General features: G+C 63.7%; 178 protein-coding genes, 2 tRNA genes, 2 rRNA genes and 1 riboswitch (1 of these 183 only partly in view). Of the genes, 75 read left to right on the top strand and 107 right to left on the bottom strand.

Annotated features, from left to right (window positions below; all coding sequences use genetic code 11):
- The first annotated feature begins 108 nt into the window (after positions 1 to 108).
- From hfaA to AB8717_RS14115, 5 genes are all read left to right on the top strand, one after another.
- Positions 109 to 576, top strand: coding sequence for a holdfast anchoring protein HfaA (gene hfaA / locus AB8717_RS14095; RefSeq protein WP_443747958.1), 468 nt, complete (start codon positions 109 to 111; stop codon positions 574 to 576).
- The gene (gene hfaB / locus AB8717_RS14100) at positions 573 to 1,685 is read left to right on the top strand and encodes a holdfast anchoring protein HfaB (RefSeq protein WP_443747959.1); all 1,113 of its coding nucleotides are present in this window, start codon (positions 573 to 575) and stop codon (positions 1,683 to 1,685) included. The genes hfaA and hfaB overlap by 4 nt, the downstream gene beginning before the upstream one ends.
- Positions 1,594 to 2,856 (top strand): holdfast anchor protein HfaD, encoded by a 1,263-nt coding sequence (hfaD, locus tag AB8717_RS14105; protein WP_443747960.1) that lies wholly within the window; start codon positions 1,594 to 1,596, stop codon positions 2,854 to 2,856. Before hfaB ends, hfaD begins: the two co-directional genes overlap by 92 nt.
- 119 nt (positions 2,857 to 2,975) lie before the next feature.
- The gene (locus AB8717_RS14110; protein WP_443747961.1) at positions 2,976 to 4,364 is read left to right on the top strand and encodes an alpha/beta hydrolase family protein; all 1,389 of its coding nucleotides are present in this window, start codon (positions 2,976 to 2,978) and stop codon (positions 4,362 to 4,364) included.
- A gap of 117 nt (positions 4,365 to 4,481) precedes the next feature.
- Entirely contained in the window at positions 4,482 to 7,421 is a 2,940-nt protein-coding gene (locus AB8717_RS14115) for a M16 family metallopeptidase (RefSeq protein ID WP_443747962.1), read from the top strand.
- An 82-nt stretch (positions 7,422 to 7,503) separates the two neighbouring features.
- Here the strand turns inward: AB8717_RS14115 and AB8717_RS14120 are convergent, their stop codons facing one another.
- Positions 7,504 to 7,983, bottom strand: a complete 480-nt coding sequence (locus AB8717_RS14120) for a hypothetical protein (protein WP_443747963.1) — start codon at positions 7,981 to 7,983, stop codon at positions 7,504 to 7,506.
- A 252-nt stretch (positions 7,984 to 8,235) separates the two neighbouring features.
- Positions 8,236 to 9,234, bottom strand: coding sequence for a hypothetical protein (locus tag AB8717_RS14125; protein ID WP_443747964.1), 999 nt, complete (start codon positions 9,232 to 9,234; stop codon positions 8,236 to 8,238).
- A gap of 158 nt (positions 9,235 to 9,392) precedes the next feature.
- Here AB8717_RS14125 and AB8717_RS14130 point away from each other — a divergent pair, with 158 nt between their 5' ends.
- From AB8717_RS14130 to AB8717_RS14140, 3 genes are all read left to right on the top strand, one after another.
- A complete protein-coding gene (locus tag AB8717_RS14130; RefSeq protein ID WP_443747965.1) occupies positions 9,393 to 9,977 on the top strand; it encodes a PAS domain-containing protein in 585 nt (194 codons plus the stop codon).
- Between the two features lie 179 nt (positions 9,978 to 10,156).
- Entirely contained in the window at positions 10,157 to 10,933 is a 777-nt protein-coding gene (ppk2, locus tag AB8717_RS14135) for a polyphosphate kinase 2 (RefSeq protein WP_443747966.1), read from the top strand.
- Between the two features lie 110 nt (positions 10,934 to 11,043).
- Entirely contained in the window at positions 11,044 to 11,667 is a 624-nt protein-coding gene (locus AB8717_RS14140; RefSeq protein WP_443747967.1) for a hypothetical protein, read from the top strand.
- Between the two features lie 2 nt (positions 11,668 to 11,669).
- Here the strand turns inward: AB8717_RS14140 and AB8717_RS14145 are convergent, their stop codons facing one another.
- Genes AB8717_RS14145 through AB8717_RS14170 form a run of 6 tightly spaced genes read right to left on the bottom strand, consistent with a single transcriptional unit; the run spans position 11,670 to position 19,596 of the window.
- Positions 11,670 to 12,698 (bottom strand): cupin-like domain-containing protein, encoded by a 1,029-nt coding sequence (locus AB8717_RS14145; protein WP_443747968.1) that lies wholly within the window; start codon positions 12,696 to 12,698, stop codon positions 11,670 to 11,672.
- Entirely contained in the window at positions 12,695 to 13,708 is a 1,014-nt protein-coding gene (locus AB8717_RS14150) for a cupin-like domain-containing protein (RefSeq protein ID WP_443747969.1), read from the bottom strand. The genes AB8717_RS14145 and AB8717_RS14150 overlap by 4 nt, the downstream gene beginning before the upstream one ends.
- Positions 13,705 to 15,234, bottom strand: a complete 1,530-nt coding sequence (locus AB8717_RS14155; protein WP_443747970.1) for a tryptophan halogenase family protein — start codon at positions 15,232 to 15,234, stop codon at positions 13,705 to 13,707. The genes AB8717_RS14150 and AB8717_RS14155 overlap by 4 nt, the downstream gene beginning before the upstream one ends.
- Positions 15,231 to 16,763, bottom strand: a complete 1,533-nt coding sequence (locus AB8717_RS14160) for a tryptophan halogenase family protein (protein WP_443747971.1) — start codon at positions 16,761 to 16,763, stop codon at positions 15,231 to 15,233. The genes AB8717_RS14155 and AB8717_RS14160 overlap by 4 nt, the downstream gene beginning before the upstream one ends.
- Positions 16,760 to 18,076 (bottom strand): tryptophan 7-halogenase, encoded by a 1,317-nt coding sequence (locus AB8717_RS14165; RefSeq protein ID WP_443747972.1) that lies wholly within the window; start codon positions 18,074 to 18,076, stop codon positions 16,760 to 16,762. The genes AB8717_RS14160 and AB8717_RS14165 overlap by 4 nt, the downstream gene beginning before the upstream one ends.
- Entirely contained in the window at positions 18,073 to 19,596 is a 1,524-nt protein-coding gene (locus AB8717_RS14170; RefSeq protein WP_443747973.1) for a tryptophan halogenase family protein, read from the bottom strand. Before AB8717_RS14170 ends, AB8717_RS14165 begins: the two co-directional genes overlap by 4 nt.
- A 275-nt stretch (positions 19,597 to 19,871) precedes the next feature.
- Here AB8717_RS14170 and AB8717_RS14175 point away from each other — a divergent pair, with 275 nt between their 5' ends.
- From AB8717_RS14175 to AB8717_RS14205, 7 genes are all read left to right on the top strand, one after another.
- The gene (locus tag AB8717_RS14175; protein WP_443747974.1) at positions 19,872 to 23,108 is read left to right on the top strand and encodes a TonB-dependent receptor; all 3,237 of its coding nucleotides are present in this window, start codon (positions 19,872 to 19,874) and stop codon (positions 23,106 to 23,108) included.
- An 86-nt stretch (positions 23,109 to 23,194) separates the two neighbouring features.
- On the top strand, positions 23,195 to 24,439 hold the full coding sequence (locus AB8717_RS14180; RefSeq protein WP_443747975.1) for an ROK family protein: 1,245 nt from the start codon (positions 23,195 to 23,197) through the stop codon (positions 24,437 to 24,439).
- Positions 24,440 to 24,530: 91 nt separating this feature from the next.
- Positions 24,531 to 25,520, top strand: a complete 990-nt coding sequence (gene ubiA / locus AB8717_RS14185) for a 4-hydroxybenzoate octaprenyltransferase (protein WP_443747976.1) — start codon at positions 24,531 to 24,533, stop codon at positions 25,518 to 25,520.
- 14 nt (positions 25,521 to 25,534) lie between these two features.
- Entirely contained in the window at positions 25,535 to 26,353 is an 819-nt protein-coding gene (locus tag AB8717_RS14190; protein ID WP_443747977.1) for a PdaC/SigV domain-containing protein, read from the top strand.
- A 3-nt stretch (positions 26,354 to 26,356) separates the two neighbouring features.
- The gene (locus AB8717_RS14195) at positions 26,357 to 27,007 is read left to right on the top strand and encodes a class I SAM-dependent methyltransferase (RefSeq protein WP_443747978.1); all 651 of its coding nucleotides are present in this window, start codon (positions 26,357 to 26,359) and stop codon (positions 27,005 to 27,007) included.
- The gene (locus tag AB8717_RS14200) at positions 27,004 to 27,351 is read left to right on the top strand and encodes a VOC family protein (protein ID WP_443747979.1); all 348 of its coding nucleotides are present in this window, start codon (positions 27,004 to 27,006) and stop codon (positions 27,349 to 27,351) included. Before AB8717_RS14195 ends, AB8717_RS14200 begins: the two co-directional genes overlap by 4 nt.
- A complete protein-coding gene (locus AB8717_RS14205) occupies positions 27,336 to 28,637 on the top strand; it encodes a tetratricopeptide repeat protein (RefSeq protein WP_443747980.1) in 1,302 nt (433 codons plus the stop codon). Before AB8717_RS14200 ends, AB8717_RS14205 begins: the two co-directional genes overlap by 16 nt.
- A gap of 3 nt (positions 28,638 to 28,640) precedes the next feature.
- On the opposite strand, the gene AB8717_RS14210 is transcribed toward AB8717_RS14205, so the two are convergent.
- On the bottom strand, positions 28,641 to 29,513 hold the full coding sequence (locus tag AB8717_RS14210; RefSeq protein WP_443747981.1) for an NAD-dependent epimerase/dehydratase family protein: 873 nt from the start codon (positions 29,511 to 29,513) through the stop codon (positions 28,641 to 28,643).
- A 71-nt stretch (positions 29,514 to 29,584) separates the two neighbouring features.
- Here AB8717_RS14210 and AB8717_RS14215 point away from each other — a divergent pair, with 71 nt between their 5' ends.
- Positions 29,585 to 31,114, top strand: a complete 1,530-nt coding sequence (locus tag AB8717_RS14215; protein ID WP_443747982.1) for a UbiD family decarboxylase — start codon at positions 29,585 to 29,587, stop codon at positions 31,112 to 31,114.
- On the opposite strand, the gene AB8717_RS14220 is transcribed toward AB8717_RS14215, so the two are convergent.
- Positions 31,115 to 33,073 carry a putative bifunctional diguanylate cyclase/phosphodiesterase gene (locus tag AB8717_RS14220; protein WP_443747983.1) on the bottom strand — a complete coding sequence of 653 codons (1,959 nt, stop codon included), beginning with the start codon at positions 33,071 to 33,073 and terminating at the stop codon, positions 31,115 to 31,117. It lies immediately after the preceding gene.
- Between the two features lie 121 nt (positions 33,074 to 33,194).
- Complete coding sequence (locus AB8717_RS14225) at positions 33,195 to 35,135, bottom strand: putative bifunctional diguanylate cyclase/phosphodiesterase (RefSeq protein WP_443747984.1); 1,941 nt, start codon at positions 35,133 to 35,135, stop codon at positions 33,195 to 33,197.
- A gap of 202 nt (positions 35,136 to 35,337) precedes the next feature.
- On the opposite strand from AB8717_RS14225, the gene AB8717_RS14230 reads away from it, so the two are divergent.
- From AB8717_RS14230 to AB8717_RS14240, 3 genes are all read left to right on the top strand, one after another.
- Positions 35,338 to 36,708 (top strand): TldD/PmbA family protein, encoded by a 1,371-nt coding sequence (locus tag AB8717_RS14230; protein WP_443747985.1) that lies wholly within the window; start codon positions 35,338 to 35,340, stop codon positions 36,706 to 36,708.
- Positions 36,708 to 37,514 (top strand): inositol monophosphatase family protein, encoded by an 807-nt coding sequence (locus tag AB8717_RS14235; RefSeq protein WP_443747986.1) that lies wholly within the window; start codon positions 36,708 to 36,710, stop codon positions 37,512 to 37,514. The genes AB8717_RS14230 and AB8717_RS14235 overlap by 1 nt, the downstream gene beginning before the upstream one ends.
- Before the next feature lie 73 nt (positions 37,515 to 37,587).
- Entirely contained in the window at positions 37,588 to 37,827 is a 240-nt protein-coding gene (locus AB8717_RS14240) for a DUF4170 domain-containing protein (protein ID WP_443747987.1), read from the top strand.
- Between the two features lie 233 nt (positions 37,828 to 38,060).
- Here AB8717_RS14240 and AB8717_RS14245 read toward each other — a convergent pair whose 3' ends face one another.
- Positions 38,061 to 38,750 (bottom strand): protein tyrosine phosphatase, encoded by a 690-nt coding sequence (locus tag AB8717_RS14245; protein WP_443747988.1) that lies wholly within the window; start codon positions 38,748 to 38,750, stop codon positions 38,061 to 38,063.
- 215 nt (positions 38,751 to 38,965) lie between these two features.
- On the opposite strand from AB8717_RS14245, the gene AB8717_RS14250 reads away from it, so the two are divergent.
- Genes AB8717_RS14250 through AB8717_RS14275 form a run of 6 tightly spaced genes read left to right on the top strand, consistent with a single transcriptional unit; the run spans position 38,966 to position 45,871 of the window.
- Positions 38,966 to 40,738, top strand: a complete 1,773-nt coding sequence (locus AB8717_RS14250) for an ABC transporter ATP-binding protein (protein ID WP_443747989.1) — start codon at positions 38,966 to 38,968, stop codon at positions 40,736 to 40,738.
- The gene (locus AB8717_RS14255; protein WP_443747990.1) at positions 40,735 to 41,508 is read left to right on the top strand and encodes a lysophospholipid acyltransferase family protein; all 774 of its coding nucleotides are present in this window, start codon (positions 40,735 to 40,737) and stop codon (positions 41,506 to 41,508) included. Before AB8717_RS14250 ends, AB8717_RS14255 begins: the two co-directional genes overlap by 4 nt.
- Positions 41,505 to 42,764, top strand: coding sequence for a 3-deoxy-D-manno-octulosonic acid transferase (locus tag AB8717_RS14260; RefSeq protein WP_443747991.1), 1,260 nt, complete (start codon positions 41,505 to 41,507; stop codon positions 42,762 to 42,764). Before AB8717_RS14255 ends, AB8717_RS14260 begins: the two co-directional genes overlap by 4 nt.
- Positions 42,755 to 43,765, top strand: a complete 1,011-nt coding sequence (gene lpxK / locus AB8717_RS14265) for a tetraacyldisaccharide 4'-kinase (protein ID WP_443747992.1) — start codon at positions 42,755 to 42,757, stop codon at positions 43,763 to 43,765. Before AB8717_RS14260 ends, lpxK begins: the two co-directional genes overlap by 10 nt.
- Before the next feature lie 55 nt (positions 43,766 to 43,820).
- Positions 43,821 to 44,843, top strand: a complete 1,023-nt coding sequence (locus AB8717_RS14270) for a glycoside hydrolase family 5 protein (protein ID WP_443747993.1) — start codon at positions 43,821 to 43,823, stop codon at positions 44,841 to 44,843.
- A 2-nt stretch (positions 44,844 to 44,845) separates the two neighbouring features.
- Complete coding sequence (locus AB8717_RS14275) at positions 44,846 to 45,871, top strand: glycoside hydrolase family 5 protein (protein ID WP_443747994.1); 1,026 nt, start codon at positions 44,846 to 44,848, stop codon at positions 45,869 to 45,871.
- A 175-nt stretch (positions 45,872 to 46,046) separates the two neighbouring features.
- Here the strand turns inward: AB8717_RS14275 and purD are convergent, their stop codons facing one another.
- A complete protein-coding gene (purD, locus tag AB8717_RS14280; protein WP_443747995.1) occupies positions 46,047 to 47,312 on the bottom strand; it encodes a phosphoribosylamine--glycine ligase in 1,266 nt (421 codons plus the stop codon).
- A 56-nt stretch (positions 47,313 to 47,368) separates the two neighbouring features.
- A complete protein-coding gene (locus AB8717_RS14285; RefSeq protein WP_443747996.1) occupies positions 47,369 to 48,937 on the bottom strand; it encodes a response regulator in 1,569 nt (522 codons plus the stop codon).
- A 169-nt stretch (positions 48,938 to 49,106) separates the two neighbouring features.
- On the opposite strand from AB8717_RS14285, the gene xseA reads away from it, so the two are divergent.
- The 7 genes from xseA to AB8717_RS14320 all read left to right on the top strand — a co-directional run bounded on the left by xseA (position 49,107) and on the right by AB8717_RS14320 (position 55,892).
- Entirely contained in the window at positions 49,107 to 50,726 is a 1,620-nt protein-coding gene (xseA, locus tag AB8717_RS14290; protein ID WP_443747997.1) for an exodeoxyribonuclease VII large subunit, read from the top strand.
- Positions 50,727 to 50,783: 57 nt separating this feature from the next.
- A complete protein-coding gene (locus AB8717_RS14295; RefSeq protein WP_443747998.1) occupies positions 50,784 to 51,002 on the top strand; it encodes a DUF2093 domain-containing protein in 219 nt (72 codons plus the stop codon).
- On the top strand, positions 50,981 to 51,850 hold the full coding sequence (locus tag AB8717_RS14300; protein ID WP_443747999.1) for a M23 family metallopeptidase: 870 nt from the start codon (positions 50,981 to 50,983) through the stop codon (positions 51,848 to 51,850). Before AB8717_RS14295 ends, AB8717_RS14300 begins: the two co-directional genes overlap by 22 nt.
- Positions 51,851 to 51,981: 131 nt before the next feature.
- Positions 51,982 to 52,476, top strand: a complete 495-nt coding sequence (locus tag AB8717_RS14305; protein ID WP_443748000.1) for a response regulator — start codon at positions 51,982 to 51,984, stop codon at positions 52,474 to 52,476.
- Between the two features lie 143 nt (positions 52,477 to 52,619).
- Positions 52,620 to 53,897, top strand: coding sequence for a flagella assembly cyclic-di-GMP phosphodiesterase TipF (tipF, locus tag AB8717_RS14310; protein WP_443748001.1), 1,278 nt, complete (start codon positions 52,620 to 52,622; stop codon positions 53,895 to 53,897).
- A gap of 255 nt (positions 53,898 to 54,152) precedes the next feature.
- The gene (locus tag AB8717_RS14315; protein WP_443748002.1) at positions 54,153 to 55,115 is read left to right on the top strand and encodes an acetyl-CoA carboxylase carboxyltransferase subunit alpha; all 963 of its coding nucleotides are present in this window, start codon (positions 54,153 to 54,155) and stop codon (positions 55,113 to 55,115) included.
- 123 nt (positions 55,116 to 55,238) lie between these two features.
- Positions 55,239 to 55,892 (top strand): hypothetical protein, encoded by a 654-nt coding sequence (locus AB8717_RS14320; RefSeq protein WP_443748003.1) that lies wholly within the window; start codon positions 55,239 to 55,241, stop codon positions 55,890 to 55,892.
- A gap of 38 nt (positions 55,893 to 55,930) precedes the next feature.
- Here AB8717_RS14320 and AB8717_RS14325 read toward each other — a convergent pair whose 3' ends face one another.
- The 3 genes from AB8717_RS14325 to tadA are packed head-to-tail and all read right to left on the bottom strand — an operon-like array spanning position 55,931 to position 58,563.
- Complete coding sequence (locus AB8717_RS14325; protein ID WP_443748004.1) at positions 55,931 to 56,785, bottom strand: mechanosensitive ion channel family protein; 855 nt, start codon at positions 56,783 to 56,785, stop codon at positions 55,931 to 55,933.
- A gap of 27 nt (positions 56,786 to 56,812) precedes the next feature.
- Positions 56,813 to 58,057 (bottom strand): hypothetical protein, encoded by a 1,245-nt coding sequence (locus tag AB8717_RS14330; protein ID WP_443748005.1) that lies wholly within the window; start codon positions 58,055 to 58,057, stop codon positions 56,813 to 56,815.
- 41 nt (positions 58,058 to 58,098) lie between these two features.
- Positions 58,099 to 58,563 carry a tRNA adenosine(34) deaminase TadA gene (tadA, locus tag AB8717_RS14335; protein ID WP_443748006.1) on the bottom strand — a complete coding sequence of 155 codons (465 nt, stop codon included), beginning with the start codon at positions 58,561 to 58,563 and terminating at the stop codon, positions 58,099 to 58,101.
- 75 nt (positions 58,564 to 58,638) lie between these two features.
- On the opposite strand from tadA, the gene AB8717_RS14340 reads away from it, so the two are divergent.
- The 3 genes from AB8717_RS14340 (at position 58,639) to AB8717_RS14350 (ending at position 61,631) form a co-directional block, all read left to right on the top strand.
- Positions 58,639 to 60,711 carry a pseudouridine synthase gene (locus tag AB8717_RS14340; RefSeq protein ID WP_443748007.1) on the top strand — a complete coding sequence of 691 codons (2,073 nt, stop codon included), beginning with the start codon at positions 58,639 to 58,641 and terminating at the stop codon, positions 60,709 to 60,711.
- Positions 60,711 to 61,286, top strand: a complete 576-nt coding sequence (gene rsmD / locus AB8717_RS14345) for a 16S rRNA (guanine(966)-N(2))-methyltransferase RsmD (RefSeq protein WP_443748008.1) — start codon at positions 60,711 to 60,713, stop codon at positions 61,284 to 61,286. The genes AB8717_RS14340 and rsmD overlap by 1 nt, the downstream gene beginning before the upstream one ends.
- Before the next feature lie 195 nt (positions 61,287 to 61,481).
- Positions 61,482 to 61,631: a hypothetical protein gene (locus AB8717_RS14350; RefSeq protein ID WP_443748009.1), complete on the top strand. Its 150-nt coding sequence runs from the start codon at positions 61,482 to 61,484 to the stop codon at positions 61,629 to 61,631.
- Positions 61,632 to 62,136: 505 nt separating this feature from the next.
- Here AB8717_RS14350 and mutL read toward each other — a convergent pair.
- Together mutL and AB8717_RS14360 are read right to left on the bottom strand one after the other, a co-directional pair.
- On the bottom strand, positions 62,137 to 64,053 hold the full coding sequence (gene mutL / locus AB8717_RS14355) for a DNA mismatch repair endonuclease MutL (protein ID WP_443748010.1): 1,917 nt from the start codon (positions 64,051 to 64,053) through the stop codon (positions 62,137 to 62,139).
- 37 nt (positions 64,054 to 64,090) lie between these two features.
- Entirely contained in the window at positions 64,091 to 65,005 is a 915-nt protein-coding gene (locus AB8717_RS14360) for a tyrosine recombinase (protein WP_443748011.1), read from the bottom strand.
- Positions 65,006 to 65,125: 120 nt separating this feature from the next.
- On the opposite strand from AB8717_RS14360, the gene AB8717_RS14365 reads away from it, so the two are divergent.
- From AB8717_RS14365 to AB8717_RS14375, 3 genes are all read left to right on the top strand, one after another.
- Positions 65,126 to 65,710 carry a shikimate kinase gene (locus tag AB8717_RS14365; protein ID WP_443748012.1) on the top strand — a complete coding sequence of 195 codons (585 nt, stop codon included), beginning with the start codon at positions 65,126 to 65,128 and terminating at the stop codon, positions 65,708 to 65,710.
- Positions 65,707 to 66,840, top strand: a complete 1,134-nt coding sequence (gene aroB / locus AB8717_RS14370; protein WP_443748013.1) for a 3-dehydroquinate synthase — start codon at positions 65,707 to 65,709, stop codon at positions 66,838 to 66,840. The genes AB8717_RS14365 and aroB overlap by 4 nt, the downstream gene beginning before the upstream one ends.
- 118 nt (positions 66,841 to 66,958) lie before the next feature.
- Positions 66,959 to 68,254 (top strand): HlyC/CorC family transporter, encoded by a 1,296-nt coding sequence (locus AB8717_RS14375; protein WP_443748014.1) that lies wholly within the window; start codon positions 66,959 to 66,961, stop codon positions 68,252 to 68,254.
- Positions 68,255 to 68,397: 143 nt separating this feature from the next.
- Here the strand turns inward: AB8717_RS14375 and AB8717_RS14380 are convergent, their stop codons facing one another.
- The 3 genes from AB8717_RS14380 to AB8717_RS14390 all read right to left on the bottom strand — a co-directional run bounded on the left by AB8717_RS14380 (position 68,398) and on the right by AB8717_RS14390 (position 75,572).
- The gene (locus tag AB8717_RS14380; protein ID WP_443748015.1) at positions 68,398 to 71,574 is read right to left on the bottom strand and encodes an efflux RND transporter permease subunit; all 3,177 of its coding nucleotides are present in this window, start codon (positions 71,572 to 71,574) and stop codon (positions 68,398 to 68,400) included.
- Positions 71,574 to 72,635, bottom strand: coding sequence for an efflux RND transporter periplasmic adaptor subunit (locus AB8717_RS14385; RefSeq protein WP_443748016.1), 1,062 nt, complete (start codon positions 72,633 to 72,635; stop codon positions 71,574 to 71,576). The genes AB8717_RS14380 and AB8717_RS14385 overlap by 1 nt, the downstream gene beginning before the upstream one ends.
- 297 nt (positions 72,636 to 72,932) lie before the next feature.
- A complete protein-coding gene (locus AB8717_RS14390; protein WP_443748017.1) occupies positions 72,933 to 75,572 on the bottom strand; it encodes a M1 family metallopeptidase in 2,640 nt (879 codons plus the stop codon).
- Positions 75,573 to 75,779: 207 nt separating this feature from the next.
- On the opposite strand from AB8717_RS14390, the gene ypfJ reads away from it, so the two are divergent.
- Positions 75,780 to 76,637: a KPN_02809 family neutral zinc metallopeptidase gene (ypfJ, locus tag AB8717_RS14395; RefSeq protein ID WP_443748018.1), complete on the top strand. Its 858-nt coding sequence runs from the start codon at positions 75,780 to 75,782 to the stop codon at positions 76,635 to 76,637.
- Here ypfJ and AB8717_RS14400 read toward each other — a convergent pair.
- Positions 76,634 to 77,974: a hypothetical protein gene (locus AB8717_RS14400; protein WP_443748019.1), complete on the bottom strand. Its 1,341-nt coding sequence runs from the start codon at positions 77,972 to 77,974 to the stop codon at positions 76,634 to 76,636. The two genes, ypfJ and AB8717_RS14400, sit on opposite strands and share 4 nt — an antisense overlap.
- Positions 77,975 to 78,321: 347 nt before the next feature.
- Between AB8717_RS14400 and AB8717_RS14405 the strand changes: the two genes are divergently transcribed.
- The 3 genes from AB8717_RS14405 to AB8717_RS14415 all read left to right on the top strand — a co-directional run bounded on the left by AB8717_RS14405 (position 78,322) and on the right by AB8717_RS14415 (position 80,781).
- On the top strand, positions 78,322 to 79,143 hold the full coding sequence (locus tag AB8717_RS14405) for a DUF2336 domain-containing protein (RefSeq protein ID WP_443748020.1): 822 nt from the start codon (positions 78,322 to 78,324) through the stop codon (positions 79,141 to 79,143).
- Positions 79,144 to 79,212: 69 nt separating this feature from the next.
- On the top strand, positions 79,213 to 79,971 hold the full coding sequence (locus AB8717_RS14410; protein ID WP_443748021.1) for an NAD kinase: 759 nt from the start codon (positions 79,213 to 79,215) through the stop codon (positions 79,969 to 79,971).
- Positions 79,972 to 80,280: 309 nt separating this feature from the next.
- Positions 80,281 to 80,781, top strand: a complete 501-nt coding sequence (locus tag AB8717_RS14415; RefSeq protein ID WP_443748022.1) for an Hpt domain-containing protein — start codon at positions 80,281 to 80,283, stop codon at positions 80,779 to 80,781.
- A gap of 49 nt (positions 80,782 to 80,830) precedes the next feature.
- Here AB8717_RS14415 and AB8717_RS14420 read toward each other — a convergent pair whose 3' ends face one another.
- Positions 80,831 to 82,015, bottom strand: a complete 1,185-nt coding sequence (locus AB8717_RS14420) for a DUF2336 domain-containing protein (protein ID WP_443748023.1) — start codon at positions 82,013 to 82,015, stop codon at positions 80,831 to 80,833.
- Positions 82,016 to 82,134: 119 nt separating this feature from the next.
- Here AB8717_RS14420 and AB8717_RS14425 point away from each other — a divergent pair, with 119 nt between their 5' ends.
- Complete coding sequence (locus AB8717_RS14425; RefSeq protein WP_443748024.1) at positions 82,135 to 83,886, top strand: sensor histidine kinase; 1,752 nt, start codon at positions 82,135 to 82,137, stop codon at positions 83,884 to 83,886.
- On the opposite strand, the gene AB8717_RS14430 is transcribed toward AB8717_RS14425, so the two are convergent.
- Positions 83,883 to 85,535: a phosphatidylglycerol lysyltransferase domain-containing protein gene (locus AB8717_RS14430; RefSeq protein WP_443748025.1), complete on the bottom strand. Its 1,653-nt coding sequence runs from the start codon at positions 85,533 to 85,535 to the stop codon at positions 83,883 to 83,885. The genes AB8717_RS14425 and AB8717_RS14430 overlap by 4 nt on opposite strands.
- Before the next feature lie 83 nt (positions 85,536 to 85,618).
- Positions 85,619 to 86,374, bottom strand: a complete 756-nt coding sequence (locus AB8717_RS14435; protein ID WP_443748026.1) for an SPOR domain-containing protein — start codon at positions 86,372 to 86,374, stop codon at positions 85,619 to 85,621.
- A gap of 278 nt (positions 86,375 to 86,652) precedes the next feature.
- Here AB8717_RS14435 and panC point away from each other — a divergent pair, with 278 nt between their 5' ends.
- A complete protein-coding gene (gene panC / locus AB8717_RS14440) occupies positions 86,653 to 87,450 on the top strand; it encodes a pantoate--beta-alanine ligase (RefSeq protein ID WP_443750896.1) in 798 nt (265 codons plus the stop codon).
- On the opposite strand, the gene AB8717_RS14445 is transcribed toward panC, so the two are convergent.
- On the bottom strand, positions 87,451 to 87,852 hold the full coding sequence (locus AB8717_RS14445; protein ID WP_443748027.1) for a DUF1489 family protein: 402 nt from the start codon (positions 87,850 to 87,852) through the stop codon (positions 87,451 to 87,453).
- Positions 87,853 to 88,003: 151 nt separating this feature from the next.
- Between AB8717_RS14445 and AB8717_RS14450 the strand changes: the two genes are divergently transcribed.
- Positions 88,004 to 89,854 (top strand): patatin-like phospholipase family protein, encoded by a 1,851-nt coding sequence (locus tag AB8717_RS14450; protein WP_443748028.1) that lies wholly within the window; start codon positions 88,004 to 88,006, stop codon positions 89,852 to 89,854.
- 56 nt (positions 89,855 to 89,910) lie between these two features.
- Here the strand turns inward: AB8717_RS14450 and AB8717_RS14455 are convergent, their stop codons facing one another.
- From AB8717_RS14455 to AB8717_RS14470, 4 genes are all read right to left on the bottom strand, one after another.
- Positions 89,911 to 92,433, bottom strand: coding sequence for a glycoside hydrolase family protein (locus tag AB8717_RS14455; protein ID WP_443748029.1), 2,523 nt, complete (start codon positions 92,431 to 92,433; stop codon positions 89,911 to 89,913).
- A gap of 193 nt (positions 92,434 to 92,626) precedes the next feature.
- Positions 92,627 to 94,144 carry a magnesium transporter gene (gene mgtE, locus AB8717_RS14460; protein ID WP_443748030.1) on the bottom strand — a complete coding sequence of 506 codons (1,518 nt, stop codon included), beginning with the start codon at positions 94,142 to 94,144 and terminating at the stop codon, positions 92,627 to 92,629.
- 109 nt (positions 94,145 to 94,253) lie between these two features.
- Positions 94,254 to 94,338 (bottom strand) — tRNA-Leu (locus AB8717_RS14465).
- Between the two features lie 112 nt (positions 94,339 to 94,450).
- On the bottom strand, positions 94,451 to 94,702 hold the full coding sequence (locus AB8717_RS14470) for a FliM/FliN family flagellar motor switch protein (protein ID WP_443750897.1): 252 nt from the start codon (positions 94,700 to 94,702) through the stop codon (positions 94,451 to 94,453).
- Positions 94,703 to 94,807: 105 nt separating this feature from the next.
- Between AB8717_RS14470 and lipB the strand changes: the two genes are divergently transcribed.
- Entirely contained in the window at positions 94,808 to 95,533 is a 726-nt protein-coding gene (lipB, locus tag AB8717_RS14475; RefSeq protein WP_443748031.1) for a lipoyl(octanoyl) transferase LipB, read from the top strand.
- 65 nt (positions 95,534 to 95,598) lie between these two features.
- On the opposite strand, the gene AB8717_RS14480 is transcribed toward lipB, so the two are convergent.
- From AB8717_RS14480 to AB8717_RS14705, 46 genes are all read right to left on the bottom strand, one after another.
- Positions 95,599 to 96,012: a DUF805 domain-containing protein gene (locus AB8717_RS14480; protein ID WP_443748032.1), complete on the bottom strand. Its 414-nt coding sequence runs from the start codon at positions 96,010 to 96,012 to the stop codon at positions 95,599 to 95,601.
- A gap of 58 nt (positions 96,013 to 96,070) precedes the next feature.
- The gene (locus AB8717_RS14485) at positions 96,071 to 97,792 is read right to left on the bottom strand and encodes a pilus assembly protein TadG-related protein (RefSeq protein WP_443748033.1); all 1,722 of its coding nucleotides are present in this window, start codon (positions 97,790 to 97,792) and stop codon (positions 96,071 to 96,073) included.
- Between the two features lie 177 nt (positions 97,793 to 97,969).
- Complete coding sequence (locus AB8717_RS14490; RefSeq protein WP_443748034.1) at positions 97,970 to 98,782, bottom strand: RluA family pseudouridine synthase; 813 nt, start codon at positions 98,780 to 98,782, stop codon at positions 97,970 to 97,972.
- Between the two features lie 46 nt (positions 98,783 to 98,828).
- Positions 98,829 to 99,353, bottom strand: coding sequence for a DUF805 domain-containing protein (locus AB8717_RS14495; RefSeq protein WP_443748035.1), 525 nt, complete (start codon positions 99,351 to 99,353; stop codon positions 98,829 to 98,831).
- A gap of 21 nt (positions 99,354 to 99,374) precedes the next feature.
- A complete protein-coding gene (locus AB8717_RS14500; RefSeq protein ID WP_443748036.1) occupies positions 99,375 to 100,703 on the bottom strand; it encodes a replication-associated recombination protein A in 1,329 nt (442 codons plus the stop codon).
- A 110-nt stretch (positions 100,704 to 100,813) separates the two neighbouring features.
- Positions 100,814 to 101,020, bottom strand: a complete 207-nt coding sequence (locus AB8717_RS14505) for a hypothetical protein (RefSeq protein WP_443748037.1) — start codon at positions 101,018 to 101,020, stop codon at positions 100,814 to 100,816.
- Positions 101,021 to 101,110: 90 nt separating this feature from the next.
- The gene (locus AB8717_RS14510) at positions 101,111 to 102,559 is read right to left on the bottom strand and encodes a Do family serine endopeptidase (RefSeq protein WP_443748038.1); all 1,449 of its coding nucleotides are present in this window, start codon (positions 102,557 to 102,559) and stop codon (positions 101,111 to 101,113) included.
- 93 nt (positions 102,560 to 102,652) lie between these two features.
- Positions 102,653 to 103,903 (bottom strand): TCR/Tet family MFS transporter, encoded by a 1,251-nt coding sequence (locus tag AB8717_RS14515; RefSeq protein ID WP_443748039.1) that lies wholly within the window; start codon positions 103,901 to 103,903, stop codon positions 102,653 to 102,655.
- 65 nt (positions 103,904 to 103,968) lie between these two features.
- Positions 103,969 to 105,168: an alkaline phosphatase family protein gene (locus tag AB8717_RS14520; RefSeq protein ID WP_443750898.1), complete on the bottom strand. Its 1,200-nt coding sequence runs from the start codon at positions 105,166 to 105,168 to the stop codon at positions 103,969 to 103,971.
- Positions 105,169 to 105,369: 201 nt separating this feature from the next.
- The gene (locus tag AB8717_RS14525) at positions 105,370 to 105,531 is read right to left on the bottom strand and encodes a hypothetical protein (protein ID WP_443748040.1); all 162 of its coding nucleotides are present in this window, start codon (positions 105,529 to 105,531) and stop codon (positions 105,370 to 105,372) included.
- 232 nt (positions 105,532 to 105,763) lie between these two features.
- A complete protein-coding gene (rplQ, locus tag AB8717_RS14530; RefSeq protein WP_443748041.1) occupies positions 105,764 to 106,180 on the bottom strand; it encodes a 50S ribosomal protein L17 in 417 nt (138 codons plus the stop codon).
- Positions 106,181 to 106,429: 249 nt separating this feature from the next.
- Entirely contained in the window at positions 106,430 to 107,446 is a 1,017-nt protein-coding gene (locus tag AB8717_RS14535; protein ID WP_443748042.1) for a DNA-directed RNA polymerase subunit alpha, read from the bottom strand.
- Between the two features lie 69 nt (positions 107,447 to 107,515).
- The gene (gene rpsK / locus AB8717_RS14540; RefSeq protein ID WP_192619740.1) at positions 107,516 to 107,905 is read right to left on the bottom strand and encodes a 30S ribosomal protein S11; all 390 of its coding nucleotides are present in this window, start codon (positions 107,903 to 107,905) and stop codon (positions 107,516 to 107,518) included.
- A 9-nt stretch (positions 107,906 to 107,914) separates the two neighbouring features.
- Positions 107,915 to 108,283, bottom strand: coding sequence for a 30S ribosomal protein S13 (gene rpsM, locus AB8717_RS14545; RefSeq protein ID WP_443748043.1), 369 nt, complete (start codon positions 108,281 to 108,283; stop codon positions 107,915 to 107,917).
- Between the two features lie 300 nt (positions 108,284 to 108,583).
- Positions 108,584 to 109,144, bottom strand: a complete 561-nt coding sequence (locus tag AB8717_RS14550; RefSeq protein ID WP_443748044.1) for an adenylate kinase — start codon at positions 109,142 to 109,144, stop codon at positions 108,584 to 108,586.
- An 11-nt stretch (positions 109,145 to 109,155) separates the two neighbouring features.
- Entirely contained in the window at positions 109,156 to 110,538 is a 1,383-nt protein-coding gene (gene secY, locus AB8717_RS14555; protein ID WP_443748045.1) for a preprotein translocase subunit SecY, read from the bottom strand.
- Positions 110,539 to 110,687: 149 nt separating this feature from the next.
- Positions 110,688 to 111,173 (bottom strand): 50S ribosomal protein L15, encoded by a 486-nt coding sequence (gene rplO, locus AB8717_RS14560; RefSeq protein WP_443748046.1) that lies wholly within the window; start codon positions 111,171 to 111,173, stop codon positions 110,688 to 110,690.
- Positions 111,174 to 111,471: 298 nt separating this feature from the next.
- A complete protein-coding gene (gene rpmD, locus AB8717_RS14565) occupies positions 111,472 to 111,648 on the bottom strand; it encodes a 50S ribosomal protein L30 (protein WP_443748047.1) in 177 nt (58 codons plus the stop codon).
- Between the two features lie 3 nt (positions 111,649 to 111,651).
- Positions 111,652 to 112,227, bottom strand: a complete 576-nt coding sequence (rpsE, locus tag AB8717_RS14570; protein ID WP_443748048.1) for a 30S ribosomal protein S5 — start codon at positions 112,225 to 112,227, stop codon at positions 111,652 to 111,654.
- A gap of 9 nt (positions 112,228 to 112,236) precedes the next feature.
- Positions 112,237 to 112,590, bottom strand: coding sequence for a 50S ribosomal protein L18 (gene rplR / locus AB8717_RS14575; protein ID WP_443748049.1), 354 nt, complete (start codon positions 112,588 to 112,590; stop codon positions 112,237 to 112,239).
- 3 nt (positions 112,591 to 112,593) lie between these two features.
- A complete protein-coding gene (rplF, locus tag AB8717_RS14580) occupies positions 112,594 to 113,127 on the bottom strand; it encodes a 50S ribosomal protein L6 (RefSeq protein ID WP_443748050.1) in 534 nt (177 codons plus the stop codon).
- A 34-nt stretch (positions 113,128 to 113,161) separates the two neighbouring features.
- Positions 113,162 to 113,560 carry a 30S ribosomal protein S8 gene (gene rpsH, locus AB8717_RS14585; protein ID WP_443748051.1) on the bottom strand — a complete coding sequence of 133 codons (399 nt, stop codon included), beginning with the start codon at positions 113,558 to 113,560 and terminating at the stop codon, positions 113,162 to 113,164.
- Positions 113,561 to 113,575: 15 nt separating this feature from the next.
- Positions 113,576 to 113,881, bottom strand: coding sequence for a 30S ribosomal protein S14 (gene rpsN, locus AB8717_RS14590; RefSeq protein WP_443748052.1), 306 nt, complete (start codon positions 113,879 to 113,881; stop codon positions 113,576 to 113,578).
- A 19-nt stretch (positions 113,882 to 113,900) separates the two neighbouring features.
- A complete protein-coding gene (rplE, locus tag AB8717_RS14595) occupies positions 113,901 to 114,461 on the bottom strand; it encodes a 50S ribosomal protein L5 (RefSeq protein ID WP_443748053.1) in 561 nt (186 codons plus the stop codon).
- Entirely contained in the window at positions 114,454 to 114,768 is a 315-nt protein-coding gene (gene rplX, locus AB8717_RS14600) for a 50S ribosomal protein L24 (RefSeq protein ID WP_443748054.1), read from the bottom strand. Before rplX ends, rplE begins: the two co-directional genes overlap by 8 nt.
- Entirely contained in the window at positions 114,768 to 115,136 is a 369-nt protein-coding gene (gene rplN / locus AB8717_RS14605; protein ID WP_192619727.1) for a 50S ribosomal protein L14, read from the bottom strand. Before rplN ends, rplX begins: the two co-directional genes overlap by 1 nt.
- Positions 115,137 to 115,158: 22 nt before the next feature.
- Positions 115,159 to 115,395, bottom strand: coding sequence for a 30S ribosomal protein S17 (rpsQ, locus tag AB8717_RS14610; RefSeq protein ID WP_443748055.1), 237 nt, complete (start codon positions 115,393 to 115,395; stop codon positions 115,159 to 115,161).
- A 12-nt stretch (positions 115,396 to 115,407) separates the two neighbouring features.
- Positions 115,408 to 115,614, bottom strand: coding sequence for a 50S ribosomal protein L29 (gene rpmC, locus AB8717_RS14615; RefSeq protein WP_443748056.1), 207 nt, complete (start codon positions 115,612 to 115,614; stop codon positions 115,408 to 115,410).
- A gap of 5 nt (positions 115,615 to 115,619) precedes the next feature.
- Positions 115,620 to 116,054, bottom strand: coding sequence for a 50S ribosomal protein L16 (gene rplP / locus AB8717_RS14620; RefSeq protein ID WP_443748057.1), 435 nt, complete (start codon positions 116,052 to 116,054; stop codon positions 115,620 to 115,622).
- Between the two features lie 3 nt (positions 116,055 to 116,057).
- A complete protein-coding gene (gene rpsC / locus AB8717_RS14625; RefSeq protein WP_443748058.1) occupies positions 116,058 to 116,819 on the bottom strand; it encodes a 30S ribosomal protein S3 in 762 nt (253 codons plus the stop codon).
- A complete protein-coding gene (gene rplV, locus AB8717_RS14630) occupies positions 116,819 to 117,202 on the bottom strand; it encodes a 50S ribosomal protein L22 (RefSeq protein WP_443748059.1) in 384 nt (127 codons plus the stop codon). Before rplV ends, rpsC begins: the two co-directional genes overlap by 1 nt.
- Positions 117,203 to 117,204: 2 nt before the next feature.
- Positions 117,205 to 117,483: a 30S ribosomal protein S19 gene (gene rpsS, locus AB8717_RS14635; RefSeq protein WP_443748060.1), complete on the bottom strand. Its 279-nt coding sequence runs from the start codon at positions 117,481 to 117,483 to the stop codon at positions 117,205 to 117,207.
- Between the two features lie 3 nt (positions 117,484 to 117,486).
- Complete coding sequence (gene rplB, locus AB8717_RS14640; RefSeq protein WP_443748061.1) at positions 117,487 to 118,323, bottom strand: 50S ribosomal protein L2; 837 nt, start codon at positions 118,321 to 118,323, stop codon at positions 117,487 to 117,489.
- Between the two features lie 15 nt (positions 118,324 to 118,338).
- Positions 118,339 to 118,635, bottom strand: a complete 297-nt coding sequence (locus tag AB8717_RS14645; RefSeq protein WP_443748062.1) for a 50S ribosomal protein L23 — start codon at positions 118,633 to 118,635, stop codon at positions 118,339 to 118,341.
- Between the two features lie 5 nt (positions 118,636 to 118,640).
- Positions 118,641 to 119,273, bottom strand: a complete 633-nt coding sequence (rplD, locus tag AB8717_RS14650; protein ID WP_443748063.1) for a 50S ribosomal protein L4 — start codon at positions 119,271 to 119,273, stop codon at positions 118,641 to 118,643.
- Between the two features lie 2 nt (positions 119,274 to 119,275).
- Entirely contained in the window at positions 119,276 to 120,022 is a 747-nt protein-coding gene (gene rplC, locus AB8717_RS14655) for a 50S ribosomal protein L3 (RefSeq protein ID WP_443748064.1), read from the bottom strand.
- A gap of 10 nt (positions 120,023 to 120,032) precedes the next feature.
- On the bottom strand, positions 120,033 to 120,341 hold the full coding sequence (rpsJ, locus tag AB8717_RS14660) for a 30S ribosomal protein S10 (protein WP_006273890.1): 309 nt from the start codon (positions 120,339 to 120,341) through the stop codon (positions 120,033 to 120,035).
- Between the two features lie 399 nt (positions 120,342 to 120,740).
- Positions 120,741 to 121,883, bottom strand: coding sequence for a GNAT family N-acetyltransferase (locus AB8717_RS14665; protein WP_443748065.1), 1,143 nt, complete (start codon positions 121,881 to 121,883; stop codon positions 120,741 to 120,743).
- Between the two features lie 66 nt (positions 121,884 to 121,949).
- Positions 121,950 to 122,576: a glutathione S-transferase family protein gene (locus AB8717_RS14670; RefSeq protein WP_443748066.1), complete on the bottom strand. Its 627-nt coding sequence runs from the start codon at positions 122,574 to 122,576 to the stop codon at positions 121,950 to 121,952.
- Between the two features lie 477 nt (positions 122,577 to 123,053).
- Entirely contained in the window at positions 123,054 to 124,244 is a 1,191-nt protein-coding gene (gene tuf / locus AB8717_RS14675; RefSeq protein ID WP_443747361.1) for an elongation factor Tu, read from the bottom strand.
- A gap of 98 nt (positions 124,245 to 124,342) precedes the next feature.
- A complete protein-coding gene (gene fusA, locus AB8717_RS14680; RefSeq protein ID WP_443748067.1) occupies positions 124,343 to 126,421 on the bottom strand; it encodes an elongation factor G in 2,079 nt (692 codons plus the stop codon).
- 165 nt (positions 126,422 to 126,586) lie between these two features.
- Positions 126,587 to 127,060: a 30S ribosomal protein S7 gene (gene rpsG / locus AB8717_RS14685; protein WP_443748068.1), complete on the bottom strand. Its 474-nt coding sequence runs from the start codon at positions 127,058 to 127,060 to the stop codon at positions 126,587 to 126,589.
- 51 nt (positions 127,061 to 127,111) lie between these two features.
- Positions 127,112 to 127,483 (bottom strand): 30S ribosomal protein S12, encoded by a 372-nt coding sequence (gene rpsL, locus AB8717_RS14690; RefSeq protein WP_443748069.1) that lies wholly within the window; start codon positions 127,481 to 127,483, stop codon positions 127,112 to 127,114.
- A gap of 248 nt (positions 127,484 to 127,731) precedes the next feature.
- Entirely contained in the window at positions 127,732 to 129,240 is a 1,509-nt protein-coding gene (locus tag AB8717_RS14695; RefSeq protein WP_443748070.1) for an alpha-amylase family glycosyl hydrolase, read from the bottom strand.
- Positions 129,241 to 129,389: 149 nt separating this feature from the next.
- Positions 129,390 to 129,854 (bottom strand): hypothetical protein, encoded by a 465-nt coding sequence (locus tag AB8717_RS14700; protein WP_443748071.1) that lies wholly within the window; start codon positions 129,852 to 129,854, stop codon positions 129,390 to 129,392.
- Positions 129,855 to 129,911: 57 nt separating this feature from the next.
- The gene (locus tag AB8717_RS14705) at positions 129,912 to 130,397 is read right to left on the bottom strand and encodes a low affinity iron permease family protein (protein ID WP_443748072.1); all 486 of its coding nucleotides are present in this window, start codon (positions 130,395 to 130,397) and stop codon (positions 129,912 to 129,914) included.
- Positions 130,398 to 130,588: 191 nt separating this feature from the next.
- Between AB8717_RS14705 and AB8717_RS14710 the strand changes: the two genes are divergently transcribed.
- Positions 130,589 to 131,065, top strand: a complete 477-nt coding sequence (locus tag AB8717_RS14710; RefSeq protein ID WP_443748073.1) for a hemerythrin domain-containing protein — start codon at positions 130,589 to 130,591, stop codon at positions 131,063 to 131,065.
- A gap of 40 nt (positions 131,066 to 131,105) precedes the next feature.
- On the opposite strand, the gene AB8717_RS14715 is transcribed toward AB8717_RS14710, so the two are convergent.
- From AB8717_RS14715 to AB8717_RS14725, 3 genes are all read right to left on the bottom strand, one after another.
- Positions 131,106 to 132,545 (bottom strand): glycoside hydrolase family 28 protein, encoded by a 1,440-nt coding sequence (locus tag AB8717_RS14715; RefSeq protein WP_443748074.1) that lies wholly within the window; start codon positions 132,543 to 132,545, stop codon positions 131,106 to 131,108.
- 69 nt (positions 132,546 to 132,614) lie between these two features.
- Positions 132,615 to 133,865, bottom strand: coding sequence for a putative hydroxymethylpyrimidine transporter CytX (gene cytX, locus AB8717_RS14720; protein WP_443748075.1), 1,251 nt, complete (start codon positions 133,863 to 133,865; stop codon positions 132,615 to 132,617).
- Positions 133,866 to 134,975 carry an S-(hydroxymethyl)glutathione dehydrogenase/class III alcohol dehydrogenase gene (locus AB8717_RS14725; RefSeq protein ID WP_443748076.1) on the bottom strand — a complete coding sequence of 370 codons (1,110 nt, stop codon included), beginning with the start codon at positions 134,973 to 134,975 and terminating at the stop codon, positions 133,866 to 133,868.
- A 177-nt stretch (positions 134,976 to 135,152) separates the two neighbouring features.
- On the opposite strand from AB8717_RS14725, the gene AB8717_RS14730 reads away from it, so the two are divergent.
- Positions 135,153 to 135,587, top strand: coding sequence for a YciI family protein (locus AB8717_RS14730; protein ID WP_443748077.1), 435 nt, complete (start codon positions 135,153 to 135,155; stop codon positions 135,585 to 135,587).
- A gap of 31 nt (positions 135,588 to 135,618) precedes the next feature.
- Here AB8717_RS14730 and AB8717_RS14735 read toward each other — a convergent pair whose 3' ends face one another.
- A complete protein-coding gene (locus AB8717_RS14735) occupies positions 135,619 to 135,774 on the bottom strand; it encodes a hypothetical protein (RefSeq protein WP_443748078.1) in 156 nt (51 codons plus the stop codon).
- Complete coding sequence (locus tag AB8717_RS14740) at positions 135,775 to 135,999, bottom strand: hypothetical protein (RefSeq protein ID WP_443748079.1); 225 nt, start codon at positions 135,997 to 135,999, stop codon at positions 135,775 to 135,777. It abuts the gene before it with no gap.
- 100 nt (positions 136,000 to 136,099) lie between these two features.
- Between AB8717_RS14740 and AB8717_RS14745 the strand changes: the two genes are divergently transcribed.
- The 6 genes from AB8717_RS14745 (at position 136,100) to AB8717_RS14770 (ending at position 144,956) form a co-directional block, all read left to right on the top strand.
- Positions 136,100 to 137,365 (top strand): RNA polymerase sigma factor, encoded by a 1,266-nt coding sequence (locus tag AB8717_RS14745; protein WP_443748080.1) that lies wholly within the window; start codon positions 136,100 to 136,102, stop codon positions 137,363 to 137,365.
- A 135-nt stretch (positions 137,366 to 137,500) separates the two neighbouring features.
- Positions 137,501 to 138,502 (top strand): ribonuclease T2 family protein, encoded by a 1,002-nt coding sequence (locus AB8717_RS14750; RefSeq protein ID WP_443748081.1) that lies wholly within the window; start codon positions 137,501 to 137,503, stop codon positions 138,500 to 138,502.
- Between the two features lie 65 nt (positions 138,503 to 138,567).
- Positions 138,568 to 138,942, top strand: coding sequence for a VOC family protein (locus tag AB8717_RS14755; protein ID WP_443748082.1), 375 nt, complete (start codon positions 138,568 to 138,570; stop codon positions 138,940 to 138,942).
- A 103-nt stretch (positions 138,943 to 139,045) separates the two neighbouring features.
- Positions 139,046 to 141,403 (top strand): glycoside hydrolase family 31 protein, encoded by a 2,358-nt coding sequence (locus tag AB8717_RS14760; protein WP_443748083.1) that lies wholly within the window; start codon positions 139,046 to 139,048, stop codon positions 141,401 to 141,403.
- Entirely contained in the window at positions 141,404 to 142,942 is a 1,539-nt protein-coding gene (locus AB8717_RS14765; RefSeq protein ID WP_443748084.1) for a carboxylesterase/lipase family protein, read from the top strand.
- Between the two features lie 43 nt (positions 142,943 to 142,985).
- Positions 142,986 to 144,956, top strand: a complete 1,971-nt coding sequence (locus tag AB8717_RS14770) for a phosphocholine-specific phospholipase C (protein ID WP_443748085.1) — start codon at positions 142,986 to 142,988, stop codon at positions 144,954 to 144,956.
- A 208-nt stretch (positions 144,957 to 145,164) separates the two neighbouring features.
- Here AB8717_RS14770 and AB8717_RS14775 read toward each other — a convergent pair whose 3' ends face one another.
- Positions 145,165 to 146,292, bottom strand: coding sequence for an NADH:flavin oxidoreductase/NADH oxidase (locus AB8717_RS14775; RefSeq protein ID WP_443748086.1), 1,128 nt, complete (start codon positions 146,290 to 146,292; stop codon positions 145,165 to 145,167).
- Between the two features lie 113 nt (positions 146,293 to 146,405).
- Positions 146,406 to 146,510: riboswitch (SAM riboswitch) on the top strand.
- 77 nt (positions 146,511 to 146,587) lie between these two features.
- Here AB8717_RS14775 and metX point away from each other — a divergent pair.
- The 4 genes from metX to AB8717_RS14795 all read left to right on the top strand — a co-directional run bounded on the left by metX (position 146,588) and on the right by AB8717_RS14795 (position 150,811).
- Positions 146,588 to 147,583: a homoserine O-succinyltransferase MetX gene (gene metX, locus AB8717_RS14780; protein ID WP_443748087.1), complete on the top strand. Its 996-nt coding sequence runs from the start codon at positions 146,588 to 146,590 to the stop codon at positions 147,581 to 147,583.
- Positions 147,584 to 147,589: 6 nt separating this feature from the next.
- The gene (gene metB / locus AB8717_RS14785) at positions 147,590 to 148,768 is read left to right on the top strand and encodes a cystathionine gamma-synthase (RefSeq protein ID WP_443748088.1); all 1,179 of its coding nucleotides are present in this window, start codon (positions 147,590 to 147,592) and stop codon (positions 148,766 to 148,768) included.
- A gap of 49 nt (positions 148,769 to 148,817) precedes the next feature.
- Positions 148,818 to 149,642, top strand: a complete 825-nt coding sequence (locus AB8717_RS14790; protein ID WP_443748089.1) for a hypothetical protein — start codon at positions 148,818 to 148,820, stop codon at positions 149,640 to 149,642.
- A gap of 98 nt (positions 149,643 to 149,740) precedes the next feature.
- Positions 149,741 to 150,811 (top strand): aldo/keto reductase, encoded by a 1,071-nt coding sequence (locus AB8717_RS14795; protein ID WP_443748090.1) that lies wholly within the window; start codon positions 149,741 to 149,743, stop codon positions 150,809 to 150,811.
- A gap of 73 nt (positions 150,812 to 150,884) precedes the next feature.
- Here the strand turns inward: AB8717_RS14795 and AB8717_RS14800 are convergent, their stop codons facing one another.
- A complete protein-coding gene (locus tag AB8717_RS14800) occupies positions 150,885 to 151,325 on the bottom strand; it encodes an organic hydroperoxide resistance protein (RefSeq protein ID WP_443748091.1) in 441 nt (146 codons plus the stop codon).
- Between the two features lie 92 nt (positions 151,326 to 151,417).
- Between AB8717_RS14800 and AB8717_RS14805 the strand changes: the two genes are divergently transcribed.
- Both AB8717_RS14805 and AB8717_RS14810 read left to right on the top strand, forming a co-directional pair.
- Positions 151,418 to 151,864: a MarR family winged helix-turn-helix transcriptional regulator gene (locus AB8717_RS14805; RefSeq protein ID WP_443748092.1), complete on the top strand. Its 447-nt coding sequence runs from the start codon at positions 151,418 to 151,420 to the stop codon at positions 151,862 to 151,864.
- Positions 151,865 to 151,923: 59 nt separating this feature from the next.
- Positions 151,924 to 152,811: a DUF4349 domain-containing protein gene (locus AB8717_RS14810; protein ID WP_443748093.1), complete on the top strand. Its 888-nt coding sequence runs from the start codon at positions 151,924 to 151,926 to the stop codon at positions 152,809 to 152,811.
- On the opposite strand, the gene AB8717_RS14815 is transcribed toward AB8717_RS14810, so the two are convergent.
- From AB8717_RS14815 to ung, 4 genes are all read right to left on the bottom strand, one after another.
- A complete protein-coding gene (locus AB8717_RS14815) occupies positions 152,801 to 153,610 on the bottom strand; it encodes a PhzF family phenazine biosynthesis protein (protein WP_443748094.1) in 810 nt (269 codons plus the stop codon). The two genes, AB8717_RS14810 and AB8717_RS14815, sit on opposite strands and share 11 nt — an antisense overlap.
- Positions 153,611 to 153,668: 58 nt before the next feature.
- Positions 153,669 to 154,205 carry a DUF3617 domain-containing protein gene (locus tag AB8717_RS14820; RefSeq protein WP_443748095.1) on the bottom strand — a complete coding sequence of 179 codons (537 nt, stop codon included), beginning with the start codon at positions 154,203 to 154,205 and terminating at the stop codon, positions 153,669 to 153,671.
- A gap of 104 nt (positions 154,206 to 154,309) precedes the next feature.
- Positions 154,310 to 154,891 carry a DUF3617 family protein gene (locus tag AB8717_RS14825; protein ID WP_443748096.1) on the bottom strand — a complete coding sequence of 194 codons (582 nt, stop codon included), beginning with the start codon at positions 154,889 to 154,891 and terminating at the stop codon, positions 154,310 to 154,312.
- Positions 154,892 to 155,007: 116 nt separating this feature from the next.
- A complete protein-coding gene (ung, locus tag AB8717_RS14830; protein WP_443748097.1) occupies positions 155,008 to 155,733 on the bottom strand; it encodes a uracil-DNA glycosylase in 726 nt (241 codons plus the stop codon).
- Between the two features lie 149 nt (positions 155,734 to 155,882).
- On the opposite strand from ung, the gene AB8717_RS14835 reads away from it, so the two are divergent.
- Positions 155,883 to 157,796, top strand: a complete 1,914-nt coding sequence (locus tag AB8717_RS14835; protein WP_443748098.1) for a CocE/NonD family hydrolase — start codon at positions 155,883 to 155,885, stop codon at positions 157,794 to 157,796.
- A 105-nt stretch (positions 157,797 to 157,901) separates the two neighbouring features.
- Here the strand turns inward: AB8717_RS14835 and AB8717_RS14840 are convergent, their stop codons facing one another.
- Positions 157,902 to 158,606: a helix-turn-helix transcriptional regulator gene (locus AB8717_RS14840; RefSeq protein ID WP_443748099.1), complete on the bottom strand. Its 705-nt coding sequence runs from the start codon at positions 158,604 to 158,606 to the stop codon at positions 157,902 to 157,904.
- Between the two features lie 139 nt (positions 158,607 to 158,745).
- Here AB8717_RS14840 and AB8717_RS14845 point away from each other — a divergent pair, with 139 nt between their 5' ends.
- The 5 genes from AB8717_RS14845 (at position 158,746) to AB8717_RS14865 (ending at position 164,038) form a co-directional block, all read left to right on the top strand.
- Positions 158,746 to 159,351 carry a TetR family transcriptional regulator C-terminal domain-containing protein gene (locus AB8717_RS14845; RefSeq protein WP_443748100.1) on the top strand — a complete coding sequence of 202 codons (606 nt, stop codon included), beginning with the start codon at positions 158,746 to 158,748 and terminating at the stop codon, positions 159,349 to 159,351.
- Between the two features lie 11 nt (positions 159,352 to 159,362).
- A complete protein-coding gene (locus AB8717_RS14850; RefSeq protein ID WP_443748101.1) occupies positions 159,363 to 160,106 on the top strand; it encodes a DUF899 domain-containing protein in 744 nt (247 codons plus the stop codon).
- A gap of 155 nt (positions 160,107 to 160,261) precedes the next feature.
- Positions 160,262 to 161,146 (top strand): methylisocitrate lyase, encoded by an 885-nt coding sequence (gene prpB / locus AB8717_RS14855; RefSeq protein WP_443748102.1) that lies wholly within the window; start codon positions 160,262 to 160,264, stop codon positions 161,144 to 161,146.
- A gap of 15 nt (positions 161,147 to 161,161) precedes the next feature.
- Complete coding sequence (gene prpC, locus AB8717_RS14860) at positions 161,162 to 162,319, top strand: bifunctional 2-methylcitrate synthase/citrate synthase (RefSeq protein WP_443748103.1); 1,158 nt, start codon at positions 161,162 to 161,164, stop codon at positions 162,317 to 162,319.
- A 267-nt stretch (positions 162,320 to 162,586) separates the two neighbouring features.
- Complete coding sequence (locus tag AB8717_RS14865) at positions 162,587 to 164,038, top strand: bifunctional 2-methylcitrate dehydratase/aconitate hydratase (RefSeq protein WP_443748104.1); 1,452 nt, start codon at positions 162,587 to 162,589, stop codon at positions 164,036 to 164,038.
- On the opposite strand, the gene AB8717_RS14870 is transcribed toward AB8717_RS14865, so the two are convergent.
- The 8 genes from AB8717_RS14870 to AB8717_RS14905 form a co-directional block, all read right to left on the bottom strand.
- On the bottom strand, positions 164,035 to 164,520 hold the full coding sequence (locus tag AB8717_RS14870; RefSeq protein ID WP_443748105.1) for a CAP domain-containing protein: 486 nt from the start codon (positions 164,518 to 164,520) through the stop codon (positions 164,035 to 164,037). The two genes, AB8717_RS14865 and AB8717_RS14870, sit on opposite strands and share 4 nt — an antisense overlap.
- Positions 164,521 to 164,610: 90 nt before the next feature.
- Positions 164,611 to 165,072 carry a hypothetical protein gene (locus AB8717_RS14875; protein ID WP_443748106.1) on the bottom strand — a complete coding sequence of 154 codons (462 nt, stop codon included), beginning with the start codon at positions 165,070 to 165,072 and terminating at the stop codon, positions 164,611 to 164,613.
- Positions 165,073 to 165,120: 48 nt separating this feature from the next.
- The gene (gene mmsB / locus AB8717_RS14880; RefSeq protein WP_443748107.1) at positions 165,121 to 165,999 is read right to left on the bottom strand and encodes a 3-hydroxyisobutyrate dehydrogenase; all 879 of its coding nucleotides are present in this window, start codon (positions 165,997 to 165,999) and stop codon (positions 165,121 to 165,123) included.
- Positions 166,000 to 166,011: 12 nt separating this feature from the next.
- Entirely contained in the window at positions 166,012 to 167,055 is a 1,044-nt protein-coding gene (locus AB8717_RS14885; protein ID WP_443748108.1) for an enoyl-CoA hydratase/isomerase family protein, read from the bottom strand.
- A complete protein-coding gene (locus AB8717_RS14890) occupies positions 167,052 to 168,185 on the bottom strand; it encodes an isobutyryl-CoA dehydrogenase (protein WP_443748109.1) in 1,134 nt (377 codons plus the stop codon). Before AB8717_RS14890 ends, AB8717_RS14885 begins: the two co-directional genes overlap by 4 nt.
- Before the next feature lies 1 nt (position 168,186).
- Positions 168,187 to 169,683 carry a CoA-acylating methylmalonate-semialdehyde dehydrogenase gene (locus tag AB8717_RS14895; protein WP_443748110.1) on the bottom strand — a complete coding sequence of 499 codons (1,497 nt, stop codon included), beginning with the start codon at positions 169,681 to 169,683 and terminating at the stop codon, positions 168,187 to 168,189.
- 12 nt (positions 169,684 to 169,695) lie between these two features.
- The gene (locus AB8717_RS14900) at positions 169,696 to 170,784 is read right to left on the bottom strand and encodes a Glu/Leu/Phe/Val family dehydrogenase (RefSeq protein ID WP_443748111.1); all 1,089 of its coding nucleotides are present in this window, start codon (positions 170,782 to 170,784) and stop codon (positions 169,696 to 169,698) included.
- Positions 170,777 to 174,238, bottom strand: coding sequence for an indolepyruvate ferredoxin oxidoreductase family protein (locus AB8717_RS14905; RefSeq protein WP_443748112.1), 3,462 nt, complete (start codon positions 174,236 to 174,238; stop codon positions 170,777 to 170,779). The genes AB8717_RS14900 and AB8717_RS14905 overlap by 8 nt, the downstream gene beginning before the upstream one ends.
- A 160-nt stretch (positions 174,239 to 174,398) precedes the next feature.
- Between AB8717_RS14905 and AB8717_RS14910 the strand changes: the two genes are divergently transcribed.
- Positions 174,399 to 174,878: an Lrp/AsnC family transcriptional regulator gene (locus tag AB8717_RS14910; protein WP_443748113.1), complete on the top strand. Its 480-nt coding sequence runs from the start codon at positions 174,399 to 174,401 to the stop codon at positions 174,876 to 174,878.
- 224 nt (positions 174,879 to 175,102) lie between these two features.
- Here AB8717_RS14910 and AB8717_RS14915 read toward each other — a convergent pair whose 3' ends face one another.
- The gene (locus AB8717_RS14915; protein WP_443748114.1) at positions 175,103 to 175,864 is read right to left on the bottom strand and encodes a pseudouridine synthase; all 762 of its coding nucleotides are present in this window, start codon (positions 175,862 to 175,864) and stop codon (positions 175,103 to 175,105) included.
- Positions 175,865 to 175,930: 66 nt separating this feature from the next.
- Here AB8717_RS14915 and AB8717_RS14920 point away from each other — a divergent pair, with 66 nt between their 5' ends.
- Positions 175,931 to 176,563 carry a peptidoglycan DD-metalloendopeptidase family protein gene (locus AB8717_RS14920; protein ID WP_443748115.1) on the top strand — a complete coding sequence of 211 codons (633 nt, stop codon included), beginning with the start codon at positions 175,931 to 175,933 and terminating at the stop codon, positions 176,561 to 176,563.
- A 58-nt stretch (positions 176,564 to 176,621) separates the two neighbouring features.
- Positions 176,622 to 178,265, top strand: a complete 1,644-nt coding sequence (locus AB8717_RS14925; protein ID WP_443748116.1) for a PQQ-dependent sugar dehydrogenase — start codon at positions 176,622 to 176,624, stop codon at positions 178,263 to 178,265.
- Here the strand turns inward: AB8717_RS14925 and AB8717_RS14930 are convergent, their stop codons facing one another.
- Genes AB8717_RS14930 through modA form a run of 3 tightly spaced genes read right to left on the bottom strand, consistent with a single transcriptional unit; the run spans position 178,266 to position 180,406 of the window.
- Positions 178,266 to 178,958 carry an ATP-binding cassette domain-containing protein gene (locus AB8717_RS14930; RefSeq protein WP_443748117.1) on the bottom strand — a complete coding sequence of 231 codons (693 nt, stop codon included), beginning with the start codon at positions 178,956 to 178,958 and terminating at the stop codon, positions 178,266 to 178,268.
- Positions 178,955 to 179,647: a molybdate ABC transporter permease subunit gene (gene modB, locus AB8717_RS14935; RefSeq protein WP_443748118.1), complete on the bottom strand. Its 693-nt coding sequence runs from the start codon at positions 179,645 to 179,647 to the stop codon at positions 178,955 to 178,957. The genes AB8717_RS14930 and modB overlap by 4 nt, the downstream gene beginning before the upstream one ends.
- The gene (gene modA, locus AB8717_RS14940; protein ID WP_443748119.1) at positions 179,648 to 180,406 is read right to left on the bottom strand and encodes a molybdate ABC transporter substrate-binding protein; all 759 of its coding nucleotides are present in this window, start codon (positions 180,404 to 180,406) and stop codon (positions 179,648 to 179,650) included. It lies immediately after the preceding gene.
- A gap of 96 nt (positions 180,407 to 180,502) precedes the next feature.
- Between modA and AB8717_RS14945 the strand changes: the two genes are divergently transcribed.
- Positions 180,503 to 180,736, top strand: a complete 234-nt coding sequence (locus AB8717_RS14945) for a BolA/IbaG family iron-sulfur metabolism protein (protein ID WP_443748120.1) — start codon at positions 180,503 to 180,505, stop codon at positions 180,734 to 180,736.
- Here AB8717_RS14945 and AB8717_RS14950 read toward each other — a convergent pair.
- Positions 180,663 to 181,331 (bottom strand): alpha-ketoglutarate-dependent dioxygenase AlkB, encoded by a 669-nt coding sequence (locus AB8717_RS14950; protein ID WP_443748121.1) that lies wholly within the window; start codon positions 181,329 to 181,331, stop codon positions 180,663 to 180,665. The genes AB8717_RS14945 and AB8717_RS14950 overlap by 74 nt on opposite strands.
- A gap of 105 nt (positions 181,332 to 181,436) precedes the next feature.
- On the opposite strand from AB8717_RS14950, the gene AB8717_RS14955 reads away from it, so the two are divergent.
- Genes AB8717_RS14955 through AB8717_RS14965 form a run of 3 tightly spaced genes read left to right on the top strand, consistent with a single transcriptional unit; the run spans position 181,437 to position 183,908 of the window.
- Positions 181,437 to 182,798 (top strand): anti-phage deoxyguanosine triphosphatase, encoded by a 1,362-nt coding sequence (locus AB8717_RS14955; protein ID WP_443748122.1) that lies wholly within the window; start codon positions 181,437 to 181,439, stop codon positions 182,796 to 182,798.
- 11 nt (positions 182,799 to 182,809) lie between these two features.
- Positions 182,810 to 183,355 carry a glutathione peroxidase gene (locus AB8717_RS14960; RefSeq protein WP_443748123.1) on the top strand — a complete coding sequence of 182 codons (546 nt, stop codon included), beginning with the start codon at positions 182,810 to 182,812 and terminating at the stop codon, positions 183,353 to 183,355.
- A 10-nt stretch (positions 183,356 to 183,365) separates the two neighbouring features.
- Complete coding sequence (locus AB8717_RS14965; protein WP_443748124.1) at positions 183,366 to 183,908, top strand: NADPH-dependent FMN reductase; 543 nt, start codon at positions 183,366 to 183,368, stop codon at positions 183,906 to 183,908.
- Here AB8717_RS14965 and AB8717_RS14970 read toward each other — a convergent pair whose 3' ends face one another.
- Together AB8717_RS14970 and AB8717_RS14975 are read right to left on the bottom strand one after the other, a co-directional pair.
- Entirely contained in the window at positions 183,909 to 185,060 is a 1,152-nt protein-coding gene (locus AB8717_RS14970) for a D-Ala-D-Ala carboxypeptidase family metallohydrolase (protein ID WP_443748125.1), read from the bottom strand. It abuts the gene before it with no gap.
- Positions 185,061 to 185,069: 9 nt separating this feature from the next.
- Positions 185,070 to 186,623 carry a hypothetical protein gene (locus AB8717_RS14975; RefSeq protein WP_443748126.1) on the bottom strand — a complete coding sequence of 518 codons (1,554 nt, stop codon included), beginning with the start codon at positions 186,621 to 186,623 and terminating at the stop codon, positions 185,070 to 185,072.
- A 334-nt stretch (positions 186,624 to 186,957) separates the two neighbouring features.
- Between AB8717_RS14975 and AB8717_RS14980 the strand changes: the two genes are divergently transcribed.
- On the top strand, positions 186,958 to 187,884 hold the full coding sequence (locus AB8717_RS14980) for an RNA polymerase sigma factor (RefSeq protein WP_443748127.1): 927 nt from the start codon (positions 186,958 to 186,960) through the stop codon (positions 187,882 to 187,884).
- Positions 187,885 to 187,964: 80 nt separating this feature from the next.
- A complete protein-coding gene (locus AB8717_RS14985) occupies positions 187,965 to 188,387 on the top strand; it encodes a GFA family protein (RefSeq protein ID WP_443748128.1) in 423 nt (140 codons plus the stop codon).
- A gap of 153 nt (positions 188,388 to 188,540) precedes the next feature.
- On the opposite strand, the gene AB8717_RS14990 is transcribed toward AB8717_RS14985, so the two are convergent.
- The 3 genes from AB8717_RS14990 to AB8717_RS15000 all read right to left on the bottom strand — a co-directional run.
- Positions 188,541 to 188,617, bottom strand: a tRNA-Met gene (locus AB8717_RS14990).
- A 148-nt stretch (positions 188,618 to 188,765) separates the two neighbouring features.
- Positions 188,766 to 188,880: ribosomal RNA gene (gene rrf, locus AB8717_RS14995) — 5S ribosomal RNA — on the bottom strand.
- Between the two features lie 58 nt (positions 188,881 to 188,938).
- Positions 188,939 to 190,000: ribosomal RNA gene (locus AB8717_RS15000) — 23S ribosomal RNA — on the bottom strand (it continues 1,810 nt past the right edge of the window).

Consider the following 190,000-nt stretch of genomic DNA (forward strand, 5'->3'; position numbering starts at 1 on the left):
TTTTTAACGGAAATATACGTTATTTTTAAAGTTTGAAGCGACAGTGGCACCTGAATTGCTGGGGAACCGTTCGCCTGAGGCGTGAATGTCCCAGGTCAGGAGCAGGACATGTCGTTTACCAAAACCCTGGTGCCCTTTGCGTTTCTCGGCCTGGCCGCCGCCACTTCGGCGTCGGCCCAGACGATGACGACCAGCGCCAGCGCCTACGAAACCGGTTACGGCCTGACGCGTAACCAGCTGCAAAATCCGATCGATCCGTCGACACGCGATGCCAACGGCAACCGCGTCCTGGTCGACGGCATGATGGTCACGGGCTCCGACAACAGCGTCTACGCCGCGTCGAAAACATACGGCGCCGGCGATGTCTACTCAGGCGCGGGCGCCATCGGCGGCGCCACCGCCATCGGCAACAATCTTCAGGTCACGGTCAACGGGTCGTACAACACCGTTATCGTCCATTCGACCCAGACCAATAACGGCAATGTCACGGCGACCGCCAACGGCGTCACCGCCACGGGTGCCCAGGGCACCTCTTCCACAGATTCCTCTTTGAACGGACAGGTCAACCTCCAATGACGGCTTCGAACAGCAAACCGCAAACCGCCGGCAAGCGCCTGAAAAAGGCCGCCCTCCTGCTGGCCGGCACCGCCATGATCGCCGTGTCGCTGTCGGGCTGCATGACCACGCCCGGCGTCAATGCCGATGGTCTCTACAAGGACCCGATCGGCACCGCGCCTGTCACCGCCAATGCCACGGCCTATTCCGACGCCCTGGTCTGCCTCGGCGAATATGCCCGCTCGCGCCGCCTGGCCTCGCCGCGCCTCGCCGTCGGCCGGATTTCGGACTATACCGGCAAGGTCTCGCTGGAAGGCGGCCGTGAAATCACCCAGGGCGCTTCGCTCATGGCGATGACCGCCCTGGCCAAGGCCGGCGCCCGCCAGGTCGAGCGCTTCGACACGTCGGTCGGCGAACTGGAACTGAAGTACGCCAACAACAAGCTGATCACCGACGACCAGGTCGCCAATCCGAACCGTCCGGCCGATTACCGCAAGATCATGGCCGGCCAGGTCGCCGGTTCCGACTTCTTCATCGTCGGCGGCATCACCGAACTGAACTACAATATCCGTTCGTCGGGCGTCGACGCCTATGCCGGCGGCACAGCCGACACCAGCCTCAAGGGCATGGCCTACGGCCGCACCTACGTCATGAACGTCGCCCTTGACCTGCGCCTGGTCGATACCCGCACGCTGGAAGTGGTCGACGTGATCTCGTACCAGAAGCAGATCGTCGGCAAGGAAGTGAAGGCCGGCGTCTTCGACATCCTGAACGGCAACATCTTCGATATTTCCGGTGGCCAGGGCGCGCTCGAGCCCATGCAGCTGGCCGTGCGCTCGATGATCGAACGCGCCACGCTGGAATTCATGGCCAACCTGTACGGCGCGACCGGCCCCGAGGTCTGCCTCGACCCGCGCAACGACTTCCTCAACAATCCGAGCACGCTGGGCGTGACCGGGGGCCTGACCCCCGCCTATGACAACCTGGAGAGCAACAATGCTGCAACGCGCGCCGATCCGTCCCGCTGGCAGGCCGTCGATGACGACCGCCGCCGCGGCGCCCGCTCCGACAAGGGCAGCAGCCATACTGACAGCAGCCATACTGACAGCAGCAGCGCTTCCCGCTACTAGCTTCGCGCAGGAAGTCATCACCAGCACGCAGACGCAGACTGGTGATGTCCTGTCGGACCAGGCGCTGAACGTCGTCGAGAACTACGGCCTGACCCAGGTCGAATCGCAATCGACGGGCAACAGCCTGCAAGGCGGCAACCAATCCGTCGGTGCGACCGTCACCGCGACCCAGACCGTGTCGGGCAATGTTACCGCGCGCGCGGCGGTCAACGGCACCAATACCGGCGCCGAAGACCTGTCGCTTGGCACGCCGATGTATGTGACCACGCAGGCCGTCGGCAACTACATGACTCACGTCGCCCAGGACGGCGATGCCGCCGTGACGACGCACCAGACCTCGACCGGCACGGCCGTCTCGGCCTGGACGGACGTCCAGTCGCCCAACAACGCCATCTACCAGAGCGGCGAAGGCGATGCGATCAGCGAAGTCAACCATCAGGCCTACCAGGTGACGAACGGGCGCCTCGATGCGCAGTCGTGGCAGGCGTCAAGCTCGGACTCGCGCGCCGACGTGTCGGCGACGGTGCACTATTCGCCGTCGGACAATCTCTATAGCGCTTCAGCCACCAACAACTACTATGGCGCCTATTCGGACCAGCAGGGCTCGCAGGCTCACGAAGTCCACCAGGACCAGTCGGCCATGACGCATGCCCGCGCCGAAGTCTATGGCGGCAATATGTGGAATGTCGCCGCGCAAGGCACGGCGGTGGCCAACAATACCGAACTGCAGAACGCCGGCGGCTCGATGGACGTGATCAACGACCAGCACCAGGGCGGCAACGTCCAGTCGCAGGCCTATATCTCGGCTTATGAGTACGGCACGGCCGACGTGTCGGCTTCGGGTATCGGCAACCGGCTGGCCGCCGGCAATAACGACGTGACGCTCCACCTCGACAACACCCAGATCTCGGACGGCGGTGTCGATGTGAACGCCACCTTCGAAGGCAATACCGGCTACGATTCGTACATCTCGGCCGAAGCCTACGGCAACCAGGCCCTGGCCTATGCCTGTGCCGAGTGCAAGGCGGACGTGAACGTCAATTCGACCCAGGTCAACAATGGCGACGTCAATGCCACCAGCACGGCGAACGTCACCCAAGGCCGCTCAATCGTGTCGTCCGCCAAGGCGGTCGGCAACAGCGCCACCTATTACGTCTCCGGCGGAAAATAGATTTCGCTACATCTGACAGGAAAAGGGCGTCCTTCACGGGGACGCCCTTTTTACGTCTCATGGTTGACGCTTTGCTGTTATTTTGGTAAACGCCGAAATATGTCATCGAGGGGACTATCATGAAAAAGCTTCTGACCGCGGCCGCCGCCATCCTGGCGCTGAGCCCCGCCCTATCCGCCCATGCCGAGGACGCCGCCGGCGACTGGGCGGGCGTCCTGATGGGGCAACTGCACCTGATCGTCCACATCACCAAGGCGGCGGACGGCAAGCTGTCGGGCATCATGGAAAGCGTCGACCAGGGCGACGTCAAGATCCCGCTCGACACGATAGACGCCATGCCGGACCACCTGAAATTCGGCATTACCGCAATAGGCGGCGGTTATGACGGCAAGTGGGACGAGGCCGGCAAGCAGTGGGCCGGGACCTGGACGCAGAACGGCGGTTCCGCGCCGTTGAACCTGAGCCGCGCAACGGCCGCCGACGCCCCCAAGGCGCCGAAGCGTCCCCAGGAAGAGGCCATTGCCGCCAGTCCCCTGCCCTATCACGACGAAGCCGTGATCATTGCCGGCGGTCCGCAGGTTAGCCTGGCCGGGACGCTCAGCCGCCCGGAAGGCAAGGGACCGTTCCCAGCCGTCGTGCTGATCTCGGGCTCCGGGCCGAACACGCGCGACGAAGCGGTCTTCAATCACAAGGTCTTCCTGGTCCTGGCCGATTACCTGGCGCGCCAGGGCATCGCAGTCCTGCGCTACGACAAGCGCGGCGTCGGCCAGTCGACCGGCGATTACGCCCAGGCGACCACCGCCGAGTTCACGACGGACGCAATTGCCGCAGCGGCCTGGCTGCGCAGCCAACCCGGCATCGACGCCCGCCATGTCGGCCTGCTCGGCCATTCCGAAGGCGGCCTGATCGCGCCGGCGGTGGCGGTCGTAGACCCCAGGACCAGCTTCATCGTCCTGATGGCGGGACCGGGCCTGCCCGGCGACCAGTTGCTGCTAAAGCAACAGGGCCTGATCGCCAGGGCATCCGGCGTACCCGACGCCACGATCGCCCAGAATCTGGCCGTCACGGAACGCGTCTATGCCGCGGTCAAGGGCACGAAAACCGAGGCCGACGCGATCGCCGCCGTCAAGGCCGTGCTCGATCCCGAAGTGGCGAAGGGCACGCTGAGCCGCGAACGCGCCGACGCCAGCATCAAGCAGGTAACGTCGCCCTGGATGCGCGCCTTCCTGGCCAGCGATCCCATACCGGTGCTGCAAAAGGTGCGCGTGCCGGTCCTGGCCATCGGCGGTTCGCTGGACCTGCAGGTGCCGCCGGCCGAAGACCTGGCCGCCATCAAGACGGCGTTGAAAGCCGACAAGGATGTGACGGTGACCGAGCTTCCAGGCCTCAACCACCTGTTCCAGGAAGCGAAGACCGGCTCCCCCGCGGAATACGCCGCAATCGAGCAAACCCTGTCGCCGCTGGCGCTCAAGACCGTGGGCGACTGGATCAAGACGCATGTGAAATAAGCCGGTTGCCACATTACGCCTTCGTAATGTGGCAATTTACGCTTTATTCGGCCGCAAATCTCTGCAACCGTCGCGCCGCAAAATACACGAGCGCCAAACGCTCACGGAGGCCGATCCATGTCGTCGAAAAAATCCTTGCTGCCCGCCCTCGCCGTCCTGGCGCTTGCCTCCACCGCCCTGACGCCGCTCGACGGCCTGGCCAAGGCGGCGGCGCCGAAGGCTCCGGCCCATGCACCGGCCCATGCACCAGCCAAGGCGGCGTTCAAGCCGGTCCTGCCTGATCCGAAGCAACCCGTGCACTTCGCGCAGGACTATTCCGACATCAAGGCCGATCCGAACGTGCGCTTCGGCCGCCTGGCCAACGGCATGACCTACGCCATCCTGAAGAACGCCACGCCTCCGGGCACGGCTTCGTTCCGCCTGCGCATCGGCGGCGGCTCGATGATGGAGACGGAGCAGCAGCGCGGCCTGGCCCACTTCCTCGAGCACATGGCCTTCAACGGCTCGAAGAACGTGCCGGAAGGCGACATGGTCAAGATCCTCGAACGCCACGGCCTGAAGTTCGGTCCTGACACCAACGCCTTCACCAGCTTCGACCAGACGGTCTATGAGCTCGACCTGCCGAAGGTGGCCGATGACGATCTCGACACCGCCCTGTTCCTGCTGCGCGAAACCGCCGGTAACCTGACCCTGGCGCCCGACGCCATCGACCGCGAACGCGGCGTGATCCTGGGTGAAGAGCGCCTGCGCGATTCGCCCGACACGCACCAGTTCAAGAAATGGGCAGCCGCGGCCTTCACCGGCCAGAAATACGCCGAACGCCTGCCGATCGGCCTGATCGATGTCATCAAGAACGCCAAGCAGGACCAGTTCCAGGACTTCTACAACGCCTATTACCGCCCCGAACGCGGCACGGTCATCGCTGTCGGCGACTTCGACGTCGACAAGATGGAAGCGAAGATCAAGGCCAAGTTCGGCGACTGGGCGCCGGCGGGCGCCAAGGACCTTCGCCTCACGGACTTCGGCGCCTACACGAAAAAGCCGGTCCGGAGCGAGGTCTATACCGAAAACGGCCTGCCCGACGGCATTAACCTGACCTGGGCTAAGGCCAAGGACGAGCATTACCAGACAGAGGCCAAGACCGAGACGGACTTCCTCGACCAGATCCGTACGGCCATCCTCAACGACCGCCTGGAGCGCCAGGCCAAAAAACCTGACACGGCATTCTCCGCGGCCTCGCTCTCCCAGTTCGGCACGGAACATACGGCGGACGGGCTGCAACTGTCGATCGAGCCCAAGCCCGGCCAGGACAAGGCCGCCTTCGAACAGGCCTATGCCACGCTGCGTCAGTTCCGGATGTACGGCGCCGACCAGACCGAGCTCGACCGGGTGGTCAAGGATCTCGACGCTACCTACAAGGCCGAGGTCGAAGGCGAAAAGACGCGCAACAACCGCGCCCTGGCGGAATCGCTGGTCGACACGGTCAACAGCGCCGATGTCTTCACCTCACCGACCCAGGACTACGCCTTCTTCAAGGCCATGCATCCGAAGATCACCCTGGCCTCGGTCAACGGCGGCATCAACGCGCTGTTCGACGGCGACGGCCCGCTGATCTGGCACAGCGCCCAGACCGCGGGCGATCTCGACAAGGCGGCCCTCAGCGCGACCTTCGACGCGGTCAACGGCGCCAAGCTGGCAAAGTACGCAAGCCAGGGCAGCAAGGTCTGGCCGTACACGGCCTTCGGAACGCCGTCGGCCGTCGTCAAACGCGACGAACTCAAGGATCTCGGCGTTACCGAACTGACCTATGCCAACGGCGTCAAGGCGATCATCAAGCCGACCAAGTTCAAGGAAAACGAGATCGGCATCATCGTCCAGTTCGCCGGCGGCCAGGCGTCGCTGTCACCCGGCGCCAACCCGCCGGTCTTCGAAGCCCAGGTCGCCGACCTGAGCGAAGGCGGTCTCGGCAAGCTCGACGCCAACGAGCTCAAGGACAGCCTGACCGGCAAGATCGTCCGCATGGACTTCAGCATCAGCGAAGACGCCTCGCAGCTTTCGGGCGCCACGACGCCGACCGACTTCGAGACCCAGATGCAACTGCTCATGGCCTTCACCACCGACGCGGCTTACCGGGCCGACGCGTGGGAACGCCTGAAGTCGTTCGTGCCGAACTACTATACCCAGCTCGGCACCTCGACCAGCGGCGTCTTCCAGTTGCACGGCACGGCGGCCCTGCACAGCGGCGATCCGCGCTTCGGCATCCCGGCCCAGGACGATTTCCTCAAGGTGTCGAACGACCAGGTCAAGGCGCTGATCGAACGCCAGTTGAAGAGCCAGCCGATCGAAATCACCATCGTGGGCGACATCAGCGAGGACAAGGCCGAGGCGGTGATCGCCAAAACCTTCGCGACCCTGGCGCCACGCACGCAGACGGCCGCACCGGCCGACGCCGCCGTGGTCAGGTTCCCGACGGCCAATCTCAGCCAGAGCTTCGAGCACCATGGCCGCGCCGACCAGGACCTGAGCTATGTCGCCTGGCCGACCAACGACTTCTTCGCCGACACGAAGACGGCGCGCGGCCTGGAAATGCTGGCCAATGTCATGCAGTTGCGGCTGATCGACGTGGTGCGCGAAAACAAGGCCCTGAGCTATAGCCCCAATGCCGGCTCCTATGCGTCGGACACCTTTGCCGGCTACGGCTACCTGTCGGCCTCGGCCGAGGTGAAGCCCGACCAGGACCAGACCTTCTATGATGCGCTTTCCGGCATCGTCGCCGACCTCAAGGCCAAGCCGATCAGCGACGACGAACTGCTGCGCGCGCGCAAGCCGGTGCTGGACAAGCTCGACAACGACTGGAAGACCAATGCCTACTGGCTGCGTGTCCTGCCAGGCTCGGCGCGCGATCCGCGCACGGTCGACGCCATCCGCTCGCGCCGCGAGCAGATCAACAGCGTGACCGCAGCCGACATCCAGACCCTGGCGAACACCTATCTCGATATGGCCAAGGCCATGCGCATCCAGATCAAGCCGGCCAAGGACGCCTCGGCGGCGCAATAAGGACCGCCACATCCCGAAACGGAAAGAGCCGGATCATCGATCCGGCTCTTTCCACATGGCCTGTCCGAAAATCCGCTTTCGCTCAGTTGCCCGTCGTCTGGCAGGGATGCGACGCGGACGTGTCATCGCAGAGCATTTCGGAATCGAGATAGTCGCGGATCGCCTTCACCGCCGCGTCGTCGGGCCCGGAATGCATTTCATATTCATAGACATACACCAAAGACTGCCCGACAACAGTCTTCATCACCGAAAACCTGGGGCCGCGGGCCTCCTTGTCCGCATCGCAGCTTAGAAGCCACTCGCTGTAAGGGTAGTTGTTCTGCGTCCCGCTGGACAGCACACGCGCCTCGGACTTGCCGACGCACCCCGTCCTGTAATTGTCCCAAACCCGGTTGTACTGGCTGTCGATCAAGGTCGCCGGCCCGGCCCTGTCGATAAGGACGGATATCTGCGCGTCATACGGAAACTGGCTGTCCGGAGTCCGGGTGAAAAAGGCCACGGCCACGTGCTGCCCGGGTGGAAGCGGAAGGTACTTGAAGCCCTTCGGAATCGCTCCGTGCATTTCATGTTCGCCCTTGTGCGGGGTCTGCGCCCCGGCCGCGAACGCACATGCCAGGAAAGCCACTCCGGCCACTGCAAGTCTGGAACCCCTCATCCGATAACCCCCATTTCATCGTCCTATCGGTTCCTCTGTAGTATGAGCCTCACAGATCGAGAAAGCGAAAATACCGCTTCACCTCATCGCGAATCAAAAACCCCGCCTCGGAGACCGTGGCGGGGTTCAGGTTGTACGCGTACTTTATAGCTTTAAGACTTACTGGACGAACCCGCCGACGCCGCCGTCGAACACCATCACGCTGGACGACTTCGAGGAGGTCGCGACTTCGCGCTTCCTGGCAAAGCTTTCGGTGCGGGTAACGGTCAGCATCTTCGTGCCGACGCCGAAGCGGCGCAGCAGCGAGCGTTCGTTGCACTGGCGGGCGGGGATCTGCGCGCGGCAGGTCATGTTGCCGTGGTCGAACCACAGGGCGTCACCCTTCTGGCAGGTCATGGTCTTGCCGCCGTCGAAATTGACGTGCGACAGGCAGGCCATGTCGACATGACGGCCGCCGGCAGCCGACGAACCATGCTCTTCATGGCTTTCCGAGCTGCTGGACGCATAGCCGTGTGAACCGTTGCGGCCATAGGACGAATGCTCTTCGCGTTCTTCCGACCGGCTGTAGCTGGCACTTTCGCTGACGGCGTGGTCGGAGGCCAAGCCGCCGGCGCCGTCGAGGCAGTCGGCCATGACGACCTGCATGTGCGTGCCGGCGATGCAGCGATAGACCTCGCCGGTATAGGCATTCGCGACGTCGCGATCCGGGAAGACCTGCGAAGCCGGGTGCGGCACGCCGGTGTCGTCGATGCAGCTGGCCTGGATGATCAGGGTGCGGGTGACCGAACGGCTTTCCGAGACGGCTTCATAGCCCTCGTCGCCCGTCACGACCGCCAGGCCGCCGGCCTGCTGGACATACCCCGGGGTCTGCGACCAGTTGCCGTAGCCGCCGCCATAGACGGCCGCGCCGCTCGATGCGCCGGCAAACACGTTGGCGCTGCCCGAGGCGCTGGCCTTCACGTTGACATTGACGTTGACATTGGTGTTGCCGCCACCGCCGCACGAATGGCACGGCATGTTGGGCGGGTTGGGATTGGACGGAGGGGTCGGCGGCGCCGGGGGCGGACAGCCAGTGTTGCAGGCCGCAGCCTCGCCGGCGAAGGCCAGCAGGCCGACGCCCAGGACCAAACCGGCCAGTTTCGATACAAATCCGCGCATTTAACGCTCCTCGATGGCTTTTCGCGCCACTCCAAGCAAGAACCGTACCGCAGCCAAATTGCCTTTTCCTTAAGCGGGTGCACAAAAACGTGACATTCCGCCCTTTGACCAGGCTTTCGGCAGGATTCTTGCGCACTACGCGCCAGAAGGAGACCGAAGTGCCCCATTCCAGCACAGTTTCATTCCTGAGCTATTGGCGCGGGCTGCAATCCAGCCCGGACAAGGCGCCGCCGCGCGCCGCCTTCGACCCTGCCCATCTCAAAGGTCTGATCCCGCAGATGATCATGATCTCGGACGCCGACGCGCACCACCGCTTTCGCCTGTCCGGCGGATTTGTCGTGGCGTTTCACGGCCATGAGCTGAAAGACACCGCCTTTCTGGATCAGTTCCGACAGCCGTTCGTCGATGCGGTATCAACGGCGCTAGTCCTGGCGCGCCGCCGCGAACAGCCGCTGATCCTCAGCCTGTCGGCGCCCTGGCAGGGCCTCGACCTGTCCGGAGACGGCGACACGTCCCATAATGATACGATCCTGTTCGAGATCTGCCTGTGTCCGATGACGAACCGCGACGGCAGCGTCGACCGCTTCGTGGGCATCTACCAGACCCTGTCGGCGGCGCCGCGCAATCCGTACGGCAAGATCGGCAAGTACACCCTGGTGTCGTCGCGCCTTTATGAGCCGCGCCAATCCGCCAAGGCCGGGCACCTGCAACTGGTGGCCGCCGAAGGCAAGAGGATAGCTTGATTTTTTAGCGGTTTGTGCCGCAGTTAGGGTCTCTATTCCAATCGAGCTCGCTCGATTGGCAAAGGCGCCACATTTGCGGTCTTTGGCCGCCGCGCATTTGCTCTCAAGCAGCGAAGCGATAGAGCTTCGCAAGGTGCGCGAGCCATGCGGCGCTTCAGCTACAAAGGCGGAGCTCAAAAATGTCCGATTCCGACAAGGCAAAGAAGAAGGCCGAGGCCGAAGCGCGGCTGGCGGAGCTCCAGATCGCTCTGGTCGACGCGCAGCTGTCGACCCTGAAGACCGGCCGCAAGATCTGCATCGTCTTCGAGGGCCGCGACGCCGCCGGCAAGGACGGAGCGATCCGGCGCCTGACGGAATCGCTGTCCATTCGCTTTACGCGCGTCGTCGCCCTGCCCAAGCCGAACGACCGCGAACACGGCCAGTGGTGGTTTCAGCGCTACGCCGAGCACCTGCCGACCAGCGGCGAATGGGCGATCTTCAACCGCTCCTGGTACAATCGCGCCGGCGTCGAGAAGGTCATGGGCTTTTCGTCACCGGAGGAACAGGAAATCTTCATCCGCGACGTGCCCGATTTCGAGGCCATGCTGGAACGCGGCGGCATCACCCTGATCAAGCTGTGGCTCGACATCTCGCGCGATGAACAAAAGAAACGTCTGGACGAGCGCCGCTCCGATCCGCGCAAGCGCCTGAAGGTCAGCGACCTCGACAAGGTCGCGCAGGATCGCTGGGATGATTATTCGGCGGCGCGCGACGAAATGCTGAAGCGCTCGCACACGGATGCGGCGCCCTGGTTTTGTGTCGCGACCGATTCCAAGACGAAGGCGCGCGAAAATATCATCCGCCACGTCCTGACGATCATCGGCGCGGATTACAGCGTCGAGGTCAAGCCGCCCGAGAAGGACGTCATCTTCTCTTACGACGCGGTGATCAAGGGCAAGAAAACGCTCGAGCCCTGAATGCGGAATTCTTACCCGTCAGTAACGAATTATTGACTCCGTTTTGTCACGATTCGAACCTCTGAGCCGCGCGGACCAAAAGGATCGCGTACCGAACAGAAGGTTCCAGTATGACGTCTCCCGCGCCGGGCAGTGCTGCACGCGCTGCCGCTTCCGCGCCCAAGCGCCCCCCTTCGAAGGCGAATCTCAAGGTCTGCGGCGAATGTACGCTGTGCTGCAAGGTCTATGAGATCGAGGATTTCGAGAAGAAGCCGGGAACGGTCTGCCATCACGTGCGCCCCGAAGGCGGCTGCGGCGTATGGGGGCTGCACCCGAAAATCTGCCAGGAATTCAAGTGCCTGTGGCTGAAGCACGACGACATGAACGGCCTGTGGCGGCCCGATCATGCCGGCTTCGTGCTGCGCCTGGAACCCAACGGCACCACCCTGGCCATCGATGTCGACCATGACCGCCCCGACGCGTGGCGGCGCGAGCCTTACTACAGCCAGATCAAGCTGTGGTCCGAGGTCATGCCGAAGAACGAGGGTCTGGTCCTGGTCTATGCGCCCGAAGGCCTCTATGTCGTCACGCCGATGGAGGACCTGTTCCTCAAGGCGCCCAAGCGCGGCGACATCCTGGAGACCGGCATGGAAGAAACCCTGTTCGGCGTCCGTCCCTTCGCGCGCGTCATCCCCGCGCGCGAAGCCAAGCGCAACCAGGACACCACCTTCCACTTCCACAAGCGCACGGGCTGATTTCAGCCCGGCTTCGGCTTTTCCGTCCGGGCCAGCATGATCTGACCCAGTTCGCGCATCAACGTCGCGCGGCGTTCCGGCGTAAGCCGCCCCGCCACGCCCTTGTCGTCGTCCTGCAGGTGCGCCACGGGATCGCCGTTGCGCCCGAAGACATAGTGATCGAACATCAGCCGCCACACCTCGCGCTGCGAACGCGGCAGGTCGCGCACCGCCATCATGGCGTGAAGCAGCGCGTCATAGGGTGCGGCAATGCCGCTGTCGGTATCGTTCCACCAGTAATTCACCAGGATGTTGAACGGCTCGAGCGAGCGCACATGGTGCCACCAGGCATAGGGAATATAGATGGCGTCGCCGGGTTCGAGATCGGCAAAGCGCGCCGAGGCCAGCGCCTCGCGAAAGCGCGGATGGCGCTCGAAATCCGGGTTTTCCAATGAGGCCAGACTGACCGGAGGGCCGGCCAGGGTCACCTCGAACGGACCGACATAGAGATTTGGCAACTGGTCGGGGGCAAAGGTCGTAAACCGCCGCTTGCCCGCCACCACGACGGCGATGTTGTTCGACAGGTCGTAATGCGTCTGCACGCGCACCGCATTGCCGATCCAGATACGTGGCTCGATATAGTCCGGCATGAAGCCTATGCGGTTTTCGCGCTCGAAGCGCGGCAGGTGTTCGCGCACCGGCGTCGACTGGACATAGATCGACGAGGGCTCGGCGTTGCCGCGCTCGGCCAGGATTCGCCCGACCGTCGGCGACAGCCCGGCCCGGGACCTGGTAAAGTTGAGCGCCTTCAGCGTATCGCCGTAGAAGAACTCGCCACGGATATCGGGCGCGCCTTCCAGCACGTCGACGCCACGGCCGAGATCGTGGCCGCGCAGATACGCCGCGACGGCCTCATCCGACGCCCTGGCGCGCTGAACGGCCGGCCAGCCGGCGCATAGTCCCTTCATCACCGCCGGCTCGTTGCGCGGCACGATGGTCTTGATGAAGGTTTCCAGGCCGACATTCTCGTAGACGGGCGACGGCTGCATCATGCCATTCCTTTTACGGTCGTCTTGAACTGCTGCTTGAACCGCGAAAGGCCTTCCGGCGTCAACCGGGCCAGCGAGCCCTGCGCCGTTTCCGGCAGGTGCGCTACGGGATCGCCATGCGCCTCGAAAACATATGTGTCGAAGATCGTTTTCCACGCCGCGCGCTGGTCTGCGGGCAGCATCCGAATGCTCATAAGCGCCGCCGACAGCCCGACATAGGGCGACGGTACGGCATCCGGCACCCCCGTCCACCAGTAGTTCACCAGCATGTTGAAGTCGCGGTCGGACGAGACGTGGTGCCACCACATGTAGGGGATGAACAGCGCGTCTCCAGGCTCAAGCTCGGCCACCACAGCCGTCTTCAGCGCTTCGGCAAAACGCGGATGGCGCTCCAGATCGGGCTCGTCCAGATCCGCCATCGACACCGGCACGCCCCCCGGCGTCAGGTCGAACGGCCCGGGATAGAGGTTCGGCGTCTGGTCGGGCGGAAACAGCGTAAAGCGCCGGCGCCCGGCCACCAGGCAGGCCAGATTGTAGGACGGATCGAAATGCGTCTGGACACGGACTGAATTGCTCAGCCACACGCGCGGCTCCGCCAGATGGTCGACAAGGCCCAGCGGATTGTCGGCACGGAACCCCGGCAGCGCCCGTTCGGCCGGCAGGGCCTGGAGGTAGACGCTCGGCTGGCCGGGCTGTTCCTGGTGCGCCACCAGCCAGTCGAGCGCCCTGGGCAGGTATTCCGGCAGGGTGCGGAAATTCAATCCCTTGAGGTCGGCCGTATAGAAGAAGCGCCCGTGGTTTTCCGGACTGCCCAGCCCCATGGGCACCTGAACGCCGGCGTCGAAACGCTTGAGGTAACCGGCCAGGCGCGCCGGCGATTCCGCGGCTGCCCGCACGGCCGGCCAGCCGGCGACCTGTCCCTTCAACAGCACGGGACGGCCCCCGCTCGCGATCTCGCGCGCGAAGGTTTCGGCATCGACGGCATCCCGTAACTCCACGGCGGGAAAGGTCATCCGGCCACGGCCTCTGCGTCCATGGCGCAGTTTTCGGCGATGAAACGGCTGTGCAGCGGCATGCGGTCCGCGGTCGCGCGAATGGTGTCGCGAATATCGCCGAGGCGCGTCCGCAATTCCTCATCGCTCAGCACGTGCGCCACGGGATCGTAGCCGCGCGACTTGAGCCCCTGCCCCACCATGACGGCGAACCAGCTGGTGTCGTTGAACAGCTCCTCGTTCTCGCGGAAGATGCGGCCCCGGCTTTCGAACATGGCGATTTTTTCGGCCAGGCGGTCGGGGATGTCCATGGTCCGCACATAATTCCAGAACGGCGTGTCGTCGCGTTCGGTGACCTTGTAGTGCAGGATCAGGAAGTCGCGGATATATTCGTATTCCTGCACCGTCATGGCATTGAAACGCGCGATGTCAGCGGGTTCGAAGCCCTTGTCAGGGAACAGCATCAACAGCTTGGCGAGGCCCGACTGAATCAGGTGGATCGAGGTCGATTCGAGCGGCTCCAGGAAGCCGGAGGCCAGGCCGATCGCCACGACATTCTTCACCCAGAACGACTTGCGGTGCCCGGCCAGGAACCTGACCTGACGCGGCTCGGCCAGAACCCTGCCGTCGAGATTGCCGAGCAGGGTGGCGCGCGCCGTATCGTCGTCGCAGAAGCGCGACGAATAGACATAGCCGTTGCCGATGCGGTGCTGCAGCGGGATGCGCCACTGCCAGCCGGCGTCGCGCGCCGTCGAGCGCGTATAGGGTGTCAGCGTTTCCGCCGATTCGCACGGCGCGGCGAAAGCGCGGTCGCACGGCAGCCAGTGCGACCAGTCGGTGAAACCGGTCTTCAGCGTCTGCTCGATCAACAGGCCGCGCAGGCCCGAGCAGTCGATGAACAGCTCGGCCTCGACGGTGCGGCCATCGGCCAGCACGACGCTTTCGACAAAGCCGTCGGCCGGACGCTGCCTGACCTCGACGATCTTGCCTTCGATGCGCTTGACGCCGTGATCCTCGGCAAAGCCGCGCAGATAGCGGGCATAGAGGCTGGCGTCGAAATGGTAGGCATAGGCGATCCTGGCGGCCGGCGATCCCGGCGGTGCGCCGGCCGGCGGCCGCATGAATTTGTTTTCATAGGCCGCCACCGCCTGGAGATTATAGTCCGAGATGGACGACGAACCGCCCAGGGCCTGGAGGCGCAGCCAGAAGGCGTGAAAGGACACGCCCTGCATGTCGACACCATAAGGGCCGAAGGGATGGAAATAGCTTTCGCCCTTCGCCTTCCAGTCGACGAACTCGATACCCAGCTTGTAGGTGCCGCGCGTATTGCGCACGAAGCTGGTCTCGTCGATGCCGAGCAGGCGGTTGAAGACATTGATCTGGGGGATGGTCGCCTCGCCGACGCCGATGATGCCGATCTCGTCGGACTCGACCAGGACGATCTCGGGCGCATAGTCGGGGCCGAGGATCTTCGACAGGGCGGCGGCGCTCATCCAGCCGGCGGTGCCGCCGCCGATGATGGCGATCTTTTTGATGCGCTGGCTCATTTATTCACACTTTCAGGAATCGTGACCGGGACAGCCCGGCCGTAACGGTCGATAAAGGCGTCGTGAGACGGCATGGCGCCGGCCGCCTGGGCGATGGCTGCGCGGATGCGGCCGAGATTGGCGAGCACGTCGTCGGCCGGAAGCGCGTCGATCAGCGGATCGTGGCCGCGCGGCACCACGCCCTGCCCGTTCAGCACGGCCAGCCAGTTGTCCTCGGCGAACAGGTCCTCGTCGTGCCGGATCAGGCGGCCCTTAGCGGCGAACAGGGCGATCTTGTGCGCCAGCGAATCGGGCACCGCCATGTCGCGGCAATGGCGCCAGAAGTCCGTGTCGTCGCGCTCCGTCAGCTTGTAGTGGGCGATGATGAAGTCGCGGACCTGTTCATACTGTTTGGTCAGGAGCGCGTTGTATTCGTCGCGCTCCGCCGCCTCCCAGCCGGTATCCGGAAACAGCGCGATCAGCTTCGACACCGCGCTCTGGATCAAATGGATCGAGGTCGACTCCAAAGGTTCCAGAAAACCGGAACTCAAGCCCATGGCGATGCAGTTCTTTTCCCAGAAGCGTTCGCGCCGCCCCGTGGTGAAGCGCAAGGGCCGCGGATCGGCCAGGGGCTCGCCGTCAAGTCCGGCCACCAGATGGGACCGCGCCGTATCGTCGTCCATGAAGGCCGAACAATAGACATGGCCGTTGCCGACGCGATGCTGCAACGGAATGCGCCAGCGCCAGCCGGCCAGGTCCGCCGTCGCGCGCGTATAGGGCGTCAGCGGCCCGTTCGGCACCGAGGGCACGGCCAGCGCCCGGTCGCACGGCAGGTATCGGCTCCAGTCCCGGTAGGGCACGCCCAGGGCCTCGCCGATCAGCAGGCCGCGAAAGCCGGTGCAGTCGATGAAAAGCTGGCCGTCGACCGTGCGCTCGCCGTCGAGCGTCAGCGCCGCGATATGCCCCGTGTCCGCGTCGCGCGCCACGTCGACGATCCGGCCTTCGATCCGCGTGACACCCCGGCCTTCGGACAGGCGGCGCAGGTAACCGGCATAAAGCGAGGCGTCGAAATGATAGGCGTATTTCAGCGTGGCGAACACCGGTCCCATCTTCGGTTCCGGCCGCAGGAATCTGTTGGCGTAGGCGGCCGTGGCGCACAGGCTGTAGTCGTCGAGCGGCCCGACGGCGTGCCCGGCCTGCTTCATGGCGAAATAGGCCTGGTGAAACTTGATCCCGCGCAGGTCGATGCCATAGGTGCCGAAGGGATGGATGTAGCGGGTGTCCTTTCGCCCCCAGCCCAGGAACTCGATCCCCAGCTTGAAGGTGCCGGATGTCGCCTTGAGGAATTCGTCCTCGCGCACGCCCAGCGTCTCGTTGAAACCGACGATCGGCGGGATGGTGGCCTCGCCGACGCCGACCGTGCCGATCTCCTCGGATTCGACCAGCACGATTTTGACCGCTCGCGGCAGGGCGGCCGACAACGCCGCTGCCGCCATCCAGCCCGCCGTGCCGCCCCCGGCGATGACGATCTTCGAAACCGGTGCATTCATGCGGCAGCCTCCGACACGGCCTTTTGCACCGCCGCGCGCATCCCGTCCAGCGTCCGGCGAACCATGGCCTCGTCCTGCGACAGGACCAGCGGATCGAAGCGTTCCGGCCGCCAGCCCAGGCCGAAGAACAGGTTGACCCAGTCCTGCTCGCTGAACACGTCCTCGTCGTATTGCACGACATGGCCGCGGCTGCGGAACTGTATCAGGCGGCGCTTCAGGCTTTCCGGCCAGTCTCCATCGGGAGCGTCGACCGCCCGGAAGGCCAGGCCGGCATCGCGCTGGCGGTCCCAGGTGTCGCGCATCAGGCGGTTATACTCCGCCGCCAGGCTGGGATAGAGATTGCGGTCGGGGAACAGCGCCAACAGCCGCGTCAGGCCCGCCTGCAGCCAGTGCAGGCGAGATGCGCCCAGCGGTTCGGACACACCCGCCGCCTGCCCGACAGCGATGATCCTGCCCTGCCAGGCGGCGTCGAGACACCCCGGCTGAAGCGTCAGCGATGGCCCCTCCACCGCCTCGCCGATCACCGCCGTGGCCGTGCGCCGGCCGAGCGGTAAGGTCATGCGGTAACCGCCGGCCCGGCGCGTCACCGTGTTGAGCAGCGACGGCCGCTGCGCCTCTGTCTCCCAGCGGCATTGCAAGGGCGGCCCGGCCGGTCTGAAGCCCTGCGACACGAGACGCCGTGGCCCGGTCGCGTCGAGGATCAGGTCGGCGGCGACCGCCTGGCCGTCGCACGCCAGCCCGGACTCGGTGACCGATATGGCCCGGGCGTCGACGCGCCGGACGCCCTTGTGCAGGCACAGCGACTTCAGCAGGCGCGCATAGCCGGCGAGATCGAGGTTGAGGCCATAGGTATAGGTGGCCCGTACCGACCCGATGGCCTGGGACGGCGGCTGGAAGCGGCCCGACCGCGCGATCTGCACCGCCAGGTTATAGTCGTCGAGGCTGGCCGCCCGCCCCTGCGCCGTCAGCCAGCCGATGTAATGGTGAAAGGCGACGCCGTTGATGCGCGTCCCCGCCTCGCCATAGGGCAGGATGAAGTCGCCGGCCAGGCCGAAGCCTTCCATGCGGCTGCCCATGCAGCGCGCTCCGTCCGCCGCTTCCAGCACCATGCTTTCGGGCAGGCTCAAAAGCGCATGGAAGGCGCGCAAGGGCGCCAGTCCGGCCTCTGCCGCACCGGCAGGCTCATCGCAGCCCGCAACCTCGACGACGGTGATCGCATAGCCCTGACCGTCGAGGGCACGCAGCAGGCAGGCGGCCGACAACCACGCATCGACGCCGCCACCGGCGATCGCTATGGAGCGCAGACGGGTCATGCCGCGCCCTCGCGGACGAAGGGACAGTAGGCTTCAAGGAAGTCGCCGTGCGACGGCATGGCGGCGACCGCAGCATCGACCTCCTGCTGGATGCGGTCGAGCACGCCCGGCAGATGGTCGTCCGGAATGCGGGCGCTCAACGGATCGTAGCCTTCCGGCACGATCCCCTGCCCCAGATAGACCGCGACCCACGAGGGCTCCAGGAAGAAGCCGTCCTTGTGGCCGACGACGACGCCGCGCTGACGGAACAGGTCCATCTTGTATTTCAGCGAGGCCGGTATCTCCATGGTGCGGACATAGGTCCAGAAGTCCGTGTCGCGGCGTTCGGTGGCATGATAGTGCAGGATCAGGAAGTCGCGGACGCTTTCGTATTCGCGCCGCATCAGGCGGTTATACTCGTCGCGATCCTCCTGGCGGACCGGACCGTCGGGCATCATCTCGACCAGATGCGTCACCGCCAGCTGTATAAGATGGATCGAGGTCGATTCCAGCGGCTCCAGGAAGCCGCTCGACAGCCCGATCGATACGACATTGTGCGACCACGACCGGTTGCGCATGCCCGTGACAAATTTCAAAAGCTTGGGCGCCGCCATGGCCGGCCCCTCCAGCCGCGCCATCAACGCGTCGCGTGCTTCGTCCTCGGCGATAAAGCGCGATGAAAAGACATAGCCGTTGCCGACCCGGTGCTGCAGCGGGATACGCCACTGCCAGCCGGCTTCACGCGCCGTGGCGCGTGTGTAGGCGACATTGCCTTCACGCATCTCGCACGGCACTGCCCAGGCGCGGTCGCACGGCAGGTAATGGCTCCAGTCCTCGTAGCCGGTTTTCAGCGTCTGCTCGATCAGCAGCCCACGAAAGCCCGAGCAGTCGATGAACAGGTCGCCTTCCAGCCGCTGGCCGTTTTCCAGCACCACCGCCTCGACATCATTGGTCAGACCATTGCACTCGACATCGATGACCTTGCCTTCCACGCGGGTGACGCCGCGGCGTTCCGATACCGTACGAAGAAAGCGGGCATACAGCCCGGCGTCGAACTGATAGGCGTAGGAATAGGTGGAATTGAGCTCGCTTCCATGCATGTCCGGCATGGCGAACCTGCCGGCCTCAGCCATCTTCACGCCGAGCGAATAGTCGCATATCCGCCCGGCCTGACCGGCCAGATTGGCGCGCCGCCAATGATGGTGGAAACCGACCCCCGCTACCGGCCGCCCATACGCTCCAAAGGGGTGGACATAGGCGGTATCTTTCTCGCGCCAGTCGCAGAATTCGATGCCCAGCTTGAACGTCGCCGCGGTCGCCCGCATGAATTCCATTTCGTCGATGCCGATTTTACTGTTGAAAAATCGGATGTGTGGCACCGTTGCCTCACCGACACCGACGGTGCCGATATCTTCGGATTCAACAAGTACAATCGACAAATTCTTTGTTTTATACAGAGTTGCGAGAGAAACAGCAGTAATCCAACCCGCCGTTCCGCCACCAACTATAATAACGCGCATTGCGCCCGGCCGCTCAGACATCGGCTCCGCGCCCCCTTTTCCGCACCCTGCATTCCGCAGACTTTTATATTTGTCATATCATACGAAGAAATGATGACATTCCAATTTTCTCTTATTTTCATGGGTTTCCGTCAAGCGAAAAAACGTAAAGCGTATTTGTAATATGAATATAGACTTTTATTATACATGATTACAAACCCCATAATACCCGCGCGTAATTTGACAACCCCAGCATCAATTCATATAAATAGGAAATGGTAGCGCTAACAGCTGCCATTCCAGAGAGGAAACCATAAATGAACACTAAGGGGAAAACTCGAGGCCACGCGAATGCCACAGTCCTGACGCTGCTCGCCAGCGCGTCGGCACTGGCGCTTTCGATGTGCGCCTCGACGGATGCATTTGCGCAAGCCAAGTCGGACAAGCCGGCTGCGTCGGATGATTCCGTCGTCGTCACCGCGATCCGCCGCAGCCTGAAGAGCGCCCAGCAGCTCAAGAAGGATTCGGACGTCATCGTCGATTCGGTCACCGCCAGCGACATCGGCGCCCTGCCCGACCGTTCGGTCACCGAAGCGCTGGCCCGCATCCCGGGCGTCGCCATCGACCGCTTCAAGGCCGGTGTCGACCCGGACCACTTTTCGGTCGAAGGCTCGGGCGTCACCGTCCGCGGCCTGAATATGACGCGCTCTGAATTCAACGGCCGCGACTCGTTCTCGGCCAACAACGGCCGCTCGCTGTCGTTCGCCGACGTGCCGTCCGAACTGATGGCCGGCGTCGACGTCTTCAAGAACCCGGACGCCAGCATGGTCGAAGGCGGCATCGCCGGCACGGTCAACCTGCGCACGCGCGTTCCGTTCGACGCCAAGGGCCAGCAATTCTCGATCTCGGCCGAAGATTCGTACGGCGACTTCGCTAAGAAGTGGTCGCCGACCTATTCGGCCCTCTATTCGAACCGCTGGCACACCAGCATCGGCGACGTCGGCTTCCTGATCGACGCCGTCGATTCCAAGCTGTCGACCCGTTCGGACGGCACGCAGATCTCGAACTATGCCTGCCGCACCAACGTCACGACCAATCCGGGCAATGTGGCTGTCACCTCGCCGGCCGTGTCCTGCGGCGGTACCCCGGGCATCTACTATCCGCGCGGCGCCGCCTTCCGCTCGCAGCTCACCGACCGTGAGCGTAAGGGCCTGGCCGTGGCCGCCCAGTGGAAGTCGAACGACGACACCATGCTGGCCACCCTGCAATACCTCCGTTCCGAGGCGACGCAGGCCTGGACCGAACACGCCATGGAAATCGCCACCGACAACGTGGCGGCCAACGGCGACTCGTGGCCGGACTACGGCACCACGGTCGGCGTCGATTCGTCGGGCATCTTCACCGACGGCGTGCTGACGACCAACTCGACCGGCTGGCGCGCCGACCAGGGCGGCGGCGGCGACAAGCGCACGCCGCTCTACGGCCTGCAGTCGAACAACATCTACCGCAACCAGCAGCAGAACTACCTGACCGAAGACACCAGCCTGAACTTCAAGTGGACGCCGAACGAACGCTGGGGCTTCAAGTTCGACCTGCAACACGTCAACTCGACCGTCGACGTGGCCGACAACACGATCTGGGGTTCGACCTACCAGGACGCCACGATCAAGCTGCACGGCGACGACCTGCCGGAATTCAGCTTCTCCATGCCGACCAACCTGTCGCAGACGGGTACGGCCTGTAGCGGCACGAACTGCGGCCTGTACGGCAGCGGCACGCACACCAGCTATGCCGACCCGTACAACAGCTTCTGGCGCTCGGCCATGGACCATTTCGAGCAGTCCGAGGGCAAGGAAGACACGGCGCGCTTCGACGGCGAATACGTGCTGGAGCATAACGACTGGGCCCAGGCGATCGATTTCGGCGTCCGCTGGTCGGAACGCGACCAGACGACGCGCTTCTCGCAGTACAACTGGGGCGCCCTGTCCGAATCGTGGGGCAATGGCGGCCAGGTCTGGATGGACGAAACCCTGACCGGCGGCGGCACCTCGGCGTCGCACATCGCCGACTACACGTTCGACAACTTCATGCGCGGCCAGGTCACCAACCCGGTCGGCACGCAGGGCCGCCTCTACTACAACTCGAATATCAATGCCGACTATCCGGGTTTCGTGAACTTCGCGGAATCGATCGCCAAGACCTGGGTGGGCGCGTCCTACATGACCGGCGGCTGCGGCAATTCGGGTTCCGGCGGCTGGGTCCCGCTCGACAAGCGCTGTAACGCGGTTGCCGGCACGCCGTTCACCCTGTCGGAAATCAATCCGGTCAACGAAACCAACACCGCGGCCTACCTCATGCTCAAGTACAAGCATGACGTGGACGGCGGCGGCCGCCTGTCGGGCAATATCGGCGTGCGCTACACACACACCAAGCGTGAATCGTCGGGCTATGAGGCCTTCCCGGTCAACAACTACTCGACCGACGCGCAATGCGCCGCGGCCGTGCCGCCCGCCAGCACCTTCTGCTCGCTGACGCCCGCCGTCCGCCAGCAGATGCGCGACTGGTCGAACAACGCGCTGACGCCGATCAAGGGTGGCGCGGACTACGACTACCTGCTGCCGAGCTTCAACCTGAAGTACGCGTTCAACCCGAAGGTCCAGGTTCGCCTGGCCCTGACCAAGACCGTGTCGGCCCCCGACATGGGCCTGGTGCGCGCCTACTACAACCTCAGCCTCGACACCACGTCGGCCGCCGGGGTGCAGTACATCAACGCCAACGGCAAGCCGGAAGGCATCGTCACCGTCGGCAATCCGGGCCTGAAGCCGACCCAGTCGACCAATATCGACCTGTCGGCCGAATGGTACTTCGCGCCGGTCGGCTCGCTGACCTTCGCCCTGTTCGACAAGACGCTTACGGACGTGGTGACCAACACCACCGTCCGCAACACCTTCACGAACAACGGTGCCACCTTCGACGTCATTACGACCACGCCGGGCAACTCGTCCGAAAAAGGCAAGGTCAACGGCTTCGAACTGGCCTACCAGCAGACCTACGACTTCCTGCCGTCGCCGTTCAACGGGTTCGGGATCAACGCCAACTACGCGCACATCAACTCGCATGGCGTGTCGCAAAGCACCCTGTCGAACACCGACCCGGACGTCGCCGCCGGCCGCGTCGCCAACATCGACACCTCGAAGCTGCCGCTGCAAGGCCTGTCGAAGGACAATGCCAACCTGACGGTGTTCTACGAAAAGTATGGTGTCTCGGCCCGTCTGGCGTATAACTACCGTTCGGACTTCCTGGTCACGGTCCGTGACGTCATCGTGCCGTATCAGCCGATCATGCAGGCCGGCGGCGGCCAGCTCGACGGCTCGATCTTCTACGACCTGACGCCGCGGGTCAAAATCGGTATCCAGGGCGCCAACCTCAACAACGAGGTCACGCGTACCAAGGCCATTCTCGACCTGAAGGCCAATGGCCAGCCGATCGAGGCCGGCCGCTCGTGGTTCATGAGCGACCGCCGCATCACCTTCATCGTCCGCGCAACCTATTAATTGCCGGACGTGCCTGCGCCCGGAGACCTCCGGGCGCAGGCTTTTTCTCTTTTCGGCCATGCGACATGGCCATGCCGGGGGGCAAGATGAATTACGTGCGTCAAGGCGGATTTTCGCGAAATTTCCTCGAGGACCAGCGCTTCCGGCAGCAGGTGCCGGACGTCGGCGCCCGGTTGCGCGGCGCCAATATACAGGACGCCGCCGCCCATAACCGCAAGATCATCCTTCATGCCATCCGCGCCCGGGGCGCGGTCGGCCGCAAGGAACTGGCCGAGATTACCGGCCTGACGCCGCCGGCCGTCTTCAAGATCGCCAAGGATTTCCTCAACGAACGGCTGCTGATCAGCACCCGCATGCGGGAGGGCGCCAAGGGGCAGCCCGCCGCCGTGCTGACACTCAATGCCGACGCGGCTTTCACCCTCGGGCTCAATATCGACCGCGACCACCTGACCTTCGTCACGCTGGACTTCGCCGGCAATATCCGCACGCGGTCGCATCTGGCGACCCCGTTTCCGACGCCCGAGACGGTGCGCAGCTTCTTCGCCGAATGCGTCGACGGCCTGCGCCAGGACGGCGCGATTCCGATGTCGCGCATCGTCGGCGTCGGCGTCGCCATGCCCGAAGGGCTGGGCACCTCGCCGGCCGGCGATCCGCCGCCCGGACACCGGCAGTGGTCGCAAACGCCGGTGCATACCGTCATCGGCGACCTGGTCTCGACACCGCTGGTCCAGGAAAACGACGCAGCATCGGCCGCCATCGGCGAAATGCTGTTCGGCGCCGGTCTCCAGGCCGACAGTTTCTTCTATCTCTTCATCTGCGTCGGCCTCGGCGGCGGCCTGGTTATCAACCGGCAATATATTCGCGGGTGCCATGGCCGCAGCGGCGAAATCGGCACCCTGCCCCTGTCCAACCCCTTCCGGTCCAGCCGCAGCGACCTGTCGCGCACGCTGGAACATGAGGTATCGATTCCCGGGCTGCTGGAGGCCCTGCGCAAGCATGGCATCGACGCCGCCGACCTCGACGATATCGATCCGTCCGACCCCATGACCGACGAAGCCATCGACGCCTGGATCAACAGCGCCGCCGACCTGCTGTACCTGCCGCTGCTGGGCGTGGTGTCGACCATCGACCCCGAAGCCATCCTGATCGGCGGGCGGCTGCCCTACGGCATTACCGACCGCCTGTGCGAGCAGGTCGCCCGCCGGCTGTCGCTGAACGTCTCGGAAGACTATCCCGATCTGAGGGTCCGCCGGGCCAGCCTGTCGGCGGACGCCGCCGCCGTCGGCGCGGCGGTGCTGGCCTTCAAGGACCTGTGGGAGCGCGGCAGCTGATATATGACCTAAGGCAGTATTTGCCTTAATGCGGTATTTGTCTTAGGGCAGGGTTGCATTCAACAGTCCATCGCTTCAGCAGTCCTGCCGCATGTCCGCACCGTCCGCTCCCCTTCCCGATGCCGCCAAGACCAACTGGGTCGACCGCGTCGCGCCGCAACACATGCGGCCGTGGCTGAAGCTCGGCCGCTTCGACCGGCCGATCGGCATCTGGCTGTTGTTCCTGCCGGGCGCCATGGGCCTTTGCTTCGCCATCGCCCACCCGTTCTTCACCATCGACGCGGTGAACCCGACCCTGTCGCGCATCGACGAAGCCGGGCTGACGCACCACTTTCCGCTCTACAAGCTGATTCTGTTCGCCGTGGGCGCTGCCCTCATGCGCGCGGCCGGCTGCGCCTTCAACGACCTGGTCGACCGCGATATCGACGCCAGGGTCGAACGCACGCGCAATCGCCCGATCGCGTCCGGCCAGATCAAGCCGAAACAGGCCATAGCCTTCATCGTCGCCTGTTCGCTGATCAGCTTCGGTATCCTCATCCAGCTGGGAACCCTGGCCATCATTCTCGGCGTCGTGTCGCTGGGCCTGGTCGCCGCCTATCCCTTCATGAAGCGCATCACCTGGTGGCCGCAGGCCTGGCTGGGCATCACCTTCAACTGGGGCTTCCCGATGGCCGTGGCGTCGGTCAACCACGAAGTGCCGCCCGCGGCCATCGTCTTCTATATCGGCCTGATCTTCTGGACGCTGGGCTACGATACGATCTACGCCATCCAGGACCTGGAAGACGACGCCATGGTCGGCATCAAGTCGAGCACGCGGCGCCTCGGCAAGCACGTATCGACCGGCGTCAGTCTCTTCTACGGCGCAGCGGTTGTGCTGACGGGCCTGGCCGGGCGGATGGCGGGCTTTCCGCCGCTGTTTTTCGGTGGACTTTTGCTGGTGACTTTGCATCTATTCAGCCAGGTTGCGCGCCTGCGACTCGATGACGGTCCGCGCGCGCTCAAACTGTTCAAGGCCAACCGCACCACGGGCTTGCTGTGGGTCATGAGCCTGCTTCTGGTGCACGTACCGATGCACGGATAACGACGGAGGGGATGATGGGGGCCATTCATAAAACCGCGCTCGCCGCCGCCGTTGCGGCCGCCGCGCTGACGCTGAACGCGTGCGACCACAAGCCGAAGCCGCAGGGTGCCGAAACCGGCACACCGTCGGCGGCGCCTCCAGAGCTGACCTTTTCCGACAAGGATGCCGATGCAGCGGTGACGCTGACCCTGCCGGAAGCCGTCAAGGCCTATCCGGAGCTGCACAGCCGCCTGTACAGCGAAGGCAAGAAGGAACTGACCGGCTTCCTCGGCGACGCGCACAAGGACCGCGCCCAGCAGTCGGCCGACGGTATCGAAGTGCCCGCCTATTCCCACACCATCGCGTGGAAGATTTCGGCCGAGACACCCAAGCTGGTGTCGGCCTTCGCCCAGGAAGACGATTTCCGCGGCGGCGCGCACCCCAACAGCACTTTCCAGGCCGTCCTGTGGGACCGGGCGAAAAAGCAACCGGTCGCCGCCTCCAGCCTGTTCGCGCCCGGTGCCGACATGAAGGCCGTCGACGCCTATGTCTGTCATCAGATCGAGGCCGAACGCTCAAAGCGCCTCGGCGAACCGACGACCCAGGCCGGGACCGGCTTCACCTGCCCCACCCTGTCGGCCAGCCGTCTGATTCTGGTTGCCTCGACCGTCAAGGAAAAGGCTGGCGCCGTCGACGCCCTGTTCGCGCCCTACGAGGTCGGCCCCTATGTCGAAGGCCCCTATGAAATCCGCGTGCCGCAGGCCCTGCTCAAGGGCGTCCTCAATCCCGACTATGCCGACCAGTTCGCCGGCGAACCGGTCAAGGACACGGCGCTGCCGGATTTGACGCAATAGGCCGTGCCCGACCACAAGGCTTTTATCGAGGCGCATACGGCGCCCCTGCCCGTGCCTTCGGTTCCGGAGATCCGCCTGTGGCAGGCCCAAGCGGTCACGTCCATCTGGGAAATGACCGAAGCCGATCTTGAACGCGAGCAGTTGCCGCCGCCCTTCTGGGCCTTTCCCTGGGCCGGCGGCCAGGCTTTGGCGCGCTATCTGCTCGACCACCCCGACACCGTGCGCGGCAGGACCGTGGTCGATATCGCCTCGGGCTCGGGCCTGGTCGCCATTGCCGCGGCGCTTGCCGGCGCCGTCCAGGTCACGGCCAACGACATCGATCCCTATTCGGCCGCAGCGATCGCGCTCAATGCAAACCTGAACGGCGTCGATATCGCGATTGAGACCGGTGACCTGCTTTCAGCGGTGCCCCGCCCCGCCGACGTCTACCTGGCGGGCGACATCGCCTACGAAAAAGGCATGAGCGCCGCCATGCTGTCATTTTTTCGCCGTGCTGCCGCGCAAGGCTCGTCCGTCCTGATCGGCGATCCGCACCGCTCCTACTTCCCGGAGGGCTTAAGGCGGATGGCGGATTATGATATCGTCACGGTCGCCGATATCGAGGACAGCGGCATCAAGGCCGCAACCGTTTGGGCGCTGGAACAGGCTAGATGAGCAAGAATCACCACAGCATTGATTATGTTGAGTTTCCAGGCGGCGACCTGAGCGCGACCAAGGCCTTTTACAGCAAGGCGTTCGGCTGGACCTTCATCGACTACGGCCCGGACTATGCCGCCCCGGCCAATGCCGGCCTGGACGGCGGCTTCCAGGCCGATCCCGACGAAGCGCCGGAAAAGCCGCTGGTCATCCTCTACAGCAACGCCCTCGAACAGTCGCTTGCGGCGGTCGAGGCCAACGGCGGAAAAATCACCCGGACGATCTTCGAATTCCCCGGCGGCCGCCGCTTTCACTTCACCGATCCCTCGGGCAACGAGCTGGCCGTATGGTCCGATCAGTAGTCCCCGCCCTTGCCGGCCTGGCGCTTTTCGTGTGCGGCCATGCCCTGGCCGCTGAGAAGATATCCGATGCCGACGCCTTCGCCGAGCTGAAAGCCCGTGCCCAGCGCGGCGACGCCATCTCACAATGGGCCGTTTCCCAGGCCTATAGTTCCGGCCAGTACGGGCTGAAGGCCGACAAGGCCGAGGCCTTCAAATGGGCGTCGAAGGCCGCCGACGGCGGGATCGCCGATGCGGCCTTCAATCTTGCCCATGCCTATGAAAAAGGTGAAGGCACGACAGCCGATCCGGCCCAGGCGGCCGACTGGCTGCAAAAGGCCGCCAATGCCGGCAGTGCTCCGGCGGCGGTCGAACTGGGCGGGCTGTACGAGAAAGGCCAGGGCGGTCTGACGCGCAACGCGGCCCAGGCCGATGCCCTGTACCAGACGGCCTATAATCTGGGCGACCGCGATGTCTGGTCGCACCTGTGCGCATCCGAAACGGCGGGCGACGGCGTCGACTGGACGCGCGCCCCCCTGCATTGCCAGAAGGCCGGCCAGGCCGGTGACGACAGCGCCTGGCTTGTACTGGCCAATGCCTATGCCAGCGGCACCGGCCTCACCGCCGATCCGGCCAAGGCGCTCGACGCCTACCGCGCCGCGGCCAATGGCGGCAGCCTGCCGGCCATGGAAGCGCTGGCGGCGGTCTATCATGACGGAACGCTGGCGCCGAAAGACGAGAACCAGGCTCTGAACTGGCACAGAAACGCCGCCCGCTATGGCTCGATGCCCGCGGTGGCCGCGCTGGCAAGGGCCTATGACAGCGGCGACGGCGTCGAAGCCGATCCGAAGGAAGCCGCCCGCCTCTATGACATTCTGGCGCGCAGCGGCGATACCGACGCCAAAGCCTGGTTTGCGGCCCATCCCAAGGTCCGCCAGGCCGACATCCAGCGCGACATCGTCACGCCCGGCAAGATGCCGTCCGGCCAGATCCTCTACGCGATCGACAGCGACGATCCGCGCTTCCAGACGCTGGACCTTGCCAGCTATTACCAGCAACTGGTCGATACCACCTATCCGCAGCACGCCCTGCAGGAGCACAAGGAAGGCGCGGCCACGGTCGAATGCCGCTTCACGGCGCATGGCGACCTCAACAACTGCATCCTGGTCGAGGAAAGCCCCAGGAGCTACGGCTTCGGTCCGGCGCTGGCGCGCATCGCCGACCGCCTGAGCGATTCGGGCAACAAGGCGCTGTGGGCCGATCGCTATGCCGGCAAGACATTGCGTCTCAGCGCGCGGTGGAAACCTTAGCGTTTACTTGAAATTTGGTCGGAAAGCCTCTGGCGCATAACCAAAATCGCGTGCAGCCGAGGCATGGTCGAACCACAGGTCGCGGTTCATGCGCAACGCCATGTCGAGGTTCTGCTTAAGATCGCGATGCGGCTGCATGGCCTTGAGCAGCCCGAAAACGAACCGCCACAGGCCTTCCGGCACAGCGATGATGGCGGGCCTGCGTCCCATGGCTTCGAACACCCGCGCGACCATGTCGCGATAGGTCAGGCTTTCTCCGCCCGAAAGATTATAGGCGTGCCCCCTGGTCGCGTCCGAACGGAGCGCCTGCAATGCCGCAACGGCGAGGTCGCGCGCGTGAACCGGCTGACGCAGGCCCGAAGCCGGCGGGCAGACAGGAAAGAAACCCAGCTTGCGAATGGTCGAGGCGATGCGGCTGACATTCTCGTCCTGGCCTTCGTCATAGATCAGGGTCGGCCGCAGGATCGTCCAGGCCACATCATTGGCCTCGCAAAAATCAATCGTTGATTTTTCACCGTCGAGCAGTTGCCGCACCACGCCGCGCTCGGCTTCATTGCCCGAGGTTTCCTTGGTGAACAGGCTGGTCGACGAGAAGGCCACCAGGCGCTGCATGCCGAGCGTCTTCAGGTGCCGGAACAGCCGTTCACTGCCGAGCCATACCGGCGTACAAAAGATGACATTGTGAAAGGTCATGCCCGGCTGAAAGGCTTCGGGATCGGCGAAGTCGAGGACCAGCGACTGGTTGGCCAGTTGCTGGCGCGAGGTGAAGCGGACCTCGCCCTTCCATCCTGCGGGTCCGGTCACGGCCTCGCGAAGGCGCCGTCCGACCAGCGAACGGGCGCCAATGACCAGGAGATTGCCTTGATCCGATTCCATGCGCCGAAACGTAGCAGGTCCGGCGCGCGCCACAAGTTGCCTTGGTGCGCAAAGCGTTCTATTCCACGCCCATGACCGCTTACAAATCCCTGCGCGATTTCATCGCCAAGCTGGAAGCCGCCGGTGAGCTCGTCCGCGTGACGACCCCGGTATCGACCCACCTCGAAATGACCGAGATCCAGACCCGGCTGCTGGCGGAAAAAGGTCCGGCCGTGCTCTTCGAAAACGTGCTTCTGCCCGACGGGACGCCGTCATCCATGCCGGTGCTGGTCAATCTGTTCGGCACGGTCAAGCGCGTCGCCATGGGCGTGACCCTGGACGGCAAGGACCGGGTCCTGCCGTCGGATCTTCGCGAAGTGGGTGAACTTCTGGCGTTTCTGCGCCAGCCGGAACCGCCGCGCGGATTTAAGGATGCACTTGAACTTCTGCCCCTGGCCAAGACCGTCATGGGCATGCGTCCGAAGACGGTCAAAAGCGCGCCCGTACAAGAGGTTGTCCTGACGGGTGAAGATATCGATTTAACCAAACTGCCGGTACAGGGCTGCTGGCCGGGAGAGCCCGCGCCGCTGATCACCTGGCCGCTGATCGTGACCAGAGGGCCGTCCGAATCGCGCGAGGACGACTACAATCTCGGCATATATCGCATGCAGGTTCTCGACAAGAACCGGACGATCATGCGCTGGCTGGCGCACCGCGGCGGCGCCCAGCACCACCGCCGCTGGAAGGCCGAAGGCAAGCGCGAGCCCCTGCCAGCCTGTGCCGTCCTCGGCGCCGATCCTGGCCTGATCCTGGCCGCCGTGACGCCCGTGCCCGATACCCTGTCGGAATATCAGTTCGCCGGCCTCCTGCGCGGCCAGAAGGCCGAGCTGGTGCCCGCGAAAACCGTACCCTTGCTGGTGCCGGCCAATGCCGAAATCGTGCTGGAAGGCCATGTCCTGCTCGACGACTACGAGGACGAAGGCCCCTACGGCGATCATACCGGCTATTACAACAGCGTCGAAAAATTCCCGGTCTTCCAGGTGACCGCGGTCACCATGCGCAAAAACCCGATCTACCTGTCGACCTTCACCGGCCGGCCGCCCGACGAGCCGTCGGTGCTGGGCGAAGCGCTCAACGAGGTCTTCATCCCACTTATTCAGCAGCAGTTCCCGGAAATCGTCGACTTCTGGCTGCCGCCCGAAGGATGCTCGTACCGCATCGCCGTCATTTCGATGAAGAAGGCCTATCCCGGCCACGCCAAGCGCGTGATGATGGGCGCGTGGTCGTACCTGCGCCAGTTCATGTACACCAAGTGGATCATCGTGGTGGACGACGACATCAATGCGCGCGACTGGAAGGACGTCATGTGGGCGCTGTCGACGCGAATGGATCCGGCGCGCGACATCACGGTCGTCGAAAACACGCCGATCGACTATCTCGATTTCGCCTCGCCGGAAAGCGGCCTGGGCTCGAAGATCGGGCTGGACGCCACCAACAAATGGCCGCCGGAAACGCACCGCGAATGGGGCGAAAAGCTCTATATGGAGCAGGACGTCATCGACCGCGTATCGCAGAAATGGGCCGAAATGGGCTTACCGGGATCGGGCAAACCCATCTGGTAATTACTGAGCCGCTGCGAGCACGCGATGGCTTTCGCCGTCCAGATAGCCCAGGACCGCGTCCGCCGGCATCGGACGGGCGAACAGATAGCCCTGGATATAGCGCGCCCTGACCGAAACCAGCTTGGCCATCTCGGCCTGGGTTTCCACGCCCTCGATGACGCAGTCGAGGTGCAGGTTGCGGCACAGGTCCACGATCGTCTTGATGATCTTGACCGCCGAACCGTGCTTGACCAGTTGCGTCACGAAGCTGCGGTCGATCTTGATCTTGTCGACCGGAAGCTGGTGGATATAGCTGAAGCTGGAATAGCCCGAACCGAAGTCATCGATGGCGATGCGGCAGCCCAGGCGCTTCAGCACCATCAGCGAATCGCAGGCCTGGGCAAAGTCGGTCAGCATGGCCGTTTCGGTGATCTCGAACTCGATGCGCGCCGGATCGATACCGCTGTTGCGCACCGCCGTACAGATATTGTTGAGCGAGATCGCCGAGCGCAGGTCGCGCGCCGACAGGTTGAACGACACGCGGATGTCTTCCGGCCAGTCGGTAATCTGCTCCAGCGTCTTGTTGAGCAGCCGGAGCGTAATGTCGGTAATCAGGCCCGAGCGCTCGGCGGCCTTGATAAAGATGTCGGGCCTGACGGCGCCCAGCTTGGCGCTGTTCCAGCGCGCCAGGGCCTCGAAACCGACCGTGCGGTTCTCGGTGATATCGACCTGAGGCTGGAAGACGATCGACAGTTCGCGCTCGAGGTCGGACGACCGCAGGGTCTGGTCGACGATGCTGAAGTCGCGCATCTCGGTCTCGTGGCGGGTATTGAAGATGACGGGCGCGCCGCGCAGGTTCTGCTTGGCGAAATAGAGCGCGTAGTCGGAGCGCTCCAGCAGTTGCGAGACGCTGAGGCCGCTTTCGTAACGCACGAAGCCGACCGAGGCTGAAATACTGGCCGCGACCGAGCCCAGCAGGTAGATTTCGCGCAGGATCTCGCACAGCTCCGAACCGAAATGTTCGATGCGCGCGTCGTTGAAATCGCCGTCGAGGATGATGGCGAACTCGTCGCCGCCCATGCGCGCCGGGAAGCCGATCGTCCCGCAGACCTCACGCAGGCGCTGGGCGACGGCGATCAGCAGCTCGTCGCCGACGCTGTGGCCGTAGGTGTCGTTGACCGGCTTGAAGCCGTCGAGATCGATCAGGGCCAGGGCGAAGGGCCGCCCCTGCCCGGCGCCGGCAATGGCGGTGTCGGCCGCGCGGAAGAAGCTGCGGCGGTTGGCCAGCCCCGTCAGGGCGTCGCAATCGGCCAGGGCCTGCGCTTCTTCCGTCAGGATTTCAGCGGTTACGCGGGCCTGGACGGCCTGAAACATGGTGTGACGCACGCCGATGGCGACGGCGACCAGGACCGGGATGACGAGCAGACCGAAGCCCGCGGAGTCGTGCGAGATGACCTGGGCGTGGGCAAGCGCGATCGCCGTGCCCGATACCAGCGCCGCCACGACGGACGGCACGATGACGCGCAAGCGTACGCCCGTCACCGCGAAGACCATGGCCAGGAAGAAGAAATAGAGCAGACGCCCCTGCGAGAAATGCAGAAGCTGGAAGGCGACCGGATTGGCCAGCAGCAGCAGGTTGACCGCCAGCATCACGGAGCACGCCCGCGCCTCCGCCTTCGGCCCCTTCAGGTAGTAGCTGTAAGCGAAGCCGCTCACTGCCATATTGGCGACAGCCAGGGCCAGCAGGACAGCCAGGGCCAATCCGCTTTCCGTGCGAAACCGCCCGACCACAACAAACATGTAATAGATGCCGATGACCAGGCTGTATCGGCGCGCGATCGGCAGCATGATGGCGTTTTCCGCCTCGCGGACCCGGGCAGCGCCGGCGCCGGCAGCCCCCGTATGAAAGCCGAAACGGGCCGTCAGGCTGTGCAGGACTGAGGTCAGGCGGGAGAAGACAGGCGGAACGCGAACCGTCACCGTGGGGCTATCCTTGTGAAGCAAGCCTCGGGAAATACGCTACAACTCGGCGCAAACCATAACGGTAAGGTTTGAAGAAAGCGCTAATCGGTTACCGCAGCGCATACATATTCACGGCCAGCTATTCGGCAGCCTGTATCCTCGGGGCATCCAGGGCCTCGGTGTCGAGATGCGCCAATACCGCCTCGGCCGGCATCGGCCGGGCGAACAGATAGCCCTGGATATAGCGGGCGCGGACCTGGATCAGCTTGGTCAGTTCCGCCTGGGTTTCGACGCCCTCGATGACACAGTCGAGCTCGAGGTTGCGGCACAGGTCGATGATCGTCTTGACGATCTTGATCGCCGAGCGGTGGCGCACCAGTTGCGTTACGAAGGTGCGGTCGATCTTGATCTTGTCGACCGGCAGGCGATGGATATAGCCGAAGCTGGAATAGCCTTCGCCGAAATCGTCGACGGCGATACGGCAACCCAGGGCCTTGAGCACGGTCAGCGCTTGGCATGCCTGGTCGAAGTCGGTCAGCATGGCCGTCTCGGTGATTTCCAGCTCGATGCGGCGCGGATCGACGCCGCTGTCGCGGATGGCGGCGCAGATATTGCCGATCGAGATCGCCGAACGCAGGTCGCGGGCCGACAGGTTGAACGAAACCCGGACAGTCTCGGGCCAGACCGCCATGTGCCTGAGGGTTTTCCGCAAAAGTTTCAGGGTGATGTCGGTGATCAGGCCCGAGCGCTCGGCCGCGCGGATGAAGATATCCGGCGCGACGGGCCCGAGCGTCGCACTATGCCAGCGCGCCAGGGCCTCGAAAGCGACCGTGCGGTTTTCGACGACGTCGACCTGCGGCTGGAAGACGATCGACAGTTCCTGGTCCAGGTCGGCGGTCCGCAGGGCGTGGTCGACCTGGCTGAAGTCGCGCATCTCGGCTTCGTGACGGGCGTTGAAGATAACCGGCGCGCCACGCAGGTTCTGCTTGGCGAAATAAAGGGCGTAATCGGCGCGTTCCAGAAGCTGCGAGACGGTAAAAGCAGCCTCACCGCGCACGAAGCCGACCGACGCCGAAATGGTGGTGGCGACGGGGCCCAGTACATAGGTTTCGCGAAGGGCGTCGCACAGGCGCGCGCCGAAGACCTGGAGGGCGTCGTCATGGCAATCGCCGGTCAGGACGATGGCGAATTCGTCTCCGCCCATGCGCGCGGGAAAGCCGTCCGCGCCGCAAACGCCGCGCAGGCGGTCGGCCACGGTCACCAGCAGGTCGTCCCCGGTGCCATGGCCGTAGGTGTCGTTGACCGGCTTGAAGCCGTCGAGATCGATCAGGGCCAGCGCAAACGGCGCATCTCCGGCCAGCACGGTTTCGGCATGGCGGAAGAAGCTGCGGCGATTCGCCAGTCCGGTCAGGGCGTCGCAGTCGGCCAGGGTCTGGGCCTGCTGGCGATGGCATTCGGTCGTCACCTGGGCGCGCACGACGCGCAACAGCGCGCTCCGCAAAATTCCGCTGATCGACAGGCCGCTGACCAGCGCGGTCGCCGCCACCCAGGCATAGTCGGCGACGTGCGCGGCTTCCCAGCGCCAGGCAAAGACCGTGAACAGGACCATCGAGACCAGGCTGCCGGGCACGGCCACGCGCGCCCGGGCCCCCGACGCGGCGAAGACCGGCAGCAGCAGGGCGAAATAGATCAGCTTGATGCTGTTGTATTGCAGGTGGATGTCGAGCAGCGTGTCGATGACCAGCATCAGGTTGACGCTGTGTCCGGCCAGGTCCAGGCGGCGGATTCGGCGCGTACCGCGGATCAGGTAAAGCATCCAGCCGCAGATCGCCACCGTCAGGAAGGCGCTCAGCGGCAACCAGCCGGGATCGCCGGGCACGCGATAGAAGACGGTCTGGACGGCGAAATAGGCGGCGACGATGACGAGATAGCCCTGGACGACGGGCCTGAGGCTTTCGGCGGTTTCAGCGCGCAGATGAATTCCGCACTCGTCCATCGACGCCAGCGCCTTGCGGCGCTCCACCACACGGTCGAGCGCGGCGCGGATCGCCTTCAGACCGACATGGATACTCGGGAACACCAACGCTTACGCCTTTACTCACACGGCGCCCGGACAGCCGGCGCCGAATACTGATGCTCCAGGATAACGGTGCGGCGTCAACGCAATCCTAAAAGACGTGGTTAAGCCGCTTTTCGGCGCTGCGATGTCTCCGGGCATCGCTGTCAGGAAATTGTCACAGGAGTGACTTGCGGACGCCTGGGGGCGCGCCTATAGATTCACTATGCTGCAAACGCGAAACAAGCCCGAAGCCACGACGCCTTACGAGCGTCTCGAAGCCCTTCTCAAGGCCGCGAAGGCCGCGGGCGCCGACGCCGCCGAAGCGGTCTTTGCCGAAAGCCGGGCCTTGAGCGTCGGCGTCCGCAAGGGCGCGCTGGAAGCTGTAGAGCGCGACGAAACCGCCGACCTGGGCCTGCGCGTCTTCGTCGGCCGCAGGCAAGCCGTGGTTTCGGTTTCCGAGTTTTCGAAAGGAACCCTCGATCGCACTGTCGACCGCGCCGTCGCCATGGCGAAACTGGCGCCCGAAGACCCCTACGCCGAGCTCGCCGACCCGGCGCGGCTGTGGCGCGGCGGCGAAGAAACGGCACTGGACCTTTATGACGGCAGCACGATTGCCGCTGAAGCGTTGCAGGCGCGCGCACTGGCCATTGAAGAGGCCGGGCTGGCGGTCGACACCCGCCTGCAGAGCGATGCCGCCAATACCGGCTACTCGCAGAACTGCTGGCACATGATGACCTCGGCCGGCTTCCGCGGCCAGCATCATACCAGCCTGTTCTTCCAGTCGGGCCGTTTCATCGCCACCGGCGAGGACGGCGCCATGGAGCGCGACGGCGAAGGCCGCTCGACGCGCTACCTCGCCGACCTGCCGCCGCTGGAGGACATCGCCAGGACGGCCGCCGAACGCGCCGTGGCGGCCCTGGGCGCGCGCAAGATCGCCACGCAGAAGGCGCCGGTCGTATTCGACAAGCGCATCGCCAAGTCCCTCATCGGCCAGTTCCTGGGCGCCATTTCCGGCACCGCCATCGCGCGCGGCTCCAGCTTCCTGAAGACAAAGCTGGGCCAGCCGCTCTTTTCATCCTCCGTTTCGATTATCGACGATCCTTTGCGCGTGCGCGGCCTGGGCTCCTGCCTGTTCGACGACGAAGGCGTGGCCGCCGGGCGCACGGCGCTGATCGACAACGGCCGGCTGACCACGTGGCTGCTCAATACCGCATCGGCGAAACAGCTGGGCATGACCTCGACAGGACATGCCTCGCGCGGCCTGGCCAGCCCGCCGGGCGTCGGCGCGCACAATGTCACGCTCACACCGGGGACGCAGTCGTTCGACGACCTGTTGACGGATGCGGGCTCAGGCCTGATCGTCACTTCGATGTTCGGTCCCAGCGTTAATTCCGACACCGGCGACTGGTCCGCCGGCGCCTCGGGCTTCTGGTTCGAAGACGGCGCCGTCGCCTACCCGGTCAACGAAATCACCGTCGCCGGCAACCTGATCGACATGTATGCCCGCCTGATTCCGGGCAGCGACCTGGAAATCCGCGGAACACTCGACACACCCAGCTTCCTGATCGACGGCCTGAGCGTAGGCGGAAAATGATGGCCAGCGCCGGGCACGTCAGCGATCTCGACCTGATTGTGGACAAGGTGCGCCGGGCCGGCGCGCTGGCCCAGCACCTCAAGGCGCACGGCCTGATCACCAGCTTCAAGGCTGACGGTTCGATCGTCACCAACGCCGATACCGAGGTCAATCTCTGGCTCAAGGAGGCCTTGCTCGACGCCCGCCCCGACTATGGCTGGCAAAGTGAGGAATCACCGGACAATACCGAGCGTCTGGATGCGCGGCGAACCTTCGTGCTCGATCCGATCGACGGCACGATGGGCCTGTCGAAGGGCAGCCCCTACTGGACGATCGCCCTGGCCGTCGTCGAAGCCACCCGCCCCGTGGCGGCCGTGGTCTATGCGCCGGACGCCGGTGAGCTTTACGCGGCCGAGGCCGGCAGGGGCGCGCGGCTCAACGATTTGCCCATTCATGTTACCGCGACCAGCCAGCTCGAGTCGGCGGAAGTCGTCGGCGATTCGCGCCTGTTCGGCCGTGATATCTGGCCTGAGCCCTGGCCGCGCCTCAACGTCGTGTCGCGGCCGTCGGTCGCGTACCGCATGTGCGTGGTCGCCGCCGGTCGCGCCGACTTCACCATGGCGCTGACGCCGAAGCGCGACTGGGACGTGGCCGCCGCCAGCCTGATCGCCCAGGAAGCCGGCGCCGTCGTTTCGGATCACTTAGGCAATCCTTATGGTTTCAATGCTAGGGATAGCCTGAAGCCCAGCCTTATCTGCTCGGGCCCGGCGCTGTTTCCGGAGATCATCCGGCGCTGCGCCCACCTGCTGACGCTGGAAAATCCCTGATCGGGCCGCAACCGGTTGCATTCGCAACGACCGCACGGTAAAGCCCGGCCTAAATGTCTGTTACGAGTGAGCTATGAGCGACAAACAACTTCTGCACCTGGTCATCGGCGGCGAACTGGCCGATCTCAACGGGACGACCTTCAAGGACCTGAAGGCGATCGAATTCGTCGGCGCCTACCCGAACAATGCCGAGGCCGTACGCGCCTGGCGTTCCAAGGCACAGTCGACGGTCGACAACGCGCTGATGCGCTATTTCGTCATCCATGCGCACAAGTTGATCGATCCGGATTCGGACGACGGCCACGAGCACTGAGCTGCACCTCCCCGTGCGAAGCATGGGGAGGGCGGGGCCGCCCGTGCCGGACCGTCCCACGAAGCTTTAGCGTAGTGGGATGGTGGTGGGGTTTCTTGCTTTCTTCGAACCAGCTTCGCGGAAAACGTAAGCAAGAAACCCCACCACCACATCTCCTTCTCCCTTGCTCTCGCAAGGGTTCAGTCGTGCGGTCCCCCTCCCCATCGCTTCGCGACAGGGAGGTGCAATATTGGCTATTCCCGCCGCAGAATCTTATCGGTCAGCATCTTGCCCCACCAGCTGGCCTTGAACCGGGCCTTGAGCTTGACGGGGTCATAGTCCGGGCTCTGCACCCAGTCGAGGAAGCTGACGCCTTTCGGCTCGACCTCGGTCAGATAGACTTCGAACATGAAGTCGAGCACGCCGGTATGGCCGGCCTTCATGTGCAGATATTTGAAGCTCAGCTGTTCCTTGGCCTCGGCGATCGGCTGACCGAGATGCAGGTGCGCATAAAGCACGCTCATCATGCCCGCCCGGTCGGCGCCCGACTTGCAATGCAGCATGGCCGGATATTCGATACGGTCGAACAGCGCCTTGGCTTCCAGGATTTCAGCGGCGGTCGGCAGGCTGCGCGAGGTCAGGCCGAACCCTTCCAGCTTCAACCCTAGTCGCTCGCAGGCAAAGGCTTCAAGATAATAGAATGAGCTGGCGCCGCCGCGCAGGTTGATGACGGTCTTGACGCCCTGCTCTTTCCATTTTTTCAGCTGGAACGGCCACGGCTGGTTGGTCCGCAGCATCTTCTCGTCGATCCAGTGGGCATTGGTGAAACCCAGGCGCAGATAGGCGTGGTCGGCCCACAGGAAGTGCATCCGCGTCTTGAAACGGTCCCATTTGGTCGCCGTCGGGAACGGCGGCCGGTTGAATTTCTTTTTGACGAGTTTCATAGGCGGCTCAAAACAATACAGGCGGTCGCCATGCCACAAACCCCGCCCTTTGTGGAGCCCCATTTCGCGGTTGCAGCGAATTGCAATGAGAAATCAGGCGACAGGCTTTCGCAAATCACGCATAAGCCTATATAAAGCCGAACAAAGTTTTCGCCACCGCTCCGATGCCGCTTTCCCCGAAATCCCTCCCCGCCGAACAGAGCAACAAGGCTCTGATGGCGCGCGTCTGGCGGCAATATCTCAAGCCGCGCCAGCCGCAGCTGGGAACCGCGCTGCTGTGCGCCGCCGTGGTGGCCTTGACCACCGTTATCCTGGTCGGTTGGCTGGCCTCGGCGGTCAACCTCCTGTTCCATAGCGCCGGCCAGGATTTCATCACCCGCAACCTGCCGCCCTTCATCAAGTCCAGCCCGCTGCTGTGGGTGCCGCTGATCTTCATCGTGGCGACGCTCATCCGCTTTGCCGCCCAACGCGGCCTGACCGTCACCCTCAACCAGATCGGCAACGAGCTGGTCGGGCAGATCCAGTCGCAGCTGTTCGGCCGCCTGGTCCACGCCGATCTCGGCCGGCTGCAATCGACCCATTCCGGCGGGCATTTGTCGTCGGTGCTGTACGACGCCGACCTGGTGCGCGAAGCCGCGTCGGCCAGCCTGGTGCAATACGTCCAGGCCCTGCTGATCATCATCGGCAGCCTGGCCAACATGGTCGGCATGGACTGGTCGATGACCCTGGCCGTGCTGGTCGTCGCGCCGCTGATCGCGGCCGTCATGGGCCGCTATCTCAAGCTGACGCGCAAGGCGGCGCAAGGCGCCATGGCCGAAACCTCGACCCTGTCGACGGCCATCATGGAAAGCCTGGACGGCATCAAGATCGTCAAGATCAGCAATCGCGAGGCCGATGAAGAAGCGCGCGTCGGCGAGGTCATCGAACGCCGCCAGCGCTTTCTCATAAAGGGCGCCAATGCCCGCTCGATGGCGGCGCCGGCGACCGAAGTCCTGACCGGCCTGTTCCTGGCCGGGCTGATCGCCTACGCGGGATGGCGCGGCGCGGACGGCCACCTGACGGCCGGCGCCCTGCTGTCCTTCCTGCTCGCGCTCGGCACGGCGAGCCAGTCGCTGCGCCAGCTGGCGGGCCTCCAGGGCAATTTCAGCCAGGGCCTGGCCGCCGCCCGCCGCCTGTTCGTCGCCCTCGATGTCGAGCCCGAGATCGTCAGCCGCGCCGATGCCCGCTCCCTGCCCCGCGACTTCAAGGCGATTGCCTTCGACCACGCCGCCTTCGGCTACGATCCGGCGCAACCGGTGCTGAAGGACGTTGATTTCACCGTCCACGCCGGCGAGACCGTGGCCCTTGTGGGGCCGTCGGGTTCCGGCAAGTCGACCCTGCTCAACCTGATTCCGCGCTTTTTCGACCTGACGGCGGGCGATATCCGCTTCGACAGTTTAAGCCACCGCGACATCGCCCTTCAGTGCTTACGCGACCGCATCGCCCTGGTGACACAGGATCCGTTCCTGTTCGACGACACCATCCGCGCCAATATCGCCTATGGCCGTCCCGACGCCAGCGACGCCGAGATCGAGCGCGCCGCCCGTGACGCCGCCGCCCACGACTTCATCATGGACCTGCCGCACGGTTACGCCACGCGGGCCGGCGAGGCCGGATCGCGCCTGTCCGGCGGGCAAAAGCAACGCATCGCCATCGCCCGCGCCTTTCTCAAGGACGCCCCGCTCCTGCTCCTCGACGAAGCGACATCGGCCCTTGACACGCAGTCCGAAATCAAGGTTCAGCAGGCGCTGGAACGGCTGATGACCGGCCGCACCACCTTTGTCGTCGCCCACCGCCTGTCGACGGTCCGCCACGCCGATCACATCCTTGTCCTCGACAGGGGCGAGATCATCGAGCGCGGCACCCACGACAGCCTCATGCGGGCGGGCGGCCTTTATGCCCGCCTGGCCGCCACGCAGTTCGCGGCCCAGCCTCAGGAGGCGTCATGAAGGATATCCTGAACGCCGGCTGGCTGCAGACGCTGATCGGCACCCTGATCGCCTGGTACCTCAAATTCTGCTACGCCACGACGCGCTGGCAGAGCGAAGGCCGCGAAGAGGTCGAAAAGGTCTGGAAGGACAACGGCCCGGTCGTGCTGATGTTCTGGCACGAACGCCTGCATCTGGGACACGCCAGCTGGCCGCTCGGCATAGCGCAGCCGGTGGCCGTGCTGAGTTCGACGTCGAAGTTCGGCGACGTCATCGTCCGCGTCACCGACAGTTTCGGCCGCCACTCGATCCGCGGCTCCTCGGCCAAAAAGTCGAACCTGGCCAAGGACAAGCGCGGCGCCCAGGCGTTTCGCGACATGCTGCGCTGGATTCGCGACGGCAAATGCGCCGCCACCACGCCCGACGGCCCGCGCGGTCCGTCGCGCACCATGACAGACGGCAGCCTGAAATTGTCGCAGATGACCGGCGCGCAACTGGTATGCCTGGGGCAATCGACGCGACGCTATCTTGAATTCAATACCTGGGACCGTATGCGCCTGCCGCTGCCCTTCACACGCGGCGCCATGGTGTGGCGGGTCCTGCCGCCCGTACCGGCGGACCTGGCGCCGGATGTCTTCGAACGGCGCCGCCAGGAGGCCGAGGCAACCCTGAGCGCCGCCACGGACCGGGCCGACGATCTGGTCGGCGCCCCGAAAGGCATTGCCGGCGGCGCCCATACGGGCTGGGAAGACCGCTACGGCGCCAATTCACCGCAAGAGTCCGTGCAATGACGGTGGCGCTCAGCGCCTATGCAGGCCTCGCCCGGCTGTTTCACCGCTTCGCCCCCGGCCTGCTCCAAAAGCGCGTCACCCAGGGCAAGGAAGATCCCGAACGCTTCCCCGAACGGCTTGGCGTCACCGCCGCTGTTCGTTCGCAAGGTCCGCTCGTCTGGTTCCACGGCGTCAGCGTGGGCGAAAGCCTGTCGGCCATTCCCGTCATCCAGCGCCTTATGGCGACGCGCCCCGGCGTCACCGTCCTGATCACCACCGCCACCACGACCTCAGCCGAGATTTTGAGCCGCCGCCTGCCGGCCGGCGTGATCCACCAGTTCGCCCCGATCGATACGCCCCAGGCGGTGACCGCCTTCCTCGACCACTGGCGGCCGGACCTTGCCGTCTTCATCGAGAGCGACATCTGGCCGAACCTCCTGCAAGCCCTGTCCGGCCGGCATGTTCCCCATGTCCTGCTGAGCGCGCGCATTACCGAAAAGACTTTCCGGGGCTGGCGGACCTTCCGGGGCTCGATGCGGCAGTTGCTCGGCGGCTATCGCCTGATCATGGCGCAGGACGACGCATCCGATGAACGCCTGAAGGCGATGGGCGTTACGACCGGACCGCAGGCCAACCTGAAAACCCTTGGCGCACCGCTTGCCGTCGACGCCGAGGCCCTGGCTGCGCTCAAGGCCCTGACCGACGGCCGCCGCGTGATTCTCGCCGCCAGCACGCACTATGGCGAGGACAACCTCGTTACCCGCTCGCTCGAACCGTGGGTGCGCGACGGAGACCTGCTTATCCTCGTGCCGCGCCATCCGATCCGGGCCGCCGATATCCGTCTCGATCTCGAGGCGCTGGGCCTGCATGTGGCGCAACGTTCGCTGAAGGAGCCGATTTCACCATCGGCGCATATCTACCTGGCCGACACGCTGGGGGAATTGGGCCTGTTCTTCAGCCTGGCCGACATCGTCGTCATGGGCGGCAGCTTCCTGACCGGTATCGGCGGGCACAATCCGCTCGAAGCCGCCCGCCTCGGCAAGGCCGTCATCACCGGCCCCGACATCGGCAACTGGGAAGGGATTTTCGCATCGCTGACCACGGCCGGCGGCGCCTGGGAAGTCGCCGGGCCGCGCGAACTGGCCTTCCTGGTCGAACAGTTGCGGGACGCGCCCCTGGCCATAAGGGCCGCCGACGCCGCCGCCCTGGCCGTGTCGCGCGACGAAGCCGGGACACTCGACCGCGTCTGGCGCGCACTGGAGCCGCTATGTCCATAAGGACGCCGAGGTGGTGGTACCGAAAGGACGCCGAAGGTGCGCCATGGTGGCGCCCGGTGCTGAAGCCGCTGGCCGCGATCTGGCTGGCGGTCAATGAGGACAAACGCCGCAAGGCCCGCCCCTATCGCTCCAGCCTGTTCGTCATCAGCGTCGGCAACCTGACCCTGGGCGGTTCGGGCAAGACGCCGATTGCCGCCGAGTTGCTGCGATTATTGTCCGTTCACAAGGTCGCCGGCCTTTCACGCGGCTATGGCGGAGCCCAGGACCATCCGACCCTGGTCGATCCGGATCGGCATACGGCCAGGGAGGTCGGTGACGAGCCTCTGATGCTGGCGCGTCACGGCCCGATGATGGTCGCGCTCGACCGCGCCGAAGGGCTGAAGGCCCTGGAGCGCGACGGCTTCGCCATCGCCGTGGTCGACGATGCCCACCAGAACCTGAAGATCGCCAAGGACCTGCACATCCTGGTGGTCGACGCAGATACGCGCGACGGTGCCTGGCCGTTCGGCGACGGCGGCATTTGTCCCGACGGCCCCTTGCGCGAGCCGCTGTCCGAAGGCATAGCGCGCGCCGATATCGTCGTGTTGTGGATGCCGGACGCCCTGTCGCAGCCCGATTCGAGCCTTTCGGCGCTGTTTGCCGAAAAGCCCGTCTTCGTCGCGCGGCTGACGCCCGAAAGGCTGCCGGAAAAAGGCGCGGTCATCGGTTTGGCCGGCATTGCCAAGCCGTGGAAGTTCGAGGCTACGCTGCGCGACCAGGGTTTCGACGTGCGTGCCTTCGAAGCCTTTGCCGACCACGCGGAAATTCCGGAAGGCCGCCTGCACGCCCTCGCGCTTCAAGCCGAACGCCAGGGCGCACGGCTGATTACCACCGAAAAGGACTGGGTGCGCCTGTCGCCGCACTGGCGGCTGCACGTCGCGCCGCTGCCGATCGCCGCGCGATTCGACGATGAAAGCGGTTTCCTGGAAGCGCTCACAAAAGCTCTACCGCCGGGCGCTTGACAACGATTACACCATGGCTAGGCTCCCCCAAAACTAAAAATCCCAGGGAGAGACCATGTTCAAGCCTCTGCTTCTCGCGACGGCCGCGCTCCTGTTTGCCACACCCTTCGCCGCCCAGGCCAAAAGCGATTTCGCCCCCATCTCCGCCGAAGCCCAGGTCGCCGCCATGCAGCGCGGCGTCAACATCATCGGCTACGATCCCTATTGGCGCGACGGCGGCCAGGGCAATTACAAGGACCAGCATTTCAAGGCGATCCACGACGCCGGCTTTTCGACCGTCCGCGTCGTGCTCTTCACCTTTTCCCACCTGCAGGCCGACGGCACGCTCGATCCCAAGTGGCTGGCCAAGCTCGACTGGGTCGTCGACGAAGCCTTGAAGTACAAGCTCAATGTCATCATCGACGAGCACGATTTCGAGGATTGCTCAAAGGACAAGGACGCCTGCCTGGCGCGCCTGAAAACCGTGTGGGCGCAGTTGTCGGCACGGTACGCCGACCGGCCGAACGCGGTCATGTTCGAGCTGCTCAACGAACCGCACGATGCGCTGAACGGCGCGCCGTGGAACGCCATGATCCCCGAACTGCTGGCGATCGTGCGCAAGGACAATCCCGAGCGAAACGTCGTGGTCGGTCCCACGCACTGGAACAGCCCGCACGATCTCAAGGACCTGGTGCTACCGGACGCGGACCGCCACCTGATCGTCACCGTGCACTATTACGATCCGTTCCGCTTCACCCACCAGGGCGCCAGCTGGGCCCCGCCCGCCATCACCGCCGGCCACGACATTCCCTTCGGCGCGCCTGAAGAGATCGCTCAGATTTCCAAAGACTTCGACGCCGTCGCCGACTGGGGCAAGGCCAACCACCGCCCAATCCTGCTCGGCGAGTTCGGCGCCTACGACAAGGCGCCGATGGACAGCCGGGTGGTCTGGACCAATGCCGTGGCGCGCGCCGCCGAAGCGCACGGCTTCGCCTGGGCCTACTGGCAGTTCTCCAGCGACTTCATCCTGTACGACTTCAAGACGCAGTCCTTCGTCAAGCCGATCCTCAACGCCCTCGTCCCCGAATCGAAAGAATAGACATGAAGCGCCTCGTTTCCCTCATCTCCGCCCTGGCGCTGGCCTGCGCCATCCCGGCCTTCGCCCAGTCGACCTCGATCACGCCGGAAGACCAGGTCAAGGCCATGGGCCCGGGCATCAATGTCGCCGCCGGCTGGGATCCCTACTGGGACGGCAACCCGTCTCCCTTCCGCCTCAGCTATATCAATACGATCAAGGAGGCGGGGTTCCACACCATCCGCATTCCGATCACCACCTTCCGCCATATGGACAAGACCGGCCAGCACCTGGATGCCGCGACTTTCCGCCGCCTCGACGCTATCGTCGACGCCGGCGTCAAGGCGGGGCTGAACGTCATCATCGACGAGCACGACTACGACGACTGCGGCAAGGACGCCGACGCCTGCGCGGCCCTGCTGCCCAATGTCTGGTACGAATTGTCGGCGCACTACAAGGACGCCCCGCCGTCCGTAATGTTCGAGGTCCTGAACGAGCCGCACGGCGCCATCGACGACAAGATCTGGAACGGCTGGATCCCCGACCTGATCAGCATCATCCGCGAGACCAATCCGACCCGCAACATCATTGTCGGCCCGACGCACTGGAACAGCAAGAACGACCTGCCCCTGCTCAAGCTGCCGGACGCGGACCGCCACATCATCGTGACCTTCCACTATTACGACCCGTTCCATTTCACCCACCAGGGCGCGTCCTGGGCCGGACCTGAAGTCGCGGCCTTGCACGACGTCGAGTGGAAAGGCACCAAGGAAGAGCTGGCGCAGCTCGACGCCGATTTCGACCAGGTCGCGGCCTGGGGCAAGGCCAACAACCGCCCGATCTTCCTCGGCGAATACGGCACCTACGGCAAGAACAACCCGCGCCTGGACGAACGCGCCGCCTGGACCCGCGCCGTGTCGAAGGCCGCCGACGCCCGCGGCTTCGCCCGCGCCTTCTGGTATTTCAGCGAAGGTCCCGTGGGCTTCACCGCCTACGACACCGACAAGAACCAGTGGGTCGCGCCGATCAAGAACGCCCTGCTCGGCCAGTAAGCCGGTCGGTCACAAACAAAAAGGGCGGGACGTTCACACGAACGTCCCGCCTTTTCATTTTCACTCCGGCAGCCTTTAAGCCGGAGGCGTAAGTCGGGTAATCGCCGGCGAGCGACGGCTGCAGCCATGATACAGCCGGGCGAAGACTGCGTATTCATCGGCCAGGGGCCGCTGCCTAAAGAGCGCGCCAGCCGATGTCGGAGCGGTAAAACCCGCCGGGCCAGTCGATTTTCGCGATGGCGTCGTAGGCGCGGTCGCGCGCTTCCTGGATGGTCTTGCCGCGCGCGCAGACATTGAGCACGCGTCCGCCGGCGGCGCGTAAGGATCCGTCCTCGCCGCGCGTCGTGCCGGCGTGGAAAACGGTGACGTCATCGCCGAAGTCCTGGTCGGCACCCCATATGACCGAACCCGTCAGCGGGCTGTGGGGATAGCCCTTGGCGGCGAAGACGACGCAGACGGCGGCGTCATTGCGCCACTTCGGCACCGGCTGGTCCTTCAGATTGCCTTTCGCGGCCGCCAGCAGGTAGGGCACGAGATCGCTTTCCAGGCGCAGCATCAGGACCTGGCATTCCGGGTCGCCGAAGCGGGCATTGTATTCGACCAGGCGCGGCTTGCCCGCCTCGACCATCAGGCCGGCATAGAGCACGCCCGTATAAGCATTGCCCTCGGCCTTCATGCCCTTCATGGTCGGCTCGAGAATGTCGCGGCGCGTGATGTCGAGCAGGTCAGGCGTGACGATCGGCGCGGGCGAATAGGTCCCCATGCCGCCGGTGTTCGGGCCGGTGTCGCCGTCGAAGGCACGCTTGTGGTCCTGCGCCCAGCCGAAGACCAGGGCGGTTTCGCCGTCGCACAGGGCGAAGACCGAAGCTTCCTCGCCCGTCATGAATTCCTCGATGACGATATGCTGGCTGGCGTCGCCGTATCGGCCGCCCAACATGGCCTCGACCTCGGCGACGGCGTCCTGGTAGTCGGGCGAAATCGCCACGCCCTTGCCGGCGGCCAGGCCATCGGCCTTGATGACGTAGGGCGGCTGATAGGACTTCAGGAATTCGCGCGCGTCGGGAACATTGTCGAAGGTCTCATAGGCGGCGGTCGGAATAGCGTGGCGTTTGCAGAAATCCTTGGTGAAGGCTTTCGACGATTCCAGCTGGGCCGCGCGCTTCCTGGGCCCGAAACAGGGAATACCCGCAGCCGCGCAGGCATCGGCAATACCTTCGGCCAGGGCGCTTTCAGGGCCGACGACAACCAGGTCCGCCTGGATGTCGCGGGCGATGGCGACCAGGCCTTCGACATCGGTCGCCTTGACCGGCCGGCATTCGCCAAGCGCGTCCATACCGGGATTGCCGGGCGCGATGACAAGACGGTCGCACAGGGGCGATTGTTTGATTTTCCACGCCAGGGCGTGTTCACGGCCGCCCGAACCGATCAGAAGGATGTTCATGGGTGCTCCGCATGTCGCATGCGCCCATGAAGGTCAAGCTTTTTAAGAGGCCAGATCTAAGAAGCAAGCCGGACCGCCAGGTCGCCTTCAAGGTGGCGATGCACCGTGCCGAAGAACTGCGGCAGGTCGATCGGCTTGGTCAGCACATCCGAGAAGCCGAGGCGATGCAGGTCGTCGGGCAGGTTTTCCGCTGCCGCGGTCAGGGCCACGATCGCCGCCGGGCGGTTGTGGCCGCGCCGGGCGGTGATGGCCTGCGTCGCCGATACGCCGTCCAGCACGGGCATCTGGATGTCCATGAAGACGAGGTCGAAGCGTGTCTGGCCGCACATCTCGACGGCTTCGGCGCCGTCGCGCGCCTCATGGACCTCAAGGCCGTAATCCTTGAGCAGCAGGCGGATCAGTTCACGGTTGACGGGATGGTCGTCGACGATCAGCACCTTGCGGTCTTCCAGGAAGACCGCGCGCATGTCGTCACTGACGGCTGGCGCGGGCGCTGCGGCCGCAACCGCGGGAATTTCGAACCACAGGCAATTGCCGTCCACGCCGAGACTGCGGACACCGATGCGGCCCTGCATCAGCCGCACCAGTTCGTGGCTGATGGCCAGGCCCAAACTGGATATTCCGCCCCCCCTTTGGCCGCCCCTGCGGCTGCCTTCCGGCGAGACGAGATGGCTGAACAGGTTGGCGCGCTGCGCCGCCGACAATGCCGGCGCGGAGTCGCGCACCTCGATGCGAAGCCTGCGGGCCGTGCGGCGGCCGGCCAGCTCGGCGCTGACCGTGACCGTGCCCTGCTGGGTCTGCTTGCAGGCATGGGTGACAAGGTTCGACAACAACTGGCGCAGACGCATATCGTCGCACATCAGCCACAGCGCGTCGTCGGGCGTGCACTGCATGCCCAGCGTGATGTGCCGGCTGTCCGTCTGCGATGCCAGCTGCTCGAGGACGTCGCCCAGCAATGCGCGCACGTCGGTCGGCTGCGGTTCCAGGTCGACCTGGTGCGCCTCCAGGCGCGACAGGTCGAGAATATCCATGATCAGGCCGCGCAGGGCCTCGCCGGCGCGGCCGATGCGGCTGGCGTAGTGGCGCGCGTCCTTGGGCAGGTCGTCGAGGCCGTTCAACAGGTCCGTATAGCCCATGATCGAGGTCAGGGGTGTACGGATCTCATGGCCCATGCTGGCCAGGAATTCCGATTTCGACTGCAGCGCGGCTTCGACCGCAGCCTTGGCGGCACGCAGGTCGGCCTTTCGGCGGCGCAGCTCGACTTCCTGCTGCTTCATGACGACCAGGTCGGAGGCCGTTTGCGCGACACGATCCAGGCGCTGCCCGTCCTCGTCGCTGAAATGGCGCAGGTCCATGTCGAAAATGCAGACGGTTCCGCCGCACGGCAGGGCCGCACCGGCATAGAAGCCGAAAGACGTGCCCGCGAAGCACGGATCACGGACGATCCCCGCCCCCAGGGCCAGGAGATCGGCGGGAATATGGGCGTCGGCCGGATAAAGATGATGGCCGCCGTCGGGCAGAACCACGGCGGCAAAGGGCGCGGCAAACAGGTCGGCGGCAAGCGCCGCGATCCGCAGGAGGCCTGCGTCCGTTTCGGCAGCTTCAGAGGTTCTTACGACGCTCATCGGCGTCTCCACCCGTACTTTATGTGTCATGGTACTCGGCTTGGGAACTCTGTCTTTGCACGCTGAACTGGTGTTACCCTAAGGCACGCGCCCTAAATTCCGTTGAACAGACGTGGTGAATCCGCGTTAACGCTTGGCCTGCCGGCGCCGAAGCGGTTAATCTGTAGCCATGCCCGATCTGCTCTCGCCCGAATCGTCTAACGCTGCGCCGTATTCCGTCTCGGAACTGTCGGGCGCGCTGAAGCGGACGATCGAAACCGCCTATGATCACGTCCGCCTGCGCGGCGAGATTTCCAAGGTCACGCGCCATTCGTCGGGCCACGTCTACCTGACACTGAAGGACGACCGCGCGGCGATCGACGGCGTCGTCTGGAAGGGCCAGGTGTCGCGCCTGCAGACCCAGCCCGACTATGGCCTCGAAGTCATCGTCACCGGCCGCATCACCACTTTTCCGGCGTCGTCCAAGTACCAGATCGTCATCGAGCAGATGGAGGTGGCCGGCGTCGGCGCGCTGCTGGCGCAGCTCGAGCGGCTGAAACAGAAACTGCACGCCGAAGGCCTGTTCGCGGCTGAACGCAAGCGCCCCCTGCCCTTCGCGCCCCGCACCATCGGCGTCGTCACGTCTCCGACGGGCGCCGTCATCCGCGACATCCTGCACCGTATCCGCGACCGCTGGCCGTGCCGCGTCGTCGTCTGGCCGGTCGTCGTCCAGGGTGACCAGGCGCCGCCGCAGGTTATCGCCGCGCTGAAAGGCTTCGAACGCGGCGAAGGCGTGCCGCGCCCCGACGTCATCATCGTGGCGCGCGGCGGCGGCAGCGTCGAGGACCTTTGGCCGTTCAACGATGAAGCCCTGGCACGCGCCGTGGCGGGGCTGACCGTCCCCGTCATTTCGGCCGTCGGGCACGAAACCGATACGACGCTGATCGACTATGTCTCCGACCGCCGCGCCCCGACGCCGACCGGGGCCGCCGAAATGGCGACGCCGGTGCTGGGCGAACTGCGCGCCTTTACCGCCGACCTCGAACGCCGCCGCCAGGGCGTGATGAGCCGCCTTCTGGAGGTCCGGCGCGAACGCCTGGCCTTGCTGGCGCGCGCCCTGCCCAAGCCCCAGGACCTGCTCGACGCCGCCCAGCAGCGTCTCGACTATGCCGCCCATCGCTTGACCGGCGGGCTGATGGCTAATCTCAACGCCCACGACAACGCGTTCGGGCGGACGGCGGCACGCTTTCGCCCCGGCCTGCTCGAACGCCCGCAACGCCTGAAGGCCGAGCAGCTGGCGCAGCTGGTGCAGCGGCTTGACCGCGCCGCCGCCCGTAAGCTGGCCCTGACCGAACGGCATGCCCGGCTGCCCGTGCTGGAAACGCGGCTCCGCGAAGCGCTCGGCCGCGCCGCCGCCAAGAAGGGCGAGCGCCTGCCCGAATTCGGCGCGCGGATGACGCAGGCCCTGGCCCGCCTCACGGCGAAAAAAGGCGAACGCCTGCCGGAATTCGACCGGCGCCTGGGTGAGGCCATGACGCGCACCCTCAGCCTGAAGGCCGAGCGCCTGCGCGCCCTCGACCAGGTCCGGGTGTCGCTCAATCCCGACCGGCCGCTCGACCTGGGCTTCGCGCGCGTAAACCGCAAGGACGGCCATCTCGTCACCTCGCCCGATGGCGTGGCCGATGGCGAAATCCTCGAACTGACCTTCAAGGGCGATCGCAGGCTCGATGTGACCGCGGGCCATTCCGCCGCGCCGAAAGCCTTTGCGGCGCCGAAGCCAACCAAACCGGAGCAAGGCAGCCTCTTCTGATCTTGCCAGATATCTTCTGACCTTGATTGCCGCCGCGCTCAAGCCTATGTTCAAGGTATGAACATGCATTCGCCTTCGCCCCTGTTGCCCGGCCAGGCCGTCATTCACTACGGTGACGGCGACTATTCGATCATGCGCCCGGGCAAGTTCGTGATCTGCGCCGTATCGGGCAAGCAGATCCCGCTCGAGGCTCTGAAATACTGGGATCCCCGCACGCAGGAAGCCTATGCCGGCCCTGAGGAAGCGACGGCGCGATGGAAAAGCCGGAAGGCTTAAGCCGCCGCCATCTCCTGGCCCTTTCCGGCGGCGCGTGTGCGTCCGCCGCCCTTCCTGCGTTTTCACAGTCGAAGCTCGATTCCGATCCGCCCTTCGGTCTGACCGGCCGCTTCGTTCAGGGCGGCTACGCCGTGGGCAAAGGCACGCCGGGCGCCGACATCGTCGTCGATGGCACGTCGCGCGGTCCGGTCGGCCCCTCGGGCTGGTTCTATACCGGTTTCGACCGCGATGCCGGGCCGACCTGCCACATCACGCTCAAGACCGACAAGGACCAGCAAAGCGCCGTCGTTTCGGTCCTGCCGGTCACCTACGACATCCAGCGCGTTGAGGGCTTGCCGCAGGATACGGTGACGCCGCAGGACCCCGCCCTGCTCGAACGCATCAAGCGTGAAGCCGCCCTCAAGGCCGAGGCCTTCGCCAGCCGGATCGATTCGGACGCCTATCATCGCGGCTTCGACTGGCCGCTCAACAAGTTCGTCGTCTCCGGCCATTTCGGCAACCAGCGCGTGCTAAACGGCACCCCGGCCAGCCCGCACATGGGCTTCGACATGGCCGCGCCCACCGGCACGCCGATCCATGCGCCGCAGGACGGCCTGGTCGTGCTGGCCGAGCCCGACCTGTTCTACGAAGGCGGCCTGATCCTGATCGACCACGGCCAGGGCCTGATTTCCATGTACCTGCACCAGTCCGAACTGCTGGCAAAAAAAGGCCAGTGGGTGCGGCAAGGCCAGCCGATCGGCCGCGTCGGCGCCAAGGGCCGGGCGACGGGTCCGCACCTGTGCTGGCGCCTGAAATGGAGCGACCGCCACATGGACCCCAGTCTTATGGTTGTTAACCGCACGGCGTAGGTGAAAGCCTTTTCGCACATGCACATTAATTTGCAGCCGGGTGAAATATTCGCTTGAAAGGGCAGGATGTTTCAGAATAACAGGATTACGCGTACCCCGATCATACCCATAAAAAAAGCGCGTACGAACCTATGGCCGATTACAGCACTCTGAAAATTCTGCTGATTGAAGACAACCAGCACATGCGCTCCATCGTGGGCGCGATTCTGAAAGGTTCTGGTATTCGCAACGTGCGCGAGGCGCGCGACGGCGCCGAAGCGCTGGACATGCTGCGCCAATATCCGGCCGATATCGCCCTGGTCGACTACAATATGGACCCGATCGACGGCGTCGAGTTCACCCGGATGCTGCGCAACGCCCCTGACAGCTCGAATCCCTATCTGCCGATCATCATGATCACCGGGCATTCGGAACGTTCGCGCGTCATCCAGGCCCGCGACGCCGGCATCAACGAATTCGTCGTCAAGCCGCTGACGGCGCGCGCCCTGCTCGGCCGGCTCGATTCGGTCATCATGCGCCCGCGCCCCTTCATCCGCTGCAAGTCCTATTTCGGCCCGGACCGCCGCCGTACCACCGACCAGGCCTATGCCGGTCCGTTCCGCCGCAGCACCGACGGCATGCTTTAAAAGCGCTCAGGGGCCGCATGGCTCGCCGCACCGGCGGCTGAGCCACTTCGCCGGTTAATAAAGCTTAACAACACCCTTTGCGCCGGTGAGAAATCGCCTCATAGTATCGTGATGATTCTCTATTCGCGTGCCCGGACCCGTTGATGCGCAAACTCACGCCCTTCCTGCTGATGGCCACCTATGTCCTGCTTTCGAGCAGTCTGGCGGCCGCGCTTTACCGTGGTGCATCCGACGTCGGCACCTGCATCGCCGCCCTTTTCGGCATGCTCGGCGTCTGCGTCGCCTTCCACGTCTTCTTTGGCCAGCGCTTCCTGGAAGCACGCCTGACCAAGGACATCGAACTGGTCCGTGACGCCCATCGCCTGATGGTCGACGCGATCGATTCGACGCAAAAGGACATGATCGAACTGGCCGACCGCGTGCAGAGCCAGAAATCGACCCGCTCCGAGGAACTGACGTCCGAAGTCCGCATGCTCGAAGACCTGGTGCGCAAGCTCGGCGAAAGCATCGAGGACCGCCTGGCCGACTGGCAGGCCGGTCCGGTGATCGCGGCGGCGCCCGCCCCGCGCAACAGCCGCGAAGCCCAGCACATGGCGCTGATCGAAACCATCCGCGAAGCGCTGGTTCAGAACCGCGTCGACCTGTACCTGCAGCCGGTCGTCAGCCTGCCGCAGCGCAAGACCATCTTCTACGAAAGCTTCTCGCGCCTGCGCGACGTGTCGGGCCGCGTCATGATGCCGGCCGAATACCTGTCGGTGGCCGAACCCGAAGGCCTGGTGCCGTCGATCGACAACCTGCTGCTGTTCCGCTGCGTGCAGATCGTGCGCCGCCTGGCCAAGCAGGACCGCCGCATCGGCATCTTCTGTAATATCTCGCTGACCTCGCTGCGCGACGAGACCTTCTTCCCGCAGTTCCTGGAATTCCTCAGCGAAAACCGCGATCTCGGCGGCGCCCTGATCTTCGAGCTGGGCCAGGACGCGTTTGCCACGCGCGGTTCGGTCGAAGCGCGCAACATGGCCAAGCTGGCCGATCTGGGCTTCCGCTTCTCGATCGACAAGGTCACCAGCATCGATTTCGACCTGCAGGACCTGCACCGTTCGGACGTCCGCTTCGTCAAGATCGGCGCCGGCATCCTGCTTGAACAACTGCTCAATATCGAAGGCAAGCCCGCACTGAAGTTCCTGAAGGACATCCATGCCGGCGACTATGCCGCGCTGCTGGCGCGCTACGGCATCGAGGTCATCGCCGAGAAGATCGAGAACGAACGTCAGGTCGTCGACGTGCTCGATATCGAGATCGGCTATGGCCAGGGCCATCTGTTCGGCGAACCGCGCGCCATCAAGGAACAGGTGCTGGCCGAGACCGATCCACCGGCCGGCTTCATCAAGTCGACCCTGCCGCAGGTCCGCCGCCGGGCTTGAGTAATCTCCCCGGGATACACAGATTTCGCAGATCAAGGCGGCGCGGTGCGCCGCTTTTTTCGTCTTTCCCCTCAGGCTTGTCTCGAAACTAATCTGTGCAATCTGTGTAATCTGTGGATTGTCTTTCTTTGCCCTCCCGGCCGCATTAATGCCAAAATCCGCTTTGCACTCTTAGCGGCTTGCTGTTAAAGGCGAAACGACCCATTTTTCACAAACAGGGACACGTCCAGCGGGGCGCCGTCCAGAGCGAGCCGAATGCGCCACTACCTCGAATTCGAGCGTCCGATCGCGGACCTGGAAGCCAAGATCGACGAACTGTCCGCCCTGTCGCAGGGCGGCACCAATCTCGACGACGAAGTGAAGGCCCTGCGCGATCGCGCCCAGCGCCTGCGCAAGGACGTCTACAGCAAGCTGGACCCGTGGCAAAAAACCATGGTGGCGCGCCATCCCGAGCGCCCCCATTTCGTCGACTATGTCAATGCGCTGATCGAAGACTTCGTCGAACTGCGCGGCGACCGCAAGTTCGGCGACGACCAGGCGATCGTCGGCGGCCTCGGCCGGTTTCGCGGCCAGGCAGTCGTTGTCATGGGCCACGAAAAGGGCCACGACACCAATACGCGCCTCAAGCACAATTTCGGCATGGCGCGCCCCGAAGGCTACCGCAAGGCCGTGCGCCTGATGGAAATGGCCGAACAGTTCGGCCTGCCGGTCCTGACCTTCGTCGACACAGCCGGGGCCTATCCCGGCATCGGCGCCGAGGAGCGCGGCCAGGCCGAGGCTATTGCGCGCTCGACCGAAAAAGGCCTCATCCTCAGGACGCCGATGGTGGCGACCGTCACCGGCGAGGGCGGCTCGGGCGGCGCGATTGCGTTGGCCGCGGCCAACCGCGTGCTGATCCTCGAACACTCGATCTATTCGGTCATCTCGCCGGAAGGCGCGGCCTCGATCCTGTGGCGTGACGACAAATCGGGCACGCGCGCCAAGGACGCCGCCGACCAGATGAAGATCACCTCGGCGGACCTGCTCAAGATGGGCATAGTCGACCGCATCGTGCCGGAACCGTCGGGCGGCGCGCACGCCGACAAGGAAGCCATGATCAATATGCTCGGCAACGTGCTGGAAGAAGAGCTCAAGGCGCTCAGCTTCATGACGCCCGACCAGCTGGTCGCCCAGCGCGCCGAACGTTTCTACGCCATCGGGCGCAAGGGACTGGATTGAGTTAACCGGCGATAAGGTATCCGGTTGACTTATCAAGGGCTTATCTTCCGGCCCTGATTTCGCTTTGTTTCCGGACGCCGCTTGAAGGATTTTCCGCCGCATCCATCTTGCGGAGAGCCTGTCATGCGTCGCGCCTTCATCACTGTTATCGCCCTTGCCGCCCTTTCACCCGTTGCAGCCCATGCGGCAGGCCCCGAAGTCGTCGGCGCCCGTATCTCGACGCTCGGCGCCGGGGCGGAATTCGGCTATCGCTTCGCGCCAAACTGGTCGGTCCGCGCCATCGCCAACGGCTATAACCAGGACTATCACACCACGTCGGACAATATCGATTACCGCGGCAAGCTGAAGCTGGGCTCGTTCGGCATCCAGGCCGACTATCATTTGAGCGAGACCAATCCGTTCTACCTGACGGCGGGCTTGTACGCGAACGGCAACAAGATCAATGCCACGGCGACGCCGAACTCGACGACCGATATCGGCGGGGTACCCTTTACACCCCAGCAGATCGGCACCCTGACAGGCCGCGCCAAGTACAAGTCGACCGCGCCCTATCTGGGCCTGGGCTGGCGCTGGAACACCGGCGCGGTGTCGTGGAACCTGGAAGCCGGCGCCTACTTCCAGGGCAAGCCGGACGTCACCCTGACATCGAATGGCACCTATGCCTCAGACCCGCGGTATCAGACGGCCCTTGAGCAGGAACGCCAGGACCTGAAAAAGGACCTCGACGACACCAAGACCTGGCCGGTCGTCGCGTTGGGCGTAGGCTATCATTTCTAGAGCATGATGATTTATCTTCGCTCAAGGCATTCACCGGCCTATGCAGGACCGCTGACCTTCTCGATCGCGACCTGGTGAGGATAGGGGATATCGACTCCGGCCCCATCCAGGGCGCGCTTGACGTCGATCATCCAGCGCGAGCGCGCATTCAGCGCATTGGCCGGCAGCACCCAGATCCACATGCGCACGGTGATGCCGCTGGCGGCGAATTCCTGAAAGCCGGTCCAGACCTCGTGAGTCTGGATATGGTCGGGCTGGGCGCGGGCGACATCGGCCAGCAGCTTCAACGTCGCCTCGAGATCGGCCTCATATCCGATATCGACCTTGAGTTCGAGCTTGAGCGCACCGTTGGTCGAGATATTGCCGATGTCGTTGGAAAATATCTTCGAATTCGGCACATAGACACGGATGTTTTCGACATTGTCGATCTCGGTGTTGAACAGCCCCAGCCGGTGGACGCGGCCGCTGGTATCGCCGATACGCACAGAATCGCCGATGCGATAGGGCTTGGTGAACAAAATCATCAGGCCCGAGGCAACATTGCCGAGCGTTCCCTGCAAGGCCAGGCCGATCGACAGCGACGCGGCGCCCAGTACGGTGACAAAGGACGCCGTCTCGACGCCCAGCCGGTTCATCGCCGCCACGCAGCCGACGGTCAGCAGCATCCAGCGGACCACCTGCGACAGGAATTCGGGCAGGGTGCGATCGGCGTCGGTTTGGGCCATCCGCCGCGCCACCTTGCGCACGGCATTGGCCACCAGCCGCGATATAACGATGGTTATCAGCATGATGACCGCCGCCGTGGCGATGTTGGCCATCAGGTCCGGATGCGTCATGGCGCGCTGCCAGACGGAATGTGAACTGAAGTCGATACCGAAGGCTTTCTGGGTCATGGGACCAGAATACGCGATTCGGGCCCGTCAGGGCGCTTTCGCCGTATCCCGGAAATAACGGCTGGCGGTCTTGCGCCACAAGCCTCCCAGATCGCTCCACGGCACGCGGAAGTAATCGCCGAAACACCCCTCCGCCCTGGGGTCCGTGCCGTCATCCTGGCCATGACGCCCGAAGACCAGGCCCTGGTCGTCCAGCCAGGCGTCGTAATAGGCCGCGCCGTCCGCCGGGATCAGGCAGGCTGTATTGGCCGCACCCGCCAGCGCATAGGGCGACGTCGCCGTAAATCCCGCAGCCAGCGTGCGATAGGCCGTGGATGGCGTGACCTTGCCCGCCTTGTCCACGCTGTAGAGATCGAAGACCGCGTTCAGGTCGAGGCGCTTGCCGGTCGTCAGATCATAGGCGCGATGGCGGTAGAAGCGGGTGCGATGCGGTCCGCCGCAATAGCTTTCGCCCCGGTCGGTCACCTGGAACAGGGTTGCCGACGCATAGGACACGGCCACATCGTATTGCGGCGTGCCCCAGTCGTTGTCATCCAGGGTCTTGCCATAGCGGAAACCGGCGCGCTTGCATTCAAGGTGGCTGACCGTCATCTGGATCAGCCCGCGCCGCAGGCCCGTATTGGTCACGCCCATGGCGCCCCCATCGGGCGCCGAGGCGAGATACGGCGCCTTCAACCCGCTGTCGTCGCTCATCATTCGGTAACTGAGCGGGCCCGCCGCCGTTACGGCGCCGGCGTGGACATGGCGGTCGAGCTTCGGATCGTCATAGGCGTCCACCGGCTGGGCACGCCACAGGGCATGGCTGAGCGCCGAGTCGTCGTCGAGTTCGCCATTGTCGATAAAGTCACGGCTGTCGATGCGGTGAAGCGCGATCTTGCGGTCTCCTTCGGACGGCAGCACGCCGCGCCAGGTACCGGTATAGGCGCCGTCTCCCGCCGGTTTCAGCGTCACATTGGCGTCGATCGGGCACAGCGGCGGCAGGGCATAGCTGAAGGTCTGCTTGCACATCAGCGCTTCGACGCGAAGCGTAATACCGCGCTTCGAATCCTTGCGCACGAACATGCGCTCCATGCGGTTGACATGGAAATAGAGCCGCCCGCCCTTCTCCGTCCGTCCGGTCGCGGGATTGGTATAGGTGACCATCTCGACCATGACGCCGCGGTCGCCGACCTTGCCGCTGTAGATTTCGGCATGGATGGCACGGTCGGCCGCAAAGGTTGCGGGGGCCCACAGGCAGGCAACCAGAAGGATGAAGGCTTGGAAAATCCGCATGGTCCGAAACTGGCAAAAGCCGCGTAAGGCGGCAAGCGGATTCACGTTTTGCGACGCTCGCGGAAGAAGCCTTTCAGCATCACGCTGCTGTCTTCGGCAAGGATGCCCGCCTCGACCTCGGGCCGCCAGTGGCAGGTGGGCTGCGCGAAAAACCGCGGGCCGTGATCGACCGCCCCGCCCTTGGGGTCGTCCGCGCCGTAGATCAGCCGTGAAATCCGGGCGTGACTGATGGCGCCTGCGCACATGGCGCACGGTTCCAGCGTGACATAAAGCCACAAACCGCCAAGTCGATAATTGCCGACGACCTGTCCAGCGGCGCGAATAGCCAGAATTTCGGCATGCGCGCAGGGGTCGTTAAGCTTGATAGGCGAATTTCTTGCGGCTGAAACAACAGTTTTACTTGACGGATCGAAGATTAAGGCGCCAATCGGCACCTCGCCGTCCAGGGCCGCCTCGCGCGCCTGGTCCAACGCCTGCCGCATCCATGTTTCGTCTTCGGAAATCATGACGTTTCCTGAAACGAGCGCGCGCCGGGCGTCAAGCAAAAAGGCATATGCCGAAATTTTAGAGAAAGTTTCCCCGTGAGCGAAGACAGTAACGCTGGAGAGCGTGACACCCCGTCGATGGATGGCGCCAACACCGAGAATGGCGCCGAAAACGCCAAGCCCGCCAAGGATTTCAAAAAGGGCAAGGGCGACAAGAAGCCCGGCAAGGCGCCCAGCAAGAACTCCGGAGAACGCATCGCCAAGGTGCTGGCGCGCGCAGGGTTAGCCTCGCGCCGCGAAGTCGAGCGCCTGATCGGCCTGGGTCAGATCGCCGTCAACGGCCGCATTCTCGACACGCCGGCCGTCCTCGTCTCGCAAACCGACGTCATCACGGTCGACGGCAAGCCGATCGGCAAGGCCGAACCGACGCGCCTGTGGCGCTATCACAAGCCGGTCGGCCTGATGACGACGCACAAGGACCCGCAGGGCCGTCCGACCGTCTTCGAACAACTGCCGCAGCCCCTGCCGCGCGTCATCAGCGTCGGCCGCCTCGATATCAATTCCGAGGGCCTGCTGCTCCTGACCAATGACGGCGAACTGGCGCGCGCGCTGGAAATGCCGTCGACCGCCTGGATCCGCGTCTACCGCGTCCGCGCGCTCGGCAACACGTCCCAGACCGAACTCGACCGCCTCAAGGCCGGCACGACCGTCGAAGGCGTCGTCTACGGCCCGATGGAGGCCACTCTGGACAAACGCCAGGACAAGGCCGACGGCCGCGCCAATATCTGGCTGACCGTCTCGATCACCGAAGGCAAGAACCGCGAAGTCCGCAAGGTGCTGGAATCGATCGGCCTCAAGGTCAACCGCCTGATCCGCCTGGCCTACGGGCCCTTCCTGCTCGGCAATCTCGAATCCGGCGAGGTCGAGGAAGTCGGCCCGCGCGTCATCCGCGAGCAGTTGGCGCACCTGATCGACCCGCGCAACCTGCCGTCCGAAACCGCGACGCAGACGCGCGACGCGCCCCGCGCCCGTTCGACCGCGCCGGCGGAAGGCCGCCGCGGCGGTGGCGACCGCTTCCGCAAGACGGATGCCCGGGAAGAGAAGCCGCGCTTCAAGCGCAATGCCGGCCCGGGCTTCGACGAGAACCGCGAATACAAGGAGCGTGACTTTGACGAGCGTCCGCGCTTCGAAGGCGACGGCGAGGCCCGCGACCGCCGGCCCGCGCCGCGCTTCAAGGCGCGTGAAGGCGGCTACGAGAAAAAGCCTTATGGCGACAAGAAGCCGTGGACACCGCGTCCCGAACGTTCGGGCCCAGGGTCCGACAACGGCGCTCCACGCCGCGAATGGAAGCCGCGTGCGGAAGGCTCTGATCGTGGCGAAGCCCGCGACGACCGTCCGGCCCGCTTCAAGCCCCGGACCGAAGGTGGCAGCCGCGATGGCGCCCCGCGCCGTGAGTGGAAACCGCGTTCGGAAGGCGATGGCAATAGCGAACGTCCCGCGCCGCGCTTCAAGCCGCGGGGCGACGCGGCGCACGGCGACAGGAAGCCGTATGGCGACAAGCCTTATGGTGAGAAGAAGGCTTATGGTGAGAAAAGGGCCTGGACACCCCGTCCGGAGCGCTCGGAAGACGGTGCCCCGCGCCGCGAATGGAAGCCGCGCGCCGAAGGTCAGGATCGCGGCGAAGGCCGTGGCGACCGGCCGGCTCCGCGCTTCAAGCCGCGTGGCGAAGGCGGTTATGACAAGAAGCCTTACGGCGACAAGAAGCCCTGGACACCCCGTGGCGAACGCCCCGCGTCCGCCGACGGTGAAAAGCGTGAGTGGAAGCCACGGGCCGAGGGCGGAGACCGCCCTGCCCGTTTCAAGCCGCGGGACGACAGGAGTGGCGGCGAAAAGCGCGAGTGGAAGCCCCGTCCCGAAGGTCGTCCCGATAGCCGGCGTGACGACCGCGCGCCGCGCCGCGATCTCGACGAGGCCGGCGCCTACGAACGCGCCAAGCGCGAATTCGGTGGCGGCGAAAAGAAGGCCTTCAAGCCACGCGCCGAAGGCGGCGACCGTCCCTTCCGTGGCAAACCGGCCGGAAAGCCGGGTGGCTTTGGCGGTAAGCCCGGCGGCAAGCCTTTTGGCGGCAAGCCAGGTGGCTTCAAGCCGCGCCGCCCGACCGACTCCTGATGCGGATCGTCGGGGGACAGTTCAAGGGCCGGCCGATCGTGACACCGGACGGGCGCAACACGCGCCCGACCTCGGACCGCGCACGTGAGGCCGTCTTCAATGTGCTGGCGCATGCCGAATGGGCGCCCGATCTCGACGGCGCGCGCGTCATGGACGTGTTCGCCGGATCAGGCGCACTGGGGTTCGAAGCCCTGTCACGCGGCGCGGGCTTCTGCCTGTTCGTCGAGACCGACGAAGCGGCCCGCGGCGCCATCCGCGACAATGTCGAATCTTTCGGCCTGTTCGGAAATACGCGCGTCCACCGTCGCGATGCCACCCAACTGGGTGTCCGTCCCGGCGGCCAGGCGGAAGCGTTCGATCTGATTTTCCTTGATCCGCCCTATCGCAAGGGCCTGGGAGAGGCTGCGCTCGACTGTCTCATTAAGGGCAACTGGCTGTCCGAAAACGCCACAATTGTCTTTGAGCGCGCCGCCGACGAGGATGATTTTGCCACAGATGTGTGGGAAATAATCAACACCAAAATCTACGGTGCAGCGCAGGTTTTATTCCTTAAACAAAAAATTTACAATAATTAAGTCATTGAATTAAAAAGAAAAATTTCACATAAAAAGCTGATGCGTGGTAAATTTGGCGCAGATGGCAACTTTTTCTATTGACGGGTCGCCGGTCTTATCCACAATATGTCCTTAACAAGGCGTAAAGATAAGAACGGCATAAGAATTGCCAGTCCAGCCTTGGGTTAAAACTGTTGCAGACCAGGGGTTTAAGTGATGGACAATCAATTCGTACAGCCGACGCGCATGCGTTCCGCCAAGGGCCGCCAGGACGCGCTCAAGGTCCTGCTCGTTGCAGGCCTCAGCGTTCAGGCCTGGGGATTGCTGATGGGTCTCGGCCTTATCATTCTTAATCTGACGCACTGACTTCTATTCGCCTGTGGCTCCGCCGCAGGTTTTTTTGTGCCGTCGGACAAGCCACTATGACGCGTTGATGGGTGGGGCCGCACGGCGGGCGCGACGGGATCGCGCTCGCCGTGAATTCTGAGTTGGCGCTAGCCGCTTCGCTCCATTTTTGCTTTGCGCTCAGTTCGCTGCGCTCACGTGGCGCCGCGCGGGCTGCGCGCCTCAACGGCCCTAGTCGCTTCGCTCCGTTTTTTGTTTTGCGCTCAGTTCGCTGCGCTCACATGGCGCCGCGCGGGCTGCGCGCCTCAACGGCGCTAGTCGCTTCTTCATTTTAGTTTTGCGTTCAGCTCGCTTTCGCTCGCTTGGCGCCACGCAGGCTGCGCGCCTCAACGGCGCTAGTCGCTTCTTCATTTTAGTTTTGCGTTCAGCTCGCTTTCGCTCGCTTGGCGCCACGCAGGCTGCGCGCCTCAACGGCGCTAGTCGCTTCGCTCCATGTGCGGACTCTTAAGCGCCGTGATGGTGGTACCTACCGCCGGCCGAACAGCTTTTCGATGTCCTTGAGCTTCAGCTCGACATAGGTCGGGCGGCCGTGGTTGCACTGGCCGGAATGCGGCGTCGCCTCCATCTGGCGCAGCAGCGCATTCATTTCTTCGGCATTCAGGCGCCGGCCCGAGCGCACGCTGTGGCGGCAGGCATGGTCGCCGCAAATCTCCGCCATCCGCTCTTTCAGCGCCAGCAATTCGCCGTGCTCGGTCAGGTCGTCGACAAGATCGCGCACCAGGCCAGCGATGTCGCAATCGCCCAGCAGCGCCGGAATATCCCGGACCAGAACGCTGGTCGGACCAAAGGCCTCGATGCCCAGCCCCATGGCCTCGAGATCGGACGCCTTGTTCATCAGCCGGACAACCTCTTCGCGCTCCAGGTCGACGATTTCCGGGATCAACAGGCTTTGCCGCGTCACCTGGCCCTCGGCCATGGCGAGTTTCATCTGCTCATAGACCAGGCGCTCATGCGCCGCATGCTGGTCGACGATGACAAGGCCGTCAGCCGTCTGGGCAATGACGTAGGTTTCGTGGATCTGCGCCCGCGCCGCCCCCAGCGGAAACGCGTCGGGCGTCTCAGCGACGGTTTCCGCGTCCACCGGCGCTTCGGATATCAGCGCGTCCGCAATCGACGCGGTCATCGCGTCGGCAAAAGCGCCGGAAGCAAACGGGGCTGGCGCCTCGCTCACGCCCCATTGCCCGTAGCTCTGCGATTGCGGCAGGGGCTCGACGCGCCCCGCCGGCTGGAACGGCTCCGGCGCCATAAAGGGGCGGACGGCGGCCAGTTGCGAAGGCGTCGGCCGGGCAAAGCCGAGCGTCGGCTGCACCGGCTCGACCCGAAATCCCGTCAGGGTCTGGTGCGCCACGGTCGTCGAGGCGCGGTGCCCCGCCGAGGCCAGGGCGTGTTTCAGCGCGCCGATGATCAGGCCGCGCACCAGGTTGGGGTCGCGAAAGCGGACCTCGGTCTTGGCCGGGTGGACGTTGACGTCGAGTTCTTCCGGCGGAATTTCGACGAACAGGGCCGCCAGCGGATGGCGGTCACGCGCCAGGAAATCGGCATAGGCCGCGCGCAAGGCCCCGGCTAGCAGGCGGTCTCGTACCGGCCGGTTGTTGACGAAGAGATACTGATGCAGCGCATTGCCGCGCGAAAAGGTCGGCAGGCCGGCATATCCCGTCAGGCGCACGTCTTCGCGCGCCTGGTCAATCAGCAGGGCGTTTTCCGAAAAATCGGCGCCCAGGATTGCCGCCAGCCGCTTCAGCCGGCCTTCGAACCCAGCGCTCTCACGGTACAGTTTGAGCGACTTCTTACCGTCGAGTTCGAGCGAAAAGCCGACATCCTCGTGCGCCATGGCCTGGCGCTTGACCTCTTCGGCGATCGCCAGGTTTTCAGAGCGCTCGGACTTCATGAATTTCAGCCGCGCCGGCGTGGCGTAGAAGAGGTCCGAAAGCTCGATGCGCGTACCATGGTCGCCGCCGAACGCCGAAGGCCGGAGCGGCGAAATCACCCCGGCATCGACCGTCAACGCCTGGGCGATCCCGCCCCTGGGCTTCGACGTTATGCTCAAGCGCGCCACCGATCCCATCGACGGCAGGGCTTCGCCGCGAAAACCGAGCGTACGGATATGCAGCAGGTCCCAGGTGCCGTCGTCCTGCGGCTTGAGCTTGGACGTGGCGTGGCGTTCGATGGCCAGTTGCAGATCGGCGGCATCCATCCCGCAGCCGTCGTCCTCGATCAGGATGCGCGACAGCCCGCCCATGTCGCAGCGGATGTCGATCTGGCGCGCGCCGGCATCGATGGCGTTTTCGACCAGTTCCTTGACGGCCGACGCCGGGCGTTCGACGACCTCACCGGCGGCGATGCGATTGATGGTATCCTGGGGCAAACGTTGAATGCGAGACATCCGCATAAGATAGTCGGAGTCGCCCGTCTTGTTAAGATTAGCCTCGCCGTTTCGCCAGCGGATGGTGCGTTTCAACGACCTCTCGAAGGCGCTCATTGGCGACGTGGGTATAGACCTGGGTCGTCGAGATATCGGCATGGCCGAGCAGGGTCTGAACGGTCCGGAGATCCGCCCCGCCCTCCAGCAGGTGCGTGGCGAAGGCATGGCGCAAAACGTGCGGCGACACCCGTTTGGGGTCGATGCCGGCATTTACCGCTGCCTCGTCGAGCAACTGCCCGACGCGGCGGCGTGTCAGGTAACCGTCGGCGCCACGCGAGGCAAACAGGTACGGATTGGTCTGGTCCTTCGATTGCAGGAAGCCGCCACGGATATCGAGATAGGCCTTGATCGCGGCGCGCGCCGGCGGATTGAGCGGCACCAGCCGCTCGACGCCCCCCTTGCCCTTGACGATCAGAAAGGCCGGATCGCGCACGACCGCGTCGAGCCTGAGCGATACCAGTTCCGAAATCCGCATGCCCGAGGCATAGGCCATCTCGATCAAGCAGCGGAGGCGGATCGCCTGGCTTATGTCTTTCAGGCCAGCGGCCTCGATCAGGCCCTCGATCTCGTCGCGGCTCAATATCTTGGGCAATGTCACGCCCTTCCTGGCCGCGGCGATCTTTCGCGACGGGTCGGACGCCGAAAGGCCTTCCTGGACACAGAAACGATAGAATTGCCGCACGGCCGAGCGCTTGCGCTGCATCGAGCTCGACTTGAGACCGCGCGCGTCGAGATCGGCGAAATAGCGGGCGATATCCGCTTCGTTCAACCCGGGCAGGCCCTGCGGCGAAACCCCGAGCGTCTCGGCCAGGTCATCAAGGTCGCGGCCATAGGCTTCCAGCGTCGGACGCGCGGCGTTGCGCTCGACGGTCATCATCTGCAGGAACTGGCGGACAGGATCGAAGCCGGACATGAGGCGCCAAAAGGGTGAACATAATGAATCTTCCCTTAACTCTGGCCTTGGCGCCCTAATATCGTGTAAAGTTCGGCCATGACTCGTAACGTCTTTTTGCGAGCGGCGGCGCTCTGACCGATGACGCCTCCGCCTGAACCGGCGCCTCCGGAAACGGCGGCACGCCCGACCTTTACCCTTCCCCGCACCGTGGCGCTCGTCGGATTGATGGGCGTCGGCAAGACGACCATCGGTCGCCGCTTGGCCGACCATTTCCATCTGCCCTTCGTTGACGCCGACGAAGAGATCGAAAAGGCCGCCGGCCGCAGCATAGCCGACATCTTCGCCGAATTCGGCGAGGTCGGTTTCCGCGACGGCGAACAGCGCGTCATCGCCCGGCTTCTAGATGAACCGGCGCGGATCCTCGCCACCGGCGGCGGGGCGTTGACCCATCCGCTGACGCGCGAGCGCCTCAAGGAAAAGGCGATCACGGTGTGGCTGAAGACCGACATCAAGGTGCTGGCGCGCCGGGTCGCCAACAAGCCGCACCGTCCGCTGATCAAGGATCGCGATCCCATCGACGTGCTGAAAGAGCACGTCAAAACCCGATATCCCCTTTATGAGATGGCCGATATCGTTGTCGACACCGGCGACCAGTCGCACGCCCGGGCGCTCGAGCTGGTGCTCGACGCCCTGAAACGCCACCTCGACGGAGAGAGCAAATGACCGACATCCGCCGCATCCCCGTCGCCGGCGAAGGCTTCCGCGCCTACGACGTGGTCGTGGGCCAGGGCCTCCTGGCCGATCCCGTCCACTGGATCGCCCCCTTCCTGACCAACCGCCGCCTCGTCGTCGTCACCGACAGCCATGTCGGTCCGCTGCATGCCGAAAGCCTGACCGCGCCGTTCGCCGCCGCAGGCTACCGGACGGACGTTATCACCGTCCCGGCGGGCGAACAGTCGAAGTCGTTCGATTGCCTCAAGGTCGTCCTCGACGCCCTGCTCGATCTCGGCCTCGATCGTAAGGACGTCGTCATCGCGCTGGGCGGTGGCGTCATCGGCGACCTTACCGGGTTTGCGTGCGCCATCTATATGCGCGGCATCGACTTCATCCAGGTCCCGACGACGGTCCTGGCGCAGGTCGATTCCAGCGTCGGCGGCAAGACGGCGATCGATCATGAAAAAGGAAAGAATCTCATCGGGGCCTTCTGGCAACCGCGCCTGGTGCTGTGCGATCTCGACGTCCTGAAGACCCTGCCCGAGCGAGAAATCCGTTGCGGATATGCAGAAATCATCAAGTACGGCCTGCTGGGCGACCGTGCCTTCTTCGACTGGCTGGAAGCCAACGACACCGCCGTTATTTCGCTTGAACCGGAAGCGTTGCAGTACGCCATTTCGCGTTCCGTGGAAATGAAAGCGGAGATCGTCGCCGCTGATGAGCGCGAAGGCGGCAAGCGCGCCCTGCTCAATCTGGGCCATACCTTCGGTCACGCGCTCGAGGCCGAGGTCGGCTTCGGCGATGTCCTGCTGCATGGCGAAGCCGTCGCCATCGGCACCGCCCAGGCCTTTCGCTATTCGGCCGCCTCGGGCCTCTGTTCGGGCGAAGACCGCGACCGGGCCGTCGCCGCCATCTCACATGCCGGCCTGCCGACGCGCATGGCCGACATCAGGAACGAAGCTTTCGACGCCGACCGCCTGGTCCACCACATGGCCGGCGACAAGAAGGCCGAAGGCGGCACCCTGACCTTCATTCTGGTCAAAACCATCGGTGACGCCTACGTCGCCAAGAAGGTCGATGCGCGATCGATCCGCGATTTCCTCGTAACCGATGGCGCAGTCATCACGGAGACAGTCTGATGTTAGGCGGGCATTTTTGCCGCTCAATCGCCGCTAGGCTCGCCGCATCAGCGGCGGCGGGCAGTCGCCCTTGCCAAACGCCGGACGGCGTTTGGAATACCCCAACACAGGTGCTCACATGTTAGGCGCTGCACTGCTGGCCCTCGTCCCGATCCTGATCGTCATCCTGGGCATCTCGGCCCTGTTCAGCGCCGGTGAAACCGCGCTGACCGCCGCTTCACGCGGCCGCCTGCACCAGATGGAACGCGACGGCGACCGGGCCGCCAAGCGCGCAAACCGCCTGTTGACCGATCAGGAAAAGATGATCGGCGCCATTCTGCTGATGCAGAACGTGCTGAACATCGGCGCATCGGCGGTCGCCACCATCTCGATCGACAAGGTCATTCCGGGGCCATGGGGCGCGGCCATCTCGACCGCCATCATGACCGTCCTGGTGCTGGTCTTCGCCGAAGTCCTGCCCAAGACCCTGGCCATTACCAAGCCGGAAGACGTGGCGCGCTTCATGTCGCGCCCGGTCCTGTGGGTCGTCATCTTCCTCGGCCCGATCATCACGACCGTGCAGTGGTTCGTGCGCGGGACGCTGCGCCTGTTCGGCGTCAGGCTGTCGATGGAGATCGACGTGCTGGCGGCGCACGAGGAAATCCGCGGCGCCGTCGAATACCACCACGAGGAAGGCGCCGTCGAAAGCGGCGACCGCAACATGTTCCGCGGCGTGCTCGATCTTTCCGAGCTCGATGTCAGCCAGGTCATGGTCCACCGCAAGCAGATCGAGCTGATCGACGCGGACCTTCCGCCGCCCCAGATCATCGAGACGGCGCTCAGTTTCAGCCATACCCGCGTCCCGCTGTATCGCGACAATCCCGAAAATATTATCGGCGTCCTGCATGCCCGCGACCTGATGAGCGCGATGGCGCGTGCCGGCGGCGATCCGTCCAAGGTCGATGTGGCGTCGATCACGCGCGAACCGTGGTTTATCCCCGACACCACCAACCTGAAGGACCAGCTGGCCGCCTTCCTGCGCCAGAAGATGCACTTCGCCCTCGTCGTCGACGAATATGGCGCGCTCCAGGGCCTGGTCACGCTGGAAGACATCCTGGAAGAAATCGTCGGGGAGATCGACGACGAACACGACGCTGTCTTTACCGCCATCCGCAAGCAGTCGGACGGCTCAATCCACGTCGACGGCGATATGCCGATCCGCGACCTCAACCGCGCCATGGACTGGGAACTGCCCGACGACCACGCCGTCACCGTGGCCGGCCTGGTCATCCACGAAGCCCGCACCATTCCGGAACCCGGACAGACCTTCATCTTCTATAACCGGAAGTTCCAGATCATGCGCAAACAGCGCAACCAGATCACGGCGATCAAGATCACGCCCCTGCCCAAACCGGCCGACGAAGACGAGTTCTGACCCAAAGGCCGACCGATAAAAGAATGCCCGCCTGAGCCCCCTCAGGCGGGCATTCTTTTTGTCGTCCGTTCTTTGTGGTCACAGCCAACAAAAAGCCCTCCGGCTGCACTGCCGGAGGGCTTTCCTGTTCCAATGTCCGGCGCTTACTCGGCCGGCGTCTCCTCGCGCTCGGCCCGCAGGGCCGGCGAGATCATCTTGCCGAAGAAGTTCGACATCTTGTCGATCAGCACGTAGATGACCGGCACGATCAGCAGCGACAGCAGGGTCGAGGTGATCAGGCCGCCGATCACGGCCACGGCCATCGGCTGGCGGAAGCTGTCGTTGCCGACGGCGACCGGGAGCATGCCGGCACCCATGGCGACCGTCGTCATGACGATCGGACGAGCCCGCTTGCGCGCCGCCTCGACCAGGGCCGCCGTGCGCTCCATACCGCCCTTGATCGACACCATTGCGTACTCAACCAGCAGAATCGAGTTCTTGGCGGCGATACCGGTCAGCATGATCAGGCCGATCAGGGACGGCATCGAGATGCTCATGTGACAGGCGATCAGCGCGATGAAGGCACCACCGTAGCACAGGGGCAAGGCCAGCAGGATGGTCAACGGGTGGCTGAACGATCCGAACAGCAGGACCAGCACGACGTACATCAGGCCGATACCCGTCAGGATGGCGATCATGAAGTTCGGGATCATTTCCAGGAAGTCTTCGGTGTTCGGGTTGACCGCGATGCGGACGCCCGGAACCTGGCCAGCCTTGATCTTCTTCATGATCGGCAGATCGTTGATCGCTTTGTCGGCCACGCCGTTCGGCACACCGTTCAGGTCCGCCGACACCGTCGCCGACCGCGTACGGTCGATACGGTTGATCTGGATCGGACCGGCGCCGAACTGGATGTCGGCCACGGCGGTCAGCGGCACCGAAGTCCCATACTTGGTCGGCACCATCAGGGTCGACAGGTTATCGACGTTCGAGCGCGCATCCGATTTCAGCAGGACACGGATCGGGATCTGGCGGTCGCCGTCATTGTACTTGGCCAGGATCTGGTCGATGTCGCCCATGGTGGCGACGCGCGCCGCCGAGCTGATCGATGCCGTCGAAACCCCCATCAACGCCGCCTGGTCGGGCTTGGGCGTGATCTCGATTTCCGGGCGCGTCAGGTTGTCGGCCGAGCTGACGTTCGACAATTCCTTGAGGCCGGCCATTTCGCGCTGAAGCTCCACGGCCGTCTGCATCAGCAGGTCGCCATTGTCGGAGACCAGGATGTAGGCCACGCCGGTGCCGCCCCCGCCCTGCTGGCCGAAGCTGGCCCGCACGCCGGGATAGGTCTTGAGCGTCTTCGAGAATTCCTGCTCGAACTGCGCCTGGCTGATCTTGCGCGGCGGCGGCGCGAACGGATGGAACTGCGTCTTGCCGTCCGGTCCCTTGACGATCCAGTCGGCGCTCTTCGGAACGAGGTTCACCGTGATGGTCGAGGTTTCCATGTTGGACACGGAATAGATGCTCTTGACCTCAGGATGCGTCTTGAGGTCGGCGGCGATCTTCTGAACCACGGCGTCGCTCTCGTCGAGCGTCGATCCGGGCGGCAGGGTCACGTTCATCACCGACATCGACACGTCGCTGGCCGGGATGTTATCCGACGGGATGGTCACGACCAGCACGACCGAACCGACAAGGAACAGGATGCCGAAGATGACGACCAGCAGCTTGTGGCGCAGGCAGAAGCGCAGCAGGTTTTGGTAACCGTCCATCCAGAACGGCTTGTCCTCGTGCCGGCCCTTGTCGCGCATCAGGTAGGCGCCCATGAGCGGCGTAAGCGTCCGCGCCACGACCAGCGAGAAGAAGACGCTGACGCACGATGCGATGGCGAAGCTCTTGAAGAACTGGCCGACGATACCCGGCATGAAGCCTGTCGGCGCGAAGACGGCGATAAGGGTCGCGGTCGTCGCCACGACGGCCAGGCCGATTTCGTCGGCAGCCTCGATGGCGGCTTCATACGGCTTCTTGCCTTCGCGCATGTGGCGGACGATGTTCTCGATTTCCACGATGGCGTCGTCGACCAGGATACCGATGGTCAGTGACAGGGCCAGCAGCGTCACGACGTTGAACGACTGGTTCAGGACGTTCATGACGAAGAAGGTCGGCAGCAGCGACATCGGCATGGCCATGGCCGAGACGAAGGTCGCGCGGCCGTCGCGCAGGAACATCCACACCACGAACACGGCCAGGATGGCGCCGATGACCAGGGCCTCCATCGACGAGTCGTAGGAGCGCTTCACGTCGTCGACCGACGAAGCCACCTGTTCTATGCGGATATGCGGATTATCGGCCTTCAGCTTGTCGATGACGGCGCGGACGCCCGTGGCAACCTTCCATTCCGATGTGCCGCGGGTACGCTGGACATTGAAGCCCACGACTTCGGCGCCGTCGTAGCGCGCACGGGTGCGCGGCTCCGACCAGGTGTCGATGACGTTGCCGAGATCGCCCAGGCGGACGCTCGAGCCGTTGGCCAGGGTGATGCGCGTATCGGCCAGTTGCCCGATGCTGGTCGCCCCGCCGATGGTCCGGATGTTCTGTTCCGACGTGCCCGAATTGAAGCGGCCGCCCGGCATGTTTACGTTGAATGACCGAAGCTGGCCGGAAATATCGGCAGCGGTGACCCCCTGCGCCGCCAGCTTGGCGGGATCGAGTTCGATGCGGATTTCGCGGGCAACGCCGCCGTCGCGGTTGAGCTGCGACACGCCCTTGACCGACAGCACGCGCTTGGCGACGTCGTTGTCGACATACCAGCTGAGCTGTTCCGGCGTCATATTGTCGGCGCGGATGATATAGCTCAGCAGCGCCTGGCCCTGGGCATTATCGACGCGCGACACGATCGGGTCGGTGATATCCGACGGCAGGTTGCCGCGGATACCGGCCACGGCGTTGCGTACGTCGTTCGTATCCTTTTCCAGGTCGGTATCGAGCTGGAAGGTGATGACCGTCGTCGACGCGCCTTCATTGACGTAGGACTGCGTATGGCGCACGCCGCCCAGCCCCGCGACCGAGTCCTCGACGATGCGCGTGACCTGGTTCTGCAATTCGGTCGGCGCCGCGCCCGAACGGACGACCGTGACGACCACGATCGGGAAGTCGATGTCCGGCCAGTTGTTGATGCGCAGCGACTGGAAGCCCATGACGCCGCAGATCGTCATCACCAGGAAGAAGACCAGGGTCGGGATGGGATTGCGGATCGACCACGACGAAATCTGGAAGCCGCCGCCGCCGGCGGAGGCACGCGCGGCCTGTTCGTAGGCCGAAGAATGAGTGTCCTCTGACGACATTACTTCTCTCCGCCGGCCTGGGCAGCGCCACTGAGCTTCACGGTATCGCCGTCATTGAGGAAGCCGGCGCCCGTGGTGACCACGCGGTCGCCCGCCACCACGCCGTCCTTGAGGATGACGCTGTTGCCGACGTGATCGCCCAGGGTCACCTTATGGAAGTGCGCGCGGCCGTCGGAACCGACGACGTAGACGCCCGGCGTATTGGCGCTGTAGATCACGGCACCCGGAGGCGCCGTCAGGACCGTCTGGTTGCCGGCTTCGATACGGCCCTGGCCGAACATGCCCGGACGCAGGCCCGAGGACCACGGCACGGAGATGCGGGCAAAACCCAGTCGGGTCGACGGATCGACCTGCGGCGTGACGATGCGGACGCTGCCTGCGACGGTGCCGGTGGATTCGCTGGTGACGCTGGCCGGCATGCCGGCGGTAATGTGGTGCAGGTCGCCTTCGACAACCTGCATGTTCAGTTCGACGCGGCCGTCGCGCACGATATGGAACAGCTCGGCGCCCTGCTGGACGATCTGGCCAAGCACGGCCTTGCGTTGCGTGACGATGCCCGAAACCGGCGCGCGCACCGTGGCGAGCGACAGCTGGGTCTGGGCCGTAGCCAGGGCGGCAGCCGTCGTCTGTTCGGTCGCTTCGGCCTGGTCGAGGGCGGCCGCCGACAGGTAGCCCTTGTCGTAGAGTTCCTTGGCGCGCTTGTAGGCGCGTTCCGCCTGGGTGGCCGAGGCCTGGGCCTGCTTGAGCTGGGCCTGCAGCAGGACATCGTCCATCTTGAGCAGGGGCTGGCCCTGCTTGACGCTCTGGCCTTCGTCGGCCAGCAGGGCCACGGCCGTCAGGCCGCCGGTTTCGGCGCCCACCGGCACGTCCTGCCAGGCGCTGACCGTACCGGAGCCGACGATGGCGACCGGCGCCGTCGTTTCGGTGACCACGGCATAGTTTACCGTTACCGCATGCGACGGCGGCGTCGGTGCATCCTTCTTCTTGGCGTCCTTGCCCGAGCAAGCGCCCAGCGCGAGGAGGCCGCAGCCAAGGCCAGCCGCCAGCAGGCGCCATTTCATGCGCGCATTCATCCCCAAAACCATGCCTCTATATCCCCGATTATCTCATATCCGGTGTACGGGCAGGCCGACGGTGCCGTCAACGCAACCCGCATTACAAATTGTCCACGTTCCGGCGGAAAGCGTGGCTTTCATGCATCTCATGCGCGCCATTCTGTCCCACAGGCCTTAATTTGCCACTAAACTGGGAATGGCGGTAGATCAGCACGCGAAAAACGCGAATCCGTGACAACATACAGCGTCACGGACTCCCGCAAGGTACACCTAATGACAGCGCTCGCAAAAAGGTGTCAGTAGTTATTTTGCATCCTTGAGCGCGGCCGCCAGTTCCGCGGCCCTCGCGTCCTTCAGGACGCCACAGTCGCGCATGTTTTCCAGCATGCGGTCGAACGACAGCTCACCGCGGCCGGCAGCCTTGACCTTGGCGCGCATGATGGTGTCGATCTCGTCGGCCTTGGCCACGGAACAGTAGTCGCCCGGCAGCGACGCCAGGCGTCCGGCCGAGAAGATGCCGAGGCCGTTGGAGAAGCTCTCGTAATTGCCCTTCAGCCAGTCATAGGCCATGTCCCGCGTGGCGTGGCTGGCGAACAGGCCGGCCAGCAGGGTCATCTTGTCCGGATTGCGCAGGCGCTTGTCGTTGAACTGGGCGATCACCCAGGTCGCGACTTCGGGCGTGGCGCCCGCCGTCACGGCGCGCAGGGCCTTGGGACGGAAGGTTTCGTCCTGCGACGCCAGCATGCGGCTGTACATATCCTGGGCGGCGGCCAGTCCGCCGTCCTCGACGCGGGCATTGAGCGCCGCCGACGCGAACGCCTGGTCGAGCGCCGAAGCATCGCCGCCGAGATAGGCGTCGGCCGCCGTCTTCAGCCTGGCGCGAACGTCGTCGTCGTGCGCTTCGCCCGATACCAGGGCGACCAGCGACTGGCGCAGCTTCTGGCGATCCGGCGAATCCGAAGCGTGGGCGCCGGCCTTCGGGTCGAAGCCGATGGCGTCGAGGCGCGGCTTGTAGGTCGTCTCCATCAGGCGGCGGTAATCACTGAGGCTGTCGTCGCCGATCAAGCCCTTACGGCGCAGGGCCTGCAGGCGCTCGCCACCATCGACCGCGACGTTCGAATCCGGGTTGGCGGCCATGGACTTCGCCGAGGCGATCAGTTGGCTGGCGTGGCCCTTGCCGGCCAGGAACTGCGCCCACAGGCTGTCGCTGGCCGCCAGGCCTTCGCCGGCGCCAAGCGTCGGCCCCGCCTTGATGACGGCATCCCAATCGGCGTCGTCGAGCGTAAAGCGGTAATAGCCCGTGCCGCCGGCATTGGGCAGGATGACGCCCTGGCCCGGTGCGGGCACGGCCTGCGTCGTCTTGTCCATCAGGGTGCAGGTGCGGGTTTCGCCGTGACGGATGCACAGGGGAATGGTCCAGGTCTGCGCCGCCTGGGTCGTGCCAAGCCGCGTATAGCGCGACTGCGTGGCGACCAGGGTATCGCCCTGGTGGCGGATATCGACCACCGGCAGGCCCTGCTGGTTGACGAAGCTCTTCATCGCCGTCAGCACGCGCGGATCCTTGGCCGCGTCAGCCAGGGCGCCGAAAAACTGGTCGGAATTGGCGTTGCCGTAAGGGTGACGCGACATGTGCAGGCGCACGCCGTCGCGGAACCTGGTGTCGCCCAGGTAGGCGGCGACCATGGCCACGACCTGGCCACCCTTGCCGTAGGTGATGCTGTCGAAGGCAGCGTCGATTTGGCTGTTGCTGGTGATCGGCTGGTGGATCGGGCGGCCGACCTTGAGCGCGTCGGTGCCCATGGCGGCAAAGGCTTCGTCGACGGCGCCGACGCCGATATTGAGATCGGGACGCCATTCGTTGCCGATACGGTAGCCCATCCAGTTGGCGAAGCTTTCGTTGAGCCAGATATCGTCCCACCAGGCCGGCGTCACATAGTCGCCGAACCACTGGTGCGACAGCTCGTGCGACACGACCATGCCGAATTCCTGCTTCTGGACGGTCGAGGCGCCCTTATCCAGCATGATGATGTCGTCGCCATAGACGTCGGCGCCGGCGTTTTCCATGGCACCCGGCATGACCGGCGAAGCGATCTGGTCAAGCTTGGGATACGGGAACGGCATGTTGAAATAGGCTTCGAGGTGCGCCACGATCGACGGCGTTTCCTTGAGCGCGAAGTCAAGCTTGTCCTTGTTGGGTTGAGTGGCGATGACGCGGATCGGCAGAGGGTATTTGCGTTGCGGCGTCGGCGGCGCCACGCCTTCGGCCACCGCAAAGGGCCCGACGACCATGGCGACCAGATAGGTCGGCAGCGGCTTGGTGGGCGCGAAGACGTGGGTGACCAGGCCGCCGGACGCGTCCTTGTGCGACACTTCGGGCGCATTCGACGCCGTAACGAAGCCCGGCTTCGTCGTCAGCGTCACCTTGAACGGCGTCTTGAAGCCAGGCTCGTCGAACGACGGAAAGGCGGCGCGCGCGTCGATCGATTCGAACTGCGTCCAGGCGTACCACTGGTTATCGACCTTGATGTGATAAAGGCCGGCCGGATTGTCGCCGAAAGGCGCGTCATAGTCGAACGTCAACGTCACCTTGCCGGCCTTGAGCGGCCTGGCGAAGGTGATCTGCGCCACGCCCAGCGGATCAAGCTGCTTCCAGGTGACGGCGATCGTCTTGCCGTCCTGGATGGCGACCGCCCTTGTGACGTTCAGGTCGCGGCCGTGCATGAACAGCGATTTTTGCCCGGCCTTCAGCGTGATGTCGACTTCACTGTGGCCGGAAAAGCGATCCTTTTCCGGGATGACGGTCAGGTCGAGACGGTAGGCGACCGGACGCGCCGCGTCGGGCAGCTTGCCGTCCGGAAAGGCGGGCGTCTGGGCTAAAGCCAGGCTGGAAAAGGCAAGTCCGGGCAGCGTCAGGGCCGAGGCGGCCAGCAGGAGAGCGCGCATAAAACGTATCCTTGGAAACAACCGATGCAGAGCGCTAACACAGGCCATGCATGAACGAAAATTAATAAACGGACAGGTTTCTATTTCAACCAACGCCCCCGGGGTCATAATGCGCCGTTTATGGCCCGGCTGACCATCCCCTCTTCGGGTCGTCTTGCCCGGAAAAGACGGGCGCGATAGGTTCGCCGGCAGCACAAGGAGACGCATATGCGCTGGGAAGACGGACGGGAAAGCGGAGTCGAAGACAGACGCGGACTGGGGCCGGCGCATTTCATCGGCGGCGGCGGGATCGGGGCCATTGTCCTTGCGGCGATCGGCTACTTCGTCTTCGGCATCGATCCGCGCACGACGATGACCGTGACGCAGAGCCTGCAACAGCAGCAATCGCCGCAACAGCACGTCGCCAACGGCGCCTGCCCGCAGGGTGACGAGACCTGCCGCTTCGCCGATGTCATCCATACCTCGGCTGACGATACTTGGACCGCCATCTTCAAAAGCCAGGGTGAAACCTACAGGCCGTCGCATATCGTGCTGTACAGCGGCGGCACCGGCACGGCCTGCGGCACCGGCCAGTCGGCCATGGGGCCCTTCTATTGCCCGGAGGACGAGACCGTCTATCTCGACCTCGACTTCTTCAACACCATGGACCAGCAGTTGGGCGCCAAGGGCGACTTCGCCCGCGCCTACGTCATCGCCCACGAGGTCGGCCACCACGTACAAAAGCTTCTCGGCACCAGCGACAAGGTGGCGGCCATGGAGGATCGCGGCGGCAGCCACGGCGCCAACAGCGCCTCGGTCCGCCTGGAACTGCAGGCCGACTGCTATGCCGGCGTGTGGGCCAAGCAGTCGAACACGAAGATGAACTGGCTGGAATCGGGCGACCTGGAAGAGGCGATCAACGCCGCCTCATCGGTCGGCGACGATACCCTGCAAAAGGAAACGCAGGGCACGGTGGTCCCGGACAGCTTCACGCATGGCACGTCGGCACAACGCATGAAATGGTTCCGCGCCGGCTACGGCAGCGGCGATCCCGGCAGCTGCGATACGTTTAGCGGCAGGATTTAAGCTTCAGGAAGGGCCGAGCTGAGCGGCGCCGCCGTGTCCTTGAGTGCGTCGGCGGCACTGCGCGCCATATGCGCCGCGCCCTTGGGCGACATCAGGGCCGCGGTTTTCATGCTGGCGTGGGTGACCCCGGCCAGCCGCGCCACGGCCATCTGGCGATAATTGTCGAAACCCTGGACCATGCACGCGCCGGCCGAAGCCTTGGCGGCGGCACTGAGGGCCGACAGATAGTCCTTGAGCTGTTCCTCGTCGCGCTTCTGGCCGTCGTACTCGATGCAGACACCCGACAGGCCGCACTTGTTGAGCGTGGAAATGACCTTGCGGTCGGCGCTGACCGAACCGACGACCGTCATGCAGAACGGCTTGATCATCGACACGATTTCGAGCACGCGGTGCGGCGGGACGCCGTCGAGGCCACGGACTTCGAACAGGACTTTCATGCCCATTTCGACCGACGCCTTCTGGACTTCGGTGGTGATCCGGGTCCGGGCGCGCGCCGAGGCAAAGGTCGAGAACGCCGCCGGCACGACCATCAGCATCTTGCGCTGTTCCGGCGTCTTGATGCGCATCAGCTTCAGGCCCTGGTCGATATTCACCAGGTCGATCTGTTCACGCAGGTTCCAGTCGAGATTGGCCAGGGCCTTGCGGTCGAGCAGCGTATTGTCGAGGTGCTCCATGACCATGGATTCGAGACGGTGACCGATCATCACCATCTTCTTCATCTCGAAAAGCGGCTCGGCGGCGCTGGCCACCTTGAGGTTGCGGCCGGCATAGGTCACGGTCGCGGCGACGATCACCGGGCGGATCGGCGCGGCGCCGACGCCGGAATTGCCCGGGCCTTTGCCGGCGGCCTCTTCGCCGCTGCCCGCGACGCGGGCCTTGACCGGCCCCTGCTCGTCCTCTTGCGGGCCGAACCAGGTATTGAGGTCGATCTTGCTGAGGCGGAAGCTGTCGACGCCGTCGATCGTGACTTCGTAAAGCGGAATATCGACCGACGACATGTCGCCGACGAAGAAGCCGCACAGGTCGCGCCAGATATCGGCGATGGCCAGCGCGCCCTTGCGCGATCCGACCGCCGGCATCAGCGCCATCCAGGCGTCGTCATTGATCTTGAGGCACCAGTTGGGTTCCTCGAACCCGCGCTCGAAGGTCGTCTTCAGGTGCTCGAAAACATAGTCCGCCTTGGCTTCCCACTTGGAGCCGAGGCGCACGATAAGGGTATCCAGCTTGAGCAGGAAGGCGCGGCCGGTGATATCGACCTTGGTCTCGCGCAGACGGTCGACGATGACGTTGGCGTCATCGCGGTTAAGCGGCAGCGTTTCGCTGCCGTCGGGGCTCACGGCGAACGCCGGGGCTTCATCCGGGGAAGCGGACGCGGCTTGGGCACTATCCCAACTTCCACGGGCGGCCGGTTCGGAATCGGACATGCGCTGACCTGTCGGACCTTCTACTCTCTACGGAAGGGTAGCCTATGCACTTTCGATTGAGACAAGATTAACGCATGTGTCAAAAACGCCAGAATGATGTTTTTCGAGGCTTTCAGCATCGTTAAGCAAGTGTTCACCACGTCACGTCAGAGTTGAATCTGAAGAGCCGATTCGGCTTAGCTTGTCTGGAGAACAGGCCTGTGCTGGCGTTGAAAATCGTACATCCGAATACTGAAGACCAGACGTCTTCCAGCGGGAGTATGCATGCTCTGACAGCCGCCCTTCCCGCCCCGACTTCGGATTTTCGCGCCAACCATCCGCTCTATGTCGTGCGCACCGAAGCCGCGCCACTGCCCCTGGAAGGCCTTCCGCCCACGCCTATCCGCACGGAACAGGACCTGGTCGTCCAGCTGGCGCGCATGCCGATCGACATTTCGGCGCCGCTGCTCAAGGCCCGCCTGTCCATGCTGGATACCCAGGCCTTGCTGGCGCTGGTCGCCGCCACGGGGGAAGCGCACCACAAGCTGATCGCCGGCCGTCCAGGTCTCGACTGGCGCGTCATTCGCGCCCTGATCCGCTCCAATTCCGACGAGGTTCTGCTGACCCTCGCCGAAAACCACAGGCTCGAATTCGACGCCGAAGACCAGGCCGCTCTGGCGCGCCTGTCGGAAAGCCGGATCATGCTGCGCGCGGCGATCCTGGCCAATCCCCGCCTGTCGCTGGCCCACAACACCGTCAAACTCAACCTTGAAGACGGCCTTACCCACCGCAATTTGCGGCTGGTCAGACTGCTGCGCGCCGGCGACACGGTCAGGTTCATGGTCGGCGCCGCGAATGCGATCGGCTGCGAAGCCACGGCCCTGCAACGCTTTTTGACGGGCGCGTCAGCCACGCCCCTGGCCATGACCTGCCGCGCGCTCGATATCGACCGCGCCGTTTTCCTGAGCCTCCTGCCCCACTGGCAGGCGGCGAACGATGGCGAGCCGAACTGCAACGCGGCCCATCGCCCGCTGGTCCTGTCGGTCTTTTCGCTGCCGGCCAACGATGCCCGCCGCAAGCTGATGGCGGCGCTACCCGCTTAGATTGGCGCCTGTTTCTTTTGCTTTTTTAAACCCGTCTGCGATAAAGAGGCCGAAACCTCCGGAGACCGCATGTCGCTGCGCCTCGACTTTACCGCATCAGAGCGTCCCGAAGCGCAGGCCGCCTGCGCCCGGCTGAAGGCCATCTACGGCTCGGCAGCCAAGCCCGACGTCGTGGTGGCGCTGGGAGGCGACGGCTTCCTGCTGCAGACCGTCCACCGCTGCCTGCGCGACCAGATCCCCATCTTCGGCATGAACCGGGGCAGCGTCGGTTTTTTGCTTAACGACTATGCCGAAGACAATCTGATGGACCGCATTCTGAAAAGCGAGAGCACGCTGATCAGCCCGCTCAGCATGCGCGCCATCCGCCGCGACGGCAGCGTGCACGAAGCCCTGGCCTTCAACGAGGTCTCGCTGCTGCGGCAGACCCACCAGGGCGCCAAGCTCAGAATCCATATAGACGGCACCGTCCGCATGGACGAACTGATCTGCGATGGCGCGCTGGTCGCGACGCCGGCCGGCTCGACCGCCTATAACCTGTCGGCGCACGGCCCGATCATCCCGCTGACCGCCAAGGCGCTGGCGCTTACGCCCATCAGCGCCTTCCGCCCCCGGCGCTGGCGCGGCGCCATCCTGCCGCACAGCGCCCAGGTTCGCATCGAGGCCCTGGAGATCGACAAACGCCCGATCAGCGCCACGGCCGACACCACCGAAATCCGCGATGTCACGGCCGTCGATATCCGCGAGGCCGAAGACCTGAAGGCGACGCTTCTGTTCGATGCCGGCAACGGCTACGACGAGCGCGTGCTCACCGAGCAGTTCGCGTCTTAGCAGCCGCTCAAGCGCCGCGGGGGCTCGCGCAAACGTGCGCGGCGCGCAGTCGCGCTTGCCGAAGTCTGCGACTTCGGAATTTTCATTTTGGTGTCCGCTCAAGCGCCGCGGGGGCGCCTCGCATCAACTCGGGCGGCCGGTCTGCCTTGCCAATCCGCTACGCGGCTTGGAAATCCGAGTTTCATTTGATCCTGCCTCGTCCGCGTTAACTCAGTTTATATAAAAAACCATATTCACATTAGCTCTTCTTAAACCCGCATCGGATAGGGTTAAGCCAAAGCCGCACCGTAAGAGCGTCCAGGAGTGCTTATGCCGATCGAGAAAGCCCAGATTATCCAGGTCCCCAACACCTTGCGCGCCAAGGTTGGCGGTCGTCTTGGGGCTATCGACGCCGAAGCCATTGCCAAGGCCGAAGCCGCCCTTGCCGACCTGTCGTCGCAGTTCGGCGACTGGCTGCTGGAAGAAGTCAAGAAGCTGGAAGATGTCCAGGCCCAGATCAAGGACGAAGGCTATACGACGGAGAACAGCGAGCAACTGTTCTACCGCGCCCACGACCTCAAGGGCCTCGGCACCACCTACGGTTATCCGCTGATCACGCGCCTTGCCGGTTCGCTGTGCAAGATGCTCGACGAAGAAGACAAGCGCATGCTGGCCCCGCGCAAGCTGGTCGACGCCCACCTCGACGCCATTCGCGCCGCCGTCCGCGACCAGATCAAGACCGACGATAACCCGACCGGCAAGATCCTGTGCGAAACCCTTGAATCGCGCGTCAAGGAACACCTGGACGCCATCGGCAAGTCCGGCAACTGACTTTCCCGACAAGACAAAGAAAAAGCCGCCCGAAAGAGCGGCTTTTTTGCTATGCGGCCTCGGCCAGCGTCATCGGCAATTCGCCCCAGCGACGCCCGCGCGAGTCGCGGTCGAGGCGTTCGTAGAGATAGATCAGGTCCTCACGCGGCGCGAACGGCACCTGGGTCAGGAAGCGCTCGATCAGCTTCTCCTGGAAGGACACCGGCTCCAGGAAGCCCGCCTCGGCCATCAGGCCGCGCCACGTATCCATCGCGATACGGAAGGTCTGGAACATCCGGGCCGGCAGGCCGGCGCGGTCATAGATGGCGCGCAGGCCCAGCGGGCCGGCGTCGTGCACCATCAACCAGGTGCGTTCATGCGGCACGTTCGACAATTCCGCCAGGGCGTGTTCGAAGAAGGCGATATGGCCGCGTGCCAGGGCCCGCAGGATCAGGGACGGCGTCAGGCGGTTGTTGGCAATCAGGTGACGCACCAGGCCTTGAGGATCGTGGCTGGCGCCCGAGGCGTCCGCCATGTCGAGCGTGGCCCGTTCCTGGGCCGCGGCGACGATTTCAACGGCGGTTTCCGGCTTGATGGCGTGACGCGTAATCAGTTGTTGCCGCAGGGCACTGCTTACCAGGTGGACCAGGCGCTCGCTGACCGCCACCGGCAGGGCGTGGCGGTTGACCAGGACGCTGTGCAGCACTTCCGAACGCTCGAACCGGTCTACGACCTTGCCCAGACCGTTTTCCGAGAACCGCGCATTGTCGTTGGCGCAGGCCACGACGACCGCCTCCTCGACGGCGCTTTCGGCGATGACATTGGTTACGGTCTCGGACAGCTCGGCGCGCTTGGCGACGGCCACCTGGCGCACAGGGCCGCCCGAGCGGATGATCTCGGCCAGGTCCTTGTCGGAAAAAAGCGGCGAATGGGTCAGCAAGGGGACGGCCACGGTCGTCACGTCCTGCGCCAGCTGCATGGCGACGTCATGCGGCAGCAGTTCCGAGGTGCGCAGCGTCACGGCCAGGGCCCGGCGCACCAGTTCGGCGGCGTCCTGCGCCAGCATGCGGATGATTTCCTGGGCGGCGACGCGGTCGCCATCGCCCAGTTCGGCCCGTTCCATCACCCGGCAGATCTTGTGCGTCGCCACGGCGCGGTCGTCGGCGTTGGTGCTGCGGACCAGGCGCTTGATGTCGTCCTGGGACAGCGGAGACCGGGCCTGGGCGGCCGTGTCGGACATAAAGGATTCGGTCATTGGAAACCTTGATTCTCTGGCTTTGCCGCAGTGTCGCGCTTTTATGCTAACGAACCGTTTACCATGAGCCGGTCGTCCACCGTAACCTGGCGGCAATCTCTGCGTGTTACGGTAATGACATGACGTCCGCGCCCCCCTCCCCCTCGTCCGTCCAGGACACCGTCCTTCTAGACCACGGCCTGAGGGCGCAGGCGCGCATGTTCCCCTACATGCTGGGATTTTTCGGCATCGGCCTCCCGCTCTTCCTGTGGGCGGCGCGCGCCGGCGTATCGCCCTGGCTGATGACGCTATATCTGCTCGTTGTTTCGGTCGCATGGCCCGTCTTCATGACCATGCGCGGCCAGGCCGAGGCGCGCGCCGGCTTCGATACCGCCGACGCCCTGCGCGGCCGCCTGTGGCGGCAGGGCCTGGGCGGCGGCGTATGGACGCTGGTTCTGCTGATGATCAGCCTGACCGCGCCGTCGGGCGGCGCGACCGCCGACATGCTGGTCACCGTCTGCGCCGGCGCCGCCATCGGCATCGTCTTCTTTTCCGCGCCGGTCCTGCTCTACCTGCTGATCCTCGGCCCCCTGGCCGTGGCCGGCCCCATGTACGCCTTCCACGCCCTGCACGAAAGCGACAGCGTGACGCGGCTGATGAGCGGCGGCCTGGTCCTGGCCCTGGCCATGGGCTTCATCCTGAACCGCCACATGCGCGACCACTACCGCCTTCAGCACGAAGCGCTTCAGGCCGCCCGCGCCCGCGAAGACATGACCGCCGGCAGGGTCGCCCTGATGGAGACCCTGTCGCGCGAGGTCAAGACCGGGCTGAGCGGCGTCGCGCAGGCCCTTTCGCTCGGCCTGGCGCACCTTGCCCGGGCGCCCGCCCCGCGCCAGCAGGTCGAGACGGCGCTCGACGAGATCGAGCGCCTGCAATCCATCCTGGTCACCACGCTCGACAACGACGAGGCCGAGGCCGGCCAGATCGCCATCGAGCGTACGCCGCTCGACCTCGCCCTGATCTGCGAACAGGCCGTGGCCGACTTCGCCGAGCTGGCGCGCAGCCGCGACCTTGCCTTCACGCTTAGCCTGGCCGAACAGCCCACAGGCGCCGCCGTCGCCGACGCCCGCCGCGTCGAACAGATACTCGGCCACCTGCTGGACAACGCCATCCAGTACACCCCCTCCGGCCGTGTCGAGCTCAAGCTGCTGCCGGCCGCTGACGGCCTTATGCGTATCGAGGTCGTCGATTCCGGCCCGGGCCTCAGCGCAGCCGAGCTGGCGCGCGCCTTCCGGCCGCACACGCGCATCGCCCGCACCTCGTCGGGCGCACCGGGCGCCGGCCTGGGTTTAAGCCTGTCGAAATCGCTGGCAGAGCTGATGGGCGGCGGCATGGGCGCGGAATCGACACTGGATGTCGGCTCGAAATTCTGGGTCGACCTGCCGTTCGACGCGACCGCCGTCCCGCCGGCCCGTCCGAAAATCGAAACCGGCGCGCCGGAGCCCGACCATGCCGCTTCCTTACGCGTCCTGCTGTTGGCCAACAACGCGCTGCGGGCCGCCGAACTGCGCGACCAGCTGGAGGGCCTCGGCCACCGCTGCATGACCTCGACGACGCGCGACCGCGCCCTGTCCCTGGCCCGCAAGGGCGGCGTCGATGCCTGCGTGATCAGTACGGGCGCATTCGAGAACCTGGACGACGACGGCAACCGCCAGACGCTTTCGGCTTTCCTCGACTCCCTGCGTGCCACGCAGGCCGAGGCCCGCATGAATATCGTCGCCCTGCTGCCGGCCGGCGACCAGGCGGAAACGCTTCAGGACATGGGGGTGAAACCCGTGCTTCTGCCGCAGGGCCGCGACGGACTGGCCCGTGCGCTTATCGCCCAGGATTAGGCGGCTTCGGCGTCATCGTCATAGCGCGCCCTGGGCTGGCGCGCGCCCAGCGCCACCACCGCCATCAGCGCCGCCCCAAGGGCCGTTTCCTGGCCCTTGATGGCGAAGTAGCGCGGCTCCCAGTGCGGCTTGAACTTCTCCTTGTAGGCGCGCAGGCCCTGGAAGTTATAGACCTCGCCGCCCAGCTGGTAGATGACCGAGGCTATCTTGTGCCAGGTGCTGGACAGCGGCTTGGCCTCGAGCCCGGCCAGCGGCGCTAGGCCCAGGCTGAAGTGGGCATAGCCGTGGTCGCGCGACCAGGCGATCAGGCGCAGGAACAGGTATTCCATGACGCTGGGCGGAGACGCCGGATCGTAGCGCATCAGGTCGAGCGTCAGGACGGCCTTGTCCTGGGTCGGCCACAGGTTGGCGAAGGCCATGATCTTCCCGTCCACCCGCACCACGGCGACCGGCGTCAGGCGCATATATTCCGGCTTGAAACAGCCCAGCGAATAGCGCTTTTCCTTGGCGTTCTTGCTTTTCAGCCAGGCGTCCGACACCGCCTTGAGCTCGGGCATGTGCGCGTCGACAGCGTCGGGCGCAATCACGTCGAACGCCGCGCCCAACCCTTCGAACCGTTTAAGCGTCTGGCGAAAGCCATAGCCCTTCTTGCCGGCTAGGTCGAAGGTCGCGACATCGACCAGCGCTTCCTCGCCGATCTTGAAAGGCCTGAGGCCCAGGTCGATCATCAGCGGCAGCAGCTTCGGCCCGACCTGATAGACGCTCAGGCGCGCATTCCCCAGGGACGCCATTTCCTTGAGCGTCCAGAACAGGGGTTCGGCTGCCGACGGCTCGCCCACCGGCTCGCCCATCACCACCCACTGCTTGCCCGAAATGCCGTACATCAGGAACGCGGTGCGCGCCTCGTTCCACAGGATATGCTTGTCGCGCAGCAGGGCCAGCCAGGCTTGGGGATTCGACGCCGTCGAGACGACCTCCTTCACCTGGTCCATGTCCTCGTCGTCAGGCATGGGCGGGACGCGGTTGGCGATACCGAACAGGCGATACAGCCCGACCAGGCCGACCGTCGCGCCCATGACCACCAGCCCGCGCAGGAAGCGCGGCACCGCGGCACGGTAGCCGAAGTCGATCCACATCGAATGCGCGTAGGGTACGCGGCTGTAGAAGTCGAAACCCAGCCAGACGATCACCGCCAGGGTCGCCAGGATCAGACCGGCCCACAGGGGATTGATCGACAGGCTCATCAACTGCGAACGACGGTTGAACACGCCCTTGCACGGAATCAGCAGCAGAGCGCACAGCCCAAGCCCGATGGCCGGCAAAACCGCCAGTTCGCGAGTCAGCGAGAAGACCGCCGCCAGGCAGAACAACGAAATGGCCATGTACCAGGCCGAATCGATGCGCTCCCACAGCCCTCGCGCCAGAAAGAGCATCAGCACGCCCACGACGATGCCGGCGATGTGCGAGATTTCGACCACTTCGAGCGGCAGCCAGCGGCGGACCAGCGGCATGACTTCACGGTCGATCGGCGTCAGCACGGCGATCAGCAGCATGACCCCGGCCGTGAACATGGCGACCGCGAACAGGCGCGGAATTGCCTTCGTCACCGAATCGAAAAGAATGCGTTGAACGCTGGAGTTTGACGTCATGGGCCCGGGCTCAGGACAGGACGCACGGCATCCCGTCTGTGAAGCGCGGGATTATACCTGTCCTGAGGCGGTTGAACAGGGGGCTAGCCAGCCCTTTGGCACCACGAATCGCGCACATCGAGTTGACCGCATAGCGCCCTGGCCTGCGCCTCGCTTTTCACGGGCCCGACCTTGAGGCGGAACAGGGTCTGCCCCGCCGGCGTCACGACCTTCTCGAACTCCGGCTTCATGCCGCCCAGCGCGGCATGGTGGCCGCGCATGTCCTGCCAGGCGCTTTTTGCCGCCGTCAGGGAGCGAAAGGAACCGACCTGGACACGGCGGACATCGGCGTCGGCAACCGCAGTCCGCGTTTCCGCCTTCGGCGCGGGGATATCGGCACGCTGCACCTCGGCCTTTTCGGGGGCGGCCGGCACAAGGATCCTAGGCGCCGCGGCGACGACGGCGGCCATGGCGGACCTGGCAGCCTCGGCCACCGGAATGTCGGGCAGGTCGCGGGCGGCGGCGGTCTGCGCGGAACCGTCGTCGAAGGCGACGTCCTTCAGGCGCTCGTCCAGCGGCTGTTCGCTGTCCGGGCGCGGCATATGCAGCGGATCGACCACGTCGATCTTCATCTTCGGCGCCTGCGGCGTGCTGGAAAACAGGCCATGGTCGGCAGGCTTGGCGCCGTCCGCATGGCTGCGGTCGAGCAGGCCGCCCGAATTGACGGTCAGGTCCTTCGCCGTCTGGACGGCCAGGTCGAGGTCTTTCTTGTCGAGATGGCGATCGGCCGCGGTCGCGCGGTCCCCCGGATCGTTGGCGTCGACCTTGATATTATGGATTTCGGCCAGCACGCGATCCATCGGGTGATCGTCGCACCCACCAAGGGCGACGGTTAAGGCCAGTGCGCTGCACACAATTATGACTTTACGAATGGGCATGGATTCGGTCATAGAGACGATGGTGCCATAACGCTTTTAAGTCGGCGTTAGGAACCTTGGTTAAAGCGCGTTTGCCATGACGGGCGCCCCGCCCGCGCCAGGCAATTGCACGACGACTTTTTCGGACTTCTCATATGCCGGACGCCCAATCCCCTGCACATCTCCTGACTGTTCGTACGCTTTCCGAGCTGCGCCGTGAAATGGCCAAGCTTCGGAAAGGCAAAGGAAAAGTCGGATTCGTACCCACCATGGGGGCGTTGCACGAAGGACATCTCACTCTCGTGAGGCATGCCCGTTCTGTATCCGATGTGGTGGCGGTATCGATCTTCGTCAACCCCCTCCAGTTCGCGCCGACCGAAGACCTGGACCGCTACCCGCGCCAGGAGGCCGCCGACCTGGCGCTGTTGCAGGAAGCGGGTTGCGACATCGTCTACCTGCCGACGCCGGACGTGCTGTACCCCAAGGGCTTTGTAAGCCGCATCGAGATGGCTGGCCCGGCTCTGGGCCTCGAAAGCGATTTCCGCCCGCAATTCTTCTCGGGCGTGGCGACCGTCGTGTCCAAGCTGTTCAACCAGGTCCGTCCCGATATAGCCGTCTTCGGCGAGAAGGACTTCCAGCAACTGGCCGTGATCCGGGCCATGGTGCGCGATTTCGACATGGACATCGATATCGTCGGCTATCCGACCGTACGCGAGAAAGACGGCCTGGCGCTGTCGTCGCGCAACGCCTATCTCAGCGCCGAGGAGCGCGTCGTCGCGCCCAAGCTGAAGGCCGCGCTGGACCGCATCCGCGGCGTGGCGAAGGACGGCGGCGATACGAACCGCGCCATTGCCGAAGCCGGCGACGACCTGATCGACACCGGCTTCGACAAGATCGACTATATCGCCCTGCGCGACGCCGACACGCTGGGTGAGATTACGCCGGATACCAAGGCGGCCCGCCTGCTGGCCGCCGTGTGGCTTGGCACGACGCGTCTCATTGATAATATTGCCGTCTAACTACCAAACACCAGCCTCTTTCAGCGCCCGCGCCATCTCAGGCGGCAGGTCGTGCTCGCCTTCGACGATGTCGCGCGGCGCGTCGGCGGCCTTAAGATAGCGCCAGCCCTGGAACGGCCGCCGCGGCTGGGCCTCGGTGGCGATATGTTTCGTATTCAGTCCGATCTTCCAGTGCGGATTTTCCTTGTCGTCGACCAGGTCGAACGACACGATCTCGCGCCGGCACAGGATGACGCCCTTGATCACCCAGTAGAGCGAGCCGCCGTCCAGCAGCTCTTCGCACCGCGTCGGGCGGTTGCGCGTGTGGATATAGGAGATGGCGCCGCGCGCCTTTTCCCAGTTCAACAGATCGTCGAGGCTGTCGGCACCGACGCATAGCTTGACGATATGGATATCTCCCACGGAGGTCCTTTCTGGTTAACAGCTTGGAAGCCATTTCGGCGCATCTCTATATAGGGAGGCGACGCCGTCTTACAGCATCGCTAAAAAAAGAGACCGATAAAACATATCGTTTCCGTATAGTCCGGAGGCAATATGGTACAGTGTGAAGCGCATGACGGAAGACAAGAGGCATAAGGCGAACCCGACGCTGCAGGCGGCGCTGGAAAGCCTGTTCGGCACCTCGCTCGGCGAAGGCGCCAGCGTGATTTCCCTGCCCGGCGGATCGCGCCTGTTCAGCACGGGCGACGAGTCCGATCACCTGTACCTGCTGCGCTCGGGCCGTCTCGGCGTGTTCCGCCACGACGAGGACCACGACGAGCTGAGCCTGATCGGCATCATCCGCCCGGGCGAACCGGTCGGCGAAATGTCCCTGATCGCCGGCACGCCGCATACGGCCACGGTCGTCGCATTGCGCGACTCCGACCTGCTGGCCATGCCGCGCGAAGACTTCTTCCGCGCTATCGATACCCACCCTGACCTCTTGATGGCCCTGTCGCGCAAGATGATCGAGCGTGCCCGCCGCGACGTGCCCGCCGTCATGCCGAATGTCTTTGCCTTCTTCGCCCTGTGCGAAGCGCCGATCCACCCTATGGTCGAGCGTATCGCCACCCAGATCCGCGCCCTCGGCTACAAGGTGACGGTTCTCGACAAGGGCTTCCACGGCACGACGCCCGAGGCCTTTTCGCGCATCGAGGCCGAGAACGACTATGTGCTGCACGTCGCCGAAAAGCATGAAAGCCATTGGCGGCTGTTGAGCGCACGCCAGGTCGACCAGGTGTTCCTGGTGGCCGACGGCACCGAAAAGCCCGACCTGTGGCAGACGGAGGGCGAAAAGTCGCTGCTGCACCGGGCACCGGACCTGATCCTGGCCTACGACAACCGCAACGACCGCGGCAGGATCGCCGGCCGCACGCGCTCATGGCTCGACGCCATCAAGCCGACGCGCTGGTTCCATATCGGCCGCGAGGATGTGGCCGACATGGCGCGCATCGGCCGCGTCGTCTGCGGCCATAGCGTCGGCGTCGTCTTTTCCGGCGGCGGAGCGCGGGCCTTCGCCCAGATCGGCGCCTTGCTGGCGCTTCGAGAGGCGCACATCCCGATCGACTTCGTCTGCGGTTCGTCGATGGGCGCGATCCTGGCCTCGACCATCGCCCTGGAATGGGACAATGACGAGATCGACGTGCGTCTTCGCGACGCCTTCGTAGACACCTCGCCGCTCGACGACATCACCCTGCCCTTCATCGCCATGACGTCGGGCAAGAAGGTCGACGAGCGCCTGCAGAAGCATTTCGGCGAGGTCATGATCGAAGACATGCCCCTGCCCTTCTTCTGCCTGTCGTCGAACCTGACCAGCGGCGTGCTCAAGGTCCACAAATCGGGCCTGCTGCGCCAGGCGCTCAGGGCCTCGATCTCGCTGCCGGGCGTCATGCCGCCGGTCGTCGAGGACAATCAGGTCCTGGTCGATGGCGCCGTCATGCGCTCCTTCCCGGCGACCATGATGCGCAATACGCATCTCGGCACCGTTATCGGCGTCGATGTCACGCGGGCACGCGGTCTCGACCCCCGCGCCTTGTCGAACAAGCATTTCGGCAGCTGGATGGCGCACGGCGAATGGCGGCGCGGCCCGCCGATCGTCTCGGTGATGATGCGCTCGGCCACCATCACCACGGCAGCGGATCTCGCGCAGTCGCGCGCCGCCACCGACCTGCTGATCATCCCCGAGCCCGACGGCGTCGAAATCCGTGACTGGAAAGCGTACGACCGCGCGGTCGAGAACGGCTACCAGACCACGGTCGAAACCCTGGCCCAGCTCGAGTCGCCGGTCACCACCCTGCGCAAGATGGGCCGCAGCGTCCATCCGAACATCCCGGCCTTTACGCCCGACGACACCACCTATGTCGACGAAGCCTCGAAGCCGCCCGCCAAGGTCGTGAAGCCCGCGCCGAAAACCGCCGGAAAATAAAAAAAGGGAGAAGGACCAAGATCCTTCTCCCTTTTTTTGTCCGTAGCGTCCGGAGCCTAGTCCTTCAGGCCGCCCAGGCGCTTCAGGATCAGCCAGACCGAAACGCAGACGAAGAATATGCCCGCGGCGGCCATGACCACCGAATACCACATCAGGTCGGTCTGATTGCCGTTGCGCAGAACCGTCTGGTCGAAGGCGCCCCGCCAGTAAAGGGCAGCCGCGACACCCAGCAGGACCAGGCCGAAACAGCTGCAGATAAACCACCACGCCGTCGACACGAACATACGCCAGACGGAGGGATGATCGTCTTCCTCGTCATCTTCGTTCGACAGGGCGACACGATCGCCGTCGAAAGTCCATTCGTCGTCCGAAAAACCGTCCGCGGCCGGCGCGGCCGCAGCCTGCATGAAGGTCGTCTGTTCCGGCGCGGCGGGACGGTCGCCAGGCAGCGGGCGATTCAGTTGCTCGCGCCAGTGCGGAACCTGTGAGGCCGCCTCGGGCGCGGCATTGGCGAACGGCGCCTGCGACGGCGCGGTCGGATTGACCGGCGCGGGGCGCGGCACCTCGACCAGCACGTCGTGGGCCGTCTCGGTCTTCTGGATCGGCCGGGCGTACGGGTTAAGCGCGGTCACGGTCGGCGGCGGCATGGTCGACGGCGACTGGACGGGCTGGAACGGCGTGAAGCTGGCGCCGCCGGTGAATTCCGGCTCCTCGTCCTCTTCCGGTTCGGGCACGGACAAGCGGGCAGGCTCCGGCGCCACCGGCGTCAGCACGGGCTGGGCAGGTTGCGGTTGAGGCGCCGGTTCAGGCGCGCGCATCGGCGGCGGCGAAGCGAGCGGCTTACCCAGGGCACCGCTGCCGTAGGGCGAATAGAGACGCATCAGGGCGGCGGCGGCTTCGGCCTTGCGCGCCTTCTCGGCATCGGCGTCCCCGGAGGGCTTGGCAGCGGCCGCGGCGGCCTGGAGCTGACGCTCGCGTTCCTGGCGTTCGCGCTCCTGGCGCGCCTGTTCCAGGCGGACCTGTTCGGCGCGGGCGCGCTCGGCGGCTTCGGCTTCGCGGCGCGTCCACTCTTCCTGCTCACGGCGGGCGGCTTCCTGACGCTCGCGTTCCACGCGCTCCTGCTCAAGACGGGCAGCTTCAAGGCGGGCGGCTTCGGCACGCGCCGCTTCAGCGCGTTCCGCTTCTATACGATAAGCTTCAATGCGAGCCTGTTCGGCACGCTCCTCTTCGAGACGCGCCTGCTCAAGACGTTCTTGCTCAAGACGTTCTTGCTCAAGGCGTTCTTGTTCAAGACGGGCCTGCTCGCGCTGAACGGCTTCCTGATGGTCTTGCTCGAGACGGGCTTGTTCCAGACGCGCGGCTTCGAGGCGGGCGGCTTCGAGGCGGGCGGCCTCAAGACGCTCGCGATCCGCGCGCTCCTGATCGAGACGGGCCAGTTCGGCCCGCATCTGGGCTTCGCGCTCGGCACGGTCACGCTCCAGGCGCTCCCGGTCGAGGCGCTCGCGTTCAAGGCGTTCCGTTTCGAGACGCAGCAGCTCCTGGCGCTGCAATTCCTGAAGGCGCTCCTCCTCGCGGCGGCGCAGGTCTTCGCGCAGACGGGCTTCTTCAGCCATACGGGCGGCGGCCATGGCCTCGGCCTGACGACGCGCCTCCTCCTGCAAACGCTCTTCCTGGGCACGCTGCTCTGCGAGGCGCTGCTCTTCCTGGGCACGGAACAGGGCTGCCTGGACCTCCGGGCTCATGGCCGGCGTCGGATCGTAGTCGTAGGCGGTCGGGGCCTGTTCGACGACGCCTGGCACGGACGGCGACACGTCGGCCATCAGCTGAATCGTCGGCTTGGGAGCAGCGTCCTGCGGACGCGGCGCGAAGCTGTTGAGGTCGATGACCTGACGTTCGGCGGGCGGCGGCGCGACGGTGGCGGCGGGCACCGGCTGGGGCGTCGCGGAAATTTCGAAGGACGGCGTGTAAGGCGCCGTATGGACCGGCGCGGCTTCGGCCGGCGCCTCGGGCTGGCCCAGCGGGCGGGCCGACAGGATGCCGCCGGGCGCGGGAGCCTCGATCTCGGAGGCGTGGGCCGGCGCCTCGAAGGCGTCTTCCACAGGGCGCACCAGCAGCGACGGCGCATTGCCAGTCACGTCTTCCGGCGTCAGGAACAGGTTCTTTTCGGCGGCACGGCGGCGGATCAGCGGTGCCAGCACGTAGGTCTGGCCGTTGAATTCGGCCGAGCGCCAGCTGTCCATGGCCAGGGCGGCCTCGGTCATCTTGCCTTCGTTGATGCGCTTCAGCACGGTCGAGGCAGCAAAATTGTCGACGCCGATATTGAAGCAGAACGACACCAGCGCGTCGAACTGGTTCTGGTTCTGCGGCGCCAGGACAAGGTTGTTGATGGCGTCGACGATCGGCAGCAGGTCGAAACGCAGCAGGGCGTCGGCGTCTTCCTGGGTGACGGTCGCACCGTCACGCGCCGAAAACGTATGGCCGTAACCGAGAGTCCAGCGCCCGTCGGGCAGGCGCGCCGCCGTGGTGCGCAGCCCCTCGAAACTCTTGATCAGTTCGACTCCTGCGCGGGAGACCTTCAAACGCGCTCTCATCCCTATTCCCGACCCAATCCGGCTTTTCTGGCCTTTGGCATGGAAAGCGGCTGTCTACGCGCCCCTCCCTGCCCCAAAACAGTACGCCGGACGACCCGGCGGTTAATACCTAGCAAACCACATACCAAGACGGACTTACAAGATATTTATGGAGCTATTGCGGCAAGTTACGCAGCCCCCGTCACGTATGCAGGTGAAGGATGACCACCGCCAGGCCCAGGAAGCTGAAGAAGCCCACGCAATCCGTCACGGTCGTCACGAAAACCGTCGCCGACGCCGCCGGATCATAGCCCATCCTGTCGAGCGCCAGCGGAATCAGAATCCCCGCCAGCGACGCCGCGAACAGGTTGATGATCATGGCCAGGCCGATGATCAGGCCCAGTTTCAGCGCCAGGTCCGTGCCCATGTCATGCTGGAAGACGCTCATCCACAGGGCCGTCACCGCCCCCATGACGATGGCGAAGGCGATGCCGTTGAGCACGCCGGCCGCCAGCTCGCGCCACACCGTGCGCAAGAGGTTCGCCGCATTCAGTTCGCGGGTCGCCAGCGCCCGCACCGCGACCGTCAGGGTCTGGGTGCCGGCATTGCCGCCCATCGACGCCACGATGGGATTGAGCACAGCCAGGGCCACCAGCTGCCCGATGGCGCCTTCGAAGTTCGAAATGACGCCGGACGCGAGCACCGCCGTGCCGAGATTGATCAAAAGCCACCAGAAGCGCGACTTGGCGATGCCGAAGGTCGAGGCGTCGCGGCCGGAATCCGAGACCCCGGCCAGGGCCAGCATGTCTTCCTGGCTTTCTTCCTGGATGATGTTGACGATGTCGTCGACCGTGATCTGGCCGACCAGCCGGCCCGACTGGTCGATGACCGGCGCCGAGATAAGGTGGTACTTCTCGAAGATGTAGGCGACCTCTTCCTGGTCCTGATCGACCGTGATTTCGGTGACCGGCTCCATCAGAGACGACAGCAGCGCGTCGCGCTTGGAGCGCATCAGCAGCGACACCGGCAGGGCGCCGACCGGGCGATGGCTGGGGTCGATGACGTAGACGTCGAAGAACAGCTCGGGCAGGTCCTCGCCGTTCTCGCGCATATGGTCGATGGTCTGGCCGACATTCCAGAAGCTGGGCGCGGCCATGACTTCGCGCTGCATCAGGCGGCCGGCGGTCTCTTCCTCGAAGGTCAGCGAGGTGACGAACTGTTCGCGCTCGGCCTCGGGCATGGCGGCCAGGACGGCCTTCTGCTGGTGCTCCTCCAGGTCCTCGAAGACAGCGGTGGCGTCGTCCGATTCGAGCTCCTGCAGCACTTCGGCTATGTCCTGGGTGTGCAGGGTTTCGATGATCTCCTCGCGGATGTCGTCGTCGAGTTCGGGCAGGATATCCGGCAGGGCATCGCCCGGGATCCACGGGATGACTTCCTCGCGGTAGTCCTCGGACAGGAAGCCCAGGAGATCGGCGACGTCGGCCGGATGCAGGGCGTCGAGCAGGTCGCGCAGGCGCATGCCGTCGCCGCGGTCGGCGGCGTCGATGACCAGCGAGATATATTGCGGATTAAGGGCGTAGTCGTCCTTGAGGGCGAAGTCCTCGATCTCTTCGGGCGTCACCAGGTTGGCGCCTTCGACCTCGTCGTCGCGCCAATCGCGGTTTTTGGTGTCAATGTCGGGATCGGATTTCTTCTGAGCGGTTTCGGACTTCTGGCTCATGGCCCAGGCCTCCCTATCCGTGGCGTAGCACGCCGCTCAAATTATGCGGGAGATATCGGGGCGCCCCACACGCCGGGAGTCCAGATGCGCCCTCTGGTAAAAGGGCCGATGGTGCGGTCGAGAAGACTCGAACTTCCACGTCTTGCGACACAGCGACCTCAACGCTGCGCGTCTACCAATTCCGCCACGACCGCACGTCATCCGGAGAGGCGCGGGCATAGCAACCCTGAACGCGTTTGTGAAGCCTTTTATCGGAAAATATCGGCGCGAATGTGGATTATTATTCGGGTTTGCGCCACCCGGCGGTCAGTTCCCCAGCGCCATGAAGTCGTAGACATTGGCCTGGCGGGTGACGACGATCGAAATCTTCTCTTCGAAGATCTGGATTTCACCGCGGGCGACAGGGTGGTTGTTGGCCAGTATCCACACTTCGTCGTGCTCGCGCGCATCCAGCGGAATAACGGCGCCGCGGCCCATGCGCAGAAGCTGCTGCATCGGAAGTACCGAACGGCCGAGAAGCACCGAAATTTCGACGGGAACCGCCCCGACCTGGGAAATGGTCACTCAACAACCCCTGCTAGGTTTCATGCCTGCGCGTCCCCATATCGGGCGCAGCGATATTCGGCACTTGCGCCGAAAAGCATTTCACCACAATGACAAGTCATGCTTGATGAGACGTTAAAGAACGCTTCTTTTTTCCTTAATGACGGCGGCCCCTTGCCCGAATGGGTCGTGGCGGACAGGCTTGTCGCCTACCCCGACGCCGTCGCCTTCATGGAAGAGCGCGCCACTGCGATCGCCGAAGGCCGCGCCCGCGAATGCGTGTGGCTGGTCGAGCATCCCCCCCTGTATACCGCCGGCGTTTCCGCCAGGGATGCGGACCTGATCGCGCCCGACCGCTTTCCGGTCTTCCGCAGCGCGCGCGGCGGGCAATACACCTACCACGGCCCCGGCCAACGGGTAGTCTACGTCATGCTGGACCTCAACCGCCGGCAAAAGGACGTGCGGCTGTTCGTCGAGGCGCTGGAACACTGGGTCATCGGCACGCTCTGGCGCTTCAACGTCGAGGGCGAAATCCGCACCGGCCGCGTCGGCGTCTGGGTCGAGCGCAAGGACAAGGGGCCCTTGCCGTCTCCGGCCAGACAAACTTATCCCGAAGACAAGATCGCGGCCATCGGTATCAAGCTCAGGCGCTGGGTCAGCTTCCACGGCATCAGCCTGAACGTCGAACCCGACCTGAGCCATTTCGGCGGCATCGTGCCGTGCGGCATCACCGAGCACGGCGTCACCAGCCTGCTCGATCTCGGCCTGCCGGTGACGATGGACGATGTCGACTATGCCCTGCGGATGAGTTTCGAAACGATCTTCGGACCGGTGGAGGCCGTTTAGGCTGTCTCGCGCGGTTTCAGGCGAAAGAGCGTACGTCCGTAACGGTTGTCGCCGCGCTCCGGTTTTTAGCTTTGCTCGCGCGGTTTCAGGCGAAAGAGCGTACGTCCGTAACGGTTGTCGCCGCGCTCGCCGGGCATCACGCCCAGGTCGATAACCGCCCATATCAGGACCAGGACCGCGATAAAGTCGAAGAAGCCGGTCGGCGCCGGCCAGACCATGATCACCGCCAGCAGGATGACCGCCGACCACCAGCCCGAGCGCCCGCGGTCGTGCAGGCGTTTTGACAGCACGCACGCCCCCATGCCGAGCAGGATGGGATAGACGATCCAGCCCGTGACGAACTGCAGCGCGCCTTTTACCGCCGAGTCATACAGGCAGAGCAGCAGAAGCAGGACAGCGCCGCCGATCAGGAAATGCAGTTGCCGTATCCGCCCTACCGCGGAAAAGAACAGGTTGCCCCAGTCGATCTTGCCAGTCATGCCGGGACTGTCGCCATGCGGGCGCCTCCAAGTCAAGGCCTATTCCCGCATGACGGCCTTACTGCGTGAGGCGGATTTTCTTGATCGACTTCATGATGTTGCCCAGCGCGCCGCTCAGCTGATCGGCATTGGACAGGTTGTAATAGTAGCCCGTCTGCGAGGCACAGGTCTGCAGCATGCTGGAATTGCCGTCCTCAAGCCGCACTGTGAAGATGGTGATGCCGAGGTTTTTGGCGTTGGTGCAGGCCAGGGCCGTGCGCGCATCGATCTGGCTGGCCGTGGTCGTCCAACGGTTTTGCGTGTTCAGGCCGTCGGTCAGCAGGATCATGTACTTGGTGACCGTGGCGTCGGTGAAGGCCGCGCCGTTGGTGAAGGGGGCGGTCGGCGACAGCACTTCCATGCCCCACTGGATGCCGATGGTGATGTTGGTATTGCCGGCCGGCGTCATCTTCTGCGCATAGGCCCGGGCCGCCGTGATGTCGGTCGTGAGGTCCATGATCGGCAACAGCGAGTTGGTGGCGCATTTCGAAGCCGGATACAGCGTGCTGGTATTGCTGCTCGAAGGAGCATCGGACTGCACGTCGTAGGGCTGGGTACGGTCGATGACGCAACCCGACCAGTTCTGCGTGCCCACCCCCAGCAGGTCCGAATTGGCCGTGATGGTATTGTTGTCCTTGTAGACCGTCGTCGCACCCGAGCTGTAGCCGCCGGCCGTCGGGTAGGAATAGGTGATCGTGCCGGAATATTGCGTATAGTAGCTGTAGCCAGCGGAAGACGGGGTCATGGCGCTGGCCGAGCTGGTGTAGTAGCCCTGCAAGGACGAATTGCCGGCCTGGCTGGCCGTGCTGCTGCCGACGCTGTAGGCCGCGACGCGATAATAGGTCAGGTACCTGTAATTGTTGTAGCAATTATAATAGCAGTTGCTGCCATAGCTCGGATTGCTGAACCAGGTGCTGGTGTAGACGTAGTAATATCCATTCTGCACCCGGGTGTAGCTGATCGCATTGCTGGCGCAGCTTGCGCCCGCCGTGGAATTGTAGCTTGAGGTTATGCTGGAGCACAGGGACGACGCATTGCTGGTCACAGCGCTGCACTGGCCGGTCGTCAAGTTGGAACAGGTATAGCTCTGGGTGACGGTTGTGAAGCTGCCGGTGTAACCACTCATGCCCGCCACGTCGCTCAGCGCGACCTGGGTATCGAACGGAATAAGCGCAACCTTGGTGTGGCCCGAACTGCCGGTCGAATCGGACAACGACGCCAGGACGCTGTCGAGGTCGGCCTTCAGCGAGGTCATCTTGTTGTCCTGCGCCATCGACCCGGTGTTATCGAGCACGAAGGCAATTTCCGCGGCGTTCATGGTGACGCCGGCCTTGGCGGTGACGCTCAGCGGAATGGTCTGGATGCCGACCAGGCCGATCAGATAGGTCTTCACGGTCGCCGTGGCCGAATAGACCATGGTCTGGACATTGCCGTCGGTCGCGACGGTCAGTTGGCCGGACGCGTTGTCGTCGCTCAGGGTCGAATTCTGGACATTGGCGGAAAAGGCATTGTTGGCGGCTGTCTGCTGGTTCGCGAGCTGCCCTGTGGAATCGAGCGCGGCCGCGATGGCGGCAGCGTCTGCAGCATCCTGAAGCCTGACCCGGGCGGCCACGGCATTGCTGAAGTCCACGCCGCCGCCGACGGCGGCGGCCAGAGGCAGCATCGCCAGGGCGGTCGTCGCCGTTATGTTGCCGCGGACGGCATCCCGGAAGCGTTTTAAGAGGTTGCGCAGCAACACCATGTAGTCACCCCAACAAGCCCGCCCCCGAGCCTTTCCCGCCAAGGTGGCCGCCGGTCCGGCGTAGGGAAATGCGACAAGGCAAAATCGTACAACCGGCGGGACTGCCGGTCACACTTATCGGGCTGAGGTTATGGGTAATCGCTTACAATTGCCTGAAAAGAATGGGTAAACGGGCCGCTAACCCTGAATACCCAAGGCGTCGCGCAGGGCCGCCATGTCGTCGGCCAGGGGCGCCGAAAGGGTTTTCCGCCCGCCCGCCGGGTGCGGGAAGGTCAGGGTCAGGGCATGCAGCATCAGGCGCGGGACGCGGTGGCCTTCCAGTGTCAGCGCCCCGCCGTAACGGACATCGCCGGCGATCGGGCAGCCGAGATGCTGAAGATGGACGCGGATCTGATGCATGCGGCCGGTATGCGGGCTGCAACGGACAAGCGCCGCGTCGCCCGCGCGGCTAAGCACCTCGAAGCGCGTCTCGGCCGCCAGCGCGTCGGGGTGGTCGTCGTCGCAGACGCGGGACCAAGCTTCCCGGCCGATCTCCTCTCGGCGCAGCGCCGCCTGCACGGTAAGGGTATCGGGCAGAACAGCCGCGTTCGCCACGATCGCCAGATAGGTCTTGGCAAATTCGCGGCGGATCATCGCCTTGCCCAGGAACGACGCCACCGGCGTCGTCTTCGCCACCAGCAGAATGCCCGAAGTGTCGCGGTCGAGGCGGTGAACAAGCTTCGGCCGCTTGCCGTTGGATTTGGCGAAAGCCCACATCATGTCGTCGAGATTATGGCCGTCGCCGCGTCCGCCCTGAGACGACAGGCCCGACGGCTTGTTGAAACCCATGATGTCGGCGTCCTCAAAGATCACCATGGACTTAACCCAGGCGATCTCTTCGTCCGACAGCTTTTGCGGCAACTTCGAAGCCGGAATGAACTTAGGCACCTGCCTGGGGCGCGGCTTCTGCGATTGCAGCGCCTTCAGATGCTGGGGAGAATGCTTGGCCATGGGCCTCCCCTACCGGGCGCGCCCCGTCGCGTCAATGCGTGGCCGGTCAGCCAAAGGCCCGGGCGGTTTCGTCCGCGCCAGCGCGCGACGGCTTGAGGAACAGGTAGAGCAGGATGAAGTAGCCGAAGACGAGCAGGAGCAGGACCAGCCAGCCGCTGGTATTGACGTCGTGCAGCCGGCGCACGGCCATGCTGAGACAGGCGATGGCGACATATGCGCCGGCGAGCATCATCGGTACAATGGCAATCAGGGCGACTCCGAGGTCCCAGCGGATACCGGCATTCAGCAGGTACCAACCGAGCGCGAACAGAAGAACCAGACTGGCGAACGCCCCGGCCGCGATGAAGATCGCAAAGCTCCAGAAATCCATCCGGTTCGAGCGGCCTGTGAAATCCAGGCTGCGCGCAAATCCCGACACGACCGCCTGCATCGGGGTTCTCGTCTCCGACGGCGGGCCGAAGCGGTTCGCCTCCAAGTCGGGCTTGCTCAGGAAAGGCCAGGCGGCAGCGAAAACGACGCCCGCCGCGATCAGCGCCAGAACGGCCAGCACCGGTACAAAAAACAGAATCATATCCCCTCCCCCATTTACAGCTTAGCGCCGCTTCTGCGCGCGCAACTGCGCCCAGTGTTCCAGCCGCTGGCGCACCTTGCCTTCGTGCCCCTCGCCTTTCGGCGTATACAAGGCGGGACGCGCCATGCCGTCCGGAAAATAGGTCTGCCCCGAAAAGCCGTCGGGATCGTCGGGATCGTAGATATAGCCCGCGCCGTAGCCGATGTCCTTCATCAGCTTTGTCGGCGCGTTCAGAATGACCGCCGGCGGGTCGAGATGCCCGGTTTCGCGCGCCAGCTGCTGCGCCTGCTTGAAGGCCGTATAGACCGCGTTCGACTTGGGCGCCGAGGCCATGTGCACGACGGCCTGGGCCAGGGCCAGTTCGCCCTCGGGCGAGCCAAGGGTCTCATAGGCGTCGCGCGCCGCCTGGCAGAGCAGGAGCGACATGGGATCGGCATTGCCGATGTCTTCCGATGCCATGCGGATCATGCGCCGGGCGATGAACAGCGGGTCATCGCCGCCGTTCAGCATCCGCGCCAGCCAGTACAGCGCCGCGTCGGGATCGGAGCCGCGCACCGATTTATGCAGAGCCGAGATCAGGTTGTAGTGGCCTTCACGATCCTTGTCGTGGTTCGGCCGGCGCTTCTGCAGATGGCTCAGCAAATCGTCGGTGTCGAGCTTGTCCTGGAAGCCCATATGGTCGAGCGATTCCACCAGGCTCAGCAGGTAGCGGCCATCGCCGCCGCTGAGCGCCTTCAGCGTCTCATAAGCGTTTTTGGTCAGCGGCAGGGGATGGCCGATATGGTCTTCGGCGCGGACGATCAGCTTGTCCATGGCCGCGTCGTCGAGCTTCTTCAGCACAAAGACCTGGGCACGCGACAGGAGAGCGCCGTTGAGCTCGAACGACGGGTTTTCCGTCGTCGCGCCGATCAGCGTCACGACGCCCGCCTCGACATAGGGCAGGAAGCTGTCCTGCTGGGCGCGGTTGAAACGATGGATTTCGTCGACGAACAGGACGGTGCGCGCGCCCATGCGATGTCGCTGGGCCGCAGCCTCAAAGACCTTCTTCAGGTCGGCGACCCCGGAAAAGACAGCGGAAATCTGCTGGAATTCGTAGCCGGCGGCTTCCGCCAGCAAACGCGCGATCGTCGTCTTGCCGACGCCCGGCGGCCCCCACAGGATCAGCGACGGCAGGAATCCCCGCGCGATCAGCCGCGCGATGGCGCCGTCCGCGCCCAGCAGGTGGTCCTGGCCGACGACCTCGTCGACCGACTTCGGCCGCAGGCGGTCGGCCAGCGGCTTCGCGCCCTCGTCCACCTTGGGCAGGGGATCGCGCAACAGGGGTTCTGTATTGCCGAAAAGGTCGGCCATGGGAGGAGACGCCATGAAACAAATATAGAACGAAACGTTCCGGTTTCAATAGCTTACAGCAATGGCCGATTCAGCGACGATTTATTTGCTCGCGCAGCAGGCGGCTGATCCTATCTGCCGTCGCCCAGCTTGGTGGTGTGGCCTTCCTTGCCCTTCAGCGCCGCCTGGGCATTGGCTGACAGGCTGATGGTGAAGGCCGGGCCATGCTTGCCGGTATCCGCGCCACCGGAAGCGGTCGGCGGCGGGCTATGGTGCGTTTGCACGACATAGGGCAGTTTGGCGGTATTCGACACAGGCGCGGACACGGGTGAGCTCACGGCTGGACTCCTTCGAAATTTCCCGAAGTATAGACCTGGCCGTTTAATCCGCTGCTAAATAAGAGGGTTAGCGCCTGTTCAGCCTGTTCCTTAAGAGAATTGCGCCGTGATCATCTGGTCACCGCGCTGGATAGTGACGCGCCAGGTGCGCGCCCCGGCCTTGACGATGGCGTCCAGGTCGGCCGTCGTGGCGATAGCCTTGCCGTTGACCTGGCGGATGATGTCGCCCGGCAAAAGCCCCACGCCCGCCGCGTAGGTCTGGGCCGACTCGATGGACGAAATCATCACGCCCTTCGGTGCATCGAAGGGGTCGATACCCAGCTCATCGGCCACCGCCGGCGACAGGTTGACCACATGCGCGCCCGAGAACGGGTTCTGGCCCCGCAGCGTCCGCTCGTCACGCACGGGCGTTGCCGACGGCGCCGTGGCCTTGACCTTGATATCCAGCGTCTTCCCCCCACGCAGCACTTTGAGGTCGGCGGTCTGGTCCAGCTGCATCAGGTTGACCTGATAGCGCATACCGGCGGAATCGTTGACGGGCTGGCCGTCGATGCTGAGAATGACGTCGCCGGCCCGGACGCCGGCCGCAGCCGCCGGACCGCCCTGGTAAACATCTGAGACCAGCACGCCCTGCGGCCGGTCCATGCCCAGCGATTTGGCGATATCCCCGGTCACCGTGTCGGCGCGCGCTCCCAGCCAGGGCCGCTGCACATGGCTCTGGCCACCGACCGCGCTGGCGACGACGCGGGACACCAGGGCCGAGGGAATGGCGAAGCCGACACCCGAGGACTGGCCCGAGCCCGAGAGGATCATCGAATTGATGCCGATCAGCTTGCCGTCCATATCGACCAGCGCGCCGCCCGAATTGCCCGGATTGATCGGCGCGTCGGTCTGGATGTAGGAGCCGTCACCGCTATTGCCAACCTGGGTACGGTTGAGCGCCGACACGATGCCGTTGGTCACGGTCTGGCCGACGCCGAACGGATTGCCGATAGCCAGGACAAGGTCGCCGACCTCGACATTGCGGTCGTCTTCCATCTGCAGCGTCGGGAAGGTTTCGCCCGGCTTGGTCTGCAACTGCAGCACTGCCAGATCGGTGCGCGGATCAGCCAGGATGACCTTGGCGGGGTACTGCCGGCGGTCGTTGAGCACGACCATGAATTCCTGCCCGCCCTCGATGACATGGTTGTTGGTCACCACGATGCCGTTCGCCCGGACAATAACGCCCGACCCCAGGCTTTCCTGGGCGCGCGGCTGACCGCCGAACATCTGCCAGAAGGGATCGACGGCCTGGCGCGTCATGCCGCGCGCATAGACATTGACCACGGCCGGCGCCACCGCCTTGACCACGGGCGAGAACGACATGCGCATGCCCACGGCCGAGTCCGGCACCTTGCGTCCCACGCCCGACGGCGTCTGACCGAAACCGGCGCCGGAAAACCTCTGCTGTTCCTGCGAATGGCTGGGCGAACAGGCCGCCAGCATGGCGGCTACGGACAGGCCTGCAAGCAGGCGGGAAGACAAGGCGCGCAGGTTCATTTCGGACGGTCCCCGGTTAAAGCGGATATGTCCGATCATGTAGAAAGCAATACGGCGGTATCAAGGCTGGCGACGGTGCCCTTTGCGCCACAATCAGGCTGCGCCGGGTTCCGACACGGGAACGGTCCTCGTCCTCTGACGGACACCGAACGCCAGGACCAGGGCCAGCAGCACGATCACACCCGACACGCAGAAGGCCGAACCGCTGAAATCGCGCGACACCTCCGGACGCGTCACCGCCGACAGCACTGTGCCGAATACCAGCGGGGCCAGCATATTGGCCATGGACGACAGGGCCGAGTTAGCCCCCTGCAGAGTCCCCTGCTCGTTAGGCGGTACATTGCCGCTCATCAGCGACTGGATATTGGGCGCCGCCAGGCCGCCGAATGCGCCGATCGGCATGAAGATGACGAAGCTCCACCAGGTCGGCGCCAGGCCGTAGCCGAGAAAGGCCACCGCCGCGCAGGTCAGGCCGATGAACATGGTGCGGCGTTCCCCGATACGCTTGACGATGATGCCGGTCAGGCCGGCCTGGACGACCGCCGCCATCACGCCGACCGCCGACAGGCACAGGCTGACCTCGCGCATGCCCCAGTTGAAGCGATAGCCGGCGTAGAGCACGAAGGTCGTCGGATAAACGTTCTGCGAGAACATCATCAGCAGGTACATGCTGGCCAGGCGCAGGACCTGGCCCGAGCGCGCCAGGAACTTTACCGCGCCCACCGGATTGGCGGCGTGGAAGCTGAACGGCTTACGGCGGTCGGCGGGCAGCGATTCGGGCAAAACGAACAGACCGTAGAGGAAGTTGGCCAGGCTCAGCGCCGCGGCAAAGAACAGCGGCAGGTGCGGATTCTGGTGGCCCAGGAAGGCACTGACCGCCGGGCCGACGATGAAGCCGATGCCGAAGGCGGCGCCCATCGTGCCGAACACCTTGGCCCGGCCTTCCGGCGGCGTCACGTCGCTCATATAGGCATAGGCGGTCGAGATGCTGGCGGCGGTGATGCCGCTGATGACGCGTCCGATCAGCAGCCACCACAGGTTCGGCGCCACCGCCATCAGCAGGTAATCGACACCCGTGCCGAAGTTCGACGCCAGGATCACCGGGCGCCGGCCGATGCTGTCGGACAGCCCGCCCTGGATGGGCGAGAAGATGAACTGGGCAAAGCCCCAGGCGAGGCCGAAAATGCCGGTCCACATGCCGGCCGCCGACACCGAGCCGCCGACAAAGCTTTTGATCAGCTGTGGCAGCACCGGAATCATGATGCCGATCGACAGCATGTCCAGAAAAACGGTGACAAGGACAAATGCGGCGGCGGCCTGCCGTCGCGGCGCTGGACTGGACATGAAAGGCGGTTCCCCGGTTTTGCGCCCTCCTTATCGGAAAACGCCGGGCAACGCCATGTGTTGTTTCAGGGCCGAAGCGCCGGTTTAACCGGTGCGATCGTCCCGTCATTCGGCTCAGGCTTGAGATGCAGAAGGGTCATTTCGGCGTCGTAGACATCGACATTGTCGAAGGGCTTCAGCTTCGCGCCTTGCCGGATATTGGGCCCGCCGGCGACGAAGATAGCGTTCATGTCGCTATAGGCGGGGTCGTAGCCGTGGTTGCCAAGGTTCTTGTCGATCCTGAGCCCCGCGACCTGCCAGCCGAGTTCGGGAATACAGACGATTTCCGTCACACGCGGATTCTTGCCGTACCGGTAATGCGCCGGAATGTCGCGGCGATGATAGCACTGCATATGGTCGAAATGCGTCTTCGTCAGTGTATCGAAGAGCGCTTCCGATCCCGGCATCGGCCGGATCAGGCCCAATGAGCCCCAATAGATCATGTCGTAGCGCGGATCGGCCTTGGCGTCGGCCGGCAGGCCGCCGCGGCCGATCAGGTCCGACACGATATAGACCCGGTCCGGCGAGACGCTGGTCAGGCCGTGATCCGATACGACGATGATATTGGCGACGATGCCGCGCGCCTTGAGACCGGAGACCAGGCGCCCCACCGCCGCGTCGGCTTCGGCGATGGCCGCGTCAATCTCCGGCGAATCGGGACCGTACTTATGGCCGGTGACGTCGACCTCATCGAGATACAGCAGCGACAAGCCCGGGCGCTGCTCCGGCGGCAGGTCCATCCAGGCCAGAAGCTTGTCGACCCGGTCGTTGCTGGTGGCGGTCTTGTCGTAGTCGAGGAACAAGGCCGGCCGGGTATGGTCGATTTCGGCCTGGGTACCCGGCCAGAAGATGGCTCCGGACCGGATACCGTTCTGCTCGGCACTGACCCAGACCGGTTTGGCTTCCTGCCACCAGAAGCCGTCGGCCGCCTTGGCCTTGGTGAAGTGCGCCGCGTCCGCGTCCTTCGGATCGGCCGGATGGCTGGCGTCGTACATGTAGTTCGCCACCATGCCATGGTGGTCGGGACGCTTTCCCGTCACCAGCGTATAGTGATTGGGAAAGGTCAGGCTGGGGAAGGATGGGTGGATGACGGCATGCGTCCCCGCATCGCTGAGCGCCTTCAGATTGGGCGTCAGCCCCCTGTCGTAGAAGTCGGCCCGGAAAGCGTCGATCGACACGATGATCAGCGGGGCGGGCGCCTTTGCTTCGGCGCATGCCCCGTACATCGACAGCACGCAGGATATGACGAAAAGAACGAATAACCGGAAAGATGTCATGGCAAGGCACGCGAGCTGGTAACAGGGGCAACGGACTGTTGAGGCCCCCTGCCCCGGCCGTCAAGCGGCCGCCCGTGAATTGTTCGTGACAAAAAAGAAGCCGCCCGCGGTCGGCGGACGGCTCCCGATGCTCAAATGCGAAGCTGCACCTCAGTCACTGGTGCGGATACGGTCCAGAAGCGGCTCGGAAAACACGATGGCTCCGTCGGCCGCATCGGCGGCTTCAAGCGTCAGGTCATCACTCAATACGAGCCCGTCGAATACGTCACGGGCGTCGTCGGCCACGCGGCTACCATAGTCGTCTGTGATCATGATGCCCTCCAATTGAGATTGACTGCGGAAAAGTTGGACGGCAGCCTGCTGCTCGAAAACAGGCCCCCGCATTTCGACCTTAACCGCGTTCGCCGCATAAGCGAAATAACAGTGTCATGACGGCCGATCACAGGCCCGTTAACTGAACATTTACCCGAGCAAAGCCCGCAAAACAAAAGGCCTCCAGTTTCCCGGAGGCCTTCGTAAATTCTATGTAAATGCGAAGAAGGAACTATTCTTCGTCGCCGGCCACTTCGAACACCGGGCCCGAATCCTTGCCCTTGGCGGTTTCGTCGCGATCGACGAATTCGATGACAGCCATCGGGGCGTTGTCGCCGTGACGGTAACCGGCCTTCAGGATGCGGATATAGCCGCCGTTGCGGTCGGCATAGCGCTTGGCCAGGACGTCGAACAGCTTGGCGACCTGCGGCACGTCGCGGACGCGCGAAATGGCGATGCGGCGGTCGTGCAGCGTGCCCGACTTGGCGAGCGTGACCAGCTTTTCGACGAAGGGGCGCAGTTCCTTGGCCTTCGGCAGGGTGGTGACGATCTGTTCGTGCTTGATCAGCGAGGCCGACATGTTGGCGAACATGGCGATGCGGTGGGCGGTCGTACGACCGAGTTTGCGATAGCCGGAGCCGTGACGCATGACTTTTCTCCATAAGACCGCGTGGCGCTGACGGCGAGTGCGCGGCCCCAAAAACGAGCCCGGAAACAAAGGTCAGCCGGCCGATCGGCCCCTGCCCGTTCCGGACGTCCGTACCCGGTTGGATACGGAGGTTACCGGGACAAGGTCTTGGTCTTTCCCGGTAAGCGATTGGGCAAATTGCCCTCTCATAAAAAGGCAAGGCCGGAAGCTCTCGCTTCCGGCCTTGGATATCGTAGACCTTTAACGGTCTTAGATCTGGTCTTCGAACTTCTTGGCCAGGTCCTCGACATTCTCGGGCGGCCAGTTCGGGATGTCCATGCCGAGCGACAGGTTCATCGACGCCAGGACTTCCTTGATTTCGTTCAGCGACTTGCGGCCGAAGTTCGGCGTCCGGAGCATTTCCGATTCCGTCTTCTGGATCAGGTCGCCGATATAGACGATGTTGTCGTTCTTCAGGCAGTTCGCCGAACGGACGCTGAGTTCCAGTTCGTCGACCTTCTTGAGCAGGGCCGGGTTGAACGGCAGCTCGGGCTTGCCTTCTTCCACGACGGGAGCCTTGGGCTCTTCGAAGGTGATGAAGATCTGCAGCTGGTCTTGCAGGATGCGGGCGGCGAAAGCCACCGCATCGACCGGCGTCACCGCGGCGTTGGTTTCAACGTCGAGGATCAGCTTGTCGTAGTCGAGCGACTGGCCCTGACGGGTCGGCTCGACACGGTAGGCGACCTTCTTGACCGGCGAATAGAGCGCGTCAACGGCGATCAGGCCGATGGGCGCGTCTTCCGGGCGCAGACGGTCGGCCGGGACGTAGCCCTTGCCGGTCTGGACGGTGAATTCCATGCGCACCGATGCCCCCTCGTCCAGCGTGCAGATCACGTGGTCGGGGTTCAGCACTTCGATGTCGGCCGGGACGTCGATCTGGCCGGCCGTCACCGGACCAGCGCCCGTGGCGCGGAGCACCATGCGCTTCGGGCCCTCGGCATGCATGCGCAGGGCCAGTTGCTTGATGTTCAGGATGATGTCGACGACGTCTTCGCGAACGCCTTCGATGGAGGAGAATTCGTGCACCACGCCGTCGATCTGGACCGAGGTCACAGCGGCGCCTTGCAGCGACGAGAGAAGTACGCGACGCAGCGCGTTGCCGAGCGTGACACCGAAGCCGCGTTCCAGCGGTTCGGCGATCAGACGCATTTTGCGTGAGGGGTCAGACCCCGCTTCGACTTGTGGCTTCTCAGGACGAATAAGCTGTTGCCAGTTTCTTTCGATCATTTACGTCCCTCAAGACAGGAAAGGCCGCCCCGGCAAAGCCAGGGCGACGACAAAATAGGGAGTATACTTTTAAACGCGACGGCGCTTCGGCGGGCGGCAGCCGTTGTGCGGGATCGGCGTCACGTCACGAATGGTCGTGATGGTGAAACCAACCGCCTGCAGGGCGCGCAGAGCCGATTCACGGCCCGAACCCGGACCGGCGACGCTGACTTCCAGCGTCTTCACACCGTGCTCGATGGCCTTGCGGCCAGCGTCTTCGGCGGCAACCTGGGCGGCGTAAGGGGTCGACTTACGCGAACCCTTGAAGCCCATCATGCCGGCCGACGACCACGACACGGCATTGCCTTGCGCGTCGGTGATGGTGATCATCGTGTTGTTGAACGAGGCGTTGACGTGAGCGACGCCCGAGGTGATGTTCTTGCGTTCGCGCTTTTTAACGCGTGAAGGTTCCTTGGCCATAGGCTACCCTTACTTCTTCTTGCCGGCGATCGGCTTCGCCGGGCCTTTGCGCGTACGCGCATTGGTGTGCGTGCGCTGACCGCGCACAGGCAGGCCCTTACGGTGACGCAGGCCGCGGTAGCAGGCCAGGTCCATCAGGCGCTTGATGTTCATGGAAACTTCGCGACGCAGGTCGCCTTCGACCGTGTAGTCGCGGTCGATGGTTTCGCGGATCTGCAGCACTTCGGCGTCCGAAAGCTGATTGACGCGGCGGGCGTCTTCGATGCCGACCTTCTTGACAATCTCTTCGGCATTCTTCGGACCGATGCCGTGAATGTATTGGAGCGCGATGATGACGCGCTTGTTGGTCGGTATGTTGACGCCAGCGATACGGGCCACGAGGTGATCTCCTGCAACACGCCCGGCTTCGCGAGCGTATTCATAAAACGAAAGATGACACGTATGCGTCCCAGCCTTGCCGTACCCGGCCTGGCCAAGGGCTCATACGCGTGTTTTCGCGGAAGCTGCCCCTTATAGAAGGGTTTCGGCTCCCGTCAATGGTCTAGTTCACAAAAAATGCAAGCAGAATGTCTCCTACTCACATCTTTTTTAACTTTTGTCCGCTCAAAGCGCCAAGGGCGTTTCCCCAAGGTGATTCAGCGTCAACAGACCATCAGTCTCCTGATGACCTGAAACTGTTTACGCCAGCGCGCCTTCGATGCGCGTGGCGACGTCCTCGACCGGGCCCATGCCGTCCACTTCGCGCAGCTTGCCCTGCGCGGCGTAGTAAGGCAGCAGCGGCGCCGTCTGGGCGTTGTAGACCGCCAGGCGCTCCTTGTAGGTCTCGGGATTGTCGTCGGCCCGGCCCTGGTCCTGGAACCGCTTTTCGATACGCTCGACCAACGCCTTCTCGTCCACCTTCAGGCGGACGACGCGGTCGATCAGGCTGGAGCGCGAACCGAGCAGCTTGTCCAGCGCCTCGGCCTGGGCGAGCGTCCGAGGAAAGCCGTCGAAGATCGCGCCACCCGCTGCTTCGGCCCGCGCCAGATTGGCCGTGATCAGGTCGATGACGATCTCGTCCGACACCAGGATGCCGGCCGCGAGGATATCCTTCACCTTCTTGCCCAGATCAGAGCCCGACGCGATTTCCGCGCGGAGCATGTCGCCGGTCGACAGCTGAACCATGCCGCGACGCTCGACGAGAAGCTTGGCCTGCGTGCCCTTGCCGGCAGCCGGCGGTCCGAACAGAACGATGTTCATTTTCTCTCCCCTTACCGGCCCGCGCCACGACGGGCCGGGACAGTCGCCTTGGCGCCCGTCTTGAGTTTCGACTTCTTGATCAGGCCGTCATACTGGTGCGCCAGAAGGTGCGATTGAATCTGCGCCACGGTGTCCATGGTCACGGTCACGACGATCAGGATCGACGTGCCGCCGAAATAGAAGCTGTTGCCCAGGTTGGCGATCAGGGCTTCCGGCAGAAGGCAGACGATCGTGATGTAGGCCGCGCCGATGACGGTGATGCGGGTCAGCACGTAGTCGAGATATTCCGCCGTACGCTTGCCCGGCCGGATGCCCGGCAGGAAGCCGCCGTACTTGCGCAGGTTCTCGGCCGTCTCGTCCGGATTGAAGACCAGCGACGTATAGAGGAACGAGAAGAAGATGATCATGACGGCATAGAGCGTCATGAAGACCGGGTTGCCGTGCTGCAGGACGCCCGTCAGCGACGGCAGCCATTGCAGGAAGGACGGCATCTTTTCCGGGTTCTTGCCCACGAAGGTCAGGATCGAGGTCGGCATCAGCAGCAGCGACGACGCAAAGATCGGGGGGATGACGCCCGAAGTGTTGACCTTCAGCGGCATGAACGAGCTTTCGCCGCCCATGATGCGGTTGCCGACCTGGCGCTTCGGATACTGCACCAGCAGACGGCGCTGGGCGCGTTCCATGAAGACGATGAACACGACGGCGCCGATCAGCACAGCCAGGATGACGACCAGGACGAACGAATTGATCTGGTTTTCGCGGGTCTGGACCAGCAGGTTGCCAAGCGTGCGCGGCAATACCGCGACGATGCCGGCGAAAATGATCATCGACGAGCCGTTGCCGATACCACGCGCGGTGATCTGCTCACCCAGCCACATCAGGAACAGGGTGCCGCCCGTCAGGGTGACCATCGAGGAAATGAGGAAGAACGGCCCGGGATGAAGGGCCAGGCCGCCATTCTGCATAGCCGCGGCGATGCCGAACGACTGAATGAGGCCGAGGAAAACGGTCAGGTAGCGGGTATACTGGTTAAGCTGCTTGCGGCCGGCTTCGCCGCCTTCCTTGCGCAGCTTTTCCCACGGCGCGTAGACCGATCCCATCAGCTGGATGATGATCGACGCCGAGATATACGGCATCAGGTTCAGGGCGAAGACGGCCATGCGCTGCACGGCGCCGCCCGAGAACATGTTCATCATGCCGAGCATGCCCTGGGACTGCCCCGAGAAGGCCTGCGCGAACGCGGTCATATTGATGCCCGGCAGCGGCACATAGGTGCCCAGGCGATAAACAATCAATGCGCCGAGCGTAAACAGCAGGCGTTTGTGCAGATCCGTCGCCTTCGAAAAGGCGTTGAAATTCAGGTTCGCGGCAAGTTGCTCGGCTGCGGATGCCATAAATACCCTCGACTTCGGGCCCGGTGGCGGGCCTTGTGCTTATATCCCAACGATGCGGGTGGCGTGGCGGGAGGAGCGAATCCTTTGAGCCCCTGCCCCGCTCACCCGCACCATATGGGGTAGCGTTACGAAAACGTCAATCTCCGCGCTTACGCGGAGGCTTCGGTCTTCGCCGGACGGGTTTGGGTCAGCGAGCCGCCGGCGGCTTCGACGGCCTTGGCGGCCGAGGCGGTGGCCGAATAGACGGTCAGGGTCAGCTTGGCCTTCAGTTCACCTTCGCCGAGCAGACGCACGCCGTCGAGCTCGCGACGGATGACACCGGCCTTGACCAGAGCAGCCGCATCGATCGGCGACTTGGCGTCGAGCTTGCCGGCGTCGACGGCGTCCTGCAGGCGCCACAGGTTCACTTCGGCGAACTTGAGAGCAAACGGGTTGTTGAAGCCGCGCTTGGGCATGCGCATGTACAGCGGCATCTGGCCGCCTTCGAAGCCGAGCAGCGACACGCCGGTACGCGACTTCTGGCCCTTCACACCACGCCCCGAGGTCTTGCCCTTGCCCGAACCCGGGCCACGGCCGACGCGCATGCGGTTCTTGGTCGAGCCTTCGTTATCGCGGATTTCATTCAGCTTCGTCATTTTGCCTGTCCTTTTCGGTTGCGCGGGCCTGATGGCCCACTCGGCGTTGATTTTCGAGCCCCCGCTAATACCGGGGAATGCAAATTTTGCAAGCAGAGTCTTGCTAAAACCTGCGGTCATGAAGAATGACCTTCGGTTTTAGCTTGCTTTTTTTCAGCTCAGACGCCGCATGGCTCGCGCAAACGTGCGGCGGGCGGTCGCCCTTGCCAACGGCACAACAGTGCCGTTGGAATAAATACCAAAGGGGGCACTGCGAAAGCAGGCCCCCTCAGGGATAGTGTTCCGTCAAAAGACGAAATCAGTCGACGATGACGACCATGTGCTGGACCTTGGCGATCATGCCGCGGACCGACGGGGTGTCTTCGAGTTCCGACACGCGGCCGAGCTTGTTGAGGCCGAGGCCCGCGAGCGTCGCGCGCTGGTCCTTGGTGCGGCGGATCGGGGATCCGGTTTGCTTTACCTTGATCGTGGCCACGACTTAGCTCTCCACTGCGTCCGGCGCCGAGGCACCGTCGTTACGGCGGGCCAGCAGGTCACCGACCTTCTTGCCGCGCTTCGAAGCGATCTGGCGGGGCGACGACTGGACCTTCAGAGCTTCGAAGGTCGCGCGCACCATGTTGTAGGGGTTCGACGAGCCGAGCGACTTGGCGACGACGTCCGAGACGCCGAGGGTTTCAAGAACGGCACGCATCGGACCGCCGGCGATGACGCCCGTGCCCGGAGGGGCCGCGCGCATTTGAATCTTGCCAGCGCCCCAGCGGCCGTAGCCGTCGTGGTGCAGCGTGCGCGATTCACGCAGCGGAACGCGGATCATCGACTTCTTGGCTTCTTCGGTCGCCTTGCGGATGGCTTCCGGCACTTCGCGCGCCTTGCCGTGACCGTAGCCGACGCGGCCCTTCTGGTCACCGACGACCATCAGAGCAGCGAAGGAGAAGCGACGGCCGCCCTTGACGGTGGCGGCGACGCGGTTGATGGCGACGAGCTTTTCTACGAACTCCGAGGGTTCCTCGGTGCGATCGCGGCGCTCGGAACGATTTTCGCTGGGACGAGCCATGAGAGTTCCTTAGAAATTGAGGCCGGCTTCACGCGCGGCTTCCGCCAGCGCCTTGACGCGACCGTGATAGATGTAGCCGCCGCGATCGAAGACGACGTCCTTGACGCCCTTTTCGATAGCGCGCTGCGCGACCAGCTTGCCGACTTCAGACGCGGAAGCCTGGTTCGAGCCCTGCTTCTTGTCGCCTTCCAGCGACGAAGCCTGAACGATCGTCACGCCGTTGGCGTCGTCGATGATCTGGGCATAGATGTTCTTGTCCGAACGGAAGACCGACAGACGCGGGCGGCCATTCGACAGCTTCTTGAGGCGCGTGCGGTTGCGTTGCGCCCGGCGAGCCAATTGTTCACGAGGAGACAGAGCCATGGCTTACTTCTTCTTGCCTTCCTTGCGGCGGACCTTTTCGCCGGCATATTTGACGCCCTTGCCCTTATAGGGTTCAGGCGGACGAATCTTGCGGATCTTGGCGGCCATTTCACCGACTTGTTGCTTGTCGATGCCCGAGATCTTGATTTCGGTCTGCTTCGGCGTTTCGAACTTGATGCCCGCCGGCGGAACGATATCGACATCGTGGCTGAAGCCGAGCTGCAGCGACAGCGTCGTGCCCTTCATGGCGGCGCGGTAACCGACGCCGACCATTTCCAGGGTCGTTTCGTAGCCTTCGGTGACGCCCTTGACCATGTTGGCGATCAGGGTGCGCGACAGGCCCCACATGGCGCGGTGGCGCTGGGTGTCGCCACGCGGCGTGATGTGGATGACGTTGCCTTCCTGGCGGACTTCGATTTCCTCGACGACCTTCCAGGCGAGCTGGCCCTTGGGACCCTTTACAGCCACGTCCTGGCCGCTGAGCGTGACGTTCACGCCTGCGGGCAGGGAAATGGCCTTCTTGCCGATACGAGACATAATATACCTTTGCCTTAAGTGCCCGACTGCCGCGTTAGTAAACGCGGCAGAGGACTTCGCCGCCGACGTTGTTTTCGCGGGCTGCGGTGTCAGACATGACGCCCTTGGGCGTCGACAGGATCGAGATCCCCAGGCCGTTCTTGATCGGCTTGAGGTCCTTGATCGACGAATAGACGCGGCGGCCCGGCTTGGACACGCGGGCGATTTCCGCGATGACCGGCTGGCCGTCGAAGTACTTCAGTTCGATTTCGAACTGCGGGAATTCACCCGGCACTTCCAGGACTTCGTAGCCACGGATGTAGCCCTCGTCCTTGAGGACGTCGAGCACGCGGGCGCGCAGCTTCGACGCGGGGGTCAGCACCTTCGAGCGCTGGCGCATGGCCGCATTCTTGATGCGGGCGATCATATCGCTGAGAGGATCATTAACGAACATATTGGTCCCCTTCCCTTACCAGCTGGCCTTGGTCAGACCGGGGATCTGACCTTCGTTGCCGAGCTTGCGCAGCGAAATACGGCTCATCTTGAGCTTGCGGTAGAAGGCGCGCGGGCGACCGGTGATTTCGCAGCGGTTGCGGATGCGCGTCGGGTTCGAGTTGCGCGGCAGCTTGGCCAGCTTCAGGCGCGCTTCGAAGCGCTCCTCAAGCGGCAGGCTTTCGTCGTTGGCGGTCGCCTTGAGGGCTTCGCGCTTGGCGGCGTATTGCGCGACCAGCTTCTTGACCATCTCGTTGCGATTGACAGCGGATTTCTTTGCCATTGGTTCTCTCTCCCCGCCCTTACGAAACGAACGGGAACTGGAAGTGCTTCAGAAGCGCCTTGGCTTCCTTGTCACTCGTGGCCGTGGTGCAGACAACGATGTCCATGCCCCACATCTGATCGATCTGGTCGTAGTTGATTTCCGGGAACACGATGTGTTCCTTCAGGCCCATGGCATAGTTGCCACGGCCGTCGAAGGAGTTACCGTTCAGACCGCGGAAGTCCTTCACGCGCGGCAGCGCGATCGTGATCAGGCGGTCCAGGAATTCGTACATACGTTCCTTGCGCAGCGTTACCTTGGCGCCGACGACCATGCCTTCGCGCAGCTTGAAGCCGGCGATCGACTTGCGGGCGCGGGTCGGAGCGGGCTTCTGGCCGGTGATGGCCGCCAGGTCCTTGATCGCCGCCTGAACCTTCTTGGAGTCCGCGGTGGCTTCGCCGATACCCATGTTCACGACGATCTTGTCGAGCTTGGGGACCTGCATTTCGTTCGTGTAGCCGAACTCTTCCTTCATGGCGGCCCGGATCTTTTCCAGGTAAACCGACTTGAGGCGCGGCGAATAAACTTCAGTATCAGCCATTGATGACGTCTCCGGTCGTCTTGGCAACGCGCACCTTCTTGTCGCCTTCGACCTTGAAACCGACGCGGGTCGGCTTGCCGTTGGCGTCGACGAGAGCGACGTTGGAAACGTGCAGCGACGCTTCCTTGTTGACGATGCCGCCGTTCGGGTTGGTTTGCGACGGGCGGGTATGGCGCTGGACCATGTTGATGCCTTGGACGACCACACGGCCTTCGGTCGGCAGGACCTTCAGGATGGTGCCGCGACGGCCCTTGTCCTTGCCGGTCAGAACGACAACGCTGTCGCCCTTCTTAATCTTTGCGGCCATCAGATCACCTCCGGAGCCAGGGAAATAATCTTCATGTGGTTCTTGGCGCGGAGTTCGCGCGGAACCGGTCCGAAGATACGGGTGCCGATCGGCTCGGAAGACTTGTTGACGATGACGGCAGCGTTGGTGTCGAAACGGATGACCGAGCCGTCCTTACGCTGAATGTCCTTGGACGTGCGGACCACGATGGCGCGCAGGACGTCGCCCTTCTTGACGCGGCCACGCGGAATGGCTTCCTTGACCGACACGACGATCAGGTCGCCCACCGAGGCGTAGCGGCGCTTGGAGCCGCCCAACACCTTGATGCACATGACCCGGCGGGCGCCGGAATTGTCGGCGACGTCCAGGTTAGTTTGCATCTGAATCATGACTAAACTTTCCTAGTTCGGGTTACTGATCGCGCGGGAGGACTTCCCACGTCTTGAGCTTCGACTTGGGCGCGCATTCGATGATACGAATGGCTTCGCCGGTCTTGTACGAGTTGTTCTCGTCGTGAGCATGGTAACGCTTCGACTTACGCACCGTCTTCTTCAGAACGGGGTGCAGGATCGTACGTTCCACCTTCACAACAACGGTCTTGTCGCCCTTATCGGAAACAACCAGACCTTCGAGAATGCGCTTGGGCATGGTCTATTCCTCTCAGGCCGTCTTCGCGGCGGCCTTTTGAGCCGTCAGCAGAGACTGGATACGGGCGACGTCCTTGCGGATTTCGTTCACGCGATGGGTCTTTTCGAGTTGACCCGTCGCCTTTTGGAAACGCAGGTTGAATTGCTCCTTCTTGAGCGACAGAAGCTGCTCGTGCAGCTGGTCCGACGTCTTGGAGCGCAATTCGGCGATCTTCGTCATGGCAATTACTCCGCGGCCTGGGCGATGCCGGCGTCGATACGAGTAACGACGCGGGTAGCCACCGGCAGCTTGGCAGCGCCCAGACGCAGCGCTTCACGCGCGATGTCGTCCGGCACGCCGTCGATTTCAAACAGGATACGGCCCGGGGCGACGCGCGCCGCCCAGTAGTCGACCGCGCCCTTGCCCGAACCCATCCGGACTTCGGCCGGCTTGCCCGTCACGGGCAGGTCCGGGAAGATACGGATCCACACGCGGCCTTGACGCTTCATCTGACGCGTAATGGCCCGGCGGCAGGCTTCGATCTGGCGCGCCGTCAGGCGTTCCGGCTCAGTCGTCTTCAGGCCGTAGGAGCCGAAGTTCAGCGTGTAACCGCCCTTGGCATTGCCGTGGATGCGGCCCTTGAAGGCCTTGCGGTACTTGGTACGCTTAGGAAGCATCATGGCTTAGGCCTCCTTCTGGTTGCGGTCGCGGCGCGGGCCGCGGTTACGGTCGCCACGGTCCGAACGCTCGGGGCGCTCGCTCGACGACGGGCCCGAAGCTTCCTGGCTCCAGCGCTTGTCCTGGGCCATCGGATCGTGCTCAAGGACTTCGCCCTTGAAGATCCACACCTTGACACCGATGATGCCGTAGGTGGTCAGAGCTTCGGCGAAGCCCATGTCGATGTCGGCGCGCAGGGTGTGCAGCGGCACGCGGCCTTCGCGGTACCATTCCATCCGGGCGATTTCGGCGCCGCCGAGGCGACCCGACAGGTTCATCCGGATGCCCTTGGCGCCAAGGCGCATGGCCGACTGGATCGAACGCTTCATGGCGCGGCGGAACGCGACGCGGCGTTCCAGCTGCTGAGCGATCGACTCGGCGACCAGCTGGGCGTCGACTTCCGGCTTGCGGACTTCGACCAGGTTGAGGAAGACTTCGCCGTCGGTCAGGACGGAGATGTCCTTGCGCAGCTTGTCGATGTCGGCGCCCTTCTTACCGATCACGACGCCCGGACGGGCGGCGTAGATGGTGATGCGGCACTTCTTGTGCGGGCGCTCGATGATGATGCGCGAAACGCCGGCGGCGTTCAGCTTCTGCTTCAGTTCCTTACGGATCTTCAGGTCCTGGTGCAGCAGTTTGGCGTACTCGGTGCGCGCGGCGAACCAGCGCGAATCCCAGGTACGGTTGATGCCGAGGCGAAGGCCGACGGGGTTGGCTTTCTGACCCATTATGCAGCCTCCTGGCCGAGTTCACGAACGACGATCGTCAGTTCGGAGAAGGGTTTCATGATGCGCGACGAACGGCCGCGGGCACGCGAGGCGAAGCGCTTCATGACGATGCCCTTGCCCACGAAAGCCTCGGCGACAACCAGGTTGTCGATGTCGAGGTTGTGGTTGTTCTCGGCGTTCGAGATCGCCGAATAGAGCGCCTTGCGGACGTCCTTGGCGATACGCTTGCGCGAGAATTCCAGCTCGTTCAGGGCGCGCTGCACCTTGAGGCCGCGGATCGATTGCGCGACGAGGTTCAGCTTCTGCGGCGAGATACGCACCGAAACCAGCTTGGCGCGGGCTTCGTTCGCTTCGACGCGGCGCGGATTCTTGGTCTGCGACATGACTACCTCTTCTTCGCCTTCTTGTCGGCGGCGTGGCCGGGGAAGTTGCGCGTCGGCGAGAACTCACCGAGCTTCATGCCCACCATGTCCTCGTTGATGAGGACCGGCACATGCTTTTGGCCATTGTAAACGCCCATCGTCAGACCGACGAATTGCGGCATGATGACCGAACGACGCGACCAGGTCTTGATGACCTCTTTGCGACCCGACGATTGCGCGGTTTCCGCCTTCTTCAGAAGGTGGCCATCCACGAAGGGTCCTTTCCATACGGAGCGAGCCATGGTTTAGCGAGCCTTCTTAACGTGACGCGAACGGATGATGTACTTGTCCGTCGCCTTGTTGGTACGAGTCTTGCGGCCCTTGGTGGGGACACCCCACGGCGTGACCGGGTTACGGCCGCCCGAGGTCTTGCCTTCACCACCACCGTGCGGGTGGTCGACCGGGTTCATGGCAACACCACGAACGTGCGGACGGAAGCCGAGGTGACGCGAACGACCAGCCTTACCCAGGTTGGTGTTCATGTGGTCCTGGTTCGAAACCGCACCGACCGTGGCCATGCAGGTGTCGAGGACCATGCGCAGCTCGCCCGAGCCGAGACGGATCTGGGCGTAGCCGGCGTCGCGGCCGACCAGCTGGGCGTAGGCGCCAGCCGAACGGGCCAGCTGACCGCCCTTAAGCGGCTTCAGCTCGACATTGTGGATGATCGTGCCGATCGGCAGGCTGCGCAGGGGCGCCGCGTTGCCGGGCTTCACGTCGACCTTTTCCGAAGCGATCACGGTGTCGCCGGCCTTCAGGCGCTGCGGCGCCAGGATGTAGGCCTTTTCACCGTCCTGATACGTGATCAGCGCGATGAAAGCCGAACGGTTCGGGTCGTATTCCAGACGCTCGACCGTCGCCGGCACGTCGAACTTGCGACGCTTGAAGTCGATGATGCGATAGAGCTTCTTGGCTCCGCCGCCGCGGAAGCGGACGGCGACGCGGCCCTGAGCGCCACGACCGCCGCTCTTGGTCAAACCTTCGACCAGCGACTTTTCGGGACGGCCCTTGTGGAGTTCCGAACGGTCGACCAAAACCAGCTGACGGCGGCCTGGCGAAGTCGGATTGAATGTCTTTAATGCCATTGGATCACGCCTTCCTTACAGACCGGTCGTCACGTCGATCGACTGACCTTCGGCCAGCGTCACGATCGCTTTCTTGACGTCGTTGCGACGGCCCATGATGCCCTTGAAACGCTTGGTCTTGCCCTTGGTGACAATGGTGTTCACCTTGGTGACCTTGACGTTGTAGATGGCTTCAACGGCGGAAGCGACTTCGTCCTTGGTGGAGTCGAGCGCCACCTTGAAGACGACCTTGTTCTGTTCCGACAGAATGGTCGACTTTTCGGTGATGTGCGGCGCCAGCAGGACGTCGAAATTGCGGATGGTAGCAGCCATTATCTTCAAGCCTCCACAGCGAAGCGGGCTTCGATGGCTTCGACCGCCGCCTTCGTCAGGACCAGCTTTTCGCGGCGCAGGATGTCATAGACATTCAGGCCCGCGGTCGGCAGGACGTCGATGTTCGGGATGTTGCGCGAAGCGAGGGCGAAGTTGGCGTCGACTTCCGGGCCGGTGATGAACAGGGCGTTCTTCAGACCGAGCTTTTCGAAGGAAGCCTTCAGCGCCGACGTCTTCGGGGCGTCGAGGACGGCCTGGTCGAGAATGACCAGCGAGCCCGACTTGACCTTGGACGACAGGGCGTGACGCAGACCCAGCGCACGAACCTTCTTTTGCAGGTCGAAACCGTGCGAACGCACGACCGGACCGAAGGCACGCGAGCCGCCGACGAATTGCGGGGCACGGCGCGAACCGTGACGAGCGCCGCCGGAGCCCTTTTGCTTATACATCTTCTTGCCAGTGCGCGAATTTTCATTGCGCGTCTGGACCTTGTGCGTACCGGCGCGGCGCTTGGCCAGCTGCCAGTTGACGACGCGCGACAGGATGTCGGTGCGGATGTCGGCGATCCCGAAAACGAGATCGGACACATCTACCGAACCGGCAGCCGAGGCGTCGAGTTTGATGACGTCGAGTTTCATGATTATTCCGCGCCCTCTTCAGCAGGGGCCTCTTCAACGGCCGGAGCCGGTGCAGGAGCATTCGTGGACTTGATGGCGCCCGGGAACTTCAGGCCCTCGGGAGCCGCCTTCTTCACGGCGTCACGGATCTTGACGTACGAGCCTTCCGCACCCGGGACAGCGCCGCGGATGAAGACAAGGCCACGCTCGGCGTCGATGCGGACGACCTGCAGGTTCAGGGTGGTGACGGTTTCGACACCGTAGTGACCGGCCATCTTCTTGCCCGGGAAGGTACGGCCCGGATCCTGGCGGTTACCGGTCGAACCGTGCGAACGGTGCGAGACCGAGACGCCGTGGGTGGCGCGAAGACCGCCGAAGTTCCAGCGCTTCATGGCGCCGGCAAAACCCTTACCGATCGTGATGCCCTGGATGTCCACGCGCTGGCCTTCGACGAAGTGATCGGCGGTGAACTCCGCACCGACGTCGATCAGGGCGTCTTCGGACACGCGGAACTCGGTCAGGATCGCCTTGGGCTCGACCTGAGCCTTGGCGAAACGGACGCGCTCGGCGTTCGAGGTATTCTTGGCCTTCTTGGTACCGGCGCCGAGTTGCAGCGCGGAATAGCCGTCGCGGGCCTTGGTGCGCTGAGCGACGACGGCGCAGCCGTCGAGCGAAAGCACGGTTACCGGCACGTGGGAGCCATCGGCGTCGAAGTAGCGGGTCATGCCCAGCTTCTTGGCGATCAGGCCTGTGCGTTGAGATTGACTCATCGTGCGCCCCTTAGATCTTGATCTCGACGTCGACGCCGGCCGACAGGTCGAGCTTCATCAGCGCGTCCACGGTCTGCGGGGTCGGATCGACGATGTCGAGCACGCGCTTATGCGTACGGATTTCAAACTGTTCGCGCGACTTCTTGTCGACGTGCGGCGAGCGGTTCACGGTGAAGCGCTCGATCAGCGTGGGCAAGGGGATCGGGCCCCGGACAGTGGCACCGGTTCTCTTGGCCGTATTGACGATTTCGCGCGTGGAATGATCCAGGACGCGGTGATCGAAGGCCTTGAGCCTGATGCGGATATTCTGACGATCCATATCGCTCGTTTTCCTCAAAGGGTGCGCAAACGCGTCCAGTGAACCATTTCAAAGACCAGCCCATCGGGTTACCCCTCAGGACGCGTAATCCGCAAAAACAAAGCCCAACACCAGTTTTCACTGGCGCGGGCCGCTGATCAATCCGTCCAAATCCTTATAGATAAGGGCGCCGGACGGCTTGGGTAAATGCTTGCAGATCGCGTCTGGCACCTTGCGGCGCCACAGCCGATCCAACAGAGGTCGCGTATCTACCTGCGTGACTCGCAAAGGTCAAGGGCTGAATCGCCGAAAGCCAAAGAAAATAAGCCCGCGATAAACTACGGGCCATACGCATAATTCTATAAAACCGGAATTATACTGCCGTGGCCCGGCTGTGCGGTTTTTAAGGCGTTAAAAGGATTATCGCGCCGATCGGGCGGTGCTCCGGCGCACCATAAAGCGCTGGCCTAGGCTGACAAGGGCCCTGCCCCACCCCGCGGCGCTGGTTTCGGTCGCGCGGATCAGGCTGACGCGGCGATGGAGCGAAAGACGCAGGGCGGCGATTCGACAGCGAGTCATCGGCAAGGCGTCGATGGCGACATCTGCTGCGCGGCGCATCAGCGCGACCTTGGGCTCGAAAACGGCCTCGACGCATTCACCCTGATCGACGGTCAGCGGGGCCTTGTAGTCCTCGCCCCCCGTGCCGAAGTCGACGCGCCTGAGGCCAAGCTCGGCAGCAGCCTTGATGATAGCGACCGCCAGCAGAATGCCGACGGAGTAGCGGTAATAGGCAGGATCGTAGGACGGGAACCAGAGATGGACCTCCCCGCCCCCCATCAAGCCGATCTCGGCGGCGACGATCTTGCCGTCATGGCGGAAGACGCCGACGCGCAGGCCGTAGCCATCAGTGTCGTCGGCCGCCAGGGCGTCGAGCATGGTGCGCGTCCAGCCGCAGCCGAAGACGTCGTGCATGCCGCTTTCGCGGTATTGTTCGCGCTTGCGGCTCAACACCCAGTCCATGACCTCGGGCGTGACACGCTCCCAGGTAAAGGCGAAACCGCCGAAATCCTTTTCGACATTGCGCTGACAGCGGCCGATATTCTTGAAGAACTTGTGGTGCTCGTGGTCTTGCGCATCCCACCAGGCATCGTAGCCCCGACGGATGTCCGCCACGCGGCGGCGCAAGGCCACGCCATCGGTTTTAGGCGCCGGACCGATCCAGCCCTGGAATTCGAGACGGCGGGCGCCGGTGGCGCGCAGCAGGGCGTCAAAGTCGATGACCGCGCCGGGGGCCGCGATCAGGCCGTGATAGTCGCTGAGCGGCGCGCCGAGCGGCTGCATGACGCGCGACCGGAGCTGATAGGGGAAATAGGCGACAATCTCGTCGCCATCGCGGATGCGGGCAATGCCGGCGCACGGCACCGCCGTGGCGATCGCCCTGACGTAGCGCACATCGAAATAGGGCCCCGTCAGGTCGTCCCGCCCCGCGACAAGCGCCGTCCAACGGGCTTCGTCGGCTGGCGTAAGCTCATGAGGGCACAGGCAATCTATAGTCTGAGACATGTCGCGGTCCGGATGGTGGTAACCTACCTTAGCGCGACACGGTGAAAATCGGCCTAAACGGGATGGTTAATCACCTGGCCCTTTGAACGGCTGATAGACGGCCTTGAAGACATCGAGGGCTTCGCAGGCTTCGCTGTGCGCGACCAGGGCTGGCCATTGCGACCAGTCGATCGCCGTCTTGTGCGCCTCGATGGCGTGGCGGACCGAGGCGCCGAGCGCGATATCGGCGTGGGTCAGCGCCGAGCCCAGGAGCCACGGCGTTTTGGCTTCGGTGCGGATGGCGTTCAGGCGGTCGAGTACAGCGCCGATCTGGGTCTGGAGACGCGGCAACCAGATGTCCGAGGTCTTTTCGTGCAGGACCTTTTCGTAGAACATGGCGACAGCCTTGTCGGAGAAGCCGGTGGCCAGCGCGATATAATAGAGTGCCTTCTGGCGGTCGGGCCCGGATCTGGCGATCAACGCCTTGTCGTCGGCCTGCTCATCGATCCAGTCGACGATGTAGGCGCTGTCGATGATCACGCTGCCGTCGTCGAGGACAAGGGTCGGCACGCGGCGCAGTGGATTGAACGGCGCGATCAGGTCGCCCTCGCCGAAGGTCGACCACGGACGGTGCTCGAACGTCATGCCGTAAAGCGTCATGGCGATGGCGACGCGGCGGACAAAGGGCGAATCGTACTGGCCGATCAGGATCATGGGGACCTCCGTTATCAGGAGTTTAGCGTCAGAGGTTCGGGACGCCAGTCGGATTTCCGCCGGAAATGGGTGATCTGACGCCAAACGGCATCTTCCTTTAGCTTCGCGCGGGGGCAAGAAACGCGCTCGAACTCTCCTCCCTACGCGCAGCGTGGGGAGGGGGACCCCGAAGGGGTGGAGGGGTATCTTGCTTTTCTGGCGGCCGGGGCTTTGTGGGTCGGCGTAAATTGTGGCCTCTTCCTTTAGCTCCGCCTCCCTTCGGGCGGCTACGCCCCCTCCACCACTTCGTGGTCCCCCTCCCCATCTGGCGATGGGGAGGAGCGTTCGCGCTCTTTTTTCCTCCCGCATCCACAGCAAAAAGCCCTCCCGGTTTTCACCGGAAGGGCTCTGGTAGTCTTAGTCAGATGCGTCAGGCACCCTGTCCCCGTCCAAGCTCGCAACGTGTCGAACGTCCGGGTCCAGGGGCCGTGCCGCTGGTTACTCGACGATCTTGGCGACGACGCCGGCGCCGACGGTGCGGCCGCCTTCACGGATAGCGAAGCGGAGCTTTTCTTCCATGGCGATCGGGGTGATCAGTTCGACGTCCAGCTCGGCGTTATCGCCCGGCATGATCATTTCCACGCCTTCGCGCAGACGGATGATGCCCGTCACGTCGGTCGTACGGAAGTAGAACTGCGGACGGTAGTTGGTGAAGAACGGGGTGTGACGGCCGCCTTCTTCCTTGGTCAGGATGTAGGCTTCGGCCACGAACTTGGTGTGCGGGGTGATCGAGCCGGGCTTGCAGAGGACCTGGCCGCGCTCGACGTCTTCACGCTTGGTGCCGCGCAGCAGCACGCCCACGTTGTCGCCGGCTTCACCTTGATCCAGCAGCTTGCGGAACATTTCGACGCCCGTGCAGGTCGTCTTTTGAACCGGGCGGATGCCGACGATTTCGACTTCTTCACCCACCTTGACCACGCCGCGTTCGACACGGCCGGTCACGACGGTGCCGCGGCCCGAGATCGAGAACACGTCTTCGACCGGCATCAGGAACGGCAGGTCGATCGGACGCTGCGGTTGCGGGATGTAGGCGTCGACCTGCGTCATCAGCTCGAGGATACGGTCTTCGCCGATGGCGGCGTCGCGGCCTTCGACGGCGGCCAGGGCCGAGCCCTTGACGATGGGGATATCGTCGCCCGGGAACTGGTACGACGACAGGAGTTCACGAACTTCCATCTCGACGAGTTCGAGCAGTTCTTCGTCGTCGACCATGTCGACCTTGTTCATGAACACGACCAGGGCCGGAACGCCGACCTGGCGGGCCAGCAGGATGTGTTCGCGCGTTTGCGGCATCGGGCCGTCAGCGGCCGAAACCACCAGGATACCGCCGTCCATCTGGGCGGCGCCGGTGATCATATTCTTCACGTAGTCGGCGTGACCCGGGCAGTCGACGTGCGCGTAGTGGCGGTTCTGCGTCTCATATTCGACGTGCGCCGTGTTGATCGTGATGCCGCGGGCCTTTTCTTCCGGAGCCGCGTCGATTTCGTCGTACTTCTTCGCCGTCGCGCCGCCGGTCTTCGCCAGGACCATCGTGATCGCCGCCGTCAGCGTCGTCTTGCCGTGGTCAACGTGGCCGATCGTGCCGATGTTGCAGTGAGGCTTATTACGGTTGAATTTTTCCTTGGCCATATCTCATTTCCGCAGTGCGCGGACCTTCAGTCGGTTAGGGGTTTCTAAAAAGTGTGCGGCCCGTAGCACACTCTGCGCCACGGGCCAAGCGGGTTTGTTTAGGCGTACTTCTTGATCACTTCGTCGGCGACGTGCTGCGGCACGGGCTCGTAGTGATCGTAGACCATGGTGAACTGCGCGCGGCCTTGCGACATGCCGCGCAGGGTGTTCACGTAGCCGAACATGTTGGCCAGCGGCACGAAGGCGTCAACGACGATGGCGTTGCCGCGCATGTCCTGGCCCTGGATCATGCCACGGCGGCCGTTGAGGTCGCCGATGACCGAACCGAGGTATTCTTCCGGCGTGACGACTTCGACCTTCATGATCGGCTCGAGCAGCTTCGGGCCGCCCTTTTCACGCAGTTCCTTGAAGGCGGCGCGCGAAGCGATTTCGAAGGCAAGGACCGAGGAGTCGACGTCGTGGTACGCGCCGTCGATCAGGGTCGCCTTGAAGTCGATCAGCGGGAAGCCGGCCAGCAGGCCGTTTTCCTTGGCCGATTCCAGGCCCTTGGTGACGCCCGGGATGTATTCCTTGGGGACGGCGCCGCCGACGATGGCCGATTCGAACACGAAGCCCGTGCCGGGCTCGCCCGGTTCGAACACCAGCTTGATGCGGGCGAACTGGCCGGTACCGCCGGTCTGCTTCTTGTGCGTGTAGTCGATTTCCGCCTTGCGGGTGATCGATTCACGGTAGGCGACCTGCGGCGCGCCGATATTGGCTTCGACCTTGTAGGTACGCTTCAGGATGTCGATCTTGATGTCGAGGTGCAGTTCGCCCATGCCCTTGAGGATCGTCTGGCCCGACTCGTGGTCGGTCGAAACGGTGAAGGACGGATCTTCGGCGGCCAGCTTCGACAGGGCGACGCCCAGCTTTTCCTGGTCGGCCTTCGACTTGGGCTCGACGGCGATTTCGATAACCGGCGCCGGGAATTCCATGCGCTCGAGGATGACCGGCGACTTCAGCGGATCGCAGAGCGTGTCGCCCGTGCGGGTGTCCTTGAGGCCTGCCAGGGCGACGATGTCGCCGGCATAGGCTTCCTTGATGTCTTCGCGGTTGTTCGAGTGCATGAGCAGCATGCGGCCGACGCGCTCACGCTTGTCGCGGGTCGAGTTCAGCAGGCCCATGCCGGTTTCGAGCTTGCCCGAATAGATGCGGCAGAAGGTCAGCGAACCGACGAACGGGTCGTCCATGATCTTGAACGCCAGGACCGACAGGGGATCTTCGTCGGAAGCGTGACGAACGACTTCTTCTTCGGTCTTGTAGTCGATGCCCTTGGTCGGCGGGATATCGCCCGGAGCCGGCAGGTAGTCGACGACGGCGTCGAGGAGCGTCTGGACGCCCTTGTTCTTGAAGGCCGAACCGCAGAGGATCGGGAAGAAGGAGGAGTTGAGCACGGCCTTGCGGATGCACTTCTTCAGCACTTCTTCCGAGGGCTCATTGCCTTCCAGGTAGGCTTCCATGGCTTCGTCGTCGAGTTCGACGGCGTTGTCGATCAGGTACTGACGGGCTTCATTGGCCTTGTCGACCAGGTCGGCGGGGATTTCTTCGTCGCGGTAGTTGGCGCCCAGGGCATCGTTATCCCAGACAACGGCCTTCATACGGACGATGTCGACCAGGCCGGTCAGCGAGGTTTCAGCGCCGATCGGGAACTGGATCGGCACGGCCTTGGCGCCGAGGCGGTCGCGGATCGACTGGACCGACTTGTCGAAGTCGGCGCCCAGCTTGTCCATCTTGTTGACGAAGACGATACGCGGAACCTTGTACTTGTCGGCCTGGCGCCAGACGGTCTCGGTCTGCGGCTCGACGCCGGCGTTACCGTCGAGAACGGCGACAGCGCCGTCCAGCACGCGGAGCGAACGTTCGACTTCGATGGTGAAGTCCACGTGGCCCGGGGTGTCGATGATGTTCAGGCGCTTGCCCTGCCAGAAGGCGGTCGTCGCAGCCGAGGTAATGGTGATACCGCGTTCCTGCTCCTGCTCCATCCAGTCCATGGTGGCGGCGCCGTCGTGGACTTCGCCGATCTTGTGGCTCTTGCCCGTGTAGTACAGGATGCGCTCGGTCGTGGTCGTCTTGCCGGCATCGATGTGGGCCATGATGCCAAAATTGCGATAGTCTTCAATCTTGTGAGTGCGGGGCATTGGAAAGCCTCAAAAACTTGGATGGTTGGTCGCTCCGGCGCGTCGCACAAGAGCCAAAAGGTCTAGCTTATTTGCAATAGCGCGGGCGGTTTAGCTCAAACCGCCCGCGCTTAAAAGCAATATTTTGCGCACGCGAAGCAGGTTTCCCCGCCCCGCCCGTTCGCCTTACCAGCGGTAGTGCGAGAAGGCGCGGTTGGCTTCGGCCATCTTGTGCGTGTCTTCACGCTTCTTGACAGCGGTGCCGCGGTTGTTGGCGGCATCGAGCAGCTCGGCGGCCAGCTTTTCGGTCATGGTGTTTTCGCCGCGCTTGCGGGCAGCGTTGACGAGCCAGCGGATGGCCAGGGCGCGACGGCGCTCCGGACGGACTTCGACCGGGACCTGGTAGGTCGCACCACCGACGCGGCGCGAACGGACTTCGATCGACGGAGCGACATTGTCGAGGGCGGCGTGGAAGGTTTCGATCGCGGTTGCGTCTTTCTTCTTCGCGACCAGGATGTCGAAAGCACCATAGATGATGTTTTCGGCAACGGCCTTTTTGCCTTCGTACATGACGTAGTTCATGAACTTGGTGACGACCAGATCACCGAACTTGGGGTCCGGAAGGACGTCGCGCTTCTCTGCGCGGTGACGACGTGACATGTGGGATTCCTTATTTTGTGCTGCCGCTTCGCTGCTTTAGCACAGTGTTCCTTACTTCGGACGCTTCGCGCCGTAGTGCGAACGGCGTTGCTTACGGTTCTTCACGCCTTGCGTATCGAGCACGCCGCGCAGGATGTGGTAACGGACGCCCGGAAGGTCCTTGACGCGGCCGCCGCGGATCAGGACCACCGAGTGTTCCTGCAGGTTGTGGCCTTCACCCGGGATGTAGCACACGGCTTCGATCTGCGAGGTCAGACGGACCTTGGCGACCTTACGCAGAGCCGAGTTCGGCTTCTTCGGGGTCGTCGTATAGACGCGGGTGCAAACGCCGCGGCGCTGCGGGCAGCCCTTCAGGGCCGGGACCTTGTTACGGACCGGCTTGGGGTGGCGCGGCTTGCGGATAAGCTGATTGATTGTAGGCATCGTAAGCGATGGCTTTCTTAAGATTGAGCCTGTGCCGTTTGGCCGGAGGGCTCGGTTTCGATAGACAGTTTTGAGGCCCGAACAGGACAAACACAAAAGCCGCAACCTGCGCTATGGAGGTTACGGCGGGCACTCAGGCCCTTGCGATTGTCCGGATCGGGACGGTCTGAAGACAGGCCACCTCGAAATTGGTGCGCGGGCTATATAGGACGTTAAGACGGCGGTCAAGCGCTTTGGGCCGCAAGCGCCTATTTCGTTCCTGCCAGGGCCGTGGCGGACTTGGGCGGGAGTGCCACCGCCGCATAGCCGTCGGCTGTCACCACCTGCGCCTTGTCTGACAGGTTGATGGCCACAAGGACCTTATCGTCGCCGCGCGAGCGGGTGAAGACAAGGGTCGGATCGCCGGCCTTCGACAACAGCCTGAAATCGCCCGAACCCAGGACCGGATGCGCACGGCGCATATTATAAAGCGTGGTGTACCAGCCGAGCAGCGAGTCCTTGTCCCCCTGTTCAGCGGCGACGTTCATGGCGGCGAAATTGATCGCCGGATCGCGATAAGGCTTTGCAGTCGAGAACCCGGCTGAAGGTCCCTTCCCGTCCCAGCTCATGGGTGAGCGCAGGCCGGGATCGTTGTAGGTCCCGCCATTGCTCATGCCGATCTCCTCGCCGTAATAGGAGAAGGGCGTCGCCGACGCCAGGATCGAGATCGCGGCCGCGACCTTGTAGTTGTCGACGCCGTTTACTCCGAACTGGTTGATCAGCCGGTCGCCGACATAGGCGTCGTGGCTTTGCAGGGCCAGCGGCATGGCGTCGCGCATCGGCGACTGGAGCTGTTTGACGACGGCCTCGGAAACCACGCCCTTTTTCGCACTTTCGATGATGACCTGTTGCGTGCCGTAGGCGAAGGCGTGACCACAGGCATCGATGTACAATTCCGGCTTTTCCGAAACCTCGCAAATCATGTAGCGGTTGTCATAGCTGTCCAGCGTGGCTTTGAGTTGGGCGACAATTCCGGGATTTTTGGAATTGTTGAAGTAGGCCGTGGGACCGTCCTCGATCAGCATGGTGACGGCGTCGAGCCGGAAGCCGTCGACCCCCTTGTTCATCCAGAAGCGCATCGTGTCCTGCAGATACTGGACGACGCGCGGGTTTTTGAGATTGAAGTCCGGCATCCGGTCATCGAAGACACCGTAATAATAGCCATCGCCGTTCTTGACCTTGCGCCACGGGCCCCACTGGAAACCCGGCCATTTCGGATCCTGGTCGGCGAAGACGTACCAGTCGCGGTACGGGCTAGATTTCGACGACGACGCATCGACGAACAGCGGGTTGGTCGATGCCGAATGATTGACGACGAAGTCGAGAATGACGCCGATGCCGCGCTTATGGGCCTCCTTCACGAAGGTCTCGAAGTCGGCCATGGTGCCGTATTCGGGGTTGACGGCGCGATAGTCGGCGACGGCATAGCCGTGGTCGTGATCGCCCGAAGGCATCATCGGCATCAGCCAGATGCCGGTCACGCCGAGACTTTTCAGATAGTCGAGGCGGGAGGTCAGGCCCTTGAAGTCGCCGACGCCGTCCCCGTCGCTGTCCTGGTAAGACCGGACGAAGATCTCCATGAAGGCAACGTTTTTGTTCCAGCCGGCCGGCAGGTCGCTCTGTTTATGCGTTACGGGAATTGCGGAAACGTCGATGCCGGCATGAGCCGAGCCAGCCAACATCAGCGCCATCACCGCCGCCAAACCGAACGTCTTCATGTTCCTGCTCCCTGTATTTTCGCGACAGGGTGCCACGGTGCGAAAGCCTTGTCCGCCAGAATACGTATTCGTTATGCGCTCAGACACCGCGCGGGCGCGCGGCCGCACGCCAGCTCGCCATGATCACAAAGTGATCCTGGCGCATTGAACTACCTGTAATGGATGCGTATGCCGTGCCAGGCCGGTTCAAAGGTCAGGACCTTGCCACCCTTGTGCGTCACCAGAAGCTCGCTTTCCGACGCCCAGCGCGCCTGGACGCGGGCCGCGCCGTCGAAACTGACGACCGTGTGGCCGGCGCCGCCGTTGGCATGCATCATGATACGCTGGCGTTGCGCCCCGCCGAAGCACGACACGGTTGCGACATCGACGTCGTACGTGCCTTGCGGCGCGCCGACCGTGCTGTCGACTTCGCTCGAACACAGGGGCGCGGCGGCCCGGTCGAACATCGACCAGGTCGCGACCGTAAGCGCGATCACCAGGCAGCCGCCGGCCAGGCCGGCGTACCAGTACCAGTGATGGTGCTCCTTGGGATGGACATAGCCATGCGGCACGTGATGGGGCTCAATGGCCTCATGCGGCACGGGAGGGTGGTCGGCAGGCACGGGCGTCGTCATGACAAAACCTTTTGAACCCAGACAGGTCGATTTTGCGCTTCACGAATTTCCGAATGATTAAGAGCGGATGACCCTTTTGGCCGGAGCCTTTCGCGGCGTCGCGCCTTTGCGCGGCCGCTTTTCGTGGATGTCCTCGATCTCTTCCTTCGCCTCCGCGGCGACGCGCGTGAACTCTTGCTGGACTTCCTTCAGTTCTTCCTCGCTCATCTCATCCATATTGATCAGGGAGGTTTCCGCGGTCTCAACGGCGCGGATCAGTTCGTCGAGCTTGAGCTGAATGACCTTGGCGTCGCGATTCTGAGAGTTCTGGATCAGGAAGACCATCAGGAAGGTGACGATGGTGGTGCCGGTGTTGATGACCAGTTGCCAGGTGTCGGAATAGTGGAAGACCGGTCCCGTCACCGCCCAGACCACGATGATGCCGAAGGCCAGGACGAAGGCGCTGGGACTTCCGGTCCAGCTGGATGTCGCCTGAGCGAAGGTGCTGAACCACTTTTTCTTGTGTTCGCCGCTGCCGGCGTCGTTCGTTGCTGCATGTGCCATGGCCCGACCATGCCAGCGCAGCCCCTAAGAAGAAAATCCAGCGCGGTTTCACACTCCGTAAATTTCCGCTCAAACCCCAGCCGCATGGCATTCTTACGTTTCGGAAAAGGCTTGTCATTCCATCGTTATGGCGCTTTCGCCATCATCTATCCGACAAGCGAAGAACGCTCTCCACAAAGCAGGAGTCCCCGATGGATATCTACAGCTACATTCAGCGCGATCACCGCAAGGTTGCGGAACTGATGGACGACCTTCTGGCCATCAACCTGTCGGCGGTGCAGCTGAACATCTTCGACCGGATCAAGACGGAACTGGAATTGCACGCGGCGTCCGAAGAACAGACCTTTTACGCCGCCCTGGAAGAGGCAAGCCGGAAGGCAAGCGTCGAAGACCGCGTAGTCCACGCCCGGGCCGATCACGACGAAATCCGCGGCTTGCTGATGTACCTTTCGACGGAATCGATTGCCGCTCCGCTCTGGATGGAAAAGTTCGGCGAGCTCAAGCACGCGGTCGAGCACCATGTCAGGGAAGAGGAAGGCGAGATATTCACCAAGGCGCGCAAGCTGCTGTCGCCGGAACAGGCCCGGCAGCTGGGGCGCGACATGGACCGCGTCAAGCGCACCCTGCATTCGCCGCAGACCGAGGAAGCGGCCGGTCTCAGGCTTTAAAAAGCCCCCCAAAAGCCGCCCGGGGCATAGGCGGCTTTTTCTATTTCGGCGTAACGGCGCCGGGGCCGTGTTTCGCCTCGTCCTCGGCGGACGCCGGGACCGGCTGCCACAACGACCCGTTCATCCGGACAGTGTTCGCCGTAACCTCGGCATTGGCGATGAACGAGGCCTTGGCGACATTGTCGAAGGTGCAGTTGCGGACGTCGATGGCCGTGATGAGGTCGTCCTTGTAACCGGCGATATCGAAGGCGCGCGTGGCCTTTTTGCAGACCACGTTCTCAAAGCGAACCTTGCCTATGCGCGGATTATACCCCCCGCCCCTGCCTTCACCATAGTCGAGCGTGACCTGCAGGATGTCCTGCGCGACCTGGTCGACCGTCACGTCGCGGAAGACGACGTTCTCGATATAGCCGCCACGATAGGAATTGGACTTGATCCGGAGCGCGCGGTCGAGGTTGGGGCTGCCCATATGGCAGTCGCGGACATAGATGTTGCGGATGCCGCCCGAGGCTTCCGACCCCAGCGACACGCCGCCGTGGCCGCCGATCATCTGGCAGTTGCGGATGATGATATTTTCCGACGCCACGCCGACGCGGCGGCCGTCGTGGTTGCGGCCGCTCTTGATGGCGATGCAGTCGTCGCCGGTGTTGAAGGTGACGTTTTCGATCAGCACGTCGGCGCACGATTCCGGATCGCAGCCGTCGTTATTGGGGCCGGTGGAATCGATGCGGACACCGCGCACCGTGATGTTGCGGCTGAGCACCGGGTGAATCTCCCACATGGGCGAACCGACAATCGTAATGTCCTCGATCAGGATATTCCTGCAACGGTAAGGCTGGATGAAGTTCGGCCGCAGCTTCCAGTCGCCGCCGAAGATGCGCTTTTCCGGCGGAATGCCCTGCGCCGCCATCTTGCCGAGCGTGTCGACCGCGTTGCCGAACCTGGGATCGCGGGCATGCGACGCCCAGTCCCACCAGTGCGTCTTGTCGGCCTGGCCGTCGAGCTTGCCCTTGCCGGTTATGGCCAGATCGCTTTCACCGAAAGCATAGATGAAGGGCGAATAGTTCATGCACTCGACGCCTTCGAAGCGCGTCAGCACCAGCGGATAATCGGCCGGATTCTGCGAAAAAGCCAGGGTCGCTCCCTCGGCAAGGTGCAGATCGACCTTCGACTTCAATACGATCGGGCCCGTGGGCCAGCGCCCTTCCGGCACCATGACGCGACCACCGCCAGCAGCATTACAGGCGGCGATGGCGTCCGCGATCGCCTTCGTGGTCTTGCCCTGGTCGTCGGCCGACGCGCCATGGTCGCGGATGTTGAATTCACGCTTCGGGAAGACCGGCGCCTTGATACGCTTCAGGATGGTGAGTGCCGGCGCCCAGCTGTCGGCAGCGCCACTCCGGCTGCGAGCCAACGCACCCATGGGCAAAAACGACAGGGCGGCGGTCCCGCCCAACAGTGCGCGGCGTGACAATGACATCGGCATAGAGACTCCCTTTGTATTCGTTTTCAGGGAGCCTAACCGCATATGACACCGGTGCCAATGGGCTTATTTGAGGATCTTGCGCAGCCCCCAGTACAGCCCGCCGGAAATCGCCAGCGCCGGCAGGGTCGCCCCCAGGGCCGGGAGGTACCGGACAATGGCGTAATAGGCGGCGACGCCCAGCGCCCAGCACGCCAAAGCGTACCCGTTCACCGGCATGATACGCCCCGCGACCTGGCGGCGGCGGACCAGGAAATGGTCGGCCAGCAACACGCCGTACAGCGGCGCGAAGACCGAGCCGATCATGTAGAGAAAGGTCACGAACTGGCCCATCGGCACGAACAGGGCCAGCCCCGTGCACAGGATACCGAAGCCGATGGTCAGGCTGCGGACCTTGAGGCGAATGACCGTCGCCGCCGAAGTCGCGGCGGAAAAGATATCGGCGAACACATTGTCGGTCTCGTCGATCAGGATCATCAGCAGGGCCAGGCCGCCGCCGGTGGCGGCCAGCGCCGACAGCAGCAGGTCCTGGCCGTTTGCCGCCACCAGCGCGAAGGCCGCCCCCAGTGCATAGAACCAGACATTGGCCAGGAAATAGCCGGCGGCGCTGCCACGGAACATGTCTCGCGGCCTGCCGAAACGGCTGTAGTCGGCGATCAGCGGCAGCCACGACAAGGGCATGGCGGCAACGATATCGATGCCCGCGCCGAGCGACCCGCTGCCGGTGCTCCTGGCGGTAAAAAGGGCGCCGAGGTCGTGCCGCGACAACAGCGCGAAGGTCATCCAGGCCGCGCCCAGCAGGACCAGCCACAGGCCGAAGCGGCGCAGGATCCGGCGCACGAAGCTCAACGGCCCCATGACCGCCAGCGCCGTCGCGGCGATACCGAAGACGATCGTCCAGACGACTGGCGCGCTGACCTGAAAGGTGGACTTCGTCAGGGCGTCGGCGGCGTCGCGCATGGCGGCGATTTCGAAAATGCCCCATCCCACCAGTTGGACCACATTGAGCACCGCGGGTACGGCCGCACCGTGCTTGCCGAGCGTCGGCCTGAGCGCGGCGATGGTGGCCAGCCCGGTATCGGCGCCGACCACGCCCGCCAGGGCCAGCAGGACAGCACCGAGCAAGCTGCCGATAACGATGGCCAGAAGCGCACCGGTGAACGACAGGCCCGGCACCAGTCCCGCGCCGGCCTGAAGCACCAGGAGACCGATACCCAGGCTGAACCACAATGAAAAAGCGTCGCGCGTCTTCAGGCTGCGCGCGCCTTCCGGCACGGGCAGGAGCGGATCGTAGGCGTCGGTCTCGAGGTCAGCCATTTAGAAAACCACCACGGAACGGATGCTTTCGCCGGCGTGCATCAGGTCGAAGGCCTTGTTGATGTCTTCCAGGGCGAAGGTGTGGGTGATCATGGGATCGATCTCGATCTTGCCGTCCATGTACCAGTCGACGATCTTCGGCACGTCGGTACGGCCCCGCGCGCCACCGAAGGCCGAGCCTTTCCAGACGCGGCCCGTCACCAGCTGGAAGGGACGCGTGCGGATTTCAGCGCCCGACGGGGCTACGCCGATGATGATGCTTTCGCCCCAGCCGCGATGGCAGGCTTCCAGCGCGGTGCGCATGACGTCGACATTGCCCGTGCAGTCGAAGGTATAGTCCGCGCCGCCGCCGGTAATCTCGACCAGATGCGCCACCAGGTCGCCGGTGACGGTCTTCGGATTGACGAAGTGCGTCATACCGAAGCGCTTGCCCCATTCAGCCTTGGACTCGTTGATGTCGACGCCGACGATCTTGTCCGCCCCGACCATCTTCAGGCCCTGGATGACGTTAAGGCCGATGCCGCCCAGGCCGAAGACGACCGCGTTGGCGCCCGGTTCGACGCCCGCCGTATTGACGACGGCGCCGACGCCGGTGGTCACGCCGCAGCCGATGTAGCAGGTCTTCTCGAAGGGCGCGTCGTCGCGGATTTTCGCCAGCGCGATCTCGGGCAGCACCGTGAAGTTCGAAAAGGTCGAGCAGCCCATATAGTGATGGATCGCCTGGCCCTTGTAGGAGAAGCGCGACGTGCCGTCGGGCATCAGGCCCTTGCCCTGGGTCCCGCGGATCGCCGTGCACAGGTTGGTCTTGCGCGACAGGCACGACTTACACTGGCGGCATTCAGGCGTGTACAGCGGGATGACATGGTCGCCGGGCTTCAACGACGTCACGCCCGGGCCGACTTCGCGCACGATGCCCGCGCCTTCATGGCCCAGGATCGACGGGAACAGGCCTTCGCTGTCCAGCCCGTCCAGCGTATAGGCGTCGGTATGGCAGATGCCGGTGGCCTTGATCTCGACCAGGACCTCAAAGGCCTTGGGCCCTTCGAGATCGACCTCGACGATTTCCAGCGGCTTCTTGGCTTCGAACGCAACAGCGGCACGGGTCTTCATGAGAGTCTCCTTGGTTGGAATGGCGTCTTGTGCAAAGCTTTGGCAGGTTTGACAACGGCAACCGAAATTTTTTCGAAAAATTTTTCGGGCGATTGTCGATTTCGCGAAGGACGGTTCGACGTGATGACAGAGCCGCCGCCGCGAAGGCACGGCCACAACCCGCAAAGGAGTGTTTCGATGAAAGTCATGGTTATTGTGAAGGCCACCGCCGAGTCCGAAGCCGGCATCATGCCCAGCCCGGAACTGATGAACGCCATGGGCGCGTTCAACGAAGAACTGGTCAAGGCCGGCATCATGCTGGCGGGCGAGGGCCTGAAACCGTCGTCGAAGGGCGCGCGCGTCCATTTCGACGGCGCATCACGCACCGTCATCGACGGCCCGTTCGCCGAGACCAAGGAACTGGCGGCCGGCTTCTGGCTGTGGCAGGTGCGCAGCCTCGATGAAGCGATCGAATGGGTCAAGCGCTGCCCGAATCCTATGCCGGGCGCCAGCGACATCGAAATCCGCCCGCTCTATGAAGAAGCCGATTTCGCGGAATGGGACCCGCAGTGCGAATGGCGTGAAAAGGAAGCGAAGCTGCGCCAGCAGATCGAGGCTGGCCAGGCGGGCTGAGACAGGTGACGGAGGGCGTTCCCCTCCGTCCCTACCTTACCTTGGCCTCGACGCCGGCGTGCTCGACCGCCCCGATGATGACGCGGATGAAGCCGGTTACGAAGACAGCCGGAGGCGCCAGCAGGGAGAACGGAATCCGCAGGAAAAAAACAAAGATGATGACGGCCAGCGGCAAGGCGCCCAGCATCTACCAGACGCCGCCCCAGACCTTCTTCATGGCCCGGCGCTTCCCGAGTTGGATCAAGTCTTCCTTGAGGCTGCGGCCGACGCTCCGCGCCGTGGGCTCGTCGAGATTCGCGTCCAGCGCGGCGTTGATTGCCGCCTGCACGCTCAGACCCCGGTTCAGGCTGTCAACCATGTGCGCCTTGACGATATCGCGTGTCGTCGCCGCCGGTTCGAAGATTTCAGACATCAAAAAACCCCCTCTCGCATCGGCCACCTGTGCCGCGACCGTCCCTGAAAGGTGAATGACGCAGATGGCCGTGATCGTCAACCTGGGCTAGGCTGCGCGTGTGACCTCGCAGATCAGCCGAACCATAGACGCCATTTGGAAAATGGAGGCCGCCCGCATCATCGGCGGGCTGGCGCGAAGGGTACGTGATGTCGGCCTGGCCGAGGACCTGGCGCAGGACGCCCTGGTTGCCGCACTGGAGCAGTGGCCGGCCAGGGGGATACCGCCAAATCCCGGCGCCTGGCTGATGGCGGCGGCGAAGAACAAGGCGATCGACCGGCTGCGCCGCGACGCGAATTTTCGCAGGAAACTCGACGCGATCGGCCATGAGCTCGACATCACGGGTGAAGCGATACAGATCGAAGACGCGTCCGAGGCCGTCGCCGACGACGTCCTGCGCCTGATCTTCGTCGCCTGCCACCCGATCCTGGCCCACGAGGCGCAGATCGCCCTGACCTTGCGCATCGTGTGCGGCCTTACGACCGAAGAGATCGCCCGCGCACAGATGGCCCCTGAGACGACGGTCCAGCAGCGCATCGTCCGCGCCAAGCGCAAGCTTTCGGACGCCGGCGTCCGCTTCCAGGACATCCTGCCCGAGGATTTCACCGCCCGGCTCCAGGCCGTGCTTCAGGTCGTCTACCTCATCTATAACGAAGGTTATGCCGCGTCGGGCGGCGAGGACTATCTGCGCCTGTCGCTGTGCGACGAAGGCCTGCGGCTGGGACGTATCCTGGCGCACCAGGCGCCCGGGGAGTCCGAGGTCCATGCCCTGCTGGCCCTGATGGAGTTGCAGGCGTCGCGGGCCCGGGCCCGCACAGACGCCGAAGGCACGCCTGTTTCCCTGCCCGACCAGAACCGCAGCCACTGGGACCACCTGCAGATCGCGCGGGGTCTGAAGGCATTGGAAAAGGCGCGCGATCTTGGCAGCGCCTTGGGTGGTCCGCCGGGCGTCTATTATGTCCAGGCCGCCATCGCCGCCTGTCATGCGCGCGCAATCGAAGCCGCGGCGACCGACTGGCCACAGATTTCGGCGCTCTACAGCCTGCTGTTCGAAATGACCGGCTCGCCGGTGGTGCGCCTGAACCACGCCATGGCTGCCGGCATGGCCTATGGCCCAGAGGCCGGCCTGGACCTCCTCGAGCCGCTGAGGAGCGAGCCCGCCTTGAAGGCCTATCATCCCCTGTGGGCGGCGCGCGGCGACCTGCTTGAACGCGCTGGCCGTTACAACGAGGCGCGCGCGGCCTTCGAGACCGCCGCCGCCATGACTCGCAACGCTCCCGAACGCAGAGCGCTCCTGAAACGGGCCGAAGCACTGAACAAAAACTGACAAACAAGACAGCTATAAGCTTCAGGCGCGACGTGACTCGCCAAATCGACCAGTTATTGCAATTAGCTATCATAAATAGTAAATCTTGCGTACCGGCAGTGTGCGTTTCGACCAATCCCCACCCGTGAGAGACCGATGAAGACGTGGATTTTAGCCGCTGCCTGCCTCCTGCTGTCCGTAAACACCGCCAACGCGGCGTCCAGGGGCGGCAATCTGCTTGTCGCCAACGAGGTCTGCCCGGCCTATCAGTCAATCGCCAAGAAGACCAACCCCGGCAATGTGAAAACGAAGCTGGGCCAGGCCTATACCATCGTAGCCGACAACAAGGAGCCGCCGACCTGGCTTCAGATCGATATCGACGGCGCGAAACCGCCACTGCGCTGGGTATCGGTGCAGTGCGCCGCGCCGGGCACCGATCCGGCGCCTGAGCCTGTCTCACAACCGCCCGTCCCCACGCCGCCACCCGCCGGCACCACCCCCGTCCCTCCGGTCGGCCTGGGAAAGGCAACCCATCTGCTGGCCCTGAGCTGGGAACCGGCCTTCTGCGAAACGCACTCCGGCAAGACCGAGTGCCGCGGGGAAACGCGCCAGAGCCCGGAGGCGCGGCAACTCAGCCTGCACGGCCTGTGGCCACAGCCCGACGGCAATTTCTATTGTCACGCCGATCCACAGCAGGTGACGCTCGACAAGGGCAGTCATTTCGACCAGCTGGCGGCGCCGGACATCACCCCGGCGACGCATGACCGGCTGGCCGCGGTCATGCCCGGAACGCAATCCGCGCTCGAACGTCACGAATGGATCAAGCACGGCACCTGTTTCGGAACCTCGGCCGACGTCTATTTCAACCGCGCCGCCGACCTGACGGAGCAGGTCAACGCCTCGGCGGTCGGCCAATTGATCGCCGCCCACGCCGGGCAGACCGTCCAGATCAGCGACCTGGTTTCGGCGTTTTCGCAGGCATTCGGCGCGGATGCCCGCAACGCCATCGTCATCAAGTGCGCCTCGGGCGAACTCTCGGAGATCGACGTCTATCTCGCCGGCGACGTCACCGGCAGCGCGCCGGTCGCCAACCTGCTGGCGAGGGCGGAAGGCACCACGACCTGCAAGTCAGCACGCCTGCCGGTACCGAAGACTTAAAATATACTGACAAAATTTGGCAGCATAAGCAATTAGATTGGAACCGTCCAACCTAGGAGGTTCCGATGACATCCCCCAGCTACGCCCTGCTCGCCGTCACCGATCCGCGCCAAAGCATCAAGATTTACAACCGGTTGCTGGGCCTGGAGCCTGTCGAATTGTCCGACACCTTCGCCCTCTACGTCCTGCCGACCGGCTGGAAGCTGGGCCTATGGAAGAAGGACGGCATGGAGCCCACGCCGCTGGCGTCCGGCGGCAGCGAACTTGCCTTCAACCTGCCCGATCGCAGCGATGTCGACTGGCTTCACGTGGAATGGAGCGGCCTCGGTCTCGTTATCGTGCAATCTCCCACCGAGCTCGATTTCGGCTATACTTTCGTCGCGGCCGATTCCGACGGTCATCGTCTGCGCGCGTTCGCGCTCAGCGAGTCCCCAACCTGATTTTGGGGGCTTGACCAAAACTCCGGCTACGGTTAGCGCTAACACTAATTGTATGACAACGCTATCAGGCATGGCTTGGACAAGCGTGGCACTGGAGGGAAGAATGCAGACACCGAAATTGAAACGCCGCCTCTGTGCGGCACTGGCCGGCTTTGCGTCCGCGCTGGCGATCGCCACGGCGGCGCACGCCGGACCGATCGCCACGCTCGACCGCAACGGCGCCTGGGTCAGCGTCGAGGCCTATGGCCCGAACGTCGTCCACGTCACCATCGCCGCCGACAAGGCCGAAGCCTTGAAGGCGGCGGGTTACGGCATCATCACCGCCAATGCCGACAATGCGGCTTTCAGGCAAACCTCGGGCAATGACGGCGATACCTTCACCTCGAACGCGCTGACCCTGCACGTCAACGCCGCCCCGCCGCCGCACGTCCCGAGCCAGGGCGAAAAGTACTTCGCGCCGTCGCTGGCCCCGGTCGGCTTGCAGGTCAAGAACGCGCATGGCGACACCGTCGTCAACATGACGGGCTGGGAAATGTCGCCGCACGAAGTCGCCGGCGAGCAGACCTACCAGGTCGGCGCCTCGTTCGCCGTGTCGCCGGACGAACACTATTACGGCCTCGGCCAGAACCAGGAATCGACCAGCGGCATCGACCTGCGCGGCCGCGTCATCGACTGCCAGCACTGGTACGACGCGCCGGGCGGCGAAACCGTCTGCGTGCCCTTCCTGGTCTCCTCCAAGGGCTACGGCATCATCTGGGACAACCCGTCCGACACGCACTTCATCGGCGCCATCAACGGCCGCACCGCCTTCCAGTCCAAGGTCGGCGAGCGCGTCAGCTTCTTCATCGTCACCGGCGACAATCCTGAACAAATCTATTCGGCCTATGCCCGGGTCACCGGCAAGACGCCGATCCCGCCCAAGGCCGCCTTCGGCCTGATCCAGTCCAAGGCGCGTTACGACAGCCAGGCCGAAGTCCTGCGCGTCGCCAACACCTACCGCCAGAAGCAGTATCCGCTCGACGTCATGGTCGTCGACTGGTTCTACTGGACGCGCATGGGCCAGATGGACATCGACCCCAGCCAGTTCCCCGATCCCGACGCGATGAACAAGCAGCTCCACGACATGGGGATGCAGTCGATCATCTCGATCTGGCCGCGCTATGAAACCTCGGGCCGCTATTTCAACGAGCTCGACGCCAAGGGTTTCTTCCTCAAGGACAAGGACGGCAAGACCGTCGACGGCCTGCCCTTCCGTTCGGACCGCACCGGCGCCCTGATCGACGCCACCAACCCCGAAGCGCGCAAGTGGTACTGGGAGCACGCCCGCGACAATATCCTGTCGCACGGCTTCGACTATCCGTGGCTGGACGAGACCGAGCCGGACCTGGTGCCGGACGGCAGCTTCTATTCGATCGGCTCGGGCGACCGCTACCACAACGTCTTCCCGCTACTCCACGTCGAAGGCGTGGCGCAAGGCATGCGCGACTGGAAGCCCAACAGGCGCGTGCTGATCCTGTCGCGTGCCGCCTACCTCGGTTCGCAGCGCACCGGCGCGCTCTTCTGGTCGTCGGACATCAATCCGAGCTGGGAGGCGCTGCAGCGCCAGATTCCGACCGGCCTCAACATGACGGCTTCGGGCATCGCCTACTGGGGCAACGATATCGGCGGCTGGCAATGGCTGCCGCAGACAACCAGCGCAACCAAGACGCCGCTGCTCGATCCCGCCGGCGCCGAGGCGACCGTCGGCCAGAACCGGGATTATCCGGAACTGTTCACCCGCTGGTTCGAATACGGCACATTCCTGCCGACCCTGCGTATCCACGGCGACCGCAAGCACACGGAAATCTGGGAATTCGGCCACGCGGCCGAGCCGATCCTGGCGAAGTACGACCGCCTGCGCTACGCCCTGATCCCCTACCTCTACAGCCAGGCCAAGTCGACCTACGACACGGGCGCGCCCTTCATGCGTCCGCTGTGGATGGACTTCCCGAACGACCCGAACGTCGCGAACCTCGGCACGCAATACATGTTCGGCCCGGCCTTCCTGGTCGCGCCGGTCACCGAGCAGGCCCAGACGGAAAAGAACGTCTACCTGCCGGCCGGCAGTGACTGGTACAACTTCTGGACCAACGAGAAGCTGTCCGGTGGCCGCTGGGTCAAGGTGGCCGCGCCCGTCGACCAGATTCCGGTCTTCGTCCGGGCTGGCTCGATCGTGCCGTTGGGGTCCGACATCCAGTCGACCGCATCGAAGCAATCGATCGCCGAGATCCGCGTCTATCCGGGCAAGGACGCCGACTTTACCCTCTATGACGACGACGGCACGTCGTACGACTACGAAAAGGGCAAGGGCACGGTGACCAAGCTCCATTGGAGCGATGCTTCGGGCGCGCTGACGGTTCCGACCGGTGACAAGGCCTTCGCCAAGACCGCCCCGGGCCTGGTCAAGGTCGCGGGCAAGTAAATGCGGTTGACCGCACTTGTGCTCGGACTGGCTTTGATGGTCATGCCGGGCCTCCAAGCCCGCGCTGAAACGACAACTCCGCCGGTGCACGTCACCGGCGGAGCCATTTCGGGCGTTGAAAAAGACGGCGTACGGTCATTCCTCGGCGTGCCGTTTGCCGCGCCGCCGCTCGGAAACCTGCGCTGGCGTTCACCGCAGCCCGTCGTGGCGTGGAAAGGCGTCAAACCAGCCACGGCCTTCTCGCCGGCCTGCGCCCCCAATGCCGACTGGCTGCCCAACGCCAAGAGCGAAGACTGCCTCTACCTCAATGTCTGGGCACCGGAAAAAGCGAAAAAGCTGCCGGTCATCGTGTGGATCCACGGCGGCGCCATGGATAGCGGCACTGCCGCCGTGCCGGTACAGAACGGCGCCAATCTGGCCAAACGCGGCGTCATCGTCGTCACCATCAACTACCGCCTCGGCATTTTCGGCTTCTTCTCTCATCCCGAACTGAGCAAGGAATCGCCACAGCACGTCTCAGGCAACCAGGGCATTCTCGACCAGATTGCAGCCCTGCGCTGGGTCAAGGCCAATGCCGAGGCCTTTGGCGGCGATCCAGATCGCGTGACGATCATGGGCTGCTCGTCCGGCGGGGAATCCGTCGCCGTGCTGGTCGCCTCGCCCCTGGCCAAGGGCCTGTTCCAGCGCGCCATCGCCGAAAGCGGCAATGACGCCATGCCGATCAACCCGGAAGACGACCACCGCTTCAACGACAAGGCGACCGCCGAGGCCAATGGCGTCGCTTTCACAAAGGCCGTCGGGGCGGAACACGTCGCCGACCTGCGCCGGATGAGCCTTGCCGACCTGAAGAAGCAGTCGTGGCTGCCGCGCGTCTATGTCGATGGCTATGTGCTGCGATCGGACATGACCACGACCTACCGCAACCACCGGCAAAACGACGTGCCGCTGCTGGTCGGCTGGGCCGCCGAAGAGGGCAAGGATTTGATCGGCTTCTACCTCGATCCGGCGCAATCGACGGCCGCGAAGCGCGTTGATCAGATGACGCAACTGCTGGGCTACCGACCGTCCGACGCCATGGCCGCCGCCTATCCCGGCGGAACGGACACGCAGGCCGCCGCTTCGGTCACTCAGTTCGTCAACGACTGGTGGGGCTGGCGCATGCAGCACTGGGCGGCGGTGCAAGCGCGCTACGGCCGCTCGAAGTCGTATGTCTATTACTTCGCGCATCGCCCGACCGAGCCATCGACGCCTTGCACCTGGGCCTGCGGCGCGGGGCATGGCGTCGAAGTCCAGTACCTGTTCGACAACCTGGCCGTCGATCCGCGCGCCTGGTCCGCCGAAGACCAGCAACTGGCAAACAGGCTGGCCGATACGGTGGTACAGTTCGCCCGGACGGGTCGTCCCACCGGAACCGGCCTGCCCGCCTGGCCGGTATTCGACGGATCGAACGCATCGATCCTGCCGATCGCCAGTGACGTAGAGATTAAGGCGCACCCCCTGCCCGATTTCTCGCTGTTTCCGCCGCTGCCAACCAAATAACAGCGATTGCCAAAGCGTCATTCCGGCCTGATAAACAGACGGAATGACGCTCAATCGCCGCCTCTTTCTATCCGCCGTTGCGGCCTCTTTGCTGCCGCCTTCGATCGCCCGCGCGCTCGACATTCCGGCCGACCGCCGCACCGGCAGCGTCATGGACGTCGAGCACGTCGTCATCCTGACCCAGGAAAATCGCGCTTTCGACCACTATTTCGGTACGCTTCGCGGCGTACGCGGGTTCGGCGACCGCTTCGCCGTGCCGTCGCCCAGCGGCACCGTCTTCGTGCAGCCGGACGAGCGCGACGCCACCCGCAAACTGGCGCCGTTCCGCCTCGACACGACGAAATCGTTCAACGAGATGCGCGTCGCCGGCACGCCGCATACCTTCCCCGACGCGCAAGCCGCGTGGGACAATGGCCGGATGGCGAACTGGCCGGCCGCCAAGCACAACCGCGCCATGGGCTATTTCACGCGCGAGGATATTCCCTTCCAGTTCGCCCTGGCCGAGGCCTTTACGCTGTGCGACGCCTATCACGCCGCCTTGCATGCCGGCACCAATCCCAACCGCGTCTTCCTGTGGACGGGGACGAATGACCCATCGGGCGCGGGCCACGGCCCCGTAATCGACAACGGCTACGACCACCTGTCGGCCGATCCCGCGGGTCACGGCGGCTACAGTTTCGTGACCTACCCAGAGCGCCTGTCGGCTGCCGGCGTCAGCTGGCAGATCTACCAGGACATGAAGGACAACTTCACCGACAACCCCCTGGCCGGTTTCCGCGCCTATCGCGACGCCGACAAGGCAAACAGTGATCTGGCGCAACGGTCGGTACGCACGCGCGGTCTCGATAAACTGAAAGAAGACGTACAGACCGGCAGCCTGCCGCAGGTGTCATGGATCATAGCGACCGCCGAAGGGTCCGAACACCCGATCCCGTCGAGCCCGGCCCAAGGCGCGGACTATACGGCGCGCGTGCTCGATGCGTTGACGTCGAATCCGAAGGTGTGGGCGCGCACTGTCCTGCTGGTCAATTTCGACGAAAACGACGGCTTTTTCGACCACGTGCCTCCACCTGCCCCGCCGACGGACGCCTCGGCCGGACAGGTCGATACGACGAACGAATACCGTCTCGAGAAGGACCCATATCATGGCCGGCCCTACGGTCTGGGGCCGCGCGTGCCGATGTATGTGGTGTCACCGTGGTCGAAGGGCGGCTTTGTCAACAGCCAGGTCTTCGACCACACTTCGGTCCTGCGCTTCCTGGAGACACGCTTCGGCGTGAAGGAGCCCAATATCAGCGCCTGGCGCCGCGCCGTCAGCGGCGACCTGATGAGCTGTTTCGACTTCAGCCGCGCCGAACCCGAAGCCGTCACCCTGCTGCAGACGGCCGACACCGCCAGACGCGCCCGCAAGATCCTGTTGCCGGCCATGCCGAAGACGCCGGAGACGCTGACGGCGCCTGTCCAGGAAACGGGCATCCGTCCGGCGCGCGCCCTGCCCTATGATATCGCCGTAGACGTCATTGGCGGCCGGCTCGATATGCGCAACCAAAGCCCGGATACAGCGGTGGTGCTGCACGTCTACTGTCCGGCCAGGCTGTCCGACGCGCCGTTGCGCTATACCTTGAAAGCCGGCGGATCGGAAAGCCTGCCCGTCGACGGCGACCTGTTCCTGCTAGGGCCGAACGGCTTTCATCGCCGTATCATCGCGCCCAGGACTCTGCCATTGGACGCGGCGTTCGACGGCAGAACGCTGCACCTGACCGCGCACGATGCCGTCGCGCTTCGGCTCGCCGACGAAGCCTATGGCGGCACAGCACAGACTCTTGTCTTGAAGCCCGGCGAGACGATGAAGATCGCGCCCGACCTTTCGGCCAGCTATAACTGGTACGATTTCAGCGTGACGGGTGACGGCTTTGCCCTGCGCTTTGCCGGGCACGTCGAGGATGGCCAGCCTTCGTTCAGCGACCCGGCCTTCGGGGGCGCGGCGCCGCTGAAGATATGGAATCCATTATGAATGTACCTCCCCGTGCGAAGCATGGGGAGGGGGACCGCCCGAAGCTTTAGCGTAGGGTGGTGGTGGGGTTTCTTGCTTACTTTTCAAAACACTGGTGTTTCCAAGTAAGCAAGAAACCCCACCACCACATCTCCTTCACCAATGCTGACGCATTGGCGCAGTCGTGCGGTCCCCCTCCCCATCGCTTCGCGACAGGGAGGTATAAAAATCAGCTCACCGCGTGTTCGCCGAACAGGTGCTTCAGCCCATGCGGCTGCGAACGCCAGTATTGCGGCGGTGCCTCGACCTGGGCGCCCAGTTCCGCCGCGGCATGCCACGGCCAGCGCGGATCGTAAAGAATGCCACGCGCCAGGGCGACGCAATCGGCCTTGCCTTCGGCAATGATCGCCTCGGCCTGATGCGCATCAGTGATCAATCCGACGGCAAAGGTGGTAACACCCGTCGCCTTGATACGCTCGGCGAACGGCACCTGGTAGCCCGGCCCGACCGAAATCTTCTGGTGCTCGGACAGGCCGCCTGACGAGGCATCGATCCAGTCGACGCCGCGCGCCTTCAGCGCTTCGACGAAGACGACCGTCTGTTCGACATCCCAGCCGCCTTCGACCCAGTCGCTCGCGGACACGCGCACCCCCACCGGCTTATGCGCCGGAAAGGCCGCGCGCACGGCGTCGAACACTTCGAGCGGAAAGCGCATACGGTTCTCCAGACTCCCGCCATAGGCGTCAGTACGGTGGTTGGATAGCGGCGACAGGAATTCGTGCAGCAGATAGCCATGGGCCGCGTGGACCTCGATGGCGTCGATACCCAACCTTTCAGCACGCTTTGCCGCCGCGACAAAGGCGCCGCGCACCCGCGCCAGCCCCGCCGCGTCGAGCGCGACCGGCGCCGCATCGCCATCATGGAACGGAATGGCTGAAGGTGCGTGCGTGCGCCACCCGCCTCCCGGGGCGCCAGGCGCGATCTGCCGCCCGCCGTCCCATGGCACACGCGTCGAGGCCTTGCGCCCGGCATGCGCCAATTGCACTGCCACCGGAATGTGCGAATAGCGCCGAACCGCCGCCATGACGCGCGCCAATGCCGCCTCGGTTTCGTCGTTCCACAACCCAAGATCGGCCGGCGTGATGCGTCCGTCGGCCTCGACCGCCGTCGCTTCGATGCACAGCAGCCCCGCCCCCGACAGCGCCAGATGCCCCAGGTGCACCATATGCCAGTCGGTCGCCTTGCCGTCCTCGGCCGAGTATTGGCACATGGGCGAGATCACGATCCGGTTCGGCAATTTCAGATCACGCAGCGAAATCGGGGAAAACAAGGCGCTCATGGTTGCTCCGTTGAACATATGGGTCTCGTCTATTTGGGAAGGCCGGCACCTGCCCTCCAGTCCCGACCGCGAAAAGATATCGAAGAACCGCACCTCTTGACGCACCTGCACAATACGCGCATATAGACCGATACTCATCGAGACCAGCCGAGGGACAGGCCCGACGACGCTGGGGCAACCGCCGAACCTTCGGCATGGTGCCAACTCCTGCGGGTTCATTTCCCGGCAGATGAGACAGAGACGCTCCCGCGTAGCGCGCCCGCGTCCCCGTCTGGTCCGATGACTCTCAATTGATTCCGTGACCGGACACACCATGAACGCCCAAAGCTTTGATCCGTCCTTAAGCACCACGCCCGACCTGATCGGGCACGACATCCTGGCCGTCATACCCGCGGACTTCCGTCTGGACAGCGGCCAGCAGCTGGAGCAGACCGAAGTCATCGCCCGCGTCTACGGCCCGAAAAACGGCCCCGTCGTGGTGGTGGCGGGCGGCATTTCGGCCGGCCGCGTCCTCTTCGCCAAGGAAGACGCTACCGAGACCGCCCCCGGCTGGTGGGAAGGCGTGGCAGGGCCGAACGAAGCGCTGGACCTCAATACCTACCGTGTCATGAGCATTGAATTCGCACCACGCCTGCCGGCGTCGCGTGTCTACACCATCACGACGCACGACCAGGCGCGGCTGGTCCGCCTGCTGCTCGACCAGCTGGGCGCGGAAACCATTTACGCCTTTATCGGCGCGTCCTACGGCGCCATGATCGCGCTGGCCTTCGCCGAGCTTTACCCGGATGCGGTCGAACGCCTCTGTATCATCTCGGCGGCGCACCGCGCCCACCCGATGGCCACCGCCTTCCGGGGTCTGCAGCGCCGTCTGCTGCGCTTCGGCCAGGATAATGGCCGCCCGCAGGAAGGCATTTCGCTGGCGCGTCAGCTGGCGATGACGACCTACCGTTCGTCCGAGGAATTCTCGCAGCGTTTCGATGGTCCGGCACCGGCCGAAGCCGGTGAAAACTATACGGTCTGCGGCTATCTGCGCTCGCGCGGCGACGCCTATTCGGCCACCGACGTCAACCGCTGGATATCGATGTCCGACAGCCTGGACCGCCACCGCGTGGACCCGGCAAAGATCAAGGCAAAAGTCTTCCTGGCCGCCGTGCCGACCGACCGTCTTGTGCCCTACGAAGACATGCAGCATCTGCACGAGCAACTGGCCGACAGCGTCTTCATCGACCTCCCCTCGCTCTACGGCCACGACGCCTTCCTCAAGGAAATCCCGCTCGTCTCCGAAATCGTCCGCACCGCTTTGAAATAAGAGACTATGACCAAGGACTATCTGAAAGACGCCAGCCTCGCCACGCGAGTCATCAATATCGGCATCGACTCGGACCCGGCGCACGGCGCCGTCATGCCGCCGATCTACCTGTCGTCGAACTACACGTTCGAAGGCTTCGGCAAGAAGCGGACCTACGACTATGCGCGTTCGGGCAATCCGACGCGTTCGGTGATCGCGGACGTCATCGCCGACCTGGAAGGCGGCGCCGGCGCGGTGATGACCGTGTCGGGCCTGGCCGCGCTCGACCTGCTTTGGCAGGACCTCAACGCCTTCCATCCGGGCTGCAAGCGCGTCGTCGTGCCGCACGACTGCTATGGCGGCACGCAACGCCTGCTGAACGCCCGCACCAAACAGGGCCTGATCGAGGTCGTCTATGTCGACCAGAACGACGATGCCGCCATGGCTGAGGCGCTGTCGGTCCCGACCGCGCTGCTGTTGCTCGAGACCCCGTCCAATCCGCTGATGCGCCTGGTCGATCTCGAAAAGCGCATCGCCGAAGGCCACGCCGCCGGCGCCAAGGTCGCCGTCGACAACACCTTCCTGTCGCCCGCCCTGCAGAATCCGGTCAAGTTCGGCGCCGACTTCGTCGTTCATTCGACGACCAAATATATCAACGGCCACAGCGACGTGGTCGGCGGCGCCCTGGTGTGCACAACCGAGGAAGACGTCACCGCCTATCGTTGGTGGGCCAACTGCGTCGGCTCGACCGCGCCAGCCTTCGATTCCTACATGACACTGCGCGGCGTGCGCACCCTGTTCGTCCGCATCCGCCAGCAGCAGCAGAGCGCGCAGGCGGTGGCCGAATGGCTTGAAAAGCACCCGGCGGTTTCGGCGGTCTACTACCCCGGCCTTCCCGCCCACCCGCAGCATGAGCTGGCAAAAAAGCAGCAACTCGGCTTCGGCGCCATGATGAGCTTCGAGCTCAAGGGCGGGCTCGACGCGGTCAAAACCGTGCTCGACGCCATCGATCTGTTCAGCCTGGCCGAAAGCCTGGGCGGGATCGAAAGCCTGATCGTCCATCCGGCGTCGATGACGCACGCCGCCATGTCGCCAGAAGCGCAGGCCACGGCCGGCATCACCGGTGGCCTGCTGCGCGTGTCGGTCGGCCTCGAAGACGCCGACGACCTGATCAAGGCGCTGGAGCGGGCGTTTAACCATTTGTAACTTGCGGTCGGCGGCGGTACGGAACACTGTTCTCGAAACGGAGAGGACCATGATCCGGACTGCCGCCATTGTCGCCGGCCTGCTGATAGCCTCTTCGGCCCAGGCCCATGCCGCGCATGAGATCGTCAAGGCCGAACAGGCTTTCGACGCCTATACGGCCGTCCACGGCTTTACCCACGGCTTCCACGAATGGTCGGCCGAGGACGGCGTCTCGATCGGTCCCAAGGGGCCGCGTCCCATCCATAAATTGCTGAGCGACGCCATCGCCAAGGATCCGTCGGAAAGCGACGCGCCGTCGAAGCTGCGCTGGTGGCCCCTGCGCGCGGCGGCTTCCGCGTCCGGCGATCTTGGCTGGGATCTCGGCGGCTGGAAGAACGGCGACGACGCGGACGGCGGCTGGTACTTAACCGTCTGGGCCAAGCAGGCCGACGGCAATTGGCGCTGGATGGTCGATACCGGCGCCGGCAAGGCGCCGCTGACGCAGGTGCCGCCGGCAAGCGCGGTGATCACCGACGCCGTAACCACGGCCAAAAGCAAGACCGCGACCGCCGATATCGAGGCCGCCGATACCGCGCTCGACGCAGGCCTGGCCTCAGCATCACCCGCCGCCTACGCAAAAGCCCTGGCGGCCGACGCTATCATGGGCGGCGCGGACGGCGTTCCGGCGACCACGGCCGACGCCCGCACCACCGCCGTCACCAAACGCCCCGCCGGTGTTTGGCAACGCGACCTCATCAAGGTCTCGGCCGCCGGCGACCTTGGCTATACCTGGGGCCACGTTGTAGACCAGGGCACCTATCTCAGGGTCTGGCGCAACGACGGCAAGGCCGGCTGGCACATCGTCGCCGACATCTTCCAGCCTGCCGCGAAATAAGCTTGCTCCGTTAGCCCGGGCCGCTAAAACAGCGGCCAGCGGGACGCCAGATCCCGGTCAATGCCGATTCCTTCGATTGACGCAGAGAGCGAGCCTTTATGACTTACCAAGCCCTGGACACCCGTTACGCCTCCATGCCCTATCGCCGCTGCGGCCGCTCGGGGCTGAAACTGCCGGCGATCTCGCTCGGCCTGTGGCAGAACTTCGGCGACATCAACGCGCTCGATACGCAACGCGCCTTGCTGCGCCGCGCCTTCGATTCGGGCGTCACCCATTTCGACCTGGCCAATAATTACGGCCCGCCCTTCGGCTCGGCCGAGATCAATTTCGGCCGCATCTTTGCCGAGGACTTCAAGCCCTATCGCGACGAACTGATCATCTCGACCAAGGCGGGCTGGGACATGTGGGCCGGGCCCTATGGCGGCATGAACGGCTCGAAGAAGCACCTGATCGCCTCGTTCGACCAGAGCCTCAAGCGCATGGGCCTCGATTATGTCGATCTTTTCTATTCGCACCGCCCCGATCCCTTCACCCCGCTGGAAGAGACGATGGGTGCGCTGGCCCAGCTCTATCGCCAGGGCAAGGCGCTCTATGTCGGCATTTCGAACTACAATTCCGAACTGACGAAGCATTGCGCCGCCATTCTCAAGTCCGAGGGCGTGCCGCTGACGATCAGCCAGCCCAATTACAGCCTGCTCGACCGCTGGATCGAGCCCGATCTCCTGGCGACCAATGCCGAAGCCGGCGCGGGCACCATCGTCTTCTCGCCGCTGGCCCAGGGCTTCCTGTCGAACAAGTACCTGACAAAAGACGGCGCCCTGCCGGACGATTCGCGCGCCGCGCGCCTGGAATGGGTACGCAACGGCCTGACGCCGGAGACCTTGGGCCGCATCGAAGCGCTCAATGAGGTGGCCAAGGGCCGAGGCCAGAGCCTGGCGCAGATGGCCCTGGCCTGGACGCTGCGCGACGACCGCGTCACCTCGACCCTGATCGGTGCGCGCACCGTCGAACAGCTGGAAGACAGCCTCGGCGCCCTGCTGAACCTGTCGTTTACCGCCGGCGAACTCGACACGCTCGACCAGATCACGCGCGGCGACCCGGAAATCTTCGCGGCCCCGGCCAAGGCCAGCGGCGCCGACCTGCGCGACAATCCCGATTACCGGGCGTAAGCGCCTCTTCATTAAAAGACAAAGGGCGTCCGGTTCATGACCGGACGCCCTTTTTGTTTGTGCCTTCGCACGCTTAGGCGCGGACGAGATTGACGTTGATATTGCCGCGCGTCGCGTTCGAATACGGACAGACGACGTGCGCTGCGGCGATCAGACGATCGGCGACATCGGCGTCAAGGCCCGGCAGCGAAATCTTCAGAGTCACTTCGATACCGAAACCGTTCGGAATCTGGCCGATACCGACGCTCGACTCGATCGAGGCATCCGCCGGCACGGCGATCTTGTCGCGGCCGCCGACGAACTTCAGCGCGCCGATAAAGCAGGCGGCGTAACCGGCCGCGAACAGCTGCTCCGGATTGGTGCCGTCACCGCCGGCGCCGCCCAGTTCCTTCGGCGTCGACAGCTTGACATTGAGACGGCCGTCGTTCGACGCAGCGGCGCCTTCGCGGCCGCCGGTGGCACGGGCGTGCGCGACATAGACGGGGGTGATCGAGGGGGCATTTTCGTAGGCCATGACGTCAGCTCCTTTGCTGCATTTTTGATAGCGCACATTTATATTGTGCACAATATATTGTCAAGTGCATTGTGCACTATATAATTCACATCATGGCCGACGATCCCACACCCGCACACCTGCGCCTTGAAAACCAGCTCTGTTTCGCGGTCTATTCCGCCGCGCACGCTTTTGCTCAGGCATACAAGCAGTGGCTCGAACCCATGGGGCTGACCTATCCGCAGTACCTTGTCATGCTGCTGCTGTGGGAAAAGGACGGCCGTTCGGTCAACGAGCTGGGCCAGCCGCTGATGCTCGATTCCGGCACGCTGACGCCGCTGCTGAAGCGCATGGAAAAGGCGGGCTTCGTGACGCGCGCCCGCGACGAACGCGACGAACGTGTCACTCGCATTTTCCTGACCGAGGACGGCCGGGCTTTACGCGCCAGGGCCGAGGCGATCCCGCCCGCCCTGCTCTGCGCCACCAATTTGTCGATAGACGACGCCTCCGTAACGCGCGAGCAGATGAAGGACCTGTCGCTGCGACTGCGCGCAGGTTAAGCCAGTTGCAATTTTTTCGGATCGGCGCATCTTCCTGATCTACGAGCTCGGGGGACCTAATGAAATCACACGCCAATCTCGTTCTTATCATGGCGCTGGCGGCTCTGCCGGCCTGCAGCAAGCCCGCGACGATTACCGAGGACAAATACGCCGACGAAAAGGTCAATGTCGATCTTGTCGCCCCTCCGCCACCGCCGGCCGCCACCGGAGCGGCCGCGCCCGCCAGTCCCGAAGCCATGAGCGGTGCGCCGCAACTGGCGTACGACTATACCTACGGATTCCAGGCTTCCGCCAAGGGGATCGAAGCCTTGCGGCAATCCGACCAGGCGGCGTGCGCGCAAGCCGGGCCTGCGGAATGCCAGATGCTGGCCTCGACCTCCGACAGTAACCGCGATGCCGACGTCATCAACAAAAGCCTGGAATTGCGCGTGTCGCCAGCGTGGCTGAAACACTGGCAAGGCGGCCTCGAGGCATCGGTATCAAAGGCCCACGCGCGGATCACCCAGGACAGCGTAAGTTCCGAGGACCTGTCGCTGCAGATCGTCGACGTCAGCGCGCGCCTCAAGAACAAGCTGGCCCTGCGCGACCGGTTGCAGGAGATCATCCGCACCAGCAACGGTAAAATTGCCGATCTGGTCGAGGCCGAAAACCAGTTGTCGCAGGTTCAATCGGATATCGACTCGACGCAATCGCAGCTGGCCGTCATGCAAAAGCGCGTTGCCACCGTCCATCTGAGCCTGAACTATCACAGCGAGGCGGCTGCGACCTCCGGCAGCGTGTTCGCCCCCGTTTCCGCAGCCTGGAATGGCGTACTGCGCAATATGTTGCTGATGGTATCGGTCCTGATTACCGTCGCGGCCTTCCTGGTTCCGATCGCCATTATCGCCGTGCCGGTGGCCTGGTGGTTCCTGAAAAGGCGCAAGGCGAAGGCTCCCGTCAAAGACTGAGCTGGCTGCGCGCCACGGTCAGCGCCTGACCGCGCAAAAGCACGCGGTCGCCATGCACCTCGGCCTGGATCTCGGCGCCGCGGCGCGGATGCGCCTGGTAGAAGTCGATCACCGGCTTGTTCAGTTGCAAGGCGTACAACGGCCCCAGCATGCAGTGCATCGAGCCCGTCGCCGGGTCTTCGTCTATGCCCATGTCGGGCGCGAACAGGCGGCTGACGGCATCGTAGGGCCTGCCCGGGTCGGCGGGCGCCGTCGCCACCAGATGCCGGTCGTCATAGACCGATCCCATATAGGCTGGTAGCGCCCGCAGGTCGGGTTTCAGGTTCCGCACCTCGGCCTCGGTTTTGAATTGGGCAATCAGGGCCGGCCCACCCCACACTGCCATGGGCTCAAGACCGGTGGCCTGCTCAATCCCGTCCGGTATCGCCAGCCGTTGCGGCATATAGCCCGGGAAATCCATCTCATACCGTGTTGCCAGGCGCCGGACGTGCAACGGCCCCGAAAGGGTGTCGAAGGTCAGCACGTCCGCATCATTGCCGAGTTCGACGAACAAGGCATGCGCCGACGCCAGCGTCGCATGTCCGCACAACCGGACCTCCATGGCCGGCGTAAACCAGCGCAGGCCGAAGCGCGCCGGGTCGTCCGTTTTCATCAGGTACGCCGTTTCGGCCTGGTTGTTCTCCATGGCCAGATTCTGCATGAAGGCGTCATCCGGCCACGTCTCGAAAGGCTCGACCACGCAGGCGGGATTACCCTTGAACGGCTGGCTGGCGAAGGCGTCGATCAGGAACTGGCGCATGAGGAAGGCTCCGTGAATACAGCTCCTTCCTCTGTTCGCGCCTGCGGTTCAAGCGAATTCAGTGCACAGTGACCTTGCCCGCGCCGCTCATGTGAACGAGATGCTTGCCGACGCCGGGAATGTCCATTTCCATGTCGCCGGCGGCCATGTTCGACGGACAGGCGCCCATCCAGTTGGCAGTCATTTCGACATCGCTGTCCGACTTGCCCATGACAGGCGGCGACGTGGTGCTTTTGATCGATTGCTTGAAGGACGTATCGCTGATCGTCGTCAGTTCGATATGGCTGTTGATCGTCCGCCCGCCGGTTTCGCAGACCTGGTCGATGACCGCCCCGGTAGCTGTCGGCGTGACATCGTGCTTGCTGCACTTCACGTCGTTCGCGCCCATCTGACCGGCGGCCTTCATCCACTTTTCGGCGACGGTTTCATCGACGCAGACGCTGTTCTTGACCGACTTCATCTTCGTGTCGGGCATGTCGATCGTCATCTCCCAAAGACCGGGCTTCTTCGCCATCGGGCTTTTGAACGCGCCGACGGTCATGGCGGGCGCGGCGTGGGTCGCGGCGGGCGTGGCCGCAGCAGCGGAACCTTGCACGGCGGGCTTACTGCACGCCGAAAGCATAATCAAAGCAACAGATAAACAGACGTTTCTACGCAAATACCGCATACCGACCTCCTGCTTTACAGTTGTCAAACGGACTATTTGGTTACGACCGTACTCGCTCCCTGGGCCATTCCGGCCGGACAGTCGCCGACGCGTTTGCCATCGGCGGTCGCATGAACATCACCATGGCCGGCAAAAGCCGGCTCGTAAAGCGTTTCCATCTCCTGATGGAAGGTGTCCTGTCCCATTTCGATTTCGATGTGACCGGTCACCGTCGTGCCGTTCTTCGCGCACACGGACTCGATATGCGCCGAACGGCCGTCGATTTTGAGTTCATGCTTGCGGCAATCGAGCGTCTCCGGGCTGGCCGGCAATTCCGCCAGGGTTTCCGCCAGGACCTTGCCCACGCAGATCCGGCGGGTTTCGCGGAAGCCCATCTCGTCGCGGCGATAGGTAACCTCCCACAGCCCCGTCCTCAGGGCGATAGAGTCAACTGGCGCCACGGCGGAATGGGACATCGCCTTGAGCTGCGCGTCGGCTTCGGCCTGCAGGGAACTGGCTTCGGCGTCGCTGATTTCCGCGGCGGGGCTTTCACCCACGGCAGGCGCGGCCTGATGCGGCTTGGAGCAGCCGGCCAGGAGCAGAATGCCCAGCGAAAACGACAGGATACGACGCATAATCTCCCTCCAGTCGTTGTCTTAGAACATGCTGCAAAAAAACGGAAACCGGTTTTTGCCCAAAGCGTCCGACCGGTGCGAGACCCTAGCGCAGATTTCCGTAAAGGCGAAATGCGTCACTCGGCTGCGGGTCTTTCCGGCAGTTGCCAGTCGATCGGCGGATAGCCTTTGGATTCGAGGAACCGGTTGGCCTTTGAAAAAGGCTGACTGCCGAAAAAGCCGTTGTGGGCCGACAGGGGCGACGGATGCACCGACCTGATCACCAGGTGGCGCGAAGTGTCGACAAAGGCCGCCTTCTTTTGCGCGTAGGAGCCCCAAAGGATGAACACGACCGGGTGCGGCTGGTCGTTGACAGCACGGATGACGGCGTCGGTGAACTGCTCCCAGCCCTTGCCTTGGTGGATATTGGCCTGCCCCATCTCGACCGTCAGCACGGCATTGAGGAGCAACACCCCCTGCTTCGCCCAGTGCTCCAGGAAACCATGACGCGGCGGCGCAAGGCCCAGGTCGCTTTGCAGTTCCTTGTAGATATTGACCAGGGACGGCGGGATTTTCACGCCCGGCTTGACCGAGAAAGACAGGCCATGCGCCTGGCCCTCGCCGTGGTAAGGATCCTGCCCCAGGATGACCACGCGCACCTTGTCGAGCGGCGTCAGGTCGAGGGCCCGGAAATATTCACTGCCCTTCGGAAAGATATGCGCCCCCGACGCCCGGCGATCCTGGAGGAAGGCCTTGAGCTGCGTCATGTACGTTTTGGAGAACTCCGGCGCCAACGCCTTCTTCCAGCTCTCGTCGAGCTTGACATCGAGCTTTTCGGCGGGCGCGGTGGCGGCGTCGGTCATGGCAGGTCTCCGGAATTCCCGCAGCAGTCTCGCCGCGACTCACAACAGGCGTCAATACGAGGCCGCGCGGCATTTTCGATGCAGATGAAACATTGTAACCCGAAGGCAAGCGTGTATTGTCACCGCATTAACGTTTCAGGGACGCCGACATGACCCGAATCCGCCTGGCCGCGATGGCCGCCCTCCTCCCGCTCGTCCTGGCCGCAACGGCCGGCGCGCAGACCGTGACCCCGATGACTCCCGACGTCGTCAAGAGCTACGACAAGGTCCGTCCCGACGCCAACTTCATCCGCCGCGAAGTCATGATCCCCATGCGCGACGGCACCAAGCTCTATACCGTCATCGTCATGAAGAAGGGCACGAAGAACGGTCCGATCCTGCTGTCGCGCACGCCTTACGACGCCAAGAGCTCGGTAGCGCGTGTCGCCAGCCAGGACATCGATGAAATTGTGCCGGCCATGGATATCGAATTCGTCGACGACGGCTATGTCCGCGTCTACCAGGACATCCGCGGCCTGCACAATTCCGAGGGCGAGTTCATCATGAACCGCCCCATTCGTGGACCGCTGAACAAGACCGATATCGACGAAGCCACGGACGCCTACGACACGATCGACTGGCTGGTGAAGAACGTCCCCGAATCGAACGGCAAGGTCGGCATCATCGGCTCGTCGTACCTGGGCTTTACCTCGCTGATGGCCGAGATCGATCCGCATCCGGCCCTCAAGGCGTCGGTGCCGCAAAGCCCGATGGTCGATGGCTGGATGGGGGACGACTGGTTCCATAACGGCGCATACCGCCAACCCAGCTTCGACTACGTCGTCGAACAGAGCACGGGCAAGGCCGAGGCCGGCGGCACGGCGACCGGCGTCGGCGACGACTATACACGCTATCTCGAAGCCGGATCGGCCGGCGATTTCGCGCGCAAATGGGGCTACGACACCTATCCCTTTTCGCAGAAGCTGATGCAGAACCCGGCCTATACGGACTTCTGGTCGCTGCAGGCCGTCGACAAGTGGCTGGCGGCGCGGCCGTTGACCGTTCCGACCATGCTGGTCGTCGGCCAGTGGGACCAGGAGGATTCCTACGGCGCCCCCGCCGTCTATCGCGCCTGGGAGCCCAAGGACACGAAGAACGACAAGCTGTCCCTGGTCATCGGGCCGTGGCGCCACTCGGGCGTCAACCACTACGGCTATAATCTCGGCGCATTGAGCTTCACCGGCGACACCGCGCGCGAATTCCGCGTCAAATACCTGAAACCGTTCTTCGATCACTATCTGAAGGACGCGCCCGATCCCCATACGCCACCCGTCCTGACCTATGCGACCGGCGAAAACCACTGGGAGGTCTCGCAGAAATGGCCGGCCGGCAATCCCGCCAAGCTGTACCTTGGCGATGGGTTTAAACTTTCGTTCCAACAGCCTGTTGCCAACGGTCACGACGATTACCTGTCCGATCCGTCCAAGCCCGTCCCCTTCATCCCGCGCCCGATCAACATGGCCGACGCCTTCCAATGGAAGCCGTGGCTGGTCCACGACCAGCGCTTCGTGTCGGACCGCACAGACGTCCTAGTCTACCAGACGGAGGTCCTCGACAAGCCCGTGCACATCATGGGTGCCCCGCTGGTCGATCTGTTCGCCGCCACATCGGGCACGGACAGCGATTGGGTCGTCAAGCTGATCGATGTCTATCCCAACACGTCGAGTGAAGGCGCGGCGCAGGGCTCGACAGTCGCCGAAATGGCCGGCTTTGAACTGCCGGTCGGTATCGAAATCTTCCGCGGCCGTTACGTCCACGGTTTCGACAAGCCGCAGGCGCTGACGCCGGGCAAAGTCGAGGAATACAAGTGGTCATTGCCCAATGTCGACCACGTCTTCCTGCCTGGACACAAGATCATGGTCCAGGTGCAGTCGAGCCTGTTCCCGCTCTACGACCGCAACCCTCAGACCTTCGTGCCGAACATCTTCAACGCCAGGCCTTCGGACTACAAGGCGGCGACGGAGAGCGTATACCACGGTGGCAAGGCGGCCTCGGCCGTCATTCTGCCGATCGTAGATCAATAATTGATTTTAAGGTGAAATTTTAGGAAAATTTCGCCGAATCAGGGAATTAGCAAGGCAGCGGATCGAGAGGATTCACCGCCCCGCTTTTCGCCCGATGCACGAAAATCAATGTTGATATTTCGCCTTCTCGGCTTCGCGTTCAGCGTTCCACGCCTTCAGCAACGCCGCCCTCCGCTTGGGGTAGCGATGCTCGGTCGGCGTCCAGCGGACGATCCGATCGGTACGAAAATGACGGAAGGCCTCGCGCATCTCGCACCAGCCGATCAGCAGCCGCACGTGGTCGAAGAAGCCAAGCGCGATAGGCCACACGGTGCGTTCGGTCGTCACGCCTTTCAGGTCGATATAATGCATGGCGACACGCGCCTCGCGCCGGATGGCCATGCGCACGTCGCCCAGATCGATCGAATGCTTTTCCAGCGGCGGCCAGGCCGGCGCCACGATCAGGCCAGTGGCTTCGAGGTCCTCGCTGAGATCCTTGGGCAGAACAGCCGAGATCTTGGTCAGGGCGTTTTGCGCCGCTTCCGCCAGCCGCGAGTCGGCGCGGTCGACGACCCAGCGCGTGCCCAGAACCAGCGCTTCCAGCTCCTCCTGCGACAACATCAGCGGCGGCAGCATATAGCCCGGCCGCAGCACGTAGCCGACGCCGGGCTCGCCCTCGATATGCGCGCCCTGCGCCTGCAGCGCGGCGATATCGCGGTAAAGCGTCCTTAGAGAGATATCGAGCTCGCGCGCCAGTTCGGCGCCCGCCACGGGATAGCGGTGACGGCGGAGGAGTTGCAGAAGATCGAGCAGGCGTGTGGCGCGGGACATGAAGGCCTCGGGGACAGGAATTCCGGTACGCTTACTCATGCTGACACTTGTGTCTCACCCTAATGCCAAAATTTGACAGTATAAAACAAAAATTTTCGAACTGTTGACATCCCAGCCCGCAACATACATACCGGTTGGTATGAATATGCAGGTCCCCCGCAAGAACCCGGTCGAAACCCGTCAGCGCCTGCTTGATGCTGCGTTCACCGAGATCTACGCCTCGGGCTATCAGGGCAGCGATATCAACAGCATCATCGCCCGTGCCGGGGTGACGAAAGGCGCGCTCTATCACCATTTCGGCGGCAAGACCGACATCGCCAATGCCGTCATCGACACCCTGCTGGACGGCATCACCACCGAAAAATGGCTGGCGCCGCTGGATGACGTCGATGATCCCGTCGATGCCCTGATCGAGATCGTCGAAGGCACCCTGCTGACCGAAATGGCGGTCAATGGTGGCTGCCCGCTCAACAATCTGGCGCAGGAAATGTCGGGTGTGAACGAAGATATCCGGCTGCGCCTGCGCCGCGTCTTCCAGATGTGGATCGGCGGTGTCGCCGACGCGCTGCGCCTCGGCCAGGCCAATGGCAAGGTCCGCCGCGACATCGACGCCCGCGAAACCGCGACCTTCATGATCGCCACCTACGAAGGCTACATCTCGCTGGCCAAGAATGCCCGCGACCCCAGCCTGCTGTCAGCCGGTGTCAGACAGGTCGTCAAGTATCTCGAAACGCTACGCCCCTAAGGAGAATCCCAATGGACAGTGCCGCTGCGCCTACACCGAATGTCGCCTCGCGTGAAGACTGGCTGACGGCGCGGACCGCGCTGCTCGAACGCGAAGACGCCCTGCTGCGTGAGATCGATGCCCTGACCGAAGCGCGCCGGCGCCTGCCCTGGGTCAAGGTCGACAAGCTCTATGTTTTCGACACGCCGGAAGGCCCGAAGACGCTTTCCGACCTGTTTGAAGGCCGCAGCCAGCTCCTGGTCCAGCACTTCATGTTCGGCCCGGACTGGGAAGAAGGCTGTGTCGGCTGCTCGTTCGGCGCCGACCATATGCACGGCATCTGGGTTCATCTCGAAAACCACGACGTCAAGTTCGTTGCCGTGTCGCGCGCACCGATGGAAAAGGTCGCCCCCTTCAAGCAGCGCATGGGTTGGGAATTCGACTGGGTGTCGTCGAGCGGCAGCGATTTCAACTACGACTACCATGTCTCCTTCACCGAAGAGCAGAAGGCCGCCAACCGGGTCACCTACAATTTCAAGGAAGACGCCTACGCGATCGACGAACTGCCGGGCCTGTCGGTCTTCGTCAAGGACAAGTCGGGGCAGGTCTATCACACCTATTCCTGCTATGCGCGCGGCACAGAAATTCCGTCCGGCGTCATGGGGCTGCTCGATATCACGCCCAATGGCCGCAACCAGAAAGCCGACATGGAATGGGTGCGCCACCACGACAAGTACGACGCCGAACCCAAGAAAGGCGAGTGCGGCTGCGGGTAGGCTCGCCATTCCGTGAGTTGACGCGCGCGGAAATTTGCTTCCACATGCCTGTCGATCCTTGACTCATATAGTTTCAATGGATACGAATTGAGTCAAGCGGCGACACAGCCGTATCTACAGGTTTTGCGGGCCTGCCCGCTTCTCGGGAGCCACCCTTGTCCTTCCCTTCCCCCGGCCAAAAATTCCGCGACGCGCTGGCCGCCGAGCGCCCCTTGCAGGTCATCGGCGCCATCAACGCCAATCATGCATTATTGGCCAAACGTGCCGGTTATAACGCCATCTATCTGTCGGGTGGCGGCGTCGCCGCCGGTTCGCTGGGCATGCCAGACCTAGGTATCAACACGCTCGACGATGTTCTTACGGACGTAAGACGCATTACGGATGTTTGCGACGTACCGCTGATGGTCGATATCGACACGGGCTTCGGCCCGTCGGCCTTCAATATCGAACGCACCATCAGGTCGCTGATCAAATTCGGCGCCGCGGCCTGCCATATCGAGGACCAGGTCGGCGCCAAGCGCTGCGGCCACCGCCCGGGCAAGGAGATCGTCTCGACCGAGGAAATGGTCGACCGCGTCAAGGCCGCCGCCGACGCGAAAACCGACCCGCACTTCTTCCTGATCGCCCGCACCGACGCCATCGCCACCTTCGGCGTCGATGCGGCGATCGAACGCGCCATCAAATGCGTCGAAGCCGGCGCCGACGGTATCTTCGCCGAGGCCGCCTACGATCTCGACACCTACCGGAAATTCGTCGACGCGGTGAAGGCACCGGTGCTGGCCAATATCACCGAGTTCGGCAAGACGCCGCTGTTCACGCGCGACGAACTGGCGACCGCAGGAGTGGCCATGGTCCTCTATCCGCTGTCGGCCTTCCGCGCCATGAACAAGGCGGCGGAAAACGTCTACCAGGCCATTCGCCGCGACGGGCACCAGAAGAACGTGCTCGACACCATGCAGACGCGCGAAGAGCTCTACGACCGCATCGGCTATTACGCGTTCGAGGAAAAACTCGACGCGCTATTCAATTCAAAAAAATGAACAGGGAACGGCAACATGGATACGCCAGGAGATGTGCCCGGCTTTAAGCCGAAGAAGTCCGTGGCCCTGTCGGGAACGGTGGCCGGCAATACCGCATTGTGCACAGTCGGCCGCACTGGCAACGATCTGGCCTATCGCGGCTATGACATTCTTGACCTCGCCGCCACGTCGGAATTCGAGGAAATCGCCTACCTGCTGATCCACGGCCGCCTGCCCAACCGCGGCGAATTGACCGCCTATAAAACCAAGCTCAAGGCGCTGCGCGGCCTGCCGGTCGCCGTCATCGAGGCGCTGGAAAGCCTGCCGGCCTCGGCGCACCCGATGGACGTCATGCGTACCGGCGTCTCCTTCCTCGGCTGCGTCCTGCCCGAGCGCGAAGACCATAATCACCCCGGCGCGCGCGACATCGCCGACCGGCTGCTGGCCTGCCTTGGGTCGATGCTGCTCTACTGGTACCACTTCAGCCATAACGGCCGGCGTATCGACACCGAGACCGACGACGAAAGCATCGGGGGGCACTTCCTGCACCTGTTGCACGGCCATGCCCCGTCGGCGTCATGGGTGCGCGCCATGCACACTTCGCTGATCCTCTATGCCGAGCACGAGTTCAACGCCTCGACCTTCGCGGCGCGCGTCATCGCCGGCACGGGCTCGGACTTCTATTCGTGCATCGCCGGCGCCATCGGGGCGCTGCGCGGGCCCAAGCACGGCGGCGCCAACGAAGTCGCCTTCGACATCCAGAAGCGCTACGACAATCCCGACGAGGCCGAGGCCGATATCCGCCGCCGCGTCGATGCCAAGGAAGTCATCATCGGCTTCGGTCACCCGGTCTATACGGTCAGCGATCCGCGCAACAAGGCGATCAAGGAGGTGGCGCGTACGCTCAGCGCCGAGCAGTCGAACATGAAGATGTTCGCCATCGCCGAGCGGCTGGAAAGCGTCATGTGGGACGTCAAGCACATGTTCCCGAACCTCGATTGGTTCAGCGCCGTCAGCTACCACATGATGGGCGTGCCGACCGAGATGTTCACGCCGCTCTTCGTCATCTCGCGCACCTCGGGCTGGTCGGCGCATATAGTCGAACAGCGCCAGGACGGCAAGATCATCCGGCCGAATGCCAACTATGTCGGGCCGGAGGATCGGCCTTTCGTGCCTTTGGACCAACGTCCGTAAGTTTAAGGAGGTCCACAGATTACACAGATTATTCCGAGCGTGTGGCTGCGGCTTGAAGATTGGTCATGGATGACACGGATACGCCGTTTCGCGGCGACACGGATGGCCTGAGTAACGGGCACTGTCCGAGGCCAGATGAGACCGGAAGGATGCGCTTCGCGCCTTTATCCGTGTCGGGCGCGAAGCGTCATCCATGCTATCCGTGGCAAAAATCTAATCTGTGCAATCTGTGTAATCTGTGGACCTCTTCCTTTTAGAGAGAAGCTCATGTCCGCCCATATTTCCAACGTCCGTCCCGAACCCGACAGCGTCCTGGTCGACATCGCCGACTACGTCCTGAACTATAAGATCGCCTCGGACCTGGCCTATCAGACAGCGCGCAACTGCCTGATCGATACGCTGGGCTGCGGGCTGGAAGCGCTCGACTATCCCGCCTGCACCAAGCTTCTGGGCCCCATCGTCCCGGGTACGGTCGTGCCGAACGGCGCCAAGGTCCCCGGCACGCAATTCCAGCTCGACCCCATCCAGGCCGCCTTCAATATCGGCGCCATGATCCGCTGGCTCGATTTCAACGACACCTGGCTGGCCGCCGAATGGGGCCATCCGTCGGACAATCTCGGCGGTATCCTGGCCGTCGCCGACTGGCTGTCGCGCAACGCGGTCGCCAAGGGCAAGAAGCCGCTGACCATGCGTGATGTCCTGACGGCCATGATCAAGGCGCACGAGATCCAGGGCTGCATCGCGCTCGAAAACAGCTTCAACCGCGTCGGCCTCGACCACGTGGTTTTAGTGAAGGTCGCCTCGACGGCGGTGGTCGCCGAGATGCTGGGCCTGACGCGCGACGAGATCATCGACGCCGTATCGCTGGCCTGGGTCGATGGTCAAAGCCTTCGCACCTACCGCCATTCGCCCAATACCGGCTCGCGCAAGTCGTGGGCCGCCGGCGACGCCACGGCGCGCGCCGTGCACCTAGCGTTGATGGTACAGAAGGGCGAGATGGGTTACCCCTCAGTGCTGACCGCCAAGACCTGGGGTTTCTACGACGTGCTGTTCAAAGGCCAGCCGTTCAAGTTCCAGCGCCCCTACGGCAGCTACGTCATGGAAAACGTGCTGTTCAAGATCAGCTTCCCGGCCGAATTCCACAGCCAGACCGCGGTCGAGGCCGCCATGACGTTGCACGGCAAACTGGCCGCCATGGGCAAGACGGCCGCCGATATCAAGTCGGTGACCATCCGCACGCACGAAGCCTGCGTCCGCATTATCGACAAGAAGGGGCCGCTCAACAATCCGGCCGACCGCGACCACTGCATCCAGTACATGGTCGCCGTGCCGCTGATCTTCGGCCGGCTGACGGCTGCGGACTATGAGGATATCGTCGCCAACGATCCGCGCATCGACGCCTTGCGCGACAAGATCACCTGCGTCGAGGAGCCCGAATTCACCCGCGACTATCACGATCCGGACAAGCGTTCGATCGCCAACGCCATGACGATCGAATTGAACGACGGCACGAAGCTCGACGAACTGCGCGTCGATTATCCGATCGGCCATCGCCTGCGCCGCAAGGACGGCATCCCCCTGCTCGAAGCCAAATTCCGTGAAAACCTGAAGCGCCGCTTTCCGAAAAAGCAGCAAGACCGTATCTGGGCGGTCAGCCTCAATCAGCACGCCCTTGAGGCCATGCCCGTCCACGAATACGTCGATCTTTACGTTATCTAACGCAGAGGCATGGCGAAGACCTGGGTCCAGTAGGCGCGATAAACGCCCGGCACACCGTTGACCGGCGCGTCGTCGTCCTGTTCGTAGACGGCGATGCCTGTCTCGCGGAAGGCGCAGGTCAGGATATTGGCGCGGTGGCCCGGACTGTTCATCCAGGCGTCGACTGCGTCGTCGGCGTCCTCGGTATCGGCGACGATATTTTCGCCGACCATCTGGTAGATATAGCCGGTATCTTTGACGCGCTTGCCCGGCGTCGTACCATCGGGTTCTGTGTGATTGAAAAAGTGCTGGGTCGCCATGTCGCGGCTTTCGCGTTCAGCCGCCATCGTCAGTTGGTCGCTGATCTTGAGCGGGCCGCAGCCGTGGGCCGCGCGCTCGGCATTGACCCGTTGCAGCACCCGGCCGGCGCCGTCAATCGGTTGAGCCGACGCCACCACCGGCACGGCTATCAGGGCCAGTAGCGCCCAAGTGATAATACGCATGATTGTCCCCTAGCCATAAGGGAAACGCCATCTCACCGGCTCGGGGAGGACGATGCGCGCAATGTATTAACGGAGGGCCAAGGCCAAAGGTTAATGCTTTTCAACCACTTTATTGGCTACAGCCGTCGGTCTCCAGACAATCGTGCCGTCCTGAAGCCGGCTATAGGGCTCAGTCAGGACCAGGCCACCCGCAGCATTGACATAGAACGGCATTCGCCGGTCGGCGATCGGCTGTGAGGCCATGCGGCCACGACAATCGGGCAGGCCGTTCGTCTTCAGGCCGGTCCATACCAGCCATTCGCCTTCCTTGGCCTTGCCTTCCACGTGCCAACGACCGGTGAGCTTTTCCTGGCCGCTCTCGACGGTCAAAGCGCTGTCGGCACGCAAGGTCCAGTGATCGACGCAGGCCGGCTGGCCGGTTCCGTCGCCCTTCCCCCATTCCAGATCATAGCTGCCGGCTATCTTGTCGGGCGCCGCCAGCGAAGCATTCGCCATTGCACAGCCTGCCAGCACGACAGCAGCAAAAATCGATTTCGACAGCTTTGCGGACATGCGCCCCCCCGATCAGAGCGGTATCTAGCTCGTGCCTACGCCCATATGTCAAGCACCGCGGCGGATGCGCTCCATCATGTACGAAAAGTCCTGACCCGCGTGCCCCTGCGCACACAGGGCGTCGTAAAGCGCGTGCGCCTTGGCGCCGAGCGGTGTGTCGGCCGAGGTCATTTCGGCCGCCTGCATGGCCAGGGTCAGGTCCTTCAGCATCAGGGCCGCGGCAAAGCCCGGCTGATAGTCGCGATTGGCCGGCGACGACGGCACGGGGCCCGGCACCGGGCAGTAGCTGGTCAGCGACCAGTTCTGCCCCGACGCCTTCGACGCGATGTCGAAAAAGACCTGATGGCCCAGCCCCAATTTTTCGGCCAGACCGAAGGCTTCGCACGTGCCAATCATGGTTATGGCCAAGAGCATATTGTTGCAGATCTTGGCTGCCTGCCCGGCGCCGGCGACACCGGCATGGATCACTGCCTTGCCCATGGCCGACAGGATGGCTTCGGCGCGCTTGAATGCGTCGTCGCTGCCACCAACCATAAAGGTCAGCGTACCGCCATTGGCCGCCGCCACGCCGCCCGATACAGGTGCATCGACCATGGCGAAGCCTTTGCCGGCAGCGTCGGTCTCGACCGCGCGCGCCGTATCGACATCGATCGTCGAACAGTCGATCAGCAATGCCGTCGGCGGTGCCAGCGAGAAAACCTCGGCGTAGACAGCTCGGACGTGCTGGCCGGCGGGCAGCATGGTCACCACCGCTGCAGCGTCGCGGCAGGCTTCGGTAAGGCTTCCAGCTTTCGTTGCGCCCGCCAATACCGCGCGTTCGACCGCTTCGGCGTTGAGGTCGAAGGCGCGGACACCGTGCCCGGCCTTGACCAGATTGGCGGCCATGCCCGAGCCCATATTGCCGAGACCGATAAAGGCGATGTCCATGGCCGTGTCTCCTTAGTGCAGTTGCAGGTCGAGCTTGCCCAGCGACTCGAACATCAACTCGATGGCGGCGGAGAGCGTCTGGCCCGCCGCCTCCCCGACCCAATCCGCCCATTGCGGCTGGTTGTCCTTGTCCTCGATGACCGCCCGCACGCCTTCGGAAAAATCGCGCGTGCGCGTGATGCGGCAGGCCAGCCGGTATTCCATGATCATGACGTCGTCGAACGACGTCATCTTGCGGCCTTCGCGCAACTGCCTGAGCGCGACCGCCAGCGACTGCGGCGAGCGTTTGGTCAGGATGGCGGCCTGTTCGTGTGCCCAAGGGTCGGTGTCGGGGTTGAGCGCGATCGAGATCGCCGTCACCGTGTCCTTGTCGAAGCAGCGATCGATCGCCGCAACGTGCGATGCATAGGCCGGTTGCGGCGCTGGTCTGTCGTACTTCGCCAGCACGGCGTCGATATCGCCGCCCGCCAGCAGTTCGGCCTTCAGGTCGTCGATCACCGGCACATAATGGGTGGCGATACCAGCCGCTTTCACGTCGCTACCGCGCAGTTGCGCTCCCGTCAGCGCCAGCCACGTACCGAGCTCGCCGTCAAGCCTGGGCAGGAACCAGCCGCCGCCGACGTCGGGAAACAGGCCGATGCCCGTTTCCGGCATGGCGAAGATCGTCCTGTCGGTGGCGATGCGGTGCGAACCGTGGACCGAAATCCCCACTCCGCCGCCCATGGTGATACCGTCCATCAGGGCGATATAGGGCTTGGGGTAATGCTTGATCTGCGCATTCAGCGTGTATTCGACGCGGAAGAAATCGGCTGCCGCGACGCCGTCTCCCCGGCCGCTTTCGGCGACCTTGCGAATATCGCCGCCTGCGCAGAAGCCGCGCGTGCCTTCCATGTGATCGACCACCACCGCCCGCACCGCCGGGTCGTGTTCCCATGCCGTCAAAGCACCGGCCATGCCAGCGCACATCTCGGTCGTCAGGGCGTGCAACGCCTTCGGACGGTTGAGCGTAATCCGCCCGACGCCGTTTTCGATGCGGGTAATGACCTCGTCCGTCATGCGGTCTCCATATGGCGGGCGATGATGACGCGCATGATCTCGTTGGTGCCTTCCAGTATCTGATGGACGCGCAGGTCGCGCACGATACGTTCGACACCGTAGTCGTGCAGATAGCCGTAGCCGCCGTGGATCTGCAGGGCGTCGTTGGCCACCTTGGACCCCGTATCGGTGACGAAGCGCTTGGCCATGGCGCACCATTTGCCGGCGTCCGGCGCGGCGGTATCAAGCCGCGTCGCCGCGTCGTAAAGCAGCGAGCGTGCCGCCTGAAGCTCGGTTTCCATGTCAGCCAGCTTGAATTGCGTCGCCTGGAACTGGTTGAGGTGTTTGCCGAACTGGCTACGCTCGCCAGCATAGGCCTGTGCGCGATCGAGCGCGTCCTGAGCGCCGCCCAGGCTGCACGCCGCGATATTGAGCCGGCCGCCGTCGAGGCCCTTCATGGCGAACTTGAAGCCCTCGCCTTCGGCGCCCAGACGGTTTTCAGCGGGCACGCGAACATTGTCGAACATGACCTGTCGCGTCGGCTGGGCGTTCCAGCCCATCTTCTTCTCATTGGCGCCGAACGACAGGCCGGGTGCATCCTTCGATACGATAAAGGTCGAAACGCCTTTGGCACCGTCCTCGCCCGTGCGCGCCATGACGACATAGACGTCGGATACGCCCGCGCCCGAGATGAACTGCTTTGAGCCATTGAGCACATAGGCGTCGCCGTCACGCACCGCTCGCGTCTTCATGGCGGCGGCGTCGGACCCCGAGCCCGGCTCGGTCAGGCAGTAGCTGGCGATTTTCTCCATCGTGACAAGCTGCGATACCCACTGCGCGCGCTGATCCGTCGAGCCGAAGCTGTCGATCATCCAGGTGCACATATTGTGGATCGACAAAAACGCTGCCGTCGCGATGCAGCCGCGCGACAGCTGTTCGAAGATCAGCACGGCATCCAGTCGCGACAAGCCGGAACCACCATGGTCTTCCTTCGTGTAGATGGCCGCGAAGCCCAGGGCGGCGGCTTCGCGCATCACGTCGACGGGAAAGTGCTTGGTCTCGTCCCATTCGCCGGCGTGGGGCCGTAACTTGTCGTAGGCAAAGCGGTGCGCCGCTTCCCTGATCATCGCCTGGTCTTCGCTGAGCAGCATGTTATCTCATCGTCGGAATGATAAACGCTTGGTCGCCAATATCACCATCCGGCCAACGCTGGGTGACCGTCTTGACCTTGGTGTAGAAGCGCACGCCGTCTTCGCCGTACTGGTTCATGTCGCCGAAGGCCGAGCGCTTCCAACCGCCGAAGCTGTGATAGGCCACCGGCACGGGGATCGGCACATTGATCCCGACCATGCCGACATTGACCTTGGCGGCGAATTCGCGCGCCGCCAGACCGTTGCGCGTGAAGATCGCGACGCCGTTGCCGTAGGCGTGGTCGGACGGCAGGCTGGCTGCGTCTTCCAGCGTCTCGGCGCGAACAACCTGCAGCACAGGGCCGAAGATTTCGTCCTGATAGGTCTTCATCGACGGTTTTACGCGATCGAATAGGGTTGGGCCGATGAAATAGCCGTCCTCATGGCCTTGCAATTTCAGCCCGCGGCCGTCGAGCAGAAGCTCGGCGCCCTCATCGACGCCCATCTGGATATAGGATTCGACCTTCGCCTTGTGCGCCGCCGACACCACCGGCCCGTAGTGCGCGTCGGCATCGGTCGAAACGCCTACCTTCAAAGAACGAGCCGCGTCGATCATACGTTCGACAAAGGCGTCGGCCGTCTTGGCGCCGACCGGCACCGCTACCGGCAAGGCCATGCAACGCTCACCTGCCGAACCATAGGCCGCACCGACAATGTCCTTCACCACCTGGTCCAGATCGGCGTCAGGCATGATGATGCCGTGGTTCTTGGCGCCGCCCATGGCCTGGACGCGTTTCCCGTAAAGTGCACCCGTTTGATAAACATAGTGCGCGATATCCGACGAGCCGACGAAGCTGACCGCCTTGATATCCGGGTGCTTCAACAGCGCGTCGACGGCCTCGCGGTCGCCGTGGACGACCTGAAGCACGCCTTCCGGCAGGCCGGCTTCCAAGGCCAGTTCGGCCAGGCGCACAGGCACCGACGGGTCCTTTTCCGACGGCTTGAGGATAAAGGCGTTGCCGCAGGCCAGCGCCACCGCAGACATCCACAGCGGGATCATGGCGGGGAAGTTGAACGGCGTAATGCCGGCGACAACGCCGAGCGGCTGGCGCATCGAATAGACGTCGATCCCCGGCCCTGCCCCTTCGGTATAGTCGCCCTTGAGCAGATGCGGGATGCCGCAGGCGAATTCGACGACTTCCAAACCGCGCTGAATATCGCCTTTCGCGTCGGCGACGACCTTGCCGTGCTCGGACGACAGGAGCAGCGCCAGTTCGTCCATATTGGCCTCGATCAGGCCTTTGAAGGCGAACATGACGCGTGCCCGGCGCTGCGGGTTCATCTGCGCCCAGCCGATTTGGGCCTTGACCGCCTGGGCCACGGCCGCATCGACCTCGGCGGTGGACGCAAGGGCGACGCGCGCCTGGACCTTGCCCGTATTAGGATCGTAGACGTTACCGAAGCGGCCGGACGCGCCCGGCACCGCACGGCCGTTCAGGAAGTGATGGATATCGCGCATGTCGGGGCTCCCTTAAATCCGGGAGAGCGTCTTTTCCCCTCCCACGGCGGGCACGTGAGTCCGCGCGGCCGAGAGTTTATCGCGCGCCATGGTATCGGCAACCTCGTTTGTGATCACGTTGTCGCGGGCCGCGCGCTTAAAGATGGCGTCGAGGCGGTCGCCGATGGCGTCGACCCTGGCCGTCACCACCGCCGCGTCGTTATCACCCGACAGTTCGCCCTGCACCATGATGATGCCGCCGGCATTGATGACGTAGTCGGGAGCATACAGGATACCGCGTTCGGCCAACAGGCGGCCGGAGTCCACGGTGGCCAGCTGATTGTTGGCCGCGCCCGCCACGATACCCGCGCGGATATAACGCGCGGCATATTCGGTGATGGTGGCGCCCAAGGCGCAAGGCGCGACGATATCGACGGGCTGTGTCAGGATATCGTCGACCGAGACGCCGACGGCGCCGAAGCGCTGTTGCGCCTCGGACACCCGCGCCGGGTTGATGTCGGCCACAACCAGGTTGGCACCCAGGTTGAACAGCTCCTCGCAAAGATACATGCCGACATGGCCCAATCCCTGGACGGCGACGCTGAGGCCGGCCAGTTCGCGACGGTTGAGCTTTGCCCTTACCGCCGCTTCGATACCGACCCGCACGCCGCGCGCCGTATAGGGTGACGGGTCTCCACCCGACTTGCCCGCGCCGGCGCTTAAGCCACCGACGTGTTTCGTGGTCGTGGCGACGATTTCCATATCGGCCACCGATACGCCGACGTCCTCGGCGGTGATGTATTGTCCGTTCAGCCCGTCGACCGCACGGCCGAACGCCTTCATGACGGCTTCGCGCTTTTCCGCCAGCACCGGCCCCAGGATCACCGCCTTGCCGCCACCCATGGGCAGGTTGGCCATGGCGTTCTTGTAGGACATCCCGCGCGACAGCCTGAGCGCATCCGAAAGCGCCGCGCCGGGCGTCTCATAGGTCCACAAGCGGCAGCCGCCGGCGGCCGCGCCCAGCGCCGTCGAATGAACGGCGATGATGGCTTTCAGGCCGCTTTCGGCGTCCTCCACCATCATTACTTTTTCGTGGCCGTCGTAGTCGGGATGGTCAAACATGCACTTTATCCTTTGGAGTCTTCACCGGCTCTTGTTGGCCGGCCGTGGCATTATCGGGAGAAATCGGGGCGTCGAACTGCGCCAGCAGTTCGGTACGGTGGGCATCGACCTTGGCAAGGTTCCCGGCCTTGACATGGCCGAAGCCGCGGATGTCTTCGGGCAGGCGTGCCAAAGCGACAGCAATATCGCGCTTGTCGGCGGTCAGTTCGGCGGAAAGACGGGCGATCAGCTCGAAATAGTCGGCCACCAGTTTGCGCTCGGTACGGCGCTCATCGCTGTAGCCGAAGACGTCGAAGGCCGTGCCGCGCAGGGTCTTGAAACGTTGCAGGACGTTGAAGAGCTTGAAGACCCAAGGGCCGAACTTGCGCTTCTTCGGGTTGCCCTGCGCGTCCTTTTCGCCAAGCAGCGGCGGCGCCAGAAAGACCGAAACCTTGTCGGGATTTTCGAACTGCTCGGCCAGGGCCTGGCGGAATTCCGGGCGCATATAGAGTCGCGCCACCTCGTATTCGTCCTTATAGGCCATCAGCTTGAAGGCGTTGCGCGCCACCGCTTCACCAAACACGCCGTCGGCGCGGCGCGCCAAATCTACCAAGTCGGCATAGCGCCGCGCATAGGCCGCGTTCTGATAGTCGGTCAAGTCGTCGATACGCGCTGCGACAAAGGCGTCGAGATCGAAGGGTGCTTCGACTTTCTCAGGTGCTTGTAAACGGCTGGCGACGAAGGCGCGGCCCAAGGAAAACGCCATCAGGTTGGCCCTGACCTCGGCGCCATTCAGCGTAATGGCGCGCTCGACCGCCGCACACGACAGCGGCACCAGGCCCGACTGCCAGGCAGCGCCCAACATGACCATCAGCGCATAGACGGCATCACCGAGGAAGCGCCGCGCCAGGCCAGCGGCATCGATCAGGCTCAACGTCTCGACCGCGCCCTTGACGCGCCGTGTCATGCTCAGCACGTCGAACACGGTGTGGGTCGAATCGAGGGTGAATTCAGCCGTCGGCGTCAATGTGCTGTTGAGCCACCCCACCGTGCGTTCCTTCGACAGCAAAGGCAGGCTCGACTTGCCGTGCGCGGTCACCATGTCGGCGGCGATCAGGGCGTCGGCTTCGCCCAACGGAATACGGCCGCCGGGCAGCGGATGGCCCTTTTTCGCCAGACGGATATGGGCATCGACCGCGCCGCCGCGCTGGGCCAGACCGATCTGGTCGACGCAGACGACCTCAGCTTCGTCGATATGCGCGGCCATGCCCAGCATGGCGCTAAGGGACGTGACGCCCAGCCCGCCGATGCCGGTCAGCAGGATATTGTACGGCCGCTCGCTCAAAACCGGTGGTGTGATGTCCGGCAGATCGGCGATCAGATGCGTGATGTCGCCGGCCTTGGCCTTCTTCAGCTGCGCGCCGTCAAGCGACACAAAGCTGGGGCAGAAGCCCTTGACGCACGACGTATCGATATTGCACGCCGACTGATCGATCTCGCGCTTGCGACCCAGTTCGGTATCCTTGGGGCCGACGGCGATGCAGTTCGATTTCACCGAACAGTCGCCGCAACCTTCGCAGACGGCGCTGTTGATGAAGATGCGCTCTTTCTTCTGCGGCGCCAGGCCACGCTTACGCCGGCGGCGCAGTTCGGTGGCGCACATCTGGTCGTAGATCAGGACGGTCGTGCCACGGATAGCCTTCAGTTCGGCCTCGGCGACCTCGAGGTCGTCGCGATGATAGAAGCTGACGCGCGGCGGCATGTTCGGGTGCCCGCGCCAGCGGTCGGGATGATCCGACACCAGCACGATATGCTTGACGCCTTCGGCAGCGACCTGCTGTGCCACGGTCACCGGATGCAACACGCCGTCGACGTGCTGGCCGCCCGTCATGGCGACGGCGTCGTTATACAGGATCTTGTAAGTGATGTTGACGTGGGCGGCGACCGCCTGGCGGATGGCCAGCAGACCCGAATGGAAATAGGTGCCGTCGCCCAGATTGGCGAAGATGTGCGCTTCGTCGGTGAACGGCGCCTGGCCGACCCAGGTCACGCCTTCGCCGCCCATATGCGTGCAGATTTCGGAATGCCGGTCGGGCATGAACTGCACCATGTAGTGGCAGCCGATGCCGGCGGTGGCGCGCGAGCCTTCCGGCACCGTCGTGGATGTATTGTGCGGGCAGCCGGCGCAGTAGAAGGGCTTGCGCTGGTGCAAGGTCGTGACGCCGTCACGCGCCGTCGCTCGCGTTTTCGCCTGTTCGACGATGGCCTTGCGGTATTCCGTCCGGGCGAATTCCGGCAGGACTTCGAACAGCGAAATGGCAACGTGCGCCGTGTCGAGGTCCATGGTGTCGCGGATCAGCGGCGCGCCCCAGCGATCGACCTTGCCCAGGACGGGCGGACGGCGACCGTCCGGCAACGTATAGAGCGCGTCCCGAAGCTGAGGCTCGATCAGGGCGCGGCGCTCCTCCACGACCAGGACGGTTTCCAGCCCGTCGGCAAAAGCCTTGGCCGCCACGGGATCGAGCGGCCACACCATGCCGACCTTCCATAGCCGCAAGCCGATATGATGCGCCTCGGTGTCGTCGACCTCGAGCAGACGCAAGGCATCAAGGACATGCAGGTAGCCCTTGCCGCTGGCAGCGACACCCAGACGCGCGCGCGGCGTGTCGATCACTACCGGATCGAAGCCGTTCAGACGGGCAAAGGCCTGCGCCGCCGGGAGGCGATGATGGCGATGGCGGATTTCCTTGGCTTCCGGCGTGTCGTTCAGACGGATGTTCAGGCCGCCTTCGGGCAACTGATAATCGGGAATACGCACGTTATAACGCGCCGGATCTAGGTGCACGGAGGTCGAGGCGTCCATCAGGTCGGCGATCGTCTTGATGCCGATCCAGCAGCCGGAATAGCGCGACATCTGGATTCCTTTGGCGCCGAAATCGATGACCTCGTCGATCGTCGCGGGCGACAGGACCGGCATTTCAGCGTCGGCAAAGGCGAATTCCGACTGGTTGGGCAGGGTCGAGGACTTGCAGCTGTGGTCGTCGCCGGCCAGGGCCAGGACACCGCCCAAGGCCGATGTGCCGGCGAAATTGGCGTGCTTGAAAACGTCGCCCGTGCGATCGACGCCAGGCCCCTTACCGTACCACAGGCCGAAGACGCCGTCCTTGCGGTGGCCCTGGAACAACGGCACGTGCTGCGTGCCCCAGACGGCCGTGGCGCCGAGGTCTTCGTTGATGCCGCGCTGGACCAGGATGTCGTGTTCGTTCAACAGGTCCTTGGCCTGTTCGAGTTGCATGTCGTAGGTGCCGAGCGGGGAGCCACGATAGCCCGAAATAAAGCCCGCCGTATTCAAGCCGGCGGCGCGATCGATCGTCCGGATCAGCATGGGCAGCCGTACCAGGGCCTGGACGCCCGTCATAAAGGCCCGGCCGGTTTCCAGCGCATACTTGTCCGCGAGGGTGACCTCAGACCGCATGGCATGTCCTGTAGGTTATCGTTTTAATTACCGATGAGACTAACTCCGTAGCGCGCGAATGTGCTTCCGAGTTGCGCCGGGTAAGCGCTGGTCATCGGATAGATTTTCTGCAATAATTGGAATGGATAGATAAAAGTTTTGCTGCGGAGCAAAATAAAGAATGCCCAAGGGGAAAAACGCCCAAACCCTGGATGAGATCGACAAGCGAATCCTGCGTTGTCTGCGCGAGGACGCGCACCTGACGACGCAGGAAATCGCCGATCGCGTCGGCCTGTCGCAGACGCCGTGCTGGTCGCGCATCAAGCGGCTGGAAGAGTCGGGCGTCATCGCCGGCTACGTCGCCCTGCTCGATCCGGAAAAGGTCGGTCGGCCCTTGTCGGTTATCATCGAGATCAATCTCGACCAGCACGACGACGAAAAGATCGAGACCTTCTCACGCCACCTGGCGCAGTTGCCGGAGGTCACCGACGCCTATCTCACCACCGGCGAATACGACTACGTGATCATCGCCGCGGTCGAGGACACCGAGGATTATGAGCAGTTCCTGCGCAAACGGCTGCTGAAATTTCCGGGCATCCGTCACGCCCGCTCGACCTTTTGCCTCAGGCGCCTGAAGCGCGACGCGTCGCCGAGTGTATAAGGAAGTGATCCACAGATTACACAGATTGCACAGATTAGATTTTTGCCACGGATGACACGGATGGGCGCTTCACGCCTACACGGATAAGAAAGCGCGAAGCGCATCTTCCTTCCATCGATCCTCGGAGGGCGCCACCGGCTCGGAACATCCGTGTCGTCCGCGGCCAATCTTTACGACCAAACCCCAACCTCGGATTAATCTGTGCAATCTGTGCAATCTGTGGATCACTTCCCCTGCAATATCGCCACGCGTTCTTCCGGCGTCATCAACCGCCACTGACCTTCCGGCAGGTCGCCGATCATGACCGGCCCGATACGGTCGCGATAGAGGTCGATGACGCGCAGTTCGCACATGTCGCACATGCGGCGAATCTGGCGGTTACGGCCTTCTTTCAGCACAAAAGTCAGCGACTGTTCCCCCGTCTGCATCACCTTGGCAGGACGAAGCTGGCGGCCGTCGAGTTCCAGGCCGTGACGCAACCATTTCAGCTTCTCCTCGAAGATCGGCCCGCGCACCACGACGTGATATTCCTTCTCGAGGTCGCTTTCCGGCCCGATGATAGCCTTGGCCAGCACACCGTCCTCCGAAAGGATCAGCAACCCGTGCGAATCCTTGTCGAGGCGACCGATCGGCGCCAGCTTGGAATGGTTGTCGGGATAGACGTCCGCCGGGCCAAAGACGTTGGCGCGGCGGATCATACGTACGGCCGGCGTTTCACCAGGTTCGGGCTGGCCCGACACGATGCCGACCGGCTTGTTATAGACGATGGTCATGCGCGCATCGAGTTGCGCCGCCCCGCCCTGGTGCAACGACAGGGTCTGGCCGGGCTGGATCTTTCGGCCCGCGTCGGTAAAGCGCTCGCCGTCGATCTGCACCAGCCCTTGCTCGATCAGGGCGTCCGCTTCGCGCCGCGAGCAGATACCGCTCTGCGCCATCCACTTGTTGACGCGGACCGGCTCGGTTCCGTCATAAATCCTGTCCGCCATCGGCCGGTCCTTATCCAAAGATCGTGCAAATAGCCAAATTCGCCCAAATACGCTAGGCCTTGGGACATGGACCGTCACGATCTCTATCTCGACTGGCTGAAAACCCGCACCGAGACGCCCGCCGAAATCATGGCGGGGCTCAGAACGGGCTACGAAGAGGTGCGTCTCGATACCGGCGGCATGGAGGCCGTGCCGACCGATCGCCTGGCCGCCGGCGGTTACGATGAAGAGCGCGCCATCTACCAGACGGAGGCCTTCGGCGCCGGCGTGCCTGGGGTTGAAGCGCGCACCATCCATCTCGGCTTCGATATCTTCGCGCCCGCCGATACGCCGGTTTTCGCACCGTTGGACAGCACCGTGCACAGCTTCCAGGACAACGCCGCGCGGCTCGACTACGGCCCGACCATTTTACTTGAACACGTTCTGACGGAAGACCTGACGCTTTGGTCGCTTTACGGCCATCTCAGCCGCGACAGTCTTTCCGGTCTGCGGCACGGCCAGGCTATCGCCGGGGGCAAGGAGATTGCGCGCCTGGGCTCGGACGCCGTCAATGGCGGCTGGCTGCCGCACCTGCATTTTCAGCTGATCCTCGATATCGGCGACGCGCGCGGCGACTTTCCCGGCGTCTTCCGCAAAAGCGAGCGCGAACGCTGGCGTCGGGTCTGCCCCGATCCGCGTGCGTTTCTCCAAATCGCGTGACATTGGTATTACCAGTCTCCTATAATATGCCTACCGGGGCTAATAGAGAGGGAATTCCATGTCCACTGTGCGTATCCTGTTTGCGTCGTTAGCCCTGGCGGCCCTGCCGCTGACGGCCTGTGCCGATGCCGTTTCCGACGGGCAGAAGGTTTTCGGCGCCCAATGCGCTCTTTGTCACGACGCCGGCCCCAACAAGGCCCAGCTCCAGGGACCGCCCCTGTTCGGCGTGGTCGGTCGTAACGTGGGCTCCGTCCCGGGTTTTGCCTATACCGATCCCCTCAAGGCCGCCAATGCCCGCGGCGAAAAGTGGGATGAAGCCCGGCTCGACAAATTCCTGACCGATCCGCAAAGCGTCATGCCCGGCACGGCCATGCCGGTCAGCGTGCCCGAGGCCAGCGATCGCAAGGTTCTTATCGCCTACTTGTCGAGCCTGAACGGAAGCGCTTCCAAGGCAGGGGAAAAATCAACGGGCAGCCCCGTATCGACCGTCGGCGACTGGCGGCAGGACGCACCTGGCGCAAAGCACCGTGTCACCGTTGCCAGCCTGCCTGATCCCTTTGCCACCCCATCGGCATCGAACGGCCCCGGCGTCGTTGACGCCGACAAGGCCGCCCCCAAGGTGCCGGCAGGGTTCAAGGTCTCGGTCTTCGCTGACCACCTCAATCGTCCACGCCAGATCCGCATTGCCCCGACCGGCGACCTTTTCGTCGCCGAAGCCGGCAAGAACCGCGTTGTCGTTTTCCACAACGCCAACGGCAAGCTGAGCACCACACCGGAAAACTTCGTATCTGATATCCAGGATCCGTTCGGCCTCGCCTTCTACCCGGCGGTCAAGCCGCAGTTCGTCTATATCGGCAGCCCGACCACCGTCATCCGCGTGCCCTTTATCGGCGGCGCCAAGGAAACCGTCATCGCCAACCTGGCGCCGGGCGGCGGCCACACCAGCCGCGACCTGATCTTTTCGCCCGACGGCAAGTACCTCTATGCCTCGGTCGGATCGGCCAGCAATGTGGGCGAGAACCTGAGCGACCAGCCTTCGGGCTGGGCGGCCGCCCATACCCTCGGCGAGGCCTGGGGCGCCGAAACCGGCCGCGCCATGGTTCTTCGCTTCGATCCCAATGGCCAGAACCGGCATGTCGTGGCCACCGGCATCCGTAATTGCGTGACCCTGGGCATCGGTTCGGACGGTGCGATCTTCTGCGCGGTCAATGAGCGCGACGGCCTGGGAGAAGACCTGGTGCCCGATTATTTCAGCCATGTCGAGGACGGCCATTATTACGGCTGGCCCTGGTATTATCTCGGCAATCACGCCGATCCGCGCCAGAAGGACAAGCGCCCCGATCTGGCCGGCAAGGCGACCGTGCCCGACCTTTTGATCGCATCGCACTCCGCGCCGCTGGGCTTCACCTTCTACCATGCGCCCAAGGGCGCGGCGCATCCCTTCCCCGCCGCCTATGACGGTAATGCCTTCATTGCCCTGCATGGGTCGTGGAACCGCGCGAAGCGTACGGGCTCGAAAGTCGTGCGCGTCATCATGAAGAACGGCCGTCCGACGGGTGAGTACGAAGACTTCATGACCGGCCTGGTCATCGACGACGGCCGCGTCTCAGGCCGCCCCGTCGGGGTCGCGGTCGGCCCGGACGGTGCGCTCTATGTCAGCGACGACGCTGGCGGCAAGATCTGGAAGATCGAGAAGGAGTAATCAGGCTTTCAGGCCGGCGTTGAGCGCGACCTGAGCCAGCTTGCGGATTTCGGCCTCGCTCAGTCCCTCAAGCGAGGCCGTTTTCGTACCCGGCGTGACGCGGCCGTCGGCCATATGCAGCACGCGGTCAGCGAGGGCAGCGACCTCGGCGGCATCGTGCGTCACGTACAGGATCGGCACCCGTGCGCCGATCTGTTTGATCAGCGGCAGGATATCGGCCTTGGCGGTGCCGTCGAGGCTCGACAAAGGCTCGTCCATCAACAGCAAGACGGGCCTGGCGGCGATTGCCCGCGCAAGGGCCACGCGCTGGCGCTCCCCACCGGATAAGGTCCCGACGCGGCGCGACAGCAATGCCTTAAGACCCGGCAGGTCCGGCACGTCACCGCCGCCGCGCTTGCGACCATAGTCGATATTTTCCGTGACGCTTAAGTGCGCAAACAGGCTGGCTTCCTGGAAGACGTAGCCTGCTCGGCGCTTATGCACGGCCACGAAATGGCGCCCGTCCTGCCATTGAGTGTCGCCGATGCGGACATGGCCGCTCAGGCGTTGCAGCCCCGCAATGGCGCGCAGTAGCGTCGTCTTGCCCGATCCGGACGCCCCCCAGATGGCGGTAATACCCGACGCTGGCACATCGAACGCAGCATCGATCGTGAAACGGCCGGCGGCGCCTTTGAGCGCGATATCGATCGTCATCGCGCGCCCCCTTCCGCCAGACCCAGCCGGCGGTCGACCACCAGCAGGCCAAGCAGGACGACAAAGGCAAAGATCATCAGCCCGCCCGCCAACTGATGCGCACCGGCCCAGTCGAGTTGTTCGACCATCTGGAAGATGCGGATCGACACGACCTCGGTCTTGCCGGGGATGGCGCCGCCGATCATCAATACGACACCGAATTCCCCGACCGTATGCGCGAAGACCAGCAGCGCCGCTGTCAGAAAGCCCTTTCGCGCCAAAGGCAGGGCTACGGTGAAGAAACAGTCGACGGGCCCCGCCCCGAGCGTCGCGGCGACTTCGAGCGGGCGATTGCCCAGGGTTTCGAAGGCATTGCGGATCGGCTGCACCGCAAACGGCAGCGAATACACGACCGAGCCGATGACCAACCCCGCGAATGTAAAATTGAGTGTGCGGATACCCAAAGGATGCAGCCACGCCATCAGCGGGCTTTGCGGTCCCATGACGACCAGCAGGTAAAAACCGAGCACGGTCGGCGGCAGGACGATCGGCAGCGCGACGACTGCCGTCAGGGCGTCCTTTAAGAGGTTACGCCGGCGCGACAGCCACCACGCCAGAGGCGTCGCCAGCACCAGCAGGCACAAGGTCGTCACCGCCGCCAGCGTCACCGTCACCCTGATTGCGGTTATGATGTCGGCACTGCTGTCCATCTAGTCGATCCGGTAGCCATAGGATTTGATTATGGAGACCGCTTCGGGCGACTTCAGATAGTCAAGCCAGGCGCGTGCCGCCGGATCGTTTTCCCCGGCCTTTAACAGGATCGCCTGCTGATCGATCGGCGTATAGTTTTCCTGCGGCACGACCCAGCGTGAGCCCTTACCGTCCTTGATCACCTGAGACAGGGCGACGAAGCCGAGTTCGGCCGACCGCGTGCTGACAAAGGTGTAGGCCGCGGCGATCGAATTGCCCTTCACGATTTTCGGCGTCAGCGTGTCGTAGACTCCCAGCTTTTTCATCGCCTCGACCGCGGCCACCCCATACGGAGCCGCTGCCGGGTCCGCGATCGCGATGTGCCTGAAGGTGTCCCGCGTAAGAACCTTGCCCTTGGTATCGACGAAGTTGCCCATGTCGCTCCACAGGACCAGCGTGCCGTAGGCGTAGACAAAGCGCGTGTTCTGGACGCCGAAGCCGTCGGCCTCGAGTTTGGCAGGCCGTTCGGCATCGGCCGACAGGAAGACTTCGAACGGCGCGCCCTGCTCGATCTGGCTCAGAAAGGCCCCCGACGGGCCGAAGCTCAGGGTCACGGTGTTGCCGGTCTTCTTCTGGAACGCCGTTGCCAGGTCCCTGGCCGCATCGGTGAAGTTGGCGGCGACCGCCACCTGGACGTTGCCGGCCGCAGCCGATCCGGCCGCCACAAATCCCGCCAGAACCAGCGCCCCGAGGGCACCCCATACGGATTTAGCGATCATCCCGTCCTCCCGCTTCCAATTGTCTATGACATGCCCGCCACGGCTTCACAACGGCGGCGAAAGCGACTATTTGCCATTCCGACAAGGAGTTGCCCTATGGCCATAGCCCAGAGTGAATTGCAGGCGCGGATCGAAGCCGCCTTCCCCGGCGCCGACGTCCACATCGACGACCTGGCCGGCGACGGCGACCACTACAAGGCGCGCATCGTCTCCGAAGCCTTCCGCGGCCTGCCGCGCGTCAAGCAGCACCAGCTTGTCAACCGCGCCCTGGCGGACCTGCTGGCGGGCCCCCTCCATGCCCTGGCACTGGAAACGAAGGCGCCGGATTAAGGTATCTGAAGGTCAGCGACAACCGGCGTTTCCTGGGGATCACCAGACCACCCACCTTGTCGTTCAACCGCCCGACAATGCCGTGTGTCCAGTCCTCACGCACTTCGTCACGCATGACGACCAGGCTCAACGGCTGAAGATACTGGCAGCGCGCTGCCCTGCCGGGACGCGCGAATTCCATCATGACGCCCGAAACCAGGCTGATGATCGCCACCGACCTGATGCGTTCGATATCTCGGTCCTTGTGGGCGCCGATCCCTTGTCCCGGCGTATATTCGTTGACCAGGGCCCGGTCCGGTTCACCTTCGAAATAACCATCCGCGTGCAGCCTTTGGGCCAGGGGCTTGAGCCAGTCCGGCATAGGCTCGGAGCGATAACCGTCGTCGCCCAGCGGCGTGTCGTCATAGGTCCAGCCGTACCACTGCCGCCGGCGCTGCAATTCCAGCGACCATGGCCTCTTGTCGATCTCCGCGACCATGGCCGCTTCCTCGTCCGCGCCGATATAGCCGGGACGGTACAGCAGTCCCGGGATCGATTCGAGGTCGAACAACGAGCCGCTCTCTATGATCGGCAGGGCTTTGCGTGCATGGCGCATGTGGTTTCTCCACGACAGCGATTAGAACATATAGTGAACAAAATAATGCCGCCTGACAAGAGGCCGATGGCTTATCCGAGCCGTTAACTTCTTTATAGTGGCGCCATGATTCCAGCCGCCCCCTCCCCGTGGACCGAGCGCCGCAGCGAAAGCAGCACGCCCCGCGCGACCGACGCCCGCGATCCGTTCGACATCGATTATGCGCGCATCATCCATTCCGCCTCGTTCCGCCGCCTGCAGGGCAAGACGCAGATACTCAATCTCGGTGATGGCGATTTCTACCGTACGCGCCTGACGCATTCGCTGGAGGTCGGGCAGATCGCCGGCGGCCTGGTCAAGCATCTGTCGACCTACGCGGCAGACCATCCGGCGGCAGCGCATCTGCCCCCTCTGCCGCTGATCCAGGCCCTGGGTTTCGCCCACGATCTCGGCCACCCGCCGTTCGGTCACGGCGGCGAGGTCGCGCTGAACTACTGCATGCGCGACCACGGCGGCTTCGAAGGCAACGGCCAGACGCTGCGGCTTGTGACGCGGCTGGAGAACTTTTCGCGCGAGCACGGCTCGAACCTGACGCGCCGCACGCTTCTGGGTTTGCTGAAATATCCTGTAGCCTATAGCGCCGTCGCCAATTCCGAATGTTCGCCGCGTCTCGACCCGCGCCCCACGGCACTGAAAATTATCGACCGCCATCGCTCCAAGCCACCGAAATGCTATCTTGATAGCGAGGCCGACGCCGTCGAATGGCTTTTGGCGCCGCTGTCGGCGGCCGACCGTACACGGTTCCAGACGATCGAGCCCAAGGCCGGCAAGCATGGCAAATCGCAGCACAAGTCGCTCGATTGCAGCCTGATGGACATAGCCGACGACATCGCCTATGGCGTCCACGACCTCGAAGACGCCCTGTCGCTGGGCCTGATCCGCGAAGCCGATTTCCGCGAAGTCGTGCCGGAATCCGCCTGCGCTGCCTTCTGCGATTTCCGCCTCAGGCACTATGGCGACAAGGTCGGCAACGATCCCTACAACGACCTGGTCGGCAATCTGTTCGGCCCCGGCCAGCGCCGCAAGATGATCATCAACATCATCGTCAACCATTTGATTTCGGCGATCGCCTTCGTTGAAAATTCCGATTTTACAGAACCGTTGTTGCGGTATCGCGCCATTCTGCCCGATGGCCACGGCGTATTTCTGAAAGCGCTGAAAGATTTCGTCTGGAAAAAGGTCATTCGTTGCGCCCAGGTCCAGCAAATGGAATTCAAGGGCCAGACCATGGTGGTGGCTGTGTTCGAGGTCTTCGCCAGCGATCCGGAAGCCTATCTCCCAACTGACGCATTTCAACGCTATAAGGCAGCGGGTGAAGACACGCGCATCATCTGCGATCATATTGCCGGCATGACCGACGCCCACCTGATGCGGACCTATGAGCGTTTGTTCAGCCCGCGCATGGGCTCCGTGTTCGATAAATTATAAGAGGAAATATCATGGCCGATACGCTGTACGACATTCCGCTCCGCCGCATCGACGGCAACCACGCCACTTTGGCCGACTATCGCGGCGAGGTGCTGCTGATCGTCAACGTTGCGTCGAAATGCGGGCTGACGCCGCAATATACCGGCCTCGAGGCGCTCTACCGCGACAAGCACGGAAAAGGTTTCGAAGTCCTGGGCTTCCCGGCCAACAACTTCATGGGCCAGGAGCCCGGCAGCGAAGCCGAGATCGCGGATTTCTGTTCGCTGACCTACAACGTCACCTTCCCGATGTTCGCCAAGATCAGCGTGGCCGGCGCGGTCAAGCACCCGCTGTACGACCTGCTGACGCGCGAAAAGCCGGATGCGACGGGTGAAGGTCCGATGCGTGAGAACCTGGTCAAGGCCGGCATTCCGCTGACGCCGCCGGGCGAAATCCTATGGAATTTTGAAAAGTTCCTGGTTAGCCGTGAAGGCCATATCGTCGAACGTTTTGCCCCGGATATAAAGGCCGACGATCCGCGTGTGATCGAAGCGGTCGATCGCGAACTGTCTAAGTAGAGAGCTCCCCATGAAAAACATCGTCGTTCTGGTCGGCAGCCTGCGCAAGGACTCGATCAACAAGACATATACCCATGCGCTGGAAAAGCTGGCTACCGGCCAGTTCGCCTTCCACTATGCCGATATGGACCTGCCGCTCTACAATGATGATCTTTGGCAGTCGCCGCCGGCCAAGGTGGTGGCGCTGAAGGAAGCCATCGCCAAGGCCGACGGCATCCTGATCGTGTCTCCGGAATATAACCGCTCGATCCCGGCCGTCACCAAGAACGCCATCGACTGGGCGTCGCGTCCTTACGGTCAGAATGCCTGGAAGGGCAAGGCCGTCGCCATCACAGGCGCTTCGACCGGCAGCCAGGGCACGGCGGTGATGCAGTCGCAACTGCGCAGTTCGCTGGTCATCCTCGGCACGGCGGTGCTTGGCGATCCGGAGGTCTATATCACCTTCAAGCCGGAAATGCTCGACGCCGACGGCGCCTTCGCCAACGAAGGCACTGTCAAGTTCCTCAAGGGCTTCCTCGACAATTTCGACGCCTGGATCGACCGGGTTAAGTAACTAAAGCCCGTTGCGGTAGGTCGTCTTGCCGCTGCCGAAGCTGGCCGTCAGGACCTGGTTGCGCATCTGCGGATCGAACGAGATGTGCACCCAGGTGCCTTCCTGGATCAACTGGTCGAACTTGACGCCCGCCGCGACGATCTTCTGGCAAATCTGTAATGGCGTGCCGTAGCTGCGGCACACGAAATCGACGGCGCGGCCGTTGATATGGGCGCTGTGCGGCGAACCGCCGATCGCGGTGTTGAGTTTGGGGCTGCGATAGCCGCTCAGCACCTGGACAGGCCCTTTCAGCAGATCGCGGACCTGATCCATCTTCGTGGCGGTATCATGCAAGGCCGTCACGACATCCGCCGGCGGCGTATTGTCGATATGCAACCGTACGGCCGTATCCGACTGCGTCAACTCCTCCAGCGTGAAATAGCGGCTGAAAGCTCCGGCCGGAGTCGGAGGGGACAGCGGAGGCGGAGGCGGTGGCGGTGGAGGCGGCAGGGGATTGACGACCTGCGTCACTTCAGGCGCGAAGAGGCTGGACGGCCATAACCCCTTGGCCTCGGTCAGCAGCGCCTTGCGGCCGTCGAGCCCGTTCAGCCCGCCATTGACCAGCCTGGTGACACCATTGATATCGTCGGCATCGGCCCTGGCATTGATATTGGTGGTCTTCCAGAAGGCGGCGGCTGCTTGCGCGGCATAGGTCGGCTGCTCCAGAAGTTCCGGCTTGTCGACCAGCGGCTGACCGATCAGGGTGGCGTAACGCGTATAGTTGGCGCGGCCGGTGATCATCAGGAAGCCGCGGCCGATATATTTGTAGCCGTCGCCCGGCTGGGTATTGCCGAGGTCGGCGCGGTTGCCGTAGACGGCGTTGGCGATCGCTTCCTTGCCTTGCGCCACAAGGGCCTGCGCCTGCTCCAGCGTCTTGACCCGGTTCGGGAAGACCTTGAGCAGGGTTTCGGCCTTGTAGTTCAAGTTCTCGACCAGGGCGCGGAAACCCGCGCTTTCATAGGCCAGCTGCGCCATGAAATGCGCAATGCGCAGCGGCGTGTTGAGGTCCGCCATGCCAAGCACGGCGTCGAGCGCCGGGGCATAATCCTGTGCGCGTTGCGGCAGGATTTTGGGTGAGAGCGCCGTCAGGCGTTCGGGCGTGATGGTGGCCATGATCCCCGCCTACGGATCGCGCGGGCGGCTGTTGGGATCGAGCGTATGCACCAGGTCGCCGCTGGCGGCCGTGTCCGCGCCGACCGAGCTGAAGTTCGGCAGGAAGGCGGTCTTCGTACCGCCCCCCCCACCGCCGTTGCCGTCGGGCGGACCGGCCAGGGCCGCAGCGATGGCGCTGAGCCCCGCCATGTCGCTCGAGCCCTTGTCGCCCGGCTTCATGGTCGAACGCACCATCATCAGCTTGGACAGGATATCGAACCAGAACGGCGCGCCCAGCGTCACGGCGAACGCCGTCATCAGCCAGCCCCCGATCAGCGAAAGCGTGCCGGCGGCATTGAACAAGGCATTGCTGGCCGGGTCCTGGTCGTTGGTCTCATAGGCCTTGACCGTATCCTGCCAGACCTGACCGACATGGCCGAACCAGATCGAAATCCACTCAACCGGATCCTTGGCCTTGATATTCATGCTGCGCAGCTGATTGAGATGTTCGGCCTCGGCGGCGCTGACCTGCGGCGCGGCCGGAAACAGGCGGTGCATGGCGGTAATGGTCTGCGAATTCCAGCCGAGCGGCAGACCCAGCTTTTCCAGCGGGTCGGTCTTGCTGAGAAGCCCCGGAATATCACCGCCGGTGACCAGGGTCGCGGCCGGCGGCGCCTTGTCGAGCTGGTTGGCGGGCGGCGTTACGGCCGATGGCACAGTGGACGTGCTGGTGGTCGTCACCGGCACGGGAATATTCGCCGGAGCCGGAACGCTGGACGCCACCGGAGGCGTAGCGGGCGCGGCATCGACGGACGCCGCCGCGTCCTGCGCGACCGGACGTGTCGTGGTCAGGCTGTCGATCGCCGACGGCTTGCCGTTGTAATAGGCCTCGGCCTGGGCTTCCAGCGTCTTGCGCAGCGACGGGCTGCGGTACAGGCTGTCGGCGATGACGACCGTGTTGACGTTCAGCACCACGCACGCAATCAGGCTGATCCAGAACAGGATGGTCTGGGTCTCGCGCCGGTACCAGCCCGACACGCGGTCCATGGTGGCGTTGAACCAGCTTTCAAGAAACTGGCGCGCCTTGTCGACGTCGCCGCCGGAATTGTTGACGGCGAACTGGATCATCTTCGCCAGGCGGCGATTATCCAGGTTTTCAGCGGCGGCCAGGATGGTGTTGATATCCAGTGTGCCGGAACTTGTCTGCCCGCCGGCTTCCGCCAGCAGGTCCAGCACGACATAGGCGAAATGGCCTGACGGGATATAGGACGGCAACCCCCTGCCCCCCAGCGGCTTGCGCTTGGGTGGAATGGTATAGCGGCCGCGATAGAGCGACATGATCAGCGGGTGATCGTAGAAGCCTTTCAGCATGTCGTAGCCGCCGATGGCGGCCTTGCCCTTGGAACCGCCGACCGGCGGATGGTCGCACAGGAGCTCGATCAAACCGTTTTCGAGATGGCGCGAACGCGCGCGCACAAAGCCTTCGAAGGCTTCACGGCCGATGGTCGCCAGAATGCTCATGAACAGGTAGACGAAGACAAGCCCCGCCGCCACGTCGATCGACTCTGGTAGGAACGAACCCACGTGATACCCCCGAGGGACGCTTCAATCCCAATCGCCTGAACACGGCGGATACTCCAGCGCCCACGCGACCTTAACAAATATTAACCGTAATTCAAGGCGGAGCGGCATTGCCGCCTTATGAAAGCGGCAGGGTGTGGCTTTCGGATAACCGCCTGGAGCGCAATCCGATAAGGTGGCTATCACTTTTCGGATAAATTGCGTGGTCAAACAAAAACTCAGAGCGTGATTGCATCTGCGATGCTCCGATCTCGTGCATCTAAAGTCGACAGTGACACCCCAATGCTCGCAAAACTGCTCATCCGGGCGTATCCTTATGGCGGCCGGCTGCGTATGGATGAACATGAATTCTCACATCGAACTTCCGGCCGACCTTAATTCCGTCGGCCTTTTCACGCCTCGGCAGGCCGCTTTCATAGAAACTCTCCGCGACCTGCGTCCGCAATTGCACCGCTACTGCGCCCGCATGACGGGCTCGGTTCTCGACGGCGAAGACGTGATGCAGGAAGCGGTATTCGAAGCCTACCGTAAACTGGACGTCTACGACGAAAGCCGTGCGCTTATGCCCTGGCTGATGCGAATCGCCCATAATCGCTGCATCGATTTTCTGCGCCGGCGCAAGGTGCGGCAGGATGCCGAGGCCATCGCCGCTGATCCCGGCGTTGTGGCCCCCGTCGAGACCTCCGGCCGCGAGGTCGATCGCGCTGTCGAGCGTCTGATCATTCACCTTCCCCCCAAGGAGCGCGCTTGCGTGCTTCTCAAGGACGTCTTCGACTATTCGCTCGAAGACATTGCGGTCCTGGTCGACTCGACCGTCGGCGGCGTCAAGGCTGCGCTTGGCCGTGGCCGTGCCAAGTTGGAGAGCTTGCCCGTGGCTCCTCCCGCTGGCGCGGTCGTCAACGCAGAAACACTGGAATTGCTCAACCTTTACATTGATCGCTTCAATCGGCGCGATTGGGACGGCGTGCGCGCACTGACCAGCGCAGACGCGCGCCTGCGCGTAACGGACTGCTTCGCGGGGCGGCTGGCCGATTCCCCCTATTTTGTCGAATATGGCCGTCCGATCATTCCGTGGCGCATGGCGCTGGGCGCGGTCGACGGCGAAACCGTTATCATCATTCTGCGCGACGATACTGCCCAAGCCATTCCCTTCTCGGTGATCCGGCTGGAGGTGAGCGGTGGCTGCGTCGTGGGCATTACAGACTATATCAAGTGCGCCTGGGTTCTTGAACCGGCCGCCAGCGTCACAGTCGGCACGGCATAGGCTGCGCGTATCCTTATCCGGTCGGCGGCCGTATTGGACATACATGCGCCACCACGGCCCAGACCAAAGGAAATACCTTCATGCCGATCAAAACCTACTCGGGCCGCTGCCATTGCGGCGCCGTCGCCTTTGAGGCCGACGTCGACCTGTCCCAAGGCACGATAAAATGCAACTGCTCGAGTTGCACCAAGGCGCGATCGTGGCTTGTCTTCACGCCGGGCGATCGGTTCCGGCTTGTATCCGGCGCCGAGTCCCAGGCGAATTACGCCTGGATCCCGCCGGGACGCACGGAATCGAAAGTCGAATTTCACTTCTGCCGGGTCTGCGGCATCCGCACCCCCGGCCGCGGAGACATGGCGACCATGGGCGGCGTCTTCTATGCGGTGCAGGTCGCTCTGCTCGACGACCTCGACCCCGACGAACTGGCGGCCGCCCCCATTCATTATCTCGATGGCCGCAACGACCACTTCGACCGGGCGCCGGCCGATATCCGGCTTCTTTGACGCTGCAAATTGACGGTGCGTGCCGTGGATATTGGCGTATGCCCGCACGCCTTTGCCTGGGTTTGAGCCTACCGTCCTTGTAGATCACCGGATCCATGGCGTTTAAACGCAAACAGCCGCCCTTTATGGGCGGCTGTTTTGTGTTGTGGTCGATGGTTGCGGGGGCCAGATTTGAACTGACGACCTTCAGGTTATGAGCCTGACGAGCTACCGGGCTGCTCCACCCCGCGTCACCAATATGCGGGCCTTGCCCGCTTTGCGGACTGAAGCTTCCGGAGAAACGATAGCCCTTAAACGACAAAGACCGGCTGCGTTTTTGACGCTGTCCGGTCTTGGTACTGATTGTAATGAAGGGCTGTATCACACTGTGCTTGGTAGACCTGGCGACGACCTACTCTCCCGCGCCTTAAGACGAAGTACCATTGGCCCAGGAAGGCTTAACGACCGAGTTCGGAATGGGATCGGGTGGGGACCTTCCGGCATAGCCACCAGGTCAACCAAGCACAGTGTGGAGAAGACATTGTTTTAAAGGGAATGCGTTTTGTAGAGGAACGATCAAGCCGATCGGATTATTAGTACCGGTTAGCTTCACCCCTCGCGGGGCTTCCACATCCGGCCTATCAACGTGGTAGTCTTCCACGATCCTCAGCGAGACCTTGTTTTGAGGTGGGTTTCCCGCTTAGATGCTTTCAGCGGTTATCCCGTCCATACTTAGCTACCCTGCTGCGCGGCTGGCGCCACGACAGGTCCACCAGAGGTATGTCCATCCCGGTCCTCTCGTACTAGGGACAGATCCTCTCAAGTCTCGAACACCCACGGCAGATAGGGACCAAACTGTCTCACGACGTTCTGAACCCAGCTCACGTACCACTTTAAATGGCGAACAGCCATACCCTTGGGACCTGCTCCAGCCCCAGGATGTGATGAGCCGACATCGAGGTGCCAAACTTTGCCGTCGATATGGACTCTTGGGCAAAATCAGCCTGTTATCCCTAGAGTACCTTTTATCCGTTGAGCGATGGCCCGTCCACGAAGGACCACCGGATCACTATGGCCGACTTTCGTCTCTGCTCGACTTGTCAGTCTCGCAGTCAGGCGGGCTTATGCCATTGCACTCGTCGAGCGATTTCCGACCGCTCTGAGCCCACCATCGCGCGCCTCCGTTACACTTTGGGAGGCGACCGCCCCAGTCAAACTACCCACCACGCCATGTCCCGGACCCGGATAGACGGATCTCGGTTAGACGTCAGCAGCAATAAGGGTGGTATTTCAAGGATGGCTCCACCGAGACTGGCGCCCCGGTTTCATAGCCTCCCACCTATCCTACACATGTTGCTGCTAACGCCAAGGCGAAGCTATAGTAAAGGTTCATAGGGTCTTTCCGTCTGACCGCGGGAACCCCGCATCTTCACGGGGAATTCAATTTCGCTGAGCCTATGCTGGAGACAGTGGGGAAGTCGTTACGCCATTCGTGCAGGTCGGAACTTACCCGACAAGGAATTTCGCTACCTTAGGACCGTTATAGTTACGGCCGCCGTTTACCGGGGCTTCAATTCGCAGCTTGCACCACTCCTTTTAACCTTCCGGCACCGGGCAGGCGTCAGACCCTATAC

Origin of the sequence: Asticcacaulis solisilvae (assembly GCF_052327315.1) — a bacterium.
GTDB classification, from domain to species: Bacteria; Pseudomonadota; Alphaproteobacteria; order Caulobacterales; family Caulobacteraceae; genus Asticcacaulis; species Asticcacaulis solisilvae_B.

Coding starts and splice junctions, on each gene's coding strand:
- hfaA (WP_443747958.1), top strand. CDS start 109: ATGTCGTTTACCAAAACCCTGGTGCCCTTTGCGTTTCTCGGCCTGGCC.
- hfaB (WP_443747959.1), top strand. CDS start 573: ATGACGGCTTCGAACAGCAAACCGCAAACCGCCGGCAAGCGCCTGAAA.
- hfaD (WP_443747960.1), top strand. CDS start 1,594: ATGACGACCGCCGCCGCGGCGCCCGCTCCGACAAGGGCAGCAGCCATA.
- AB8717_RS14110 (WP_443747961.1), top strand. CDS start 2,976: ATGAAAAAGCTTCTGACCGCGGCCGCCGCCATCCTGGCGCTGAGCCCC.
- AB8717_RS14115 (WP_443747962.1), top strand. CDS start 4,482: ATGTCGTCGAAAAAATCCTTGCTGCCCGCCCTCGCCGTCCTGGCGCTT.
- AB8717_RS14120 (WP_443747963.1), bottom strand. CDS start 7,983: ATGCACGGAGCGATTCCGAAGGGCTTCAAGTACCTTCCGCTTCCACCC.
- AB8717_RS14125 (WP_443747964.1), bottom strand. CDS start 9,234: ATGCGCGGATTTGTATCGAAACTGGCCGGTTTGGTCCTGGGCGTCGGC.
- ppk2 (WP_443747966.1), top strand. CDS start 10,157: ATGTCCGATTCCGACAAGGCAAAGAAGAAGGCCGAGGCCGAAGCGCGG.
- AB8717_RS14140 (WP_443747967.1), top strand. CDS start 11,044: ATGACGTCTCCCGCGCCGGGCAGTGCTGCACGCGCTGCCGCTTCCGCG.
- AB8717_RS14145 (WP_443747968.1), bottom strand. CDS start 12,698: ATGATGCAGCCGTCGCCCGTCTACGAGAATGTCGGCCTGGAAACCTTC.
- AB8717_RS14150 (WP_443747969.1), bottom strand. CDS start 13,708: ATGACCTTTCCCGCCGTGGAGTTACGGGATGCCGTCGATGCCGAAACC.
- AB8717_RS14155 (WP_443747970.1), bottom strand. CDS start 15,234: ATGAGCCAGCGCATCAAAAAGATCGCCATCATCGGCGGCGGCACCGCC.
- AB8717_RS14160 (WP_443747971.1), bottom strand. CDS start 16,763: ATGAATGCACCGGTTTCGAAGATCGTCATCGCCGGGGGCGGCACGGCG.
- AB8717_RS14165 (WP_443747972.1), bottom strand. CDS start 18,076: ATGACCCGTCTGCGCTCCATAGCGATCGCCGGTGGCGGCGTCGATGCG.
- AB8717_RS14170 (WP_443747973.1), bottom strand. CDS start 19,596: ATGTCTGAGCGGCCGGGCGCAATGCGCGTTATTATAGTTGGTGGCGGA.
- AB8717_RS14175 (WP_443747974.1), top strand. CDS start 19,872: ATGAACACTAAGGGGAAAACTCGAGGCCACGCGAATGCCACAGTCCTG.
- AB8717_RS14180 (WP_443747975.1), top strand. CDS start 23,195: ATGAATTACGTGCGTCAAGGCGGATTTTCGCGAAATTTCCTCGAGGAC.
- ubiA (WP_443747976.1), top strand. CDS start 24,531: ATGTCCGCACCGTCCGCTCCCCTTCCCGATGCCGCCAAGACCAACTGG.
- AB8717_RS14190 (WP_443747977.1), top strand. CDS start 25,535: ATGGGGGCCATTCATAAAACCGCGCTCGCCGCCGCCGTTGCGGCCGCC.
- AB8717_RS14200 (WP_443747979.1), top strand. CDS start 27,004: ATGAGCAAGAATCACCACAGCATTGATTATGTTGAGTTTCCAGGCGGC.
- AB8717_RS14205 (WP_443747980.1), top strand. CDS start 27,336: ATGGTCCGATCAGTAGTCCCCGCCCTTGCCGGCCTGGCGCTTTTCGTG.
- AB8717_RS14210 (WP_443747981.1), bottom strand. CDS start 29,513: ATGGAATCGGATCAAGGCAATCTCCTGGTCATTGGCGCCCGTTCGCTG.
- AB8717_RS14215 (WP_443747982.1), top strand. CDS start 29,585: ATGACCGCTTACAAATCCCTGCGCGATTTCATCGCCAAGCTGGAAGCC.
- AB8717_RS14230 (WP_443747985.1), top strand. CDS start 35,338: ATGCTGCAAACGCGAAACAAGCCCGAAGCCACGACGCCTTACGAGCGT.
- AB8717_RS14235 (WP_443747986.1), top strand. CDS start 36,708: ATGGCCAGCGCCGGGCACGTCAGCGATCTCGACCTGATTGTGGACAAG.
- AB8717_RS14240 (WP_443747987.1), top strand. CDS start 37,588: ATGAGCGACAAACAACTTCTGCACCTGGTCATCGGCGGCGAACTGGCC.
- AB8717_RS14245 (WP_443747988.1), bottom strand. CDS start 38,750: ATGAAACTCGTCAAAAAGAAATTCAACCGGCCGCCGTTCCCGACGGCG.
- AB8717_RS14250 (WP_443747989.1), top strand. CDS start 38,966: ATGGCGCGCGTCTGGCGGCAATATCTCAAGCCGCGCCAGCCGCAGCTG.
- AB8717_RS14255 (WP_443747990.1), top strand. CDS start 40,735: ATGAAGGATATCCTGAACGCCGGCTGGCTGCAGACGCTGATCGGCACC.
- AB8717_RS14260 (WP_443747991.1), top strand. CDS start 41,505: ATGACGGTGGCGCTCAGCGCCTATGCAGGCCTCGCCCGGCTGTTTCAC.
- lpxK (WP_443747992.1), top strand. CDS start 42,755: ATGTCCATAAGGACGCCGAGGTGGTGGTACCGAAAGGACGCCGAAGGT.
- AB8717_RS14270 (WP_443747993.1), top strand. CDS start 43,821: ATGTTCAAGCCTCTGCTTCTCGCGACGGCCGCGCTCCTGTTTGCCACA.
- AB8717_RS14275 (WP_443747994.1), top strand. CDS start 44,846: ATGAAGCGCCTCGTTTCCCTCATCTCCGCCCTGGCGCTGGCCTGCGCC.
- purD (WP_443747995.1), bottom strand. CDS start 47,312: ATGAACATCCTTCTGATCGGTTCGGGCGGCCGTGAACACGCCCTGGCG.
- AB8717_RS14285 (WP_443747996.1), bottom strand. CDS start 48,937: ATGAGCGTCGTAAGAACCTCTGAAGCTGCCGAAACGGACGCAGGCCTC.
- xseA (WP_443747997.1), top strand. CDS start 49,107: ATGCCCGATCTGCTCTCGCCCGAATCGTCTAACGCTGCGCCGTATTCC.
- AB8717_RS14295 (WP_443747998.1), top strand. CDS start 50,784: ATGAACATGCATTCGCCTTCGCCCCTGTTGCCCGGCCAGGCCGTCATT.
- AB8717_RS14300 (WP_443747999.1), top strand. CDS start 50,981: ATGGAAAAGCCGGAAGGCTTAAGCCGCCGCCATCTCCTGGCCCTTTCC.
- AB8717_RS14305 (WP_443748000.1), top strand. CDS start 51,982: ATGGCCGATTACAGCACTCTGAAAATTCTGCTGATTGAAGACAACCAG.
- tipF (WP_443748001.1), top strand. CDS start 52,620: ATGCGCAAACTCACGCCCTTCCTGCTGATGGCCACCTATGTCCTGCTT.
- AB8717_RS14315 (WP_443748002.1), top strand. CDS start 54,153: ATGCGCCACTACCTCGAATTCGAGCGTCCGATCGCGGACCTGGAAGCC.
- AB8717_RS14320 (WP_443748003.1), top strand. CDS start 55,239: ATGCGTCGCGCCTTCATCACTGTTATCGCCCTTGCCGCCCTTTCACCC.
- AB8717_RS14325 (WP_443748004.1), bottom strand. CDS start 56,785: ATGACCCAGAAAGCCTTCGGTATCGACTTCAGTTCACATTCCGTCTGG.
- AB8717_RS14330 (WP_443748005.1), bottom strand. CDS start 58,057: ATGCGGATTTTCCAAGCCTTCATCCTTCTGGTTGCCTGCCTGTGGGCC.
- tadA (WP_443748006.1), bottom strand. CDS start 58,563: ATGATTTCCGAAGACGAAACATGGATGCGGCAGGCGTTGGACCAGGCG.
- rsmD (WP_443748008.1), top strand. CDS start 60,711: ATGCGGATCGTCGGGGGACAGTTCAAGGGCCGGCCGATCGTGACACCG.
- AB8717_RS14350 (WP_443748009.1), top strand. CDS start 61,482: ATGGACAATCAATTCGTACAGCCGACGCGCATGCGTTCCGCCAAGGGC.
- mutL (WP_443748010.1), bottom strand. CDS start 64,053: ATGTCTCGCATTCAACGTTTGCCCCAGGATACCATCAATCGCATCGCC.
- AB8717_RS14360 (WP_443748011.1), bottom strand. CDS start 65,005: ATGTCCGGCTTCGATCCTGTCCGCCAGTTCCTGCAGATGATGACCGTC.
- AB8717_RS14365 (WP_443748012.1), top strand. CDS start 65,126: ATGACGCCTCCGCCTGAACCGGCGCCTCCGGAAACGGCGGCACGCCCG.
- aroB (WP_443748013.1), top strand. CDS start 65,707: ATGACCGACATCCGCCGCATCCCCGTCGCCGGCGAAGGCTTCCGCGCC.
- AB8717_RS14375 (WP_443748014.1), top strand. CDS start 66,959: ATGTTAGGCGCTGCACTGCTGGCCCTCGTCCCGATCCTGATCGTCATC.
- AB8717_RS14380 (WP_443748015.1), bottom strand. CDS start 71,574: ATGTCGTCAGAGGACACTCATTCTTCGGCCTACGAACAGGCCGCGCGT.
- AB8717_RS14385 (WP_443748016.1), bottom strand. CDS start 72,635: ATGAAATGGCGCCTGCTGGCGGCTGGCCTTGGCTGCGGCCTCCTCGCG.
- AB8717_RS14390 (WP_443748017.1), bottom strand. CDS start 75,572: ATGCGCGCTCTCCTGCTGGCCGCCTCGGCCCTGACGCTGCCCGGACTT.
- ypfJ (WP_443748018.1), top strand. CDS start 75,780: ATGCGCTGGGAAGACGGACGGGAAAGCGGAGTCGAAGACAGACGCGGA.
- AB8717_RS14405 (WP_443748020.1), top strand. CDS start 78,322: ATGCATGCTCTGACAGCCGCCCTTCCCGCCCCGACTTCGGATTTTCGC.
- AB8717_RS14410 (WP_443748021.1), top strand. CDS start 79,213: ATGTCGCTGCGCCTCGACTTTACCGCATCAGAGCGTCCCGAAGCGCAG.
- AB8717_RS14415 (WP_443748022.1), top strand. CDS start 80,281: ATGCCGATCGAGAAAGCCCAGATTATCCAGGTCCCCAACACCTTGCGC.
- AB8717_RS14420 (WP_443748023.1), bottom strand. CDS start 82,015: ATGACCGAATCCTTTATGTCCGACACGGCCGCCCAGGCCCGGTCTCCG.
- AB8717_RS14425 (WP_443748024.1), top strand. CDS start 82,135: ATGACGTCCGCGCCCCCCTCCCCCTCGTCCGTCCAGGACACCGTCCTT.
- AB8717_RS14430 (WP_443748025.1), bottom strand. CDS start 85,535: ATGACGTCAAACTCCAGCGTTCAACGCATTCTTTTCGATTCGGTGACG.
- AB8717_RS14435 (WP_443748026.1), bottom strand. CDS start 86,374: ATGGATCGCGTGCTGGCCGAAATCCATAATATCAAGGTCGACGCCAAC.
- panC (WP_443750896.1), top strand. CDS start 86,653: ATGGCCAAGCTTCGGAAAGGCAAAGGAAAAGTCGGATTCGTACCCACC.
- AB8717_RS14450 (WP_443748028.1), top strand. CDS start 88,004: ATGACGGAAGACAAGAGGCATAAGGCGAACCCGACGCTGCAGGCGGCG.
- mgtE (WP_443748030.1), bottom strand. CDS start 94,144: ATGAGCCAGAAGTCCGAAACCGCTCAGAAGAAATCCGATCCCGACATT.
- lipB (WP_443748031.1), top strand. CDS start 94,808: ATGCTTGATGAGACGTTAAAGAACGCTTCTTTTTTCCTTAATGACGGC.
- AB8717_RS14480 (WP_443748032.1), bottom strand. CDS start 96,012: ATGACTGGCAAGATCGACTGGGGCAACCTGTTCTTTTCCGCGGTAGGG.
- AB8717_RS14485 (WP_443748033.1), bottom strand. CDS start 97,792: ATGGTGTTGCTGCGCAACCTCTTAAAACGCTTCCGGGATGCCGTCCGC.
- AB8717_RS14490 (WP_443748034.1), bottom strand. CDS start 98,782: ATGGCCAAGCATTCTCCCCAGCATCTGAAGGCGCTGCAATCGCAGAAG.
- AB8717_RS14495 (WP_443748035.1), bottom strand. CDS start 99,353: ATGATTCTGTTTTTTGTACCGGTGCTGGCCGTTCTGGCGCTGATCGCG.
- AB8717_RS14500 (WP_443748036.1), bottom strand. CDS start 100,703: ATGGCCGACCTTTTCGGCAATACAGAACCCCTGTTGCGCGATCCCCTG.
- AB8717_RS14510 (WP_443748038.1), bottom strand. CDS start 102,559: ATGAACCTGCGCGCCTTGTCTTCCCGCCTGCTTGCAGGCCTGTCCGTA.
- AB8717_RS14515 (WP_443748039.1), bottom strand. CDS start 103,903: ATGTCCAGTCCAGCGCCGCGACGGCAGGCCGCCGCCGCATTTGTCCTT.
- AB8717_RS14520 (WP_443750898.1), bottom strand. CDS start 105,168: ATGTACGGGGCATGCGCCGAAGCAAAGGCGCCCGCCCCGCTGATCATC.
- AB8717_RS14525 (WP_443748040.1), bottom strand. CDS start 105,531: ATGATCACAGACGACTATGGTAGCCGCGTGGCCGACGACGCCCGTGAC.
- rplQ (WP_443748041.1), bottom strand. CDS start 106,180: ATGCGTCACGGCTCCGGCTATCGCAAACTCGGTCGTACGACCGCCCAC.
- AB8717_RS14535 (WP_443748042.1), bottom strand. CDS start 107,446: ATGATCGAAAGAAACTGGCAACAGCTTATTCGTCCTGAGAAGCCACAA.
- rpsK (WP_192619740.1), bottom strand. CDS start 107,905: ATGGCCAAGGAACCTTCACGCGTTAAAAAGCGCGAACGCAAGAACATC.
- AB8717_RS14550 (WP_443748044.1), bottom strand. CDS start 109,144: ATGAACATCGTTCTGTTCGGACCGCCGGCTGCCGGCAAGGGCACGCAG.
- secY (WP_443748045.1), bottom strand. CDS start 110,538: ATGGCATCCGCAGCCGAGCAACTTGCCGCGAACCTGAATTTCAACGCC.
- rplO (WP_443748046.1), bottom strand. CDS start 111,173: ATGACGAAGCTGAATGAAATCCGCGATAACGAAGGCTCGACCAAGAAC.
- rpsE (WP_443748048.1), bottom strand. CDS start 112,227: ATGGCTCGTCCCAGCGAAAATCGTTCCGAGCGCCGCGATCGCACCGAG.
- rplR (WP_443748049.1), bottom strand. CDS start 112,590: ATGGCTCTGTCTCCTCGTGAACAATTGGCTCGCCGGGCGCAACGCAAC.
- rplF (WP_443748050.1), bottom strand. CDS start 113,127: ATGTCTCGTATCGGCAAGAAGGCCATTTCCCTGCCCGCAGGCGTGAAC.
- rpsH (WP_443748051.1), bottom strand. CDS start 113,560: ATGTTCGTTAATGATCCTCTCAGCGATATGATCGCCCGCATCAAGAAT.
- rpsN (WP_443748052.1), bottom strand. CDS start 113,881: ATGGCAAAGAAATCCGCTGTCAATCGCAACGAGATGGTCAAGAAGCTG.
- rplE (WP_443748053.1), bottom strand. CDS start 114,461: ATGGCTGATACTGAAGTTTATTCGCCGCGCCTCAAGTCGGTTTACCTG.
- rplX (WP_443748054.1), bottom strand. CDS start 114,768: ATGGCCGCAAAGATTAAGAAGGGCGACAGCGTTGTCGTTCTGACCGGC.
- rplN (WP_192619727.1), bottom strand. CDS start 115,136: ATGATTCAGATGCAAACTAACCTGGACGTCGCCGACAATTCCGGCGCC.
- rpsQ (WP_443748055.1), bottom strand. CDS start 115,395: ATGCCCAAGCGCATTCTCGAAGGTCTGGTTGTTTCCGATAAGGGCGAC.
- rpmC (WP_443748056.1), bottom strand. CDS start 115,614: ATGACGAAGATCGCCGAATTGCGCTCCAAGACGTCGGACCAGCTGCAC.
- rplP (WP_443748057.1), bottom strand. CDS start 116,054: ATGATGCTTCCTAAGCGTACCAAGTACCGCAAGGCCTTCAAGGGCCGC.
- rpsC (WP_443748058.1), bottom strand. CDS start 116,819: ATGGGTCAGAAAGCCAACCCCGTCGGCCTTCGCCTCGGCATCAACCGT.
- rplV (WP_443748059.1), bottom strand. CDS start 117,202: ATGTCGCAGACCAAGAATCCGCGCCGCGTCGAAGCGAACGAAGCCCGC.
- rpsS (WP_443748060.1), bottom strand. CDS start 117,483: ATGGCTCGCTCCGTATGGAAAGGACCCTTCGTGGATGGCCACCTTCTG.
- rplB (WP_443748061.1), bottom strand. CDS start 118,323: ATGGCATTAAAGACATTCAATCCGACTTCGCCAGGCCGCCGTCAGCTG.
- AB8717_RS14645 (WP_443748062.1), bottom strand. CDS start 118,635: ATGGCTGCTACCATCCGCAATTTCGACGTCCTGCTGGCGCCGCACATC.
- rplD (WP_443748063.1), bottom strand. CDS start 119,273: ATGAAACTCGACGTCATCAAACTCGACGCCTCGGCTGCCGGTTCGGTA.
- rplC (WP_443748064.1), bottom strand. CDS start 120,022: ATGAGTCAATCTCAACGCACAGGCCTGATCGCCAAGAAGCTGGGCATG.
- rpsJ (WP_006273890.1), bottom strand. CDS start 120,341: ATGGATCGTCAGAATATCCGCATCAGGCTCAAGGCCTTCGATCACCGC.
- AB8717_RS14665 (WP_443748065.1), bottom strand. CDS start 121,883: ATGTCTCAGACTATAGATTGCCTGTGCCCTCATGAGCTTACGCCAGCC.
- AB8717_RS14670 (WP_443748066.1), bottom strand. CDS start 122,576: ATGATCCTGATCGGCCAGTACGATTCGCCCTTTGTCCGCCGCGTCGCC.
- tuf (WP_443747361.1), bottom strand. CDS start 124,244: ATGGCCAAGGAAAAATTCAACCGTAATAAGCCTCACTGCAACATCGGC.
- fusA (WP_443748067.1), bottom strand. CDS start 126,421: ATGCCCCGCACTCACAAGATTGAAGACTATCGCAATTTTGGCATCATG.
- rpsG (WP_443748068.1), bottom strand. CDS start 127,060: ATGTCACGTCGTCACCGCGCAGAGAAGCGCGACGTCCTTCCGGACCCC.
- rpsL (WP_443748069.1), bottom strand. CDS start 127,483: ATGCCTACAATCAATCAGCTTATCCGCAAGCCGCGCCACCCCAAGCCG.
- AB8717_RS14695 (WP_443748070.1), bottom strand. CDS start 129,240: ATGAAGACGTTCGGTTTGGCGGCGGTGATGGCGCTGATGTTGGCTGGC.
- AB8717_RS14700 (WP_443748071.1), bottom strand. CDS start 129,854: ATGACGACGCCCGTGCCTGCCGACCACCCTCCCGTGCCGCATGAGGCC.
- AB8717_RS14705 (WP_443748072.1), bottom strand. CDS start 130,397: ATGGCACATGCAGCAACGAACGACGCCGGCAGCGGCGAACACAAGAAA.
- AB8717_RS14710 (WP_443748073.1), top strand. CDS start 130,589: ATGGATATCTACAGCTACATTCAGCGCGATCACCGCAAGGTTGCGGAA.
- AB8717_RS14715 (WP_443748074.1), bottom strand. CDS start 132,545: ATGTCATTGTCACGCCGCGCACTGTTGGGCGGGACCGCCGCCCTGTCG.
- cytX (WP_443748075.1), bottom strand. CDS start 133,865: ATGGCTGACCTCGAGACCGACGCCTACGATCCGCTCCTGCCCGTGCCG.
- AB8717_RS14725 (WP_443748076.1), bottom strand. CDS start 134,975: ATGAAGACCCGTGCCGCTGTTGCGTTCGAAGCCAAGAAGCCGCTGGAA.
- AB8717_RS14730 (WP_443748077.1), top strand. CDS start 135,153: ATGAAAGTCATGGTTATTGTGAAGGCCACCGCCGAGTCCGAAGCCGGC.
- AB8717_RS14735 (WP_443748078.1), bottom strand. CDS start 135,774: ATGCTGGGCGCCTTGCCGCTGGCCGTCATCATCTTTGTTTTTTTCCTG.
- AB8717_RS14740 (WP_443748079.1), bottom strand. CDS start 135,999: ATGTCTGAAATCTTCGAACCGGCGGCGACGACACGCGATATCGTCAAG.
- AB8717_RS14750 (WP_443748081.1), top strand. CDS start 137,501: ATGAAGACGTGGATTTTAGCCGCTGCCTGCCTCCTGCTGTCCGTAAAC.
- AB8717_RS14755 (WP_443748082.1), top strand. CDS start 138,568: ATGACATCCCCCAGCTACGCCCTGCTCGCCGTCACCGATCCGCGCCAA.
- AB8717_RS14760 (WP_443748083.1), top strand. CDS start 139,046: ATGCAGACACCGAAATTGAAACGCCGCCTCTGTGCGGCACTGGCCGGC.
- AB8717_RS14765 (WP_443748084.1), top strand. CDS start 141,404: ATGCGGTTGACCGCACTTGTGCTCGGACTGGCTTTGATGGTCATGCCG.
- AB8717_RS14770 (WP_443748085.1), top strand. CDS start 142,986: ATGACGCTCAATCGCCGCCTCTTTCTATCCGCCGTTGCGGCCTCTTTG.
- AB8717_RS14775 (WP_443748086.1), bottom strand. CDS start 146,292: ATGTTCAACGGAGCAACCATGAGCGCCTTGTTTTCCCCGATTTCGCTG.
- metX (WP_443748087.1), top strand. CDS start 146,588: ATGAACGCCCAAAGCTTTGATCCGTCCTTAAGCACCACGCCCGACCTG.
- metB (WP_443748088.1), top strand. CDS start 147,590: ATGACCAAGGACTATCTGAAAGACGCCAGCCTCGCCACGCGAGTCATC.
- AB8717_RS14790 (WP_443748089.1), top strand. CDS start 148,818: ATGATCCGGACTGCCGCCATTGTCGCCGGCCTGCTGATAGCCTCTTCG.
- AB8717_RS14795 (WP_443748090.1), top strand. CDS start 149,741: ATGACTTACCAAGCCCTGGACACCCGTTACGCCTCCATGCCCTATCGC.
- AB8717_RS14800 (WP_443748091.1), bottom strand. CDS start 151,325: ATGGCCTACGAAAATGCCCCCTCGATCACCCCCGTCTATGTCGCGCAC.
- AB8717_RS14805 (WP_443748092.1), top strand. CDS start 151,418: ATGGCCGACGATCCCACACCCGCACACCTGCGCCTTGAAAACCAGCTC.
- AB8717_RS14810 (WP_443748093.1), top strand. CDS start 151,924: ATGAAATCACACGCCAATCTCGTTCTTATCATGGCGCTGGCGGCTCTG.
- AB8717_RS14815 (WP_443748094.1), bottom strand. CDS start 153,610: ATGCGCCAGTTCCTGATCGACGCCTTCGCCAGCCAGCCGTTCAAGGGT.
- AB8717_RS14825 (WP_443748096.1), bottom strand. CDS start 154,891: ATGCGTCGTATCCTGTCGTTTTCGCTGGGCATTCTGCTCCTGGCCGGC.
- ung (WP_443748097.1), bottom strand. CDS start 155,733: ATGACCGACGCCGCCACCGCGCCCGCCGAAAAGCTCGATGTCAAGCTC.
- AB8717_RS14835 (WP_443748098.1), top strand. CDS start 155,883: ATGACCCGAATCCGCCTGGCCGCGATGGCCGCCCTCCTCCCGCTCGTC.
- AB8717_RS14840 (WP_443748099.1), bottom strand. CDS start 158,606: ATGTCCCGCGCCACACGCCTGCTCGATCTTCTGCAACTCCTCCGCCGT.
- AB8717_RS14845 (WP_443748100.1), top strand. CDS start 158,746: ATGAATATGCAGGTCCCCCGCAAGAACCCGGTCGAAACCCGTCAGCGC.
- AB8717_RS14850 (WP_443748101.1), top strand. CDS start 159,363: ATGGACAGTGCCGCTGCGCCTACACCGAATGTCGCCTCGCGTGAAGAC.
- prpC (WP_443748103.1), top strand. CDS start 161,162: ATGGATACGCCAGGAGATGTGCCCGGCTTTAAGCCGAAGAAGTCCGTG.
- AB8717_RS14865 (WP_443748104.1), top strand. CDS start 162,587: ATGTCCGCCCATATTTCCAACGTCCGTCCCGAACCCGACAGCGTCCTG.
- AB8717_RS14870 (WP_443748105.1), bottom strand. CDS start 164,520: ATGCGTATTATCACTTGGGCGCTACTGGCCCTGATAGCCGTGCCGGTG.
- AB8717_RS14875 (WP_443748106.1), bottom strand. CDS start 165,072: ATGTCCGCAAAGCTGTCGAAATCGATTTTTGCTGCTGTCGTGCTGGCA.
- mmsB (WP_443748107.1), bottom strand. CDS start 165,999: ATGGACATCGCCTTTATCGGTCTCGGCAATATGGGCTCGGGCATGGCC.
- AB8717_RS14885 (WP_443748108.1), bottom strand. CDS start 167,055: ATGACGGACGAGGTCATTACCCGCATCGAAAACGGCGTCGGGCGGATT.
- AB8717_RS14890 (WP_443748109.1), bottom strand. CDS start 168,185: ATGCTGCTCAGCGAAGACCAGGCGATGATCAGGGAAGCGGCGCACCGC.
- AB8717_RS14895 (WP_443748110.1), bottom strand. CDS start 169,683: ATGCGCGATATCCATCACTTCCTGAACGGCCGTGCGGTGCCGGGCGCG.
- AB8717_RS14900 (WP_443748111.1), bottom strand. CDS start 170,784: ATGTTTGACCATCCCGACTACGACGGCCACGAAAAAGTAATGATGGTG.
- AB8717_RS14905 (WP_443748112.1), bottom strand. CDS start 174,238: ATGCGGTCTGAGGTCACCCTCGCGGACAAGTATGCGCTGGAAACCGGC.
- AB8717_RS14910 (WP_443748113.1), top strand. CDS start 174,399: ATGCCCAAGGGGAAAAACGCCCAAACCCTGGATGAGATCGACAAGCGA.
- AB8717_RS14915 (WP_443748114.1), bottom strand. CDS start 175,864: ATGGCGGACAGGATTTATGACGGAACCGAGCCGGTCCGCGTCAACAAG.
- AB8717_RS14920 (WP_443748115.1), top strand. CDS start 175,931: ATGGACCGTCACGATCTCTATCTCGACTGGCTGAAAACCCGCACCGAG.
- AB8717_RS14925 (WP_443748116.1), top strand. CDS start 176,622: ATGTCCACTGTGCGTATCCTGTTTGCGTCGTTAGCCCTGGCGGCCCTG.
- AB8717_RS14930 (WP_443748117.1), bottom strand. CDS start 178,958: ATGACGATCGATATCGCGCTCAAAGGCGCCGCCGGCCGTTTCACGATC.
- modB (WP_443748118.1), bottom strand. CDS start 179,647: ATGGACAGCAGTGCCGACATCATAACCGCAATCAGGGTGACGGTGACG.
- modA (WP_443748119.1), bottom strand. CDS start 180,406: ATGATCGCTAAATCCGTATGGGGTGCCCTCGGGGCGCTGGTTCTGGCG.
- AB8717_RS14945 (WP_443748120.1), top strand. CDS start 180,503: ATGGCCATAGCCCAGAGTGAATTGCAGGCGCGGATCGAAGCCGCCTTC.
- AB8717_RS14950 (WP_443748121.1), bottom strand. CDS start 181,331: ATGCGCCATGCACGCAAAGCCCTGCCGATCATAGAGAGCGGCTCGTTG.
- AB8717_RS14955 (WP_443748122.1), top strand. CDS start 181,437: ATGATTCCAGCCGCCCCCTCCCCGTGGACCGAGCGCCGCAGCGAAAGC.
- AB8717_RS14960 (WP_443748123.1), top strand. CDS start 182,810: ATGGCCGATACGCTGTACGACATTCCGCTCCGCCGCATCGACGGCAAC.
- AB8717_RS14965 (WP_443748124.1), top strand. CDS start 183,366: ATGAAAAACATCGTCGTTCTGGTCGGCAGCCTGCGCAAGGACTCGATC.
- AB8717_RS14970 (WP_443748125.1), bottom strand. CDS start 185,060: ATGGCCACCATCACGCCCGAACGCCTGACGGCGCTCTCACCCAAAATC.
- AB8717_RS14980 (WP_443748127.1), top strand. CDS start 186,958: ATGAACATGAATTCTCACATCGAACTTCCGGCCGACCTTAATTCCGTC.
- AB8717_RS14985 (WP_443748128.1), top strand. CDS start 187,965: ATGCCGATCAAAACCTACTCGGGCCGCTGCCATTGCGGCGCCGTCGCC.